This is a genomic window from Citrobacter sp. W9, from assembly GCF_026719375.1.
GTDB classification, from domain to species: domain Bacteria; phylum Pseudomonadota; class Gammaproteobacteria; order Enterobacterales; family Enterobacteriaceae; genus Citrobacter; species Citrobacter werkmanii.
In genome coordinates this window covers 1-230,686 of record NZ_JAPPTE010000007.1, presented here as the reverse complement: position 1 = coordinate 230,686, position 230,686 = coordinate 1, and the positions used below count along the sequence as shown (strand labels likewise).

General features: G+C 51.4%; 216 protein-coding genes, 3 tRNA genes, 3 rRNA genes, 1 other RNA gene and 3 pseudogenes. 99 read left to right on the top strand and 127 right to left on the bottom strand.

Features of this window, described 5'->3' with window-relative positions:
• Positions 1-160: 160 nt before the first annotated feature.
• The 3 genes and pseudogenes from OOJ59_RS13190 to OOJ59_RS13180 form a co-directional block, all read right to left on the bottom strand.
• Positions 161-289 (bottom strand): annotated as a pseudogene (locus OOJ59_RS13190) (GTPase family protein); the annotation flags it as partial.
• Positions 290-475: 186 nt separating this feature from the next.
• A complete protein-coding gene (locus OOJ59_RS13185) occupies positions 476-2,353 on the bottom strand; it encodes a UvrD-helicase domain-containing protein (protein WP_182095808.1) in 1,878 nt (625 codons plus the stop codon).
• Positions 2,350-4,665: an ATP-dependent nuclease gene (locus tag OOJ59_RS13180; protein ID WP_160956261.1), complete on the bottom strand. Its 2,316-nt coding sequence runs from the start codon at positions 4,663-4,665 to the stop codon at positions 2,350-2,352. Before OOJ59_RS13180 ends, OOJ59_RS13185 begins: the two co-directional genes overlap by 4 nt.
• Before the next feature lie 476 nt (positions 4,666-5,141).
• On the opposite strand from OOJ59_RS13180, the gene OOJ59_RS13175 reads away from it, so the two are divergent.
• Both OOJ59_RS13175 and OOJ59_RS13170 read left to right on the top strand, forming a co-directional pair.
• The gene (locus OOJ59_RS13175; protein ID WP_160956260.1) at positions 5,142-5,468 is read left to right on the top strand and encodes a hypothetical protein; all 327 of its coding nucleotides are present in this window, start codon (positions 5,142-5,144) and stop codon (positions 5,466-5,468) included.
• Positions 5,458-5,967: a hypothetical protein gene (locus tag OOJ59_RS13170; protein ID WP_160956259.1), complete on the top strand. Its 510-nt coding sequence runs from the start codon at positions 5,458-5,460 to the stop codon at positions 5,965-5,967. The genes OOJ59_RS13175 and OOJ59_RS13170 overlap by 11 nt, the downstream gene beginning before the upstream one ends.
• A gap of 42 nt (positions 5,968-6,009) precedes the next feature.
• Here OOJ59_RS13170 and OOJ59_RS13165 read toward each other — a convergent pair whose 3' ends face one another.
• The 4 genes from OOJ59_RS13165 to OOJ59_RS13150 form a co-directional block, all read right to left on the bottom strand.
• On the bottom strand, positions 6,010-6,630 hold the full coding sequence (locus OOJ59_RS13165; RefSeq protein ID WP_160956258.1) for an inovirus Gp2 family protein: 621 nt from the start codon (positions 6,628-6,630) through the stop codon (positions 6,010-6,012).
• Positions 6,631-6,852: 222 nt separating this feature from the next.
• Positions 6,853-8,262 (bottom strand): YfjI family protein, encoded by a 1,410-nt coding sequence (locus OOJ59_RS13160; RefSeq protein WP_160956257.1) that lies wholly within the window; start codon positions 8,260-8,262, stop codon positions 6,853-6,855.
• Between the two features lie 123 nt (positions 8,263-8,385).
• Positions 8,386-8,622, bottom strand: coding sequence for a helix-turn-helix transcriptional regulator (locus OOJ59_RS13155; RefSeq protein WP_160956256.1), 237 nt, complete (start codon positions 8,620-8,622; stop codon positions 8,386-8,388).
• A gap of 106 nt (positions 8,623-8,728) precedes the next feature.
• On the bottom strand, positions 8,729-9,784 hold the full coding sequence (locus OOJ59_RS13150) for a hypothetical protein (protein WP_182095809.1): 1,056 nt from the start codon (positions 9,782-9,784) through the stop codon (positions 8,729-8,731).
• Between the two features lie 233 nt (positions 9,785-10,017).
• Between OOJ59_RS13150 and OOJ59_RS13145 the strand changes: the two genes are divergently transcribed.
• Positions 10,018-10,176, top strand: a complete 159-nt coding sequence (locus tag OOJ59_RS13145) for a hypothetical protein (protein WP_106105421.1) — start codon at positions 10,018-10,020, stop codon at positions 10,174-10,176.
• Here the strand turns inward: OOJ59_RS13145 and OOJ59_RS13140 are convergent.
• The 7 genes from OOJ59_RS13140 to OOJ59_RS13110 form a co-directional block, all read right to left on the bottom strand.
• Complete coding sequence (locus OOJ59_RS13140) at positions 10,173-10,787, bottom strand: Fic/DOC family protein (protein ID WP_182095810.1); 615 nt, start codon at positions 10,785-10,787, stop codon at positions 10,173-10,175. The genes OOJ59_RS13145 and OOJ59_RS13140 overlap by 4 nt on opposite strands.
• Before the next feature lie 4 nt (positions 10,788-10,791).
• On the bottom strand, positions 10,792-12,108 hold the full coding sequence (locus OOJ59_RS13135; protein ID WP_193157138.1) for a tyrosine-type recombinase/integrase: 1,317 nt from the start codon (positions 12,106-12,108) through the stop codon (positions 10,792-10,794).
• Between the two features lie 392 nt (positions 12,109-12,500).
• The gene (locus OOJ59_RS13130) at positions 12,501-12,824 is read right to left on the bottom strand and encodes a DUF1889 family protein (RefSeq protein ID WP_001573898.1); all 324 of its coding nucleotides are present in this window, start codon (positions 12,822-12,824) and stop codon (positions 12,501-12,503) included.
• 109 nt (positions 12,825-12,933) lie between these two features.
• Positions 12,934-14,748: a diol dehydratase reactivase subunit alpha gene (locus tag OOJ59_RS13125; RefSeq protein WP_087856858.1), complete on the bottom strand. Its 1,815-nt coding sequence runs from the start codon at positions 14,746-14,748 to the stop codon at positions 12,934-12,936.
• 10 nt (positions 14,749-14,758) lie between these two features.
• Positions 14,759-15,187, bottom strand: a complete 429-nt coding sequence (locus OOJ59_RS13120) for a diol dehydratase small subunit (protein ID WP_061382555.1) — start codon at positions 15,185-15,187, stop codon at positions 14,759-14,761.
• A gap of 2 nt (positions 15,188-15,189) precedes the next feature.
• A complete protein-coding gene (locus OOJ59_RS13115) occupies positions 15,190-15,774 on the bottom strand; it encodes a propanediol/glycerol family dehydratase medium subunit (RefSeq protein ID WP_038634014.1) in 585 nt (194 codons plus the stop codon).
• An 11-nt stretch (positions 15,775-15,785) separates the two neighbouring features.
• Positions 15,786-17,453, bottom strand: coding sequence for a propanediol/glycerol family dehydratase large subunit (locus OOJ59_RS13110; protein ID WP_016243883.1), 1,668 nt, complete (start codon positions 17,451-17,453; stop codon positions 15,786-15,788).
• 392 nt (positions 17,454-17,845) lie between these two features.
• On the opposite strand from OOJ59_RS13110, the gene OOJ59_RS13105 reads away from it, so the two are divergent.
• From OOJ59_RS13105 to OOJ59_RS13090, 4 genes are read left to right on the top strand one after another with little or no spacing between them, the layout of a single operon-like run.
• Complete coding sequence (locus tag OOJ59_RS13105; RefSeq protein ID WP_087856861.1) at positions 17,846-18,274, top strand: GlcG/HbpS family heme-binding protein; 429 nt, start codon at positions 17,846-17,848, stop codon at positions 18,272-18,274.
• A 22-nt stretch (positions 18,275-18,296) separates the two neighbouring features.
• On the top strand, positions 18,297-19,460 hold the full coding sequence (gene dhaT, locus OOJ59_RS13100) for a 1,3-propanediol dehydrogenase (RefSeq protein ID WP_160956021.1): 1,164 nt from the start codon (positions 18,297-18,299) through the stop codon (positions 19,458-19,460).
• Between the two features lie 16 nt (positions 19,461-19,476).
• Positions 19,477-19,830, top strand: coding sequence for a glycerol dehydratase reactivase beta/small subunit family protein (locus tag OOJ59_RS13095; protein WP_137350648.1), 354 nt, complete (start codon positions 19,477-19,479; stop codon positions 19,828-19,830).
• A complete protein-coding gene (locus OOJ59_RS13090; RefSeq protein ID WP_160956020.1) occupies positions 19,831-20,361 on the top strand; it encodes a cob(I)yrinic acid a,c-diamide adenosyltransferase in 531 nt (176 codons plus the stop codon). It abuts the gene before it with no gap.
• Here the strand turns inward: OOJ59_RS13090 and dhaR are convergent.
• The 3 genes from dhaR to OOJ59_RS13075 all read right to left on the bottom strand — a co-directional run bounded on the left by dhaR (position 20,339) and on the right by OOJ59_RS13075 (position 23,830).
• The gene (gene dhaR / locus OOJ59_RS13085) at positions 20,339-22,264 is read right to left on the bottom strand and encodes a dihydroxyacetone kinase operon transcriptional regulator DhaR (RefSeq protein ID WP_038642879.1); all 1,926 of its coding nucleotides are present in this window, start codon (positions 22,262-22,264) and stop codon (positions 20,339-20,341) included. The two genes, OOJ59_RS13090 and dhaR, sit on opposite strands and share 23 nt — an antisense overlap.
• 89 nt (positions 22,265-22,353) lie before the next feature.
• Positions 22,354-23,451, bottom strand: a complete 1,098-nt coding sequence (locus tag OOJ59_RS13080) for a glycerol dehydrogenase (protein WP_160956019.1) — start codon at positions 23,449-23,451, stop codon at positions 22,354-22,356.
• Positions 23,452-23,509: 58 nt separating this feature from the next.
• Positions 23,510-23,830 carry a hypothetical protein gene (locus OOJ59_RS13075; protein WP_223851221.1) on the bottom strand — a complete coding sequence of 107 codons (321 nt, stop codon included), beginning with the start codon at positions 23,828-23,830 and terminating at the stop codon, positions 23,510-23,512.
• Between the two features lie 182 nt (positions 23,831-24,012).
• On the opposite strand from OOJ59_RS13075, the gene OOJ59_RS13070 reads away from it, so the two are divergent.
• A complete protein-coding gene (locus OOJ59_RS13070) occupies positions 24,013-25,671 on the top strand; it encodes a glycerone kinase (RefSeq protein ID WP_160956018.1) in 1,659 nt (552 codons plus the stop codon).
• 40 nt (positions 25,672-25,711) lie between these two features.
• On the opposite strand, the gene cfa is transcribed toward OOJ59_RS13070, so the two are convergent.
• Positions 25,712-26,866, bottom strand: a complete 1,155-nt coding sequence (gene cfa / locus OOJ59_RS13065) for a cyclopropane fatty acyl phospholipid synthase (protein WP_038634036.1) — start codon at positions 26,864-26,866, stop codon at positions 25,712-25,714.
• 66 nt (positions 26,867-26,932) lie between these two features.
• Here cfa and OOJ59_RS13060 point away from each other — a divergent pair, with 66 nt between their 5' ends.
• A complete protein-coding gene (locus OOJ59_RS13060; RefSeq protein WP_038634037.1) occupies positions 26,933-27,781 on the top strand; it encodes a helix-turn-helix domain-containing protein in 849 nt (282 codons plus the stop codon).
• Here the strand turns inward: OOJ59_RS13060 and OOJ59_RS13055 are convergent, their stop codons facing one another.
• The gene (locus tag OOJ59_RS13055; RefSeq protein WP_087856866.1) at positions 27,782-28,555 is read right to left on the bottom strand and encodes a siderophore-interacting protein; all 774 of its coding nucleotides are present in this window, start codon (positions 28,553-28,555) and stop codon (positions 27,782-27,784) included.
• A 235-nt stretch (positions 28,556-28,790) separates the two neighbouring features.
• Between OOJ59_RS13055 and OOJ59_RS13050 the strand changes: the two genes are divergently transcribed.
• Complete coding sequence (locus OOJ59_RS13050; protein ID WP_160956017.1) at positions 28,791-29,465, top strand: PadR family transcriptional regulator; 675 nt, start codon at positions 28,791-28,793, stop codon at positions 29,463-29,465.
• A gap of 52 nt (positions 29,466-29,517) precedes the next feature.
• Here OOJ59_RS13050 and OOJ59_RS13045 read toward each other — a convergent pair whose 3' ends face one another.
• On the bottom strand, positions 29,518-31,038 hold the full coding sequence (locus tag OOJ59_RS13045; RefSeq protein ID WP_038634042.1) for a methyl-accepting chemotaxis protein: 1,521 nt from the start codon (positions 31,036-31,038) through the stop codon (positions 29,518-29,520).
• Between the two features lie 430 nt (positions 31,039-31,468).
• Between OOJ59_RS13045 and ygjG the strand changes: the two genes are divergently transcribed.
• Complete coding sequence (gene ygjG / locus OOJ59_RS13040) at positions 31,469-32,848, top strand: putrescine aminotransferase (RefSeq protein WP_167371260.1); 1,380 nt, start codon at positions 31,469-31,471, stop codon at positions 32,846-32,848.
• Positions 32,849-33,063: 215 nt separating this feature from the next.
• Positions 33,064-35,082 (top strand): NADPH-dependent 2,4-dienoyl-CoA reductase, encoded by a 2,019-nt coding sequence (locus tag OOJ59_RS13035; RefSeq protein ID WP_160956016.1) that lies wholly within the window; start codon positions 33,064-33,066, stop codon positions 35,080-35,082.
• A gap of 55 nt (positions 35,083-35,137) precedes the next feature.
• Here the strand turns inward: OOJ59_RS13035 and rlmG are convergent, their stop codons facing one another.
• On the bottom strand, positions 35,138-36,274 hold the full coding sequence (gene rlmG, locus OOJ59_RS13030) for a 23S rRNA (guanine(1835)-N(2))-methyltransferase RlmG (RefSeq protein WP_160956015.1): 1,137 nt from the start codon (positions 36,272-36,274) through the stop codon (positions 35,138-35,140).
• A gap of 84 nt (positions 36,275-36,358) precedes the next feature.
• On the opposite strand from rlmG, the gene OOJ59_RS13025 reads away from it, so the two are divergent.
• The 4 genes from OOJ59_RS13025 (at position 36,359) to sstT (ending at position 40,655) form a co-directional block, all read left to right on the top strand.
• Complete coding sequence (locus OOJ59_RS13025; RefSeq protein ID WP_160956014.1) at positions 36,359-36,859, top strand: M48 metallopeptidase family protein; 501 nt, start codon at positions 36,359-36,361, stop codon at positions 36,857-36,859.
• A gap of 72 nt (positions 36,860-36,931) precedes the next feature.
• Positions 36,932-37,930: a Gfo/Idh/MocA family protein gene (locus tag OOJ59_RS13020; RefSeq protein WP_160956013.1), complete on the top strand. Its 999-nt coding sequence runs from the start codon at positions 36,932-36,934 to the stop codon at positions 37,928-37,930.
• A 268-nt stretch (positions 37,931-38,198) separates the two neighbouring features.
• Complete coding sequence (locus OOJ59_RS13015; RefSeq protein ID WP_038642882.1) at positions 38,199-39,167, top strand: TerC family protein; 969 nt, start codon at positions 38,199-38,201, stop codon at positions 39,165-39,167.
• Between the two features lie 243 nt (positions 39,168-39,410).
• A complete protein-coding gene (sstT, locus tag OOJ59_RS13010; protein WP_085048679.1) occupies positions 39,411-40,655 on the top strand; it encodes a serine/threonine transporter SstT in 1,245 nt (414 codons plus the stop codon).
• A gap of 16 nt (positions 40,656-40,671) precedes the next feature.
• Here the strand turns inward: sstT and OOJ59_RS13005 are convergent, their stop codons facing one another.
• From OOJ59_RS13005 to uxaC, 3 genes are all read right to left on the bottom strand, one after another.
• Positions 40,672-41,226 (bottom strand): YgjV family protein, encoded by a 555-nt coding sequence (locus OOJ59_RS13005; RefSeq protein ID WP_069324372.1) that lies wholly within the window; start codon positions 41,224-41,226, stop codon positions 40,672-40,674.
• Positions 41,227-41,334: 108 nt separating this feature from the next.
• Complete coding sequence (locus OOJ59_RS13000) at positions 41,335-42,822, bottom strand: UxaA family hydrolase (protein WP_160956012.1); 1,488 nt, start codon at positions 42,820-42,822, stop codon at positions 41,335-41,337.
• 14 nt (positions 42,823-42,836) lie between these two features.
• On the bottom strand, positions 42,837-44,249 hold the full coding sequence (uxaC, locus tag OOJ59_RS12995; RefSeq protein ID WP_160956011.1) for a glucuronate isomerase: 1,413 nt from the start codon (positions 44,247-44,249) through the stop codon (positions 42,837-42,839).
• 473 nt (positions 44,250-44,722) lie between these two features.
• Here uxaC and OOJ59_RS12990 point away from each other — a divergent pair, with 473 nt between their 5' ends.
• The 11 genes from OOJ59_RS12990 (at position 44,723) to OOJ59_RS12940 (ending at position 52,810) form a co-directional block, all read left to right on the top strand.
• Positions 44,723-46,024 carry an MFS transporter gene (locus OOJ59_RS12990; protein ID WP_032940740.1) on the top strand — a complete coding sequence of 434 codons (1,302 nt, stop codon included), beginning with the start codon at positions 44,723-44,725 and terminating at the stop codon, positions 46,022-46,024.
• Positions 46,025-46,158: 134 nt separating this feature from the next.
• Complete coding sequence (gene exuR / locus OOJ59_RS12985) at positions 46,159-46,935, top strand: transcriptional regulator ExuR (RefSeq protein ID WP_038634073.1); 777 nt, start codon at positions 46,159-46,161, stop codon at positions 46,933-46,935.
• A gap of 349 nt (positions 46,936-47,284) precedes the next feature.
• Positions 47,285-47,947, top strand: coding sequence for a DedA family general envelope maintenance protein YqjA (gene yqjA, locus OOJ59_RS12980; RefSeq protein ID WP_003024820.1), 663 nt, complete (start codon positions 47,285-47,287; stop codon positions 47,945-47,947).
• Between the two features lie 3 nt (positions 47,948-47,950).
• Complete coding sequence (gene mzrA / locus OOJ59_RS12975) at positions 47,951-48,334, top strand: EnvZ/OmpR regulon moderator MzrA (RefSeq protein WP_038634076.1); 384 nt, start codon at positions 47,951-47,953, stop codon at positions 48,332-48,334.
• Between the two features lie 148 nt (positions 48,335-48,482).
• A complete protein-coding gene (locus OOJ59_RS12970) occupies positions 48,483-48,851 on the top strand; it encodes a DUF1090 domain-containing protein (RefSeq protein WP_038634079.1) in 369 nt (122 codons plus the stop codon).
• Between the two features lie 33 nt (positions 48,852-48,884).
• On the top strand, positions 48,885-49,190 hold the full coding sequence (locus OOJ59_RS12965) for a DUF883 family protein (protein ID WP_006687949.1): 306 nt from the start codon (positions 48,885-48,887) through the stop codon (positions 49,188-49,190).
• Between the two features lie 2 nt (positions 49,191-49,192).
• On the top strand, positions 49,193-49,588 hold the full coding sequence (locus tag OOJ59_RS12960; RefSeq protein ID WP_038634082.1) for a phage holin family protein: 396 nt from the start codon (positions 49,193-49,195) through the stop codon (positions 49,586-49,588).
• Positions 49,588-49,887, top strand: coding sequence for a YqjK-like family protein (locus OOJ59_RS12955; protein ID WP_038634085.1), 300 nt, complete (start codon positions 49,588-49,590; stop codon positions 49,885-49,887). The genes OOJ59_RS12960 and OOJ59_RS12955 overlap by 1 nt, the downstream gene beginning before the upstream one ends.
• A gap of 170 nt (positions 49,888-50,057) precedes the next feature.
• Positions 50,058-50,450, top strand: coding sequence for a DoxX family protein (locus OOJ59_RS12950; RefSeq protein ID WP_032940735.1), 393 nt, complete (start codon positions 50,058-50,060; stop codon positions 50,448-50,450).
• 71 nt (positions 50,451-50,521) lie between these two features.
• Positions 50,522-51,508, top strand: coding sequence for a glutathione S-transferase family protein (locus OOJ59_RS12945; RefSeq protein WP_038634087.1), 987 nt, complete (start codon positions 50,522-50,524; stop codon positions 51,506-51,508).
• A 936-nt stretch (positions 51,509-52,444) separates the two neighbouring features.
• Positions 52,445-52,810 (top strand): DUF805 domain-containing protein, encoded by a 366-nt coding sequence (locus OOJ59_RS12940; protein ID WP_038642883.1) that lies wholly within the window; start codon positions 52,445-52,447, stop codon positions 52,808-52,810.
• Positions 52,811-52,919: 109 nt separating this feature from the next.
• Here OOJ59_RS12940 and yhaJ read toward each other — a convergent pair whose 3' ends face one another.
• Positions 52,920-53,816: a DNA-binding transcriptional regulator YhaJ gene (gene yhaJ / locus OOJ59_RS12935; RefSeq protein WP_016154624.1), complete on the bottom strand. Its 897-nt coding sequence runs from the start codon at positions 53,814-53,816 to the stop codon at positions 52,920-52,922.
• Between the two features lie 104 nt (positions 53,817-53,920).
• Here yhaJ and OOJ59_RS12930 point away from each other — a divergent pair, with 104 nt between their 5' ends.
• Together OOJ59_RS12930 and OOJ59_RS12925 are read left to right on the top strand one after the other, a co-directional pair.
• Positions 53,921-54,622 carry a pirin family protein gene (locus OOJ59_RS12930; protein WP_160956043.1) on the top strand — a complete coding sequence of 234 codons (702 nt, stop codon included), beginning with the start codon at positions 53,921-53,923 and terminating at the stop codon, positions 54,620-54,622.
• A 26-nt stretch (positions 54,623-54,648) separates the two neighbouring features.
• The gene (locus tag OOJ59_RS12925) at positions 54,649-54,798 is read left to right on the top strand and encodes a hypothetical protein (RefSeq protein ID WP_087856874.1); all 150 of its coding nucleotides are present in this window, start codon (positions 54,649-54,651) and stop codon (positions 54,796-54,798) included.
• A 53-nt stretch (positions 54,799-54,851) separates the two neighbouring features.
• Here the strand turns inward: OOJ59_RS12925 and OOJ59_RS12920 are convergent, their stop codons facing one another.
• The 10 genes from OOJ59_RS12920 to OOJ59_RS12875 all read right to left on the bottom strand — a co-directional run bounded on the left by OOJ59_RS12920 (position 54,852) and on the right by OOJ59_RS12875 (position 68,362).
• Positions 54,852-56,162: an L-cysteine desulfidase family protein gene (locus OOJ59_RS12920; protein ID WP_160956044.1), complete on the bottom strand. Its 1,311-nt coding sequence runs from the start codon at positions 56,160-56,162 to the stop codon at positions 54,852-54,854.
• A 24-nt stretch (positions 56,163-56,186) separates the two neighbouring features.
• Positions 56,187-57,518 carry an amino acid permease gene (locus OOJ59_RS12915; protein WP_038634097.1) on the bottom strand — a complete coding sequence of 444 codons (1,332 nt, stop codon included), beginning with the start codon at positions 57,516-57,518 and terminating at the stop codon, positions 56,187-56,189.
• Between the two features lie 744 nt (positions 57,519-58,262).
• Positions 58,263-59,627 (bottom strand): L-serine ammonia-lyase, encoded by a 1,365-nt coding sequence (gene tdcG / locus OOJ59_RS12910; protein ID WP_038634099.1) that lies wholly within the window; start codon positions 59,625-59,627, stop codon positions 58,263-58,265.
• An 87-nt stretch (positions 59,628-59,714) separates the two neighbouring features.
• The gene (locus OOJ59_RS12905) at positions 59,715-60,110 is read right to left on the bottom strand and encodes an enamine/imine deaminase (protein WP_110496762.1); all 396 of its coding nucleotides are present in this window, start codon (positions 60,108-60,110) and stop codon (positions 59,715-59,717) included.
• Positions 60,111-60,123: 13 nt separating this feature from the next.
• Positions 60,124-62,418 carry a 2-ketobutyrate formate-lyase/pyruvate formate-lyase gene (gene tdcE, locus OOJ59_RS12900; protein ID WP_085048674.1) on the bottom strand — a complete coding sequence of 765 codons (2,295 nt, stop codon included), beginning with the start codon at positions 62,416-62,418 and terminating at the stop codon, positions 60,124-60,126.
• Between the two features lie 28 nt (positions 62,419-62,446).
• Positions 62,447-63,655: a propionate kinase gene (gene tdcD, locus OOJ59_RS12895; RefSeq protein WP_079225955.1), complete on the bottom strand. Its 1,209-nt coding sequence runs from the start codon at positions 63,653-63,655 to the stop codon at positions 62,447-62,449.
• A gap of 31 nt (positions 63,656-63,686) precedes the next feature.
• Complete coding sequence (tdcC, locus tag OOJ59_RS12890; protein ID WP_006687934.1) at positions 63,687-65,018, bottom strand: threonine/serine transporter TdcC; 1,332 nt, start codon at positions 65,016-65,018, stop codon at positions 63,687-63,689.
• Between the two features lie 22 nt (positions 65,019-65,040).
• A complete protein-coding gene (gene tdcB / locus OOJ59_RS12885) occupies positions 65,041-66,030 on the bottom strand; it encodes a bifunctional threonine ammonia-lyase/L-serine ammonia-lyase TdcB (RefSeq protein ID WP_042311192.1) in 990 nt (329 codons plus the stop codon).
• Between the two features lie 98 nt (positions 66,031-66,128).
• Positions 66,129-67,067: a transcriptional regulator TdcA gene (gene tdcA, locus OOJ59_RS12880; RefSeq protein ID WP_038634113.1), complete on the bottom strand. Its 939-nt coding sequence runs from the start codon at positions 67,065-67,067 to the stop codon at positions 66,129-66,131.
• A 1,085-nt stretch (positions 67,068-68,152) separates the two neighbouring features.
• Positions 68,153-68,362: a hypothetical protein gene (locus OOJ59_RS12875; RefSeq protein WP_071681678.1), complete on the bottom strand. Its 210-nt coding sequence runs from the start codon at positions 68,360-68,362 to the stop codon at positions 68,153-68,155.
• A gap of 191 nt (positions 68,363-68,553) precedes the next feature.
• Between OOJ59_RS12875 and OOJ59_RS12870 the strand changes: the two genes are divergently transcribed.
• Positions 68,554-68,799, top strand: a complete 246-nt coding sequence (locus OOJ59_RS12870; RefSeq protein WP_057687788.1) for a hypothetical protein — start codon at positions 68,554-68,556, stop codon at positions 68,797-68,799.
• Positions 68,800-69,280: 481 nt separating this feature from the next.
• Here the strand turns inward: OOJ59_RS12870 and OOJ59_RS12865 are convergent, their stop codons facing one another.
• Together OOJ59_RS12865 and OOJ59_RS12860 are read right to left on the bottom strand one after the other, a co-directional pair.
• Positions 69,281-69,805, bottom strand: a complete 525-nt coding sequence (locus tag OOJ59_RS12865; RefSeq protein WP_069219472.1) for a phase-1 flagellin repressor protein — start codon at positions 69,803-69,805, stop codon at positions 69,281-69,283.
• 80 nt (positions 69,806-69,885) lie between these two features.
• The gene (locus tag OOJ59_RS12860; RefSeq protein ID WP_193157139.1) at positions 69,886-71,859 is read right to left on the bottom strand and encodes a flagellin N-terminal helical domain-containing protein; all 1,974 of its coding nucleotides are present in this window, start codon (positions 71,857-71,859) and stop codon (positions 69,886-69,888) included.
• A 442-nt stretch (positions 71,860-72,301) separates the two neighbouring features.
• Here OOJ59_RS12860 and OOJ59_RS12855 point away from each other — a divergent pair, with 442 nt between their 5' ends.
• On the top strand, positions 72,302-72,880 hold the full coding sequence (locus OOJ59_RS12855; protein WP_044701290.1) for a recombinase family protein: 579 nt from the start codon (positions 72,302-72,304) through the stop codon (positions 72,878-72,880).
• Between the two features lie 306 nt (positions 72,881-73,186).
• On the opposite strand, the gene OOJ59_RS12850 is transcribed toward OOJ59_RS12855, so the two are convergent.
• From OOJ59_RS12850 to garP, 7 genes are all read right to left on the bottom strand, one after another.
• On the bottom strand, positions 73,187-73,885 hold the full coding sequence (locus tag OOJ59_RS12850; RefSeq protein WP_060683151.1) for a YagK/YfjJ domain-containing protein: 699 nt from the start codon (positions 73,883-73,885) through the stop codon (positions 73,187-73,189).
• A 387-nt stretch (positions 73,886-74,272) separates the two neighbouring features.
• Positions 74,273-75,667: a tyrosine-type recombinase/integrase gene (locus OOJ59_RS12845; RefSeq protein WP_224769929.1), complete on the bottom strand. Its 1,395-nt coding sequence runs from the start codon at positions 75,665-75,667 to the stop codon at positions 74,273-74,275.
• Positions 75,668-75,956: 289 nt separating this feature from the next.
• Positions 75,957-76,333: RNase P RNA component class A (gene rnpB, locus OOJ59_RS12840), an RNA gene on the bottom strand.
• A gap of 32 nt (positions 76,334-76,365) precedes the next feature.
• A complete protein-coding gene (gene garK / locus OOJ59_RS12835) occupies positions 76,366-77,511 on the bottom strand; it encodes a glycerate 2-kinase (RefSeq protein WP_069324377.1) in 1,146 nt (381 codons plus the stop codon).
• Positions 77,512-77,576: 65 nt separating this feature from the next.
• Positions 77,577-78,467, bottom strand: a complete 891-nt coding sequence (gene garR / locus OOJ59_RS12830; protein ID WP_038634119.1) for a 2-hydroxy-3-oxopropionate reductase — start codon at positions 78,465-78,467, stop codon at positions 77,577-77,579.
• 30 nt (positions 78,468-78,497) lie between these two features.
• Complete coding sequence (garL, locus tag OOJ59_RS12825; protein WP_038634122.1) at positions 78,498-79,268, bottom strand: 2-dehydro-3-deoxyglucarate aldolase; 771 nt, start codon at positions 79,266-79,268, stop codon at positions 78,498-78,500.
• A gap of 15 nt (positions 79,269-79,283) precedes the next feature.
• A complete protein-coding gene (garP, locus tag OOJ59_RS12820) occupies positions 79,284-80,618 on the bottom strand; it encodes a galactarate/glucarate/glycerate transporter GarP (RefSeq protein ID WP_038634125.1) in 1,335 nt (444 codons plus the stop codon).
• A gap of 406 nt (positions 80,619-81,024) precedes the next feature.
• On the opposite strand from garP, the gene garD reads away from it, so the two are divergent.
• A complete protein-coding gene (garD, locus tag OOJ59_RS12815; protein ID WP_038634129.1) occupies positions 81,025-82,596 on the top strand; it encodes a galactarate dehydratase in 1,572 nt (523 codons plus the stop codon).
• 59 nt (positions 82,597-82,655) lie between these two features.
• On the opposite strand, the gene OOJ59_RS12810 is transcribed toward garD, so the two are convergent.
• Positions 82,656-83,465 (bottom strand): DeoR family transcriptional regulator, encoded by an 810-nt coding sequence (locus OOJ59_RS12810; RefSeq protein WP_159121514.1) that lies wholly within the window; start codon positions 83,463-83,465, stop codon positions 82,656-82,658.
• A gap of 219 nt (positions 83,466-83,684) precedes the next feature.
• On the opposite strand from OOJ59_RS12810, the gene kbaZ reads away from it, so the two are divergent.
• The 8 genes from kbaZ (at position 83,685) to kbaY (ending at position 91,085) form a co-directional block, all read left to right on the top strand.
• Positions 83,685-85,010, top strand: coding sequence for a tagatose-bisphosphate aldolase subunit KbaZ (gene kbaZ / locus OOJ59_RS12805; RefSeq protein ID WP_160955938.1), 1,326 nt, complete (start codon positions 83,685-83,687; stop codon positions 85,008-85,010).
• A 19-nt stretch (positions 85,011-85,029) separates the two neighbouring features.
• Positions 85,030-85,503 (top strand): PTS N-acetylgalactosamine transporter subunit IIB, encoded by a 474-nt coding sequence (gene agaV, locus OOJ59_RS12800; protein ID WP_038634137.1) that lies wholly within the window; start codon positions 85,030-85,032, stop codon positions 85,501-85,503.
• A gap of 10 nt (positions 85,504-85,513) precedes the next feature.
• On the top strand, positions 85,514-86,293 hold the full coding sequence (agaW, locus tag OOJ59_RS12795) for a PTS N-acetylgalactosamine transporter subunit IIC (protein WP_268063409.1): 780 nt from the start codon (positions 85,514-85,516) through the stop codon (positions 86,291-86,293).
• On the top strand, positions 86,283-87,161 hold the full coding sequence (gene agaE, locus OOJ59_RS12790; protein WP_038634142.1) for a PTS N-acetylgalactosamine transporter subunit IID: 879 nt from the start codon (positions 86,283-86,285) through the stop codon (positions 87,159-87,161). Before agaW ends, agaE begins: the two co-directional genes overlap by 11 nt.
• Positions 87,162-87,177: 16 nt before the next feature.
• Positions 87,178-87,612 (top strand): PTS galactosamine/N-acetylgalactosamine transporter subunit IIA, encoded by a 435-nt coding sequence (gene agaF, locus OOJ59_RS12785; protein WP_160955937.1) that lies wholly within the window; start codon positions 87,178-87,180, stop codon positions 87,610-87,612.
• Positions 87,609-88,742: an N-acetylglucosamine-6-phosphate deacetylase gene (nagA, locus tag OOJ59_RS12780; protein WP_160955936.1), complete on the top strand. Its 1,134-nt coding sequence runs from the start codon at positions 87,609-87,611 to the stop codon at positions 88,740-88,742. Before agaF ends, nagA begins: the two co-directional genes overlap by 4 nt.
• Before the next feature lie 300 nt (positions 88,743-89,042).
• The gene (locus tag OOJ59_RS12775; RefSeq protein WP_160955935.1) at positions 89,043-90,197 is read left to right on the top strand and encodes an AgaS family sugar isomerase; all 1,155 of its coding nucleotides are present in this window, start codon (positions 89,043-89,045) and stop codon (positions 90,195-90,197) included.
• A gap of 12 nt (positions 90,198-90,209) precedes the next feature.
• A complete protein-coding gene (gene kbaY, locus OOJ59_RS12770) occupies positions 90,210-91,085 on the top strand; it encodes a tagatose-bisphosphate aldolase subunit KbaY (RefSeq protein WP_160955934.1) in 876 nt (291 codons plus the stop codon).
• A gap of 155 nt (positions 91,086-91,240) precedes the next feature.
• Here the strand turns inward: kbaY and OOJ59_RS12765 are convergent, their stop codons facing one another.
• The 3 genes and pseudogenes from OOJ59_RS12765 to rsmI form a co-directional block, all read right to left on the bottom strand.
• Positions 91,241-91,411 (bottom strand): HTH domain-containing protein, encoded by a 171-nt coding sequence (locus tag OOJ59_RS12765; RefSeq protein WP_233600367.1) that lies wholly within the window; start codon positions 91,409-91,411, stop codon positions 91,241-91,243.
• A pseudogene (locus tag OOJ59_RS12760) lies at positions 91,391-91,612 on the bottom strand (Fic family protein); the annotation flags it as partial. The pseudogene OOJ59_RS12760 and the gene OOJ59_RS12765, both read right to left, overlap by 21 nt.
• Positions 91,613-91,614: 2 nt before the next feature.
• Positions 91,615-92,478 (bottom strand): 16S rRNA (cytidine(1402)-2'-O)-methyltransferase, encoded by an 864-nt coding sequence (rsmI, locus tag OOJ59_RS12755; RefSeq protein ID WP_038634156.1) that lies wholly within the window; start codon positions 92,476-92,478, stop codon positions 91,615-91,617.
• 63 nt (positions 92,479-92,541) lie between these two features.
• Between rsmI and OOJ59_RS12750 the strand changes: the two genes are divergently transcribed.
• The 4 genes from OOJ59_RS12750 to dolP are packed head-to-tail and all read left to right on the top strand — an operon-like array spanning position 92,542 to position 96,156.
• Complete coding sequence (locus OOJ59_RS12750) at positions 92,542-94,593, top strand: penicillin-binding protein activator (RefSeq protein ID WP_085048664.1); 2,052 nt, start codon at positions 92,542-92,544, stop codon at positions 94,591-94,593.
• Complete coding sequence (locus tag OOJ59_RS12745) at positions 94,551-94,946, top strand: YraN family protein (protein WP_087856882.1); 396 nt, start codon at positions 94,551-94,553, stop codon at positions 94,944-94,946. Before OOJ59_RS12750 ends, OOJ59_RS12745 begins: the two co-directional genes overlap by 43 nt.
• A gap of 34 nt (positions 94,947-94,980) precedes the next feature.
• A complete protein-coding gene (gene diaA, locus OOJ59_RS12740) occupies positions 94,981-95,571 on the top strand; it encodes a DnaA initiator-associating protein DiaA (RefSeq protein ID WP_003024948.1) in 591 nt (196 codons plus the stop codon).
• A gap of 9 nt (positions 95,572-95,580) precedes the next feature.
• Positions 95,581-96,156 carry a division/outer membrane stress-associated lipid-binding lipoprotein gene (gene dolP, locus OOJ59_RS12735; RefSeq protein ID WP_003024954.1) on the top strand — a complete coding sequence of 192 codons (576 nt, stop codon included), beginning with the start codon at positions 95,581-95,583 and terminating at the stop codon, positions 96,154-96,156.
• 93 nt (positions 96,157-96,249) lie between these two features.
• On the opposite strand, the gene OOJ59_RS12730 is transcribed toward dolP, so the two are convergent.
• Positions 96,250-96,885 carry an NAD(P)H-binding protein gene (locus tag OOJ59_RS12730; protein ID WP_038634162.1) on the bottom strand — a complete coding sequence of 212 codons (636 nt, stop codon included), beginning with the start codon at positions 96,883-96,885 and terminating at the stop codon, positions 96,250-96,252.
• A gap of 128 nt (positions 96,886-97,013) precedes the next feature.
• Here OOJ59_RS12730 and OOJ59_RS12725 point away from each other — a divergent pair, with 128 nt between their 5' ends.
• Positions 97,014-97,532 carry a type 1 glutamine amidotransferase domain-containing protein gene (locus OOJ59_RS12725; RefSeq protein ID WP_038634164.1) on the top strand — a complete coding sequence of 173 codons (519 nt, stop codon included), beginning with the start codon at positions 97,014-97,016 and terminating at the stop codon, positions 97,530-97,532.
• Here the strand turns inward: OOJ59_RS12725 and OOJ59_RS12720 are convergent.
• Positions 97,512-97,955 carry a YhbP family protein gene (locus tag OOJ59_RS12720; protein WP_087856883.1) on the bottom strand — a complete coding sequence of 148 codons (444 nt, stop codon included), beginning with the start codon at positions 97,953-97,955 and terminating at the stop codon, positions 97,512-97,514. The two genes, OOJ59_RS12725 and OOJ59_RS12720, sit on opposite strands and share 21 nt — an antisense overlap.
• A 52-nt stretch (positions 97,956-98,007) precedes the next feature.
• Here OOJ59_RS12720 and OOJ59_RS12715 point away from each other — a divergent pair, with 52 nt between their 5' ends.
• Entirely contained in the window at positions 98,008-98,307 is a 300-nt protein-coding gene (locus OOJ59_RS12715) for a GIY-YIG nuclease family protein (RefSeq protein WP_159121508.1), read from the top strand.
• Here the strand turns inward: OOJ59_RS12715 and OOJ59_RS12710 are convergent.
• Both OOJ59_RS12710 and ubiT read right to left on the bottom strand, forming a co-directional pair.
• Positions 98,294-98,797, bottom strand: coding sequence for a GNAT family N-acetyltransferase (locus OOJ59_RS12710; RefSeq protein WP_003024966.1), 504 nt, complete (start codon positions 98,795-98,797; stop codon positions 98,294-98,296). The genes OOJ59_RS12715 and OOJ59_RS12710 overlap by 14 nt on opposite strands.
• Positions 98,791-99,315, bottom strand: a complete 525-nt coding sequence (gene ubiT / locus OOJ59_RS12705; RefSeq protein ID WP_160955933.1) for a ubiquinone anaerobic biosynthesis accessory factor UbiT — start codon at positions 99,313-99,315, stop codon at positions 98,791-98,793. Before ubiT ends, OOJ59_RS12710 begins: the two co-directional genes overlap by 7 nt.
• Positions 99,316-99,535: 220 nt before the next feature.
• On the opposite strand from ubiT, the gene ubiU reads away from it, so the two are divergent.
• From ubiU to OOJ59_RS12690, 3 genes are all read left to right on the top strand, one after another.
• Entirely contained in the window at positions 99,536-100,531 is a 996-nt protein-coding gene (gene ubiU / locus OOJ59_RS12700) for a ubiquinone anaerobic biosynthesis protein UbiU (protein WP_006687898.1), read from the top strand.
• Positions 100,532-100,539: 8 nt separating this feature from the next.
• A complete protein-coding gene (locus OOJ59_RS12695) occupies positions 100,540-101,418 on the top strand; it encodes a U32 family peptidase (RefSeq protein WP_417918036.1) in 879 nt (292 codons plus the stop codon).
• Positions 101,419-101,605: 187 nt separating this feature from the next.
• Positions 101,606-102,613 (top strand): luciferase-like monooxygenase, encoded by a 1,008-nt coding sequence (locus OOJ59_RS12690; protein WP_160955932.1) that lies wholly within the window; start codon positions 101,606-101,608, stop codon positions 102,611-102,613.
• Positions 102,614-102,701: 88 nt separating this feature from the next.
• Here OOJ59_RS12690 and mtr read toward each other — a convergent pair whose 3' ends face one another.
• The 12 genes from mtr to OOJ59_RS12630 all read right to left on the bottom strand — a co-directional run bounded on the left by mtr (position 102,702) and on the right by OOJ59_RS12630 (position 116,653).
• A complete protein-coding gene (gene mtr / locus OOJ59_RS12685) occupies positions 102,702-103,946 on the bottom strand; it encodes a tryptophan permease (RefSeq protein ID WP_038634179.1) in 1,245 nt (414 codons plus the stop codon).
• Between the two features lie 146 nt (positions 103,947-104,092).
• Positions 104,093-106,018: an ATP-dependent RNA helicase DeaD gene (gene deaD / locus OOJ59_RS12680; RefSeq protein WP_038634182.1), complete on the bottom strand. Its 1,926-nt coding sequence runs from the start codon at positions 106,016-106,018 to the stop codon at positions 104,093-104,095.
• The gene (gene yrbN, locus OOJ59_RS12675) at positions 106,011-106,091 is read right to left on the bottom strand and encodes a protein YrbN (protein ID WP_010723222.1); all 81 of its coding nucleotides are present in this window, start codon (positions 106,089-106,091) and stop codon (positions 106,011-106,013) included. Before yrbN ends, deaD begins: the two co-directional genes overlap by 8 nt.
• A 106-nt stretch (positions 106,092-106,197) precedes the next feature.
• Complete coding sequence (gene nlpI / locus OOJ59_RS12670; RefSeq protein WP_038634184.1) at positions 106,198-107,082, bottom strand: lipoprotein NlpI; 885 nt, start codon at positions 107,080-107,082, stop codon at positions 106,198-106,200.
• A 109-nt stretch (positions 107,083-107,191) separates the two neighbouring features.
• Entirely contained in the window at positions 107,192-109,327 is a 2,136-nt protein-coding gene (gene pnp, locus OOJ59_RS12665) for a polyribonucleotide nucleotidyltransferase (protein ID WP_038634187.1), read from the bottom strand.
• Positions 109,328-109,573: 246 nt separating this feature from the next.
• Entirely contained in the window at positions 109,574-109,843 is a 270-nt protein-coding gene (rpsO, locus tag OOJ59_RS12660) for a 30S ribosomal protein S15 (RefSeq protein WP_000059465.1), read from the bottom strand.
• A gap of 273 nt (positions 109,844-110,116) precedes the next feature.
• Positions 110,117-111,061: a tRNA pseudouridine(55) synthase TruB gene (gene truB, locus OOJ59_RS12655; protein WP_121529596.1), complete on the bottom strand. Its 945-nt coding sequence runs from the start codon at positions 111,059-111,061 to the stop codon at positions 110,117-110,119.
• Complete coding sequence (gene rbfA, locus OOJ59_RS12650; RefSeq protein ID WP_003024988.1) at positions 111,061-111,465, bottom strand: 30S ribosome-binding factor RbfA; 405 nt, start codon at positions 111,463-111,465, stop codon at positions 111,061-111,063. The genes truB and rbfA overlap by 1 nt, the downstream gene beginning before the upstream one ends.
• A 220-nt stretch (positions 111,466-111,685) precedes the next feature.
• Entirely contained in the window at positions 111,686-114,376 is a 2,691-nt protein-coding gene (gene infB / locus OOJ59_RS12645) for a translation initiation factor IF-2 (RefSeq protein WP_160955931.1), read from the bottom strand.
• Positions 114,377-114,400: 24 nt separating this feature from the next.
• Positions 114,401-115,888 (bottom strand): transcription termination factor NusA, encoded by a 1,488-nt coding sequence (nusA, locus tag OOJ59_RS12640; protein WP_038634199.1) that lies wholly within the window; start codon positions 115,886-115,888, stop codon positions 114,401-114,403.
• Between the two features lie 28 nt (positions 115,889-115,916).
• Positions 115,917-116,369 (bottom strand): ribosome maturation factor RimP, encoded by a 453-nt coding sequence (gene rimP / locus OOJ59_RS12635; protein WP_003024996.1) that lies wholly within the window; start codon positions 116,367-116,369, stop codon positions 115,917-115,919.
• A gap of 207 nt (positions 116,370-116,576) precedes the next feature.
• Positions 116,577-116,653: transfer RNA gene (locus OOJ59_RS12630), tRNA-Met, on the bottom strand.
• A gap of 334 nt (positions 116,654-116,987) precedes the next feature.
• On the opposite strand from OOJ59_RS12630, the gene argG reads away from it, so the two are divergent.
• Positions 116,988-118,331, top strand: coding sequence for an argininosuccinate synthase (argG, locus tag OOJ59_RS12625; RefSeq protein ID WP_160955930.1), 1,344 nt, complete (start codon positions 116,988-116,990; stop codon positions 118,329-118,331).
• Between the two features lie 196 nt (positions 118,332-118,527).
• Here the strand turns inward: argG and OOJ59_RS12620 are convergent.
• From OOJ59_RS12620 to rlmE, 18 genes are all read right to left on the bottom strand, one after another.
• Positions 118,528-118,614: transfer RNA gene (locus OOJ59_RS12620), tRNA-Leu, on the bottom strand.
• Between the two features lie 9 nt (positions 118,615-118,623).
• Positions 118,624-118,956, bottom strand: coding sequence for a preprotein translocase subunit SecG (gene secG / locus OOJ59_RS12615; RefSeq protein WP_006687886.1), 333 nt, complete (start codon positions 118,954-118,956; stop codon positions 118,624-118,626).
• Between the two features lie 214 nt (positions 118,957-119,170).
• The gene (locus OOJ59_RS12610; RefSeq protein ID WP_160955929.1) at positions 119,171-120,490 is read right to left on the bottom strand and encodes a M23 family metallopeptidase; all 1,320 of its coding nucleotides are present in this window, start codon (positions 120,488-120,490) and stop codon (positions 119,171-119,173) included.
• A complete protein-coding gene (locus tag OOJ59_RS12605; protein ID WP_160955928.1) occupies positions 120,487-121,326 on the bottom strand; it encodes a prepilin peptidase in 840 nt (279 codons plus the stop codon). The genes OOJ59_RS12610 and OOJ59_RS12605 overlap by 4 nt, the downstream gene beginning before the upstream one ends.
• A gap of 79 nt (positions 121,327-121,405) precedes the next feature.
• Positions 121,406-122,245 (bottom strand): hypothetical protein, encoded by an 840-nt coding sequence (locus tag OOJ59_RS12600; protein ID WP_150345481.1) that lies wholly within the window; start codon positions 122,243-122,245, stop codon positions 121,406-121,408.
• Complete coding sequence (locus OOJ59_RS12595; RefSeq protein ID WP_137347335.1) at positions 122,242-123,270, bottom strand: type II secretion system F family protein; 1,029 nt, start codon at positions 123,268-123,270, stop codon at positions 122,242-122,244. The genes OOJ59_RS12600 and OOJ59_RS12595 overlap by 4 nt, the downstream gene beginning before the upstream one ends.
• Entirely contained in the window at positions 123,254-124,612 is a 1,359-nt protein-coding gene (locus tag OOJ59_RS12590; RefSeq protein ID WP_170973651.1) for an ATPase, T2SS/T4P/T4SS family, read from the bottom strand. The genes OOJ59_RS12595 and OOJ59_RS12590 overlap by 17 nt, the downstream gene beginning before the upstream one ends.
• 176 nt (positions 124,613-124,788) lie before the next feature.
• Positions 124,789-125,397 (bottom strand): hypothetical protein, encoded by a 609-nt coding sequence (locus OOJ59_RS12585; RefSeq protein WP_051594486.1) that lies wholly within the window; start codon positions 125,395-125,397, stop codon positions 124,789-124,791.
• Positions 125,385-126,281: a hypothetical protein gene (locus OOJ59_RS12580; protein WP_160956488.1), complete on the bottom strand. Its 897-nt coding sequence runs from the start codon at positions 126,279-126,281 to the stop codon at positions 125,385-125,387. The genes OOJ59_RS12585 and OOJ59_RS12580 overlap by 13 nt, the downstream gene beginning before the upstream one ends.
• 3 nt (positions 126,282-126,284) lie before the next feature.
• Positions 126,285-126,827, bottom strand: a complete 543-nt coding sequence (locus OOJ59_RS12575) for a hypothetical protein (protein ID WP_038634220.1) — start codon at positions 126,825-126,827, stop codon at positions 126,285-126,287.
• A 12-nt stretch (positions 126,828-126,839) separates the two neighbouring features.
• The gene (locus OOJ59_RS12570) at positions 126,840-128,297 is read right to left on the bottom strand and encodes a type II and III secretion system protein (protein WP_160956489.1); all 1,458 of its coding nucleotides are present in this window, start codon (positions 128,295-128,297) and stop codon (positions 126,840-126,842) included.
• A 13-nt stretch (positions 128,298-128,310) separates the two neighbouring features.
• Positions 128,311-128,742 carry a TcpQ domain-containing protein gene (locus OOJ59_RS12565; protein WP_085048649.1) on the bottom strand — a complete coding sequence of 144 codons (432 nt, stop codon included), beginning with the start codon at positions 128,740-128,742 and terminating at the stop codon, positions 128,311-128,313.
• A gap of 30 nt (positions 128,743-128,772) precedes the next feature.
• A complete protein-coding gene (locus tag OOJ59_RS12560; protein ID WP_087856896.1) occupies positions 128,773-130,656 on the bottom strand; it encodes a prepilin-type N-terminal cleavage/methylation domain-containing protein in 1,884 nt (627 codons plus the stop codon).
• 116 nt (positions 130,657-130,772) lie between these two features.
• Entirely contained in the window at positions 130,773-131,489 is a 717-nt protein-coding gene (locus OOJ59_RS12555; RefSeq protein WP_085048647.1) for a type IV pilus major pilin, read from the bottom strand.
• 444 nt (positions 131,490-131,933) lie between these two features.
• Complete coding sequence (gene glmM, locus OOJ59_RS12550) at positions 131,934-133,271, bottom strand: phosphoglucosamine mutase (protein ID WP_038634228.1); 1,338 nt, start codon at positions 133,269-133,271, stop codon at positions 131,934-131,936.
• A complete protein-coding gene (gene folP / locus OOJ59_RS12545; protein WP_038634231.1) occupies positions 133,264-134,112 on the bottom strand; it encodes a dihydropteroate synthase in 849 nt (282 codons plus the stop codon). The genes glmM and folP overlap by 8 nt, the downstream gene beginning before the upstream one ends.
• A 99-nt stretch (positions 134,113-134,211) precedes the next feature.
• On the bottom strand, positions 134,212-136,146 hold the full coding sequence (ftsH, locus tag OOJ59_RS12540; protein WP_003025013.1) for an ATP-dependent zinc metalloprotease FtsH: 1,935 nt from the start codon (positions 136,144-136,146) through the stop codon (positions 134,212-134,214).
• A gap of 99 nt (positions 136,147-136,245) precedes the next feature.
• The gene (gene rlmE / locus OOJ59_RS12535) at positions 136,246-136,875 is read right to left on the bottom strand and encodes a 23S rRNA (uridine(2552)-2'-O)-methyltransferase RlmE (RefSeq protein ID WP_006687879.1); all 630 of its coding nucleotides are present in this window, start codon (positions 136,873-136,875) and stop codon (positions 136,246-136,248) included.
• Positions 136,876-137,000: 125 nt separating this feature from the next.
• Between rlmE and yhbY the strand changes: the two genes are divergently transcribed.
• Positions 137,001-137,294 (top strand): ribosome assembly RNA-binding protein YhbY, encoded by a 294-nt coding sequence (yhbY, locus tag OOJ59_RS12530; protein WP_003025016.1) that lies wholly within the window; start codon positions 137,001-137,003, stop codon positions 137,292-137,294.
• 153 nt (positions 137,295-137,447) lie between these two features.
• Here the strand turns inward: yhbY and greA are convergent, their stop codons facing one another.
• On the bottom strand, positions 137,448-137,924 hold the full coding sequence (greA, locus tag OOJ59_RS12525; protein ID WP_003025019.1) for a transcription elongation factor GreA: 477 nt from the start codon (positions 137,922-137,924) through the stop codon (positions 137,448-137,450).
• Between the two features lie 248 nt (positions 137,925-138,172).
• Here greA and dacB point away from each other — a divergent pair, with 248 nt between their 5' ends.
• Positions 138,173-139,606 (top strand): serine-type D-Ala-D-Ala carboxypeptidase, encoded by a 1,434-nt coding sequence (dacB, locus tag OOJ59_RS12520; RefSeq protein WP_085048645.1) that lies wholly within the window; start codon positions 138,173-138,175, stop codon positions 139,604-139,606.
• A 36-nt stretch (positions 139,607-139,642) separates the two neighbouring features.
• On the opposite strand, the gene opgB is transcribed toward dacB, so the two are convergent.
• From opgB to rplU, 5 genes are all read right to left on the bottom strand, one after another.
• Entirely contained in the window at positions 139,643-141,967 is a 2,325-nt protein-coding gene (gene opgB, locus OOJ59_RS12515; RefSeq protein WP_159121498.1) for a phosphatidylglycerol--membrane-oligosaccharide glycerophosphotransferase, read from the bottom strand.
• 123 nt (positions 141,968-142,090) lie between these two features.
• The gene (cgtA, locus tag OOJ59_RS12510; protein ID WP_268063406.1) at positions 142,091-143,263 is read right to left on the bottom strand and encodes an Obg family GTPase CgtA; all 1,173 of its coding nucleotides are present in this window, start codon (positions 143,261-143,263) and stop codon (positions 142,091-142,093) included.
• A gap of 15 nt (positions 143,264-143,278) precedes the next feature.
• Positions 143,279-144,244, bottom strand: coding sequence for a DMT family transporter (locus OOJ59_RS12505; RefSeq protein ID WP_006687874.1), 966 nt, complete (start codon positions 144,242-144,244; stop codon positions 143,279-143,281).
• Positions 144,245-144,371: 127 nt separating this feature from the next.
• The gene (rpmA, locus tag OOJ59_RS12500; RefSeq protein WP_003025030.1) at positions 144,372-144,629 is read right to left on the bottom strand and encodes a 50S ribosomal protein L27; all 258 of its coding nucleotides are present in this window, start codon (positions 144,627-144,629) and stop codon (positions 144,372-144,374) included.
• Positions 144,630-144,648: 19 nt separating this feature from the next.
• Positions 144,649-144,960: a 50S ribosomal protein L21 gene (rplU, locus tag OOJ59_RS12495; protein WP_003025032.1), complete on the bottom strand. Its 312-nt coding sequence runs from the start codon at positions 144,958-144,960 to the stop codon at positions 144,649-144,651.
• Positions 144,961-145,218: 258 nt separating this feature from the next.
• Here rplU and ispB point away from each other — a divergent pair, with 258 nt between their 5' ends.
• Together ispB and sfsB are read left to right on the top strand one after the other, a co-directional pair.
• A complete protein-coding gene (gene ispB / locus OOJ59_RS12490) occupies positions 145,219-146,190 on the top strand; it encodes an octaprenyl diphosphate synthase (RefSeq protein ID WP_003025033.1) in 972 nt (323 codons plus the stop codon).
• A 224-nt stretch (positions 146,191-146,414) separates the two neighbouring features.
• The gene (gene sfsB, locus OOJ59_RS12485) at positions 146,415-146,699 is read left to right on the top strand and encodes a DNA-binding transcriptional regulator SfsB (protein WP_038634246.1); all 285 of its coding nucleotides are present in this window, start codon (positions 146,415-146,417) and stop codon (positions 146,697-146,699) included.
• Positions 146,700-146,755: 56 nt separating this feature from the next.
• Here sfsB and murA read toward each other — a convergent pair whose 3' ends face one another.
• The 7 genes from murA to mlaF all read right to left on the bottom strand — a co-directional run bounded on the left by murA (position 146,756) and on the right by mlaF (position 151,604).
• Positions 146,756-148,015, bottom strand: coding sequence for a UDP-N-acetylglucosamine 1-carboxyvinyltransferase (gene murA, locus OOJ59_RS12480; protein WP_160955901.1), 1,260 nt, complete (start codon positions 148,013-148,015; stop codon positions 146,756-146,758).
• 53 nt (positions 148,016-148,068) lie between these two features.
• Complete coding sequence (gene ibaG / locus OOJ59_RS12475; protein WP_032940719.1) at positions 148,069-148,323, bottom strand: BolA family iron metabolism protein IbaG; 255 nt, start codon at positions 148,321-148,323, stop codon at positions 148,069-148,071.
• Positions 148,324-148,492: 169 nt separating this feature from the next.
• Positions 148,493-148,786, bottom strand: coding sequence for a lipid asymmetry maintenance protein MlaB (gene mlaB, locus OOJ59_RS12470; protein ID WP_038634251.1), 294 nt, complete (start codon positions 148,784-148,786; stop codon positions 148,493-148,495).
• Positions 148,786-149,421, bottom strand: coding sequence for a phospholipid-binding protein MlaC (gene mlaC, locus OOJ59_RS12465; RefSeq protein ID WP_038634253.1), 636 nt, complete (start codon positions 149,419-149,421; stop codon positions 148,786-148,788). Before mlaC ends, mlaB begins: the two co-directional genes overlap by 1 nt.
• A gap of 18 nt (positions 149,422-149,439) precedes the next feature.
• A complete protein-coding gene (gene mlaD / locus OOJ59_RS12460) occupies positions 149,440-149,997 on the bottom strand; it encodes an outer membrane lipid asymmetry maintenance protein MlaD (RefSeq protein WP_038642894.1) in 558 nt (185 codons plus the stop codon).
• 4 nt (positions 149,998-150,001) lie between these two features.
• Positions 150,002-150,784 (bottom strand): lipid asymmetry maintenance ABC transporter permease subunit MlaE, encoded by a 783-nt coding sequence (gene mlaE / locus OOJ59_RS12455; protein ID WP_085048643.1) that lies wholly within the window; start codon positions 150,782-150,784, stop codon positions 150,002-150,004.
• A 7-nt stretch (positions 150,785-150,791) separates the two neighbouring features.
• Entirely contained in the window at positions 150,792-151,604 is an 813-nt protein-coding gene (mlaF, locus tag OOJ59_RS12450; protein ID WP_038634255.1) for a phospholipid ABC transporter ATP-binding protein MlaF, read from the bottom strand.
• 215 nt (positions 151,605-151,819) lie between these two features.
• Here mlaF and OOJ59_RS12445 point away from each other — a divergent pair, with 215 nt between their 5' ends.
• From OOJ59_RS12445 to npr, 11 genes are all read left to right on the top strand, one after another.
• Entirely contained in the window at positions 151,820-152,797 is a 978-nt protein-coding gene (locus tag OOJ59_RS12445; RefSeq protein WP_038634258.1) for a calcium/sodium antiporter, read from the top strand.
• A gap of 13 nt (positions 152,798-152,810) precedes the next feature.
• Positions 152,811-153,797, top strand: a complete 987-nt coding sequence (kdsD, locus tag OOJ59_RS12440) for an arabinose-5-phosphate isomerase KdsD (protein WP_085048642.1) — start codon at positions 152,811-152,813, stop codon at positions 153,795-153,797.
• Between the two features lie 20 nt (positions 153,798-153,817).
• The gene (kdsC, locus tag OOJ59_RS12435; RefSeq protein WP_069324401.1) at positions 153,818-154,384 is read left to right on the top strand and encodes a 3-deoxy-manno-octulosonate-8-phosphatase KdsC; all 567 of its coding nucleotides are present in this window, start codon (positions 153,818-153,820) and stop codon (positions 154,382-154,384) included.
• Positions 154,381-154,956, top strand: a complete 576-nt coding sequence (gene lptC / locus OOJ59_RS12430) for an LPS export ABC transporter periplasmic protein LptC (RefSeq protein ID WP_038634267.1) — start codon at positions 154,381-154,383, stop codon at positions 154,954-154,956. The genes kdsC and lptC overlap by 4 nt, the downstream gene beginning before the upstream one ends.
• Positions 154,925-155,473, top strand: coding sequence for a lipopolysaccharide ABC transporter substrate-binding protein LptA (gene lptA / locus OOJ59_RS12425; protein ID WP_038634270.1), 549 nt, complete (start codon positions 154,925-154,927; stop codon positions 155,471-155,473). Before lptC ends, lptA begins: the two co-directional genes overlap by 32 nt.
• Positions 155,474-155,479: 6 nt before the next feature.
• Entirely contained in the window at positions 155,480-156,205 is a 726-nt protein-coding gene (gene lptB / locus OOJ59_RS12420) for an LPS export ABC transporter ATP-binding protein (RefSeq protein ID WP_003025073.1), read from the top strand.
• A 46-nt stretch (positions 156,206-156,251) separates the two neighbouring features.
• The gene (gene rpoN, locus OOJ59_RS12415; protein WP_038634272.1) at positions 156,252-157,685 is read left to right on the top strand and encodes an RNA polymerase factor sigma-54; all 1,434 of its coding nucleotides are present in this window, start codon (positions 156,252-156,254) and stop codon (positions 157,683-157,685) included.
• A 22-nt stretch (positions 157,686-157,707) separates the two neighbouring features.
• Complete coding sequence (gene hpf / locus OOJ59_RS12410) at positions 157,708-157,995, top strand: ribosome hibernation promoting factor (RefSeq protein ID WP_038634275.1); 288 nt, start codon at positions 157,708-157,710, stop codon at positions 157,993-157,995.
• An 83-nt stretch (positions 157,996-158,078) separates the two neighbouring features.
• Positions 158,079-158,570 (top strand): PTS IIA-like nitrogen regulatory protein PtsN, encoded by a 492-nt coding sequence (ptsN, locus tag OOJ59_RS12405; RefSeq protein WP_038634278.1) that lies wholly within the window; start codon positions 158,079-158,081, stop codon positions 158,568-158,570.
• Positions 158,571-158,615: 45 nt separating this feature from the next.
• Positions 158,616-159,470, top strand: coding sequence for an RNase adapter RapZ (gene rapZ / locus OOJ59_RS12400; RefSeq protein WP_003025085.1), 855 nt, complete (start codon positions 158,616-158,618; stop codon positions 159,468-159,470).
• Positions 159,467-159,739: a PTS phosphocarrier protein NPr gene (gene npr / locus OOJ59_RS12395; RefSeq protein ID WP_003025086.1), complete on the top strand. Its 273-nt coding sequence runs from the start codon at positions 159,467-159,469 to the stop codon at positions 159,737-159,739. The genes rapZ and npr overlap by 4 nt, the downstream gene beginning before the upstream one ends.
• A gap of 66 nt (positions 159,740-159,805) precedes the next feature.
• Here the strand turns inward: npr and mtgA are convergent, their stop codons facing one another.
• The 4 genes from mtgA to OOJ59_RS12375 form a co-directional block, all read right to left on the bottom strand.
• Positions 159,806-160,525 (bottom strand): monofunctional biosynthetic peptidoglycan transglycosylase, encoded by a 720-nt coding sequence (gene mtgA, locus OOJ59_RS12390; protein WP_038634281.1) that lies wholly within the window; start codon positions 160,523-160,525, stop codon positions 159,806-159,808.
• The gene (gene elbB / locus OOJ59_RS12385) at positions 160,522-161,175 is read right to left on the bottom strand and encodes an isoprenoid biosynthesis glyoxalase ElbB (protein ID WP_110496732.1); all 654 of its coding nucleotides are present in this window, start codon (positions 161,173-161,175) and stop codon (positions 160,522-160,524) included. The genes mtgA and elbB overlap by 4 nt, the downstream gene beginning before the upstream one ends.
• 229 nt (positions 161,176-161,404) lie before the next feature.
• Positions 161,405-163,741 (bottom strand): aerobic respiration two-component sensor histidine kinase ArcB, encoded by a 2,337-nt coding sequence (gene arcB / locus OOJ59_RS12380; RefSeq protein WP_069324404.1) that lies wholly within the window; start codon positions 163,739-163,741, stop codon positions 161,405-161,407.
• A gap of 213 nt (positions 163,742-163,954) precedes the next feature.
• Positions 163,955-164,884 (bottom strand): TIGR01212 family radical SAM protein, encoded by a 930-nt coding sequence (locus OOJ59_RS12375; protein WP_110496730.1) that lies wholly within the window; start codon positions 164,882-164,884, stop codon positions 163,955-163,957.
• A gap of 683 nt (positions 164,885-165,567) precedes the next feature.
• Here OOJ59_RS12375 and gltB point away from each other — a divergent pair.
• The 5 genes and pseudogenes from gltB to OOJ59_RS12350 all read left to right on the top strand — a co-directional run bounded on the left by gltB (position 165,568) and on the right by OOJ59_RS12350 (position 174,265).
• On the top strand, positions 165,568-170,028 hold the full coding sequence (gene gltB / locus OOJ59_RS12370) for a glutamate synthase large subunit (RefSeq protein ID WP_137347345.1): 4,461 nt from the start codon (positions 165,568-165,570) through the stop codon (positions 170,026-170,028).
• A 12-nt stretch (positions 170,029-170,040) separates the two neighbouring features.
• On the top strand, positions 170,041-171,459 hold the full coding sequence (locus tag OOJ59_RS12365; protein WP_038634296.1) for a glutamate synthase small subunit: 1,419 nt from the start codon (positions 170,041-170,043) through the stop codon (positions 171,457-171,459).
• 82 nt (positions 171,460-171,541) lie between these two features.
• Positions 171,542-171,628: pseudogene (locus OOJ59_RS12360) on the top strand (hypothetical protein); the annotation flags it as partial.
• Positions 171,629-171,744: 116 nt separating this feature from the next.
• Positions 171,745-172,998, top strand: a complete 1,254-nt coding sequence (gene codB, locus OOJ59_RS12355; protein ID WP_085048636.1) for a cytosine permease — start codon at positions 171,745-171,747, stop codon at positions 172,996-172,998.
• On the top strand, positions 172,985-174,265 hold the full coding sequence (locus OOJ59_RS12350; protein WP_160955902.1) for a cytosine deaminase: 1,281 nt from the start codon (positions 172,985-172,987) through the stop codon (positions 174,263-174,265). Before codB ends, OOJ59_RS12350 begins: the two co-directional genes overlap by 14 nt.
• A 60-nt stretch (positions 174,266-174,325) precedes the next feature.
• On the opposite strand, the gene nanQ is transcribed toward OOJ59_RS12350, so the two are convergent.
• From nanQ to nanR, 5 genes are all read right to left on the bottom strand, one after another.
• Positions 174,326-174,793: an N-acetylneuraminate anomerase gene (gene nanQ, locus OOJ59_RS12345; RefSeq protein ID WP_038642896.1), complete on the bottom strand. Its 468-nt coding sequence runs from the start codon at positions 174,791-174,793 to the stop codon at positions 174,326-174,328.
• Between the two features lie 2 nt (positions 174,794-174,795).
• Positions 174,796-175,665: an N-acetylmannosamine kinase gene (gene nanK, locus OOJ59_RS12340; RefSeq protein WP_087856902.1), complete on the bottom strand. Its 870-nt coding sequence runs from the start codon at positions 175,663-175,665 to the stop codon at positions 174,796-174,798.
• A gap of 106 nt (positions 175,666-175,771) precedes the next feature.
• A complete protein-coding gene (nanT, locus tag OOJ59_RS12335; protein WP_038634306.1) occupies positions 175,772-177,262 on the bottom strand; it encodes a sialic acid transporter NanT in 1,491 nt (496 codons plus the stop codon).
• A gap of 109 nt (positions 177,263-177,371) precedes the next feature.
• Positions 177,372-178,265, bottom strand: coding sequence for an N-acetylneuraminate lyase (nanA, locus tag OOJ59_RS12330; protein ID WP_160955903.1), 894 nt, complete (start codon positions 178,263-178,265; stop codon positions 177,372-177,374).
• 259 nt (positions 178,266-178,524) lie between these two features.
• Complete coding sequence (nanR, locus tag OOJ59_RS12325) at positions 178,525-179,316, bottom strand: transcriptional regulator NanR (RefSeq protein WP_038634311.1); 792 nt, start codon at positions 179,314-179,316, stop codon at positions 178,525-178,527.
• A gap of 359 nt (positions 179,317-179,675) precedes the next feature.
• Between nanR and dcuC the strand changes: the two genes are divergently transcribed.
• Positions 179,676-181,043, top strand: a complete 1,368-nt coding sequence (dcuC, locus tag OOJ59_RS12320) for an anaerobic C4-dicarboxylate transporter DcuC (RefSeq protein WP_069324410.1) — start codon at positions 179,676-179,678, stop codon at positions 181,041-181,043.
• A 55-nt stretch (positions 181,044-181,098) separates the two neighbouring features.
• Here dcuC and sspB read toward each other — a convergent pair whose 3' ends face one another.
• The 5 genes from sspB to zapE form a co-directional block, all read right to left on the bottom strand.
• Positions 181,099-181,602: a ClpXP protease specificity-enhancing factor gene (sspB, locus tag OOJ59_RS12315; RefSeq protein WP_038634317.1), complete on the bottom strand. Its 504-nt coding sequence runs from the start codon at positions 181,600-181,602 to the stop codon at positions 181,099-181,101.
• Between the two features lie 5 nt (positions 181,603-181,607).
• Positions 181,608-182,246 (bottom strand): stringent starvation protein SspA, encoded by a 639-nt coding sequence (gene sspA / locus OOJ59_RS12310; protein WP_003025132.1) that lies wholly within the window; start codon positions 182,244-182,246, stop codon positions 181,608-181,610.
• Positions 182,247-182,562: 316 nt separating this feature from the next.
• Positions 182,563-182,955, bottom strand: coding sequence for a 30S ribosomal protein S9 (gene rpsI / locus OOJ59_RS12305; RefSeq protein WP_000829815.1), 393 nt, complete (start codon positions 182,953-182,955; stop codon positions 182,563-182,565).
• 15 nt (positions 182,956-182,970) lie between these two features.
• Complete coding sequence (rplM, locus tag OOJ59_RS12300; protein WP_003025141.1) at positions 182,971-183,399, bottom strand: 50S ribosomal protein L13; 429 nt, start codon at positions 183,397-183,399, stop codon at positions 182,971-182,973.
• 215 nt (positions 183,400-183,614) lie between these two features.
• Positions 183,615-184,742 carry a cell division protein ZapE gene (gene zapE, locus OOJ59_RS12295; protein ID WP_160955904.1) on the bottom strand — a complete coding sequence of 376 codons (1,128 nt, stop codon included), beginning with the start codon at positions 184,740-184,742 and terminating at the stop codon, positions 183,615-183,617.
• 192 nt (positions 184,743-184,934) lie between these two features.
• On the opposite strand from zapE, the gene zapG reads away from it, so the two are divergent.
• The 3 genes from zapG (at position 184,935) to degS (ending at position 188,026) form a co-directional block, all read left to right on the top strand.
• Positions 184,935-185,333: a Z-ring associated protein ZapG gene (gene zapG / locus OOJ59_RS12290; RefSeq protein WP_003025147.1), complete on the top strand. Its 399-nt coding sequence runs from the start codon at positions 184,935-184,937 to the stop codon at positions 185,331-185,333.
• Positions 185,334-185,501: 168 nt separating this feature from the next.
• A complete protein-coding gene (degQ, locus tag OOJ59_RS12285) occupies positions 185,502-186,869 on the top strand; it encodes a serine endoprotease DegQ (protein ID WP_038634331.1) in 1,368 nt (455 codons plus the stop codon).
• Positions 186,870-186,958: 89 nt separating this feature from the next.
• On the top strand, positions 186,959-188,026 hold the full coding sequence (gene degS, locus OOJ59_RS12280) for an outer membrane-stress sensor serine endopeptidase DegS (RefSeq protein WP_038634334.1): 1,068 nt from the start codon (positions 186,959-186,961) through the stop codon (positions 188,024-188,026).
• Positions 188,027-188,172: 146 nt separating this feature from the next.
• On the opposite strand, the gene mdh is transcribed toward degS, so the two are convergent.
• Positions 188,173-189,108 (bottom strand): malate dehydrogenase, encoded by a 936-nt coding sequence (mdh, locus tag OOJ59_RS12275; protein WP_038634337.1) that lies wholly within the window; start codon positions 189,106-189,108, stop codon positions 188,173-188,175.
• A 436-nt stretch (positions 189,109-189,544) separates the two neighbouring features.
• Here mdh and argR point away from each other — a divergent pair, with 436 nt between their 5' ends.
• A complete protein-coding gene (argR, locus tag OOJ59_RS12270) occupies positions 189,545-190,015 on the top strand; it encodes a transcriptional regulator ArgR (RefSeq protein WP_003025162.1) in 471 nt (156 codons plus the stop codon).
• A 375-nt stretch (positions 190,016-190,390) separates the two neighbouring features.
• Positions 190,391-190,657, top strand: a complete 267-nt coding sequence (gene yhcN / locus OOJ59_RS12265) for a peroxide/acid stress response protein YhcN (RefSeq protein WP_038634340.1) — start codon at positions 190,391-190,393, stop codon at positions 190,655-190,657.
• A 56-nt stretch (positions 190,658-190,713) separates the two neighbouring features.
• Here the strand turns inward: yhcN and OOJ59_RS12260 are convergent, their stop codons facing one another.
• From OOJ59_RS12260 to aaeX, 4 genes are all read right to left on the bottom strand, one after another.
• The gene (locus OOJ59_RS12260) at positions 190,714-190,992 is read right to left on the bottom strand and encodes a barstar family protein (protein ID WP_038634342.1); all 279 of its coding nucleotides are present in this window, start codon (positions 190,990-190,992) and stop codon (positions 190,714-190,716) included.
• A 117-nt stretch (positions 190,993-191,109) separates the two neighbouring features.
• Positions 191,110-193,077: a p-hydroxybenzoic acid efflux pump subunit AaeB gene (gene aaeB / locus OOJ59_RS12255; RefSeq protein WP_038634345.1), complete on the bottom strand. Its 1,968-nt coding sequence runs from the start codon at positions 193,075-193,077 to the stop codon at positions 191,110-191,112.
• Between the two features lie 5 nt (positions 193,078-193,082).
• Positions 193,083-194,015 carry a p-hydroxybenzoic acid efflux pump subunit AaeA gene (gene aaeA / locus OOJ59_RS12250; RefSeq protein WP_038634348.1) on the bottom strand — a complete coding sequence of 311 codons (933 nt, stop codon included), beginning with the start codon at positions 194,013-194,015 and terminating at the stop codon, positions 193,083-193,085.
• Positions 194,016-194,022: 7 nt separating this feature from the next.
• Positions 194,023-194,226: a p-hydroxybenzoic acid efflux pump operon protein AaeX gene (gene aaeX, locus OOJ59_RS12245; protein ID WP_003025177.1), complete on the bottom strand. Its 204-nt coding sequence runs from the start codon at positions 194,224-194,226 to the stop codon at positions 194,023-194,025.
• Positions 194,227-194,410: 184 nt separating this feature from the next.
• On the opposite strand from aaeX, the gene aaeR reads away from it, so the two are divergent.
• A complete protein-coding gene (aaeR, locus tag OOJ59_RS12240) occupies positions 194,411-195,340 on the top strand; it encodes an HTH-type transcriptional activator AaeR (RefSeq protein ID WP_038634351.1) in 930 nt (309 codons plus the stop codon).
• An 85-nt stretch (positions 195,341-195,425) separates the two neighbouring features.
• Here the strand turns inward: aaeR and tldD are convergent, their stop codons facing one another.
• The 7 genes from tldD to mreB all read right to left on the bottom strand — a co-directional run bounded on the left by tldD (position 195,426) and on the right by mreB (position 205,609).
• Complete coding sequence (gene tldD, locus OOJ59_RS12235; RefSeq protein ID WP_159121582.1) at positions 195,426-196,871, bottom strand: metalloprotease TldD; 1,446 nt, start codon at positions 196,869-196,871, stop codon at positions 195,426-195,428.
• A 146-nt stretch (positions 196,872-197,017) separates the two neighbouring features.
• Entirely contained in the window at positions 197,018-200,818 is a 3,801-nt protein-coding gene (gene yhdP / locus OOJ59_RS12230; RefSeq protein ID WP_160955905.1) for an AsmA2 domain-containing protein YhdP, read from the bottom strand.
• A gap of 110 nt (positions 200,819-200,928) precedes the next feature.
• Positions 200,929-202,398: a ribonuclease G gene (gene rng, locus OOJ59_RS12225; RefSeq protein WP_160955906.1), complete on the bottom strand. Its 1,470-nt coding sequence runs from the start codon at positions 202,396-202,398 to the stop codon at positions 200,929-200,931.
• Positions 202,388-202,981 carry a Maf family protein gene (locus OOJ59_RS12220; RefSeq protein WP_160955907.1) on the bottom strand — a complete coding sequence of 198 codons (594 nt, stop codon included), beginning with the start codon at positions 202,979-202,981 and terminating at the stop codon, positions 202,388-202,390. The genes rng and OOJ59_RS12220 overlap by 11 nt, the downstream gene beginning before the upstream one ends.
• Positions 202,982-202,989: 8 nt before the next feature.
• Complete coding sequence (gene mreD / locus OOJ59_RS12215) at positions 202,990-203,478, bottom strand: rod shape-determining protein MreD (protein WP_038634362.1); 489 nt, start codon at positions 203,476-203,478, stop codon at positions 202,990-202,992.
• Complete coding sequence (gene mreC / locus OOJ59_RS12210) at positions 203,479-204,501, bottom strand: rod shape-determining protein MreC (protein WP_038634365.1); 1,023 nt, start codon at positions 204,499-204,501, stop codon at positions 203,479-203,481.
• Between the two features lie 64 nt (positions 204,502-204,565).
• Positions 204,566-205,609, bottom strand: a complete 1,044-nt coding sequence (gene mreB / locus OOJ59_RS12205; RefSeq protein WP_000913396.1) for a rod shape-determining protein MreB — start codon at positions 205,607-205,609, stop codon at positions 204,566-204,568.
• Here mreB and OOJ59_RS12200 point away from each other — a divergent pair.
• Positions 205,587-205,907 carry a hypothetical protein gene (locus OOJ59_RS12200; protein WP_154050627.1) on the top strand — a complete coding sequence of 107 codons (321 nt, stop codon included), beginning with the start codon at positions 205,587-205,589 and terminating at the stop codon, positions 205,905-205,907. The genes mreB and OOJ59_RS12200 overlap by 23 nt on opposite strands.
• Positions 205,908-205,915: 8 nt before the next feature.
• Here OOJ59_RS12200 and csrD read toward each other — a convergent pair whose 3' ends face one another.
• Complete coding sequence (csrD, locus tag OOJ59_RS12195) at positions 205,916-207,856, bottom strand: RNase E specificity factor CsrD (protein ID WP_087856908.1); 1,941 nt, start codon at positions 207,854-207,856, stop codon at positions 205,916-205,918.
• A 225-nt stretch (positions 207,857-208,081) separates the two neighbouring features.
• Between csrD and acuI the strand changes: the two genes are divergently transcribed.
• The 14 genes from acuI (at position 208,082) to OOJ59_RS12125 (ending at position 219,386) form a co-directional block, all read left to right on the top strand.
• Positions 208,082-209,056, top strand: a complete 975-nt coding sequence (acuI, locus tag OOJ59_RS12190) for an acrylyl-CoA reductase (NADPH) (RefSeq protein ID WP_159121494.1) — start codon at positions 208,082-208,084, stop codon at positions 209,054-209,056.
• 119 nt (positions 209,057-209,175) lie between these two features.
• Entirely contained in the window at positions 209,176-210,180 is a 1,005-nt protein-coding gene (msrP, locus tag OOJ59_RS12185) for a protein-methionine-sulfoxide reductase catalytic subunit MsrP (RefSeq protein ID WP_160955908.1), read from the top strand.
• Positions 210,181-210,780: a protein-methionine-sulfoxide reductase heme-binding subunit MsrQ gene (msrQ, locus tag OOJ59_RS12180; RefSeq protein ID WP_160955909.1), complete on the top strand. Its 600-nt coding sequence runs from the start codon at positions 210,181-210,183 to the stop codon at positions 210,778-210,780. It abuts the gene before it with no gap.
• A 392-nt stretch (positions 210,781-211,172) separates the two neighbouring features.
• On the top strand, positions 211,173-211,643 hold the full coding sequence (accB, locus tag OOJ59_RS12175) for an acetyl-CoA carboxylase biotin carboxyl carrier protein (RefSeq protein WP_003025210.1): 471 nt from the start codon (positions 211,173-211,175) through the stop codon (positions 211,641-211,643).
• Between the two features lie 10 nt (positions 211,644-211,653).
• On the top strand, positions 211,654-213,003 hold the full coding sequence (gene accC, locus OOJ59_RS12170; RefSeq protein WP_003828838.1) for an acetyl-CoA carboxylase biotin carboxylase subunit: 1,350 nt from the start codon (positions 211,654-211,656) through the stop codon (positions 213,001-213,003).
• Positions 213,004-213,110: 107 nt separating this feature from the next.
• Positions 213,111-213,353, top strand: a complete 243-nt coding sequence (locus tag OOJ59_RS12165; protein ID WP_085048623.1) for a YhdT family protein — start codon at positions 213,111-213,113, stop codon at positions 213,351-213,353.
• Positions 213,343-214,794 (top strand): sodium/pantothenate symporter, encoded by a 1,452-nt coding sequence (panF, locus tag OOJ59_RS12160; RefSeq protein WP_038634386.1) that lies wholly within the window; start codon positions 213,343-213,345, stop codon positions 214,792-214,794. Before OOJ59_RS12165 ends, panF begins: the two co-directional genes overlap by 11 nt.
• Positions 214,795-214,805: 11 nt before the next feature.
• A complete protein-coding gene (gene prmA, locus OOJ59_RS12155) occupies positions 214,806-215,687 on the top strand; it encodes a 50S ribosomal protein L11 methyltransferase (protein WP_085048622.1) in 882 nt (293 codons plus the stop codon).
• A 161-nt stretch (positions 215,688-215,848) separates the two neighbouring features.
• On the top strand, positions 215,849-216,088 hold the full coding sequence (locus OOJ59_RS12150) for a carbonic anhydrase family protein (protein WP_226809236.1): 240 nt from the start codon (positions 215,849-215,851) through the stop codon (positions 216,086-216,088).
• Between the two features lie 12 nt (positions 216,089-216,100).
• Entirely contained in the window at positions 216,101-216,580 is a 480-nt protein-coding gene (locus tag OOJ59_RS12145) for a carbonic anhydrase family protein (RefSeq protein ID WP_326929220.1), read from the top strand.
• A gap of 298 nt (positions 216,581-216,878) precedes the next feature.
• Entirely contained in the window at positions 216,879-217,844 is a 966-nt protein-coding gene (gene dusB / locus OOJ59_RS12140) for a tRNA dihydrouridine synthase DusB (RefSeq protein WP_160955910.1), read from the top strand.
• A gap of 25 nt (positions 217,845-217,869) precedes the next feature.
• Entirely contained in the window at positions 217,870-218,166 is a 297-nt protein-coding gene (fis, locus tag OOJ59_RS12135; RefSeq protein WP_000462905.1) for a DNA-binding transcriptional regulator Fis, read from the top strand.
• A gap of 88 nt (positions 218,167-218,254) precedes the next feature.
• Positions 218,255-219,139 carry an adenine-specific DNA-methyltransferase gene (gene yhdJ, locus OOJ59_RS12130; protein ID WP_160955911.1) on the top strand — a complete coding sequence of 295 codons (885 nt, stop codon included), beginning with the start codon at positions 218,255-218,257 and terminating at the stop codon, positions 219,137-219,139.
• An 82-nt stretch (positions 219,140-219,221) separates the two neighbouring features.
• Positions 219,222-219,386 carry a DUF2556 family protein gene (locus OOJ59_RS12125; protein ID WP_032940702.1) on the top strand — a complete coding sequence of 55 codons (165 nt, stop codon included), beginning with the start codon at positions 219,222-219,224 and terminating at the stop codon, positions 219,384-219,386.
• Positions 219,387-219,420: 34 nt separating this feature from the next.
• Here the strand turns inward: OOJ59_RS12125 and envR are convergent, their stop codons facing one another.
• Positions 219,421-220,077, bottom strand: coding sequence for an acrEF/envCD operon transcriptional regulator (envR, locus tag OOJ59_RS12120; protein WP_137350620.1), 657 nt, complete (start codon positions 220,075-220,077; stop codon positions 219,421-219,423).
• 413 nt (positions 220,078-220,490) lie between these two features.
• On the opposite strand from envR, the gene OOJ59_RS12115 reads away from it, so the two are divergent.
• From OOJ59_RS12115 to OOJ59_RS12085, 7 genes are all read left to right on the top strand, one after another.
• Entirely contained in the window at positions 220,491-221,651 is a 1,161-nt protein-coding gene (locus OOJ59_RS12115) for an efflux RND transporter periplasmic adaptor subunit (RefSeq protein ID WP_087856912.1), read from the top strand.
• A gap of 11 nt (positions 221,652-221,662) precedes the next feature.
• A complete protein-coding gene (locus tag OOJ59_RS12110) occupies positions 221,663-224,776 on the top strand; it encodes an efflux RND transporter permease subunit (RefSeq protein WP_085048617.1) in 3,114 nt (1,037 codons plus the stop codon).
• Between the two features lie 271 nt (positions 224,777-225,047).
• Complete coding sequence (locus OOJ59_RS12105; protein ID WP_003025292.1) at positions 225,048-225,269, top strand: lipoprotein; 222 nt, start codon at positions 225,048-225,050, stop codon at positions 225,267-225,269.
• 467 nt (positions 225,270-225,736) lie between these two features.
• A complete protein-coding gene (locus tag OOJ59_RS12100; RefSeq protein ID WP_038634415.1) occupies positions 225,737-226,762 on the top strand; it encodes an amino acid ABC transporter substrate-binding protein in 1,026 nt (341 codons plus the stop codon).
• A gap of 69 nt (positions 226,763-226,831) precedes the next feature.
• A complete protein-coding gene (locus OOJ59_RS12095; RefSeq protein ID WP_038634418.1) occupies positions 226,832-228,013 on the top strand; it encodes an amino acid ABC transporter permease in 1,182 nt (393 codons plus the stop codon).
• Positions 228,014-228,022: 9 nt separating this feature from the next.
• Positions 228,023-229,126: an amino acid ABC transporter permease gene (locus OOJ59_RS12090; protein ID WP_160956441.1), complete on the top strand. Its 1,104-nt coding sequence runs from the start codon at positions 228,023-228,025 to the stop codon at positions 229,124-229,126.
• A 7-nt stretch (positions 229,127-229,133) separates the two neighbouring features.
• Positions 229,134-229,892 (top strand): amino acid ABC transporter ATP-binding protein, encoded by a 759-nt coding sequence (locus OOJ59_RS12085; protein ID WP_069325452.1) that lies wholly within the window; start codon positions 229,134-229,136, stop codon positions 229,890-229,892.
• Positions 229,893-229,995: 103 nt separating this feature from the next.
• Here the strand turns inward: OOJ59_RS12085 and rrf (OOJ59_RS12080) are convergent.
• The 4 genes from rrf (OOJ59_RS12080) to OOJ59_RS12065 all read right to left on the bottom strand — a co-directional run.
• Positions 229,996-230,111: ribosomal RNA gene (gene rrf, locus OOJ59_RS12080) — 5S ribosomal RNA — on the bottom strand.
• 38 nt (positions 230,112-230,149) lie between these two features.
• A tRNA-Thr gene (locus OOJ59_RS12075) sits at positions 230,150-230,225 on the bottom strand.
• Positions 230,226-230,239: 14 nt separating this feature from the next.
• Positions 230,240-230,355, bottom strand: a 5S ribosomal RNA gene (rrf, locus tag OOJ59_RS12070).
• Positions 230,356-230,447: 92 nt separating this feature from the next.
• A 23S ribosomal RNA gene (locus tag OOJ59_RS12065) occupies positions 230,448-230,686 on the bottom strand; the annotation flags it as partial.

The window sequence follows — 230,686 nt, the reverse complement described above, 5'->3', positions numbered from 1 at the left end:
CTGTGATGCTCGCAAGTAAGCATTCTGCCTCTCAGCCGACTACTGCAGAGTGAAAAGATTCTGGCAACATTATAAGTAAAAGCCTCTGACGCAAGCGCGTCAGAGGCTGTAGGACCGCATTGTTGCGATAATGCGATCAGTAACCAGCCTGTACCGGGTAGCCCATAATACCGATCATTGGCTCGTAATTTGTCAGTTGACGAATTTGCTGCATAACTTGTTCTGAGGCCCATTCTGGTAAGCCTATAAGTGAGCCCTGCAGCGAATGCAAGCCTTCCTGATTTCTCATGGCATCTCCTGAATTTAAGAATAAAAAACGGCGAACCCTTATGGATTCGCCGTAATGATGTTGCGTTCAGTGAAATAATATATGTCTGAAAAACTTTAGATAACAGAAATTCAACAAATAAAATCAGCAATATAATAAGAAGTGAAAATAATATCCTCGCTAATTATTGGCTGGATATAATTCAAGCTAACTTAGATCATGCTGCCCTAGAATTGTCGATGCAGGGAATAAATTTTGCTCAACGATTGCCGCTTGAGCGACGGCGACATCTGGAACAAAGATGACAACGGCCAAGTCTTTCAGCGCACGGGAGCAACAGACATAAAAAAGGCGACGAGTACGGTCGAGTACTGACTCTTTGCCCTCTTCAAGATTGGCTAGATCATTGTCGGATAGGGGAATGTATTGAAAATATTTCCCATACGAATATTGGCTGAAGCGAGCTTCTTCATCATCAATAACGACCAATACGCGCTCGAACTGTGCACCTTTTACACCATGATGAGTGGCAAAAGGTGATTCCTCTGAAAGGTAGCGGCGGTATGCCCAAAGTTCATGGGCATTGCATCTTAGATAGTTCTGAACATTTTCGAAGTCATCATTACCATCATTCACAGGTTCATCACTTAAATGATTTTCAAAACGATCGTCAAGACGTAACAGCTCGCAGTCTTTAACATGTAGCAATATATCCCGAACTGTTGCTTGTGATCCTTCTTCTAACAGTGCAAACAGGCCATCGATGCCTTGTTGTAGTTCATTTAAAACTGCCACCATAGCTTGACCATGCAGTCGTAACGGCTCCAGCTTTGGACACTCGCTACGCATAATCGACATAATCTGAAATTGATCGTTTGCCTGAGCCGCAGCAAAAATTGGAAGTATATGCTGGACAAACGGACGAAGCGGCCAAGCTGACCCATCGTTCACCCCTTCACTCAAACTCATCGGTGCTTTATCAGTAAGAGCAGCAAATAAATTCGGGAACCCCAGTCGATTAGCTGCCATACGATGCACCAAAACAAGAAGACGAACATCACCTTCGCGTGTATCACTTAACCATTGTTCATCGCTAGTTTCATTTGCAAGGTAACGTCTGACAGATGTCAGATAGGCACTTCGTTCCACATTTGAAGGCAAGATGAAAAGATTCACTGTGCCTGATACAGTTTGTTCAACGCCATCTACGATAGTCGTTCGACCACGAATTTGTTGGAGACCATCCCCAGAAGCACGAATCGAATTGATAACACCAAGTACAGACGTCGGACATCTGAAATTCTCTGGTTTTGTAATTTCAGCCCACCCATCACTTAACGGAATAGCACCAGCTCCGCTCATATAGATTTTCTGCATCGGATCACCAAAAAATCCTATGCACATGTCAGGATTGTCATTAGCAATAGTTCGAAGCGCAGAGATCACATCAGGATCGGTATCCTGACTTTCATCGACAAAAACAAATGGAAAGCGCTTGGCTACAATCCTTCTCAAAAGTGGATGAGCCTCAACACAAGCAGGGACGAGTTTAAGAATATCATCGTGACCTAAAATACCCTTAGCATAGTTACTTCCTGTCCCGTAGATAAATTTATCAACATCATCAATGCACTCAAGTTGAGCAGAGAGATAGGCAATTTCATCTTCAAGACGAGATTTTGTTTTAGCTTGTGTTCTGGGCTTATCATAATGGGCTTGCTTTTCAGCTATTTTTTCATGTATTCGCGCTACGACCCACTTTGCGATATCTAAATGAAAAGGTCGGATGACCGACCAAAGAAAGCTATGAATGGTTGAAATATGAAATAACTGCGAGTTACCAACGTCAGCGGCAATCTCACCAACAGCTACCTCTGTATACGTGATACAGGATATTTTTTGCCCGGCACGACGTAAAGCAGAACCACGGGTATCAGCCAAATGTGCCAGGGCTTTAATGAGAGATGTTGTTTTACCTGAACCAGCACCGGCTACCATGACAAATGAACGTGGTGGCGAGCTATCCAGACAAGCACGAACATCAATATCTGCCTGTGTATCAGGGCTACCAATGCGACTGGTCATGCAACCCTCCCACCATCTGTTTCAGCTAAAGCGACGGACATATCCTCAACATCCTCTTCCTGACCTTCTGCAACTTCTAGTTCCGGCGGGGCTATTTCAGCTTCGAGCCATTTTAATCCTTCAGCAATGTATGTTGGGACAGACCATTCATCCGGTTTTTTAAGAAGTAAATTCAGAGCAAAATCAGTTTTACTAAAGCTTTTTGATTGCACGCGCTTGTGAATGCGCTGGGCCAGTTGCAGTAGATCCATACTTACAGCTCTGGCAATACGTAGCTTGAGTGGCTTACAGCCCACATCTTGACACCAGGACAGATTTTCAAGTGCAAAAGCTTCCTCTAAAGTACGGCCAGCAAGTGCCAGTGTCTCCTCTTTCCATGTAACATTTGTCTGACACTGGTAAGCAACACGAACCAAAGCGTCACACTCAGCTGTGCGGCTTTGTATTTTCATTTCCTCAGTTGCTTCCCATAAAGCGGCAACGGTGTCACATTTCGGTAGCCACTGCCGAAGTGTTTGATTAGAGGTCATAGCTCCAGGATGACTGGCAATACAAGCCTTTCCTGGTGTTTCTGTGTTGGCCTGTTCTTCCTCATCATCATCAGGTTCCTCGCCATCATCATTTGCAGCCGGATTTTCTGCAAGACCATCTAACTCATCTGCTCGAGCTTCTGTTGCATCTTGTACCGGAGGAGTACAGTACACACTATCCAGATCAGTAATAATGAGTGTAGTAAGCCCAAGATATTCAATTAGTTTTTGGAATCGATAGCCAAAAGCACCGCCAATCTCAAGGACTGTTAGGTAAGAGGATTTTAATCTAGGTGCGGCGGTAGCAATCATTTGCGGGAGCAGTAGCCGCTCAACATTGCCTTCTACAAGTACAGCCCCGTCGGCAAAAAACAAATCACAATGGGTCAGCTTCAAGTAACGCTCAAGAAAGTCTCGAATTTCAGGATCAGTATTATCATAAAAAACAGAGAGATTGAGCACATCTGTTGCCGACATATTTGATGAACGCTTCCGCCGAAAGTAACGGATCGGCCGAAAACCACGTTCGTAAAGAATATGAGTTGAATGAGAAGTCAACACCACTTGAGTGGTGTAGTGCATAAGCTCCTGACTCTCCATGGCAAGAAGGTCCATTATCTTGCGTATAAAAGCCTGCTGTAACTGTGCGTGGAGATGAGCTTCTGGCTCTTCAATAAAAATCAGGTGAACCGGTGGTCGATTCTCTTCTATTGCTAACCATTGGTTGTGGATGTCGAGTAATTCAACAACCATAAAGATCAGATTCTTAAATCCAAGCCCGTTATAACTATCGGGTAGTGTTGGTGGGGTAGGATTACCGTCATCCTCCCCCAACGCGTAATGTATTACAGCCCCATTTTGGTTGTTCATGATCTGCGCCGGGTCTAAGGCCGAACGAATCATCATGCGTGGGTTTGAAAGTCCAGGGTATCCGAGTTTCGCCAGACTTTTCAGCGTAGGTGCAAAAACACGTTCAAGATGCTGATTGAAAGCTGATTCAGACGCAGCTAAAGCAATTAATGCTTCATAATCTTCACCTTTTTGTTCAAGATTTCGTCCGTAAAAACGGCTGAGAACACGAGAAAGATCCTCCGAACGGGAACCTCCGGAACCATCTGAAAGATGACGCTGAGCATTCAAAAAGTTGATTTGGATAAGGCTGTTCAGTATTTCGCGACCACTTCGATCACGCCCTGTGAGCGGAGTAGGCTCATAGCCTTCCTCGGATATCATTTCCGCATTGAAACGTGCGGGATCAAGAACAAAATAGCGGAGTTCATATTCGTCATTGAGTCTATCGCGAAGATATTCCCAAAGATTACGAGGTGAAGGATCGTATTTGGGAGTTCCATTTTCATCTTTAGGTGTGGCATCGATAGCAAGCTGACGTACTGCGAGGAAGCGTGAACGGATTTCTTCAGGATTGATGGGGGAAAAAGCAACGCGCATTCCAACCAGAGAACCTGACCACGATAGGCTGGGGAGAAGATCGACTACACGATGAACATCATTCGGTGTTACTTCAAACCAAATATCAAGTTCCAGTGAAGGTAGCGACGCAGCATCCGCCCCTTCTCCAAATGTGACAATGTCAGTCCAACATTCAGCATTGAAGTCATGAATATTGAATCGGCTTTTACCGGTGAATAGTTGAAGTGCATGACCGACAGAAGTCTTACCACTGTTATTCGCCCCTACAAAAATTGAAATGTCTGAAGCAAGATCGATTACAACATCGTGTAGCCTTCTGAAATTACGAATTGCCAGCTTTTTCAAAAACATACATATCCCTCTTAACCGATTGGCACAAACCATAAAACAATTTTTAAAATGGGTTAGCCATAACTAATCGATAGAAATGAATTCAAGATCGTTGTAAATCAGATAAAAGTTAGTGCCATAACGAGGCAGCCCAGAGCGGCCTTAAGTTGACATTCTCAAATGCATATCTATGCACAAAATATTCTAAATGCTACCCATATGACTAGGGTGTTAAATTTTGATTGTCGATTCTGTTAAAAATCATTTTTTATCAATTAGTTGATTTTTTTTCACGCATCTACCAAAGCTAAATCAAATGTCATTTGCACCACCAGTAACTTTTGTAAGAACCTGATGATTGTAATCCAAGCTAGTACCTCGTTAGCGTTAATCAACCTACAAAACCAGTTGAAAAATCTTGCTCTCCCATAAAATTATCATAAAATACAGATTTTTAGTACTAATCCTATTTTTTTTGGTTTCACGAGGGGTGCAGGGTGGCAACATATAAAGAAATTGCAGATAAGTATGCAAAGCGAGTAGCTAGATGTCGAAATTTGGTTGAGCGTCACCATGAGTTGGAACGTATTCGAGCTGAAATCGACAGATTGACGGTAGATGGAAAGGCAATTAGTGAACAACAAATTGTTCAGTTGCTAAGGGAACTCAAAAAGTCTCTTCGTGAACTTGGTTTTGATGAAAGCATCATTTCATTCGAAACTTATATTAATGAAGAATTATCTAAATCTTCATCTTCTATTAGCAATGACGAACTTCTCTCTCTCATGAGAATGGTAGCCAAAGGACGAAGCCATGACAAATAACGAAATTCTCACATTACTTGTTTCGGGGGCTGCACTATTAGTTTCCGGCTACTCAGCAATACAATATAGACTGGCCAATGAAAATGCCAAAAAAGCTCTCATTAAAGCTGATGAGGCTCATTCGACTCAAAAGGCTGCTTTAAGCTTACAAGAAGCAGCACTAGAAAGTCAGATCACTAGCAGTATTGCAACTGCTGCGGGAATGGTACAACAAGCCGCATTGGCATTATCCAATATAGCTGAAAGCGCCCATAATTATGACATTTTTAAAAAAAACTATACTACGGCACAAGAAGTCTGGCTAAATGCTCATGATCAGGCATGTATGAGTTACCGTGAAGATAAATTAAATAAAGGCACCTTCAAAAAAACATATCAAGTTCCGATTAGGTCTATTGTAGAAAGTGAAGATTTAGAGCACTTCTTTAATCCCGCAGATAGTTCGAAATACCAATCAATCCTTACTGTTTACCGCGAGTGGGAAACGTCACAACGATGATACTACTTTTAGCCAGATAAAATTTATCTGGCTTTGATTAAATTAATTTCTACTACAACCGAAATTACGATCACCCTCACCAAATATCTTTGTATCAAGTTTAGTTAGATAATCCAGCCGGAAAAGAAGATCATTATATATGATGTCAAAATCAGGCGCATTCACGTTAAGTACATACCGACAATTTTCCGGAAAATGAACAAGCTCACGACAATCCTCAACTTCTAATCTGAGAGCACTGTACCAGGCTCTAACTATCAGATTGCGAAGTGTACCATTATGTTTAATATGTCCTAAATGGTAGTAAGCATCTTTGTTGAAGAATAAGCAAATATGGAAATGGCATTTACCACTCTTCGAATATTCTCTTGCCCAGACATTACGTACAACATTTTTGTTAACTCTGATCCCTGCAAACTTTCTGCGATATTCATGTGCTTCCAGAATCGCTTTAAACGAATCTAGGAAGCGTGATATTGCACCTGGCTCAAGGTTAGGAAAACAGCATACCGTATCACCATTATCCAAAATAGGTGGGTAATGAAGATCCAATCTTAATGCCATTGTGCGAGGGAACTGATTGATAGTATTACTAACTGTCTGAGCAATTCTATCCCGATAGGGAAGTATGTGATCGCCATGAGTACCTTGATATAATTCCATAACATATCTCCGATGTAACTACCCCTGTGATAGCACAGGGGTATATTAGTAATTGTTTATTGGAGGTTGTTTATCTGATAGTCCTAATCAACTATATATTACCTTTCCTACATTTAAATTTAGATAAAAGGTAGCCACAGTCTCTAACGACTAAAAAAAACAACTCTGCAATTAGTTATGACTAACAAACAGTCTATTAGGCTTATCTACTCATACGTCGTTCTAAATAACATCCAAAGTACTTGTTGGTTGGATAAAAAGAGTTTTACCTTTTTTATAGGCACTTATCTTACCCTGAGAGTAAAGGATACTTAATAATTCGTTTGCTTTACTACGTTTCCTAAACCGATCTGGACCATTTTGCAATATGGTATTTTTCCTCATATAGGGTATGAAATTTTGATTGCAATACTCTTTTATCCACCAATAAAGCTCATCTGCATCGGTATTAACCATGTTTCCCTCCTGCGGTTTGGAAAATAACTTTATATACTCATTGACGTACCAACTACTTATCTCTATAGCAGCGTCTACAGCAGTAAGAGATATATCACCTTCATCACCATTGAAATAGTGTAGCAATGCAGCAATTCTTGCCATGTTTTCAGCGACTTTAGATGCGTAATCTTTAAAGTCTGACAGAAAACCAATTAGCTGCATTTCTGTTTCAACTTCATTATAAAATGCAATCCACTTCTGTCCTGCATCTGGCGAGAAATGCAAGCAAATACGTTCATCTTTATTTGCAATACTATCGTTGACGATCTCCATTAGTCGTTCATGGAACAGAGGTAAATGTTCACTTGAAACAACAGGGTTAGTTATTTGTCTATATCCTTGTGTTGAGAATGGACGACTAATAAGCGTACGAGCAAAAAAACCTATCCCTTTTGCTAAATCCCCTTTTCTTTCAATATATCTATTGATAACTACAGGCTGAACCTGCAGGGATAATGTCAATCTGGCATTTTTTATCAACCTCTCAGGTGCATTTTTCCTTTCGACCGAATACGTTGCGCCATCCCACATTTTGTTTATAAACGGTAATTCATTTAATGCATAACCATTAAATATGGTCCCAGCCTCATCTGATAAAATTCCAACTGATCGCCAGTCACCACAGAGATACTCTTTTATCGCCGCTGTTGTGGTATCATTAAACGTCAACTTGTATCTGACAGGTTCCACAGGATAACTATCTTGCAGCATATTCAGACTTCGACGTGTTATGGTTGGATCTTTTCCACCTCGGATCTCTGACTTCAGTTTTGATATCAAGGCTTTCTCTTCCGCCTTGAAAATCCTTACGTTATACTGCCACTTAGTTATTTCCTGTTTATATAGATCAAATAACTGTTCCTCTAGTTGGTAAATGGGCTTCATTAACAACTTACTTACCGTACTTTTCCGTTCTCCTGATTCCGCAATTGTCACAATAAAAAGTGATGTCGGACCACGTAGATTATTCAACCTACAAACATCAATTCTGTTCTGGCAAGCAAGAGAAATGACACCAAGTATCTCTGCTGCAACCATGGGAAGTGGTGCCTGAGTATGTTGCACTACCTCATAGATTGCATGTCCCACTCTTGCTGGGAACACATGTATGGGGAACTCCCGATCTCCCGACATAAAGCCTCATCATCATTTAATGTTAAAAGTGCCTCCGGTTGAGTTGCTATTCCGCTATTAATAGTGGAAATAGCAAGATGCATTCCCAACCATTAGATGAAAAATACTAAAAAACCATGGTTCTTAGCGTTCATTAATCCAGTAGAGTAGATCGCTAAGCAACCAGCCACACGACTTAGCCCCAAGTGATTTACGTCGAGGAAACTTCCCAACCCTTTCTAGCTTCCAGGCTGTTGAGCGAGAAATCGAAGTGATATACTGGCGCTCCTTTTCCCGCACCAGACGGTCACCTTTCTCACCGTAGACATGCAAGATTTGCAGTCGTTGTTCAGGGGTTGGAATGATAGATGTTGTATTCATACTGCCTCCTTTGTTTTGGTGGAAGCAGTTTGTACGATTCAGATAAAAATATAAAGAAGATAGGTGCTCACTTAATTATCACGCAATGGACACCTTATTGAGCACCTTATTGAGCAGAAAGTAACTTGATATCTTTTAGATAGTGTTTTAATTGTGACCCAGTGATTTCCCCAGGAAAATTTAATTTCTCAACTTCATTTAACAATGAGCTGATTAGCAATTCCAGAATCATATCAGGATTTTCATCCCAACAGTGTTCCTTAGCAATCAGATATATAATTTCGTCTTTTTCAGAAGACCACCGTCCATTTTTCATTTGAACAGATAAAGTACCATCATCATTTGTAAACTCATTAAACCATCGAGAAATGCTTGAGCGGCTTATTTTTTTAATTTCTTTGCAATGCTTTTCCCTGTAAAAGTTCAATATATCCGATGCAGTTAAAAACAAAAGCTTGTCATTATTGGATTTACAATATTTATTAATTAGAAGAATGACAATAACATTTTGAATGTAACTTTTCTCCATTGCAACAAACTCATTGCTTTGAGGTGCAGTTAATTTAAGAAGTTTTTTATAGCTGGCGCTATCAATCTGTAAGTCAGAGTGAGAAATTAAATCATCCTTATTAAAAATTAGATGATCATTGTCATCACGTCCATACACTATAACCTCACCAGGAATACTCCCCCAAACATCATTTGCATTCCTAAGGTTATAATTATCTCTTACCAAGTGGGTCATTTTGGTAGGTTTGATTTTCCAAAAGCCACTGGCATACCCATCATAGGCGTATTTAAAAAATGAACTACCGCTAAAAACTGGATACTCATTTATTTCAGACTGGTCGCAAGGTATAAATGTTCTTACTGCAAACTGAGGGCTGTTCTCATGTTGATAAAAGTCCCCTCCTGCTCTGATATCAAATGTATCATAACGATGTTCTTTTTTATTCGCATAACGAATTATTCGGCAGTATTCTGAACGAAGATTAACATAAAGACTTATTTTATCATCCAGCCATATAGATATAATATCTTCCAGGCTCACATTAAATTTTTTCGAGAACTCGCCAGCACGACAAAAAATATCAGGGATATCAAATTGTTCAGATATATTAAACAGATCAGAAGCATCAAAAAAATCAGAGTTACTTGTCATTTATCGCCACCAATGAATTGACCTTATCAATTACAACGGATTGTATCAAGGTAACGCAATGAGTTTAAAAGCTATTTAATGACAAGTCAGTTTTTTCATCATCTCAAATCGAGATATGTACAGCGCTACTCTGTGAACGATGCAGGCATTTACCGTGCTATCTCACTTGATACCAGCCTTGCGGGCAGTCCCTATCCACACTAGAATCAGAGCAACAAAACGAGGCTTTCACCATGACAAAAAAAACAGCATATAGTCAGATCACCAAGACTCAAATCTACCGCGCCGTTGCCAGCTCAACCGCGATCGAAACCGGTGCTTCAGTGCAAAAAATTGAGCAGCAACTCAAAAAAAATCAGGCACAGGCGAAAGCCGTTGGCCTCGCCCGTTAATCTGGCAAGATATCGCTCACCAGTTGCATCATAGGGCTGTAGTTCCCTGAGACACCCGCCTGTATTGCCTTGAAGTAAAACGCTTTGTGCTCATCCCACAGGCTGTAATCCAGTAAGCCCTTCCCCGCCATAACCGACAGTGCATCGCAAAGTAGCCTCGACAGACGCCCGTTACCTTCTCTGAATGGGTGGATCAAAATAAACTCCACGTGGCATTCAGCCAGATAACTAACCAGCTCCGGACGAGCCATGGATTTCAGTTCACCAGACCTGGAGAGAAACTGCCTCTCGAAACCAGCAAGAAGCAGCGGAATCCTGTCGGCAGCAGCAAACTGAAAACCGTCTTTAGTCAGGTTGGCATTGCGTAACCTCCCTGCCCAATCATACACATTCCCCAGCCATTGACGATGCCAGCCACTGATATGTTCAAAAGCCAGCGCCGCTGGCGGCTGGCCTTCGATAAATAGCTGTTCATAAAGCATCAGCAGCAGGCCAGATTCCAGCGCCTCCATTTCCTCTTCATCAGTGATCCCTAACTTATTAGCCAGCACCAGGTCTCCAGAGCCCGGTTGATACCGCTCTTCTGCTGAATTAAGCTCATATTTTGCCAAGCTCTTACCTCCGTCCAAACAAGTTCACAACGTTGTTTTCCTGTTGTCGCTGATAGTTGTTGACCCTATCTTCCCAGATCTCAAGCGCCCTGCGCTTTTCAGGCAAGTAATCATAACGATCATAGTGTTTCGAGCTGACGTCATTCAAAGCGTGATTCTGGATACGGTCGCGGATCTCTTTGCTGATCCCCGCCTCCCCCATCAGCGTTTTACAAGTGCGACGTAAATCTCGCGCTGTGAAAACTTTAAACTCAGGATTAAAAGCCCGGAAATACATGATGGAACGTGCCAGGCTGTCGGTACGAACAGGACGCTCACCGTTAGTTGATAGCGGGAAAATATAGGGGCTGTTACTTTCCTTAGTCAGTTCTTTAACAGAGGCTAGTTCACTTAATGCCGATTCAGTCAGCGGGATCAGGTGCTCACGCTTGTTTTTCGATACATCAGCAATGACCAGTAACGTCTTCTGCTGCCAGTCAATCGCGTTCCACTGGCTGGCAATCATTTCAAACGGTCGCTGCCCGCCAGCATAAACACAGAAGCGAATAAGATGCTGCATCAACGGCCCAACGTTAGTTGCCTGAGCGAACTGCTCCATGACAAAACGAAGCTCTTCCAGCATTAACCATGTATCACCCACTTTTTCTGCCGAGGACTGTTTCGGTATGGCCGATACCGGATTAACTTCAAGCCCGAACGTAATGCCCACGCTGGTATTCATCGGATCGTTATCAGCTTTCAAACCGTAGTTGAATGCCGCCATCAGGTAAGAACGAACTCGGTTTGCATGGACAACGGCATCACGCTGGATAATGCCTGAGAGGATGGTTTTGATCTGCAGAGGTGTCACGTCCTTCGCTTTGGTATCACGAGGAATAACGGTATAGCACTCTCGCTCCATGCGCTTCAATACATCAGCCCACGTCCGCTTATTGTCGAGCTTCATCTTGTTAACGTAGCCATGCACCAGCTCTTCAAATGATCCCTGAGAACGATGGATCTGCATAATGTGCTGTTCGGCCAGGCGCTGTTGCTCAAGCTCTTGCTGGGGTTCTTTTCCTTCAACAAGCCAGGCACCATACTTTTTCGCCAGCTCGTTGGCTGTCACTAGTTTCATCTCAGGCCAGATGCCCAACTGGATGAACTTCTCTTTCTTCCCTTTCTCAACGTAGTAACGGAAATAAAAAACCTTGCTGCCTGACGGCTGAACCTTAACGCCAAGTCTGCCGGTGCCACGCTGAGCGCTGTTGCTCCACACGTAGTACGACGTACTTTTTGTCTTCAATCCACGTATAGCAGTCTCGGTAAGATTAGCGGCCATGAGGTTACCTTTCTAAGGATAAGCGTTACCTGACCCGATGCCCATTTTGGGTCAGGTAATGGGTCAGGTAACGATAGTACAATGGGGAGACGAGACAACCAATCAGAAACAAAAACAACATCATAACTAATTGATTATAGACAACTAAAAATACAATAAGCGTCAATAGCGAACGATTAGAAACATGCCGATTTTATGACTCATAATCGCTTGGTCGCTGGTTCAAGTCCAGCAGGGGCCACCAAATATCAAGGACTTGCGAGAAATCGCAGGTCCTTTTTTATTAATCTTTCGTTTAGATATGTCTGCCCAATAAGCAGCATGTGGCAACCCTTCTGGACGCCGCCATCCAGAGATGGAAACGTCCGTTAGCGTTTTATTCGATAGTCAGCTCACACGAGTTCTTTGAGCTGCTCCTGCATGTAGGTTGAAAAATACTCTGGGTTTTTGATAAGGATGCGGTTACCGGAGGCAACTTTTTCTGCCCATCCGGCCACTTTTTTCGTGAACTCAGGATTCCATCCCTCCTGCTCACCCCGTGCCATCACAACTTCCGGACTCGCTGGCACACCTAAGTCATGCAAATACTTTAGAATTCCCTTAGCGGTGCTTTCATCCATTGAATGGGGTACTGACGCCGAAGTGTTCATACCACCGATAAAATCCAAGGCTTTCTCAATTGCTGTTGGCATGCTCTTATCCTTAAAATTAACCACGTTAGAGACACCTTGATACTATGTACCCAACTCCGCCGGGATATCAAAGAGAACATCGCCTTTCTTTGACTTACCCCGCAGCTAAACGCTTGCGCGGCTGTTTTCTGCGCTATTTTTTTGCTTCTCCGGCTAAAACCAGCCCGGTCGCCACCGCATTGCGCGGGCCTTCAGTGCCACGGATGTTGCCCTGCCCGGCGACAACGCCGTAATGCGCCAGCGCATCGGTGATCATCTGCGGAATTTCAAAATCCAGCGATGAACCGCCTACCAGCACCACAAACGTGATATCGCGAATGGAGCCGCCAGGTGATACCTGGCGTAACGCGCGCAGACAGTTGGTGACAAAAACTTTCTCTTTGGCCTGACGACGCACCAGACGAATCTTCTCCAGCGAGGTCTGGTTATCAACCGGGATCAGCTCGCCGTCTTTCAGATACACCACTTTGGCAAATACTGACGGGCTGAGCGGTTCACGAAAAAACTCCACCGCGCCGTTCTCGTGGCGAATGCTGAACAGGCTCTCCACTTTTGCCAGCGGGTATTTTTTAATTTCCTCTGCTAAAAACGGATCGCTTAAGCCCAGTTCCGTTTGAATTAGCAGGCTGACCATATTCCCCGCCCCGGCAAGATGTACCGCCTTCACTACGCCGTCGCTATTAATAATGGCGGCATCGGTGGATCCTGCGCCTAAATCGAGGATCGCCAGCGGCGCGGCGCATCCGGGCGTCGTTAACGCGCCAGCCACGGCCATGTTGGCTTCCACCCCTCCCACCTCCACGGGCGTGTTTAGCCGCGCGCTCAGTTCGCTGGCGATAGCCTGCATCTGTAAGCGGTCAGATTTCACCATCGCCGCAATGCCAACGGCGTTCTCCATTGAGCATTCACCGGCAATGCCACCCTGCACCTCGCGGGGAATAAACGTATCCACCGCCAGAAGATCCTGAATATGCACGGCGTTCATGTCATGACCGGTCAGCGAGGCCATCACCTTACGCACCCGCTCAAGCATCCCGCCCGCGTGCGTACCTGCTTCACCGCGAATATCGCACACGGGCGCGCAGGCGCTCATCGCCTGCATAATGGCCTGCGCGCCTTGCGCTACGTCGGCTTCACCGCCGCGCTTTTCGCCACGAATAAAGATCTTACCCGCCGGGATCGTGCGCGACTGCACATCACCCTGCGGCGTTTTCAGCACCACGGCGGAGCGGTTGCCAATCAGCGCTCTGGCGATAGGGACGATGGTTTGCGTTTCCTCCGGCGTCAGGGCAAAAAAGGTCGCGATGCCGTAAGGATTCGACAATACCCGCACCACCTGCCCTGCAGCCGCCACTTCCACCGCCGCCAGCACACCTTCCGGAACCTTCTCCAGTAGCGTGACTTCATCGACCACCGGCATTGCCCGACGCAGGCGATTGTTCACCAGCACGCCATCATCTTTTTTCAGGATCGCCGCCACCACGTTGATCCCACGATCCAGCGCCTCATTGATGAGCCAGACCGCTTCGAGGAAATCAATCTCTTCGCCCACCAGCGGGATCCAGCCCTGCGCAAAGCGCTCCTCACTCAGTGATGCCAGCTTATCCACGCTGATGGTGGTTCCCATCCCCACGCCGACGCCCCCCGGCGTCTGCGGGTTATGGCCAATCATTGTCGATTCCGTAATGATGGTTTCAGTGATGGTTTCCATCGCCACATCGCCAATCACCGGCGCGGCCTCATTGATGCAGATTTTCGCCACGTCCTGAAGCGACCACGGCGTTTTATCCAGTGCCTGCTGCAGGGAGGCCACCACCCCGGCAATGTTGTCCCGCGTCCCTTTCATGCCCGTGGTGGCGACAATCCCGCTGGCAATAAACCGTCCATGCTGCGCCAACGCCACTTCAGTGGTGGCATTGCCGATATCAATCCCGGCGATTAACGGCATGCGCCCTCCGTCACTGGCTGCCTTTACGCAGCTTGTTTCTCTGCTGATACACCTCTGCCGACTCGCGGACAAAAGCGGCGTTCACCGTGGCATGCCAGGTGTGCTCCAGCTCATCGGCAATCGCCTGTAGCTCCGCGAATGAAGAACGAAACGGACGTAGCGCATTGTAGATCTCCAGAATACGAGCATCCGGGATGGCAATCAGCTCCGCCGCGCGACGGAAATTGCGCGCCACGGCGTGACGCTGCATCTGTTCGGCAATCTGCGCCTGGTACTCCAGCGTTTGCTGAGAAATACGCACATCCTGCGGCCCGACCTTGCCTGCCAGCACATTCTCAAGGGTTATGTCGGTTAACGGTTTCCCGCCAGGCGTCTGGATTTTCTCCGGGCAGCGGGTGGCTAATGGGTAATCCTGCGCGGTCATGATGTTGTCGTTCATGGTCATTCCCTTACCAGTGCAATATGCAGCGTGACGGGTGCAGCATCCTGCACCACGTGTTTGGTTTCTTTGATGTGAAACAGCGCGGCCTTGGCCATAAATTTAGGGCGCACCATCTGGTCATTGACCACCGGCACCGGCGAAGGCGACTCTTTGCGTGCATAGCGCGCGGCGTTTTTACCGATCTGGCGATAGGTTTCCAGCGTCAGCAGCGGAGCCTGAGAGAACAGCTCCAGGTTACTCAGCGGTAGCAGATCGCGCTGATGAATCACCGTGGTTCCCTTCGACTGGATACCAATCCCGATGCCGGAACCACTGAGATTAGCCGCATCCCACGCCATAAAAGAAACATCCGAGGTGCGCAGAATTCTCACCACCCGCGCATGCAGCCCCTCTTCTTCAATCCCTGCCACCAGCTCTTTAAGAATCGCCTTATGCGGCATATCAATCAGGGTTTTGTGCTGATACTTATCAAAGGCCGGACCGACGCCAATCACCACTTCATCTACGCGTTCGTCCGCTGTAGCCGCCTCGCCTTCGCTTACCTGCAAGGTGAAAACCGGCTTACGTTCAGTTGTGCATTCCACGGTGTACCGCCTTATTCAATTGAGCCAGGCTGAACCACGCCCGCGATATTTTTAATTTCCGCCCAGCGCTCGGCAGAGATGCGATAGCCGGTGCCTGGTCCCTGATAATCATTAATGTCGTTAACGGCGCTGACCACCTCAAACTGGCGATCCAGAATGGCCGACGTTTGCAGGTAATCACCGGTGACGCGCTGTCTCAGCATATTGAGGATGTTACTGGCGATATCTTCGAAGCCGCTACGGCTTAGCGCGCCGACGATATCCAGCCCGGTAATATTGCGCTTCATCATCTCTTCCACGGCGGCCAGATCTTCCACCACATTGCGCGCGGGCATATCTTTGCTGCCGTGAGCGTAAGTGGCGGCCTCAACTTCCTCATCGCTAATCAGCGGCAGGCCCAGTTCGCGGAACACCGCCTGAATGGCGCGCGCCGCCTTGTTACGGATGGCGATGGTTTCTTCTTCGGTTACAGGACGCAGACCACCGTCCACCATCAGATCGCGTTGCAGAATGTTGTAATCATCGAAGTCTTCCGCATCGAAGTTCGACCCGGCAAACATGTTGTCGTAGTTCGGCACGGCGCTATAGCCGGAGAAGATAAAGTCGGTACCCGGCAGCATTTGCATCAAGGTACGGGCGGTACGGCGAATATCTGAGTGGGAAAAGGTCTGGTCATTGGCGGAGGCCACTTCAAGGTCGAGCATCGAGGCAATCAGGTTTTCTGCCAGCACCGCGCGGATCCCCGACGGCACTGCGCCGGTCATGCCGATACAGCTGACCGCACCGTTTTGCAGCCCCTGTACGCCCGCGCCTTTGGTGATAAAGATGCAGCGCGACTCCAGATAGAGCATCGATTTACTCTCGGAATAGCCCATCAGCGCTTCCGAACCGGTACCGGAGGTATAACGCATTTTCAGCCCGCGAGACGCATAGGCCGAGGCGAGAAACGCTTTGGACCACGGCGTATCATCGCCGTCAGTAAACACCGACTCTGTACCGTATACCGATACCGTTTCGGCGTAGCTGGTTAACCCGCGCATCCCCAGCTCCAGCTCCGTCGCCTCCTCAACGGAACATTGCGTGAGCACGCCAGGACGACCGCACTGGGAACCGACCAGCAGCGCCAGGGCGTTAAACGGCGCATAGCGGGCGATGCCGACCGTGGTTTCCTGTTCTGAAAAACCACGGATCCCCGCTTCAGCCGCATCGGCGGCAATCTGTACCGGGTTGTCTTTCAGGTTAGTGACATGGCACTGGTTGGATGGCGTGCGCCTGGCGCGCATTTTTTGCAGCGCCATCATCATTTCCACCACGTTCATTTGCGCCATCACCTCCACCGCTTTCGCCGGCGTGATGGCGGTGGTAATAGCAACAATCTCTTCCCGGCTGACGTGGATATCCACCAGCATTCTGGCGATCTCCAGCGCGTCGAGCCGCATTGCCCGTTCGGTTTCAGCCACGTTAATCGCGTAGTCGGCAATAAAACGGTCAATCATGTCGAACTCGGCGCGGCTCTTGCCGTCCAGCTCAACAATACGACCATTCTCTACCTTCACCGACGAAGCCGGATCGTAGGGGCTTTCCATGGCGATCAGCCCCTCTTCAGGCCATTCGCCAATCAGCCCATCCTGATTTACAGGGCGCTTCGCAAGCACTTCGAATCGTTTTGATCTTCTCATAGTTTATGGACTCAAAAGATAAAAAATAGGGACGCCGGGCCGTATTGCCGGGGACACACCACCCGGCATTCGCCTTTCATCAGCAATGGCCGAACTCTAAATGAGCACAGCAATAAAAAAATAAAATTAATTTCGTTCCAATTTGGCACGTAATAAAAATTCATCGTTCCATATTGAAACGGTTCTCAGGAATAGCCGGAGCGAATTGTGACGAAGTTAAATGATCATTATCAATAAATGCCGATACGCAAAATCAAATTAATATTTTTGAAATTTTCACCCTATTGACTTAATAACGCGCGGCGACAAAATAAAGCCAAACCCAATGATAAAAAATAGCTGTCTCGCGATATTTTCGTGACCTCAGCCCTACACTATTTTCAGGAGAAACTGTGAATAAGAGCCAACCAATCGCCACCATTACGCTGGCGGCTGCGAAAAAAATGGCGCAGGCCGTCGAGGCTAAAGCGTCTGAGATCAACGTGCCGGTGGTCTTTTCCGTGGTGGATCGCGGCGGAAACACGCTGCTGATGCAACGCATGGACGACGCGTTTGTCACCAGTTGTGATATTTCACTGAATAAAGCCTGGACCGCCTGCTGTCTGCACCAGGGGACCCATGAAATTACCGACGCGGTACAACCGGGTGCCTCACTATATGGTTTACAGCTAACGAACCAACAGCGGATCGTTATTTTTGGCGGCGGCTTACCTGTCATATTAAACGATAAATTAATCGGTGCTGTCGGCGTAAGTGGCGGTACTGTCGAACAAGACATGTTATTAGCGCAAACCGCACTGGATTGTTTCTCTGAATTATAAATTAAATCTAAGAAGGTAAATTATGAGCTATCGTATGTTTGATTACCTGGTGCCAAATGTGAACTTTTTTGGCCCAAATGCTATTTCCGTCGTGGGCGAACGCTGCAAACTATTGGGCGGTAAAAAAGCGCTGCTGGTGACTGATAAAGGTCTGCGAGCCATTAAGGACGGCGCGGTTGATAAAACCCTCGAACATCTGCGTGAAGCCGGTATTGACGTGGTGGTGTTTGACGGCGTCGAGCCAAACCCCAAAGACACCAACGTGCGCGACGGTCTGGAAGTTTTTCGTAAGGAGCAATGCGATATCATCGTTACCGTCGGCGGTGGTAGTCCGCATGACTGCGGTAAAGGCATCGGTATCGCGGCGACGCACGAAGGCGATCTCTACAGCTATGCCGGGATTGAAACCCTGACCAATCCGCTGCCGCCGATCGTCGCGGTGAATACCACCGCCGGCACCGCCAGCGAAGTCACCCGCCACTGCGTGCTGACCAATACCAAAACCAAAGTGAAGTTTGTGATTGTCAGCTGGCGCAACCTGCCTTCAGTCTCTATTAATGACCCGCTGCTGATGCTCGGCAAACCTGCGCCACTGACCGCAGCGACCGGGATGGACGCCCTGACCCACGCCGTTGAGGCCTATATTTCAAAAGATGCCAACCCGGTTACCGACGCCGCCGCTATCCAGGCAATTCGTCTGATCGCCCGTAATTTGCGCCAGGCCGTAGCGCTGGGCAGCAACCTGAAAGCTCGCGAGAACATGGCCTATGCCTCTTTGCTGGCGGGTATGGCCTTCAACAACGCCAACCTTGGCTACGTTCACGCGATGGCGCATCAGCTTGGCGGTCTGTACGACATGCCGCACGGCGTAGCAAATGCCGTACTGCTGCCGCACGTGGCGCGCTATAACCTGATCGCTAATCCGGAGAAATTTGCCGACATCGCAGAGTTTATGGGTGAGAACACCGACGGTCTGTCCACCATGGATGCCGCCGAACTGGCGATTCATGCCATCGCTCGCCTCTCTGCCGATATCGGTATTCCGCAGCATCTGCGCGAACTGGGCGTCAAAGAAGCCGATTTCCCGTATATGGCGGAAATGGCGCTGAAAGACGGCAATGCCTTCTCCAACCCGCGTAAAGGGAATGAGAAAGAAATTACCGGGATCTTCCGTCAGGCATTCTGATCAATAAGGGGGCGCAATGTCACTTTCATCACCGGGCGTACATCTGTTTTATCACTCACGCTGGCAGGATACGCGCGTGCTTGATGAACTATGCTGGGGGCTGGAAGAGCAAGGCGTCCCTTGCCGGACAATCTGTTGCGACGAACATGACTGCGCGCTGGCCCTCAGCAAGCTGGCGGCTAAAAGCTCAACGCTACGCGTGGGTCTCGGCCTCAGCGCCAGCGGTGATATTGCCCTAACCCACGCCCAGCTACCCGAGGATCGGGCGCTGGTCCGTGGGCACATCGCCGCCGGGGCAGCAATGATCCGCATGCTCGGCGCCAATGCTGGCCAACTGGTCAAAGTGCTTCCCTTTAGCGAGATAAAATAAATGTACCGCATCTATACCCGAACCGGCGATAAAGGCACGACTGCGCTGTTTGGCGGCAGCCGTATCGACAAAGACGACATCCGCGTTAACGCCTACGGTACGGTGGATGAACTGATTTCCCAGCTTGGCGTCTGCTATGCCAGTTCGCGCCAGGCAGAATTACGCGAAGATCTGCATGCCATCCAGAAGATGCTGTTTGTACTGGGGTCGGAACTCGCCAGCGATGAGAAAGGTCTCGCCCGCTTAACGCAGACGATTAACGCCGAGGATATTCAGGCGCTGGAGCAGCTTATTGACCGCAATATGGCGCAGAGCGGCCCCCTGAAAGAATTTGTCATTCCGGGGAAAAATCTGGCATCGGCACAGCTACACGTTGCGCGCACCCTGGCACGGCGGCTGGAGCGGATCCTCATCGCGATGGACAGAACGCTGACGTTACGCGATGAACCCAAGCGTTATATCAACCGACTGTCGGATGCGCTGTTCTCCATGGCCAGAATCGAAGAAACTACTCCAGATGTTTGCGCTTAAACTGGCTGGCGTCGATGTCGTACTGCTTCATCTTACGCCACAAGGTCGTGCGACCAATATTCAGCAGTTGCGACATCTCCTGCACGCGCCCACTGGTGACGCGGGCGGCGTGGATAATCGCCTCTTTTTCGATAGCGGTAAACGTCAGGCTGGCAGGCAGCAGGGAAGACGCGGTCTCCAGACCGGGGCGCTCGGCAAACAGATAATCAGGTAAATTACTCAGCCGGATATGGCCGTTATCGCTACTGATAGCGATGTTTTCGATAATGCTGTTCAGCTCGAAGTCATTGCCCGGCCACGAATAAGCCACCAGTTGCGCCAGCGCATCGTCGTCGATCTTCAGGCTGGTTGAAAAGCGTTTTTTCAGGCTATTCAGTCGCGTATAAATCAGCGAGGGAATACTGTTACGCCGCGCGCGTAGCGGCGGGATAACAATCTCAAAAGAGTGCAACGCGTAATACAGCTGGCGGCTAAAGCGGTTTTGCTCCACCAGATTAGCGAGATCAACCGTGGTGGTGGCGATCACTTTTACATCCACCGGGATCAGGCGACGGGCATCCAGGCGGGTTAATACTCCCTGCTTGATCACCTGTAACAGCGCGGATTGCAGTTCCGGCGCCAGATATTCAATTTTCTCCAGAAACAGCGTGCCGCCGTTCGCCAGCTCAAGGCGGCTCAACCGACCATTTTCATCATCGGTGGGTGCACTGCCCATAAAATCCTGCCCCAGCACGCTGTTGGCATACAGCTGACAGTTGACGGCGATATACGGCCCACTGGCGCGTTCACTTTCATTGTGAATGGCCTGGCTCAGCAGCTCTTTCCCGACGCCCTCTTCCCCGCACAGCAGGATCGGGAAACTCCCCCTTGCCGCCTGGCGACCAAAATGGATCAAGCGTCGGGTTTCTGGATCGTCCGTCGACATCTGCTCAAAGGTGTGGCTCACCTTACCGAGCTGGCTGGTCATCAGCTGACGCATTTGCTCCACCGGGTGCAGCAGCAGGATAAAGCTGTTGCCCTGCTCCTCAACAATCGGCTTCAGGGTGATGACGGCATCAACAAACTGGTGCTGACTTTCAAAAGTGACTTCGACGTGATTCAGACCGCGGGCATGTTTAATTGCCCGACGCAGCAGCATGGGCAAATTGAGCAGGTCGTGAATGTTTTTGCCCTGGCTGGCCTGCGCGTCGAGATGCAAAAGCAGCGCCGCGCGCGCATTGAGGAACTGCAACACCCCCTGCTCATTCCAGGCCATCACGCCATCATCCATGCTCTCCAGCAGCCCGTACATCTGGTTCAGATGGCGGTTGGATTCTGCCAGCAGGCTGTCGGTCAGCAATGAATTGCCGACTTCTCTGGCAATCGCCAGCGTCAGGGATAAATCAGAAACGGACTCATGTTCTACCAGACAGCACAATGAGATGGAGCCAAACAGACGTCCATGGTTATCGAACACCGGCGTCGAGCAGAACGACCACGGATGCAACGCCTGTTTAAAGTGCTGAGCGCCAGAGGTTTTTGTCGGCTGCCCCGGCATCGTCGCCAGCGACAGCGCACAACTGCCGATAATGCTTTCCGCGCAATAGCTGCCGTCGCGAAATCCAAGCTCCGCCAGCTGTTCTATCGTCTGCGGATCGCCGCAACGGCTGAGAATACAGGCTGATTCATCCAGAATCAGCAGTGCGCACGGACGACCGTCCATAAACTCCCAGGCATCTTCCAGCGCGGCCTGCGCAATCGTCAGCAGCGCCGTCTTGCGACGACAAATCGACTCAAAGGTCAGCCCTTGCGCCTGATGCGGCGCCTGCCAGGTTTCCCGCTGCATAAACTTGCTGCAACGATGCCAGGACTGGGCGAGAACCGAAGAGACTTCCTGCCCGATGCTATGCGTGTGCGCCGTCATATCCATTTCCGCTGTTTTGCCATAGACAACCCCTCCGGCAGAGACTGTCAGAGGGGGAGAAGATGCTGGGTAAATTTACCTGTGCCCGATTAACGCGCCAGCCACTGCTGTCCCAGCAGGTCTGCCGTCAAAATAGCGGCATGTACGCTTTCAGGCGTCACCGGGAACGGCATATTGTGAATGGTTTCACCTTCTGCGCAGGTGGCTTTAGCCACGGCCATAATCTTGCCGTCAATGTCGTCTTTCACGCCCATTTCCGCTAACGTTACCGGCAGGCCCACTTTCTGACAGAAATTCAGCACGGTTTCGATCTCTTCCATCGGGCTGTTCTGCAGCACCAGCTGCGCCAGCGTACCAAAGGCGACTTTTTCACCGTGGTACAGATGGTGGCACTCTTCCAGAATCGTAAAGCCGTTATGGATGGCATGTGCCCCCGCAAGGCCGCTGCTTTCAAAGCCGATACCGCTGAGGTAGGTGTTGGCTTCGACAATACGTTCCAGCGCATCGGTCACCACGCCAGCCTGGGCGGCTAAGCGTGCTTTTTCGCCTTCCGCCAGCAGGGTATCATAGCACAGGCGCGCCAGGCTCAGCGCCGCCACGGTGGACTGCCCCCCCGCCATGCTGGTCGCTCGGGCGTCATAACAGGCTTTCGCTTCAAACCAGGTAGAGAGCGCATCGCCCATCCCGGCCACCAGCAGACGTACCGGCGCTTTGGCAATAATTGCGGTATCCATCACCACCATATCCGGGTTTTTCGGGTAGATCAGATACTCTTCAAACTCACCCGCTTCGGTATAGATAACGGACAGCGCGCTGGTTGGCGCATCGGTAGATGCGATAGTTGGGATCACCACCACCGGCAGCTTCTGGTAATAACCAATCGCTTTGGCGGTATCTAACGTTTTCCCACCGCCAACCCCAACCACACCACGGCAACCGTGTTTTTTCAGAATGGCAATCAGGCGATTAATTTCAACATGGCTGCATTCACCGTTGAAGCGTTCCGCGTGGCAGCTAATGTCATGGCTATGCAGACCATTGAGTACCTTCTCTCCCGCCAGCTTCATGACGAAGTCGTCCGCAATCACGAAAAAGCTGTCCGCCAGATTTTTAGCGTATTGACCAAATAAGGTAGAAGCGTCAGGACCCTGGAGATATTTGGCTGGAGATTGAATAACTTTTAGCATTCCTTTCATCCTCAAATAAGTACATGTTTTTACATGGTGAGCCCTGGCGTTAACCCGTTTAGCCTGATGTTGACGGCGAAAGCGGACGTACCGGAGCGATGTAATAACTGTATGGCGAGGCGTGCACAAAAAAATCTTTCGTCATTTTGTTCTGATATGAAACAGATAAAAAAGGCACACGTTTCATATTGGAACGCTTAACCACAAAAATAATAAGGTTTGCGATCCCGATCCGTTCCTTTACCGCGAAATCACCGTCCAACACGAAGATCAATTTCCCCAATAACGCGCCATCCTGCGTAAAAACCCGCAAAAAAAGGCTGACAGCGCCGTGCAGCCTGCTCTGATCGCAGAAGAAAAAAGTCGAGCGAGTTCGCATTGTGCTGATTTTTCGCCTAATTAAGTTTCATTTCGGAACAAAAAACAGCAATCACGTTTCGTAATGAAACTCATTTTCGCGTTGTTTTTTTCCATGCTGACTTCGCCAGAATCTCTCTATCGCCTCCGCACCATGAACATGCATTCGGGGGTTTGTCTTACACTCAACCTCGAGGAGCCGTTATGTCTCAATTCTTTTTTAACCAACGCACCCAGCTTGTGAGCGACGTGATCGACGGTGCAATTATCACCAGCCCGTGGAATAACCTGGCGCGTCTGGAGAGCGATCCGGCCATTCGCGTCGTGGTTCGCCGCGACCTTAACAAAAATAACGTGGCGGTGATCTCCGGCGGCGGTTCAGGGCACGAACCCGCGCACGTTGGGTTTATCGGCAAAGGCATGCTGACCGCGGCGGTCTGCGGCGACGTGTTCGCCTCCCCGAGCGTGGATGCGGTACTGACCGCTATTCAGGCAGTGACCGGTGAGGCTGGCTGTCTGTTGATCGTGAAGAACTACACCGGTGACCGTCTAAATTTCGGTCTCGCCGCCGAGAAAGCGCGACGCCTGGGCTACAACGTTGAAATGCTGATAGTCGGTGACGACATCTCCCTGCCGGATAACAAACATCCGCGTGGCATTGCGGGAACCATCCTGGTGCATAAAATCGCGGGTTACTTTGCCGAACGCGGCTACAACCTCGCCACCGTCCTGCGTGAAGCGCAGTACGCAGCCAACAACACCTTCAGCCTGGGCGTCGCCCTCTCCAGCTGTCATCTACCGCAAGAAACCGACGCCGCGCCGCGCCATCATCCGGGTCATGCTGAGCTGGGCATGGGCATTCACGGCGAGCCGGGGGCCTCGGTTATTGATACCCAAAACAGTGCGCAGGTGGTGAACCTGATGGTGGATAAGCTGCTGACGGTCCTGCCTGAAACCGGCAGAGTGGCGGTGATGATTAACAATCTTGGCGGCGTATCCGTTGCGGAAATGGCCATTATCACCCGCGAACTGGCCAGCAGTCCGCTATCCCCACGCATCGACTGGCTGATGGGTCCGGCCTCGCTGGTCACCGCGCTGGATATGAAAGGATTCTCACTAACGGCCATCGTGCTGGAAGAGAGCATCGAAAAAGCGCTGCTGACCGAAGTGGAAACCAGTAACTGGCCGACTCCCGTCCCACCGCGTGAAATCAGCTACGCGCCATCATCCCAGCGCAGCGCGCACGTGGAATTCCAGCCCTCTGCCAACCCGCGGGTCGCTGAAATTGTGGAGCAGGTCACCGGAACGCTTTCCAATCTGGAAGCACATCTCAACGCGCTGGATGCCAAAGTCGGCGATGGCGATACGGGTTCAACCTTTGCCGCCGGCGCGCGTGAAATTGCCAGTCTGCTGCAGCGTCAGCAGCTTCCGCTGGATGACCTTGCCACGCTGTTCGCGCTGATTGGCGAACGCCTGACCGTGGTGATGGGGGGTTCCAGCGGCGTGCTGATGTCTATTTTCTTTACCGCCGCCGGGCAGAAACTGGAACAGGGAGCTAACGTTGCCGAAGCGCTGAATGCGGGTCTGGAGCAGATGAAGTTCTACGGCGGCGCAGACGAAGGCGATCGCACCATGATAGATGCACTGCAACCCGCGCTGACCTCACTGCTGGCGCAGCCGGACAACCTGCATGCCGCTTTTGACGCCGCGCAAGCCGGGGCCGAACGAACCTGTTTGTCGAGCAAAGCCAATGCGGGTCGCGCATCGTATCTGAGCAGCGAAAGTTTGCTGGGTAATATGGATCCCGGGGCGCATGCCGTCGCAATGGTATTTAAAGCGCTGGCGGAGAGTGAGTTGGGTTAAGTGATAAATGCCTGATGCGCTTCGCGCATCAGGCAGAACGTTAACGATAAACGCGGAGACCACCCTCGACGCCGCGGCTAAACAGTACCTGCCAAAGCTCAATATCTCTGGCGCGAAAAGCCCCAGCGCAGGCGCATAAATAGTAATTAAACATTCTTCTGAAGGTGGCGGAGTAACGTGAAGACAGCTCCGGCCATGCCTGATTAAAACGCTCATGCCAGGCCATCAGCGTTTTATCGTAATCGCTGCCAAAGTTATGCCAGTCTTCCATTACAAAGCGTGATTCGCTGGCCTCGGCAATATGCGATATCGACGGTAAGCAACCGTTCGGGAAAATGTATTTATTGATCCACGGATCGACACTCATCCCCTTTTTGTTGCTGCCAATGGTATGCAGCAGGAACAGCCCGTCCGGTTTTAAACAACGGTCGGCGATGCTGAAATAGGTGTCGTAGTTTTTCGGCCCGACGTGTTCGAACATCCCCACGGAGACAATGCGATCGTAGTGTTTATCGAGGTCACGATAATCCTGCAGCAGAATATTAACGTCCAGTCCTTCACAGCGCTGTTGCGCCATTTTCTGCTGCTCTTTAGAGATAGTGACGCCTTCTACCGCCACGCCGTAATGACGCGCTGCATATTCCGCCAGTCCGCCCCAGCCACAACCGATATCGAGTAAACGCATACCCGGTTTGAGTTGTAGCTTCTCACAAATCATTTTTAATTTGGCATTTTGCGCATCGTCTAATGTGGTCGCGTCTTTCCAGTAACCACAGGAATATTGCATATGCGGATCCAGCATCAGCGCAAAAAGATCGTTCCCAATATCATAATGTTCTTTGCCGACAATCCACGCGCGGCTCCGCGACTGCAAATTAAACAGGCGAGCGCTGGCAATGCGTAAAATATCTTTCAGGTTGCCCGGCATTTGCTGGTCGAGTTTTGCTTTGAGAATTTTACAGAACAGAATATCGAGCCGCTCGCAGTCCCACCAGCCTTCCATATAGCTTTCGCCCAGCCCTAACGAGCCTTGTTGCAGTACCCGCTTAAAGAAACCGGCATGATGAAGTTGAATGTCCCAGGCACGAGAGCCATTAATCTGGATATCCGCTTGCGAAAGTAGCTCTTTCCCCATTCGGGTCCAGTTATCATTTGTTTCATTGACGATGACAGCATCTGAACAAAGCGTGTTCATGGTATTTACCAAAGTGGGCTAAAAATCGTTACGCAAGATTATTATGGAAAACTGAATGTATGTATTATGATCTGCGGACAAGATCTATCGAATAGCGGACATATCACCGGGAGCATTGACGATTTATTTATGGAGACTCTCGCGCAAAAACAGTGGAATTCATTCCCCGATAACTCCATTACGGAGTTGCCGCAGGACGTGTACTTTCGTTCTTATGTCCTGGAAGCCAACCATCATGTTCCGCAGCATTCGCACTCTTTTATGCAGTTTCATTTCGCCCGTAAAGGCAGCATGCGAATTGATGTTGCCGGCAAATGCTGGATAATCCCGGCGCATTATGGCATCTGGATCCCCAATAATACCGAACATGCGGTCTGGGCACTGGATGATGTGCATTTAGAGAATCTGGATATTAAGCCGGGTTTTCTTGAAGAGAGCATTAATGAATGTAAAGTGGTGGCAATCAGTGATTTCGCCAGAGAGTTTATTCATTACGCCACCAATTTAATTTCAGGCCATTATGATAGCCAGTCAAAAGAGGGCAAGCTGGTTAGTGTTCTGGTCGATATTATTCTGCAGCTCCCGGAAGTCGCTTTTGTATTACCCTGGCCGCACGATCGCGAATTAACCAAAGTGTGCCGGACAATTCAGGAATCCCCGGCGCTGGAGCATTCGGTTGAATACTGGGCGCAGCATCTGGGCATGTCAGCCCGTACCTTTTCACGGCATTTCAAAAAAGAAACCGGATTGCCCTTCAGCGTCTGGAAGCAAAAAATGCGTATTCTGGAGTCCGTATTAATGCTGAAGAAAAATAAAAGCGTAACTGCCGTGGCGCTGGATGTGGGGTATTCCAGCACCGCGGCATTTAGCTATGCATTTCGCCAGGCGTTTGGCGTGCCGCCATCGAATTACTGATTAACGGCGTTGATGCCAGTAAGCCGTTGCGCGCACCAGTTGCTGATCGAACGCCGCGGTTTCAAAGCGGGCGCAGAGGTTTTTTACCACCCTGCCTTCGCCGGTAATCCAGATGAAATAATCGTCTGCGGGCACGTTCAGCCGCGATAAATGTTCGTTCACCGCCTGTTCGTCATGGCCGATAAACCACTGAATAGTAAACTCGTCGAGATGGGCAAAATAGTCCTGATACGCCGCATCCTGCACGCTTACCAGCGCCGTTACGTTCGGGCGTACCGCTAAACGGCTGAGCGACTCCAGCCGTCGGCGCAGCGCGGGCATTCCTGATTCATCACACACGTAAACCTGATACGCATAATCCTCTGGCACCACCAAAGAACCGCGCGGACCACCGATCGTCAGCTTGTCACCCTCGCGAGCATTCATCGCCCATGTGCTCGCCACGCCACCGTCATGAATATAAAAATCCAGCGCCAACTCATGGCGCGCTTCGTCATACAACGGCGTGTAGTCACGGGAGAGCGGACGCACACCCTCGGCCCAGACAATGCCTTCATCGGTGACAACAGGCGGCACAAAATGGCTGCCCGGCTCCGGGAAAAAGACCTTGGTATGGTCATCAAAGCCGTGCGAGCTAAAACCGTCCAGCGCATCACCGCCCAGTACGATGCGCTGAAAACCCGCGCTAATACGTTCAACGCGCAGGACGGTAAGTTCACGGAAGCGCAGTTCATTGCGAACGCGCTGTGGGTAGCGTGAGGTGTTTTTTGTCATTTTTCGCCTTCGTGAAGATAATACGATATATCTAAATTTATTTTTAAATGATAATGATTGCTAATCAGAAAGATTGCAAGCACTTTTTTGATATAGCCACATTGTGATTACCAGCCATCACAGACCTTATAAAAATAGATAATAATCAACATATTAAAAAACATTTAATTTGTCGACTTGCGTAAAAACAACATTTAGATATAAATTAGATATATCTAAAACACATCAGGAGACGATGATGCAAAACCATCATGAAGGTTGCTGTAAACAGACAGAGCACCAACACGAAGGCTGCTGCAAGGGTGAAGGACATCACCACGAAAGCCGCCACAGTGAGCGCCATGCAGGCTGCTGCAAAGGTGAAGAGCATCGCCACGAAGGCTGTAACAAAGAACATCGCCATGAACAAGGATGCGGACACCGCCACGGTCGCGGCGGCGGTCGCCGGCAGCGCTTCTTTGGTCACGGCGAATTACGCCTGGTGATTCTGGATATCCTGACCCGCGACGCCAGCCACGGCTATGAACTGATTAAAGCGATTGAAACCCTGACTCAGGGTAACTACACCCCGAGCCCGGGCGTTATCTATCCGACGCTGGATCTGTTGCAGGATCAAGCCCTGATCGCCATCAGCGACGAGGAAGGCGGGCGTAAGCAGATTGCCATCACGGCTCAAGGTCTGCAGTGGCTGGATGAGAACCGCGAACATCTGGAACATATCCACGAACGTATTAAAGCCCGCTGCGTGGGTTTTGAATTACGTAAAAATCCACAGATGAAACGCGCGCTGGAGAACTTCAAAGCTGTGCTGGACCTACGCGTCAATCATGGTGATACCAGCGAGGCGCAGATCAAAAAAATCATTGGTATTATCGATCGTGCCGCGCTGGACATTACTCAGTTAGATTAATCTGCGCAGCAGGCGGAACCCGTGTCCGGCGTTGCGCCTGCTGTGGTTAAGATTAATGCAGCACCGTGACCGCATCTTCCAGACGGCCCGCGCGATGTTTCACCATCGCGGAAATCTGGGCGCTCTCTTCAACCAGTTCAGCGTTTTTCTGCGTAATGCTACTCAGTTCATTCACCGCCCGAGTCAGGCTGGAAAGACCATCGGACTGTTCCAGCGTTGAGTGGCTGATTTGCGCGATCAGTTGAGTGACGTTTTGCACCTGCGCCACAATATCGTCCATCGTACGCCCCGCGGCGTGCACCTGATCGGAGCCGGACTGTACCTTATCGGCGCTGGCATCAATCAGCTTGCGGATATCATTGGCCGCGCTGGCGCTACGACTGGCAAGATGACGCACTTCTCCCGCCACTACGGCGAAACCTTTGCCCTGCTCGCCCGCCCTCGCGGCTTCTACGGCGGCGTTCAAGGCCAGAATATTGGTCTGGAAAGCAATATCGTTAATCAGCGTGGTAATGGTGCCGATCCGCTGAGTGCTGTTGGCAATATCATCCATGGTTTTGATGACGATATCCATCGCCTCGCCGCCGTGTGTTGCCGCGCTGCTGGCAGCAATCGAGAGTTTATCGGCTGCGGCGGCGGTCTCAGAGTTTTGTTTCACCGACGCCGCCATCTGATTCATGGTGGTCACCGTTTCCTGCACATTCTCCACGGTCTGCTGCGTATGCTTGTTCAAATCATCACTGCCTTTTGCCAGCGTTTCGCTGTCGCTGCGCACACAACTCACCTGGCTGGAGACATCATGGATGAGCCAACGGCACATTAACCCCAGTTGCCCCACCGCTCGCAGCATCAAACCCAGTTCATCACTGCGGTTAAGATGCGACACGCTGTTGCGCTCACCGGTCGCCACTTTCAACGCCTGACGAGCAACATTCTCGATGGGACGCACAATTTGCCATTCGAAAATAGCCGTCCCCAGCAGCATTACCAACGCACTCATCAACAGTAACGGCCATTCGGCGCCCATTTGCTGCAATGCGGTCGCCAGTACGGCAAACATCAATGCCATCACGCTGCGTACCCGCCAGCGAATAGGCAGTGCCGGGAGTTTACCCAGCCAGCCTTTGCGTACCACCAACCCTTTATGAATACGTCGGTTGCAACGTCCTTCATTCAGCGCTTTATATAAAGGCTCTACCGTCGCAATCTCTTCGTCAGTTGCCCGGGTACGAATCGACATGTACCCGGTCACTCGCCCTTCCCGCACCATCGGCACCGCGTTGGCCCTCACCCAGTAGTGATCGCCATTCTTACGCCGATTTTTCACAATGCCGCTCCATGGTTCACCCTGCTTAAGGGTGTACCACATATCCGCAAACGCCGCTTTTGGCATGTCCGGATGACGAACCAGGTTGTGCGGCTTATCGAGCAATTCATTCAGTTGATAGCCGCTGACCTGGACAAAGGTATCGTTCGCATGAGTGATATAGCTTTGTAAGTCGGTGGTGGACATGAGGGTGATATCATCATCCAGCGGTGTATTTTGCTGACTAACGTAGGGATGAGAAGACATGGTTGCGTCCTGTGCAGGTTATCTGGTTGTTAACTCTTTCGGCTTATGTTATTTCGGCGATAATCTTTTTATCTTTAGTTGTTAAATTTGATTTAGATCGCAATTTGCGATTAAACCTCAAAATCTGTACGCATTCTAATTCGTTGATTTAAAATACTTTCATTAAGTAACTATTCAATTGCACGTCTTCCCCCGCACCGTGACAGTGCAAACATTGCCCATTTTTAGCGCAAATACGCGTTAATTCGATCTGTTTTCAGATGCAAAATCTGGGCAAAATGCCAGCAAATGTTAAATACTGGCATTAAATGTTGCGCAAATAAGATATTTCCTGGTGTTTATCCCGATTTTTGCTAAGCGCGCCGGAATGGCGCAATCCCTGCAATACTTAAATCAGTATCATGTGATACGCCAGCTCCGGGAGCATATTTTGAACAGGTTACCTTCCAGCGCATCGGCCCTGGCCTGCAGCGCACACGCACTGAATCTCATCGAAAAGCGCACGCTTGATCATGAGGAAATGAAATCATTAAACCGAGAGGTGATTGAGTACTTTAAGGAGCATGTCAATCCGGGGTTCTTAGAGTATCGAAAATCTGTAACTGCAGGCGGGGATTACGGAGCCGTAGAGTGGCAAGCGGGAAGCCTGAATACGCTTGTCGACACCCAGGGACAGGAGTTTGTTGATTGCCTGGGTGGTTTTGGCATTTTCAACGTGGGGCACCGTAATCCAGTCGTGGTTTCCGCCGTACAGAATCAACTCGCGAAACAACCTCTGCACAGCCAGGAGTTACTTGACCCGTTGCGGGCCATGCTGGCAAAAACCCTCGCCGCACTGGCACCCGGTAAGCTGAAATACAGTTTTTTCTGTAACAGCGGGACCGAGTCGGTTGAAGCCGCCCTGAAGCTGGCGAAAGCGTATCAATCGCCGCGCGGTAAATTTACATTTATCGCCACCAGCGGCGCATTCCATGGTAAATCCCTGGGCGCGCTGTCCGCCACGGCGAAATCCACCTTCCGTAAACCCTTTATGCCGCTGCTGCCGGGCTTCCGTCATGTGCCGTTTGGCGATATTAACGCGATGCGTACCATGCTCAGCGAATGTAAAAAGACCGGTGACGACGTCGCAGCCGTGATCCTCGAACCTATCCAGGGTGAAGGGGGCGTGATCCTGCCGCCGCAAGGGTATTTGACCGCCGTGCGTAAACTTTGCGATGAGTTTGGCGCGCTGATGATCCTTGACGAAGTGCAGACCGGCATGGGGCGTACCGGCAAAATGTTCGCCTGCGAGCACGAAAACGTGCAGCCCGATATTATGTGTCTGGCAAAAGCGTTGGGCGGCGGCGTGATGCCGATTGGCGCAACCATTGCCACCGAAGAGGTGTTCTCCGTCCTGTTCGATAATCCTTTCCTGCATACCACTACGTTTGGCGGCAACCCGCTCGCGTGTGCGGCGGCGCTGGCCACCATTAACGTCCTGCTGGAGCAAAATTTACCGGCTCAGGCAGAGCAGAAAGGCGATATGTTGCTGGATGGTTTCCGCCAGCTGGCGCGGGAATACCCGGATCTGGTGCACGATGTACGCGGCAAAGGCATGTTGATGGCGATTGAGTTTGTCGATAATGAAATCGGCTATAACTTTGCCAGTGAGATGTTCCGCCAGCGGGTGTTGGTCGCCGGGACCCTGAACAATGCCAAGACGATCCGCATCGAACCGCCGCTAACGTTAACGATCGAGCAATGCGATCTGGTGTTGCGATCAACACGCAAAGCCCTGGCAGCATTACGGGTGAGCGTGGAGCAGATGTAATACCTGTCGGATGGCGCTGCGCGTATCCGGCCTACGAAAGTTTGTCCTTTGTAGGCTCAGGCGTAGCCGCCATCCGGCGGAATCGTTCTCTGGCCCCATTCCTTTTTTGAATCCCATCACAATCACGGCATTCCCCTTTTCCCTTTTACGCTGCGACGGCTAAATTATTAACTCATCCGACCACATAACAATAATTTTACATACTGGACACCTTTATGAGCTATTCGTCGCTGTTCGCCCCGCTCGAGTTAGGCTTCACCACGCTTAAAAACCGCGTGTTGATGGGTTCAATGCACACCGGGCTGGAAGAGTATCCCGACGGGGCAGAACGGTTGGCCGCGTTCTATGCCGAACGCGCCCGTCACGGCGTGGCTCTGATTGTGACCGGAGGCATTGCGCCAGCGTTATCCGGCGTGGGTATGGAAGGCGGCGCGGTGCTCAACGATACCAGCCAGCTCGCGCATCATCGTGTGATTACCGATGCCGTGCATGACGAAGGCGGCAAAATCGCACTGCAAATCCTGCATACCGGGCGTTACAGCTATCAGCCGCATCTGGTGGCGCCTTCCGCCATTCAGGCGCCCATCAACCGCTTTACGCCGCATGAACTGACGCACGATGAAGTTCTGCAACTGATTGAGGATTTTGCCCACTGCGCGCAGCTGGCGCGAGAAGCGGGCTACGATGGCGTGGAAGTGATGGGCTCGGAAGGGTATCTCATCAACGAATTCCTGACCCTGCGCACCAATCAGCGCGACGACGAATGGGGCGGTGAGTATGCCAACCGCATGCGTTTTGCCGTCGAGGTGGTGCGGGCAGTACGTCAGCGTGCCGGCAATGACTTTATTATTATCTTCCGCCTGTCGATGCTCGATCTGGTAGAAAACGGCGGCACCTTCGAGGAAACCGTCCAGTTGGCGCAGGCTGTAGAAGCCGCAGGCGCAACTATTATCAACACCGGTATTGGCTGGCACGAGGCGCGTATTCCCACCATCGCCACCCCGGTGCCGCGTGGCGCATTTAGCTGGGTGACGCGCAAGCTGAAAGGTCATGTGACGATCCCCCTAGTCACCACCAACCGCATTAACGATCCTAAAGTCGCCGATGACATTCTGGCCCGCGGCGATGCCGATATGGTGTCGATGGCCCGTCCGTTCCTCGCCGATGCCGAACTGCTGTCAAAAGCGCAAAGCGGACGGTCGGATGAGATCAATACCTGTATCGGTTGCAACCAGGCCTGCCTGGATCAGATCTTCGTCGGCAAAGTCACCTCTTGTCTGGTGAATCCACGCGCCTGCCATGAAACCAAAATGCCGATCGTTACAGCCACTGTGCCGAAAAATCTGGCGGTTGTCGGTGCGGGTCCTGCTGGCCTCGCGTTTGCCATTAATGCCGCCGCGCGCGGGCATCACGTAACGCTGTTTGACGCCCATAGCGAGATTGGCGGACAGTTTAATATCGCCAAACAGATCCCCGGCAAAGAAGAATTCTATGAAACCCTGCGCTACTACCGTCGGATGATCGACGTGACGGGCGTGACGCTAAGGCTGAACCACGTTGTCACCGCGCGCGATCTGGAAACTTTTGACGAGGCGATCCTCGCCAGCGGGATCGAACCGCGGATGCCGCCGATCGAGGGGATCGATCACCCGAAAGTGTTGAGCTATCTTGACGTCCTGCGTGATAAAGCGCCGGTGGGTAAACGCGTCGCCATCATTGGTTGCGGCGGGATCGGTTTTGATACCGCCATGTATCTGAGCCAACCCGGCGATCCCACCAGCCAGAACATCGCGGAGTTCTGTGTGGAATGGGGGATCGACACCAGCCTGCAACAGCCTGGCGGATTACGCCCGGAAGGTCCGCACTTATCCCGCAGTCCGCGTCAGATAGTGATGTTGCAGCGCAAGGCCAGCAAACCAGGGCAAGGTTTAGGTAAAACGACGGGCTGGATCCATCGTGCCACCCTGCTCTCACGCGGCGTGAAAATGATCCCGGCGGTCAGTTACCAGAAAATTGATGATGATGGATTACACGTCGTATTGAACGGCGAACCGGTAATCTTTAACGTGGATAACGTGGTGATTTGCGCCGGACAAGAGCCATGCCGTGAGCTGGTCGATCCTCTCCACGCGGCAGGTAAAACGGTGCATCTGATCGGCGGCTGCGATGTGGCGCTGGAACTGGATGCCCGCCGCGCTATCGCGCAAGGCACGAGGCTGGCACTGGAAATTTAACGTCATGTCTTTCGTAGGCCGGATAAGGCGCTCACGCCTTATCCGGCACACGCGATTACCGACGACGACCTAATTTCACCGATTTGAGAATCACAAACTTATTATTGGTGGCGATGGTCTCGCAGTTGCCGAAAATCTTCTTCAGCTTGTGGAAGTAGTCGAGGTGACGGTTCGCCACGATATACAGCTCGCCGTTGATTTTCAGGCAGCGACGGGCGTGGTGGAACATTTCCCACGCGATATTATCGGTCAGCGCGTGCTTCTGATGGAACGGCGGGTTGCACAGCACGGCATTAAAGCGGAACGGCTCAACCCCGGACAGCGCGTTGTTAATCATAAACTCGCAGCGATCCAGCGCCTCAGGCATATTACTTTCGACGTTCAGACGACTTGACGCCACCGCCATCGGCGATTCATCCACAAACACTACGCTGGCTTCTGGGTTTTTCGCCAGCAATGTCAGGCCAATCACGCCATTCCCACAGCCGAGATCGACAATCTCTCCTTCAAGATTTGCAGGCAGGTGCTCAATAAAGAAGCGCGCGCCGATATCCAGTCCGGTACGAGAGAAAACGTTGGCGTGGTTATGGATAGTCCAGTCGGTACCTTCCAGCTTCCAGCTTAGCGTTTGCGAAGCAGCGGCAAGTTCAGGTTTGCTGAACGTACAGTTGATCAGACGGGCTTTTTTCCACGCCAGCGTCGTGGTGGTTGGACCCAGCACCTTTTCAAACAGCTCCAGCGTCGAGGTATGAATGTCGCGTGCTTTCGCTCCGGCAATAATCCGCGTTTGCGGCGTCACCACTTCACGCAGCGCGCGCAGCTGTTGCTCCAGCAGCGCCATGGTTTTAGGAATTTTAATCAGCACCACGCCCGGCGCCTGCGGATAGTCAGCGGTGCTGTCGAGGAACTTGACGCTCGATTCGGCGATGTCGTTGTGACGCAGATTCTCGCGCGTGGCCAACTCGCTTAAATAGGAGTCGCCAATGCTGTACGGCGTATGTTCCGCCAGCGCACAGCCCAGCGCGCCGAAGGTATCATTCAGGATCAGCACCGGGCCGCTAATCTCGGTATCGTCCAGCTGTTGCAGCAGATATTCATCCGCCGCTTCCCACGCCAGCAGCGGGTTAACGTCATCCGTTTCCGGGAAACGTTTAAGTGACAGCGAACGGAAACCGTTGTCTATGTGGCTCATCGGCCCTCCTGAATGGTAAAATTTCGGCGTATCCCTGAAAAGGGTGCGTGAGTATACACTTTTTATACTTTATATGGGGCAATAATGAGTCAGTTGACCTATCTGCAGGGCTACCCGGAGAACCTACTTGATCAGGTACGCACATTAATTGCCGAGCAACGTCTGGGATCGGTATTAGATAAGCGCTATCCCGGCACGCATGATTTCGCGACCGACAAAGCGCTCTGGCAATATACGCAAGATCTGAAAAATCAGTTCCTGCGTAACGCCCCGCCGCTGAATAAGGTGATGTACGACAGCAAGATCCATGTTCTGAAGAATGCGCTGGGACTGCATACCGCCGTTTCTCGCGTGCAGGGAGGCAAGCTAAAAGCCAAAGCGGAGATCCGCGTGGCGACCGTTTTTCGCAATGCCCCGGAACCCTTCCTGCGAATGATCGTGGTCCATGAACTGGCGCATCTGAAAGAAAAAGAGCATAACAAAGCGTTTTACCAACTGTGCCGTCATATGGAACCTCAGTACCATCAACTGGAGTTCGATACCCGCCTGTGGTTAACGCAACAATCGTTAAAGCAAAGTGCGTAGTCGCGCACTGGCTTTGTCTTCAGGGCATGCTAAATTGACGAAAGGATCCCTTTTAGCAGCCTGAAGGCCTTTATGATACGTTTCGCAGTAATTGGCACAAACTGGATCACTCGCCAGTTTGTCGATGCCGCCCATGAAACCGGCAAGTATAAGTTAACCGCAGTTTATTCCCGCAGTCATGAGCAGGCACAGACCTTCGCCAACGATTACCCCGTCGAGCACCTGTTTACCTCGCTGGAAGCGATGGCCAGCAGTGATGCGATTGACGCCGTCTACATCGCCAGCCCAAACTCCCTGCACTTCCCGCAGACAGAGCTATTTTTGCAGCACAAAAAGCATGTCATTTGCGAAAAGCCGCTGGCCTCAAATCTGGCGCAAGCTGAAGCCGCTATCGCCTGCGCGCGCGAAAATCAGGTGGTGCTGTTTGAAGCATTTAAGACCGCCAGCCTGCCTAACTTCCTGCTGTTGCAGCAAGCGTTACCCAAAGTGGGCAGAATCAGGAAAGCGTTTATCAATTACTGCCAGTACTCCTCGCGTTACCAGCGCTATCTGGACGGTGAAAATCCGAATACATTTAATCCGGCGTTCTCTAACGGTTCGATTATGGATATCGGCTTTTACTGCCTGGCCTCAGCGGTTGCGCTGTGGGGCGAACCACAGAGCGTGCAGGCCAGCGCCAGCCTGCTGGAAAGTGGTGTGGATGCCCACGGCGTGGTCGTACTGAATTACGGTGATTTCAGCGTCACACTCCAGCACTCCAAAGTCAGCGACTCGGTATTAGCCAGTGAAATTCAGGGCGAGTCGGGTTCGCTGGTCATTGAGCATATCTCTGAATGTCAGAAAGTATGCTTCGTGGCGCGTGGTGGCAAAACGCAGGATCTGACGGTGCCTCAGCATATCAATACGATGCTGTATGAGGCAGAGACATTTGCTCATCTGGTTGAATCTGGCGAAGTGGATCATCCGGCACTAAGCGTCAGCCGGATCACCGCCAAACTGCAAACGGAAATTCGCCGTCAGACCGGCGTGATTTTCCCCGCAGACGAAACGGTGACGTCGCTGACTGCGTAAAGGTATGTAAAACGAATGTTGCAGGCCATTGACTGCATCCATGGCCTGTAATATTTTGTAACCCGCAAAGGGGAGTAACTTCGTTGTCGGTTGATCGTCATTACGATGTGTGCAAAACCACATCCGGTCACCGGGCAACAACAAAGGAATACGCTAGCGTATTCCTTTGTTGTTGTAAGTGAGACCTTGCCGAATGGCAAGGTCTATGCATAAAAAGCAGCGGCTAACGTCATTCGGCGTTGGCCGTTTTTTTATGCATGGGGGAATTATGAATACTGTCGGCACACCGTTGTTGTGGGGCGGCTTCGCTGTTGTGGTGGTGATTATGTTGGCCATCGACCTGCTGCTACAGGGTCGTCGTGGCGCACATACCATGTCGATGAAGCAGGCGGCAGCCTGGTCCATCGTCTGGGTCACGCTGTCGTTACTGTTTAACGCCGCATTCTGGTGGTATCTGGCCCAAACGCAGGGCCGCGCCGTTGCCGACCCACAGGCGCTGGCGTTCCTTACTGGCTATCTGATCGAGAAATCACTGGCGGTAGATAACGTCTTTGTCTGGTTGATGCTGTTCAGCTACTTCTCGGTACCGCCTGCGTTGCAGCGTCGGGTACTGGTGTATGGCGTACTGGGCGCGATTGTACTGCGTACGATTATGATCTTCGCAGGTAGTTGGCTTATCGCCCAGTTCGAATGGCTGCTGTACGTGTTTGGCGCGTTCCTGCTGTTTACCGGCGTGAAGATGGCGCTGGCGAAAGAAGACGCTTCCGGTATCGGCGACAGACCGTTAGTCCGCTGGCTGCGTAGTCATTTACGCATGACCGATACCATCGAAGACGAAAAATTCTTCGTGCGTAAAAACGGACTGCTGTTCGTCACGCCGCTGATGCTGGTGTTGATTCTGGTTGAGCTGAGTGATGTCATTTTTGCCGTCGACAGTATTCCGGCAATCTTCGCCGTCACAACCGACCCGTTCATCGTGTTGACCTCGAACCTGTTTGCTATTTTGGGTCTGCGTGCGATGTACTTCCTGCTGGCTGGCGTGGCGGAGCGTTTCTCCATGCTGAAATACGGCTTGTCGGTCATTCTGGTGTTTATCGGTATTAAGATGCTGATCGTCGATTTCTACCATATCCCGATCGCTATCTCGTTAGGCGTGGTGTTCGGTATTCTGTTCGTTACGCTGGTCGTGAATGCGTGGGTTAATCACCAGCACGATAAAAAGCAGCAAATACAGTAACTTTCATTCGCTAGCTGAAAAGCCCGACAACACACTGCGTGCGTCGGGCTTTTTGTTTGTCATGTCAAAATAATGTTAATTTAAAGTTATAAAACATGATCTGAACGCAAAAATCAGGAGATTTCGCTTTCCGGGACTTCATCTTTCCTTATACTCAACCAGGCAAACACTTTGTTACATCCAGAAAGATGCGTCATCAGAATGCACACTGGATGAGCAACAACACAATGAAAGGATTACTACATGACTACGCAACGTTCATCGGGGCTGCTCTCGCGTTTGGCGCAAGGGAGCCTGGTTAAACAAATTTTGATCGGTTTAGTACTGGGGATATTGCTGGCGCTGGTGTCAAAACCTGCTGCAGAAGCCGTCGGGCTGTTGGGTACGCTGTTCGTTGGCGCATTAAAAGCCGTGGCACCTATTCTGGTCCTGATGCTGGTTATGGCGTCCATCGCTAACCACCAGCACGGACAAAAAACCAATATCCGTCCAATCCTGTTCCTTTACCTGCTGGGAACATTTTCCGCAGCATTAGCGGCGGTTGTCTTCAGCTTCGCTTTCCCGTCCACACTGCATCTTTCCAGCAGCGCCAGCGACATCGTGCCGCCATCCGGGATTGTCGAAGTCATGCGTAGCCTGCTGATGAGCATGGTTTCTAACCCGATTGATGCTCTGCTTAACGCCAACTATATCGGCATTCTGGTATGGGCCGTCGGCCTGGGTTTTGCGCTGCGTCATGGGAATGAAACGACCAAGAATCTGGTCAATGATATGTCTAACGCCGTCACCTTTATGGTGAAGCTGGTGATTCGTTTCGCGCCGATCGGTATTTTCGGTCTGGTCTCCTCTACGCTGGCAACGACCGGTTTTGCCACCCTTTGGGGCTACGCTCAACTGCTAGCCGTGCTGGTAGGCTGTATGCTGCTGGTAGCGCTGGTGGTTAACCCGCTGCTGGTATTCTGGAAAATTCGCCGTAACCCGTATCCGCTGGTGCTGGCCTGTCTGCGTGAAAGCGGCGTGTATGCCTTCTTTACCCGCAGCTCCGCGGCAAACATTCCGGTGAATATGGCGCTGTGTGAGAAGTTGAATCTGGATCGTGACACCTACTCAGTGTCTATTCCGCTGGGGGCCACCATTAATATGGCGGGTGCGGCGATCACCATTACCGTGCTGACGCTGGCGGCGGTGAATACGCTGGGTATTCCGGTCGATTTACCGACGGCGCTGTTACTCAGCGTGGTGGCTTCGCTGTGTGCCTGTGGCGCATCGGGCGTGGCGGGTGGTTCGCTGCTATTAATCCCGCTGGCGTGCAACATGTTCGGGATTCCGAATGACATCGCCATGCAGGTGGTTGCGGTTGGCTTTATCATCGGGGTGCTGCAGGACTCCTGTGAAACGGCCTTGAACTCTTCTACAGATGTTCTGTTTACCGCTGCAGCCTGTCAGGCAGAAGACGAACGTCTGGCAAATAACGCCCTGCGCGGCTAATCTCTGCTCCCCTCCGTCATCGGGCGGAGGGGTTCTTAGCTTGTACGCTTTTTTCAATTTTGAACGGATCAATTCCGCGTTTTTGCATCCGCCGGAAGCGAATAATGTTCAGGCCGTTCATAACCAGAAAACTCCCTTCGATCATCGTCCCGCCAATCGATCCCAGCCAGAAATTATGGATAACCCAACAGGCGGTTGCGCACCACATAACGCAACGCACGGTTAACCCCTGGCAGCGAAACAACGCCCAGGTGCTGGCCAGCGTGCCGATTATCGGCAACAGCTCCATCGCATGCTGTAATTTCGCAAGTCCGAGAACCAGGGTGAGGATAATAAAAACGGTCATTACCCACAGTTTGCGGGTATGCATCGAGACGAGTGTGCGGATAGTATTAAGCTCGGCACTCATTCCTGCAGGCCAGGCGCCCATCAGGAAAAAATGCACACCAATGGTGGCACTATAGACAGCGAGTTGCAGCCGGAACCGACGCTCATCGCGATTGAAAAAGGTGGTAATGCCGATTAGAAAGGCGATGACACCTACGCCCTGAGCCAGCCAATACGCGGTCATGCAAGCAACCCCAACTCCATTTCGTAGGCCGGATAAGGCATGTTCGCCGCCATCCGGCCACGGTTTGAGCCTGATGGCGCTGCGCTTATCAGGCCTACATATTTACAATCAAAGGGTTACGCCGCTTTTAAAGATAGCCAGTTCTCTAAAATCGTTTCGCTCGTTGCAGGTTTGCTTACCGTTGGCGATATCGACGATGGTATCGACAAATTCTTCCAGTAACTGCGGCATCGCTTTGCCGTGGATCAGTTGTCCGGCGTCAAAATCGATCCAGTGCTTTTTCTTCGCTGCCAGCTCGCTGTTGGTAGCAATTTTCACCGTCGGCACAAATCCACCGTACGGCGTACCGCGACCGGTACTGAACAACACCATATGACAGCCCGCGCCCGCCAGTGCACTGGTGGCGACTGCGTCGTTACCCGGTGCGCTCAGCAGGTTCAGGCCGTGCGTTTTCAGACGTTCGCCGTAGCGCAATACGTCCACCACCTGGCTGGAACCCGCTTTTTGGGTACAGCCCAGCGATTTATCTTCCAGGGTGGTGATACCACCCGCTTTGTTCCCCGGCGATGGGTTCTCGTAGATCGGCTGGTCGTGAGCAATGAAGTACTGCTTGAAGTCATTCACCATGGTGACCAGTTTGCCGAACGTTTCTTCGTCACGGCAGTGGTCCATCAGCAGTTGCTCGGCGCCGAACATTTCCGGTACTTCGGTCAGCACGGTGGTGCCGCCGTTGGCAATCACGTAGTCGGAGAAACGGCCCAGCATCGGGTTGGCGGTAATGCCGGACAGACCGTCAGAGCCGCCGCATTCCAGACCAAACTTCAACTCGCCCAGCTTACCAGGTTCACGCTTATCGTTACGCATCACGTTGTACAACTGGTGAAGATGTTCGATCCCCGCTTCCACTTCGTCTTCCTGGTGTTGACAGACCATAAAGTGAACGCGATCGGGATCATACTCGCCTAAGGTTTCGCGAAAAGCGTCAACCTGGTTGTTTTCACAGCCGAGGCCGACCACCAGCACTGCGCCCGCGTTCGGGTGGCGCACCATGTTTTGCAGCATGGTGCGGGTGTTGATATGGTCGTCACCCAGTTGTGAGCAGCCGTAGGTGTGGCTGAAGAGATGCACGCCGTCGATACCTTCGGCGTCGTTGGTCTCTTTCAGGAAGCGATTCTGCATCTGACGGGCCATGGCGTTGACGCAGCCTACTGTCGGCAGGATCCACAATTCGTTACGCACGCCAACATCGCCGTTGGCACGACGGTAGATCTGTACATCACGATCCGCTGGTTGCGATTCAGGTTCCTGAAAGTCGGGTTGATAGCTATATTCATCCAGATCGCTCAGATTGGTACGCGTGTTATGAGCATGAATATGCTCGCCCGCCGCGATATCCACCAAAGCATGGCCGATCGGTAGGCCATATTTCATGACGTTCTCACCCTGTGCGATCTCGCAGAGTGCGAATTTATGACCACGAGAGACCGCCTGGCGCAGGGTTACCGCCTGCCCGTCAACGGTCACGTCGGTTCCTTCAGCCAAATCAGCGAGCGCTACCGCAACGTTATCCAGCGTATGGATCTTGATGTATTGCATATCAACCCCGGACCTTAGTTCAGTTCAATGGCGAAATAATCGCGCGCATTGTTGAAGCAAATGTTTTTCACCATTTCACCCAGCAGTTGGATGTCGGCTGGGGCTTCGCCCGCAGTAACCCAACGACCGATCATCTGGCACAGAATACGACGGAAGTATTCGTGACGGGTGTAAGACAGGAAGCTACGGCTGTCGGTCAGCATGCCGACGAAGCGGCTCAGCAGGCCCAGTTGCGCCAGCTGTGTCATCTGACGTTCCATCCCGTCTTTCTGATCGTTGAACCACCAGCCGGAACCGAACTGCATTTTGCCCGGCATGCCTTCGCCCTGGAAGTTACCGATCATGGTGCCCAGCACTTCGTTATCGCGCGGGTTCAGGCAGTACAGAATGGTTTTCGGCAGCAGGTTCTGTTCGTTCTGCTTACTCAGCAGTTTGGACAGTTCTTCCGCCATCGGACGGTCATTGATGGAGTCGAAGCCGACGTCCGCGCCCAGCAGTTTGAACTGACGCAGGTTGTTATTACGCAGCGCGCCGATGTGGTACTGCTGTACCCATTCGCGACGTGCGTATTCTGCACCGAGGAACACCAGCACAGCGGTTTTGAACTGGGCGACTTCATGCTCGCTCAGGGTTTCACCGGTCAGACGACGAGCCAGGATGCTATCCAGCTCCGCTTCGTTAGATTCCGCGAAAAGGACAACGTCCAGCGCGTGGTCAGACACTTTACAGCCGTGAGCGGCGAAGTGGTCCAGACGTTTGGTCAGCGCGGTCTGCAGGTCAGCGAAACGACGGATATCGGTGTCAGAGACTTCACCGAGCTTGGCCATGTAATCGTTAAAGGTCGCCAGTTCGATGTTGAAGGCTTTATCCGGCCGCCAGCTCGGCAGCACTTTCACATCAAAACTTCCGTCTTTGGCAACGGCGGCGTGATGCTCCAGAGAATCGATCGGGTCATCGGTGGTGCCGACCATTTTCACGTTCATCTGCTGCATGATGCCACGCGCGGAGAATTGATCCTGCGCCAGCAGTTCGTTGCACTGGTTCCAAATTTCGTCAGCCGTTGCCGGAGACAGCAGCTTACCTGTAATACCAAACGGGCGACGTAACTCGAGGTGGGTCCAGTGGTACAGCGGGTTACCGATAGTGTGCGGAACCGTAGCGGCCCAGGCATCAAACTTCTCACGATCGGAGGCATCGCCGGTACACAGGCGCTCAGCGACGCCGTTGGTACGCATCGCACGCCACTTATAGTGGTCACCCTTCAGCCAGATGTCATACAGGTTATTAAAACGGTAGTTTTCAGCGATTTGTTGCGGTGGTAAATGGCAGTGGTAATCGAAGATCGGCTGGTCTTTGGCGTAATCATGATACAGACGGCGGGCAAATTCGGTATCCAGCAGGAAATCTTCAGTCATAAACGGAGTCATTATCGTCTTCCTCTCAACGAGTGCGTCAGATTGCTTATGTTTTGATGTTGACAAAGTTATCACACCAATTTCCACACCCCGAAGATATTTTCGTGAGTTAGATCAACAAATGATGACAAAAAAATTACTCTCAAAGAGGTAAATCATGCCTCAGGCCGCGCCAGTACTGGCTTTGCTGAATCGAAATAATGACCACACGAAGATTCACACTTTTGTGATGGCACTCACCTTTTAAAGTTGTATGACAAGTTATCTTTTGGCCGTCGCGATACATAAGCCGACGGAATGCAAATTACCGATGTATCAACATCGGATTGACCGGTACGGAAACCGAATTAGCACAACTATTGACATGGCAACGTTCGGGGAGTACCGGCTTTTTTTTCGGTTCCCCCCTCGTAAAAGAACATCCTCCGCCCTGAACTGGAAGATGACCGCTCGTTGGCGGACATAACAAAACGATGAGGTTTTACATGCGTAAAATTAAAGGGTTACGTTGGTACATGATCGCACTGGTGACGCTTGGCACCGTGTTGGGTTACCTCACACGTAACACTGTGGCGGCAGCTGCGCCGACTCTGATGGAAGAGTTACACATCTCCACTCAACAGTATTCCTATATCATCGCAGCGTATTCTGCTGCTTACACCGTAATGCAACCCGTGGCAGGTTACGTGCTTGATGTACTCGGCACCAAAATCGGTTACGCGATGTTCGCCGTTCTGTGGGCCGTCTTCTGTGGCGCGACCGCACTGGCTGGCAGTTGGGGCGGACTGGCGCTGGCGCGAGGCGCGGTAGGTGCAGCTGAAGCCGCAATGATCCCGGCTGGCCTGAAAGCCAGTTCAGAATGGTTTCCGGCAAAAGAACGTTCCATCGCCGTGGGTTATTTCAACGTTGGTTCTTCTATCGGCGCGATGATTGCACCGCCGTTGGTGGTCTGGGCTATCGTCATGCACAGTTGGCAGATGGCATTCATTATTTCCGGCGCCCTGAGCTTCATCTGGGCGATGTCCTGGCTGGTGTTCTACAAACATCCACGCGACCAGAAAAAACTGTCTGATGAAGAACGTGATTACATTCTGAACGGCCAGGAATCACAGCATAAAAACACGACCTCGAAGAAAATGTCGCTCGGCCAGATCCTGCGTAACCGCCAGTTCTGGGGCATCGCGCTGCCGCGTTTCCTGGCAGAACCGGCGTGGGGGACATTCAACGCCTGGATCCCGCTGTTCATGTTCAAAGTCTACGGCTTTAACCTGAAAGAAATCGCCATGTTTGCCTGGATGCCAATGCTGTTTGCTGACCTGGGCTGTATCGTTGGGGGTTACCTGCCACCGCTGTTCCAGCGTTGGTTCGGCGTGAACCTGATCGTGTCCCGTAAAATGGTGGTCACCATGGGCGCGCTGCTGATGATTGGCCCTGGCATGATTGGTCTGTTCACCAGCCCGTACATCGCTATCGCCCTGCTGTGCATCGGCGGCTTTGCTCACCAGGCGCTGTCCGGTGCGCTGATTACGCTCTCTTCTGACGTATTTGGTCGTAATGAAGTGGCAACCGCGAACGGTCTGACCGGTATGTCCGCCTGGCTTGCAAGCACGCTGTTTGCTCTGGTCGTTGGCGCGCTGGCCGACACCATCGGTTTTAGCCCGCTGTTCGCCGTGCTGGCGGTATTCGACCTGCTTGGCGCGTTGGTCATCTGGACGGTACTACAGAACAAATCAGCCAGCGAGATAGATTCAGGTCCACAGACGGGCGATCCCGCGACGCAAAGTTAACCAGATGCGATACAGCAAGGTTATTTAATGCTAAGCCGCCAGCTATCTGGCGGCTTTTTTGTCCTCGCGAGTGGAGGCGTAATCGCAAAAGTGGTATAACAAATATAGTCTGCCGTATCATGCCTGGAGCGCATATGGAAATCACTGAACCACGCCGTTTATACCAACAACTTGCCGCTGATCTTAAAGAACGCATTGAGCAGGGCGTCTATCTGGTGGGTGACAAACTTCCCGCCGAGCGCTTTATCGCCGATGAAAAAAATGTCAGCCGTACCGTGGTTCGTGAAGCGATTATCATGCTGGAAGTTGAGGGCTATGTTGAGGTGCGTAAAGGATCGGGGATCCACGTCATCTCTAACCAACCCAAACATTATGTTGCTCCCGACGAAGGTCTGGAATTCGCCAGTTACGGTCCTTTTGAGCTGCTTCAGGCTCGACAGCTCATTGAAAGCAACATTGCCGAGTTTGCCGCCACTCAGGTGACCAAACAGGACATCATGAAACTGATGGAAATTCAGGAGAAGTCGCGTAATGAAAAAAGCTTTCGTGACTCCGAATGGGATCTCCAGTTCCATGTGCAGGTCGCGCTGGCCACGCAGAACTCCGCCCTGGCCGCCATCGTGGAAAAAATGTGGACTCAGCGTATTCACAACCCTTACTGGAAAAAACTGCACGACCACATCGACTCGCGTACAGTAGATAACTGGTGCGACGACCATGATCAGATCCTGCGGGCGCTGATTCGCAAAGATCCCCATGCCGCGAAACTGGCGATGTGGCAGCATCTGGAGAACACGAAGCAGATGCTGTTTAACGAAACCAGCGATGATTTTGAGTTCAACGCGGACCGTTACCTTTTTACTGAAAATCCGGTCGTTCATCTCGATACGGCCGCTAACGGCGCAAAATAATCAATCTTATCGATACAGGCGTGACGAAGCGCCTGTACCTGATGCTTGGTAAGCATTAGGTATAAAATGTCAGCCTGTGTAAATCCTCTCGCCTCCCTCTAATGCGATAAGCAAAATCAGAGTTCAGCAACCGTAATTTCTATAACGGACAACGTTGACCTTTGTTACAATTAGATGCTATTTGAATTTTTGTGTTTAAGAGCTTGCTAACTTCACAACTTCACAGGGAACAGTTCAGGCCGTGAATTTGTATCAGACCGCGCACCTTGCAAAAAACATCAATAAAATCGCGGCGTTACAAAATCCAGAAAAACCGGCATGACGATAACCGATTCTCCAGGAATATTGAATGGAACTACTGACTCAATTACTGAATGCTTTATGGGCTCAGGATTTTGAAACTCTGGCCAATCCTTCCATGATTGGCATGCTCTATTTTGTACTATTTACCATTTTGTTTCTGGAAAATGGACTGCTACCAGCAGCGTTTTTACCCGGCGACAGTTTGCTGGTACTGGTCGGCGTGCTTATTGCCAAAGGCGCAATGGGTTTTCCGCAAACGGTACTGCTACTCACCACCGCGGCCAGCCTCGGCTGTTGGCTTAGTTATATCCAGGGGCGATGGCTGGGAAACACCCGCACCGTGCAAAACTGGTTGTCGCACCTTCCTGCGCATTACCATCAGCGCGCGCATCATCTTTTTCATAAGCATGGCTTGTCTGCGCTGCTGGTTGGACGCTTCATTGCGTTTGTCAGAACATTACTGCCGACCATTGCAGGGTTATCCGGCCTGAATAATGCGCGCTTTCAGTTCTTTAACTGGATGAGCGGATTGCTTTGGGTCCTGATTCTCACAACGCTTGGCTATCTGCTGGGCAAAACGCCGGTATTTCTTAAGTATGAAGATCAGCTCATGTCTTGCCTGATGCTGCTTCCTGTGGTGTTACTGGTGTTTGGTCTGGCGGGTTCACTGGTTGTGCTGTGGAAAAAGAAATACGGGAACCGAGGATAAATTATGCTGAAATCATGCATAACGCTCCGACGACTTGCCTGGACCACCACCTTTATGCTGTTTATCGGCGCGCTGCTCCTGACCTGGTCGGTTATTCGTCAGCAGGAGTCAACGCTTGCCATTCGCGCCATAAACCAGGGAGCCAGCATGCCTGATGGCTTCTCTATCTGGCATCACCTGGATGCCAACGGCATCCGCTTTAAAAGCATTACCCCGCAAAATGACGCGCTGCTGATCACTTTTGATTCCAGCGCGCAGAGCGCAGCCGCCAAAGTGGTGCTGGACCGTACGTTGCCACATGGTTTCGTCATCGCTCAGCAGGATGATGATAATCAGGCGGTGCAGTGGTTATCCCGCTTACGTGATACCCCGCACCGTTTTGGTTAATCTCCAGGAATCTGAATTAGATCACTCACTTTGGTGATTTCACCGTTTAGCGCCTATGATTAATAAACTGGGATTATGACCCAACGTTTTATTAATCTGGAGCATCGACCGCAAGCCACAACGTCGAATCACAATGGAAGGTTCAAGAATGAAATACCGCATCGCTTTGGCTATTAGCCTTTTCGCTCTCAGTGCCGGCAGTTACGCCACCACCCTCTGTCAGGAAAAAGAACAGGATATTCAGCGGGAGATTAGCTATGCCGAAAAGCACAACAATCAGAACCGCATCAATGGTCTGAACAAAGCACTTAGTGAGGTTCGGGCCAACTGTACTGACAGCAAACTGCGCGCCGACCATCAGAAAAAAATCGCAGAGCAGAAAGATGAGATAGCCGAGCGTCAAGATGATTTAGCCGAGGCGAAGCAAAAAGGTGATGCGGATAAAATTGCCAAACGCGAACGTAAGCTTGCCGAAGCTCAGAATGAGCTGAAAGAACTCGAATCACGCGATTACTAAGTACGGTAACTACCCACTCAACTGGAGAAAACTATGTCGAAAGATAATGCTACGGACAACCTGCGCGCTGAGCTGAAATCTCTTGCGGATACGCTTGAAGAAGTACTTAGCTCCTCTGGCGATAAGTCGAAGGAAGAGATGAGTAAAATTCGCAGCAAAGCCGAACACGCCCTGCGGGAGAGCCGTCATCGTCTGAGTGAAACCAGCGATGTGATTGCCAAACAGACCCGTGAAGCCGCGGCCAAAGCCGATAACTATGTACGCGAAAACCCATGGACTGGCGTCGGGATTGGCGCTGCAGTCGGTGTGGTGCTTGGTGTACTGCTGTCGCGCCGTTAACAATGGCTGACTCTCAACACGCACAAGGTCCAGGCAAAAGCGTACTGGGTATTGGACAGCGGATCCTGACGATTCTCGTTGAGATCGTAGAAACGCGGTTGCGGCTGGCCGTCGTGGAACTGGAAGAGGAAAAATCAAATCTCATCCAGATCCTGCTGATGCTTGGGCTGACCATGCTGTTCGCGGCGTTTGGGCTGATGAGCCTGATGGTGCTTATCATCTGGGCCATTGATCCGCAATATCGCCTGAACGCAATGATTGCCACCACCGTTGTGCTGTTGGTTATGGCGCTTATTGGCGGGATATGGACTCTGCGTAAAGCTCGCAAAACAACGCTGCTACGCCATACGCGCCACGAACTCGCAAACGACAGGCAGGCCCTGGAGGATGATGCATAATGAGCAGTAAAGTCGAACGTCAACAACGTAAGGCGCAACTGCTTGGACAGATCCAGCAGCAACGGCTGGATCTGTCTGCTACTCGCCGCGACTGGTTGGAGGCCACCGAAGTCTACGATCGTGGTTGGAAAACACTGTTGAACCTACGTGGCTGGGTGTTAGTGGGTAGCAGTATCATGGCAGTTCGTACCATTCGTAACCCTAATCTGCTGGTACGCTGGGCTAAGCGCGGTTTTAGCGTCTGGAGCATCTGGCGTCTGGTTAAAGCGACCATCAGACAGCAACAACTGCGCGGCTAATCCCCCACTCCCCTAACCTCAAAATTTTTGAAAAAATTTGACAGTTTTCCTTGCTAACAATTGTCATTAAGCACGTTTATGATTCTCTCCATCGACAGCAACGACGCGCTCTGCAGCGTCGTTGCACACAAAACACAATAAGCCGCCTGAGTGGTTTCCTGGAGTGAATGATGAAGAAATTAGAAGATGTTGGTGTACTGGTAGCGCGCATTCTGATGCCAATCCTGTTTATTTCCGCAGGCTGGGGAAAAATCACCGGATATGCGGGTACCCAACAGTATATGGAAGCCATGGGCGTGCCTGGTTTTATGTTACCGCTGGTCATCCTGCTTGAGTTTGGCGGTGGTCTGGCAATCCTGTTCGGCTTCCTGACCCGTACCACCGCGCTGTTCACCGCAGGCTTTACGCTGCTGACAGCATTTATCTTCCACAGCAACTTTGCGGAAGGCGTGAACTCTCTGATGTTCATGAAAAACCTGACCATCGCAGGCGGTTTCCTGCTGCTGGCTATCACCGGTCCGGGCGCATTCAGCATCGACCGTGTACTGAATAAAAAGTGGTAAGCGAACTATACTGAACACATGAAAAAGCGAGGAGACATCTCCTCGCTTTTGCTATCTGAGGAGGCGATAAAATGGGACAACTGATTGACGGCGTATGGCATGACACCTGGTATGACACCAAATCAACCGGGGGAAAATTTCAACGTTCAGCATCGGCTTACCGCAACTGGCTCACCGCGGATGGCGCACCGGGTCCAACGGGCGAAGGGGGATTCGCTGCCGAAAAAGACCGCTATCATCTCTACGTTTCTCTGGCCTGTCCGTGGGCGCACCGCACGCTGATTTTGCGTAAGCTCAAAGGGCTGGAACCGTTTATTTCCGTTTCCGTTGTGCATCCGCTGATGCTGGAAAACGGCTGGACCTTTGATGATACCTTCCCGGCTGCAACCGGCGATACGCTGTATCAACACGAGTTTCTTTACCAGCTCTATCTGCACGCCGATCCGCATTACAGCGGTCGGGTAACCGTCCCGGTGTTGTGGGATAAAAAAAATCACACCATTGTCAGCAACGAATCTGCGGAGATCATCCGCATGTTTAACACCGCTTTTGATGCTTTGGGCGCAAAAGCCGGGGATTACTACCCGTCAGCCCTGCAAAGTCAAATCGACGAGCTGAATGGCTGGATTTATGACAACGTCAATAACGGTGTGTACAAAGCCGGATTTGCCACCAGCCAGGAAGCGTACGACGACGCCGTGGAAAAAGTCTTCCAATCCCTGGCGCGACTGGAGCAAATCCTGGGGCAGCATCGCTACCTGACCGGCAACCAGTTAACAGAAGCAGATATTCGCCTGTGGACCACGCTGGTACGTTTTGATCCCGTGTATGTGACCCATTTCAAGTGCGACAAATACCGGATTAGCGACTATCTGAACCTGTACGGTTTCCTGCGCGACATCTACCAGATACCGGGCATTGCGGAAACCGTCAATTTCGATCACATCCGTAATCACTACTTCCGTAGCCATAAAACCATTAACCCGACTGGTATTATTTCTGTTGGGCCGTGGCAGGACCTTAACGAACCCCACGGGCGTGACGAGCGTTTCGCGTAATTTACACGGGCCCCTTTGGGGAATACCGATTAGTTAAGCATGTATGGCGAATATGTGATTTTTGCTCAGGGTTCCGTTCACCTCAGCGGTGTCATTTCTTTGAAACGCCGTTACCCGTGAACGTGCAAGGGAGGCTCACCGCCGCCTCCCTTGCAACCCAGGCTCCCGGCGGGAAAATCGTCGCTGCGCGATTCATTCGTCTTATGCCGTCTGCCTGTCGGGTCGGGGCCGAGCCTGCATCCCTGCAGGCCATCCCCTCTGCCCGCATCCATGCGGGCAGACCCGGTCAGCCGTCAACGCCTCATCGATTTTCAGCCGGACATGGGTCATCGCTTCAACGCTCTGACTTCCAGTAAAATCTGTTTTGCTGTTCAGATATATTCAAATAAAAATACAGATGGTCAGGTGTGGCTGGTCCGGCTGAAAATTGCCGACGTGTTTCCGTAAGGCCGGGAGAACCCGCAGGGATGCGGGTTCAGGGCGCGCTTTGCAAGGACGCTTCATCGCGCCCGGCCCGAAAGCCTGAAGGAATAAGCGGAGGACAAAATTGCCGGGAGCAATTTTGAACAGCACTTACGCTGGCCCCAAAGGGGGGAGCCCCAGGGATGGGGCGAATATTCCACGAAGTGGCAATTTTCCGTGCCGGGAGCCGGGATTGTAAAGGGCGTGGCGGAGAACGCCCTTTACACGTTCACAGGAATCGATGTCTCAGAGAAACGATGAACATAAGGTGAACGGAACCCTTTCTCTGAGAGCGCATATTCATAACGTCTACCACACTGGCGATAGTTTCTGAAACTAAGGCGTTCACTGATAAGTATTACCCATCAGCGGGCCAAATAATTAACACATCAAACATTTACCATCATTTCATTCACAGCTATTCTTAATTTGATTGCTTTAAAAACAAGTAATTGAATGCAGAACGAGGCAAAAATGGATTGGTATTTAAACGTATTAAAGAATTACTTTGGTTTTGGTGGTCGCGCGCGTCGTAAAGAATACTGGATGTTTGTGCTGGTCAACATCATCTTCACGTTCGTGCTGGGTATCCTGGACAGAATGCTTGGCTGGGAACGCGCCGGAGGGGAAGGCATCTTAACGACGATTTATGGGGTTCTGGTGTTTATCCCCTGGTGGGCGGTACAGTTCCGGCGTTTGCATGACACCGATCGTTCAGCCTGGTGGCTGCTGGTGCTGCTGATCCCGATCGTTGGCTGGTTGATTATCATCATTTTCAACTGCCAAAACGGAACTCAGGGGAGCAACCGCTTCGGGCCCGATCCCAAACAGTTATCCTGACGTAGCATATGTAGATGCCTGATGGCGCTGCGCTTATCAGGCCTGCAACATACTCCGTCCTCCAGGCCGGATAAGGTGCAATTGCACCGTATCCGGCGTAACAGTCCGGCTATTTTCCCGCAAACAGTTTCGGGATTTCCCGCAGACACCAGGATTTCGCCTCGCCCATACTGTCTCGCCGCCAGGCCATAATGATATCAATTTCACTTGTCGACTCTGGGCTTACTACCCGCAACCGACCAGCCGCAATATCCTCTTCCACCAGCGGGTACGGCATCGTCGCCACGCCCAGTCCGGCTAACAGCGCCTGACGTTTATCTTCTATCGAACTCACCGTCAGACGAGGTTGTTTATCCAGCAGTTGCACGGTCAACACCGGACGTTCACGCGCGGTATCCGCCACCGCGATACCACGGTATTTCACGCGGGTGACTTCTGATAACGGTTCCGGCTCCTGATGGATAGGATGATCCGGTGCCGCCACATACACATTCATCAGCGAGTACAGCTTGCGCGAGTTGATTTCTGAAGATGAGCGAAAATGCATATCCGGCGCAATCACAATATCCGCTCGCCCTTGCTCCAGACGCTCCCACGCCCCGGCCAGAACTTCGGTGATAACGGAAAGCTGGGTATTGGCCTTCCCGGCAAGCCTGTCGATCAGCGGGAAAAACGCCGCCGTCGGCACCAACGCTTCGGTCACGATAGTCAGATGCGTTTCCCACCCACGCGCCAGCGCTTCGGCATCGGTAGTCAGCTTATCCGCAGCTTCCAGCAGGACGCGTCCACGCTCCAGCAGCATACGCCCGACGTTGGTGAATTTTGTGCGGTGACCTGAACGGTCAAACAACACGACGTCCAGCTCTTCCTCCAGCTTCTGCATGGTATAGCTGAGGGCTGACGGAACCCGCCCCAGTTCATCTGCCGCGGCGGCAAAGCTACCGCGTCTGTCTATTGCGTCCATGACGCGTAACGCTTCAAGCGTTAAAGCCCTTTCTTTGGCCATCTCGTTCTCATTCAGGAAATTTGAACATACCGGGCAGAATATCTGGCTAACAATGCAGCGTCTAGCCATTTAACATAAAAGGAAGTAAAGAGAGGTCAAGAACTATGATTACTACCCGTACAGCCAAACAATGCGGACAGGCAGACTACGGCTGGCTGCAGGCCCGTTATACCTTCTCCTTTGGACACTATTTTGATCCTAAACTGCTGGGTTATGCCTCGCTGCGTGTTCTGAACCAGGAAGTTCTGGCACCGGGGGCCTCTTTCCAGCCACGTACCTATCCGAAAGTGGATATCGTCAACCTGATCCTCGAAGGGGAAGCTGAGTACCGCGACAGCGAAGGCAACCATATCCAGGCCAAAGCAGGCGAAGTGCTATTGCTCGCGACACAACCCGGGATCAGCTATAGCGAACACAATATCAGTAAAGATAAGCCGTTAACCAGAATGCAGCTCTGGCTGGATGCCTGCCCGCAGCGCGAAAATACCTGCGTGCAGAAGGCCACGCTGAGTGCCGGTAAGCATCAGCTGCTGGCCTCGCCGGACGGTGAGCAAGGCAGCTTGCATCTGCGCCAACAGGTTTGGGTGCATCATGTTGAGCTGCAACAAGACGAATCGCTCAGTTTTCAGTTACATGGGCCTCGCGCTTATCTGCAGTCGATCCACGGCAGATTCCATGCGGTGACGGCTGGCGCCGAAAAAGAAGCCCTCACCTGCGGCGATGGCGCATTTATTCGTGATGAGACTAACATAACGTTAGTCGCCGATACCCCGCTGCGTGCTTTGCTGATAGATTTGCCCGTATAGTCATGGAAAACAATGGAGTACGGCTATTGAGCAAGAAAAAAACAAAAAAACGCCAGCCGCAGGCTGAGCCGCAAAAACAGAATACGGCGACTTTCGGTTATGAAGAAATGCTGACAGAACTGGAAGCGATTGTGGCCGATGCCGAGCTACGGCTCGAAGATGAAGAAGCCGCCTGAAAGGCGGCTAAGAGTGATGCCGGGTGGCGGCTGCGCCTTACCAGGCCTATAAATTAATGCGCTTTACTGGCCATGATCTCAATGATCTGCTTGTCGGTTTCCTGCATTGAACGACACGCCAGCGCGCACAGGTTAGTGATAGATTGCTCCACGTTATGCGCCACAATCCCTTCGTTACCCGTTACGGCAGTATCGTCCAGTGCCATCAGCACCGCTTTCCACGCCGCAGATGCGCTGGTTGAAACTTTCATCGCGCAGCTGTTTGAGGCGCCATCGCAAATCATTCCGCTCACGTCGCCAATCATGCTGCTGATCGCCATCGCGATGGTGTTGTAGCGCCCATCGACAATCCATGCCATACCCGCCGCAGCGCCCATCGCCGCCGTGGTTGCCGCGCACAGTGCGGACAAACGTGGAAGCTGATGGTGGATGTAGATTGCGCTCAGGTGAGACAGCATCAGCGCACGCGCCAGTTTTTCCTCATCCGCGCCAAAGTGCTCAGCAACTACCATCACCGGAACGGTGGCGGTAATACCTTGATTACCGGAGCCGGAATTGCTCATCGCCGGTAGCGTCGCCCCGCCCATTCGCGCATCCGATGCCGCACTGGTACGGATCAGAATAGCGGTAGACAGATCGTTTGCCAGCAGGCCACGCGCGCACTGCTTCTCAAGCGTAGTCCCGATGTGCAGGCCCCAGTTGCCGCGCAGCCCTTCCTGAGACAGCGCCCCGTTCAGTTTTGCCGCATCGAGAATAAAGCGGATTGACGAAAACGGCACCGCATTCACAAACGCCAGAATCTCTTCCAGCGAGGTGTGAGACAGTACCGCCAGCGGTGATTCCTGCTCCTCTTCCTGAGTGCTCTCTTCTGTGGCGAACACCACGCCTTTGTTGGTTTCAATGCGCACAACGTTGGTATGGCCGCCAACAATGGTCACGCACGCCCATCCTTCAGCGCTGTACACTTTCGCGCGGGAAAAGAGAATATCTTCGCAAGGCTCCTGCAGCATCACTGTAACCTTCCCGGCGCTCAGCATCGCTTTGGCCTGCGCCACCGCCTCAGCCGAAGCGTCTTTCAGCACTTCCAGCCCGGCTTTGGCATTACCGCCGATCGCGCCCAGCGCGGCGGCAATCGGTAACCCCACCATGCCAGTCCCCGGAACGGTCACTCCCAGGCCATTTTTCATCAGGTTTGGCGAGACCCACGCATCAATGCGTTCAACCGCGCCGTCCAGCTCAGAGGAGGCGACGGACGCCGCCAGAGCCAGAGAGATAGGTTCCGTGCAGCCCAGCGCGGGCTTCACTTCTTCCTGCACTGCGCGAATAAAACTATCCCATAATGGATTCAATGTAGTCTCAAACATAACAACAACCTTTGCTCAGATAACTCAGGAAAATGCCAGGAACGGAGAAACGCACAGCAGCAGGCCCGTGATAATAATCAGATACAGAGAGGCGCCTTTGTATTTGTGCAGTGCTGGAACTTTGTAGACCAGCCACGCGGGGATCAGACAACCCACCATGCCGAAGATTGGGCTACAAATAGAGGTGAAGCTCAGTACCGGCGCATTGAGCACAATTGCGCTCCAGGCCAGTAAGATGGCGAAAACCATAATGCCGCGCTGCACCAGGGTTTCATTGATTTTCTCGGCTGGCATTTTACGGCGCAGCACGTTCATCACGATCCCCTGAGTGGCTTCACGGAAGCCTAAATAGACGCCGAAGAAGGCGGTCATTACGGCAAAGATGTTCAGGATAACGCTGACGATTTTCACCCAGCCAGCGCCATCGCCGCTGATAAACTGCGCGGCAATCGCCAGAGCGGAAATGTTCTGCTCATAGGCTTTAACCGCTTCGTCATGACCCATCGCCAGCGTGAAGGAAACGGCGTAGAAAAAGACCGTAACGAACAGAATACCAAACGCGATGTTCATAGCGCGCAGCGCTTTATGACGCGCCACCTCAATGGATTTTTCGCGAGAACGATATGAGATAACCATTGGGCTCAGAGTCTGAATAAACAGAATCGAGGTCAGCGTAAACGGCAGCGTGATAATCGCGTTTTTGATCAGCAGCGCCATCGGCGGCAGCGAACCTACGTTATATAAATGCCACATCCCTACCATCGACACGCCAAGCGCCGCTACCACCAGCAGCTTGGTCAGTACCATACCGGTAGAGATTTTAAACAGCAGTTTTTCCCCGCGTGACGAGATGGCCACCAGGATACAAATCAGCACCAGGCCATAGAACGGGCTGTCGGACAGTAAGCCTTCAGTCACGCCAAACGTGTGCAGATAGGAGGCGCTGTCGTTAGTGATGGCGGTGGAATAGACGAACATCCAGATGACCAGCATCACAAAATACAATGCCCCCAACAGGATGCCCCAGTTTTTACCCAGGTAGCCGCTGATCACGCTCGGATAGTCTTTACATTCCGGAGATTCAGCCAGCGTATTGATAAACAGACGCTGGAACAGATACATGGCAGGGTAGCCAATAATGGAGGAGAGTAAGAATACCCACAGCCCCATCAGCCCTACCTGGACGGGAAGAAAAACAATTCCCGCGCCGATTGCCATACCGATACTCATAATGACCCAGCCGGTGTCCGTGCTGTCGAATTTAATGGCTTCGCGCCATTCGCTTTCGGTCATTCCTGCCCGACGCGCCGGAGCAGATGCGTCGAGTATTACGCTGCTATTCGTTGCCGTTTCCATAATTTCCCGCTCAATGTGTAGGTAGAGGTTTTTTATTTTTTTCGTACTGCTTAATGCGATAAGCAGTACATAAGATGCAGGTGAGCTATTGGAGTAATGAATAAATGATACGCGTAGGATCAGAGAAAAACTTCACAAACAAACCCCTGTAATTTCTAAAAGTTAAGAAATAATTTCTCTTTTAATACCATTGAATGTATTAAATTTCTGTTTTTGAAGCAGATCACAACAAAAAATGCGCGCTAAAGTGCTAATGCTGATCAGTTAACACCTCACCTTCTGCGTTTTTTGTTAAAACAGCAAAACAGATTTAACTGGAAGTCAGAGCGTTGAAGCGATGACCCCGGTCCGGCTGAAAATCGATGAGGCGTTGACGGCTGACCGGGACTGCCCGCAGGGATGCGGGCAGAGGGGACGGCCTGCAGGGATGCAGGCTCGGCCCCGACCCGACAGGCAGACGGAATAAGACGAATAGCTCGCGCAGCGACGATTTTCCCGCCGGGAGCCTGGGATGCAAGGGAGGCGGCGGTGAGCCTCCCTTGCACGTTCACGGGTAACTGCGTTTCAGAAAAATGACAGCGCTGAGGTGAACGGAACCCTGAGTAAGAATCACATGTTCTCCATACATGCTTAACTGAGCGAAATTACACTAAAGTGCACCTTTTCTATCATGCCAAATTGATGGATTCATTGCCGGATGGCGGCGCTTACGCCTTATCCGGCCTACAAACACACCCTTTCATCTCAGGTACAAACCACTTTAATCGCCAGGCCACCGCGTGAAGTTTCACGGTACTTGTCATTCATATCTTTGCCCGTTTCGTACATGGTCTCGATCACCTTATCGAGCGAAACGCGTGGCTCAGACGTCCGACGTAGCGCCATACGCGCGGCGTTAACGGCTTTTACCGCGTTGATCGCGTTGCGTTCGATGCACGGTATTTGCACCTGTCCGGCTACCGGGTCACAGGTCAGCCCCAGGTTATGCTCCATGGCGATTTCCGCCGCAATGCATACCTGCGCAGGGCTACCGCCAAGCAACTCTGTCAGCCCTGCTGCCGCCATGGAACAGGCTACGCCAATCTCTCCCTGACAGCCCACTTCGGCACCAGAAATAGAGGCATTCATCTTATACAGCGCACCTATCGCCCCAGCCGCCAGCAAATATCGGGCAATTGAGTTCGCATTCACCGGGCGGCGGAATTTATCGTAATAGGCCAATACAGCGGGAATAATTCCGCAAGCGCCGTTGGTTGGCGCGGTAACAACCCGACACCCGGCGGCATTTTCTTCGCTCACGGCCAGCGCGAACATGTTGATCCAGTCGATAACGTTCATCGGGTCGCTGGACAGGTTGTCGCTGGAAACCAGCAGTCGCCGCAGCGCCACGGCGCGACGCGGGACGTTAAGCGGGCCCGGCAGGACGCCTTCGGTGTTCATGCCGCGCTCAATCCCGGCGTGCATGACGTCCCAGATGGCGGCAAAACCAGCATCGATTTCCTCTTTGCTGCGCATCGCCAGTTCGTTTTGCATCATCAGGCCAGAAACAGACAACCCGTTGCGCTCGCACAGCTTCAGCAGTTCGCTGGCGGAATGAAAGTTGTAGGGCACGGGTGTTTCAATGTCATGCGCCTGACCAAATTGCTCCTCTTCAACGATAAAACCACCGCCGATGGAGTAATAGGTTTTACTTAGCAGTGTCTCGTTGCCGTGCCATGCGGTAATACGCATACCATTTTCATGGCGCGGCAGCGTTTCGCTATGAAAGAGAATATTTTCGTCTGGCGAGAAATCGACAATATGCGTGCCCTCAGCAACCGGCAAACGTCCGGTACGGGCCACTTCCTGAGTAAAACCAGCGATTGAATCTATATTAACGTTTTGCGGACTGTTACCGGCCAGTCCCATCATGATGGCGACGTCTGTCGCATGACCTTTGCCGGTCAGAGAGAGCGATCCATAAAGATCAACTACGATATGCGTGGTCCTGAAGAGTTCCCCGCTGCTGACCAACAGATCGATAAAGCTTTTACCTGCGTTCATTGGCCCCACGGTATGGGAGCTGGAAGGTCCAATGCCAATCTTGAAAATATCGAATGCGCTAATCATATCCACACCCTCGGATTGCCGTTCAGTGAAGACCAGGTTTCACACTCATTAAGGATCGGGGCGATCCTGCGATCGCCCCGCAAGGGATTACAGCGTATCGCCACGCACGGCGATGGCTTCAATCTCCAGCTTCACATCCTTTGGTAAGCGGGCGACCTGTACGCAGCTGCGCGTAGGGTAGATTGCCTTGTGCTCATCAAAAAACTGCTGGTACACCTGGTTAATGGTGGCGAAGTCGCTCAGATCGGAAACGAAAACGGTGGTTTTGACGATATCGCTCACCTTCAAACCGGCGGACTCGACGATCGCTTTCACGTTTTCCAGGCTTTGACGCGCCTGATCGGCCACGTGTTCTGCCACTTCACCGGTCTGTGGACACACCGGAATCTGACCTGAGGTCAACACCATACTGCCCAGATCCACACCCTGTACGTAAGGTCCAATCGCCCCTGGCGCACATTCGGTTGCAATAACTTTTCTCATAACCCCTCCGGCGTCAGAGCGCCTGGGTGAAAGTACGTGAAATAACGTCCTGCTGCTGTTCGCGGGTCAACGCATTGAAGCGCACCGCATAACCAGACACGCGGATCGTCAGGTTCGGATAGTTTTCCGGATGCTCAATGGCATCCATCAACATTTCACGGTTCATAACGTTAACGTTTAGATGCTGCCCACCTTCCACATGCGCTTCATGGTGGAAGTAACCATCCAGCAGCCCGACCAGGTTGGTTTTACGCACGCTATCCTCTTTGCCAAGCGCAGCCGGCACAATGGAGAAGGTGTACGAAATACCGTCTTTGGCATAGGTAAACGGCAGTTTGGCGACCGAGGTTAACGACGCCACCGCACCTTTGCGATCGCGGCCGTGCATCGGGTTCGCCCCTGGCGCAAACGGCGTGCCTGCGCGACGTCCATCCGGCGTGTTACCGGTTTTCTGGCCGTACACCACGTTGGAGGTGATGGTCAGAATGGACTGCGTCGGCACCGCATTACGGTAGGTCGGCAACACCTTAATTTTCTTCATAAAGCGTTCGACCAGGTCGCAGGCAATACTGTCTACGCGCTCGTCGTTGTTGCCGTATTGCGGATAGTCGCCTTCGATTTCAAAATCAACCGCCAGACCGTTTTCATCACGAATCGGTTTCACGCGGGCGTATTTAATAGCCGACAGTGAATCCGCCGCTACGGACAGCCCCGCCATACCACAGGCCATCGTGCGATAAACATCACGATCGTGCAGCGCCATCAGCGAAGCTTCGTAGCTGTACTTGTCGTGCATGTAGTGGATGATGTTCAGCGCGCTGATGTACTGCACGGCCAGCCAGTCCATAAAGTGGTCCAGGCTCTCCATCACCGTGTCGTAATCCAGCACTTCATCCATTAGCGGCGCCGTTTTCGGCCCGACCTGAATTTTCAGCTTCTCATCCACACCGCCGTTGATTGCGTACAGCAACGTTTTGGCGAGGTTGGCGCGCGCGCCAAAGAACTGCATTTGCTTGCCGATAACCATCGGGCTGACACAGCAGGCAATGGCATAGTCATCGCTGTTAAAGTCAGTACGCATCAGATCATCGTTTTCGTACTGTAAAGACGAGGTGATGATGGACACCTGAGCGGCATATTTTTTGAAGGCAATCGGTAGCTGCTCGGACCACAGTACCGTCAGGTTCGGCTCAGGCGCCGGCCCCATGGTGTGCAGCGTATGCAGGTAGCGGAACGAGTTTTTGGTCACCAGCGTACGGCCATCCAGCCCCATACCGCCGATAACTTCGGTTGCCCAGATAGGGTCGCCTGAGAACAGGGTGTCGAATTCCGGCGTACGCAGGAAGCGCACCATACGGATCTTCATAATGAAGTGATCGATCAGCTCCTGCGCCTGCTGTTCGTTTAAAATTCCCGCTTTGAAGTCGCGCTCAATGTAGATGTCGAGGAACGATGCGGTACGGCCCAGCGACATGGCGCCGCCGTTCTGCGATTTCACCGCAGCCAGGTAAGCAAAGTACACCCACTGCACCGCTTCCTGCGCATTTCGCGCCGGACGGGAGATATCGCAGCCATACTTCGCCGCCATTTCCTGCATTTGCAGCAGAGCGCGACGGTGTTCAGACAGCTCTTCACGCAGACGAATCGTGGCTTCAAGATTCTGCCCCCACTCCAGATTCGACTGAAGATCGGCAAACTGCAGTTCACGCTCACGCACCAGATAGCGGATACCGTACAGCGCGACGCGACGGTAATCACCGATGATACGGCCACGACCATAGCCGTCCGGCAGACCGGTCAGTACGCCGGATTTACGGCAACGCAGCATATCCGGGGAATAAGCATCGAATACCCCCTGGTTGTGGGTCTTACGCAGGTCAGTAAACAGGTATTCAAAATTAGCGTCCATCTCACGACCATAAGCGTCAAAAGAGCTTTTGATCATGTTGATGCCGCCAAACGGATGCAGGGCGCGCTTGAGCGGCGCATCCGTTTGCAGACCGACGATTTTTTCCAGTTCTTGTTCAATATAACCGGCGTCATGCGCGGTTATCGTAGTGGCAATATTGGTATCGAAATCAACCGGCGCATGGGTCGAGTTTTCAATACGGATGCCCGCCATAACTTTTTCCCACAACGCCGTGGTTGCTGGCGTTGCTTCGGCGAGGAAAGATTCATCCCCTTCATAAGGCGTGTAGTTGTGCTGAATAAAATCACGGACATTAATTTCTTCTTTCCAGTCCGTACCTTTAAAGCCTTTCCAGGCTTCGGCATACAGCATATCGCTGGTATCGATATTTACCTTCATGAAAAATAATCTCTCTGCTGAAAATTAATTATGCAAATGCTACTGGGATATTAATTTTGCCTAACGCAATGGCATCACGAGCAATCATTTTCTCTTCATTTGTCGGAATAACCGCACAAATAACACGAGCATCCTTATTAGAGATAATTCTTTCGCCATGGGAATTTGGCAGACTATTCATCTCGCTATCGATATTTACACCTAAAACGGCCAGATGCTCGATAACCAAACGCCGAATTAATACTGAGTTCTCACCGATTCCACCGGTGAAAATAATGCCATCAAGACGATGCAGCGATGCGGCATGTCCGGCGATATGACGCGCAATACGATGCACAAACGTTTTAATCGCCAGCTGCGCGCGCTCATGCCCTTCGTGCCAGGCTTTTTCTAACGTACGTAAGTCAGAGGACAGACCGGAAATACCCAGCAACCCGGACTCTTTATTCACTACGCGCTCAAGGTCGCTCAGCGTCTGGTTGGTTTCAGCGGCAATCCACGCCATCGCGCCGAAATCTACGTCGCCGCTGCGTGTGCCCATCATCAGCCCTTCCAGCGGCGTCATGCCCATCGAGGTATCAACGCTCTGCCCGTTACGTACCGCACAGATAGAGGCGCCGTTGCCCAGATGCGCCACAACCAGACCAGAATCATCATTCTGCAGATCCAGAAGTTCATGCGCCCGTTGCGAAACATAGCGATGCGACGTGCCGTGGAAACCGTAACGACGAACGCCTAACTCCTCAAAATATTTCCACGGTAAACCGTACAGATAGGCTTCTGGGGCCATCGTCTGGTGGAAGCTGGTATCAAATACCGCGACCTGCTGCACGCCTGGGAAAAGGTGCTGAGCAGATTCAATCCCGCTCAGGTTCGCATAATTATGTAGCGGTGCTAATGGCGATACCCGGCGAATATTGTCGATAACTTCCTCAGTAATAATTGCTGATTCGGTAAAGATATTTCCGCCGTGGGCAATGCGGTGGCCAATTAAGGCCACGCTGTCCATTAAATTACGTTTTTCCAGTTCAACGGCAATCGCTTTTAATGCGTCTTCGTAGCTGTGGTGAGCCAGCTTAGCTGGCTCTCCTCCATTAATTGCTATGAACGCATTTTCAGAGTTAATACCGTCTGCAATTCCCGCCATTAAAACTTCACAGTTTGCTGCATCGAGCACTGAGAATTTAATGGAAGATGAACCACAGTTAATAACCAGTACTACCGGAAACTCATTCATTTCACTACTCCGCTCATCCTGAGCTTAAGGATTAAAACAGTTTGTAGACAATGTTCAGGATGGTCAGCAGACCAATCACGGTAACAAACACGTTATCCAGACGGCCACGGTATTTCGCCAGTGATGGCGCTTTACGGATGGCATACATCGGCAGCAGGCAGAGCAGAGAGGCAATAATCGGCGCGCCCATTGCTTCAATCAGGTCCAGGATGTTCGGGTTGGCGTATGCCACAACCCAGGTGGAACCCATGATGAAGATCATGCTGATGGTGTTGAGCTTGCCCATGGAAACTTTGGTTTTATCGCCTTTGTAACCAAACTTCAGCACCAGACCGTTCAGACCTTCCAGCGTCCCCAGATAGTGGCCGAAGAAAGATTTGAAGATAGCAACCAGGGCGATGATTGAAGCACCGTATTCCAGAATCGTGGCGAAGGTAGACTTCGTACCGGACAGTGAAGCGAAGTGGTTCGCCAGGTAAGACAGCACTGGAATGTTTTGCGCTTTCGCATCCGCCATGTTTGCCGGAGAGAGCGTGAACAGGCAGCTAAAGGCGAAGAACATTACCACCGCAACCATCAGCATACTGGCGCGGGAGATGATTTTAGAACATTTCTGCTCGGTGAATTCGCGACCGTAATCTTTCTCATACTCTTCGCGTTTAGAGACTACGAAGGAAGAAACGATTGGCGAGAAGTTGAAAGAGAACACCATGATGGAAATACCCAGCCATACGGTAACCAGGATGCCGTCATGGCCAGTCAGGGCGATATTGCTGATATCAACCTGATCGATAACCGCAGAGTTCCAGTAAGGAATCAGTGACAGAGAGATAAGCACCAGGCTGGCAATGAACGGCCATACCAGGTAGCTCATCACTTTAACCATCAGATCTTTACCAAACCAGATGACGAATGCCATCAGCAGCAACAGGAACAGCGCCACGAAGCCACGGTTCAGCGCGGGCATTTGCAGCTGGTTTTCCCAGAAGGTCATAAAGGTGTTGGTAATGGTGACGCCATAAATCCACAGCAGCGGACAAATCGCAAAGAAGTAGAGGAACGTGATTACCACGCCGCCCGTTTTACCAAAGTGCTCTTCAACCGTTTCTGTGATGTTACCGGAAGGGTTAGAACCGGAAAGACACAGGCGTGCTAGCGCACGGTGGCAATAGAAAGCGATGGGGTATGCTAACACCAGCATGATCAGAATGGGGATCAGTCCGCCAAAACCTGCGCGGATAGGGAAGAACAGCACCCCTGCGCCGATGGCTGTACCAAATAAACCCAGTGTCCAGGTGGTGTCCGATTTGCGCCAGGACGACTGCTTTGTCTGGCTGGATACAATGCTATCAGTAGTACTCATATCCTATCCTCAACGAAGTATATTAAGCGTCAACTAAACCAGTAATTTGAGATACACGAGAAAGATCGATATTACCGCCAGAAATAATGCTGACTGTTTTTCTGTTCTGGATATAGCTATCTAATTTCCCGCTTAATAATGCTGCGCATGCCAGCGCACCGGCACCTTCAGTCACAACTTTATTTCGCTGAATTAATGCCACCATGCTGTTGCGAATTTCATCTTCGCTGACCAGGACAATGTCATCTACCAACTCACGAACGATTTCATACGTTAAAGTACCCGGGCGGGAGACGTCACAACCATCCGCCAGGGTGCCGGTCGTTCGGTGCGTGGTTATTTCTCCAGCGCGGAAAGAAGCCGCCATGCCGTGAACGTTTTCAGACTGTACGCCAATAATTTTAATGGTCGGGTTAATCGATTTAATTGCCACTGCAATACCTGCAATCAGTCCGCCGCCGCCAATTGGCACAATCACGTTATCGACATCGTACAGATCTTCGAGAATTTCCAGACCAATAGTGCCCTGACCGGCAATGACTTTCGGGTCATCATATGGTGGTATAAAGATACGGCCTTCCGTTTCCACAATCTCGCTAACCTTCGCGATGGTGTCGTTGAAGTTGTCGCCGTGCAGCACAACTTCCGCGGAATAATCGCAGGTTGCCGCCACTTTAGACTTCGGTGCGCCTTTCGGCATCACCACTTTGCCGTCAATTCCGAGCATGGCGCAGGAGAGAGAAACCCCTTGCGCATGGTTCCCTGCAGAGCAAGCCACCACGCCTTTACATCTTTCAGCTTCGGTTAATGAACTGAGCTTGTTAAAAGCGCCACGGATTTTAAATGAACCGGTACGCTGCATGTTTTCAAACTTGAGGAAAATTTCCCCTTTGCAACGTTCACTAAAATAGTTAGAGCGAGGCATTCCCGTTTTATATATTTTCCCCGCCAGTCTTTTTTTCGCTTCGAGGATATCTTCAATTGCAACTGGGAGATCGTATGTAATGTGCATTAGAACCTCTTACCTGGGTATTAAAGTAAATAGATAGCCGTAACCATTGTCAGATATAGACAGATGGCGTTGAGTCCGTGTTAAAACAAATTCAATCTTTAATCAACTTCAACTAATTGCCTTCGTCTTCGACAATTATATGATGAATATTCCTTGGCTAATTCCACCAAAATAGATGCTGCTTTTTTAATTCGATAATTTTTCGACCACACGGCGGCATAACGCGCGACGGGTAACGTCTCTTGTACCGGGATAGTAATAAACTGGTTTGAGCCAAACGGTGTGGTCATGTCACAGGGAATTACTGTTAAGAAATCAGCATTGAGAACAAGATTATAAATGGTGACGACGGAGTCAGTATTAACGATGTTTTCACTGCTGATGCCATTATTTTGTAACGTAGTTAGAAGTTCGCGGTAGTATCCCATATTCGTTTGTGGCAACACCCACTGTTCGTTTTTCAACGCGCTCAGCGAGGTGATGCCGGTGCATGTTCGGGACTTGCTGGCGACCAGTATAAAGTCTGACTCAAAGAGCGGCTCAACATGGAGATCCTGTAGTTTCATCTCATCACTCAGCGTACCGATAGCGAAGTCGAGGCGCCCGTCACGAAGCGCGGGTAAGAACGAGGAGAGCTGCGCTTCGTACATGGAAACCTGCGCCTTCGGAAACACCTCTTTAAATTTTTTAATCATGCCGGACATGATGGTGAAGGCGATCAGTGAAGGAAAGCCAAACGATACATCAACCACTGCGTTACTCGTCATGCTGTTCATCTCATCAACCATGTTTTTCATTTCACGAGTAATGGATTCAGACCATGAGAGCATCACCTGACCTGCCTGAGTCAAGGTAACGCCGGTATTTTTACGCACCACTAACTCAATACCAAAATAAGCCTCAACATCATTAATGATTTTGCTGACCGCCGGTTGAGTTAAACCTAATTCTTTTGCAGCAGAACCGATAGAACCACTTCTAATGACTTCCTGAAAGACCACTAAGTGCTGTGTTTTAGGGAGAGAAATAGTATTCATATCGTCCTGCTCTAATAACTTTGTTGACGGCAGGAAGTTTACCAAATTAAGCAAACGAGGATATGTGCGACCACTCACAAATCCCCTTCCCTTACATTTTGTAAGATTATTATTAAATTGATAATTACTTATTAATCATATAGATAGAAAATATCAATCTCACTTAACCCTGACTTTAATCAAAAAAAGATGGGGGGATAACGATTTTTTATGGCTATAACGACATCATTTTTGTTGTTATTTCTTCGAACCACGAAAGGCTATATTTCAATCAATTACAGAGTAATTATCGGTAAAAATGGCGCTTAAATTTAATAAGTAATTTATCAAATATAATTATATTTTATCGTTTATGGTGTTTAAATAACGCCATGCATCACATTTTTTTGCCTTGTTTGTTTGTAAAGAAACATTGCATTTATCAATATTTAAACCAATTAAAACAAATGATCACTATTGGCAACATTACATTAACACTGGTTTTGCGCATTTTATCAGCAACTAATTTTGTGATGACGATCGATTGCGCGTGATTATTCTCGGTAAAAACGTATCGCGTAGCGTTTTGTGTTACACATCACAAAACAAGAATTATCCCGAGAGACATTTCCTCTTATAAAAGAAGTCAGGAATATTAATAAGAACGAAATAAAGATTAGATGAATAGGAAATAAACGCCAGATTCGTGGTAAACCAATCGCAACGCTATCAGGAAAACATTTGCCGGATGGCGGTGTAAACACCTTATCCAGCCTACAAAGCCAGTTCCATACACCCAGTAGGCCTGATAAGCGCAGCGCCATCAGGCATGACAATCTACTCAGAAAGCAAAAACCCCGCCGAAGCGGGGTTTTGTAAAGAGTGAGGCTGACCGATAAGCCGCGTTCTTTTGAGCATAGCGTCGTGGACAGTCATTCATTTAGCCTGCCCATACAGCAAAAACCCCGCCGAAGCGGGGTTTTATAAAGAGTGAAGCTGACCGATAAGTCAGGAAAAATCAACCATACGTCAGGCATCTGTGGCGTTTGTGTTGTCTTGTATCACAGACTGTATCCCACTTTGTATCACAACGATAGTCCTGAAATTTACTCGCTATCAGCCGTGTCGAAGCTTTTGCTGTACGGGCAATGTTTCGACTTCGTGATATAGGTAAACGTGTAAATGCTATTGCTATAAACACAGAGAGTCCGACCATTTTCCATCGTCGATTGATCTGGGTTACTCATCGTTATTCGACCCGCGCTGGCGTTAAACGGCAACAACAAACTGCAAAACATCAATACAGAACCTTTCATCCTTAACCCCTCAATGTTCGTTTTTCACCAATCACTACTACTTAGCAATCTTCAATCTCCTTAGGCGATTATAGTAACCATATTGATCAATTTTACCGATCGATTTTATAATATCAATCGATTAAAGTAATCTAAGCACATCCATGTGTTTGCCTATGGTGCACAAACTTTACTCAACTAATGAGGCTGTTATGAAAAAGATTGTTGCGGTATTTCTGGGGGTTAGCATGTCCAATTGCGTGCTGGCGAGTGATGGATCGCCTGAACTGAAATCAGAAAGCCAGGCTGTTATTCGTAATGCTGGTTATCAATGTGACAAAGTGAATGGTGTCTTCCCTGCTGCTTTTGGTGGCTCAGTCACTGTGTTCTGCGATGACGTATATCAGTACATAATTAAGGACAAAGGCGGGCGGTATACCGTCGAAGTTAATGATTAAGGACTTGTATCATGGCAATGAGGTCTTGCAGAGAGTGTGGGTAAAACTCAAGTAGCCAAAACGAAAACGGCTGGAGTGTTTACTGTTTCATACATGCGCCCTTCGGATAACTAGCGTTTTTCATTCGACTGTAAATTATCTGATGACAACGTGATTTGGACAGAGTCAGGTCAAAGTTCTAACCGTTGGCGGGGCACTGGTAATGTTGAATTTAATGTGGTGTTTATGGTTCGAAATGACGAACTCACAGTGAAAGAGTTACACGCGGACTCTGACGACGTAACGTACAAATTCAGAATGAAAGATATCCGATGACCCATCTCAGGGGCTGCATCTAGCGGCCTCCTTTCGTAACGTCATGTTGAAAACAAAACAAGATGCAAGATCAGCTAAACGACTCCATATTTATTGAATTAGCTACTCATTCTCTTGACCAAATATCCTTTTGAAAATATTGATAACCAACTGATAATATGAAGGTTTAATCAGAGTAATCTGAGGAGGTTATTCTGCTAACCCAGTCAAACATGATCTGCATATGGTTGCCATTAGGTCTAATCATTCCGACTTGACAAGCATTAACGCCTGTTGTTTCCCCTATCAGAATACGCCCATCTAGCATATGTACTTTTATACCCACCCCTTGTTTAAAGCACTTATTGCAGATAGAGAAAAAGTCTTTCCTTGTTGGGTCACATGGCTGAACATTAAAAACATCAGCAGCAATAAGTCTTGCGGTTAAACTTTCGCCAATCGGCAATTCTTCGAGTGATGCGAGAAACTCAAGTTTTACCTCAATCCTATTGCTTCCCTTAGCTTCATCAGATGCCAAGATCATATTTTCTTTCTGATTAAACTTTGAAATATAACCGATTATTGATTGCCCGTTGCCGCTTACCAACTTTACAGGATAATCATTGAAGCGTAGAAATTGTATCCTGCGAGCAAGCGTAGAATATTCACGGGGCCATTTTTCCGCTTCTCGACCATATGAGATATCATTCATAACAGTTGTACCTTAGAACCAGTTTTAGCACATTAAACAAAAAAGCCCCGCAATCACGGGGCTTAGTACTATAAACTATATTAACGCAGCAGAGACAGTACGTTCTGCGTGGTCTGGTTAGCTTGTGCCAGAACAGAAGTACCAGCCTGTTGCAGGATCTGTGCACGGGACATGTTGGATACTTCGGTCGCGTAGTCAGCATCTTCGATACGGCTACGAGCAGAAGTCAGGTTGTTAACGGTGTTGCCCAGGTTGGTGATGGTAGAATCGAAACGGTTCTGTACTGCACCCAGGTCGGAACGCAGTGCGTCAACTTTAGCCAGAGCGTCATCCAACGCTTTCAACGGATCGGAGGTAGATGTTGACTTTGTGGTGGACTCGGTAGTCAGTTTACCACTTTCATTTAGGTAAATTTTTGAGCCAGCGTTGTTTGTGACAGCACCATTGGAGTGAGCATAGTAGTTCACAGTTTCTTTAGCGACGTTGGTCAGTTTACCTTCGATATCGGTAAAAGCATCCTTAGCTGTAGCAGCAGTTCCTGCGCCATCCGAATCATATTTTACAGCGCCCGCAGTAACTGAATATACACCAGCCCCTTCGCCGTCAGTAACCGTGAAATCACCAGTGCTGATATCTTTTGCCATTTCCGTAGCTGAAATTTTTGCTCCGGATACGTCTACTGTTGCGTTAGACGGAGTAGTCATTGCAGTTTTTGCAAGCGTACCCGCTGCTACACCTGCGGTATCACCCGCAGTTTTTGCGGTTCCTGTAGCAAAAGCAGTTGCAGCGGCTTCAGCATCAGCAGTAGTAGCACCGTCTTTAATTTGAGCGTCATATGTTGTTTTATAATCTGCATTATATTTAGTAGCATAAGCATCATCATATGCAGTTTTATAAGCAGCTGAATAAGCATTAGCTTTGTGCATTTCTGCACTGCCGCCTACTGAGGTAATCGTAGTATCTCCAACTTTAATCGTTGTGTTTACGGCTGATGCAGTCGGATTACCATAAGCGTCTAAACCGGTAGTATCGGTATTAGCAATCAGATTATCCCAGGTAGCCGCCTTAGTCTGGCCGTTACTTGTCTGGGTCAGGTTACCCTTAGCATCCAGAAAAAGCGCTTTGCCATCTGTGGATGTGATAGTTCCGTCTTTACTTACTTTTACATCTTGGGTAGTTGCGCCAATTTTTACATTCGCGGTGAATGAATCCCCGGCGTTTGGAGCAAATTTATTCAGAGCGTTTGTAGAAGAAACTCCTGTCGCGCTAAAGCTATACGATTTACTTGCTGCATCGTAAGTGTATTTATTATCTGTGGCTGCAACGCCAAGCCCATTACCGGTGCCGTCAAAATGTAAGGTGCTTTTATCTTTAACGCTTGTCATCACATCTGAGGCTGTCGCTTTAGCATTATCGACATCCTTTTTGAAAGTAATGGTACCATCTTTATCAGGTACACCTTTATCAAATCCAGCCAGCGTCAGGCTATCTGCAGTAGCAGCTTTGTTCGCTACTTCACCTTTACCGTTCACGTTGAAGCCAGTCAGGCCAAGAGTCTTAGAGGTGATTTCTTTCAGGTCGATAGTGATGGTTTCGCCATCGTTCGCACCAACCTGGATTTTCATGGAGCTGTCGGACGCCAGCACTTTCACGCCGTTGAACTGAGTCTGACCGGATACGCGGTCGATTTCGCCCAGACGCTGGGTGATTTCATTCTGGATAGAGTCCAGGTCGGACTGGGAGTTGGTGCCGTTGGTTGCCTGAACTGACAGTTCACGAACACGTTGTAAGTTGTTGTTGATTTCAGACAGCGCGCCTTCAGTGGTCTGAGCGATGGAGATACCATCGTTGGCGTTACGGGAAGCCTGAGTCAGACCTTTGATGTTGGAGGTGAAGCGGTTAGCAATCGCCTGGCCAGCGGCGTCGTCTTTAGCGCTGTTGATACGCAGACCGGAAGACAAACGCTCAATAGCGGAGCTAAGGGAAGACTGGGATTTGTTCAGGTTATTTTGGGTCAACAGCGACAGGCTGTTAGTGTTGATAACTTGTGCCATAAAATTTTCCTTTTGGGTATATAAGTCAGGCTTACCTGTGTCATTCAAGTTATCGACCACTTTGGCCTAAACTTTATCTTTTTTTCATTTTTATCAATCTATTGTTTTTATTTGGTTTTTAGCAAACTAAGAGCAGCTAACAGTACATAACCAATTATGTGAATTTTTTCATCAAGTCTTACTCTCTTTTGCTACTTAACAAAAAATTGCTAAGCGATTGCCAGATCAGTCAAGCATGCTCCACCAGCTTCAAAAGGCAACTCTCAATCTTTTACAAATATCATACAGGCCAATGACATTGACCTGGTTAGTGTCAACAATCGAACGTTTTATGATACCAGTAAACCCTACCTTAAATTGGTGTCATTAAATTAGCACATTGACATTATGATACCATTAGTTAATTATGATACCGTTTTTGATACCAATCAGGGGAGCGATTATGAGCCGTACATTTGCATATTGCCGTGTGTCCACCAGCGAACAGTCAACAGAAAACCAGATTATGGCGATTCGTCAGGCTGGCTATGCAGTGAATGATAGCAGGGTGATATCAGAAACCGTGTCAGGGGGAGTACAGGCAATGCAGCGCAAAGGCTTTGCTGATATGGTGACTCATAAACTGGAGGCTGGGGATCAGCTTGTAGTATTGAAACTGGACCGCCTGGGAAGGGACAACATCGACGTGCAGCAAACCATTACGATGCTGGTGGATAAAGGGATTGATGTTGTTTCACTGGATCTGCCTGTGCGTAACCTTTCCAGCGCGGAAGGGAAGTTGATGCTGCAAATGTTTTCTGCGTTTGCAGAATTCGAAAAATCCCGCATCATTGAACGTACAAAAGAGGGTTTAGTAAGAGCCAGGAAGGAAGGGAAGAAGTTAGGCCGTCCGGTTGCGTCAGATACCCTTCAGCGTGTACAGGAAGCCAGAGCTAAGGGGCTGAGTCAGTCCAAAGCGGCGTTAGCATTGAATTTAAGTCTCCCGACTATCAAACGAAACTGGAACATCAAAGAGGCGTAAGATTTAACCTGTCTTCACTCAGATTCAGATGCTGCCCTGCCAACGTGTGAGGCTTAATTATGGCTATTTTCGGGTCAATTAATCCGAAATATTCCGGCGACAGTAAATCCAGCGGAGCCGCACACCAGCTTAAATCTACGTGGAAAAGATAGAGATGTGGTGCTATATTTAAAAGTTAAGCCGTGATATATGAGAGAGGGTATTGTTAAACGCAATGAGCGCTATCGTGAGCGCTTTTTTTGGCGTGGGTAATGCGAAGGTACTGCCTCCTGATTTGAAGGCCGTAGAGAGCGTTACACGAAGGATTTAGCAATTATGGTTTTTATTGCTCAACTTTGATGTTGAGTGTACCCGATCCCCATTTCCGGTCTGATACTTCCCACGCTCTTTCGCCAGATACGATACCCACAGAAAGGGACCCTTTAGCGTTTCCGGCCTATTTCTTTCGATAACGTAATGATTCGGATATCTTTCCGTTGCTTTTGGCAGCTCCACCAGCGCTGCTTTACCGCCCGTCAGGCCCATCCAGATTTCAACAATACTTCCGGCAATGCCGCTTGTGGGTGTCCCAAGGCGTCTGACCTGTCGATGCGGGAGAGCAATCCAGCAATGATAATGCACCTGCTTTGCTTCCTCCTTCTCCCGTACCCAGCCATAAGCAAAGTTGAGGATCGGTTCTGCTAATCCCTCAGGTCTGTTTAATTTAGACTTCAGACGTTCACGTAGTTTTTTAAACAGGTCGCTTACCCACTTGTTGCCTGTGTCTATTGGGGTATTCTCAGGTAAGCGTAAATCGAAGCGAGAGAAGTAAACCCGGCTGTAGATGGATAGTATTGCATCAAGCTGTTCTGCTATAGGGGTAAGGATATCAAGGCGAACACCAGATTGGTCGGTGGCGTTGATCGGGTAGGCGTAACCATGATGAATGAAAACATCACCTGTGATGACCCTGTAACGCCCGTGTGTATGAACTTTGGTTGTGTAAGGCGTAGCCTGTGTGAGCATTGACTGAATAGATCCTTCTTCTGACACAACACCCCCATAAGTTATTTATACAAACAACCCCCCTCGCGTACACGCACACACGTATAAGTTATTACCATCTGACCACCGTAAAACGAAGCGGGTACAGGTAGTTCAAACCCCATCAAGCAAAGCCTGACGGCAAAAAAGATGGATGAAATTTTTTCGAATAAAGTTTACATGGCATATAAAATCCCAAAATAATAATATCGCAAAACAAACTGCAGTGCAAAGATTATTTTAATCTGCGGTATTTTTCGGGTTTTCTTCTGCAATTTTCCCGCTTTTGCGATACTCCGACATTGTGCTTCCCTGTCGATAAGCGCTTAGCTACGGCTCAGCAAAACCATTGAATTAGAATGACTATCACTAAAACCAATCAACACTATCAACCACTGGAAGCAAGTCAGAAACTTTCATCTTGCCTGTATAAACCTTAGTTTGCCCCTGGTTTGAATGCTCATGGCCGATTGTCTGCTGAACAAGCGTGAGAGTATGTTTTGCCTGAATTTCAGTTACGAAAGTGTGGCGTAAGCTGTGAACAATGCGCCTGTTTTTAAAATCGTCAAGGTAATCAATATTCAATTGCTCGCGTATCGCGTGGAACAACCGGGTTACCTGACTTCGATTAGTAATCTCGGGAAACAAGTAAGCATCTGGCTTTTTGCCATCCAGATACAGCAAGAACCCCATGTCAAGAAGACGCTTTGCGATAGGAACCTGTCGAATCCCTGCCTCAGTTTTACTATCCCCGATCATTATGTAATGCCTCTGGCTATCCTCGTCCAACCGCACATCGGAAACTTTCAGTTTTGCGATTTCAGAGCGTCTTGCGCCAGTGTACGCCAATAGCAAAAAACCCCATTTATTCCACCCTTCCAAAGTCGCAAAGTGACATACTAATTTTCGCATTTCTGCTCGAGTGTAATAACCATAGCTGTGGCTTTTAGCTTGGTACGTAACGTTAAGTGTCGGTGATGATTCAAGAATATCCTCTTCTTTAGTCAGGTATGTTGAAAACAACCCCTGACACAGTTTCAGATAATCTTTGACAGTTTTGGATGAAACCAGATCTTCTTCTGGGACTTCATCCAAGTCCAAAAATTGCTGGATCGTCATACGGTTATAAGGCCTCTTATTCTGACGAGGTAAACCTTCAACTACCTCAAGCAGGTTTTTAATATCACGTCGAGAAATGTCAGAAACTTGAGTGTCAGCCCCCAAAACCGCCTCTATCACTTCATAGTATTTTTCATTCCCCTGCCGAATCTTGGGAGTCCAGTCCGACTTATATTTTACAAAACCCTTCCATGCCTCACATAGCGACAAAGCAGGGGTCTGTGGTTCTTCAGGCTTAGCAGCTTGACCGGGAACATAATCACTTTCTGGTCGCATAGAGTTAACGATCTGGCGATAATCAGAATGCCGTTGATCCATAAAGGCTATATGTGCATCGCAGTAATGTCTCCAAAGGAGATCGTACTCTGAGGCCAAATAATCGATTTCATCCGCCATGCCCGTAAGATCAAACTGGCTACCAAGTTGCTCTATGACTGAATCTGTCGACAGCGGTTCAACATCTTGTTTAAAGGTTCCATCAAGTAGCAGCCCAAAATCATGCGCATTGCGTTTTTCACGAGCCAATGACCCGGATTCTCGCAGGGTGTTACGTACAGTTGAGGGAATTCTTTTTGCTGCGGCGTAAAAACCTGCCTGAATTTTAAGCAAATAACGATCAATATCGTCTTGTTCTAACTTCTTCATTTTCTGCACTATGTCCAATAATTGGGCTGGCTCCATTTTGGACGATTTTACAAAAGAAATGAACATAGAGAGACGGGAAGATATAAATCTTGCTCTGCTGGCTGAATCGCAGCCCAGAGACACGCGGAACAAACCACCTGAAGGTAGTCTGAAATGAAGGCAGTAGCGGTTGCCACGCTTTAGGATATTCGGGATGGAACAGCCGCTGGTGTGCCTCGTCTGTATCACAGTCTGTGTCACATTTTCACCTATTAAGGCCTGAGACACACCAACGTATTGTTTTAGAAGAAGTTGAAGCTGACCGATAAGCCGGGTTCTGTCGTGGACAGTCATTCATCTAGGCCAGCAATCGCTCACTGGCTCAAGCAGCCTACCCGGGTTCAGTACGGGCCGTACCTTGTGAACCCCTATTTGGCCTTGCTCCGGGTGGAGTTTACCGTGCCACGGACTGTTACCAGCCGCGCGGTGCGCTCTTACCGCACCCTTTCACCCTTACCTGATCCCACTTACGTGGGCCATCGGCGGTTTGCTCTCTGTTGCACTGGTCGTGGGTTTCCCCCCCAGGCGTTACCTGGCACCCTGCCCTATGGAGCCCGGACTTTCCTCCCCTCCGCCCGTCTCCCCCGAAGAGGACGACGACGAAGCGGCGACTGTCTGGTCAGCTTCGGCGCGCAGTATAGAGGGTTTGCGGGGCAATGTCACCCCGCACTGCGCATTCCTATCGCCAGCGTGGCGGCAATATTCCTTGAAGCACGATAAATATTATCAAATGCCCCACGGAACGCCTCTTCCAGTGTGCTGATACTGGTCAATACGCTAAACACCGCGTCGATACCATATTGATGCACCACCGCCACATCATGCGTCAGGCTGCCGCCAATACCAATCACTGGCTTGTGGTACTTCTTCGCGACATTCGCCACACCTACCGGCACTTTGCCGTGAATACTCTGGCTGTCGATCCGCCCCTCGCCAGTCACTACCAGCGTGCAATCGTGAATATGTTCTTCCAGATTAAGCGCCTGAGTCACAATCTCTATCCCACTGCGCAGATCCGCGCCTAAAAAAGCCATTAACGCTGCGCCCATCCCACCAGCCGCACCGGCGCCGGGAACGTCCTTCACGTCGACCCGCAGCGATTTTTTAATGATGTCAGCATAGTGAGACAGATTACGGTCCAGTTCGAGAATACGTTCTTCCGTTGCCCCTTTCTGCGGGCCAAAGATACGTGAAGCGCCAGTGTCGCCGGTGAGTGGATTGGTCACATCACAGGCCACGCGAATTGAACAGGTTTTTAAGCGAGGATCCAGGCCCGAGATATCGATGGCGTTCAGACTCATCAGGCTACCACCGCCGTAGCCAATGTCAGTCCCGTTGGCATCACAGAGTTTCGCCCCCAGCGCCTGCGCCATACCTGCGCCGCCGTCGTTGGTCGCGCTACCGCCAATGCCGATAATAATGCTTTGTGCGCCGCTGTTCAGCGCCTGCAAAATCAACTCCCCGGTACCGCGCGACGTAGTGACTAACGGATTGCGCTTTTCAGGAGGAACCAGCGCCAGACCACTGGCTGCCGCCATTTCGATAAACGCGGTTTTACCGTCCCCGGACATGCCCCAGCAGGCATTCACTTTTTCGCCCAGCGGCCCCGTCACCCACGCGGAATGTTCACTCCCCTGCGTGGCGGCAATCATGGCTTCGACCGTTCCTTCGCCGCCGTCGGCAACCGGAACAGACACATATTGCGCATCGGGAAAAATTTCCCGAAATCCTTTTTCTATTGCCTGAGCCACCTCGGTGGCAGAAAGGCTTTCTTTATAAGAGTCTGGGGCAATTACGATTTTCATAGTTATGTAGCCTGAAAGTGCCGCGCAAGGCAAGAAATACAGGGCGCGCATCCGCGCCCTTCTTGTTAGCGAGTGACTTCCACTTTCGCCAGTTTTTCGTAGTAGCAGGCGAGCGCGCTATGATCGGCGGTGCCCAACCCATCTGCGCGTAGCGCCTGCATCATCTCCATGACAGCAGCCGTCAGCGGCAACTGAGCGCCAACGCCATGCGAGGTATCCAGCGCATTGGCCAGATCTTTAATATGCAAGTCAATGCGGAAACCCGGTTTGAAGTTGCGGTCCATCACCATCGGCGCTTTCGCATCCAGTACGGTGCTGCCCGCCAGTCCGCCACGAATGGCCTGATACACCAGATCCGGATTCACGCCCGCTTTAGTCGCCAGCGTCAGTGCTTCAGACATCGCCGCAATGTTCAGCGCCACAATCACCTGATTAGCCAGCTTGGTCACGTTGCCTGCGCCAATCTCGCCGGTATGCACCACGGAACCCGCCATCGCTTTCAGCAGATCGTAGTACTTGTCGAAAATCGCTTTATCGCCGCCGACCATCACCGACAACGTACCGTCAATCGCTTTTGGCTCGCCGCCGCTGACCGGCGCATCCAGCATATCCACACCTTTCGCTTTCAGCGCCTCGCTGATTTCACGGCTGGCTAACGGTGCGATGGAACTCATATCGATCAGTACCGTCCCCGGTTTCGCCCCTTCAATGATGCCGCCTTCGCCCAGCGCCACCTCTTTCACGTGCGGAGAGTTCGGCAGCATGGTGATGATCACATCACACTGCTCGGCAATGTCTTTCGCCGTGGCGGCGGTTTCTGCGCCTGCGGCAATCACGTCCGCAATGGATTCCGGGTTACGGTCAGCAACCACCAGCGAGTAACCTGCCTTGAGGAGGTTTTTACTCATTGGTTTACCCATGATACCGAGGCCAATAAAACCAACTTTCATTGTCATGTCTTTATCTCTCTCTACTGTCGATGGTGGTTATTTCTTAAAAGAATCAGCCAGTTTCTGCGTGGCTGAACGGAACACGCCAAGGTCGCTGCCGACGGCAACAAACGTCGCACCCCACTCCAGATAACGCCGCGCATCCGCCTCTACCGGGGCCAGAATGCCGCTTGGTTTACCGTGGGCTTTCGCGCGGGCGAAAATGTGCTGGATAGCTTTCTGCACATCGGGATGGGACGCATTGCCGAGGTGGCCTAACGCCGCAGCCAGATCGCTGGGGCCGACGAAGATACCGTCAACGCCTTCGGTCGCCGCGATTGCATCAACGTTATCAACGCCCTGCTGACTTTCGATCTGCACGATGATGGTGATGTTCTTATTCGACTGCGCAAAATAGTCCGGCACGGTGCCAAACATATTGGCGCGGTGGGATACGGACACGCCGCGAATACCTTCCGGTGGATAGCGAGTTGACGCCACCGCATTCACCGCCTCTTCTTCGGTCTCAACAAACGGGATCAGGAAGTTGTAAAACCCGATATCCAGCAGACGCTTAATGATCACCGGCTCGTTGGTCGGCACACGTACCACCGGCGCGCTGGCGCTACCTTTAAGCGCCATCAATTGCGGGATAAACGTCGAGATATCGTTCGGCGCATGTTCGCCGTCCAGCACCAGCCAGTCGAAACCCGCCAGACCTAAAACTTCAGTGCTGATTGGACTGGCTAATGCAGACCAGCAGCCAATCTGAATCTGCTGCGCCGCGAGGGCCGCTTTAAACTTATTCGGGAAAATCGTGTTATTCATCGCCTATACCTTTGTTTATTTCTGCAATTCCATACGTTTAATGTCACCGACAATAAACAGGTAGCAAACCATTGCCATCAGCGCTGAGCACCCTACAAACATCAGCGCGGCATTAAATGAGTGCAACTCGCTCACCAGATACCCAATCACCAACGGAGTAACAATGGAGGCCACGTTGCCAAATACGTTAAATACGCCACCACACAGACCGACAATCTCTTTCGGCGCGGTATCGGAAATCACCGGCCAGCCCAACGCCCCGAAGCCTTTGCCGAAGAACGCCAGCGCCATCAGCGCGACTACCAGAGCGGTGTTATCGGTGTAGTTACACAGAATAATGGTCGATGCGAGCAGCATGCCGAGCACAATCGGCAGCTTACGCGCCAGGGTGATGCTGGAGCCACGTTTAATCAGATAATCAGAGAACACCCCACCCAGCACGCCGCCAATGAATCCACATAGCGCCGGAATAGACGCCACCAGACCAACTTTGAGGATCGACATACCTTTTTCCTGTACCAGGTAAATCGGGAACCAGGTAAGGAAAAACCAGGTAATTGTGTTAATAAAATACTGTCCGAAGAACACGCCAAGCATCATACGGTTGGTCAGCAACTGCTTGATATAATGCAGCTTAGGACCACCTGACTTCACATCGCCCGGCTTCTTATGGTCCATATCTACGACCGCGCCGTTTTCAGAGATAAACTTCAGTTCTTCTTGCGACATACGCGGGTGATCGGTTGGGTTATGAATAAACTTTACCCATAGCCCGGTGAGCACAAAACCAATCGCCCCCATCACGGTAAAGACGTGCTCCCAGCCCCAGGCGAAGGTCAGCCAGCCGAGCAGCGGCGAAAACAGCGCCAGGGAAAAATACTGTGCGGAGTTAAAAATCGCGGATGCCGTACCGCGCTCTTTGGTCGGGAACCAGGCCGCTACGATACGGGCGTTGGCCGGGAAGGAAGGTGCTTCTGAGAAGCCCAACATAAAGCGCATGATGAACATTGAAATACCTGCCCAGGCCAGCGGGAACATGTCCACAAAGCCCTGCAGGAAGGTAAACAGCGACCAGAAGAACAGGCTCCAGGTATAGACTTTCTTCGAGCCGAACTTATCGAGCAGCCAGCCGCCGGGGATTTGCATCAGCAGGTAAGCCCAACCGAAGGCGGAAAAAATATACCCCATTGAGATGGCGCTGAGGTGCAACTCTTTCGCCACTTCCGTGCCGGCAATTGACAGCGTCGCACGGTCCGCATAGTTAACGGCAGTTACAATAAAAATTATCAGTAATATTAAATAGCGGGTATGTGTACCTTTCTTTTTCTCGACAATTGTATCCAGAATCATTCTATTTACCTCGGGCACATAAAAATGTTTTTATTATTATTTGTTAGCTATCCCTGGTGATAAATTACCGATAATAAAAACACATAATAATTTATCAGACGTTATGAAACCGTGATTTAGTATAATCAGCAGAGCAACGTTAATCATTGTGCAGACGCTCACTAATTACGCATTGTTAAAATAATATTTTGGGCATATGCACACACGCATGGGCGCTAATGCACACATTTACTGATTAATCCCCTTGGTGGTACGGTCCTGCTGAGTTTAAGTGATCATGATCACATTCTTAATTTTAAACTCCTGACATTCTTATTTCACGATACCGAATATTTATTACTGATAATTAGATTCAAAATATAAATACCCACACTATTATTACCACCTTGATGGAGAATACTGGACAATGGCCGACATCGAAATCAGACAAGAATCGCCCTCGGCGTTTTATATTAAAGTTCACGCAACAGATAATGTGGCGATTATTGTCAATGACAATGGCCTGAAAGCCGGGACGCGTTTTCCGGATGGGCTGGAGCTGATTGAACATATTCCCCAGGGTCATAAAGTGGCGCTATGCGATATTCCTGTTCACGGCGAAATTGTGCGTTATGGCGAAGTGATAGGCTATGCCGTTCGCGATATCCCGCGCGGTAGCTGGATTGATGAATCCATGGTTGAGCTGCCCAAGGCCCCGCCGCTGGAGACGCTGCCGCTGGCGACCAAAGTACCGGAGCCGCTACCGCCTCTTGAGGGTTATACCTTCGAAGGCTATCGCAATGCAGACGGCAGCGTCGGCACCAAAAATCTGCTCGGCATCTCCACCAGCGTACACTGCGTAGCGGGCGTGGTGGATTATGTGGTGAAAATCATTGAGCGCGATCTGCTCCCCAAATACCCGAATGTCGATGGCGTGGTGGGGCTTAATCACCTGTACGGCTGCGGGGTGGCGATTAACGCTCCGGCCGCCATTGTGCCGATTCGCACCATCCATAATATTGCGCTGAACCCCAACTTTGGCGGTGAAGTGATGGTTATTGGCCTCGGCTGCGAAAAACTGCAACCAGAGCGACTGCTGGAAGGGACTCACGATGTAAAAAGTATCCCGGTCGACAGCGCCAGCATCGTCAGCTTACAGGATGAAAAGCACGTCGGCTTTCAATCAATGGTTGCTGATATTTTGCAAGTGGCAGAACGCCATCTGGCAAAGCTCAACCAACGCCAACGTGAAACCTGCCCGGCATCAGAACTGGTGGTCGGTATGCAGTGCGGCGGTAGCGATGCCTTTTCCGGCGTCACGGCCAACCCGGCGGTCGGTTATGCCTCCGACCTGTTAGTACGCTGCGGCGCGACCGTGATGTTCTCGGAAGTGACCGAAGTGCGCGATGCTATCCATCTTCTTACCCCACGCGCGATTAACGAAGAAGTAGGTAAGCGCCTGCTCGAAGAGATGGCCTGGTACGATAACTACCTGGATATGGGCAAGACTGACCGCAGCGCCAACCCTTCACCGGGCAACAAGAAAGGCGGTCTGGCAAACGTGGTGGAAAAAGCGCTGGGCTCAATCGCCAAATCAGGCAAGAGCGCCATCGTCGAAGTATTGTCGCCGGGCCAGCGCCCAACCAAACGAGGACTGATTTACGCCGCGACCCCCGCCAGCGATTTTGTCTGCGGTACACAGCAGGTTGCTTCCGGGATCACCGTGCAGGTATTCACCACCGGTCGCGGTACGCCGTACGGCCTGATGGCGGTGCCGGTGATAAAAATGGCGACGCGTACTGAGCTGGCCAATCGTTGGTTTGACCTGATGGACATCAACGCCGGTACCATCGCCACCGGAGAAGAAACCATTGAAGACGTGGGTCTGAAATTGTTCGAGTTTATTCTCGAGGTCGCCAGCGGGCGTAAGAAAACCTTCTCGGATCAGTGGGGACTGCATAATCAACTGGCGGTGTTTAACCCGGCGCCAGTGACCTGATTGCTGAAAGTGAAATTCGATTACAGGTCGGGGAGTTCGAAAACTTTCCGACCTTTTTGTCAAATACTCACCAGAACAACCTCAATCCCATGCTTACGTAATCCTTCCAGACTCTCCTCTGGAATATTTTCATCAACAATAATCATATCGATCCGCTGGGTATCAATGATCTTATGCAGACTGGAGCGATTAAACTTCGTCGAGTCGGTAACGACGATTATGCGCTCCGCGACTTCACTCATCCGGCGATTGAGACGCGCTTCATCCTCATTGTGTGTGCTAACACCACGCTCTAAGTCGATAGCATCAACGCCAAGAAACAGCATGTCGAAGTGATAATTTTGTAGCGATTGCTCAGCCTGATCGCCATAAAAGGATTGCGACTGACGACGCAAGTGACCGCCGGTCATCAGCAGCTCAACCCCTTCGGCTTCCAGTAACGCATTAGCGACATTCATACCATTGGTCATTGCAATCACATTGGTATGCTGGCGCATCAGGCGGGCAATTTCATACGTCGTGGTGCCGGAATCAAGGATCACGCGGTGCCCCGGTTTAATCAACTCTGCGGCGGCTCTGGCAATACTGCGTTTTACCGCCGTATTGAGCGAACTTTTGTCTTCAACAGAAGGCTCAACACCAGGCGTAGCGCTATCGCAAATCAGCGCACCACCATAGGCGCGTACCGCAATCCCCTGTTTTTCCAGAAAAGCGAGGTCGTTACGAATCGTGACCGTGGAGACGCCATAAAATAAGGAAAGATCGTTAACCTGAACGCTTCCCTGCTGCCGTAACCGCTGGATGATCTGCTCGCGCCTTTCGCTGGTGCCGATAACGCGCTTGTCTGCAGAAGACTCGGTGTTACTCATAAGAAATCCTTTAGTTGTCTCTTTCGTTTTATTTCGTTTTGTCTATTAACGCCTTTCTTTTACGCGAATGCAAGCCCCACAAGCAGGGAAGAGTCGAACAGATTCACGCTGAAACCTTTCATTGCGTTTCTTTTGTGAAACAGATCGGAAAACTATTATCTTTCGTTTTATTTTTAAATCACCATGATGCAGTATTAAATGAAACAAAACGAAAGATTGATGTCGCAGTTATCTGACCTGGAGAGGAAAGTGAAACATCTAACTAAAATGGTCGAGCAACATAAACGGGGGAAGGCAAACGGGATTTATGCCGTTTGTTCCGCGCATCCAATCGTACTGGAAGCCGCAATACGCTACGCCCATGCCAATCATACACCGCTATTGATCGAAGCAACTTCTAATCAGGTTGACCAGTTTGGCGGCTATACGGGTATGACACCAGCCGATTTTCGCAGTTTTGTCTGCGGTTTAGCCGACTCGCTTAATTTTTCTCAGGATATGCTGATTCTCGGTGGAGACCACCTTGGACCAAACCGTTGGCAAAATCTGCCAGCAGAACAAGCAATGGCCAACGCTGACGATCTGATCAAGAGTTATGTCGCCGCTGGCTTTAAAAAGATCCACCTTGATTGCAGCATGTCTTGTGCTAACGACCCGGTTCCACTAACGGATGAAATCGTCGCTGAGCGCGCCGCGCGCCTGGCAAAAGTTGCCGAAGAAACCTGTATTGCGCATTTTGGTGAGTCTGACCTGGTCTATGTAATTGGCACAGAAGTCCCGGTTCCTGGCGGCGCTCACGAAGCATTAACCGAACTGGTGGTAACAACGCCGGATGCGGCACGCGCAACGCTGCAGGCCCACTATCACGCCTTTGAAAAGCGCGGACTGGAAGGTATCTGGCCGCGTATCATCGCCCTGGTGGTGCAACCCGGCGTCGAATTCGACCACACCCACATCATTGATTACCAACCGCAGAAAGCCGTGTCACTCAGCAAAATGGTGGAAGACTACGACACGCTGATTTTTGAAGCACATTCTACCGATTACCAAACGCCTCAGTCCTTGCGCCAGTTGGTTAAAGATCATTTCGCGATCCTGAAAGTCGGCCCGGCGCTGACCTTTGCCCTGCGCGAAGCGTTATTTTCATTAGCCGCTATTGAAGAGGAATTGCTGCCCGCAAAAGCCAGCTCAGGCCTGCGACATGTCCTGGAAAGCGTGATGCTTGATCGACCGGAGTACTGGCAGAGCCACTATCACGGCGATGGCAACGCGCGCCGTTTGGCCCGCGGATATAGCTACTCAGATCGGGTTCGTTACTACTGGCCGGACAGCCAGATTGATGAGGCATTCGAACGTCTGGTGCGTAACCTGGCCGACGAACCGATCCCGTTACCGCTGATTAGCCAGTATCTACCCTTGCAGTACGTAAAAGTGCGCGAGGGAGATCTCAGCGCGACACCGCGAGAACTCATCATTAACCATATTCAGGACATACTGCAGCAATATCACTGCGCCAGCCTGGGTGATTCATCCCATAACGCATAACAAGAAAGAGAAAAATACCATGCCAAACATTGTATTAAGTCGCATTGACGAACGTTTAATTCACGGTCAGGTCGGTGTGCAATGGGTCGGATTTGCGGGGGCAAATCTGGTGCTGGTCGCCAATGATGAGGTGGCTGAAGATCCGGTGCAGCAAAACCTGATGGAAATGGTTCTGGCGGAAGGGATTGCCGTGCGCTTCTGGTCACTACAAAAAGTAATCGACAATATTCACCGTGCCGCCGATCGCCAGAAAATTTTGCTGGTCTGCAAATCGCCTGCGGATTTCTACCGTCTGGTCGAAGGCGGTGTTCCTGTTAATCGTATCAATGTTGGCAACATGCACTATGCCAACGGCAAGCAGCAAATCGCCAAAACGGTTTCTGTAGACGCTGCCGATATAGCGGCGTTCAACGGGTTGAAAGCCGCTGGGGTGGAATGCTTCGTTCAGGGCGTTCCCACAGAACCCGCCCAGGACCTATATAAACTTCTCTGAGGGATTCACAATGGAAATCAGTCTATTGCAGGCTTTTGCGTTGGGTATTCTCGCCTTTATTGCAGGCCTGGATATGTTCAACGGGTTAACGCACATGCACCGCCCGGTTGTTCTCGGGCCGCTGGTCGGCCTGATTCTGGGCGATCTGCATACCGGTATTTTCACCGGGGGTACGCTGGAACTGGTGTGGATGGGTCTGGCTCCGCTGGCGGGAGCACAGCCGCCAAACGTCATCATCGGCACCATCGTGGGGACGACTTTCGCCATCACCACTGGCGTAAAACCGGAAGTCGCTGTCGGTGTCGCTGTACCGTTCGCGGTAGCGGTACAAATGGGTATTACCTTCCTCTTCTCCGTGATGTCCGGGGTGATGGCGCGCTGCGATCGCATGGCGGCGAATGCCGATACAGACGGAATTGAGCGGGTCAACTATCTGGCGTTACTGGCGCTGGGGACGTTCTACTTCTTATGCGCTTTCCTGCCGATTTACTTTGGCGCGGAACATGCCAAAACAGCTATAGATGTTCTGCCGACCCGCCTAATTGATGGCCTCGGCGTGGCAGGCGGCATCATGCCAGCTATCGGTTTCGCCGTACTGCTGAAAATCATGATGAAAAACGTCTACATCCCTTACTTCATCCTGGGTTTTGTCGCCGCCGCCTGGCTCAAACTCCCTGTGCTGGCGATCGCCGCCGCAGCACTGGCCATGGCGCTGATCGATTTTCTGCGTAAATCACCTGAACCTACAGCTCCCGCAGCACAAAAAGAGGAATTCGAAGATGGCATCTAATCAAACGGCTCTGCCGAACGTTTCCGAAACCGAAGAAACGCTGCTGTCCGGCACGAATGAAAACGTCTATGAAGACCAGAATATCGGTGCCGAGCTGACGAAAAAAGATATCAACCGTGTTGCCTGGCGTTCCATGTTGTTACAGGCCTCTTTCAACTATGAACGTATGCAGGCATCAGGATGGTTGTACGGCCTGTTACCTGCACTGAAAAAGATCCATACCAACAAGCGAGATCTGGCGCGTTCAATGAAAGGCCATATGGGCTTCTTCAACACGCACCCGTTCCTGGTCACGTTTGTTATCGGGATTATCCTGGCAATGGAACGCTCCAAGCAGGATGTGAACAGTATTCAAAGTACCAAGATTGCCGTCGGTGCGCCGCTTGGCGGTATCGGTGATGCCATGTTCTGGTTAACGTTATTGCCTATTTGCGGCGGTATCGGGGCAAGCCTGGCGCTACAAGGCTCTATTCTTGGCGCTGTAGTCTTTATTGTGATGTTTAACGTGGTTCATCTTGGTCTGCGCTTTGGGCTGGCACACTATGCTTACCGAATGGGCGTTGCAGCTATCCCACTGATTAAAGCTAACACCAAAAAGGTTGGACATGCGGCATCTATCGTTGGGATGACGGTGATCGGCGCGCTGGTAGCGACCTATGTTCGCCTGAGCACCACGCTGGAAATTACTGCTGGCGATGCTGTAGTAAAACTACAAACAGACGTTATAGACAAGCTGATGCCTGCATTTTTGCCGCTGGTCTACACATTGACCATGTTCTGGCTGGTTCGTCGTGGCTGGAGCCCTCTGCGTCTTATCGCTATTACCGTGGTGCTCGGCATCGTGGGTAAGTTCTGTCACTTCCTGTAAATGTAAGGGGTTGTAGATGTTAGGTATTATTTTGACGGGCCATGGCGGGTTTGCCAGCGGAATGGAAAAAGCGATGAAACAGGTTTTAGGTGAACAGACTCAGTTCATCGCCATCGACTTTCCGGAAACCTCAACCACAGCCTTACTCACCTCGCAACTTGAACAGGCAGTGAGTGAACTGGATGCTCAGCAAGACATCGTGTTTCTGACTGACTTGTTGGGCGGAACACCATTTCGCGTCGCTTCCACACTGGCCATGCAAAGGCAAGGTACTGAAGTGATCACCGGCACCAATCTGCAACTGCTGCTGGAAATGGTACTGGAACGCGACGGCCTGAGCAGCGAAGCGTTTCGTTTGCAGGCGCTGGAATGCGGACATCGGGGGTTGACCAGCCTGGTGGACGAGCTGGGACGCTGTCGCGAGGAAAAACCCGTCGAGGAAGGGATATGATACAGGTGCTACGCGCCAAGCGTCTGCTCACGGAACAAGGCTGGCTGGACGATCATCAGGTGCGTATTGAGGATGGCACCATTAGAGCCATTGAGCCTATCGTCTCAGGCGTGATGGTGCGCGATGCTGAGCTGTTGTGCCCTGCATATATCGATACCCATGTGCATGGAGGCGCAGGTGTCGATGTCATGGATGATGCGCCGGATACGCTCGACAAGCTGGCAATGCACAAAGCGCGCGAAGGGGTAGCCAGTTGGCTACCCACCACCGTCACCGCCCCATTACCAGATATTCACCGCGCATTGAAACGTATTGCCCACCGCTACTATTCCGGCGGGCCTGGCGCGCAGGTGCTGGGGAGTTATCTTGAAGGTCCGTACTTTACGCCACAGAACAAAGGGGCGCATCCGCCTGAGCTCTTCAGGGAACTGGAGCTCAGGGAACTGGATGAACTGATTGCGATTTCCCAACAAACATTGCGCGTCGTTGCGCTGGCGCCAGAAAAAACCGGCGCATTGCAGGCTATCAAACATCTGAAGCAGCGCAACGTACGAGTGATGCTGGGCCACAGCGCAGCCACCTGGGAGCAAACCCGCACCGCCTTTGATGTCGGGGCTGATGGGCTGGTTCACTGCTATAACGGTATGACCGGTTTACACCACCGGGAGCCCGGAATGGTTGGTGCAGGGTTAACCGACTCTCGCGCCTGGCTGGAGCTTATCGCTGACGGACACCATGTCCACCCGGCAGCCATGAAGCTATGCTGCTGTTGCGCAAAAGACAGACTGGTGCTGATCACCGATGCGATGCAGGCAGCTGGTATGCCGGACGGGCGCTATACGCTCTGCGGTGAGGAAGTGGAAATGCGCAGCGGTATAGTGCGTACCGCTTCCGGTGGCCTGGCGGGCAGCACGCTCTCGGTTGATGCAGCCGTACGTAATATGGTCGAGTTCACCGGGATTACCTCTGAAGAGGCGATCCACATGGCTTCGCTCCATCCTGCTCGCCTGTTGGGAATCGATCGCCAACGCGGATCGTTAGCGGTGGGTAAATATGCCGACATTATCGCCCTCAATAGCGGCCTGCATTTGCAGCAGATCTGGATTCAGGGTCAGGCTCTCCCCCTTTAGACCTTTCATTTTGTCTCGTATTGGCCTGCGGTCTTTGATCGCCGGGCCTTTCTTTTCCTTTCGCTTATAAAATTTTGATCCGCACAATCTGCAAGCGACTCTTTAAAGATCAACAAGATAATTACAACCTTCGTTCTCACGATCACAAATTTCGTTTTATTTCATTTTGCATCATTGAACTTTCACTTTCTTTCATATAGATTTTAATCAATCGATCATATGAACAAGTGAAACGAAACGAAAGATAGCGACATTTTGCCAGCGTCTTATGTGGAATTTACGAGACTAAGGACTTAAGTTATGCCAGAAACCTACACCCCTGCTCACGCGTCGACGGGCACCTGGACAGAAGAAGAGATCCGTCAGCAACCCGCTAGTTGGATCCGCTCTCTCGCTAATATCGATAATATTCGATCCGCCATTGATAGCTTTCTCGCGCCATTGTTGCGCAAAAACGATCTGCGGATCGTACTGACCGGGGCGGGTACTTCCGCATTTATCGGCGACATTATTGCTCCGTGGCTGGCAAGCCAAACCGGAAAAAACATCAGCGCCGTGCCGACCACCGATCTGGTCACCAATCCGATGGATTATCTGAATCCCGCACATCCGTTGCTGCTGGTTTCTTTCGCTCGCTCAGGTAACAGCCCCGAAAGCGTTGCGGCTGTGGAACTGGCTAATCAGTTTGTACCTAAGTGTTATCACCTGCCAATTACCTGTAACGAAGCAGGTAGCCTGTATCAAAACGCCGTCGCAAGCGACAATGCCTTTGCACTGTTAATGCCTGCTGAAACGCACGACCGTGGCTTCGCCATGACCAGCAGTATTACCACCATGATGGCCAGTTGCCTGGCGGTATTCGCCCCGCAAAAAATCAACAGCCAGACCTTCCGCGACGTGGCCGATCGTTGCCAGACGATCCTGACTTCACTGGGTGATTTCAGCGACGGCGTATTCGGCAACGCGCCATGGAAACGGATCGTCTACCTCGGTAGCGGTGGGTTACAGGGAGCCGCGCGTGAATCGGCACTGAAAGTCCTGGAACTGACAGCGGGTAAACTGGCGGCATTCTATGATTCGCCGACCGGTTTTCGTCATGGGCCAAAATCGCTGGTTGATAACGAAACGCTGGTAGTGGTCTTTGTTTCCAGCCACCCCTATACACGCCAATACGATCTTGATCTGTTAGCTGAGTTACGCCGCGATCGGCAGGCGCTGCGGGTAGTCGCGATTGCCGCACAAACCGATGACGTGATTGAAGCCGGCCCGCATATCCTGCTGCCGCCTGCCCGCACCTTCATTGATATGGAACTGGCGTTCTGCTTCCTGATATATGCGCAGGTCTTCGCCCTGACACAGTCAATCAGTATCGGTAATACGCCAGATACGCCTTCTGCCAGCGGTACCGTGAACCGCGTCGTACAGGGCGTTGTTATTCATCCCTGGAACGCCTAAAAGGATCGTTTTATGAGCATTATTTCTACAAAATACCTCCTGCAGGATGCGCAAAAAAAAGGCTATGCCGTACCGGCCTTTAACATCCATAATGCCGAAACGATCCAGGCGATCCTGGAAGTGTGCTATGAAATGCAATCGCCGGTGATCCTTGCCGGAACGCCGGGTACGTTTAAACATATCGCGCTGGAAGAGATTTATGCGCTGTGCAGCGCTTATTCCACCAGCTACTGCATGCCGCTGGCGCTGCACCTGGATCACCATGAATCGCTGGACGATATCCGCCGTAAGGTGAATGCCGGGGTGCGCAGCGCCATGATTGATGGCAGCCACTTCCCGTTTGAAGAAAACGTCAAGCTGGTGAAATCCGTTGTGGATTTTTGCCATGCCAAAGATTGCAGCGTGGAAGCTGAGCTGGGCCGCCTCGGCGGCGTTGAAGATGATATGAGCGTGGATGCCGAAAGCGCCTTCCTGACCGACCCGCTGGAAGCGAAACGGTTTGTCGAACGTACCGGCGTCGACAGCCTGGCTGTTGCCATCGGCACGGCACACGGTTTGTACACTAAAACGCCCAAAATCGATTTCCAGCGTTTAGGGGAAATCCGTGAAGTGGTGGATATTCCGTTGGTGCTGCATGGCGCAAGCGATGTTCCTGACGACTACGTCCGCCGCACAATCGAGCTGGGAATATGCAAAGTTAACGTGGCCACCGAACTGAAAATCGCCTTTGCCGACGCGGTCAAAGCATGGTTTGCAGAAAATCCGCAGGGCAACGATCCCCGCTATTACATGCGGGTCGGTATGGATGCGATGAAAGAAGTGGTGCGGAGTAAAATTAATGTCTGTGGTTCAGCAAACAAATTGATGGCTACCTGCGAATTATCGTGACCATCATTATATTCTGCGCGAGTGCTATCTGCGTGTTGTCAGGTAGCGCTCATTGTTCGAATAATAAGAAGGATGCACGCCATCATGACATGTTAAAAACGGCTGCTCATCGTGTGATTCGCGGCATACGCCAGGGTAGAAGGACATCCTGAATGCTAAAGAGATCTTGCTGCTGATAGCAGGTGAAGCGAAGCACAATGCTTTAGCTGCAACGCTTTCAGATACCGCTCTACGGTGCGAGCTGAGATTTCACACTCTTCAGCGATACTTTTGGCAGATCTGCCCGGCTGGTTCGACAAGATTTGTAGAATACGTTTTCCTTCCATCAGAGCGGTGACTTGTTCTGTAGTCAATGAATTATGCTCAATCGCTAAAGAGGCCTGAATGGTGCGAATACGATTTTCTTTGCGCAAAAGAGGAGATGCCCTACCAGCCATCGCGGCCCAATGCCCCATCAACTCACCAATTTCAATGACTTGATTAAGGATCAATGGAGTGACGACGAAAGGTGGTTGGTAGGTGCTCACTCTTACTCCCCCTGCTGGTCCAGCGCGTACTTATACAGCGCATTCTTTTTCACGCCGTGAATTTCCGCTGCCAGCGCCGCCGCTTTCTTCAGCGGCAGCTCTTTTTGTAACAACGCCAGCGTACGCAGCGCATCAGCCGGGAGGTCATCTTCCTGCGCTTTATGCCCTTCGACAATCAGCACCATTTCGCCCTTACGACGGTTTTCATCTTCCTTGACCCACGCCAGTAGTTCGCCGACCGGCGCGCCGTGTATGGTTTCCCAGGTTTTGGTCAGTTCGCGCGCCAGCACCACATAACGGGATTCGCCCCAGACGGCGACCATATCTTCCAGACTATCCAGTAAACGGTGGGTAGATTCATAAAAAATAAGCGTACGCGGTTCTGCCTCAATGGCTTTCATCGCATCGCGGCGGCCTTTCGATTTGGCAGGCAGAAAACCCTCATAGCAAAAACGGTCAGACGGCAGACCGGCAGCGCTCAGGGCGGCAATCGCCGCACACGGGCCAGGCAGCGGCACCACGCGGATACCTGCTTCACGACAGGTGCGCACCAGATGGTAGCCCGGATCGTTAATCAGCGGCGTTCCGGCATCAGAAACCAGCGCGATGTTTTGCCCTTCTTTGAGCTTTGCCACCAGCGTCTCGGCTTTTTGTTGCTCATTGTGATCGTGTAAGGCAAACAAACGGGCGTTAATCGCGAAGTGTTGTAACAATAATCCTGTATGACGGGTGTCTTCAGCGGCAATTAAATCAACGGCTTGTAAAACTTCGAGCGCTCGTTGGGTAATATCAGCCAAATTTCCGATAGGAGTAGGTACAATAAAGAGTTGGCCTTGAGAATTATCCGCCGATTCGTGTTGTTTCATTGTGTCGTCCGTATTGCCGATTTAATATTGAGCATTGCGTAAAAAAATATCACTGGATACAGTATGGTACCCTCAACATTTTCTCGTTTGAAAGCCGCGCGCGCGCTACCAGTCATTCTGGCAGCATTGATTTTCGCAGGCTGTGGCACCCAGGCGCCAGACCAGAGTGCAGCCCATATGCAGGGCACTGCGCAGGCTGATTCCGGCTTTTATCTGCAACAGATGCAGCAAAGTTCAGATGATAGCAAGACCAACTGGCAATTACTCGCCATTCGTGCACTGCTGAAAGAAGGCAAGAGCCAGCAGGCTATCGAATTGTTCAACCAGTTACCGCAGAAGCTAAACGATGCCCAGCGTCGTGAGCAGTCACTGCTGGCCGTCGAGATCAAGCTCGCGCAGAAAGATGTCGCGGGAGCCCAGGCCCTGCTGGATAAACTCACGCCCGCCGATTTCGACCAAAACCAGCAGGCGCGTTACTGGCAGGCGCAAATCGACGCCAATCAGGGTCGCCCGTCGCTGTCGCTGCTGCGCGCCCTGATCGCCCAGGAACCACTGCTTGCCGCGAACGCTAAACAGAAAAACATCGATGCAACCTGGCAGGCGCTGTCGTCCATGACCCAGGAGCAAGCGCAGACGCTGGTCATCAATGCGGATGAAAACGTACTGCAAGGCTGGCTGGACCTCCAGCGCGTCTGGTTCGATAACCGTAACGACCCGGACATGATGAAAGCCGGTATTGCCGACTGGCAAAAACGTTACCCGCAAAACCCGGGAGCAAAACTGCTGCCAACGCAGTTGGTTAACGTGCAGAGCTTTAAGCCAGCTTCCACCAGCAAGATTGCCCTGCTGCTGCCGCTGAACGGTCAGGCAGCTGTATTTGGTCGTACTATTCAGCAAGGCTTTGAAGCCGCGAAAAACATGGGCACTCAGCCGGTAGCCGCTCCTGTTACCGCCGCGCCTGCTGCGGATGCCTCTGCTGTGACGACCACGGATCAGCCGCAAACGACTGACGGTGTTGCCAGCCCTTCTCAGGCGTCAGTAAGCGATCTGACCAACGAGACGCCTGCGCAGCCAGAAGCTACAGCCCCACAGCCAACCGCACCAGCACAACCAACGATCGCCAGCGCGCCGGCAAATCCGTCCGCTGAGTTGAAAATCTACGACACCTCATCGCAGCCGCTGAACCAGATCCTGGCCCAGGTTCAGCAAGATGGCGCCAGCATCGTGGTAGGCCCGCTGTTGAAGAATAATGTTGAAGAGCTGATGAAAAGCAATACGCCATTAAACGTCCTGGCGCTTAACCAGCCTGAGTCCGTACAGAATCTGGCGAATGTTTGTTACTTTGCCCTGTCGCCAGAAGATGAAGCGCGCGATGCCGCACGCCACATCCGCGATCAAGGCAAACAGACGCCGCTGCTGTTGATCCCACGCAGTTCGTTAGGCGATCGCGTGGCTAATGCTTTTGCGCAGGAATGGCAAAAACTGGGCGGCGGCGTCGTGCTGCAGCAGAAGTTCGGCTCCACGGCTGAGCTGAAAATGGGTGTCAACGGCGGCGCTGGTATTTCCCTGACGGGCAGCCCGGTAGCCTCTTCTGTACCTGCGCAGCCTGGCGTGACGATTGGCGGTCTGACGATTCCGGCAGCGCCCACCGATGCGCAAATCACCGGGGGCAGTGGCCGTGTTGACGCCGTGTATATTCTGGCGACGCCGGAAGAAATCGCCTTTATTAAACCGATGATCGCCATGCGTAACGGCAGCCAGAGCGGAGCAACGCTGTATGCCAGTTCCCGTAGCGCGCAGGGAACCGCTGGCCCGGACTTCCGTCTGGAAATGGAAGGCTTGCAGTACAGCGAAATCCCAATGCTGGCAGGCGCTAACATGCCTCTCATGCAGCAGGCGCTTGGCGCGGTGCGTAACGACTACTCGCTGGCGCGTATGTACGCGATGGGTGTCGATGCCTGGTCGCTTGCCAACCACTTCTCGCAAATGCGTCAGGTGCAGGGCTTCGAAATTAACGGCAACACTGGCGCATTGACCGCAAATCAGGATTGTGTGATTAACAGGAAGTTATCATGGCTCAAATACCAGCAAGGACAGGTCGTCCCCGCCAGTTAACGAACAAACAGACCGGTGACGCGTGGGAAGCAGTTGCGCGTGACTGGCTGCATAGCAAGGGACTGCATTTCATCGCCGCCAACGTGCGTGAACGTGGCGGCGAAATCGACCTGATAATGCGTGAAGGCAACACCACCGTATTTGTTGAAGTTCGCTACCGGCGTTCAGCCCAATTTGGCGGCGCGGCGGCGAGTGTGACCCGGAGCAAACAACACAAATTATTACAGACCGCCCGCTTGTGGCTTGCGCGCCACAATGGGAGTTTTGATACTGTGGATTGCCGGTTCGATGTGTTAGCCTTCACCGGAAATGATGTTGAGTGGTTTAAAGACGCGTTCAACGACCGCTCATAGTTGAAGATTCAGAGCCTGGTTCTTAAGGATTAGCGTGTTAGATAGAATTAAAGTCTGCTTTACAGAAAGCATTCAAACTCAGATAGCTGCGGCTGAAGCGCTCCCGGATGCGATCTCCCGTGCAGCCATGACGCTGGTTCAGTCCCTGCTTAATGGCAACAAAATTCTCTGTTGTGGTAATGGGACGTCCGCTGCCAACGCACAGCATTTTGCTGCCAGCATGATCAATCGTTTTGAAACGGAACGGCCAAGTTTACCTGCTATTGCACTAAATACTGATAATGTGGTCTTAACTGCGATTGCCAACGATCGCCTGCACGACGAAGTTTATGCAAAACAAGTCCGTGCGCTGGGACATGCAGGTGATGTTCTGCTGGCAATCTCTACGCGTGGTAATAGCCGCGATATCGTGAAAGCCGTTGAAGCCGCCGTGACCCGCGACATGACAATCGTCGCGCTGACCGGGTATGACGGAGGGGAGCTGGCCGGGTTGCTGGGGCCGCAGGATGTTGAAATCCGCATTCCCTCACACCACAGCGCCCGCGTTCAGGAAATGCATATGCTGACGGTCAACTGCCTTTGCGATCTCATCGATAACACGCTTTTTCCTCACCAGGATGATTAAGGAGTACACATGAAGGCATTTTCGCCGCTTGCTGTGATTATCGCTGCACTGCTGCTGCAAGGCTGTGTAGCTGCCGCCGTGGTCGGAACCGCAGCCGTCGGGACTAAAGCCGCGACGGATCCGCGTAGTGTCGGCACTCAGGTAGACGACGGAACCCTGGAATTACGCGTCAATACGGCGTTGTCGAAAGATGCCCAGATCAAGAAAGAAGCGCGTATCAACGTTAGCGCGTATCAGGGCAAGGTTCTGCTGGTCGGTCAGTCACCAAATAGCGAGCTGTCTGCGCGGGCAAAACAGATTGCAATGGGCGTAGAAGGTACCACTGAGGTCTTTAATGAGATCCGTCAGGGCCAGCCAATCGGTCTGGGCGATGCGTCCAACGATACCTGGATCACCACCAAAGTACGTTCCCAGTTGCTAACCAGCGATCAGGTGAAATCCTCAAACGTGAAAGTCACCACCGAGAACGGGGAAGTGTTCCTGCTGGGCCTGGTTACTGAACGTGAAGCGAAGGCGGCGGCGGATATCGCCAGCCGGGTAAGCGGCGTGAAACGCGTCACGACGGCCTTTACGTTTATTAAGTAATACCGATGCCGGATAGCGACGCATAAGCGTCTTATCCGGCCTACAGGACGTCATCGTTTGTAGGTCGGATAAACGTCAGCGCCACCCGGCATTTTATTTTGCCCTTTCGCGTAGCTCGGAGGAGGTCAGGATCGTAACGCCCTCATCTCCTGGCGCCAGCGCTTCTGCCAGCATTGCCCGTGCAACATCACGCGCTTCAATCGACTTCCAGTTACCCGGCAGCAGCCTGAACAACGGCGCTAAAAACTTCTCATTCGTCCGCTGTTTATCCCGTTCCCCCAGTAGCATCGAAGGCCGGACAATCGTCAGGCGCGGCCATTTCTGCGCGATTAACGCCTGCTCCATTTCCCCTTTCACCCGGTTATAAAAAAACGGTGAATTCGCATTCGCGCCCATCGAACTCACCACCAGCATATGCTGGGCGCCTAACCGGCGTCCCGTCAGGGCGGTGTCCACCACCAGCGTATAGTCAGCGTGGATAAACGCCTCTTTCGAGCCGGCTTCACGCCGGGTGGTTCCCAGACAACAAAAAACGATATCGACCGGATCGGTGACTTGCGCCAGAGCATCAGTTAGCTGCGGATCATGGGGATTATAAACGCCAACCGTATCAGCCAGCGGTCGACGCGTCGGCGCCGTAATGGCGTTGACCCGGGGTTCATTAAGCAGCATACGCAGCAAATTTCCGCCTACCAGCCCCGTTGCGCCTGTTATTAACACCTGACTCATCCTCGCTCCTTTACAGATTTGTCCGTCTTGCACTCTCAGCCTTAGCGACCAGACTTAATAGTTCGTGAGGTAATTATCCGCCAACATGGAAATTCTGCCTCATTCGCAACCAACTCAACGGAGGAAACATGAGCAAGAAGATTGCCGTTTTAATCACTGATGAGTTTGAAGATTCAGAATTTACATCACCAGCAGCAGAATTTCGCCAGGCCGGGCATGAAGTCATCACCATTGAAAAACAGGCAGGCAAAACGGTGAAGGGGAAAAAAGGAGAAGCCAGCGTCACTATCGACAAAGCGATCGAGGATGTGCGCCCTGCCGATTTTGACGCCCTGCTACTGCCAGGCGGTCACTCGCCGGACTACCTGCGCGGGGACGATCGTTTCGTGACCTTTACCCGGGATTTCGTTAACAGCGGCAAACCGGTGTTTGCTATTTGCCACGGTCCACAGTTGCTGATCAGCGCGGATGTCATTCGTGGCCGTAAACTTACCGCCGTGAAACCTATCATCATTGACGTAAAAAATGCGGGCGCCGAATTTTACGATCAGGAAATGGTGAATGATAACGATCAGCTGATAACCAGCCGAACACCGGATGACCTGCCAGCGTTTAACCGTGAGGCATTACGTATTCTCGGGGCGTGAGTCTCGTAGCCAGAGCATTTTTTTGCCAAAGCCCAGCGTGTTGTCCGTAAATTTGACTTCATCCAGCCGAATTTCCCACACGGGTGCGGACAGCATTCTGGCCACCGGGAAGCGGCGATTATACGCTTTACGCGCAACGTCACTCTCCTCCCCCTCAAGACGGCGGATTTCCCCTTTAAACTGTACGCCGCGAATCAGGGCTACCGTTTTGGGCTGGCCGTTTACCGTACCGGCAACAGGCGCACGTGGCCCGGACATCTGAGCATGACGCGTTTTCTCTTCGGTCAGCACATAGAACACCACCTTTTGCGCATCAAACAGGTAAAACGCATTGGCGCACCACAATTCACCATCCTGGTGTACACACCAGGTTACGACGTGCTGTTTTGCCAGCCAGCGGGTCACCGCAGTCAGTGTTTCCATTTCTGTTCTCTTTTATACTGTAGGCCTGAAAATTATCACGTCGATGGTGACAATGACACCCTGGTATCTGTATCTGATCCGTACCGCGGACAACGCTTTATACACCGGAATAACCACCGATGTGGAGCGTCGATATAAGCAACATCAGAACGGGAAAGGCGCGAAGGCGCTACGTGGAAAGGGAGAACTCACCCTGGCATTTGCGGCGCAGGTCGGCGACCGTTCGCTGGCTCTGCGCATCGAGTATCGCGTCAAACAGCTCACAAAGCGTCAGAAAGAGCGCCTTGTAGAGGGCGGAGGGCTTGAGGCTCTGCTGAGCAGCCTGCAAACCCCGGATGTTAAAAACGATTGAAGTGGTCGTGGTATTCCACCAGGCCCGTCACGCCCTCCAGCGCATCGTCCGCCAGGCGATGAACCTGGAACGCGCTTTCGGTGCCCGGCCAGCGGCAACGCAGGTCATGATGTGCAGCCAGCTCAAAGCCAAAGCGGCTGTACAGTGCCGGATCGCCCAGCGTAACCACCGCGGCGTAGCCAAACTCGTTCAGGGAGTCGAGTCCTTCATAGACCAGTTGACGCGCCAGGCCCTGACCACGGTAGTTTTCATCCACTGCGAGCGGCGCCATGCCGACCCATTGCAGATCTTCACCCTGAACATCGACAGGACTGAACGCGACGTAACCCACTACCTGACCTTCGTCATCTGTCGCAACCAAACCCAGCGTTAAGAAACCATCTTCACGCAGGTCGTGCACTAATTTCGCTTCCGCATCGCTCTCAAATGAACGACGCAGCAACGCATCAATACCGGGGGCATCGATGGGAATCTCAACTCGAATCAGCATGGCTCACCTACCGAAGTCTGTTTGGTGTCTGGCGTCGTTTTCATTCCCGCCTCAACAAAATCCGCCAACTGCATCAGCATGACGCGCAACGCTTTAGGCATCTGATCCAGTTCGATGGCGTCCATCAGATTTTTTACGTATAGCCCTAATTCTGTGTCACCTTCAATCACCAGGCGACGCTGGAAGAAAAGCGTATCCGGATCCTGCTTACGTGCAGCAATCATCAGTAAATCGCTGGCGTCAGCGCTAAAACTCACATCCGCATCGGCACTCTGGCTGACGATAAGTTTATCGTTCTCAACAGAGGTATACCATTGGAGGCCAATATCACGCACATGAATACTCAGCCAGCGGCCTTCGAGGAACTCCAGCTCTCCATCAGCCAGCGCCTGGCTAAACTGCCAGATCAGAACCTGCTCCAGGACCTGGCGCTTCAGCGCAAAGGGCGTCAGTTTAACCGGTACACTCATCAGAGAAGGACCAAAATGTACTAAGCGTGAACGCAGTTTATCCAACACGAGCTTTACTCCCTGTTTCAATAGTCCTGCTATTTTGCCATATCCAATAAACGACATAGCGGCATAAATCAACAATTCGATGCGAAATTGTTACCTCTTTATTGCTATCACCAATACGACTTTAACTGCCTCAAATCAAAAATTGTCTCAGCAAGGTTAACTAAAATCCCTCTTCGTTAACATTTCTGCGCCCTTCACGGCGCTACGTTCAGGATAAATTATGGAGCTGCTCTGCCCTGCCGGAAATCTCCCGGCGCTTAAGGCGGCCATCGAGAACGGCGCTGATGCTGTCTACATCGGGCTGAAAGATGATACCAACGCCCGTCATTTCGCCGGCCTTAATTTTACCGAGAAAAAATTGCAGGAAGCGGTGAGTTTTGTCCATCAACACCGTCGTAAGCTGCACATCGCGATTAACACCTTTGCGCATCCGGATGGTTATGCGCGCTGGCAGCGGGCCGTAGATATGGCGGCGCAACTGGGTGCGGATGCACTAATCCTCGCCGACCTCGCCATGCTTGAGTATGCCGCAGAGCGCTACCCGCATATTGAGCGCCATGTCTCTGTTCAGGCATCTGCTACCAACGAAGAGGCGATTAATTTTTATCATCGCAACTTTGATGTCGCGCGCGTGGTGCTGCCGCGCGTGTTGTCTATTCATCAGGTGAAGCAGCTCGCTCGCGTCACGCCCGTTCCACTCGAAGTGTTCGCCTTTGGCAGCCTGTGCATTATGGCGGAAGGGCGGTGTTATCTTTCATCCTACCTGACGGGTGAATCGCCTAACACGGTTGGCGCTTGCTCTCCCGCGCGTTTTGTTCGCTGGCAGCAGACCCAACAAGGTCTGGAATCGCGTCTGAATGAAGTGCTGATTGACCGCTATCAGGACGGAGAAAATGCCGGTTATCCGACACTGTGTAAAGGCCGTTATTTGGTTGACGGCGAGCGCTATCATGCGCTGGAAGAACCCACCAGCCTGAACACGCTGGAGCTGCTGCCGGAGCTGCTGGCGGCCAATATTGCCTCGGTAAAAATCGAGGGACGCCAGCGTAGCCCGGCCTACGTCAGCCAGGTGGCGAAAGTGTGGCGTCAGGCGATCGATCGTTGTATAGCCGACCCACAGAACTATGCGCCACAGGCGGCATGGATGGAAACGCTCGGTTCCATGTCCGAAGGCACGCAGACCACGCTTGGCGCGTATCACCGTAAATGGCAGTGAGAGAAGCAATGAAATATTCCTTAGGGCCGGTGCTGTGGTACTGGCCAAAAGAAACGCTGGAAGATTTTTATCAGCAGGCCGCCGCCAGCCAGGCCGACATTATCTATCTTGGCGAAGCGGTATGCAGCAAACGTCGCGCCACTAAAGTCGGCGACTGGATTGATATGGCGAAGTCGCTCGCCGGCAGCGGTAAACAGGTGGTGCTGTCAACGCTGGCGCTGGTGCAGGCCTCGTCTGAGCTAGGCGAATTAAAGCGCTATGTCGAAAACGGCGACTTCCTGCTGGAAGCCAGCGATCTGGGCGTGGTAAACATGTGCGCGGAGCGTAAGCTGCCGTTTGTCGCCGGACATGCGCTCAACTGCTACAACGCGGTGACGCTGCGTTTGCTGCTCAAACAAGGGATGGTGCGCTGGTGTATGCCGGTAGAATTATCTCGCGACTGGCTGATCAATCTGCTCAACCAGTGTGAAGAGTTAGCTATCCGCGATAAGTTTGAAGTGGAAGTGCTGAGCTACGGCCATCTGCCGCTGGCGTACTCTGCCCGTTGCTTTACGGCGCGTTCCGAAGATCGGCCAAAAGACGAGTGTGAAACCTGCTGCATCAAATACCCGAACGGGCGAGATGTGCTGTCGCAGGAGAATCAACAGGTCTTTGTTCTCAACGGGATTCAGACCATGAGCGGCTATGTTTACAACCTCGGCAACGAGCTGACATCCATGCAGGGGCTGGTGGATATTGTACGTCTGTCCCCTTCAGGCACGGAAACATTTGCCATGCTGGATGCCTTCCGCGCCAATGAAAACGGCACTGCCCCATTACCGCTTGCCGCCCATAGCGACTGCAACGGTTACTGGAAACGTCTGGCTGGGCTGGAGCTGCAATCCTGATAAAACCTCGCCGGATGGCGGCATAGATGCCTTATCCGGCCTACAAATCGCGATCCCGTAGGCCCGATAAGCGCAGCGCCATCGGGCATTGTTTTTGCCGTCAGTCTCATAAAGCTCACTTTGTTAACAACGTTAATCAAATTTTAATGCAGTATTAAATGATTAACCGGTAACAAAGTGAGCCGTTATGACTGACAAAACTATTCCGTTCTCGGTGCTGGATCTGGCACCGATCCCTGAAGGATCTTCGGCAAAAGAAGCCTTTACGCACTCGCTTGATCTCGCACGGCTGGCTGAAAAGCGCGGCTATCACCGCTACTGGCTGGCAGAACATCACAACATGACCGGCATCGCCAGCGCCGCAACCTCTGTGCTGATTGGTTATCTGGCTGCCAATACCACCACGCTGCATCTGGGTTCTGGCGGCGTGATGCTGCCCAACCATTCGCCGCTGGTGATCGCCGAGCAGTTCGGTACCCTGAACACGCTGTATCCAGGACGCATCGATCTCGGGCTTGGCCGCGCACCGGGGAGCGATCAGCCAACGATGCGCGCGCTGCGCCGCCATATGAGTGGCGATATCGATAACTTCCCACGCGACGTAGCAGAACTGGTGGAGTGGTTCGACGCCCACGACCCGAACCCCCATGTACGCCCGGTGCCTGGCTACGGCGAGCAGATCCCGGTCTGGTTATTAGGTTCCAGCTTGTATAGCGCACAGTTGGCGGCGCAGCTTGGCCTGCCGTTTGCCTTCGCCTCGCACTTTGCTCCGGATATGCTGCATCAGGCGCTGCATCTGTATCGTAGCCAATTCACGCCTTCGGCGCGGCTGGCAAAGCCGTATGCGATGGTGTGCATCAACATTATTGCCGCCGACAGCAATCGCGATGCCGAATTTCTTTTCACCTCAATGCAACAGGCGTTTATGAAACTGCGTCGTGGCGAAACCGGCCAGCTACCGCCGCCGGTAGAGAATATGCATCAACTGTGGTCCTCTTCTGAACAGTATGGCGTGCAGCAGGCGCTACGCATGTCGCTGGTCGGTGATAAGGCGAAAGTGCGGCACGGGCTGGAGGCTATTTTACGTGAAACCCAGGCTGATGAAATTATGGTTAACGGCCAGATTTTTGATCACCAGGCGCGGCTCCACTCATTTGATTTGGCGATGGATGTGAAGCAGGAATTGTTGGGATAGTGCTATTTGTGCCGGATGGCGGCTGCGGCTTATCCGGCCTACGCAATCTCTGTAGGCCCGGTAAGCGTAGCGCCACCGGGCAATTGTTCTACTGGTACACCGGCAGCAGGTTAACGCTCGACAGAACATGGATAACCGCGTTGCCGACGCCGAAGACCAGAATCAGGGCAATCATCGGTTTACCGCCCCAGACGCGGAATTTCGGGCTGCCGAAACGTTCGCGAGATTTACGTGCCAACAGCGCTGGCACAATGGCAGCCCAGATAGTTGCAGCTAAACCTGCATAGCCAATGGCGTACAGAAAACCGTTCGGCCACAGCAGGCCACCGACAATTGGCGGCACAAACGTCAGCAATGCGGTTTTAAAACGCCCCATTGCGGAGTCATCAAAACCAAATAAATCAGCCAGATAATCAAACAGGCCCAGCGTCACGCCGAGGAAGGAACTGGCGACCGCAAAGTTGGAGAACACCACCAGCAGCAGATCCAGACTACGGCTGTTCAGCACACCGCTCAACGCCTGCACCAGCACATCAATGTTCCCACCCTGCTGCGCAATACCAATAAATTCCGGACGCGGAATATTACCCATCGTTCCCAGCAACCATACGGTATACAGCACCAGCGCCAGCAACGTGCCGTATACCAGGCACTTAACGATGGTCTTCGGATCCTTGCCGTAATACTTCATCAGGCTTGGGACGTTGCCGTGATAACCAAATGAAGCCAGACAGAATGGCAGCGTCATCAGCAGGTACGGCGTATATGAAGCGTTGCTCTGCGCCACGTTAAACAGCGTTGCGGGCTGCACGTGTCCCAGCAGGCTGCCGAAGGTCAGGAAAAAGGTAATCACCTTCGCGCCCAGCACAATCGCCGTCATGCGGCTAACCGCTTTGGTGCTTAACCACACCACAAACGCGACCAGCAGCGCAAAGCCAAGACCTGCCGCGCGCGCCGGAACGTTCAGCGACATCTCGGCAAAGGTGTGATGCAGAATCGAGCCGCTTGCCGAAATATAGGCGTAGGTCAGAATGTAGAGCACAAAGGCGATGGAGATACCGTTAACAACGTTCCAGCCTTTGCCCAACAGATCTTTGGTAATGGTGTCGAAGCTGGAACCAATCCGGTAATTGAGGTTGGCTTCAAGGATCATCAACCCGGAGTGCAGCATGCAGAACCAGGTGAAGATCAGCGCCGCCATTGACCAGAAGAACCACGCCCCGGACATGACCACCGGCAGAGAGAACATCCCCGCGCCAATAATGGTGCCGCCGATGATCACCACGCCGCCAAGCAGCGAAGGTGACGTTTGGGTGGTGGTTAGTGTTGCCATTTAGCCATCTCTCCAGTCATTTATATTGTGACTACTTATCAATGTGCTGCACTGTACCAGTACACGAGTACAATTGAAATAAAAAAAGCCCCGATTGTTGAGATCGGGGCTGTATACTTTATTTTACGCTTTTAAGCCGTTTTGGCTTATGCGTCACCGCCGAAACGACGACGACCGGCAGAGTCATCACGACGCGGAGCAGAAGAATCGTCACGGCGCGGGCCACGACCACCTTCACGACGTTCGCCGCTGAAACGACGACCATCACCACGACCGCCTTCACGACGCTCACCGCCAAAACCACGGCCTTCACCGCGACCGCCTTCACGACGCTCGCCGCTGAAACGGCCACCGCCACGACGCTCACCACCGGTATGCGGTACTGCATCGCCAACCAGCTGCATGTTCATCGGCTTGTTCAGGATGCGGGTACGGGTAAAGTGCTGCAGCACGTCGCCCGGCATACCTTTCGGCAGTTCGATGGTCGAGTGGGAAGCAAACAGCTTGATGTTACCGATGTAACGGCTGCTGATATCACCTTCGTTAGCAATCGCGCCAACGATATGGCGGACTTCAACACCGTCATCACGACCCACTTCAATGCGGTACAGCTGCATATCGCCAACGTCACGACGTTCACGACGCGGACGGTCTTCACGGTCGCCACGCGGGCCACGATCGTTGCGGTCACGCGGACCACGATCGTCACGGTCGCGGAATTCACGCTTAGGACGCATCGGTGCATCTGGTGGTACGATCAGGCTACGTTCGCCCTGAGCCATTTTCAGCAGTGCGGCTGCCAGGGTTTCCATGTCCAGCTCTTCGCCTTCAGCGGTAGGCTGAATCTGCGCCAGCAGAGCACGGTACTGATCCAGATCGCTGCTTTCCAGCTGCTGCTGTACTTTCGCGGCGAATTTTTCCAGACGGCGTTTGCCCAGCAGCTCTGCGTTCGGCAGTTCTACTTCTGGAATAGTCAGTTTCATGGTGCGTTCGATGTTACGCAGCAGACGACGTTCGCGGTTCTCAACGAACAGCAGCGCACGGCCAGCACGACCCGCACGACCGGTACGGCCGATACGGTGAACGTAAGATTCGGAGTCCATCGGGATATCGTAGTTAACGACCAGGCTGATACGCTCAACGTCCAGGCCACGGGCCGCAACGTCGGTTGCAATCAGAATATCCAGACGGCCATCTTTCAGACGCTCCAGAGTCTGCTCACGCAGAGACTGGTTCATGTCGCCGTTCAGCGCAGCGCTGCTATAACCGCTACGCTCCAGCGCTTCTGCCACTTCCAGAGTCGCATTTTTGGTACGGACGAAGATAATCGCCGCATCAAAATCTTCTGCTTCCAGGAAACGCACCAGCGCTTCATTTTTACGCATGCCCCACACAGTCCAGTAGCTCTGGCTGATGTCAGGACGGGTAGTGACGCTGGACTGAATGCGTACTTCCTGCGGCTCTTTCATAAAGCGGCGGGTAATACGACGAATCGCTTCCGGCATGGTGGCAGAGAACAGAGCGGTCTGATGACCTTCCGGGATCTGCGCCATAATGGTTTCAACGTCTTCGATGAAGCCCATACGCAGCATTTCATCAGCTTCGTCCAGTACCAGACCGCTCAGTTTGGAGAGGTCCAGAGTACCGCGCTTCAGGTGATCCAGCAGACGACCCGGCGTACCGACGACGATCTGTGGTCCCTGACGCAGGGCACGTAATTGCACGTCATAACGCTGGCCGCCGTACAGGGCAACCACGTTCACGCCGCGCATGTGTTTAGAGAAATCCGTCATGGCTTCTGCAACCTGAACCGCCAGTTCGCGGGTCGGTGCCAGCACCAGAATCTGAGGTGCCTTCAGCTCAGGATCAAGATTGTTGAGCAGCGGTAAAGAGAACGCTGCCGTTTTGCCGCTACCGGTCTGGGCCATACCCAGAACATCGCGACCGCCCAGCAGATGCGGAATGCACTCTGCCTGGATTGGAGATGGTTTTTCGTAACCCAGATCGTTAAGGGCTTCAAGGATAGGAGCCTTCAGGCCCAGATCTGCAAAAGTGGTTTCGAATTCAGCCATGTAGTACGTGTGCCTCAAAATTAATGGCGGCCAGTCTACATAACTCATCATGAAATTGATCTGCAATTTTCATTGAAAAGTGTGAACCGGCTCAAAGTAGGTGTATTAACGAACAACAACGCCCTCACCCGTGAAGGTGATGGCAATCAAAAAAGATTACGGGCTGATGTGTACGTCAGCTATTGCTGGTCCGATTCTGCCAGGTCATCTTGGTCCTGGCCCAGGAGCGATAATTCCAACAATGCGTATCGGTGCTCAACAAAGTTATGAACGTTGTTAGCCACCGCCAGTTTGAACAATGCCGTAGCGTTGTCCAAATCCCCCAGACTTAGGTAGTACTTACCTAAATAGAAGTTGGTTTCACTGAGATGCTCAGCGAGCGAGGTGTTATCCGTTGCGTCCGCCTTCAGGCGTTCCATCAGCGTTGCTTCGCTAATGTTGCCCAGGTAGAACTCGACAATGTTCCATCCCCATTGCTCTTTATCCGATTTCTCGAAGCGTTGGTTTAACGCTTCTTTAGCCTGCTTCTCATCGAGCTTCTGCTCGGCAAGATAAAGCCACAGACTGCGGAAAGGATCATTGGGATCGTCTTGATAAAACGCCAGCAGATCATCTTGCGCTAACTTATCGCGACCGCCGTAATACAATGCGATACCGCGATTTAAGTACGCGTAGTTGTAAGTTGGATCAAGCTCAAGTACAGAATCAAACGCTTCATAGGCAGCATCAAAATTGCCTGCCTGCGTTAAATATATACCTAAGTAATTGAATACTTCAGGCATATCTGGTCGGATTGCCAGCGCTTGTGAAAAATCATTTCGCGCCAGTGCCCTCAGACCGAGACTATCATACAACACTCCGCGCTCATATAAAAGCTGTGCGCGTTCGTCATCGGTTAAAGCCCGACTGGCAAGAATTTGTTCCATACGTGCCAGAATCACTTCCTGCTGCAAAGTCGGTTGCAATGGTACTGCGAGGACTTCACTCTTACGCCAGGCGGAATTACTACATCCAGCCAGCGTGAGTGCTGTCGCAACGAAACACCAGCGCAAAAAAGGCTTCATTTCCCACTCCCGAAGACAACGATTGAATGAACGTCCAAGTTCCCCGGTTGCTAACAAGGCGTCCTGCCGGGTTAAAGGCCCTCCGTTCTCACGGAGGGCAATGGCAACCTTACTCGCCCTGTTGGCTTACCGGAGCTTCCGGTTCGCCTGCAGGCTGAGACTGCTCAGTTGCTTCTTTAATGCTCAGACGTACACGGCCCTGGCGATCAACTTCCAGAACTTTAACCGGTACTTCCTGGCCCATCTGCAGGTAATCGGTCACTTTCTCAACGCGCTTGTCAGCGATCTGAGAAATGTGTACCAGACCTTCTTTACCGCCACCGATGGCAACGAATGCGCCAAAGTCAACGATACGGGTCACTTTACCCGTGTAGATACGACCTACTTCGATCTCTGCGGTGATCTCTTCGATACGACGGATAGCATATTTCGCTTTCTCGCCGTCGGTCGCTGCGATCTTCACAGTACCGTCATCTTCGATTTCGATAGTAGTGCCAGTTTCTTCGGTCAGGGCGCGGATAACAGAACCGCCTTTACCGATAACGTCTTTAATCTTGTCCGGGCTGATCTTGATGGTGTGGATACGTGGAGCGAATTCAGAGATATCGCCACGCGGCGCGTTAATCGCCTGTTCCATCACACCCAGGATGTGCAGACGCGCACCTTTAGCCTGGTTCAGAGCAACCTGCATGATCTCTTTGGTGATACCTTCAATTTTGATATCCATCTGCAGTGCAGAGATACCGTCGCGGGAACCCGCTACTTTGAAGTCCATATCGCCCAGGTGATCTTCGTCGCCCAGGATGTCAGACAGAACAACATAGTTGTCGCCTTCTTTCACCAGACCCATCGCGATACCCGCAACGGCCGCTTTGATCGGCACGCCTGCGTCCATCAGCGCCAGGGAAGCGCCACATACGGAAGCCATGGAAGAAGAACCGTTAGATTCGGTGATTTCAGAAACCACACGCACGGTGTACGGGAATTTATCCAGTTCCGGCATCACTGCCAGCACGCCACGCTTCGCCAGGCGACCGTGACCAATTTCACGACGCTTCGGAGAACCGACCATACCGGTTTCACCTACGCAGTACGGAGGGAAGTTGTAGTGGAACAGGAAGTTGTCAGTACGCTCGCCCATCAGTTCGTCGAGGTTCTGCGCATCACGGGTGGTGCCCAGGGTCGCAGTGACCAGCGCCTGAGTTTCGCCACGGGTGAACAGCGCGGAGCCGTGGGTACGCGGCAGAACGCCAGTACGCACGTCCAGACCACGAATCATGTCTTTTTCACGGCCATCGATACGCGGCTCGCCTGCCAGTACGCGGCTACGAACAACGTTTTTCTCAATGGCGTGCAGGATTTCGCCCAGTTCGTTGGCGTCCAGGGTTTCATCTTCTGCCGTAAGCTGAGCGATGGTTTCAGATTTGATCACGTCAACCTGAGCGTAACGCTCTTGTTTGTCGGTGATACGGTAAGCATCGCTCAGGCGAGCTTCTGCCAGTGCGGCAACGCGCGCGTTCAGCGCTTCGTTGACGGCTTCTGGCTGCCAGTCCCAACGCGGTTTGCCGGCTTCTTTCGCCAGCTCATTGATCGCCTGAATAACAACCTGCTGCTGTTCGTGACCGAATACTACAGCGCCCAGCATCTGGTCTTCGCTCAGCAGTTCAGCTTCGGATTCAACCATCAGTACGGCACCTTCGGTACCGGCAACAACCAGATCCAGCTTGCTTTCTTTCAGTTCGTCCTGAGTCGGGTTCAGTACGTACTGGTCATTGATATAACCAACACGCGCAGCACCGATCGGGCCGTTGAATGGGATGCCAGACAGCGTCAGCGCAGCGGATGCGCCAATCATTGCCACGATATCCGGGTTAACCTGCGGGTTAACGGAAACAACGGTCGCGATAACCTGAACTTCGTTAACGAACCCTTCCGGGAACAGCGGGCGAACCGGGCGGTCAATCAGACGCGCGATCAGGGTTTCACCTTCGCTCGGACGGCCTTCACGACGGAAGAAGCTACCCGGGATACGGCCAGCAGCGTAGGTACGCTCCTGATAGTTAACGGTCAGTGGGAAAAAGTCCTGGCCTGGTTTCGCTTTTTTCTGGCCGACAACGGTAACGAATACCGCAGTGTCATCCATGCTAACCATAACAGCGGCAGTCGCCTGACGCGCCATCATGCCGGTTTCCAGCGTAACGGTATGCTGACCGTACTGGAATTTACGAACGATCGGATTAAGCAAAATAATATCCTTTCTCTATTTTTTGACGGCACATTTTTGCGCCATCGTTAATACCCGATCTTCTGCGCATCCTCGCGACTAATGACAACCCTAACCCATACGCATGAGTAAAGCCTCTCATTAGCCGCGCGAACCTCTGCAACGGAAGATCATTCATAGCAACAATACATTAGTTTCCAGCGAATTGCTGCCATCTGCTGGAAAAAAGGGGCCATGAAGGCCCCCTCTTTCTGAAACTCGAAAGAATTAGCGACGCAGACCCAGACGCTCGATCAGCGCGGTGTAGCGTGCAACATCTTTACGTTTCAGGTAGTCGAGCAGTTTACGACGCTGAGAAACCATGCGCAGCAGACCACGACGGCTGTGGTGATCTTTTTTGTGCTCTGCAAAGTGGCCCTGCAGGTGGTTAATCTGTGCAGTCAACAGAGCAACCTGAACATCGGTAGAACCGGTGTCGTTTGCATCACGACCAAACTCAGAAACGATTTTAGCGGTAGCTTCAGTACTTAGAGACATTTTAAAACTCCAAAGTGTTAAGAATGAAAGGATGCCGATCTCTAATTCAGCTATCCCAGTGTATACACTTTATCCTTCAAACTGACTCTGCGTTGGCTGCGTCCGCTCACCTCAGTCACTTACCTAAGTAAGCTCCTGAGGATTCTCAGACTTGCCGCCTTGATGCAGCTCGAATGATTTTGTGTATACGCCACGCAGATTGTTAAACAATTCACGCGACGTTAAGCGGCAGTATTCTACTCGCAGCGCCCTTTTATCGCAAGACAGAGAGCGCTATGCAGGATACTCAACCACCAGGCGACGGGGGGCGACACGACCTTCATCGTCGATCTCCCCCATGCCGATAAATTTGCCGTCATCGCCTTCCGTCACACGCACCAGGCCTTCCAGCGGGACACCTGTCGTACGTACCGGGTTACCATTTTTAAAGTAAACCGACGATGTTAAAGGCAAATTAACAACAGGATAGTCCGATGCTGGACTGTCCATTGGCATCAGCAAGGGATCAAGCAACTGAGCGGCCGGAATGTTCTGCTGCTCAGCCTGTTCAACCAGCTCGCGCAAGTGTTCCAGCGTCACCATACGATCCACCGGATACTTGCTGACCGTCAGACGACGCAGGTACGTTACGTGCGCACCACAGCCGAGCTTCTCGCCCAGATCGTCGATAATAGTGCGAATATAGGTGCCTTTGGAGCAGTGAACTTCCAGCTCCAGCTCGTTACCTTCATGGCGAATAAACAGCAGCTCATAGACGGTAATCGGGCGCGCTTCACGCGGCACTTCAATGCCCTGACGCGCATATTCGTACAGCTTTTTACCCTGATATTTCAGCGCCGAATACATTGACGGAATCTGCTCGATATCGCCGCGGAAAGTCTCCAGTGCGCTCGCAAGTTGCTCTGCGCTGAAGATTACCGGACGTTCCTGCACGATTTGCCCGTCAGCATCGGAGGTGTCAGTACGTTGCCCCAGACGGGCTACTACGCGATAGCGTTTGTCAGAATCCAGCAAATACTGTGAAAACTTCGTCGCTTCGCCGAGGCAGATAGGCAGCATGCCCGTCGCCAGCGGATCCAGCGCGCCGGTATGACCCGCACGGTTGGCATTGTAGATGCGCTTTACTTTTTGCAGTACGTCATTGCTGGACATGCCCTGCGGCTTATCCAGCAGCAGGACACCGTGAATGTCGCGACCACGACGACGAGGACGACTCATCAGTCCTCCTTGCTGTCGTCCGCTGGGTTTACACGACGTTCATCGTCATGTTTCACCACGCTGGTCACCAGGTTAGACATACGCATCCCTTCAACCAACGAGTTGTCGTAGAAGAAGGTCAGTTCAGGCACGATACGCAGACGCATCGCTTTCCCCAGCAGGGAGCGGATAAAACCAGAGGCTTCCTGCAGGGCCTTAATGCCGTTTTTCACAGCCGCTTCGTCCTGGTCGTTAAGGAAAGTCACGAATACTTTGGCATACGCCAGGTCACGGGACATCTCAACACCAGATACGGTAGTCATCATGCCTACGCGCGGATCTTTGATTTCGCGTTGCAGGATGAGTGCGATTTCTTTCTGCATCTCCTGCGCCACACGCTGCGGGCGACCAAATTCTTTCGCCATAATAAATTCTCCAGAATAATGACAAAAAAGGGGCCATAAGCCCCTTTTTAAATTTCTTGCCGGGTGGCGCTTCGCTTACCCGGCCTACGCCTAATCATCTTCTAAGGATTTTGGATTGCAACAAGGCGGCAAGCTCGTAAATCCCCGGGAGCATAGATAACTATGTGACCGGGGTGAGCGAGCGCAGCCAACGCTGTTGCGGTCCAAAAGACGACGAAGATTATGCGATGGTACGTTTGATCTCGATAATCTCGAACACTTCGATCATATCGCCAACGCGAACGTCGTTGTAGTTCTTAACGCCGATACCACATTCCATACTGTTACGGACTTCGTTAACGTCATCTTTGAAGCGGCGCAGGGATTCCAGCTCGCCTTCATAGATAACCACGTTGTCGCGCAGGACGCGGATTGGGTTGTGACGCTTGATAGTACCTTCGGTAACCATACAGCCCGCGATCGCGCCAAATTTCGGTGATTTAAACACATCGCGCACTTCAGCCAGACCAATGATCTGCTGTTTCAGTTCCGGAGACAGCATACCGCTCATCGCCGCTTTCACTTCGTCGATCAGATGATAGATGACGGAGTAGTAACGCAGATCCAGACTTTCAGATTCGATCACTTTACGCGCAGAAGCATCAGCACGGACGTTGAAGCCAACCAGAATCGCGTTGGACGCCGCAGCCAGGGTCGCGTCGGTTTCAGTGATACCACCTACGCCGGAACCGATGATCTTCACTTTCACTTCGTCGGTAGACAGTTTCAGTAAGGAGTCGGAGATCGCTTCTACAGAACCCTGTACGTCAGCTTTCAGTACGACGTTCACTTCGTGAACTTCGCCATCGGTCATGTTGGCGAACATGTTCTCAAGTTTAGATTTCTGCTGACGAGCCAGTTTAACTTCACGGAATTTGCCCTGACGATACAGTGCAACTTCACGGGCTTTCTTCTCGTCACGCACCACGGTCACTTCGTCACCGGCAGCCGGAACACCGGACAGACCGAGGATTTCCACCGGAATGGACGGACCTGCTTCCAGAACTTCCTGACCCAGTTCGTTACGCATCGCACGCACGCGGCCGTATTCGAAGCCACACAGTACGATGTCGCCTTTATGCAGCGTACCTTCACGCACCAGGACGGTAGCAACCGGACCACGACCTTTATCCAGGAAGGATTCGATTACCGCGCCGCTCGCCATACCTTTACGAACAGCTTTCAGCTCCAGAACTTCGGCCTGCAGCAGGATCGCATCCAGCAGTTCGTCGATACCGGTACCGGCTTTCGCAGAAACGTGGACGAACTGGCTTTCGCCGCCCCACTCTTCCGGCATGATGCCGTACTGGGACAGTTCGTTTTTAACGCGATCCGGATCCGCTTCTGGTTTATCGATTTTGTTGACTGCAACCACCACCGGCACACCTGCCGCTTTCGCGTGCTGGATAGCTTCGATGGTCTGCGGCATCACGCCGTCGTCTGCTGCAACAACCAGAACCACGATATCCGTTGCCTGAGCACCACGAGCACGCATAGAGGTAAACGCGGCGTGACCCGGAGTATCCAGGAAGGTGATCATACCGTTGTCAGTTTCAACGTGGTACGCACCGATGTGCTGAGTAATGCCGCCCGCTTCGCCAGAAGCCACTTTCGTAGAACGAATGTAGTCCAGCAGGGAAGTTTTACCGTGGTCAACGTGACCCATGATGGTTACAACCGGTGCGCGCGGTTCAGCCGCAGCGCCGGTGTCACGGTCGCTCATTACTGCTTCTTCCAGCTCGTTTTCACGACGCAGGATAACTTTGTGGCCCATCTCTTCGGCAACCAGTTGTGCGGTTTCCTGGTCGATGACCTGGTTGATGGTCGCCATTGCGCCCAGTTTCATCATCGCTTTGATGACCTGAGAGCCTTTAACCGCCATCTTGTTAGCCAGTTCGCCAACGGTGATGGTTTCGCCGATCACAACGTCACGGTTAACGGCCTGAGCTGGCTTCTGGAAGCCCTGCTGCAGAGCGGAACCTTTACGCTGTTTACCGCCTTTACCACCACGAACTGCGGCGCGCGCTTCTTCACGGTCGGCTTTCGATTCAGCGTGTTTGTTGCCTTTCTTCGCCGGACGCGCGGCTTTCGCGCTGCGAGTACGACCACGGCCGCCTTCAACTTCACGATCGTTTTCGTCTTCTGCCTGGCGAGCGTGCTGAGAAGTCGTGACGTGATAATCGCTGGTATCTTCAACAGGTTCAGCGTTATCCACACCATTTTTCTCGTTTTCTTCCGCCATACGGCGAGCTTCTTCCGCTACGCGGCGAGCTTCTTCTTCAAGCTTGCGACGTGCTTCTTCTTCCGCTTTACGTTTCAGTTCTGCGGCTTCATTTTCACGGCGGGCTTTTTCGGCCTGGGCGGTTTTAGTCATATCGTCGGTCTGTTGATTGCTCACTTTGTCTTTTTCCGCAGCTTCACGTTTCGCTTTATCAGCGGCTTCACGCTTAGCTTGTTCTGCGGCCTCACGTTCGGCTTTTTGTTGCGCCTCGCGTTTGGCAGCTTCTTCTGCCTCACGACGGGCTTGCTCTTCCGCTTCACGCTGCGCCTGCTCTTCCGCGGCCAGGCGTTCAGCCTCTTGCGGATCGCGTTTCACAAAGGTGCGTGTCTTGCGGACTTCGATTTGTACCGATTTGCTTTTCCCACCGGTACCTGGAATATTGAGAGTACTGCGCGTTTTACGCTGCAATGTCAACTTATCCGGCGCTGAGCCGTTCTCACGGTTCAGATGCGCCAGTAAGGTTTGTTTCTCTTGTGCGGACACAGAGTCATCAGCAGACTTCCGGATACCTGCATCAGCAAATTGCTGTACCAGGCGATCCACGGAGGTCTGTATCTCTGCAGCCAGCGTTTTTACGGTTACATCTGTCATACTGTTCCTTCCTGCTACAGTTTATTACGCTTCGTCACCGAACCAGCAAATATTACGGGCAGCCATAATCAGCTCACCGGCTTTTTCGTCGGTCAACCCTTCGATATCAGCCAGATCATCAATGCCCTGTTCGGCGAGATCTTCCAGCGTACAAACACCACGGGCAGCCAGTTTGAAGGCCATATCGCGATCCAATCCTTCCAGATTCAGCAGATCGTCAGCCGGTTTGTTATCACCGAGGCTTTCTTCCTGGGCCAGTGCCAGAGTGGTCAGTGCGTTTTTAGCACGCTCGCGCAGCGCTTCAACGGTCGGTTCATCAAGGCCGTCAATTTCCAGCAGTTCTTTCATTGGCACGTAGGCCAGTTCTTCCAGCGTCGCAAAACCTTCTTCCACCAGAACTGTCGCGAAATCTTCATCGATATCGAGATATTTGGTGAAGGTATCGATGGCGGCATGTGCTTCAGCCTGATGCTTCGCCTGCAGGTCATCAACGGTCATTACGTTGAGTTCCCAACCGCTCAGTTGTGAAGCCAGGCGGACGTTCTGACCGTTACGTCCAATCGCCTGAGCCAGGTTACCGGCTTCAACCGCGATATCCATGGTGTGTTTGTCTTCATCCACCACGATAGAAGCGACATCTGCTGGCGCCATTGCGTTAATCACGAACTGCGCCGGGTTATCATCCCACAGGACGATATCGATACGCTCGCCGCCCAGTTCGGTAGAGACCGCCTGAACGCGCGCACCGCGCATACCCACACACGCGCCGACCGGATCAATACGCTTATCGTTGGTCTTAACGGCGATTTTCGCACGAGAGCCCGGATCGCGAGCAGCCGCTTTAATTTCAATCACTTCTTCGCCAATTTCTGGCACTTCAATGCGGAACAGTTCAACCAGCATTTCCGGTTTGGAACGGGTGACGAACAGTTGCGCGCCGCGCGCTTCCGGGCGCACAGAGTACAGAACGCCACGAATACGGTCGCCAGGGCGGAAGTTTTCACGCGGCAGCATGTCTTCGCGCAGGATCACGGCTTCAGCATTGCTGCCCAGATCCAGGGAAATGTTGTCACGGTTAACTTTTTTCACCACACCCGTAACGATTTCGCCTTCGTGTTCGCGGAACTGATCAACAACCATTGCGCGTTCAGCTTCACGTACTTTCTGTACGATAACCTGTTTCGCAGTCTGGGTGGTGATACGGTCAAAGGTGACAGATTCAATCTGATCTTCAACATAGTCGCCCACGTTCAGGCTTTCGTCTTCGAAGCGTGCCGCTTCCAGCGTAATTTCTTTGGTTGGCTGGGTAACTTCTTCTACGATTACCCAACGACGGAAGGTATCGAAATCACCGCTTTTACGATCAATTTCTACGCGGACGTCGATCTCTTGCTCATATTTTTTCTTTGTTGCTGTAGCCAGCGCACTTTCCAGCGCTTCAAAAATTTTCTCGCGTGGCAGCGCTTTTTCGTTGGATACGGCTTCAACAACAGCCAAAATTTCTTTGTTCATCGCGGGCTTTTCACCTCAATCCAGACTGTTAAAAGTGGGGAACCAGGTTCGCCTTCTGGATATTACTCAGCGCGAACACTTCATCTTTACCTTCGACTGTGACCGTGATCATCTCACCGTCCACCGCTTTGATAACGCCCTGCCATTTACGACGGTTTTGAACCGCCATACGAAGAACCAGCGTGACTTCTTCCCCCAGGAAACGCACGTAGTGTTCAGCAGTGAACAGAGGACGGTCGAGACCCGGCGAGGAAACTTCCAGGTTATAGGCAACGGTGATTGGGTCTTCGACATCCATCACGGCGCTTACCTGATGGCTCACATCAGCACAATCATCAACATTGATGCCATCTTCACTATCAATATAGATGCGCAGTGTGGATGTGCGACCGCGAATAAATTCGATGCCGACCAGTTCGTAGCCCAGGGCTTCAACCGGGGCTGTAATCATCTCTGTTAATTTTTGCTCTAATGTGGACAAGCCCACCCCCAAGACATAAAAAAAGGGCCTAAAGCCCAGTTATTCTGTAGTCAGATAACAAAAAACCCCGATAAATCGGGGCTTTAGATAACTGAACCCTATAACCGCACCTGCGGTTCGGAGAACCTTCCGAAAGAATTTTTTTCAAATCCAGCTACGAAGGCCTAAGTCTTCACAGTATATTTGAAAAAGAACTCTAAGGGAAAGTGGTTGCGGGGGCCGGATTTGAACCGACGACCTTCGGGTTATGAGCCCGACGAGCTACCAGGCTGCTCCACCCCGCGCCTGAAACGTGGCAAATTTTACTCGTTTTGGGTAAAAAATGCAAATACTGCTGGGATTTGGTACCGAGGACGGGACGTAAAATCTGCGCACAGTATATTGATACTCTATGTGTTATGTCAACCTTGTTACCACTATGCAAATCAATGAATGCTGACCAGCGGGTGGTAATCAAGATAAATGTACCGGCCGCGCCGTTATTTAACGAAATTATCACTAAACTCTTCCTGTCATCCAGAAAAGATGATTAAATGAAAACTCATTTATTTTGCATAAAAATGCATTTAGTATAATAAGCCGACCTCTTCACCAGTCTATCAAGCAGGGTTTTATTTTATGACGACGATTCTCAAGCATCTCCCGGTAGGTCAACGTATTGGTATCGCTTTTTCCGGCGGCCTGGACACCAGTGCAGCACTGCTGTGGATGCGACAAAAAGGGGCTGTCCCATATGCATATACTGCGAATTTGGGCCAGCCGGATGAGGATGACTATGACGCCATTCCTCGCCGCGCAATGGAATATGGTGCTGAGAATGCTCGCCTGGTAGATTGCCGTAAGCAACTGGTTGCCGAAGGGATCGCAGCCATTCAGTGCGGCGCCTTCCACAACACTACTGGCGGACTAACCTATTTTAATACCACCCCACTGGGCCGTGCAGTCACCGGCACCATGCTGGTTGCCGCCATGAAAGAAGATGGCGTGAATATCTGGGGTGACGGCAGCACCTATAAAGGCAACGATATTGAACGTTTCTATCGTTACGGCCTATTGACCAACGCGGAACTGCAGATTTACAAACCATGGCTGGATACCGATTTTATCGATGAACTGGGTGGTCGCCATGAGATGTCCGAATTTATGATCGCCTGCGGTTTCGACTACAAAATGTCTGTCGAGAAAGCGTACTCCACTGACTCCAATATGCTCGGCGCGACCCACGAAGCGAAAGACCTGGAATTCCTGAATTCCAGCGTCAAAATCGTCAACCCGATTATGGGCGTGAAGTTCTGGGATGAGAGCGTGAAGATCCCGGCAGAAGAAGTGACCGTACGCTTTGAACAGGGTCATCCTGTAGCGCTAAACGGTAAAACCTTCAGCGACGACATTGAGATGATGCTGGAAGCCAACCGCATCGGCGGCCGTCACGGTCTGGGCATGAGCGATCAGATTGAAAACCGTATTATTGAAGCTAAGAGCCGTGGTATCTATGAAGCCCCGGGGATGGCGCTGCTGCACATCGCTTACGAGCGTCTGCTGACCGGTATCCATAACGAAGACACCATTGAGCAATATCACTCTCATGGCCGTCAGTTGGGCAAACTACTGTACCAGGGCCGCTGGTTCGACTCGCAGGCGTTGATGCTGCGTGACGGTCTGCAGCGTTGGGTCGCCAGCCAGATTACCGGCGAAGTGACGCTGGAGCTGCGCCGCGGCAACGACTACTCCATCCTCAATACCGTGTCTGATAATCTGACTTACAAGCCAGAACGTCTGACCATGGAGAAAGGCGAGTCAGTATTCTCACCTGACGATCGTATCGGCCAGCTGACTATGCGTAATCTGGACATCACCGATACCCGCGAGAAGCTGTTCGGCTACGCGAAAGCCGGTCTGTTGACCGCCTCTTCAACGACCGGTCTGCCGCAGGTTGAGAATCTGGAAAACAAAGCGAAGTAACGACTCATCATTTTAAGGCCGCGAAAGCGGCCTTTTTTATGCGCAGAATATAAGGTGTCTGTAGGTCGGATAAGGCGTTTACGCCGCCATCCGACATTATTGCAACGCCTGATGGCGCTACGTTTATCAGGCCTACAGACAGCCACGAGTAACAGACGAAAAAAAAGACGCTTTGCAGCGTCTTTTTTCTGGAATTTGGTACCGAGGATGGGACTCGAACCCACAAGCCCGTTAGGGCACTACCACCTCAAGGTAGCGTGTCTACCAATTCCACCACCTCGGTACAGAATACTTAGTGTGGGATATCGCTGGTCGGCTGAGCCGGAGCAGCTGGCTGAGTTTGCTCGGTTTTCGCCGGTGCGCTCAGATTTTCCCACTCACTTCCTTTATTGGTCTTATTGCTGTTCATGTTACCCAGCACCAGACTGATGATGAAGAACAAGGTTCCCAATACAGCTGTCATACGGGTCATGAAGTTACCAGAACCACTTGAACCAAACAGAGTACCAGAAGCGCCTGCGCCAAAAGAGGCTCCCATATCAGCGCCTTTACCTTGCTGCAGCATGATCAAGCCTACCAGGCCAATTGCCACAATAAGGAAAACTACTAAAAGAGCTTCGTGCATAATCAACCTGTTCCTTGCGGAGTTGCCGCGTACAATGCTTCGACCATTAAAGCGGGAATATTTACTGTTTCCCACTGAAGCGGGTGTGAATACTAACCAAAGCGAATCACCTTCGCAAGGGCATTTTTAGGGCATTGTATCAACTGCGGAAAAAAACAGCAAAAGCGCCGCATTCTGCCGGTTAACGGCGGAAAAACGGCTATAAAACAGCCGGCTATTCGGGTTTCGCTTCCGGCGACACCTTCACGAGCCTGTATTTTCCATACCGTTTAACAATGCGCCATACGCCATCCGGCGTCTCTACGGGTTCTCTCTGCGCGTAGAAGGTGGTTTTTTTACCGACGCGCACGCCTATCTGCAAATTCTCCCCTTCCCCACTAATCAAAGCGATGGTCGGCGTCATATCCACCGGCTCGATAACCGCCTGTGTATCTGCCACGTGCGACGCCCGCCTGGCATTGGGGTTTAATGTCGACGCAAAAAGCACCTCCATTGGGTTTACCAACTGGTGATGATGGCTGAGTTCCAGGTGGAGATGAGGACCGTTGATTCGCCCGGTCGCCCCTGATAAGGCGATAACATTGCCTCTGAATACCTTATCGCCTTTATGAACCTGAAGCGTATTTAAATGCAGATAGCGACTGCTCCAGCCATCGGCATGACTGACGGTAATATAGAACCCCGTCACCGGACCATAGCCGGTCGCCGTCACTTCGCCATCGGCAACCGACATTACCGGGCTATTTACCGGTGCGCGCAGATCCACGCCTTCATGCCGCATAAACTGACGGGTGACCGGGTGGTAACGCATGCCATAAGGAGACGTCACAACAATTTCGTGCGTCAGGGGGAAGATAAACGCCCCGGCAGGCAGGGTATCGACCTCAGAAACGGCATGACGATTCGATAAAGACTGCCAGTTTGGCGCTGGGGCGCTGTTCGTGGGGATCGTCAGATTCAGCACCGAAAAAAAGCTGCTCGCCGTATCATTATCAGGAGCCGGATTGGTTGCAAAGCGATCGGTAGATACAACGCCAGCAGGAAAGAAGCTTGCCAGCGCCATAACCTGTGCGCAGGAAAGATCATCATTGGCATCGGCATCGGCGTTCACCGTAACGTCAGAGGGCCACGTCATAAAAGCGCGACGTGACAAGGTAGCAGCGCTGATGCGACAGGAGAGAGGGTCGGTTTCCCGTCGGGTCTCAATAAGGTTCGCATGGTGTTTACCGGCCTGAAGATCATCGAAACAAGGCTGATAGCGCTGCCGTATTAAAGGCGATGTTGTTACTGGCGGCTGATTCATCAGCACCGCTGTTGCACAGGTTTTCTGCTGATCCACTGGCCGCCATACTGGCAGAGACAGTAAATAAAGCGTACGTGGTATTCGCCCCGTCATGGCTGGCACGGTAGTGTATTGTCGTGGAGCGGGCGGAATGAGCGATACCGTCACGCTGAATTCATCACGCGCAACCTCGTCCCGATACATATCTGGCGCAGCGCGCAGCAAAAGTAACGAAAGCAGAAGAGTGATCACAGGTTAAGCACCGCCGTATACATTAGATAGATCGACATCACAACGATCGCCGGGCCAAATGGAATGTATCCCTGTTTCGCCAGCTCCCCCTGCGGCGCGAATCTGCGAATATAGAAGTAGCGAAACAGAAACAGGCAAAGACCCAACAGGGCTGAGCCCAGCATTAGCACCGCAATATTTTCCACCCCTAACCATGTCGCACACGCGGCGAACAGCTTAACGTCCCCTTTACCGAAACCTTCCCGACCGGTTATCCAGCGGTAACCTTCGGCCATTAGCCAGGTAAAGCCCCATATAAAAACGGCGCCCATTACGCTATCCCGCGGTGAAATTGGAATAAGGTGGCGTACGGAGGCAATAAGTCCCGCCCACAGCAATAAAAACACCAGGCAGTCAGGAAGCAAAAAGGTGCGGATGTCGATAACCGCCAGGGTGTACAACAGGCAGAGAAATAACGCCATGAACGCGAGCTGGAGTAAGCTATATTGCGGATAAAGCCAGTAAACCAGAGTGCAAAACACAACGCCAATGACCGCCTCACTTAACGGATAAATACCCGAAATTGTGCAATGGCAATGGCGACATCTGCCGCGTAACAGCAACCAGCTCACCACGGGAATGTTATCCCAGGGCATAACATTGTGCTGGCAGCATGGGCAGTGAGACGGCGGCCACCATAAATTTACCGTGGGAAGCGCACTTCTTTCTTCATCGTCTGCGGTTTCACGCATCAGCATTATCGGTAATCGATAAATAACGACGTTGAGAAAGCTGCCAATGAATAATCCCAGAAGTAGCGCGAGCCAGGGATACGAGGGAGATAAAAAAGCATCCATGCAGAATTTAACTCTTATTAATAGTCGGTGTTGCATTAGTAACGATCGTCTTTTAATAACCGGCGATCGTTACGCGAGATTATTTGCAGTTATCAGGGATAAGCGCCTTCTGGCTTTCTGACATATCCACCTTGTGCGCATGAGGTAATAACGACTTCCATGGGTCACCAGTGCCTGATGACTCTAACCAAACCTGTAAAGCGGCAAGTGCCGTTGGCCTTATTTTATCAGGTAGATTAACGCCATTGAAATTAGCCCCGGCCGCAGTACCACCTACAGCAGTTAATTGCATTTCATCTTTATTCCCTGTCGCTCTGTATTCAAAATATAATGGCTCCACATACGGATTATAAGAGTCTGTAAAAACACCTACGGGTCCGGAATAAGGTGTAAAGAATTCGACTCTGAGTAGTTTCAGGTACCGTAAAGGCAAAGATATCCATGAGAGAGTGCCGTCATAGTAAGGGGAACCGGAAAATATTTTAACGTCATCATCAGGAAATTCGGCGACAAGATCTTTATATGCCGAAATACCCTTACCTACGCTTCCTTTACCTTTTGCAACACAACCACCGTCGTTCTGACAAAAGGCCGTATCACGTCCACTGATTAAACGCGACGGCCAGACAGATTGGTTATTAATAGTGTAAAGATCAATGTAATCATCCACATGCTTACGTTTACCAGCTGAGATATATATGATGTTAAGCTCAGGCCTAGAATAATTAGACACCCAATTACTTGAAGGGACCTGAAACGAAAGAGGGAAAAAGGTATCCCAAAGCTCGCAGTACTGGAGACTGTCGCTAAGACCATATTTTTGCGCTCCTTGCGCCGTTACGCTCGCCAGGAATAAGGCACCCAGTAAGAGTGCACGCTGACAAATGCTTTGTGGTTTTATATTCATTTCATCAATCATCCTACTGCACTTTTCGACAACGTATCCATTAATGAGAACAGCGCCAGAAATACCCAGATAACGCTCCCGCCCAGGATAACGGTGGCTAAGTTCTTTAACAGTCCGGCAAGTTTTTTAATATACTCCTGTATATGATCGCGGGAGCGCTCCGATACCGAGAGCAAAACCTCATTAAACGAGGGGAGATCGGCATACAGGCTGATGTTGAGTAACTCTTCCGCGCCCATCAGTCCGGTATCGAGCGCTTTGCCATAATTCACGCCGTGCGCCATTTTCTCCAGCATGGTGAAAAGATGCCATTTTAGCCAACGGTTAGCATTGAGCTGAATAATTGAAAGCGCATCCGTCAGAGGAATATTGTTACTCAACATTAGCGACAAATTATTCAAAAAAATGGAGGAAGTTAGCTGCCGATAAGTTGAGAACGGCATAATTCTGTCGAGAACCTTATTCCTTATTGTGCCGCTAAAATTGGCCATTGTCAGCCGTGAAAAGATAACCAGAAAGATAAATCCCAGTAGAATTTTTAGCCACAACCCCTCGTAAAGCGCCACGCCAAAATTATAGAGATTCTGTGTCACGGTTGGCCATTTATCAATCGGCACAACGGAGGCAAAGGCGGGGAATACCTTTTGCGAATAGCCGGCAATAACAATTAACGACAAGGTAATCATTATCAGGGGAAATATAAGCGCACCGATGATCTTTTTACGCAGTTCATCGTTGTATTTAATAATCGAAACCAGGGTAAAAAATCCATCAGAAAGGCTGCCGCTTTTCTCCGCCGCGGTGATCACACTCAGTTCAGAATTCGGCACCATACCTTCGAAAACAGCCGCAACGGATGTTTCCTGCTTCATTTGCGTGATAAGATCCATCAACCGTTTACTAAAGGCTTTCCCCAGTAAAGATTGACCTTCTTTTTGCAGTTTTTGCATCGAATCATACAAAGGCAGACCGGCCTTAATCATGTCTGCGCAAAACTGGTAGATATAGATGCGCTGTTTCTTACTGAATTTTTTCAACGATCATCTCCAGATCTTCTGTTGGCAATACGCCAAATTCCATTGCGTACCAGCGCGCATCCACACGACCAAGCAGCACATGCGCCATGACTTTTTCACGGATCTCAAACCCTTCAGCAAGTCCTACCGCTGTCTTTCTTTTTTCCCGCCACAGGGTGTAAACATTAAGCCACTCCTGCCGGGAGATAGCCGCCAGTTCGTCATAGGTTGGCAAAAAATACTCCATCGCCAGCTGCCGTCCTTTGATACCGCTCTTCTTACACTTTACACACCCCTTCTCGCTTGCCCGGAACAGAGTAAAAGTGCGGCCGGAGAGGGTAATCTCTTCATGGACTTGCTTACAGGTATCGCAAAGCACCGGCACCAGTTTCTGACACTGCAACCCAGCAACGAAGCCTGGCGTGGAGAGCTTGTCACTGCTGATACCTAATGCGGACATACGCTGCAGGAGTGAAACGATATTGCCCGCATGCACGGTGGTAAAACAGTAATGTCCACTCTCAACGGCGCCCGCCAGAGCGTTAGCTGAAACATTGTCACGAATCTCCCCCACCATCAGTACATCCGGGTCGCGGCGTAACGCAGATTTAATTGCGGCGTGGAAACCTCCCCCCTCGACGCTGACAACGGAGCTTTGCTTGGCACCGTATATCTGATATTCCACGGGATCTTCGACCGTCAAAAAGCAGCCGCGATCGTCATAGCGGTTTATTTGTAGCCATTCCATCAGATTTTTCAGCGTGGTCGATTTGCCCGAACCTGTCGTTCCCGCAATGACATACGCGCCATAAGGGTTGCTAAGGATCTTTTTCAAATCGGCAATTTCGGCAGACGAGACGCCTATTTTATCCAGCGAGCCCAGGTTATCTTTTTGCAAACCGGAAGGAATAATACGCAGCACAGCATGGTAACAATCCGCCGTTTCGCCAAAAATGGGAAAATGGGCATAACGGAAGCGGTACGGTTTACCGTTAAGACTGTAGAGAATATTCGCGTTCTGCGGAATTGCCCGGTTCCATGTTGTATCTCTGGTTGTAGCCTCTACGTTGTACAAGACAAATACCAGTTCATCACACTGCTGTGATTTAATCTGCATAAACGGCATCAATACGCCATTTACGCGCGCCTCAAGCAACGCCAACACATCATTCCGTGTAATATGAAGGTCGCTGGCCCCCATATTTACAACGCGCTGTAAGATATTGACCAACTGTTTTTGCGTGTCTGTGATATCAATATCATTATGCGCAGCGTTAAGGGCTTTAAGAGAGATAAATTCCAGTATATGAAAATAATCTTCTTCCGTTACTATCGCCAGGCCAATGACTGGCCGTTTATGCATTGATTTCAGCCGGCTTATCTGGAGCTTGTATTCAAATAGCTTATCGATATTGATAGTGTGTACTAATAAATACTCATAACCATCATGAATAGCATTAATGCCTATTCCTTCAAATTCATGATATTCCCAAAGACCGGAAAATATATCTTCAGTCGTTATTCGTTTAAAATCTATATTCACGGGTTAGCTTCCTTAATTTGCAACCCGTTTTTACGATCTTTGGTTAAAATGTATTGTGCGCCGTCCATGGAAAATACATTTCCTGGAGTGACGTATAACAATGTATCACCGCGTTGATTAGCAATAGCAACCCGAGAAAGACCGCCAATGACTGATTCCAGTACTACGTGCGGCTTCGCAATATTATTACCTGTATTTACCGCAGGCGCGCTCTTTTCAGTCTTGATCTTCGCTTCGATTACGGGAGTTGGAGTTGCCCTCGCTTTTATTTTATCTTCACCGCGCAGCTTACGAATTTCGCTCAACATTTTTTCTAGTTCAACCTGTTGCTGTAGCTTGCGATATTCTGACTGATATAGATAATCCTGCTCAACGAGTGCCTGAATATGATCCTGCATCGTCAGTTCCGCTGACTGTTCATTCAGGGCTTTCTCATCGACATTTTTTACCTCAGGAGACGCAGCTTTCTCGCCATTGCCTACCAGCGCTGGTTTACCGGTCTGGTTTTTGGGGGCAGGCGGCAAGTCAGTAGTCGGAGCGGCCTGTACCAGTCCGGATCCCACCATTAATACTGCAAATATGATGATATTTTTTACGCTTTGCATACTAATCCTCCGGATACTTTTATTCCATCGTTAATTGTTTCAATCTTCCTGATAAGAAAGGCATCCCGATACGCCTGTTTATACAAGGCAACCTGTAATAATATCCCTTCGTTCACTGATGTGGAGTGTGGTTTTGTCAGCGTCATGTTCCACTCTGCTGAAAGCATACCGTAAGCCTTAACGTCCCCCGCTAATGTTTTTTCCAGCGCTGCGACTGTCGATTCAGGCAGGGTCTTAAATACAATCTCGCCATTTTTCTTTTTACCCTTTCCGCCCGTCAACGTTGAGTTATAGCTTTTGATATAAGAGATAACCTCATTACAGGAATATAACGACAAAGGTTTGTTCTTCTTATACGCGCTTAATAAGCCGTTTTCTTTGCGGGAAATTTTCATGTCATTGTATTCAAGTGAAACCCCATTCGACCTGCTCTTTCCTTTTTTTACTGGAAATGATGCTGCGTAGGTTTTACCAAAGAAAGTTAACTCTGGTTGCGTCAAAATAGCAGCGGGGTCGATTTCAAAAGTCATGTGACACGCCTTTAGCGAACAGCCATAACTTCGTCCCTCAACAGGAAGTTTAATCAATGCGAACGGAATAACGCTGCGATGAATTTCATCAATCAGGCGAATACCGAAATCAATACTCATTCCCTCTAATGATTTCTCATACCAGTCATGTACAGAAGCCTTATCGTTAAGCAGTTTCTGCGCAGCCTGCTGTTGCTGAGCAAGCATTTCGTTTTGCGGCATCTTTATAAAATAATACCAATAGCCTGCACCAGCGCCACACAACAGTAAAGCAATAGCCAGAATAATAATTATAATTCGACTTGTAGAAAATATTCCGCTCTTACCTTTCCAGAAATAGAGACCTTCCAGCATAAATTACCCCGCCACCAGAAAATGAAGTGCTAAAGCAAGCAGCGCCAAAAATATCAGACCACCAGCCAGAATGGAGCTAATAATGAATCTGCGACGTCGCTTCAGAGAGAGCTGATGCGCCGCGCATTTCTCTATCACCACAGAAAGCTGGACTTCGGTCAGCGACGTCACTTCCAGGTGTTCATATTGTTCCGGGTGCCGCATGAGCTCATCAAACAGGCTGCGCTCTATAAAGCAATCGGTTCCACTGACAATCCGGCCGCCATTAATAATGAGCAGATAAGTGAAATTATCATCACCATGTGAGAAATAGATGCCATCCCCAAATAACTCTTTAATATAAATCGCAAAAGGCTCATAAAGGGTAGAAATTTTCTCACAATAACCCACTGCTAAACGCCCGTCAGAATCTTTATAGATTACCCGACGATTAGCCTTTACCATTCCGCGAAAAGCTGCCTGCGCGCCAGGGTCAAGGTGAGACATACTGTCCGGTTCCCAGAGCAGACCGGTAAGGATATTATTATCCTGTAACAGTTTATCCATAACCATTTATTCCTATCGGGAAGTAATAGGCTGACGATAATAATCGACGCCAATTACCATGACGATCGTCGCAGATTCATCTTCATTTTTGTCACCGATACCCAATACCTGATATTCCAGACCACCATTTTCACCTTTCACATCATACTTGCCTACCATTAGCAGATCGCCCGGCATAATAATTGATGAGTTAAATGATTCCGTGGTGCTTACGTTCGGTAACTGCACATCATCATAAGTTTCAATGCCTTCCAGATAACGTTTTGTGAAACCACTCACTACCTCAATTCGACCATCTGAAAGCACGCGGGGGGTAATGATAAAACTGGTCCCTGTAATAATGGATGATGTTTCGACCGCGACGTTAACCTCACCATTGTCATCGACGGTACGGGTTTTGCTGGAGACGTAATTTTGCGACTTCGTCATATTCAGCGGTATCGCCATATTGTTGCGCGTGATAAAGGAACCGCTTTGTAACGTCCGGTCACCCGTTAACTTGTATAACGCATCCAGCCCGCTACTGATATCAACATTGCTGTTTTTCCAGCCTGCCGATATACCGCCCGTTAGTGAGTCCAACAGACTAGAACTGATCTTCATGGTATTCTGACCGTCATCCAGAGAGAAGTTAACGCCGGCAGAAAGTTCTTTCACTTTCGATTTGTCGAGCGTGAAGATTTTATAGGTAACAATAAACTGACGGCTGTTATCCGCTTTATATTTATCTAACGTACGATTGAGCGCCTCATACTCTGACGGTCTTGAGTTAACCATTAAGACAGAAGAATCTTTGAATAGGTTGTAGTTTCCTGAAGAAATATAATTCTTCGCCATATCCTCCACATCATCCCAGAAAGATGATTCGAATTTGGTTTCGGTCTTTCCGGTCAACCCGCCGCTGGAAGTCGCCTCGTTACCAGAAAGATCGAGGTTCGTTTCTGTCTTATTGTTTTCACCATAAAAGTCCAGCTTAATGACATACGTTTCATAAACGTTTATTTTAAGAACGTTATGATTATCAAGTTTTGGGCTTACGTCATAAAGAGAAGCGATATACTGGATAAACGCCTCAAAGGTGCCATCAAATTTTACGCTACGTGCCGTATTCCAGCTACCGCTGTTATTTGACGCACCTGCTTTTGCGCCTATCGCACTCTCGTTGATCCGGTAACTGATTCCCGTTTGTGCAGAGACAGCGTCCATAATGACTGCCAGCGTGGCGGGTTCATAGGATGAAATTTTGACATGTTTTCCCATGATTCGCTGCTGCTCAACGCTATAATCCACCTTTTTCCCTATGTATGCGCGGTCGTACTTAATATACGGCTTCGCTTTTGATTCATCCTGGGTGGTCGCATCTTTAAAATGCTTCTGAATCTGGCTTTCTGAGTCATATTTTTCTTCAAAATCGCTGACACAACCCTGAAGAAAAATGGCTAATATTAACAACCCTGTCTTAATCTTCATCCCTGCACCCATTTTACATTTCATCAATAACAATAACGCGATTTTTTTGATATTTCTTGACTACCAGGCCATAATTCTCAGAAAAAAACAGCTCGCCAAGTTCTTGCAGGATCTCGTCATCCGATTTCCCTGCCAGCGTAATATTGTTATAAACCAGGTAATCTTTTGCACTGTTCCAGAAAAGCTTATAGCCATTAGCCTCCACCCATTTTCTGATTTCCTGGCTTAATAATTTATCTTCCTGAATTACCAGTGGCGGCGCTGAAGGCGCATCCGCGTGATAAGTGTCACCAGTAAACGGGTTTCTGCCGGTATGTTGAACAACCGCACCAGAAGACACTGGAGATGCCGTCATATGGATCTCTGATGAACTATTATTACTTGCCATAGCCTGCGGCAAAAGCATTACCGACAATAAAAGCAGGCAGTATTTCCTGATAATCATATTATCTTCCCTCTGTTTATCAGATTGCTATTATTTGTATTCTGTCGTCGTCAATAAATCATATGGCGTACCTGATTGCGGTATCGTACTGCACCATTTGGTAATAACATAAGATATTGTCTGCGGGTTTACTATGCTAAACCCTGCTCCCGTTTCTGAATCATACAGGCCCATCGTTGCGGTCACTGCCCATACATACTTACTGCCCGGGAATTTATATTTTTGCGCCACATTATGATCGGGACGAACCCCACTTGAAACGTCCATCTCAGCCAACTCTACCTGCACAGTAACGCCGCCAAGCAAATCTACTTTCTTGCTATCATCTAATTTGGCGCGAGTCTCGTTTTGTTTGACATAGCTACCAGATATGCCGCCATCGTTGTAAGCTGAGACAGAAGATATACTGGCAGACAACCGCGGATATAACGCCCGCGTAACTTTTGTTTTTTCCTTATTGCCATCTTCATCCAGAATTGCGTCACCGTTGGCGTCACGCAAAATAATTTCCTGTTCGATAACAGGGCAGGTCTGCACTGCAAATCGATGCAAGCCAGAGTTTATTGAACTGTCATCATATGCTGCTACATAATCTTTCTTATCTGTAATATCCGCAGATAAAAGTTCATAGCCAGAATATTCACTCACTGACGGAGTCACAAGTTCAAATGCATCATATGCACTGGAAGGATAATAATTCGAAATAACATCAAATCCAGCCATGCTGCTGCCATCCCAAGGACGATAAGAGGTATTATCATCCAGATAAAAATCACCCTCAATTTCTTCATTATTGTTATTTTTGTATGTAAAGCGCTCAGGGCTACCGTCGGCGGAAAGCATTAAATCACCGCCATAATTACGCTTGAATAAAAAAACTGGCCGTGACGTATTTTCCATCACCAGATTGGCTTTTAGCGTACCCGTTTTGGTCTCATCACCATAATTCTCCGGATCGGTCATATCCAGCGAAAGGATCTGATCTTCGCCATGGGCACCTGTGCCTGCCTCCTGGTTGTAACACAGTTCAACTTTACTTGTCTGGGTGTTCCAGCATGCCGTGCCTGAGCCGCCGCCATTGCTCCCCTGATCGTTATCATTCATGTCAAAGGTGATGCGAATACCCAGTTGCTGACCCTTTCCCTGCGTTTCCAGTCGCTCCAGGTTAGACGCCATATCGGAAAACTCGACTGGCGTACTGCCGTCAGATTTCGTTATCAGTTGCCAGGCGTCCGCCGTCCTGACCCGGCGAACAAGCATGATATGCGAAGCAATCAGGCCTGAGTTATTTAACGCATTGTTAAACGCGGAGGCATAATTGGCAAAACTATACTTGTCGTTACTCTCCGTGTAGTTGAACGCAACAATAGCATCCATACGCGCAATCGTGCTGGAGGGGGTTTTAAGATCGTCAGAAGCAAACCCAATCCGTTCAATTTTCGCCGCGGGATTTTTAGCCGCCGTCACAAGTGAGCAGGGTAAATATTCTTGTGTCAGTTCAAATGTTGATTTAAGTGAGACGTTACAGCTTTTGCTGATGAACAAATAACGTTGTTGCTTTTGCTGATTCGCCCCCTCTCCCCACAAAAAATAGTTCGTCCCGGTCCCGGTATCAATGTCCGTAACGTTATTAGTTATCCGGTAACGATATTGGGAATCGGTACTGCTGCCTTGCGTGGCTTCATACAGTGGGTTATCTTTTTCACCGTCTTTTGTTTGCAGAGTTTCATCACGCAAATAATTCATCACGCCCTTCATCTCCTGGACAAGCGCGTTCGCGATGGTCTGGCGCATTTCTTTCGCTGCTTGTTTACGGGCATAATTGGTATACATAGCTAGCGCGCCACCAATGATTGCCAGTACAACAATAACTTCCAGTAGTGAAAATCCAGCCTGATGGTTTCGGGACCGCATACTAATTCCTGAAGAACATGAATCATTTTTATATAAATAATAAGTGGCTATTCACAGTAAATAGCCACTTGTTTTTATTCTAAAAAAGAACAGATTCTAATTTAGAGCACAAAGTATTATTTACTACCGAAGATAACACCGTTAATAGAACCCTGACCGTCACAGACGCCAGTTGCAACAATATCAGAAGGCGAAATATCACTCGAGGTCAGCGTCTTAAGAATTGCACCACTTTTACCCACACTGAAGTCTCGGTCAGCGATACTTGGTTCAGACCCGGCAGCGGCACCGGTATTGAGCGCTTCAACATAGTCCCACTGGTTACCCATCTGGGAAATCAGGTTACGACACTCTTCAGACGCCAGACCATTCACCACCACAACAAAGCCTTTTCTCTGAGAACTTGAGCTATCCGTTAACGCGTTATCCATCTGGAACGCATCGTTAGAGAAGCCGTTAAACGCTTCATCAGCAGAGATTTTACCCATACGTACCAGAGTGGCGATTGGCGAGTCATTGGATACAGAAGTATCATTGATATCGGATTTAGACAAACCTTTAATAGAATCGCTTTGCGCCGGATATTGAGCCTGATCTTTATAAGCTTCATTCATTGCAGTACGTACACTGGTCAAGTCATCCTGTACAGCAGACAAGTCCTGAGCCGTAAAAGCCCGCTGGGCTAAAATAACCACACCAGCGGCAATAACACCGATAATCCCTAAGACAATAATTATTTCCAACAGCGTAACACCTCGCTGTTTCTTCATCTCTTTTAACTTAGAGACCTTTTTGGTCATATTCCCTTTTATGTTTAAAACCATTGTACTCATGTTATACACCCTTATTAATTCCGTTAAATTCAGGCTTAACCACCTGTTCGAATATTATTAATATGGAAAAATAAGAATGCAACAGAACGAAAAAAAACTAAGAATACATTTATATTCAGCAAACACATTTCATACATTATTTTTATAAAATTTATAGGAAAGTATAATTATTATGAATTAGTTAAACCAATAAAACAAAACGTACTTTATAGCTGTACTTTTACATGAGATGCGGAATATTTTCAATAATTAAATGTCAATCTTGATAAATTTCTCTTCTTCCTTATTTATTAAGCCCTTATCGATAAAACAATACCGATAATACTGTCATTCCTGTTACTCTGGCATGAGAATGAAAAAAATGCCCGGTTAAATTAACCGGGCGTCTGATAACAAATTATAACGTTCTTTAATAGAGGTAAAACTAACCCCTATAGCTATGTATTAAACCGCTTTCACTGCATCTGCAATACGATGGGCGAACTCAGATACCTGTGCCTCGTCTTCACCTTCAACCATCACACGAATTAATGGTTCAGTGCCAGACTTACGCAGCAGGACGCGTCCACGATTACCCAGCGCCGCTTCAACATCTGCCATCACCGCTTTCACATTGTCATTTTCCAGCGGATCGCCGCTACCTGCGGTGTAACGTACGTTAACCAGCAGCTGCGGGAACATTTTCATGCCGCTGCACAGGTCGTGCAAACTCATATGATTGCGCACCATCGCGGTCAACACCTGCAGACCTGCCACGATACCGTCACCGGTGGTGGTTTTATCCAACAGGATCACATGGCCTGAGTTTTCCGCACCGATACTCCAGCCTTTTTCCTGCATTTTTTCCAGGACATAGCGGTCACCGACTTTCGCACGGGCAAACGGAATGCCCAACTGTTTCAACGCCAACTCAAGGCCCATGTTGCTCATCAGCGTACCTACCGCGCCACCGCGTAGTTGCCCCTGACGCAGCGCTTCACGGGCGATGATATACATGATTTGGTCACCGTCGACCTTATTGCCTTCGTGGTCGACCATGATCACGCGGTCGCCGTCACCGTCCAACGCGATACCCAGATCGGCTTTTTCCGCGATCACGCGCGCCTGCAGGGCGCGGACGTCGGTAGCGCCGACTTCTTCATTGATGTTAACGCCGTTTGGCTCACAACCGATGGCAATAACATTGGCGCCGAGCTCACGCAGTACGTTTGGCGCAATGTGATACGTCGCACCGTTAGCGCAATCCACCACAATTTTAAGCTCGCTCAGGCTCAGTTCATTCGGGAAGGTGCCTTTGCAAAACTCGATATAGCGACCGGCGGCATCGACAATACGGGTGGCTTTACCCAATTCAGCCGAGTCCACACAGGTGATTGCTTTTTCCATCTCGGCTTCTATGGCTTCTTCAACCGCATCCGGCAGTTTGGTGCCGTCGATAGAGAAAAATTTGATCCCGTTGTCATAGTACGGGTTGTGCGAAGCGGAGATAACAATCCCTGCTTCCGCACGGAAAGCACGCGTCAGATAAGCAACGGCAGGTGTTGGCATTGGGCCAGTGAAAGAGGCAGAAAGACCTGCGGCAGCCAGGCCCGCTTCCAGCGCAGACTCCAGCATATAGCCAGAAATACGCGTATCTTTACCGATGATAATTTTTCGTGAACCATGACGTGCCAGCACTTTTCCTGCCGCCCACCCCAGTTTGAGCACAAAGTCAGGGGTAATTGGGGAGTCGCCTACGCGGCCACGGATCCCATCAGTGCCAAAATATTTACGATTACTCATAGCGTTTGTTTTCCTTTGCAGACAATGTGGCTTCCACCACACGCATCGCTTCTACGGTTTCTTTGACGTCATGGACACGAACGATCTGCGCCCCCTGCATTGCGGCAATCACCGCGCACGCAAGACTACCGTTCAGGCGTTCGGATGGCCCCACATTCAGCAGTTGACCAACCATTGATTTTCGTGACATTCCAACCAGCAGCGGCAGCTCAAAATGATGAAACTCAGCCAGGCGTGCCAGTAATGTGTAGTTGTGGGTGAGATTTTTACCGAATCCGAATCCCGGGTCGAGCAACAATTTATCTTTTGTGATTCCGGCTCGTTCACAACGTGCTATTTGCTCAACAAAGTAACGATTTACCTCAGCGAACACATCCTCGTACTTTGGCGCTTCCTGCATAGTTTTCGGTTGCCCCTGCATATGCATCAAACAAACCGGCAGCCCGGTTTCCGCGGCGGCTTCCAACGCCCCGGGCTCCGAGAGTGAACGAATGTCATTAATGATATGTGCGCCGACCCGCGCGCATTCGCGAATCACTTCGGGTTTTGAGGTATCGACGGAAATCCATACTTCAAAACGTTGAGCAATCGCCTCCACCACAGGGATCACTCGCTGCAGCTCTTCTTCTACGCTCACATCAGCAGCGCCAGGACGCGTGGACTCCCCCCCCACATCAATGATAGTCGCCCCAGCGTTAATCATCAGATTTGCGTGTTTTACCGCCTCAACCAGAGAGTTGTGCGCCCCGCCATCGGAAAAAGAATCTGGCGTAACGTTTAAAATCCCCATGACGTGAGGATGGCTGAGATCCAGTGAAGAACCCTGAGCAAAGAGTTTCATAGTTTTATCCCTGGTAAAAATCTTGAGTATGCAGATAAGAAAAACCCCGGAGCAAGCCCCAGGGTTTTCAATTAAAACACGGTCATCATCAACGATAACTTATTTGTCGCCCAGTTGCTCTGACATGGTGCCAGAGTCCGGCGCACGCGGTTCATCAACCGGACGCGGCGCGCTCGGCTTGCCGGTGCTGCCAGAGTTGTTGTTAGAAGAACCCGGTTCTTCCCAACCCGCTGGCGGACGCACATCGCGGCGAGCCATCAGATCATCAATCTGCGGCGCATCGATGGTCTCATATTTCATGAGCGCATCTTTCATCGAGTGCAGAATGTCCATGTTTTCGTTCAGCAGACGACGCGCACGGTCATAGTTACGCTCAATCAACAGCTTAACTTCCTGATCGATGATGCGAGCCGTTTCATCGGACATATGTTTAGCTTTCGCAACAGAACGTCCCAGGAATACTTCGCCTTCTTCTTCAGCGTACAGCAGCGGACCGAGTTTATCGGAGAAGCCCCACTGAGTAACCATGTTACGCGCCAGGTTAGTCGCGACTTTGATGTCGTTCGACGCACCGGTAGAAACATGTTCAGCACCGTAGATGATCTCTTCCGCCAGACGACCGCCGTACAGCGTGGAGATCTGGCTTTCCAGCTTCTGACGGCTGGCGCTAATTGCGTCGCCTTCAGGCAGGAAGAAGGTCACACCCAGCGCACGACCGCGCGGGATAATCGTTACTTTGTGTACCGGATCGTGTTCCGGTACCAGGCGACCGATAATCGCGTGGCCAGCTTCGTGATACGCGGTAGATTCTTTCTGCGCTTCCGTCATCACCATGGAACGACGTTCCGCACCCATCATGATTTTGTCTTTCGCTTTCTCGAACTCAACCATCGACACGACGCGCTTGTTGCCGCGAGCAGCAAACAGCGCCGCTTCGTTCACCAGGTTCGCGAGGTCAGCACCGGAGAAGCCAGGCGTACCACGCGCAATGATTGCCGCATCGATATCCGGAGACAGCGGTACGCGACGCATATGCACTTTCAGGATCTGTTCACGACCGCGAACGTCCGGCAGACCAACCACAACCTGACGGTCGAAACGGCCTGGACGCAGCAGCGCAGGGTCAAGAACGTCCGGACGGTTAGTTGCCGCGATAACGATAATACCTTCGTTACCTTCGAAGCCGTCCATCTCAACCAGCATCTGGTTCAGGGTCTGCTCACGTTCATCGTGACCACCGCCCAGACCAGCGCCACGCTGACGGCCTACGGCGTCGATTTCATCGATGAAGATGATGCACGGTGCCGCTTTTTTGGCCTGTTCGAACATGTCACGCACACGAGATGCACCCACACCCACGAACATTTCCACGAAATCAGAACCGGAAATTGTAAAGAATGGAACCTTCGCTTCACCGGCGATAGCTTTCGCCAGCAGGGTTTTACCGGTACCCGGAGGACCGACCATCAGGACGCCTTTCGGGATTTTACCGCCCAACTTCTGGAAACGGCTCGGTTCGCGCAGGTATTCAACCAGCTCAGCAACCTCTTCCTTCGCTTCGTCACAACCCGCAACGTCAGCAAACGTGGTTTTGATCTGATCTTCCGTCAGCATGCGCGCTTTGCTCTTACCGAACGACATGGCGCCTTTGCCACCACCGCCCTGCATTTGACGCATGAAGAAGATCCAGACACCAATCAGCAGCAGCATTGGGAACCAGGAAATGAAGATAGAAGCCAGCAGGCTCGGCTCTTCAGGCGGCTCGCCGACAACCTTGACGTTTTTGGTCAGCAGGTTATCAAGCAGCTTCGGATCGTTAACCGGAATGTAGGTCGTGTAACGGTTACTATCTTTCTTGGTAACGTTAATCTCACGTCCGTTGATCTTCGCTTCACGAACCTGGTCCTGATTGACCTCTTGCAGGAAGGTAGAGTAATCAACCTTACGGCCATTAGACTCGCTGGGCCCAAAGCTCTGGAATACTGACATCAGCACAACGGCAATGACCAGCCAGAGAATTAGGTTTTTCGCCATGTCACTCAAGGGATTAACCTCATATTACAACTGTGTTAAAAACAGCGTCAGGATACTCTATATCCAGTTTCTTTCAAACTTTCGTTTGAAATCTACCGGTTATGGTTTACGCCCGGTCGCTACAATATACACTTCACGCGAACGGGCGCGAGAAGAGTCCGGCTTACGAACTTTGACCTTCGTAAACAGGGAGCGAATCTCTCTTAGATACTCATCGAAGCCTTCGCCCTGGAACACCTTCACTACAAAACTACCACCTGGCGCTAAAACATCTCGAGCCATTCCAAGCGCCAGCTCTACCAGATACATGGCCCGGGGAATATCCACCGCCGGTGTTCCACACATATTTGGTGCCATATCAGACATGACAACTTGTACTTTACTGTCACCTACGCGTTCAAGTAACGCTTGCAGGACTAATTCATCACGAAAGTCGCCCTGAAGGAAGTCCACACCAACGATTGGATCCATAGGTAAAAGATCGCAAGCGATAATGCGGCCGCTGTTGCCGATCTGCGTAACCGCATATTGCGACCAGCCACCCGGTGCAGCGCCGAGATCAACAATCGTCATCCCCGGTTTAAAAATTTTGTCACTTTGCTGTATTTCATCAAGTTTAAACCAGGCACGGGAACGTAACCCCTTTTTCTGCGCCTGTTGAACATATTTATCGCTAAAGTGTTCCTGAAGCCAGCGACTCGAGCTGGCAGAACGCTTTTTACCTGTCATTTCACATTCCCAAAGGGCAGTTCATCGTAACCAATGGTGTAAATTTCTACACAGCTATTTGGTGATATATGGGAGATGGCGGTAGAATGACCCGTTTTCAATCCCAACGTAAGCAAAAATATACGATGAATCTGAGTACTAAACAAAAACAGCACCTGAAAGGTCTGGCACATCCGCTCAAGCCGGTAGTTATGCTTGGCAATAATGGTTTGACCGAAGGGGTACTGGCCGAGATTGAACAAGCGTTAGAGCACCATGAACTTATCAAGGTGAAAATCGCCTCGGAAGACCGCGATACCAAAACCTTGATCGTGGAAGCTATCGTACGCGAAACCGGCGCCTGCAATGTACAGGTCATCGGCAAAACGCTGGTACTGTATCGCCCGACTAAAGAACGTAAAATCTCGCTGCCACGCTAAGAATATCCCAAAGTCGCACACGAAGTTTGTGTAAAACGCGGGGTTTTCCGCTAGCAGGAGAGCAAAATGCCACGCTCTCTTCGTTGATAAAAGGCCGCTATGCGGCCTTTTTCCTTTCTTTACAATGTATCAACATCTTAACCAAGATGCGAATTACAGGTATTCGACCTTCGTTACTTCATATTCAACTTCACCGCCCGGCGTTTTGATAACGACGACGTCATCCTGCTCTTTGCCAATCAGGCCACGAGCAATAGGCGAGTTCACTGAAATCAGGTTCTGTTTAAAATCAGCTTCATCATCGCCGACAATACGCCAGGTTTGCTCTTCGTCATTATCGAGATTCAGAACGGTAACCGTCGCGCCGAAAACAACACGGCCATTGTTCGGCATTTTAGTGACGTCAATCACCTGCGCATTGGACAGTTTAGCTTCGATATCTTTAATGCGTCCTTCGCAGAATCCCTGCTGTTCGCGAGCCGCGTGATACTCCGCGTTCTCTTTCAGGTCACCGTGCTCACGCGCTTCCGCGATAGCGGCGATAATTTCAGGACGGCGCACAGATTTCAGAAAATCCAGCTCTTCGCGCAGTTTTTCAGCACCACGTAAGGTCATCGGGATAGCTTGCATTTGTTATACCTCTTGAACATTCCTGTAGGGGGCGATGCTTCTCACCCCGGCTGCTAAGCCCACCCTGGCATACGCCATGCCAGAGTCAGAAGCAAAAAAATACCGACCCGGGGCTCAAGGTCCCAGGTCAGCTACAATTCTCTATTTGATGATCATTTTACCCTGGAGTTCCCTATGGGTCATCGTTTACTTTTTGGGGCGTTGCGCCGTAGTATGACGGCCTGTTTCCAGGTTGTTAGCGCGAGATTATGCGATTTCCCAGATTTACCATTGGATTGACTGCCAGTATAGCGTTCAGCGTTCAGGCTGCGAATGTCGACGAATACATCAACCAGCTTCCTGCCGGGGCCAACCTCGCCCTTATGGTACAGAAGGTTGGCGCATCTGCACCCGCTATTGATTTTCATAGCCAGCAGATGGCGCTCCCCGCCAGTACCCAGAAAGTGATCACCGCGCTGGCGGCGTTGATTCAGCTCGGGCCTGATTTCCGTTTTACCACCACGCTTGAGACGAAAGGCAACGTGGAAGGCGGCGTTTTGAAAGGTGACTTAGTGGCGCGATTTGGCGCCGATCCGACGCTAAAACGCCAGGATATTCGCAATATGGTAGCGACTCTGAAAAAATCTGGTGTGACGCAAATTGCCGGAAATGTTCTGATCGACACCTCTATTTTCGCCAGTCATGATAAAGCCCCCGGTTGGCCCTGGAACGACATGACGCAATGTTTTAGCGCCCCGCCTGCCGCAGCCATTGTCGATCGCAACTGTTTCTCGATTTCGCTCTACAGCGCGCAAAAACCGAACGATCTGGCATTTATTCGCGTGGCATCCTACTACCCGGTCACCATGTTCAGCCAGGTGCGAACCCTCGCCCGTGGCTCTGCCGAAGCGCAATATTGTGAACTGGACGTGGTTCCAGGCGATCTCAACCGCTTCACGCTGACCGGATGCCTACCTCAACGCGCCGACCCGCTGCCGCTGGCGTTCGCCATTCAGGATGGCGCCAGCTATGCCGGGGCGATTATCAAAGATGAGCTAAAACAAGCGGGTATCACTTACAGCGGCACGCTGCTGCGCCAGACGCAGGTCAACGAGCCGGGGACCGTGGTTGCCAGCAAACAGTCAGCGCCGCTGCATGACCTGCTTAAGATTATGCTGAAAAAATCGGACAACATGATCGCCGATACCGTTTTCCGCATGATTGGCCATGCACGATTTAACGTCCCGGGCACATGGCGGGCAGGTTCCGATGCCGTACGCCAAATTTTGCGTCAGCAGGCGGGCATCGATATTGGCAACACAATTATTGCCGACGGTTCTGGTCTCTCCCGCCATAACCTGATTTCCCCGGCAACCATGATGCAGGTGCTGCAATATATCGCTCAGCACGATAACGAGCTGAACTTTATTACTATGCTACCGCTGGCGGGCCATGACGGCTCCCTGCAATACCGTGCGGGCCTGCATCAGGCTGGCGTGGATGGCAAAGTATCGGCGAAGACAGGCTCACTACAGGGCGTCTACAACCTCGCAGGCTTCATCACCACGGCAAGCGGTCAGCGTATGGCATTTGTGCAGTATCTGTCGGGCTATGCGGTACAGCCGGCTGACCAACGTAATCGGCGTATTCCGCTGGTACGCTTCGAGAGTCGGTTGTACAAAGATATTTATCAGTCTAACTAAGCGGATGCAGGGAGCGGTAACGCTCCCTCGTCGTTTCTAATCGTTTACCGGGATTATCCGCAGCTCGGTTAACCCAATCCCCAGCTTCCTTGGCGGAGCGGATTTAGGAAAACCGATATAATTTCCCTCGTTACTCAACTCCGGATAAGGGGGGACAATCGTTAGCGTATCGAGTCTGTCAGGATTCGTCATATGTAATATCACCGTTTCCGCCTCTGCGTGCAGGGTGAGATAGTGGGTACAGGAACCGATGGAAACGGGAAGCGGTGCACCAATATTTTTGCCAAAGGCTTTTGCCTTGATCTCAACGTCAAATTTCGCGGGCAGTGGTTGGTTATAGGTGATAGCCACCGCGGGTGACAGGTTCGCATCTGACCACCGTCCCCAGTATTCTGGATGCCCCACTCCTGTTATTGATTTCACAAATGCAGGCAGTCCTTCCGCCGCAAACAGTATGCGATCGGACTGATAGCGGACATCCTTTGCGGAAAGTAATAACCGCGCCTGGATACGCTGAAAGCGTTCATGATTCGTTTTGCCCGGAAATTCACTCATCCCGCCTGAATAATCTTCAGCCGTTATTTTTTCGATGTGAGTCTCGCTACCGGCTTTCCCAGAGGCAACACACCACCCAGTATTGACGGCAGAATCCGGTTGCCATACGGGGCCAATGCTCAGGCATTGATCTATCCAGATAAATTTATGGCCTTCAGGCAGAAATCCCAGGGTATTCCTTAAAGACATTCCCACGTCATTCCCGTCGTCGACAACCGGCCAGACTCGTCCCGGAGATACTTCCAGTAAGGCGGGAATAGGGTATTCAAAACTATCAAAACGCAGCAACTTTCTTCTGGTATCAACGGTAAAATTTTTAATGGACTCGGGAATTCCCCAACGGGAGCGGATAGCAGGCCCCCAGGCTAACAACTTATTTTTAAAGTCGTCAAAAACCGCTGCCAGTGAAGGCTGACTTAATGAACTTCTCCCTAAGCCTATTGCATTATCGCCCCCCATCAGCTCAAGCACCGTTGCCCCATTATCTAACGTGCTTCGCTTATCGGCGATAACTTTCGGCGTCACGCCATTTCTGAAAACCACAAATAAATTGCGACGAGGCATTTTATTTAAATAATCCACAGCAGCCGTCATATTTTGCATTACCAGATGATCGGATGAGAGAACAATAATTGTATTACTGGCCCAGGGCGAAGCCTGTATCCGTCTAATGAATTTAGCGATTTCCCTTTGGCTACAAAGCACAGAGGTTAACGCATCGACTTCGCTACCATTTTTTTTATAGCTGACAGGACAGCTCGTGGGGATATAACCTTCAGGGGGATGGGTATCCAGCGTCAACGTGAATAACGCAAAAGGCGTTTTTTGCCGGGACAAATGCTCAAACTTGCGCCAGACCTTTTCCAGCAGCATATCATCATATAGCCCCCAGGCATTCTGGGCGGAAAAATCCTTCTCAAGGCCAGACTCCGCCAGTCCCCAGGCATGGTCAATGCCGTGCGTTTTAAAAAATATATCCTTATCGGCGAAACGTAAATCAGCGCCCTGCATAAACCAGGTTTCATAACCTGAATTTTTCAAAATATCCCCAAGGCAGACTGAAGAGGAAAAGAAGCCCAGACTGGCTTTCTTGCCACTTAAATCGGTCGGTGCAAACAGCGGAAGACCACACTGCGATGCCACGATCCCTGCTATGGTAAAATCCGTCGCCGGATACTGTTCTGTGCCGCTAAAATCCAGGCCATCTTGTTTCAGCGCCGTTAAATCAGGCAGCAACTGAGGAAATGTGTCTTTATCAAAGTAGGTTCTTTCCAGGCTTTCTGCATAAATATATACCAGATTATATTTTGGATTATTAATCCTGGTATCTGGCGTAATATAGTAGCGCGAAAAATCGGAACCATCTACTTCTGCTGGCGGCTTGTTATAATTAGTGAATTGTAATAATGCCGGAGAGATGCCAACAGCAAAAAATGTCAGCAATACGGCGGTTATCGAAGCGTAATGTTTTCTCTCTTTTTGAACATTTTTACCTTGCATGAATCGCCAGCTCAGAAAGAGTAGCAGTCCAATCAGCAAGACAGCAACGACAAAAGGCGCGACGTAATCTTTAAAATCCGCGCCATAAAGCGAGCGGGTCAAAGTATAAATAACAGCGTCATTAACCCCTTCGCCCGTAAAGTAATAACAACCTAACCAAAACAGGCTTAAAAATAAAGAAATGCACTGAGCAAGTAAAATAAGAGAGGCGTAATAGATTGCCCTATAGCCTTTACTTTTATAAATCAGGGCGGCCAAAACCATTGAGGCCAGTGATATAATAATTGCTACAAATGAGTATTGCATTACCTCGTCTCATACATGCACGCTAAATGAGGAGGAATTATAATTGGTCGTTTAATGCGGGAACATCATTAATATTTTTTTCAGAATATATAAATAAAAGGGCTGGTAAACCAGCCCTCAAAATCAACGCTTATAAATGAACTCAACGCCTTCTTCGTCGTCTTCGTCCCAATCGTCATCCCAGTCATCTTCCGCTTCGTCTTCGACTTCAGCGAGCTGCTGGCGGTGATAATCATCCCACATGAACTCAACTTTCTCTGGCTGTTTCGCTTCTTCAGCCTGAACAATCGGGTTCTCAATGATAAAGGTCATCACAACCCAGCACAGATCCTTCACGCCCAACTGGCTGGCGGCGGAGATCAGGTAATATTTACCTTCCCAGCCCAGCGCTTCGGCGATCGCTTTCGCTTTCTCTTCCGCTTCGGCCTTGTCCAGCAAATCAATTTTGTTGAACACTAACCAGCGCGGTTTAGACGCCAGGTCCTGACTGTATTTTTCCAGTTCGCCAATAATGATACGGGCGTTCTCTACCGGATCGGAGCCATCAATTGGATCGATATCGATGAGGTGCAGCAACACGCGGCAGCGTTCCAGGTGTTTCAGGAAGCGAATCCCCAGACCCGCGCCTTCAGCCGCGCCTTCAATCAACCCCGGAATGTCGGCCACTACGAAGCTCTTTTCGTTGTCCATACGTACCACGCCCAGGCTTGGTACCAGGGTGGTGAACGGATAATCGGCAACTTTCGGCTTCGCCGCGGATACCGCACGGATAAACGTCGATTTACCGGCATTTGGCATACCCAACATACCTACATCCGCCAGCAGCATCAGCTCCAGCAACAGATCGCGCTTATCGCCCGGTGTCCCCATCGTTTTCTGACGCGGAGTACGGTTGACCGAGGATTTGAAACGGGTGTTACCCAGGCCGTGCCAGCCGCCTTTAGCGACCATCAGACGCTGACCATGCTTGGTCATGTCGCCCATGGTTTCGCCGGTGCCCTGATCGATAACGCGCGTACCGACAGGCACTTTAATCGTAACGTCTTTCCCGCGTTTACCGGTGCAATCGCGGCTCGCGCCATTCTGACCACGTTCCGCACGGAAAGATTTTTCAAAACGGTAATCGATCAGCGTGTTCAGGTTTTCGTCGGCTTCCATCCATACGTCGCCGCCATCACCGCCATCACCGCCGTCCGGGCCGCCTTTTGGAATATATTTTTCACGGCGGAAGCTCACGCAACCATTACCGCCATCACCTGCAACGACCAGAATCGATGCTTCATCAACAAACTTCATTTTATTCTCCGTAAATCATTCGCCTGAGCGGGGTTGCGAAACCACCGTTTCATGCTTACGTAAACCGCCCCAAATTCGATGACCAATGGCGGAATACATCGCGCCCGCAACCACGATAAACGCACCGAGATAACCTAAAAGGTTTAGCATCGGTCTGGCGAAGAAATCGGGCCAGGCCAGTGATAATAAATCTGAAAATAACAACGTAAACAGCGGCGTAAGCGTAATAATGGCACTTACCTGCGCCGCCTGCCAGCGCGCCATCGCTTCCGCGAGAGCGCCGTATCCTACCAGCGTATTCAGGCCGCAGAATACCAGGCAGGCCAGCTGCCAGTCGCTGAGCTGCGTGATGACACCGGGTTTAGCCAGCGGCAACAACGCGATCGTACATAAAGTGTACAGTAAAAACAGGATCTGCGGTGACGCCAGACGGCGCAATAACACCTTTTGCGCGACCCCATAGCTCACCCAGACCATCGCCGCACCGACACCAAAGATAACGCCCCAAGTGTAATCGGTGAGTCGGGTAAAAATTTCGATCAGACTGGTATTAAAAAACAGAACCAGGCCACTCAGAAGCATAATGGCGCCAATCACCTGCGTGCCGCGCATCTTTTCTTTCAGGATAAAGACGCTGGCGATCATCATACCAACGGGTGACAGCTGACCGATAACCTGCGAGGCCGTTGGGCTCAAGTACTGCAAAGATGAACTAAACAGAATGAAGTTACCGAACAGCCCACCGGTGGCTATTGCCAACAGCACCAACCAACGCGCTTTGCGAAAAATGCGCAATGGGGGGAGCTTTTTTTTAACCGCAAGGATAGCGCCAAGGCCAATACTTGCCATTAAAAAACGGTAGAACACCACGGTAGGAGGCTCCATCACCTCCAGCACTTGCTTCATTGCTATTGGCAAAGCGCCCCAACATATTGCAGTCGTGAGTGCTAACAGAATACCAATGCCTGCCTGCTGCTTCATGCCGTATTCCCTGCAAGGGCTCGTTTCCGGTTTATCACGGCGCGACGAGCATATTTACCGGCCGTCGAATGTAAAAAGCCCCGCAACGTGTTGCGGGGCTTTTATCCGTTACCGGGACGCGAAAAACTTATTCAGCAACGATGCTGATGAATTTACGGTTTTTCGGGCCTTTCACTTCAAATTTCACTTTACCGTCTGCTTTAGCAAACAAAGTGTGGTCTTTGCCGCAACCAACGTTGGAGCCAGCGTGGAATTTAGTACCACGTTGACGAACGATGATGCTACCAGCCAGAACTGTTTCACCGCCGAAGCGTTTTACGCCCAGACGTTTAGCTTCTGAATCGCGACCGTTACGAGTCGAGCCGCCAGCCTTTTTATGTGCCATTTAATCTGCTCCCCTTAACTTAAGCGCTGATGCCAGTGATTTTCACATCAGTGAACCACTGACGATGGCCCTGCTGCTTACGGTAGTGTTTACGACGACGAAACTTAACGATTTTAACTTTCTCGCCACGACCATGAGCAACAACTTCAGCTTTGATAACGCCGCCATCAACGAAAGGAACGCCGATTTTGACTTCTTCACCGTTTGCGATCATCAGAACTTCAGCGAATTCAACAGATTCGCCAGTTGCGATGTCCAGCTTTTCCAGGCGAACGGTCTGACCTTCGCTTACTCGGTGTTGTTTACCACCACTTTGGAAAACCGCGTACATAAAAAACTCCGCTTCCGCGCACACCTTTTTGATGATTCAGAGTGCGCTATAAATATTCACAATAGGGCGCGAATATTACGCAAAACGCGAGCCTTTGACAAGTGCTACCGTCAATACATGAAGAAAAAAAACACAACACGTACGGTAACGTTTATCTACGGCGTTTTTTCAGTACAATCAGCATATATTTATAAACCTGAACCCGACGTTACCTTGCCATACGGTGAGGTAATCGGGGCGAGAAGCCCGGCTTTTGCGATGAATTTAGAAAAAATCAATGAGTTAACCGCGCAAGATATGGCGGGGGTCAATGCGACAATCCTTGAACAGCTCAATTCCGACGTCCAGTTGATCAATCAGTTAGGGTACTACATCGTGAGCGGCGGCGGAAAACGCATTCGCCCAATGATCGCAGTACTTGCAGCACGTGCTGTTGGTTACCAGGAAAATGCGCACGTTACGATTGCAGCCCTCATCGAGTTTATCCACACTGCGACCCTCCTGCATGACGATGTTGTGGATGAGTCCGACATGCGCCGCGGGAAAGCCACAGCGAATGCGGCGTTTGGTAATGCGGCCAGCGTGCTGGTCGGCGATTTTATCTATACCCGCGCATTTCAGATGATGACCAGCCTCGGCTCGCTGAAAGTACTGGAAGTCATGTCAAAAGCGGTTAACGTCATCGCAGAAGGTGAAGTTCTGCAGTTGATGAACGTCAACGACCCGGACATCACCGAAGAAAACTATATGCGCGTCATCTACAGCAAGACGGCGCGTTTGTTTGAAGCCGCAGCCCAATGCTCAGGTATTCTGGCTGGCTGCAGCGAAGAACAAGAGAAAGGGTTGCAGGATTATGGTCGTTATCTTGGTACTGCGTTCCAGTTAATTGACGATTTACTGGATTACAGCGCAGATGGCGAGCAGTTAGGTAAAAACGTCGGTGATGACCTTAACGAAGGTAAGCCGACGCTACCGCTGCTGCATGCCATGCGCCACGGCACCCCGGAGCAGGCGCAGATGATCCGCCAGGCCATTGAACAAGGTAACGGTCGTCACCTTCTGGAGCCGGTTCTGGAAGCGATGAACGCCTGTGGCTCTCTGGAGTGGACCCGACAGCGTGCGGAAGAAGAGGCCGATAAAGCCATCGCCGCGTTGCAGGTGCTGCCTGACACGCCATGGCGAGAAGCGCTGATTGGTCTGGCGCATATCGCCGTACAGCGCGACCGCTAATTACCTTCCCCCCAGCCACTCATCATCCCGTGCCTCGCACGGGATGCTCTTATAAATTCCAATAAATCCTTTCGGCTTTCCAGATTATCAAGCCAGATATTGGCATAATCTGAATATACTCACACCTTACATGAACATTTTAGAACATTTATTCTCGGAGCGTTATAGTGTCGCCACAACCGATCGTGAAACCGTAAGTCATTAACCAAAGGAGAGATGAATTTATGGAAAGCAAGCTGATTGACTGGCATACGGCCGACATCATCGCCGGACTGCGCAAAAAAGGCACCTCAATGGCCGCTGAGTCACGTAAAAATGGCTTGAGTTCATCAACGCTGGCGAACGCGTTAACGCGGCCATGGCCGAAAGGAGAGTTGATTATTGCCCGGGCGCTGGGAACCGACCCTTGGGTGATCTGGCCGTCGCGCTACCACGATGCAAAAACGCATGAATTCATCGACAGAACACGGATGATGAGGGGACCGAGAGGGAAAAAGAATCCTGAATGAACATTAAGCAGTAACCCCCGGCCCAAAGACCAGGGGGTTACCAGAGGCGTTGACGATTACTCGCCTTTCACGCGCTCAATGTTTGCGCCCAGCGCACGCAGTTTATCTTCGATGCGCTCATAGCCGCGATCGATGTGATAAATACGGTCGACCACCGTCGTACCTTCAGCAATACAACCCGCCAACACCAGGCTTGCTGACGCACGCAGATCGGTCGCCATCACTTGCGCGCCGGAGAGCGTTTCCACACCGTGGCAAATCACAGTGTTGCTTTCGATTTCCGCGTGAGCGCCCATACGGCTCAGCTCAGGCACGTGCATGAAGCGGTTTTCAAACACGGTTTCCGTGATGAAGCCTGTTCCTTCTGCCACCAGATTCAGCAGCGTGAACTGGGCCTGCATATCAGTCGGGAACGCCGGGTGCGGCGCAGTGCGTATATTGACCGCCTTCGGACGCTTGCCGTGCATGTCGAGGCTTATCCAGTCGTCGCCGACTTCGATATCCGCACCCGCATCACGCAGCTTCGCCAGGACGGCATCCAGCGTGTCCGGTTGCGCATTGCGGCAGATAATTTTGCCGCGAGAAATCGCTGCTGCAACCAGGAAAGTGCCGGTTTCAATACGGTCAGGCAGAACGCGATAAACACCACCGCCGAGACGTTCAACACCTTCGATAGTAATGCGATCGGTACCCTGGCCGCTGATCTTCGCACCCAGCGCAATCAGGAAATTAGCGGTATCGACGATCTCCGGCTCGCGCGCGGCGTTTTCAATAATGGTGGTGCCTTCAGCAAGTGTTGCCGCACACATAATAGTGACCGTCGCGCCGACGCTCACCTTATCCATAACGATATGCGCGCCTTTCAGACGGCCATCAACGGACGCCTTCACATAGCCTTCTTCCAGCTTGATCGTCGCGCCTAACTGCTCCAGACCGGTAATGTGCAGGTCAACCGGACGCGCGCCAATGGTGCAACCGCCCGGCAGTGAAACCTGCCCCTGGCCAAAGCGAGCAACCAACGGTCCGAGCGCCCAGATAGACGCACGCATGGTTTTCACCAGATCATACGGTGCACAGAAGACGTTAACGTCACGCGCATCAATGTGCACGGAACCATTACGCTCAACTTTCGCACCCAACTGGCTCAGTAGCTTCATGGAAGTGTCAACGTCCTTCAGTTTCGGGACGTTTTGGATCTCTACAGGTTCTTCCGCCAGCAGCGCCGCAAACAGGATCGGCAGTGCGGCGTTTTTAGCGCCTGAAATTGTGACTTCGCCCTGGAGCTTCGTTGGCCCCTGAACACGAAATTTATCCATTATTCTGTTCTCTGTTAAGAATTTATCTTCGCTACCGGCACATCACCCGTAGCTCAAAAACCATTAAGTTTGCGATCGCGCGCCCATTCCGCTGGGGTAAACGCTTTAATCGACAAAGCATGAATGCGGTTGTCCGCAATGTACTCCATCAACGGGCCATAGACTGATTGCTGCTTCTTGACCCGGCTCATGCCTTCAAACATCTCACCCACGGCAATAACCTGAAAGTGACTGCCGTCGCCAGAAACGTGGACTTCCTGGAGGGAGAGCGCATTCATCAGCACGCTCTGAATTTCATTATTTTCCATGGGCTCTTCATTCGTCAGATAGTGAAAACAGCCCAACATCTTAGAGCAAAGTGGCGCTGTCATAAATAAGCAAAAAGCCTCGCTGATAAATCAGACAAGGCTTTGATGGCAGATCCCTTATGATGGGGATGCTGGATGAAGGCACAAGGCCTTATCCAGCCTGAAAAAATTAACGCGGAAGGACATCGTCAGGCAGATTGTAAAGCTGCGCCAGCGTGTAAACTTTATCGTTAACACCAGCGAGCGAAACGCTGTTCCCCTGCTGCTTGCCCTGATCAATCAAGTGCAGCAGTAACGCCAGACCACCGGTATCCACCCGGGAAACCTGGTTCAGGTCGATGCAGGTTACCCCTTGCATCGCCTCAACTCGCGCATCCCATAATGGATTTAACACGTCTTGATCCAGCTCTCCCGCCAGCACCAGCTTGTCACCTTCACGCTTCCAGGTGAGTGACTGGGTCATTATTTTTTCTCTTCCAGGGTAATTTTCTGCTGAGAAATAGATTTCAGCTGTGCTGTCAGGCCATCGATACCTTTGGTACGCAGCAGGTCACTCCACTCATTCTGTTTGGTGGTGATCATGCTGACGCCTTCGGCGATCATGTCATACGCCTGCCAGTTACCGGTTTGCGAGTTTTTACGCCACTGGAAATCCAGACGAACCGGAGGACGGCCATTCGGATCGATAATGGTCACGCGGATAGGCACGATGGTCGCATCACCCAGCGGCTGCTCAGGGGCAATCTGATAGGTCTGACCGTGGTACATTGCCAGCGCCTGACCGTAAGCCTGCTTCAGATATTCACGAAAGGCGGCGAAATAGGCGTCACGTTGTGCCGGGGTCGCTTCTTTGTAGTAGCGGCCCAGGACCAGCGCACCAGCATATTTAACCTGTACGTATGGCAACAATTCCTGATCGACAACATCGCGCAGGTAATCCGGGTTTGCGCGGATTTTAGGTTGCTCGTTCTTCAGGCGGTCAAAGGTCTTCTGCGCCGCCTCATTCATCAACTTGTACGGGTTAGTCTGATCCGCCGCGGTTGCCGCGCTAAGGGGGGCAATGATCAGCATAGCCACCATCATCAATCGTTTAAACATACGTCGATTCTCCTGAGATTATTTCGTTGCGCCCGCAGGCGTAGTGGCTTCATTATTGCCTTCAGTTGCGGCTGGCGCATCGCCAGAATTCTTATTGTCATCACCTTTACTGTTGCTGTTGTAAAGGAACTGACCAATCATGTCTTCCAGCACCATTGCGGATTTCGTGTCCTGAATCGTACCGCCATCTTTGAGGATAGACGTTCCCAGCTCAGGATCTTCAAAACCGACGTTCAATGCCAGATACTGCTCTCCCAGCAGGCCGGAAGTACGGATGCTCAGGGAGCTGGTGTCAGGAATATGGTTAAAACGCGATTCGATTTCCAGGGTCACGCGCGGCAGGTACGTTTTCGGATCCAGCGAGATATCCGATACGCGTCCAACCACCACCCCGCCGATCCGCACCGGAGAGCGTTCTTTCAGGCCGCCAATATTATCAAAAGTCGCATAAATCGTGTAAGTCGGCTCAGTACGCATTGAGGTAACATTCGCTGCCTTCAGGCAGACAAACAGCGCAGCCAGCAGCGCAATCAGCAGAAATAACCCGACCCAAATTTCATTTTTTTTCGTTTGCATGAACTCAATTCCCAAACATCAGTGCGGTGAGCACAAAATCCAGCCCCAGAACGGCGAGAGAGGCGTGCACAACGGTGCGTGTCGTTGCCCGGCTAATGCCGGCTGAGGTCGGGATCGCATCATAACCATTGAACAATGCAATCCAGGTGACCGTTATGGCGAACACCACGCTCTTAATCAGACAGTTGACCAGATCCAGACGCCAGTCGACGGCATTTTGCATCGCCGACCAGAAAAAGCCTGCATCAATACCTTTCCAGCTAACGCCAACCAGCGAACCGCCCCAGATCCCCACCGCGACAAAAATAACCGTCAACAGCGGCAATGAAATGACACCGGCCCAAAAACGCGGAGAGATCACCCGACGCAGCGGATCGACGGCCATCATTTCCAGACTGGAGAGTTGCTCGGTCGCCCGCATCAGGCCAATCTCTGCGGTTAAGGCCGATCCGGCGCGCCCGGCAAACAGTAGCGCCGCAACAACCGGCCCCAGCTCACGTAACAATGACAGCGCCACCAGCATGCCAAGGCTGGTTTCCGCACTGTAGGTCGTCAGAACCAGGTATCCCTGCAACCCCAGCACCATACCGATGAACACACCAGAAACAATAATGATCAGCATCGATAAGACACCGACATTATAGAGCTGGCGTATCAGCAGCGGCGCATGTTTGCGAAACTCCGGCTTGCCGACAACCGCATTGAACAACATTAATCCGGCTCGCCCGAACGTCCTGAGGGTTTTAATCCCTCGATGTCCGAGTGATGCCAGCGCATTTAACAACATGGGTGGCTTAACTCCCTGTTTTGAGTAAATCGATGTGGTAGTCGCCCGCCGGATAACGGAACGGAACCGGCCCATCAGCAATACCGTCAAGGAACTGACGTACGCGCGGGTCGGCGTTTTCTTGCAGAGCCTGAGCACTACCGTAGGCCACTATTTTTTTGTCCGCCATAATATAGGCGTAATCTGCAATACTCAGCACCTCAGGCACATCATGGGACACCACCACGCAGGTGACGCCCAGCGCACTGTTCAGTTCCGAAATCAGTTTCACCAGCACACCCATGGTAATGGGATCCTGGCCGACGAAGGGTTCGTCAAACATAATGAGGTCAGGCTCCAGCGCGATGGCGCGTGCTAACGCGGCACGCCGTGCCATCCCACCGGATAATTCAGAAGGCATTAACTTTGCCGCGCCCCGCAGACCAACAGCTTCAAGCTTCATCATCACCGTGCTTTTCAGCAACGCTGCAGGCAACGTCGTATGCTCGCGTAGCGGATACGCGACGTTGTCAAACACGTTCATGTCGGTAAACAGCGCGCCGGACTGAAACAACATACTCATGCGTTTACGCACGGTAAATAAACGCGAACGGGACATGGCCGGAACGTTCTCGCCGTCGAACAGGATCTCGCCCTTATCCGGGGGTATCTGTCCGCCAATCAGACGCAATAGCGTCGTTTTGCCGATGCCTGATGGCCCCATGATCGCCGTCACCTTACCACGCGGCACCGTCAGGGAAATATTATCAAAGATGCAGCGATCGCCTCGGGAAAAGCTGACATCGCGCATATCGACTAGATTCGCCACAGACTGACCCATTGATTCATCCTTTACTATTGCCTCGTTGATCGAAGAGTTTGGCGCTCAATTTAGCCCTGAACCCAACATATTTACAGATTATTGCCCGTCCTGGTTAGCGAAAGCTGGCATTTGTTTTACTTTTTAGCCGCATAAAGTCAAAATTAAGACTTCGTTACGGCTTCCAGAAGATCCTTCAAGTGGACCGGCGAGTATACCTGAAGAAAGGACTTTAGATGCTTTTAGCGACGGCGCTGTTAATAATTGGTTTACTTCTGGTGGTCTACGGTGCCGACCGTCTGGTATTTGCCGCATCCATTTTATGTCGAAATTTCGGTATCCCCCCCATTATTATTGGGATGACCGTTGTCAGCGTAGGGACGTCGTTACCCGAGATCATTGTCTCTGTGGCGGCATCAATAAATGGGCAACTCGATCTGGCCGTGGGTACCGCTATCGGCTCTAACATTACCAACATTCTGCTTATTTTAGGTCTGTCGGCGCTGATTCATCCTTTTACCGTGCATTCTGATGTTCTGCGCCGTGAATTACCGCTAATGTTGCTGGTGAGTATTTTAGCCGCCTCCGTGTTGTATGACGGCCAGTTGAGTCGTAGTGACGGTTTCTTTCTCCTGCTTCTGGCCGTGCTATGGCTGCTATTCATTGTTAAAATCGCCCGTCTGGCTGAGCGACAAGGCAATGACACGCTGACCCGGGAGCAGATAGCGGAACTTCCACGCGAAGGCGGATTACCGGTCGCATTTTTGTGGTTGGGCATTGCGTTGATTATTATGCCAATGGCAACACGGATGGTGGTGGATAACGCCACCGTACTGGCGAACTATTTCGCCATGAGCGAACTCACTATCGGGCTGACGGTAGTCGCTATTGGTACCAGTTTGCCAGAGCTGGCAACGGCCATTGCGGGTCTGCGTAAAGGCGAAAACGATATTGCCGTTGGCAACATCATCGGCGCGAACATTTTTAATATTGTTATCGTCCTCGGGTTACCGGCGCTGATTACGCCGGGTGAAGTCAATCCGATGGCCTTCACCCGTGACTATAGCGTCATGCTGCTGGTGAGCGTGATTTTTGCACTACTCTGCTGGCGACGTCCGCGCCAGATTGGTCGCGGCGCGGGTGCGCTGCTGACCGGCGGTTTTATCATATGGCTGGCGATGCTGTATTGGTTATCGCCACTTCTCGTTGGATAACTGGAAACGCATTATGTCGCACTTAGAGTTGCAACCGGGTTTTGACTTTCAGCAAGCAGGCAAGGAAGTCCTGGCAATTGAACGTGAAGGCCTGGCGGAGCTTGATCAGTACATTAATCAAAACTTTACCCTCGCCTGTGAAAAAATATTCAGTTGCCCGGGCAAAGTCGTGGTGATGGGGATGGGGAAATCCGGACATATTGGGCGGAAGATGGCGGCCACTTTTGCCAGCACCGGCACCCCCTCATTTTTCGTGCACCCGGGCGAAGCCGCGCATGGTGATTTAGGCATGGTCTCGCCGCAGGATGTGGTGATCGCCATCTCTAACTCCGGCGAATCCAATGAGATAGCGGCGTTAATCCCGGTATTAAAACGTCTTCATGTCCCGCTTATCTGCATCACCGGCCGTCCGGAAAGCAGCATGGCGCGTGCGGCAGATGTGCATCTGTGTGTTAAAGTGCCCAAGGAAGCTTGCCCGTTAGGCCTGGCGCCGACCAGCAGCACCACCGCAACGCTGGTGATGGGCGATGCCCTTGCCGTGGCGTTATTAAAAGCACGCGGCTTCACCGCGGAAGATTTTGCGTTATCGCATCCGGGTGGCGCACTGGGCCGTAAGCTTTTGCTGCGTGTTAACGATATTATGCATACGGGTGATGAGATTCCGCATGTTAATAAAAGCGCCAGCCTGCGTGACGCCTTACTTGAGATCACACGTAAAAATCTCGGCATGACCGTCATTTGCGATGATGCAATGAAGATTGACGGTATTTTCACGGATGGCGATTTACGTCGCGTCTTTGATATGGGCGTAGATGTACGCCAGTTAGGCATTGCCGATGTGATGACCCCTGGAGGCATTCGCGTGCGTCCGGGCATTCTTGCCGTTGATGCCCTGAACTTAATGCAGTCCCGCCATATCACTTCGGTAATGGTTGCTGATGGCGACCAGTTACTCGGTGTGTTACATATGCATGATCTGCTGCGTGCAGGTGTAGTGTAAGAAACTCAAGGATAAAGAAAATGAGTAAAGCAGGTGCGTCGCTTGCGACCTGTTATGGACCCGTCAACGCTGACGTTATCACCCGGGCTGAGAACATCCGTTTGCTGATCCTGGATGTGGATGGCGTATTGTCTGATGGTCTGATTTATATGGGCAACAACGGTGAAGAGCTGAAGGCTTTTAACGTCCGCGATGGCTACGGAATTCGCTGTGCGCTCACTTCCGGTATTGAGGTTGCTATTATTACCGGACGAAAGGCTAAACTTGTAGAAGATCGCTGTGCCACATTGGGGATCACGCATCTGTATCAGGGGCAGTCAGACAAACTGATCGCCTTTGACGATCTGCTTGGAAAACTGGCGATCGCGCCGGAAAATGTGGCCTATGTTGGCGATGACCTGATCGACTGGCCAGTGATGGCAAAAGTGGGATTAAGCGTAGCGGTGGCGGATGCCCATCCATTGCTGATTCCACGCGCCGACTACGTCACCCGTATCGATGGGGGACGCGGCGCTGTACGTGAAGTCTGCGATTTATTACTCCTGGCGCAGGGCAAACTGGACGAGGCCAAAGGGCAATCGATATGAGCAAAACCAGACGTTGGGTTATCATTCTACTGTCGCTGGCTGTCCTTGTGATGATTGGTATTAACCTGGCAGACAAAGACGAGGCCACTCAGGTCGCCGTCAATAACAACGAGCCAACCTATAAAAGCGAACATACCGATACCGTCGTGTATAGTCCGGAAGGCGCGCTGAGCTATCACTTGATCGCCCAACACGTTGAATATTATTCGGAGCAAGCGGTTTCGTGGTTTACTCAACCGGTATTAACCACGTTTGATAAAGATAAAGTACCGACCTGGTCAATCAAAGCCGATAAAGCCAAATTGACCAACGATCGAATGCTGTATCTGTACGGCCATGTTGAAGTTAACGCCCTGGTGCCTGACTCTCAACTACGCAGAATTACGACCGATAACGCACAGATTAACCTGGTGACTCAAGACGTCACTTCTGATGATCTTGTCACGTTATATGGCACAACATTTAACTCCAGCGGACTGAAGATGCGCGGCAACTTACGCAACAAGAACGCCGAGCTGATTGAAAAGGTTAGAACCTCATATGAAATCCAAAATAAACAAACTCAGCCTTAATCTTGTGCTTGCCAGTTCACTTCTGGCCGCCAGCATTCCGGCATTTGCCGTCACCGGCGATACCGAGCAGCCGATTCATATCGAGTCGGACCAGCAGTCCCTGGATATGCAGGGCAACGTGGTGACGTTTACTGGTAACGTGATTGTGACTCAGGGCACCATCAAAATTAATGCCGATAAAGTCGTTGTGACCCGCCCGGGCGGTGAAGACGGTAAAGAAGTGATTGATGGTTACGGTGAGCCCGCCACCTTTTACCAGATGCAGGACAACGGTAAGCCAGTGAAAGGCCGCGCCTCACACATGCACTATGAACTGGCGAAAGACTTCGTCGTGCTCACCGGTAAGGCTTACCTGGAACAGCTCGATAGCAACATCACGGGTGATAAGATCACCTATCTGGTAAAAGAGCAGAAAATGCAGGCCTTCAGCGATAAAGGCAAACGCGTCACCACCGTTCTGGTTCCGTCGCAGTTGCAGGACAAAAACAAGGCTCCGGCAGAGAAAAAAGGTAACTGATTCGTTATGGCAACATTAACTGCAAAGAACCTTGCAAAGGCCTATAAGGGCCGCCGTGTGGTGGAAGATGTCAGTCTGACCGTCAACTCCGGGGAGATCGTCGGTCTGCTTGGTCCTAACGGTGCGGGCAAGACAACGACATTTTACATGGTGGTCGGCATTGTCCCGCGCGATGCGGGCAACATTATCATTGATGACGAAGATATCAGTCTGCTGCCACTGCATGCGCGCGCGCGTCGCGGCATCGGCTACCTACCGCAGGAAGCGTCTATTTTCCGTCGCCTGAGCGTGTTTGATAACCTGATGGCGGTACTGCAAATTCGTGACGATCTCACCAGTGAGCAGCGGGAAGATCGCGCCAATGAGCTGATGGAAGAATTCCATATCGAACATCTGCGTGACAGCATGGGCCAATCGCTCTCCGGTGGTGAACGACGCCGTGTGGAAATCGCCCGCGCGCTGGCCGCGAATCCGAAATTTATCCTGCTTGATGAACCGTTTGCCGGTGTTGACCCGATTTCCGTTATCGATATCAAACGGATCATCGAACACCTGCGCGACAGCGGGCTTGGGGTGTTGATTACCGACCATAACGTCCGCGAAACGCTGGCAGTTTGTGAGCGCGCCTATATCGTGAGCCAGGGACACCTGATCGCCCACGGCACGCCGACAGAAATACTGCAGGATGAGCACGTTAAGCGCGTATACCTTGGGGAAGACTTCAGACTCTGATAGGGTAGAAGACTTCACGTCACCGCAGGAGAAAACAACTCTGAACATGAAGCAAGGTTTGCAACTCAGGCTTAGCCAACAACTGGCGATGACGCCTCAGCTACAACAGGCTATCCGTCTGTTGCAGTTGTCCACGCTGGAACTTCAGCAAGAACTTCAGCAAGCGCTGGAAAGTAACCCACTGCTCGAGCAAACCGATCTTCACGACGAAATTGATACCCAGGAAAAACAGGACAGCGAATCCCTCGATACCGCAGATGCGCTCGAACAAAAAGAGATGCCAGAGGAATTGCCGCTTGACGCCAGTTGGGATGAAATCTACACCGCCGGTACGCCTTCAGGCACCAGCGGAGATTACATTGACGACGAACTGCCTGTTTATCAGGGGGAGACCACGCAATCGCTGCAGGATTACCTGATGTGGCAAGTGGAGCTGACCCCGTTCTCGGATACCGATCGCGCCATTGCGACATCGATTGTTGATGCGGTTGACGAAACCGGTTATCTCACCGTGACCCTGGACGATATTCTCGAAAGCATGGGCGATGACGACGTCGGTATGGATGAAATCGAAGCCGTGCTTAAACGCGTTCAGCGCTTTGATCCCGTTGGCGTGGCAGCCAAAGATCTGCGTGACTGCTTACTGATCCAACTTTCGCAATTTGATAAGTCCACGCCATGGCTGGAAGAAGCGCGCCTGATCATCAGCGATCACCTCGATCTGTTAGCCAACCATGACTTTCGCTCGCTGATGCGCGTAACCCGACTGAAAGAAGACGTGTTGAAAGAAGCCGTCAACCTCATCCAGTCGCTCGATCCCCGCCCAGGACAGTCGATCCAAACCGGCGAGCCGGAATACGTCATCCCGGATGTGCTGGTGCGTAAGCATAACGATCGTTGGGTGGTCGAACTCAACGGCGACAGCATTCCACGCTTGCAGATTAACCAGCACTACGCCGCGATGTGCAATAGCGCGCGCAACGATGCCGACAGCCAGTTTATTCGTAGCAATTTGCAGGATGCGAAGTGGCTGATTAAAAGTCTGGAAAGCCGCAATGATACGCTGCTGCGCGTCAGTCGCTGTATCGTTGAACAGCAGCAGGCCTTCTTTGAGCAAGGCGAAGAATTTATGAAACCGATGGTGCTGGCGGATATCGCCCAGGCCGTCGAGATGCACGAATCGACCATTTCCCGAGTGACCACGCAAAAGTATTTGCACAGTCCGCGCGGCATATTTGAACTGAAGTATTTCTTTTCCAGTCACGTTAACACTGAAGGCGGGGGCGAAGCCTCATCCACAGCGATCCGCGCACTGGTGAAGAAATTAATTGCTGCGGAGAACCCCGCGAAACCGCTGAGTGACAGCAAGTTAACCTCTATGCTGTCGGATCAGGGTATCATGGTGGCGCGCCGCACCGTTGCGAAGTACCGAGAGTCTTTATCCATTCCGCCGTCTAACCAGCGCAAACAACTGGTGTGACCCAACCGATAAGGAAGACACTATGCAGCTCAACATCACTGGAAACAACGTCGAAATCACGGAAGCTCTGCGCGAGTTTGTTAATACCAAATTCGCCAAGCTTGAACAATATTTCGACCGGATTAATCAGGTCTATATTGTGTTGAAAGTGGAGAAGGTTACACATATCTCGGATGCAACACTGCATGTAAACGGTGGTGAAATTCATGCCAGCGCGGAAGGTCAGGATATGTACGCCGCCATTGACGGTTTAATTGATAAACTGGCTCGGCAGTTAACAAAACATAAAGATAAACTGAAACAGCACTAACTTGTCCGGGCAGTTAGCGGGTGCAGGACGGCCTGTTGTGCAGCACAACGGGCCATTTGTACAGTTAGCGCTTAGGTGAAATTATGACAAATAACGATACGACTCTACAACTGAGCAATGTTCTTAACCAGGAATGTACGCGCGCGGCCGTTCACTGCCAAAGCAAGAAACGCGCACTGGAAATCATCAGTGAACTGGCGGCAAAACAGCTCAGCTTGCCCTCTCAGGTGGTATTTGAAGCCATTCTGACGCGTGAAAAAATGGGCAGTACCGGCATCGGTAATGGTATTGCCATCCCGCACGGCAAGCTGGAAGAAGACACGATGCGCGCGGTTGGCGTGTTTGTGCAACTCGAAACCCCCATCGCCTTCGACGCCATTGATAATCAACCCGTCGATCTGCTTTTCGCCCTGCTGGTCCCGGCAGACCAAACCAAGACGCATTTGCATACATTATCGCTGGTCGCCAAACGTCTGGCAGATAAAGCCATCTGCCGTCGCCTGCGCGCCGCACAGAGTGACCAGGAGTTGTATCAAATCATCACGGACACCGAAGGTGGACAGGATGAAGCATAACAACCCAATGGCATCCTTTTTTGTCGTTGTGAGGAGAAACAGTACATGGTACTGATGATCGTCAGCGGTCGTTCAGGGTCAGGCAAATCCGTTGCCCTGCGTGCGCTGGAAGATATGGGTTTTTACTGCGTGGATAACCTTCCCGTAGTGCTGTTGCCCGATCTGGCTCGTACACTGGCCGATCGCCAGATTTCTGCGGCCGTCAGCATTGATGTGCGTAACATGCCGGAATCCCCGGAGATTTTCGAGCAGGCAATGAACAATCTGCCTGAAGGCTTCTCACCGCAGTTGCTGTTCCTTGATGCCGACCGTAACACGCTGATTCGCCGCTACAGCGACACGCGTCGTTTACACCCCCTCTCCAGCAAAAACTTGTCGCTGGAAAGCGCTATCGATAAAGAAAGCGATTTGCTGGAGCCGCTGCGTTCCCGCGCAGACCTGATTGTTGATACCTCCGAAATGTCCGTACACGAACTGGCAGAAATGCTGCGTACCCGACTGCTGGGCAAACGTGAACGTGAATTAACGATGGTATTCGAATCCTTTGGTTTCAAACACGGTATCCCGATTGACGCGGACTACGTCTTTGACGTGCGCTTCCTGCCCAACCCACACTGGGATCCGAAGCTGCGCCCGATGACCGGTCTTGACCGCCCTGTCGCCGCCTTCCTCGACCGGCACACAGAAGTACACAATTTTATCTACCAGACCCGCAGCTATCTTGAGCTATGGTTACCCATGCTGGAGACCAACAACCGCAGCTACCTCACTGTAGCCATCGGCTGTACCGGCGGGAAACACCGTTCGGTGTATATTGCAGAGCAGCTGGCAGACTACTTCCGCTCACGCGGTAAAAACGTGCAGTCACGCCATCGTACGCTGGAAAAACGTAAATCATGACCGTGAAGCAAACCGTTGAAATCACTAATAAGCTGGGCATGCATGCCCGGCCAGCAATGAAACTTTTTGAATTGATGCAGGGTTTCGAAGCAGAAGTTTTGCTGCGTAATGATGAAGGAACGGAAGCCGAGGCAAACAGCGTTATCGCGCTGCTGATGCTGGATTCTGCGAAGGGGCGGCAGATAGAAGTTGAAGCCACAGGCCCGCAGGAAGTTGAAGCTCTGGCCGCGGTGGTTGCCCTGTTTAATTCAGGGTTTGACGAAGATTAATCGAGTACACAGAACGTAGCCAGTAGGCCGGATAAGGCGTTTACGCCGCATCCGGCAATAACTCCGCTAATACAGCTTATTTTCCCGCATAAACGACTCACCGCCTAACTGGCGCATTTGGCGCATAATCCACGCCTGACGGCTACGCACATAACCCGAAGGCGCATTCGCTTTAAAACGTAAAGGATTAGGTAGGACCGCCGCCAGCAAGGCCGCTTCAGACATACTTAAGCGACTGGCAGGTTTATGAAAATACCGCTGCGCCGCCGCCTCCACGCCAAAAATGCCGTCGCCAAACTCCGCAACGTTCAGATAGACGGTCAGAATACGTTTCTTGCTCCAGACCGTTTCCATCCCCAGCGTGAGCCCGGCTTCAAGGCCCTTACGCACCCAGCTACGTCCATCCCACAGAAAGAGGTTTTTTGCCGTCTGTTGCGATAACGTTGACGCCCCGCGAATACGGTTTTCATTACGTTCATTATGCGCCAGCGCTTTCTCGATGGCAGAGACATCGAATCCCCAATGGTCAGGGAACTTCTGGTCCTCGGCGGCAATCACCGCCAGTCCCATCCACGGTGAGATCTCATCCATACTCACCCAGTCCGAGTGCGCCACATACCCGAAATCACCGGATAACCATGCGCCCAGTTGCCGCTCGACCATCACCGCCGAGAACGGCACCGGCATCACGCTGAAAAGGGCGATGCCCCCACCCCAGAATACGGCGAGGACGATAACCGCCCGTAGAAAGATACGCCGCAGAAAAGCGGTAACGCCTGTTCTCATTCAACCAACACCAGCACACGCGAGACCAGTTTATCGATGCCACTCGCGGCCTGAGCGATATCCTGCGCCAGCATATAGGCGGGCGTGGTGACAATTTTGTTGTCTTCATCAACGACAATGTCATCAACCGGACAAGGCACATGTTCAGCGCCCATCTCCTCCAGTACCTCTGCCGTATCGATATCCGTGCCAATGGTCAGACGCAGCGGAAAATCAAAAATTTTGGGTAACATGGCGGGCGCAATACACATAAATCCCAACGGTTTCCCCATCTGATGCATGGCAACTGCCAGCGCGGCTAAATCACTGTCAACCCGGCATTCGCTGCCCTGGCTGGCAAAATTACTCAGATTTTTGGCGGCGCCAAACCCACCCGGCACGATCAACGCATCCAGTTCCGTTGAAACCGCCTGAGCAAGCGGGCGAATCTCGCCGCGTGTGAGGCGAGCGGCTTCAATCAGGACATTGCGTGTTTCCGACATCGGCTCACCGGTCAGATGATTAATCACATCAGCTTGTTGTTTATCCGGTGCGAAGCAGACGGCCTGCGCGCCGTTGCGGGCAATGGCCAGCAGCGTGAGTACGGTTTCATGGATCTCTGCACCGTCATACACACCGCATCCGCTGAGCACGACTCCCACTTTTTTCATCGTGATACTCCTTTCTCAACTGGCTGAAACATATTAGTTATTATGATTTAAATGCTACGCTTCACACATTTAACTGATTCATGTAACAAATTATTTAAGATTTGCTATCTTAACTGCGTGCGGCCTGAAAAATAGGGCTGTGCCTTTGTACACAATGACAATAAGTTACGGCGCAGCCACGATTTCCCTGGTGTTGGCGCAGTATTCGCGCACCCCGGTCAAGCCGGGGTCATTTTTTTTCCACACTCGCCACCCAGGCTTTTAGTACCGCCACGTCGTGCTGCCACTCCTGCTTCATCTCTTCAATCCATTCAGCAACGTTATCTTCCCAGGCTGGAAGATCTGGCGACTGGATTTGCTGACCCAACTGTTGCAGATGGCGCAGCCCCACCGAACCTGCCGCACCTTTAATTTTATGACCTTCCTCAACCACGCCTTTTTTATCACGTGCAGTCAGATTGGATTCCAGCACGCTCAAATATCCCGGCATCATCTTCTCAAACACCGCCAGCCCGTCGGTAATTAACTTCGGTCCCACCAGCTCGAGGTATTGTTCCAACATAGGAATATCTAACAGCGCTTGCGATTTACTGCTCTCTTCAGATGTCACAGTGCTCTCCTCTTTGTTTCGGGTATCCCAGTATTTTTTGATCATGGCGGTTAAAGCCGGGACTGACAGCGGCTTACTCAGCACGTCGTCCATTCCCGCATCCAGATACTCTTTTTTATCTTTCAGAACGTTGGCGGTAAGGGCCACCAGCGGCGGCAGATCTTCACGCGCGTATTTTTGCGTAAGCTCGCGGGAGATATCCAGCCCGGTCATATCCGGTAGCTGAATATCCAGCAATACCAGGTCATATTCACCCGGCGTGAACATTTCCAGCGCGGCTTTCCCGGTCATGGCGACATCCACGCTATTACCCAGTTTTTCCAGCACTGAGCGCGCGACAATGACGTTCAGTTCAATGTCTTCCACCAGCAGGACATTCAGGGCGGGCAGCGGCATGTCATCGTCTTCAAAAGCGTCTTCAATCTCTTCCGCTACCGCAGGCGCATGCACAGTCAGCGTAAAGACAGAGCCTTTACCAGCCTGGCTGGAGACCGTAATATCGCCGCCCATATTTTTCGCCAGACGCTTTGATACGGCCAGACCAATCCCGGTTCCTGTTGCCGGTTTGCCGCCGTTACTGTCCTTCACCTGATAATACATGGCGAAGATTTTATCCTGTTCATCCTGCGGAATGCCGATCCCGGAATCTTCTACCTCGAAATGCAGCATATTCCCCTGGTCATAGCGCGCCCGCACGGTCACCTGCCCCTGCTGGGTAAACTTCACGGCGTTGCTGATCAGATTCCACAGAATCTGGCGCAAACGCGTGCCGTCGGTAATCACTTTATGCGGCAACGGTAGCGTTGGCTCAAGCACAAAACGCAGCCCTTTTTGCTGTGCCTGCAGGCCAGAGAGGTTTTCCAGATCCGCCATAAAGCTGGTGAAATCGATCGGCTGGTTATCGAGCTGGACTTTACGCCGCTCCATCTTATCCATATCGATAATATCGTTGAAAATATTGCCCAACGTCACGGCAGAGACATGGATAGTTTTCAGGTATTTTTCCTGCTCGGCGGTCAGATCCGTATCCAGCAGGATCCGGCTTAAGCCAACGATGCCGTTCAGCGGCGTACGCAGCTCGTGACTGATGGTAGAAATAAACGTGGTCTTATCGCGGCTGGCGCGTTCAAGCGCGTCCTGATAACGCTTACGTTCGGTAATATCGCGACCAAAGCCCATCAGGCCATGACGTTTACCGACGCGATCGTAGTAAGGCACTTTACGAATTTCAAAGCAGGCTTTGCGTCCATCCGGATAGTCCAGCCACTGTTCATAGGTGAGCGAGACGTTATGACGAAACACCTTCTCGTCGGTCTCAATAACTTTTTCAGCCGCCTCAGGGGAGTAAACGTCAGCCGGTTTCAAATTCACCAGTTGCTTTTCGCTCTTGCCAGTCAGCAACTCCATGGCGCGGTTACAGCCGGAAAATTCTTTATCTTCATTACGATAAAAGACCAGGTCCGGCGAGGCATCAAGGAAAGAGCGTAAAAATGAAGACTGTTGCTCAAGCTGAATCTGCGCTTCTTCGCGCTCTTTGATTTCGACCTTCAGTTGCTCAAACGTTTCCTGACGCTCCGCTTCAGCTTTTTCGCGCTCAACAATTTCCTGATTGAGCTGGGCGATATTATCTTTCAACTGCACATTGAGCTTGAGATCGCGCTCGCGCATCTCTTCCAGCTTTTGCACCAGCCGTGACAGACGCTGCCGGGATTCCTCCAGTTGCTCCACCACCACTGACAAAAAATAGACGGCCCAGGGGGTAATTAACAGACCAAAAAAGATAGAGCGGATGACATCAATGCTTTCTACCTGGCCATGCAGCACCATGGTGACAGCCATTTGCACCACAATTGCCAACACGACCAAAGCCAGCGCTAATAGCAGCGAAAAGCGCACCAGACCTAACTTCATCATCAGGTCGACATAATATTGCGCCAGCATACGAATTTGCTTCATAGAGGGTTCCTTCACGACAACTTGGCACAATAATACTCAATTCTCAGCGTGACGTTGAAGATTGTGCAAGAAATGCGGCGGTTATCGGTGAAATGACCGAGGAGTGGTTCATCGTAGGCCGGATAAGTTCATCGTAGGCCTGATAAGCGAAGCGCCATCAGGCAAGCAGGCGCAGATTGCCTGATGGCGGCTTTGCCTTATCAGGCCTACATACTAGCTCCCCAGTTGCACCCACGGCGTACCCAGCGCCGAGCCTTGCACGCCGTGCTCGTTAAGGTACTTATCCAATTCGACCATCCCCGTCCAGCGATTTTCACACCATAGCGGCGCCAACAGCGTTGGGCGACGCGCGCTGGCGGAAATACGATGATAAATCACCTCCGGCGGCGTATGGCGGATCATCTCACCTGCGGTAATCGTGTAGTCGTCCAGTTCAATCCCGTTCAGCCGCCCGGCTTCCCAGGCTTTTGCCATCGTACTGCCTTTCACAATATGCAGCGGATGCAGCTTAATACCGTCAACGCCCGTCTCCACCACGCGTTCCATGGTTTGCAGACATTCTGCCTGCCCTTCTCCCGGCAGACCGACGATCAGATGCGAGCACACTTTCAGCCCGCGCTCGCGCGCCAGCCGCGTGGTGTTTTGGTAGCAGGCGAAATCATGGCCGCGGTTAATTCGGTGCAAGGTTTTGTCATGCGCGGTTTGCAGACCGAGCTCCAGCCACACTTCATAGCCCAGGTCTTTATACTCGCAAAGCAGATCAAGCACCGCTTCCGGCACACAGTCGGGGCGTGTCCCAACGCATAACCCAACGATACTGGCCTGGCTGACCGCCTGTTGATACATCGAACGCAGCACCTGTACTTCAGCAAAGGTGCTGGTGTAGGCCTGGAAATAGGCCAGATAGCGTTTTGCACGATTGACCAGGTGCGCCTGATGTTCAAGCTGCTCGGCTATGGAATGGTGCTGCTGCGCTTCATCGGCAAACGAGGCAACATTACAGAAAGTACATCCGCCGCGCCCGATGGTGCCATCGCGATTTGGGCAGCTAAAGCCGCCGTGCAACGTGAGTTTATGAACCTTTTGTCCATAACGGCGAGAAAGATCCCCACCAAACATATTGACTAATTTCTGTAACTGCATAATCTGGTAGACCGCGCCTTGAAAAGAGGCCAAAGCCTGCCATTTTTTGCCCCAGTCGGCGATGACCTGGATCAATCGCCCTGGCGAGCCTTTACTTATTGCATAACAAATCAAAATAATCGAAATTTCATTCATTAAAAATGTAATTACTTTTCCTTATATTCGACTCTTTTTTTTATCTTCTTATACTCTTTGCATAAAAACAGTATCTTTAAGACGCCAAAACTTTAAAAACCAGCATAAAATGCCAAACATCTTGATAAACAAAGGCAGGACGAGGGTTATACAGCCGTTCTGACAGTGAGACAGATCACACTTCCCTGACCGTTCCCCCTACGTTAAACCTATGTAAAAAACCCTTTTATTTCAGCAATTTCATAAAGTTAATTGCCCTATAGCACATTTTTGCATAAATAAGATTGCCATTTGACCTGTGTGTGGATTCCCGATAACGTGGAAATCCGCTGGAAGCTTTCTGGATGAGCAGCCTGCTCATCATATTTATGCAGTAATTGAGATTCCCTCTGAAGCAAGTCCTCAAACTTGTTTGACCTGTGCGAAAAGGATAAAGAGGGCGAATGCGAGGTAAGCGTATGCACGCAAACCCCGTCGCCATGCTCTTGGTGTGCCCGTGCGCAACGGTTTAGATGGGAATCCCGCAGAGCCTGGGGAGGTTCACTCATATGTTGTACGATAAATCTCTTGAGAGGGATAACTGTGGTTTCGGCCTGATCGCCCACATAGAAGGCGAACCTAGCCACAAGGTAGTGCGTACCGCCATACACGCACTGGCCCGCATGCAGCACCGTGGCGCAATTCTTGCCGATGGAAAAACCGGCGATGGTTGCGGTCTGCTGTTACAAAAACCGGATCGCTTTTTCCGCATCGTGGCGCAAGAGCGCGGCTGGCGTTTAGCCAAAAACTACGCCGTCGGCATGATCTTTTTAAATAAAGACGCTGAACTGGCGGCAGCCTCTCGTCGCATAGTCGAAGAAGAATTACAGCAGGAGACCCTGTCGATTGTCGGCTGGCGCGACGTGCCGACCAACGAAGGTGTTCTCGGTGAAATCGCTCTATCCTCCCTGCCTCGTATTGAGCAAATTTTCGTTAACGCCCCTGCGGGTTGGCGCCCACGTGATATGGAACGCCGCCTGTTCATCGCCCGCCGTCGTATTGAAAAACGCCTCCTGCAAGATAAAGACTTCTACGTCTGTAGCCTGTCGAATCTGGTGAACATTTATAAAGGTCTGTGTATGCCGGCGGATCTGCCGCGCTTTTACCTGGACCTCGCGGACCTGCGTCTGGAATCGGCCATCTGCCTGTTCCACCAGCGCTTCTCCACCAACACCGTGCCGCGCTGGCCGCTGGCGCAGCCGTTCCGCTACCTGGCGCACAATGGCGAAATCAACACCATCACAGGTAACCGCCAGTGGGCGCGCGCCCGTACCTATAAATTCCAGACGCCACTGATCCCTGACCTGCATGACGCGGCGCCGTTCGTCAACGAAACCGGCTCCGACTCCAGCTCCATGGATAACATGCTGGAGCTGCTGCTGGCGGGCGGGATGGACATCATCCGCGCCATGCGCTTACTGGTGCCGCCGGCCTGGCAGAACAACCCGGATATGGATCCGGAGCTGCGCGCGTTCTTTGACTTCAACTCTATGCACATGGAACCGTGGGACGGCCCGGCGGGCATCGTCATGTCCGATGGTCGCTTTGCCGCCTGTAACCTCGATCGTAACGGCCTGCGCCCGGCGCGCTACGTCATCACCAAAGACAAGCTGATTACCTGCGCCTCTGAAGTCGGGATCTGGGATTATCAGCCGGATGAAGTGGTGGAAAAAGGCCGCGTCGGCCCTGGCGAGCTGATGGTTATCGACACCCGCAGCGGCCGCATTCTGCACTCAGCGGAAACCGATAATGACCTGAAAAGCCGCCACCCCTACAAAGAGTGGATGGAGAAAAACGTTCGCCGCCTGGTGCCGTTCGAAGAGCTGGCTGACGATCAGGTCGGCAGCCGCGAGCTGGACGATGATACCCTCGCCAGCTACCAGAAACAGTTTAACTACAGCGCCGAAGAGCTGGATTCCGTCATTCGCGTGCTCGGTGAAAACGGCCAGGAAGCGGTCGGCTCAATGGGTGACGATACCCCGTTTGCCGTGCTGTCCAGCCAGCCGCGCATCATTTATGACTACTTCCGTCAGCAGTTCGCGCAGGTGACTAACCCGCCGATCGACCCGCTGCGTGAAGCGCACGTTATGTCGCTGGCCACCAGCATCGGTCGCGAAATGAACGTCTTCTGCGAAGCCGAAGGTCAGGCACACCGTCTGAGCTTTAAATCACCGATCCTGCTGTACTCCGATTTCACCCAGCTCACCACCATGAAAGAGGAGCATTATCGCGCTGACCGGCTGGATATCACCTTTGATGTGACCGAAACCACGCTTGAAGAGACCGTCAAAGCCCTGTGCGATAAGGCGGAACAGATGGTACGTAATGGCACGGTACTGCTGGTGCTCTCTGACCGTAACATCGCGAAAAACCGCTTGCCGGTTCCGGCACCGATGGCCGTGGGCGCAGTGCAAACGCGTCTGGTAGAACAAAGCCTGCGTTGCGACGCCAACATCATCGTCGAAACGGCGAGCGCGCGTGACCCGCACCACTTCGCGGTGCTGCTCGGCTTCGGTGCGACGGCCATTTATCCGTATCTGGCCTATGAAACGCTGGGGCGTCTGATCGACACTCAGGCGATTGCCAAAGATTACCGGACCGTGATGCTGAACTACCGTAACGGCATCAACAAAGGTCTGTACAAGATCATGTCCAAAATGGGCATCTCAACCATCGCCTCTTACCGCTGCTCGAAGCTGTTTGAAGCCGTTGGTCTGCACGATGATGTCGTGGCGCTGTGCTTCCAGGGCGTAGTCAGCCGCATCAGCGGCGCAGCTTTTACCGACTTCCAGCAGGATCTGCTAAACCTCTCGAAACATGCCTGGCTGGCGCGGAAACCGATTAGCCAGGGCGGTTTGCTGAAGTACGTCCACGGCGGCGAATACCACGCTTACAACCCGGACGTGGTACGCACGCTGCAACAGGCTGTACAAAGCGGCGAATACAGCGACTATCAGGAATATGCCAAGCTGGTCAATGAGCGTCCGGCGGCCACGCTGCGCGATCTGCTGGCGATTACGCCTGGCGATGAAGCCGTGAGCATTGACGAGGTAGAGCCCGCGAGCGAATTATTTAAACGCTTTGATACCGCAGCCATGTCTATCGGCGCATTAAGCCCGGAAGCACATGAGGCGCTGGCGGAAGCGATGAACAGCATCGGCGGTAACTCTAACTCCGGCGAAGGCGGCGAAGATCCTGCGCGTTATGGCACCAACAAGGTATCGCGTATTAAGCAGGTGGCTTCCGGTCGCTTTGGCGTAACCCCGGCGTACCTGGTCAACGCCGACGTCATTCAGATTAAAGTCGCTCAGGGCGCGAAGCCGGGCGAAGGCGGTCAGTTGCCGGGTGATAAAGTTACCCCGTACATCGCCAAACTGCGCTATTCGGTGCCGGGGGTGACGCTGATCTCCCCGCCGCCGCACCACGATATCTACTCTATCGAGGACTTAGCGCAGCTGATTTTCGACCTTAAACAGGTTAACCCGAAAGCGATGATCTCGGTGAAGCTGGTGTCCGAACCGGGTGTCGGCACCATCGCCACCGGCGTGGCGAAGGCCTATGCGGATCTGATCACCATCGCCGGCTACGACGGCGGCACCGGCGCAAGCCCGCTCTCCTCTGTGAAATATGCGGGCTGCCCATGGGAGCTGGGTCTGGTGGAAACCCAGCAGGCGTTGGTCGCCAACGGTCTGCGTCATAAGATTCGTCTGCAGGTCGATGGCGGTCTGAAAACCGGCGTGGATATCATTAAAGCGGCGATTCTTGGCGCGGAAAGCTTTGGTTTCGGCACCGGCCCAATGGTCGCGCTGGGCTGTAAATACCTGCGTATTTGCCATCTGAATAACTGCGCAACCGGCGTGGCAACTCAGGACGACAAACTGCGTAAGAACCACTATCACGGTCTGCCGTTCAAAGTGACCAACTACTTTGAATTTATCGCCCGCGAAGTACGCGAGCTGATGGCCGAGCTGGGCGTGAAACGTCTGGTGGATCTGATTGGTCGTACCGACCTGCTCAAAGAGCTGGAAGGGTTTACCGCCAAACAGCAGAAGCTGGAGCTGTCGCGTCTGCTGGAAACCGCCGAGCCGCATCCTGGTAAGGCGTTATTCTGCACCGAGAACAACCCGCCGTTTGATAACGGCGTGCTGAACGCACAGCTACTGCAACAGGCAAAACCGTATGTCGACGAGCGCCAGAGCAAAACCTTCTGGTTCGATATCCGCAACACCGACCGTTCCGTCGGCGCGTCGCTGTCTGGCTATATTGCCCAAACCCACGGCGATCAGGGCCTGGCATCTGACCCAATTAAAGCGCACTTCAACGGTACTGCAGGCCAGAGCTTTGGCGTGTGGAACGCGGGCGGCGTGGAGCTGTATCTGACCGGCGATGCCAACGACTATGTCGGCAAAGGTATGGCGGGCGGCCTTATCGCGATTCGTCCGCCAATAGGTTCCGCATTTCTCAGTCATAAAGCGAGCATCATCGGTAATACCTGCCTGTACGGCGCCACCGGCGGTCGTCTGTTTGCGGCAGGTCGTGCGGGCGAGCGCTTTGCGGTGCGTAACTCCGGCGCAATCACCGTGGTGGAAGGTATCGGCGACAACGGCTGCGAATACATGACCGGCGGCATCGTCTGTATTCTCGGCAAAACGGGCGTTAACTTCGGGGCAGGCATGACGGGCGGATTCGCCTACGTACTGGATGAAGATGGCGATTTCCGCAAGCGCGTGAACCCGGAACTGGTGGAAGTGCTGGACGTTGATTCTCTTGCCATTCACGAAGAACACCTGCGCGGTCTGATTACCGAGCACGTACAACATACCGGCTCTTCACGCGGCGAAGAGATCCTGGCTAACTGGCCAGCATTCTCAGCGAAATTCGCGCTGGTAAAACCAAAATCCAGTGATGTGAAAGCACTGTTGGGTCACCGTAGTCGTAGCGCAGCAGAGCTGCGTGTGCAGGCGCAGTAAGGGGTAGCAGCAATGAGTCAGAACGTATACCAATTTATCGACCTGCAGCGCGTTGATCCGCCTAAGAAACCGCTGAAGATCCGTAAGATCGAGTTTATCGAGATCTACGAGCCTTTTTCTGAAGGCCAGGCGAAAGCGCAGGCGGATCGCTGCCTGTCCTGCGGCAACCCGTACTGCGAGTGGAAGTGCCCGGTGCATAACTACATCCCAAACTGGCTGAAGCTGGCCAACGAGGGGCGTATTTTTGAAGCGGCTGAGCTGTCACACCAGACCAACACCCTGCCGGAAGTTTGCGGCCGCGTCTGCCCGCAGGATCGTCTGTGTGAAGGATCCTGTACCCTGAATGACGAGTTCGGCGCGGTGACCATCGGTAACATCGAGCGCTATATCAACGATAAAGCGTTCGAAATGGGCTGGCGCCCGGATATGACCGGTGTGCGCCAGACGGACAAACGCGTGGCGATTATCGGTGCGGGGCCGGCGGGCCTGGCCTGCGCTGATGTGCTAACCCGCAACGGCGTGAAGGCAGTGGTGTTTGATCGTCATCCGGAGATCGGTGGTCTGCTGACCTTCGGCATCCCGGCTTTCAAGCTGGAGAAAGAGGTCATGACCCGCCGCCGTGAAATCTTCACCGGCATGGGTATTGAGTTCAAACTCAACGTGGAAGTGGGCCGTGACGTCCAGCTCGACGACCTGCTGAAGGATTACGACGCGGTATTCCTTGGCGTAGGTACTTATCAGTCGATGCGCGGCGGACTGGAGAACGAAGACGCTTCCGGCGTATTCGACGCCCTGCCATTCCTGATCGCTAATACCAAACAGTTGATGGGCTTTGGCGAAAGCAGCGACGAGCCGTACATCAGCATGGAAGGCAAACGCGTCGTCGTTCTCGGCGGTGGCGATACGGCAATGGACTGCGTGCGCACCTCGGTTCGCCAGAACGCAGCACACGTAATCTGCGCCTATCGCCGCGACGAAGAGAACATGCCAGGTTCCAAGCGCGAAGTGAAAAACGCGCGTGAAGAAGGCGTGGAATTCCAGTTCAACGTCCAGCCGTTAGGCGTGGAAGTGAATGCCAACGGTAAAGTATGCGGCGTGAAAATGGCACGTACCGAAATGGGCGAACCGGATGCGAAGGGTCGTCGCCGCGCGGAGATCGTCGCCGGTTCCGAGCACGTTGTACCGGCGGATGCGGTGGTACTGGCGTTTGGTTTCCGTCCGCACAGTATGGAATGGCTGGCAAAACACAGCGTCGAACTGGATTCTCAGGGCCGGATTATCGCTCCGGAACGCAGTGATATCGCCTTTCAGACCAGCAACCCGAAAATCTTCGCCGGTGGCGATATCGTGCGCGGTTCTGATCTGGTGGTCACCGCGATTGCCGAAGGTCGTAAAGCGGCTGACGGGATTCTGAATTATCTGGAAGTGTAACTCTTCGGGCTCCCCTGCCACAGCCTGACGCTGATGGATGGGGAGCTAATATTTTTCCGCTTACATGGTCAGCTTACTGGTATTACTCACAGACGAACTTATTCGTTCGCAAACCATGCTGGAAACTCAACTCGCACGCGGTGGTTCACTGACGACGGAGAAAAATTAGCGAAACCATTAACCCCATGAATAATCATCAAGAAAACATCACACGAAAACGTTTGCTTTATTCTGAGAACTGTATATTATGCGGCGGATTTTTTGGGCAAAATTCATGGAGGCGTTGTGTCGCAGGACAACAATTATAGCCAGGGCCCCGTCCCTCTGGCGGCGCGGAAAGGCGTGATACCACTAACGTTTGTTATGTTGGGGCTCACATTTTTTTCCGCCAGTATGTGGACCGGTGGCACACTCGGTACCGGTCTTTCTTATAATGATTTCTTCCTCGCAGTTCTCTTCGGTAATCTTCTCCTCGGTATTTACACTGCATTTCTCGGTTTCATCGGCGCAAAAACCGGACTCTCCACCCACCTCCTTGCTCGTTACTCATTTGGCGTGAAAGGTTCCTGGCTTCCTTCACTGCTATTAGGCGGCACCCAGGTCGGCTGGTTTGGCGTGGGTGTAGCCATGTTTGCCATCCCGGTTGGCAAAGCGACGGGGATTGACGTCAATATCCTGATTGCGGTTTCCGGTCTGCTGATGACGATGACTATCTTTTTTGGCATCTCGGCCCTGACCATTTTATCTATCATCGCCGTGCCCGCCATCGTCATTCTTGGCAGCTACTCCGTCTGGCTTGCGGTGAGCGATGTCGGCGGTTTAGACCATTTAAAAGCGATTGCGCCGCAAACGCCGCTTAATTTCTCCACCGCTCTGGCGCTGGTGGTAGGCTCGTTTGTCAGCGCCGGGACGTTAACTGCTGACTTCGTTCGCTTTGGCCGCAATGCCAAAGGCGCGGTGCTGATTGCCATGGTCGCTTTTTTCCTTGGCAACTCGTTGATGTTTATCTTCGGTGCGGCGGGCGCTGCTGCAGTCGGACAAGCAGATATTTCTGACGTGATGATAGCCCAGGGCCTGCTGCTGCCAGCAATTGTGGTGCTCGGCCTGAATATCTGGACCACTAATGACAATGCGCTGTACGCATCGGGTCTGGGATTTGCCAATATTACCGGCCTTTCCAGCCGTACGCTGTCGGTGGCTAACGGCATTATCGGCACACTGTGCGCGCTGTGGCTTTACAATAACTTTGTTGGCTGGCTAACATTTCTGTCGGCAGCGATTCCGCCGATTGGCGGGGTGATTATCGCCGACTATCTGCTGAACCATCGCCGATATGCCGATTTCAGCAAAGCACGATTTATGACCGTCAACTGGATAGCCATTTTGTCCGTTGCGCTGGGCATCGCCGCCGGTCACTATATTCCCGGTATTGTGCCAGTCAACGCTGTACTCGGCGGCGTATTCAGCTATATCCTGCTGAATCCACTTTTCAATCGCAGCCTTGCTAAATCACCAGAGGTCAGCCATGCAGAACAATAACATCACCATCCGTCAGGCGCGTTTACAGGGACGCGAAGGATTATGGCAGCTCACGATTGAAAACGGGCGCTTCAGCCGGATTGAGCCTCAGGACGCAGCTGCGTTACCACAAGGCGAAGTGCTTGATGCCGAGGGTGGTCTGGCAATCCCACCGTTCGTTGAGCCACATATCCATCTGGATACCACGCAAACCGCGGGTGAGCCGAGCTGGAACCAGTCTGGTACGCTGTTTGAGGGTATCGAACGCTGGGCCGAGCGTAAGGCAATGCTGACTCACGAAGACGTAAAAGCGCGCGCGATGCAAACCCTGAAATGGCAGATGGCTAATGGCATCCAGTATGTCCGTACCCACGTTGACGTTTCCGATCCTACGCTAACGGCTTTGAAAGCCATGCTGGAAGTGAAGCAAGAGGTCGCGCCGTGGGTAGAGCTGCAAATTGTCGCATTCCCGCAAGAAGGTATTCTGTCTTATCCCAACGGTGAAGCGCTGTTAGAGGAAGCCGTGCGTTTGGGGGCCGATGTCATCGGCGCGATTCCCCACTTTGAATTTACGCGTGAATATGGCGTGGAGTCGCTGCACAAAATCTTCGCCCTGGCGCAAAAATACGATCGACTTATCGATGTGCACTGCGACGAAATTGACGATGAGCAATCACGCTTTGTTGAAACCGTCGCGGCGCTGGCGCATCGCTACAATATGGGCGAGCGCGTGACTGCCAGTCATACCACGGCAATGCACTCCTATAACGGCGCATATGCTTCCCGTCTTTTCCGCCTGTTGAAAATGTCCGGTATTAACTTTGTCGCCAATCCACTGGTGAATATTCACCTGCAAGGACGCTTTGACACTTATCCTAAACGCCGCGGCGTCACGCGCGTCAAAGAGATGCTGGAAGCGGAGATCAACGTCTGCTTCGGTCATGATGACGTCTTCGATCCGTGGTATCCATTAGGCACGGCAAATATGTTACAGGTGCTGCATATGGGGTTACACGTGTGCCAGCTGATGGGATACGGACAGATAAATGATGGACTGAATCTGATCACTACCCACAGCGCGAAAACCCTGCACCTGCAAGACTATGGCCTGAGCGTGGGGAACACCGCGAATCTGGTGATTTTACCGGCTGAAAATGGATTTGACGCGGTTCGTCGCCAGACGCCTGCGCGGTATTCTATTCGTCATGGGCGAGTCATTGCCGAGACAGTCCCCAGCCAAACCACGCTGCACTTGACGCAGCCGGAAGCAGTGACGTTTAAGCGCTAAATTGTTATATCCCGTGTCGGATGGCGCCAACCTTGTCATCCGACACCGTCTCTCTCATCGTCAGGCGTGTAATAAGCTGGCGCGCACCTTAATCACGACTTTTTTGATTTCCCCTGGGTCCCCCACTGCACAACCCGGTTTATGCGGTTCACCCGGCATAAAAATTGCGAATCTTCCCGGCTTTAAGGTGAGCGCCTGCTCATCGGCAATGTGATTGCACAGTTGATAATCGTCCTCAGCATGTATCTCTTCGCACTGGCGAGCAGAATCGGTCATCCCGAACAGAATGCGTTCTTCACCGGACAATAGCACCTGAATATCAATGTACTGCTGATGCAGCTCCGCTTTTTTTTGCTCTGGGCTCTGCGTGACGAACTGCATGACGTTCATAAAAATATTATCGCCCTGCAGCTCATAGCATCCTGGTACTTTCTCCTGCGGCCTTGCCGCAACGGCCAGCGTTAGCGCTTCCTGCAATACCGGATGTAATCCGGAAGAAGGCAGTGAACGCAGCTCATCGGTCATCATCATTATTCTCCCCGGGCCAACAGCGCAGCCCCCAATAATCCAGCGTCATGACGGTAATGCGCTGCCAGTAATTCCACGTGATAGGCCGCTGGCTCTTGTGCCAGATAATGTTCCACCAGCGCCAGATACCCTTCAGCCAGCCCAACGCTGCCGCCAATGACCATGCACTGGCAATCGGTCATGGCCTTCACATCAGCGACAAGCCTTGCCAATGTTCGCGCTGAGCGATGGATCAACTGGCTTGCCTGCTCATCACCCTGCCCGGCACGGCTAAAAATAGTTTTGGCGTCGCATCCGGCAAGCGCGCCTTCAGCAGCCGCCGCGATCCCACGACCAGATGCGATCGCTTCAACGCAGCCCACACGCCCGCAGCCACACACGGGTCCATGCGGATCGGCCAGCGTATGTCCCAGATGCCCGGCCAGACCGCCGACTCCGGTCAACAGTTTCCCAGCACTCACTACCCCGCCGCCCACGCCGGTGGAAACAGTAATAAACACCATATCGCGATACTCGCCGCCAAGCGCATGATACTCAGCCCACGCCGCGGCCTGCGCATCATTGACCGCCAGCGTCGGCAAACCGGTGAGATCTTTTAGCGTTTGCCGCAGCGGAAAATGCAGCAACCCGCCGAGGTTATGCGGATTCAGCGCCAGCAAAGAACCCTCACGGATAATCCCCGTCGAGGCGATCGCCACCCGCTTCGCCTGCTCTTGCAGTGGCGCAATCAGTGCCTGTAACGCGGCGCGCAGCGCATCCGGCGTTTTGCTGGCAGGCGTTGGCAATTCACGCCGTTCGCGGATTTGCAGACTGCTGTCCACCAGCGCGGCAGCCAGTTTGGTGCCGCCAATATCAATCGCCAGCGTAGTCATGACGCTGCCTTCTGCATCGCGGTGATAAGCTTTTTATCCCACTGCTCAAATAACGACATCGTTCTTCCATTTCGCTAGTTGCCCGGTTTAGCGCCGGGCGACCCGATTAACTTTTGGATTTCACCATGGTGCTTTTGTCACCGCCGAACGGCACGGCCCCGCTAAATGGCCGACCATCGATGGCATCATGCGTGCGTAACGCTTCAGGGCGCAGCCAGCGCTGTACGCGGGACGGCATATCGAGACCAATCAGCAGGATCACCACAAATGTCAGGCCGAAGGAGAGCGATCCCAGCGCAGTACCCAGATCCAGACGTTGTGCAATCAGCGCGCCGATGATCGGCGCCAGTGCCCCGCCCAGCGCCCCAACGTTGTAGGTGAAGCCCAGACCCGCAGCACGCTGGTCGGTATCGAAATAGCCGCCAATTAATTTCGGTAAGATCCCGGAGATCCCCTGACCGAGCATTTGCTGGAAAAACAGCAGCAAACCGAGTACCCAGACGTTAGAACCACCGATCGCAAACACCGGAATAATCAGCAACTGCGAGGCAAGAAGACTGCAGACATAGGCTTTACGGGTACCCAGCCAGTCGCCAAGAAACCCACCGACGCAGCAACCGACCGCCGCGCCAAAGCCGCTAAAGAAGAGCACTCTGGCAACCGTTGAGGGGTCATACATGAGTTCGGTTTTCAGATACGTGGGCAGCAGCGCCTGAATCGGCCACGAGTAAAGGAAAGCGAACAGCACGACGACCATCAGCATGACGCCCGTGGGCCAACGCTTACCGCTGCTTTGCACCATAAAGCTAATGAAGATAAATGCGCATATCAGTCCGAGAATCGCCACGATAGCCGCATTTTGCAGATTGCCCGCAAAGCAGAACCACAACGCGGTTGCGGCGGCGAGAGTCATCAGAATATTGATAACCCGATGTTCGCCCCGGTAGAGAATGTCCACCATCGTCCGCACCGGCGCTTTGCCTTCGTGTTTCTCTTTCCAGTCTTCCGCTTCCGGAATATTTTTACGCAGCCAGAGGGCGAAGATAATCGGCAGAATGCCGATAAAAAACAGCGCGCGCCATCCCCAGACCGGGACCACCAGGCTGTAAACCTGGGCGGCGACCACGGCACCAACGGAGAAGCCGGAGATCAGGAAACCACTGGCTTTGTTACGCAGGTGTTTAGGCCAGCTTTCAATGACATAGGTGGCGCTGGAGCCATACTCGCCGGCCATCCCCATCCCAATAACCAGGCGGGCGATAAACATGGTGGTGTAACCCGGCGCGAAGCCGCAAGCCAGCGTCCCTACAGAGAACAGTATGATGCTGGTAACCATCGCCAGGCGGCGTCCGTAACGGTCGCCCATGGCTCCCAACATTAACCCGCCAAACCAGCGGGAGATAAAGGCGGCTGAGATCAAACTGGCAGCCTGCACCGTCGTCAGACCGAATTCGCCTTGTACTTCCGTCAGCACAAGGGCGATTAACACAAAATCAAAACCATCAAGTAAATATCCCAGCCAGGCGGCGGAAAATGCCCGCCATTGCGCCCGATTGAGATGGCGATACCACGGGATGCTCTGGGTAGAAGTACTCATTTTACTCTCCCGACGATTTTTGTTGTTGTGCCGGATAGCGGCTTTGCCTTATCCGGCCTACGGTCGAAAATCCAGGCCGGGCGAGCGAAGCGTCCCCGGCGACCCGCGATTACGCCTTTTCCGCCAGCAGTTGGTTAGCCAGCGCTTTCAGTTCCGGCAGATAGTGTTCATCTACCGGGGCAAACGGCTTACGACACAGCGGAACAGAAACCACGTCCATATAGTGCAGTACCGTTTTCAGGCCACGGAACACGCCAACCTTAATGAGCAGATCGATAACCTTATTGCACTCAGTTTGCAGCTTTTGTGCCGTCCGGATATCGCCTTCTTTGAGCGCTTTCACAATTCCCTGATAACGCCATCCCATGATGTTGTAAGTGCTACCGATACCGCCATCTGCGCCCGCCAGCAAACCAGAAGCGAAAATCTCGTCATAACCGTTATAAAGCACCAGATCGGGATGAGCGCGGCGGATCTGTTCCATCTGATAGAGATCGCCGGAAGTTTGCTTCAGCGCGCCAACGCCAGGTAGCGTCACCAGCGTGTTGATCTGATCCAGCGTCAGTTTTACGCCGCTCAGCGCCGGGATGTTATAGACCACCATCGGCAATCCATTCGCTGAATCAATAATTGCGCGGTAATGATCGCAGTGCTCTTCGAAGCTGAACGGATAGTAAAACGGCGTGACGGCTGAAACCGCATCAAAGCCGTAGCGATACGCGGCGCTCGCCAGCTGCTGGCTCTCTTCGGTGCTCACCGTGCCAACGTGGGCGATAAGCGTCACCTTGCCTTTCGCTTCTTCGGCAACAATTTCCAGCACCTGCTCTCTTTCAACGCGATTTTGGACAAAGGCCTCGCCCGTAGAGCCACCGACATAGAGCCCATCAATACCCTGGCCAATGTTGAAACGCACCAGCCGGCGCAGGCTCTCAACATCCAGCCGCTGTTGGTTATCGAATGGGGTTAACAACGCTGGCATTACGCCTTTTAGATCTCTTGCCATAACTACCTCTGTCGATGATTAGTGTTATCTGACTGCATACCTTTATACCTGTTATACCAGATCAAATAAGCAGCAATACAATACAGAACGCTTATAGTGCGATCTGCTTCACTAAACTCTTCATCCTTCGAGCCGTCTCTGCGTTGGCTGCGTTCGCTCCCCCCGGTCACATAGTTATCTATGCTCCAGGGGAATCGCTCTCTTGCCGCCTTGATGCAACTTGAATGATTTTGAGTTTAAACGATCGTCAGGATCGCGATCACTTACGCAATTTTTTATTTTTGCTGAAGGCGTGCCAGGTTGCGGAAACGCTGTTGAGGTGTTCTTGCAGTGCGCGGTCAGCTTCTTCAGGATCGCGCTGGCGAATTGCGTCGACAATGGCGATATGCTGCTGATAACTCACGTTGTTGTGCTCATACAACTCTTGATCGGCAACGGTCGGGCGGGCAGCAATCAGCCAGTCTAACAGCGCAACATGGATCGCCATAAAGATGGGGTTGCCCGGGATCTCCGCCAGCACGCGGTGAAAATCAACGTCCGAGCGAATGAATAGCGTATTGTCATCCAGCGACTGGCTGTTGATCTCCAGTGCTTTCGCCAGTCTGTCGATTTGCTCGTCAGTAGCATGTTCTGCGGCATATCGTACCAGGCTGGATTCAAAGAACAGGCGCAGCTGCTCGAAGTGGGCTATGCCGCCGGGATGCGCGAGGAAATCTTTGGCCATACCGGAGAGCTCGCTGATAATGGTATCAGCCGAAGGACGCGAAACGCGGGCGCGCTCGCCGTTGTTGATTTGTACCAGGCCTTTGCGTTTTAACGCTGCCAGCGCTTCTCGTACAGAAGGACGGCCCACGTTAAAGAAGGCCATCAGCTCCCGCTCAGACGGCAGTTGTTCCCCCTCGCCAAATTCCCGACGACGGATCATCTGCTCCAGTTCTTCTTCAACCATCTCAGACAGTTTTTTACGCGCCAGCGGGCGATTGCGTAAGCTACGGCCAATGGTGGATGGAGAGTCTTCAGCTTGCGAATCAAATGCGTTCATAGGGTCCATTCAGCTAAGTCGTGGTGACAAACAACAGCGGGTTTATCCTAACACAGGATCGAAAGCAGGGTGAAATGATGGTCATCCAGACAGTCTGGCTTATGAATAATATATTTAATATTAATATTATATTTCGCTTAAACATGCTGATTATCTTTAATTAAACAAGACCATATCAGCTTCGTGAAATTTATGAATATGAACGTGATAATTTATCATAACCAACTATTTTATAACGAAAAATAAATTAACCATTGCATTAAAAATAAGATATCCACTCCATAAAAAGTGCCCAGAAAAATATAACATCCATTTTGACAACAGCATTATTACCGGATTTATCATCTTCCCTGGCATGGAGTGAAACAATGTTCGGCATTATTATCTCTGTCATCGTTTTATTAACGATGGGTTACTTGATCCTCAAAAACTACAAACCCCAGGTCGTGCTGGCCGCAGCCGGGATCTTCCTGATGATCTGCGGCGTCTGGCTGGGTTACGGCATGCTGGTCGCTGACGATAAAAGTAGCGGCTATCTCCTGGTCGATATTTACAACGAAATTCTGCGTATGCTCTCAAATCGGGCGGCAGGGCTGGGGTTATCCATCATGGCGGTGGGCGGTTATGCCCGTTATATGGACAGGATGGGGGCCAGCAGAGCGATGGTTAGCCTGTTAAGCCGACCGCTGAAGCTAATCCGTTCCCCCTATGTCGTGCTGGCCGCCACCTATGTGATTGGTCAGATCATGGCGCAGTTCATTACCAGCGCTTCCGGGTTAGGCATGCTGCTGATGGTGACGCTTTTCCCAACGCTGGTCAGTCTTGGCGTGAGTCGATTATCCGCGGTTGCGGTCATTGCTACCTCGATGTCGATTGAATGGGGCATTCTGGAAACCAACTCTATTTTTGCTGCGCAGGTCGCGGGCATGAAAATCGCCACCTACTTCTTCCATTATCAGCTCCCCGTCGCCTCATGCGTTATTGTCGCTGTCGCCATTGCGCATTTTTTCGTACAGCGCCGATTCGATAAAAAAACGTTACCGGAAAACAACGGGTTCGCTGAGCAAAAGACGCTGGAAGATGTGCCCCCGCTGTATTACGCCATTTTACCGGTGATGCCGCTGATCCTGATGCTGGGTTCACTGTTGCTGGCACATATGGGATTAATGCAGGCAGAGCTGAATCTGGTGGTGGTGATGCTCATGAGCATGACGCTGACCATGTTTGTCGAATTCCTGCATAAACATAATCTGCGCGAAACAATGGATGATGTGCAGGCTTTTTTTGACGGCATGGGGACGCAGTTTGCCAACGTTGTCACACTGGTGGTCGCCGGTGAGATCTTTGCCAAAGGGTTGACGACTATCGGCACAGTGGACGCCGTGATTAAAGGCGCGGAACACTCCGGCCTTGGCGGCATCGGCGTGATGATCATCATGGCCGTGGTCATCGCCGCCTGCGCGATCGTCATGGGATCAGGCAACGCACCGTTTATGTCTTTTGCCAGCCTGATCCCGGATATTGCCGCCGGGCTGCATATTCCGGCAGTGGTGATGATTATGCCGATGCATTTTGCCACTACGCTGGCGCGCGCGGTATCACCCATTACCGCGGTGATTGTCGTAACTTCAGGGATTGCCGGCGTGTCGCCCTTTGAGGTGGTAAAGCGCACCGCTATTCCGATGGCAGTAGGATTTGTGGTGAATATGATAGTCACCATCGCGCTGTTTTATTGATTGCGGAGCCAGAAAACAGAACAGGCCCGAAAGGGCCTGTTTTTTATTTCACTATTTACTTCACTACGCGTAGCGCTGGGCGCCCGCCGCGAGGCGGCGGCGGAGTGTCATCCGGATCGTTGTCGTCGCTGTTGTCAGGCTTATCGCCATCAATGACCGACATAACCGTTTCACTCTCAAAACCAGACGCTTCGTTGTCGTCATCATTTAAGCTGGCGACATCTTCGTCGTAGGCGGCTTCCGGTTCAAACATCGTACCGGCGCCGTTTTCACGAGCATAAATAGCCAGAACCGCAGCCAGCGGGACGGAAACCTGACGCGGCACACCACCGAAGCGCGCGTTAAAGCGTACTTCGTCGTTTGCCAGTTCCAGGTTCCCCACCGCGCGCGGTGCAATATTCAGAACTATTTGCCCGTCACGTGCGTATTCCATCGGAACCTGCACGTCCTGGAGCGTCACATCCACCACCAGATGCGGCGTGAGCTGGTTGTCTAACAACCACTCATAGAATGCGCGCAGCAGATACGGACGGCGTGGTGTTAGCTGTGGCAAATCCATACAGGTTAACCCCGGCCCAGACGCATTTCACGTTCAGGCTCAGTCAGAGAAGCCAGGAAAGAATCACGTTCAAAGACGCGAGTCATATAACCTTTCAGTTCTTTCGAACCGGCACCGTTGAATTCAATACCCAACTGCGGTAAACGCCACAGCAGCGGCGCCAGGTAGCAGTCTACCAGGCTGAACTCATCGCTCAGGAAGTAAGGTTTCTGACCGAATACTGGCGCAATTGCCAGCAGCTCTTCGCGCAGGCGCTTACGCGCGACCTCGGCTTCAGAAGCGGAACCGTTCACGATGACGTTCATCAGCGTGTACCAGTCTTTTTCGATACGCTGCATGTACAGGCGGCTTTCACCACGCGCAACCGGGTAAACCGGCATCAGCGGCGGATGCGGGAAGCGCTCATCCAGGTATTCCATAATGATGCGAGATTCCCACAGGGTCAGCTCACGATCCACCAGTGTCGGTACGCTCTGATTCGGGTTGAGGTCGATCAGATCCTGAGGTGGATTGTCCTTCTCCACGTGCTCAATCTCGAAACTAACACCTTTTTCAGCCAGCACGATGCGGACCTGATGGCTATAGATGTCAGTAGGACCAGAAAACAGCGTCATTACCGAACGTTTGTTGGCAGCGACAGCCATGAAAACCTCCAGGTATATTCAGAATTTTTACTGCTACCAGCCACTCAGTGACCAGCCAGAAGTGATGTCACCCAGACTCAGGAAAGCCATTACTGTTTAAAATACAAACAAAAAATGAGCGATACCTGACATTTGGGCAGAAAATTGGATGATAGTTTACCAGATTTTGTGACCTTTGTGGTGAGTCGATTCTTGAAATGGGAAAAAAGAGGTGGCAATCAGCGGATTACCGTGGTTCAAGGGAGAGAAATAGTGATAAAAAAACCCGCCGAAGCGGGTTTTTTCGCAAATTGTTGTCTGCCAAAGCAGAAAGCAATTAACGTTTGGAGAACTGCGGACGACGACGTGCTTTACGCAGACCGACTTTCTTACGTTCAACCTGACGAGCATCACGGGTAACGAAGCCAGCTTTACGCAGTTCGCCACGCAGGGATTCGTCGTACTCCATCAGAGCGCGGGTGATACCGTGACGGATCGCACCAGCCTGACCAGAGATACCACCACCTTTAACAGTGATGTACAGATCCAGTTTCTCAACCATGTCGACCAGTTCCAGCGGCTGACGAACTACCATGCGGGCAGTTTCACGACCGAAGTACTGTTCCAGAGAACGTTGGTTGATTACGATTTTACCGTTGCCCGGTTTGATGAAAACGCGAGCTGCGGAACTTTTGCGGCGACCAGTGCCGTAGTATTGATTTTCAGCCATTGCCTATAATCCCGATTAGATGTCAAGAACTTGCGGTTGCTGTGCCGCGTGGTTGTGCTCGTTGCCAGCGTAAACTTTCAGTTTACGGAACATAGCACGACCCAGAGGGCCTTTTGGCAGCATGCCTTTAACCGCGATTTCAAGCACACGCTCAGGACGACGAGCGATCATCTCTTCAAAGGTCGCTTGCTTGATACCACCGATGTGGCCGGTGTGGTGATAGTACACTTTGTCAGTACGCTTGTTGCCAGTTACAGCAACTTTGTCAGCGTTCAGAACGATGATGTAATCACCGGTATCTACGTGCGGAGTGTATTCCGCTTTGTGCTTACCGCGCAGGCGCAGAGCCAGTTCGGAAGCCAGACGACCCAGAGTCTTACCGGTCGCGTCAACAACATACCAGTCGCGTTTTACGGTTTCTGGTTTAGCTGTAAAAGTTTTCATTAAAAGCTTACCCAAATAAATAAGTTACACGTAGGTGTTCACCCAAACGTTTTAGTCAGTTGAGGTTCACACGACAAAGTCCGGCAAACCTACCCCTTCGAATAGCCTATGCCGGCGAGAAAGTTTTGGGAAAAAACTCTCTTGTAACGTGGGGTCGCAAGATTATAGAGAAGTCAGGGTCAAAGATCGACCCCTTTATGTGATTTGCGGCAGGTTTAACCGGCTAAATGTTCCCGCTTCAGGTACTCCTCGCTTTGCATCTCCTGCAAACGCGACAAACAACGCTGAAATTCAAACTTCAGACGCTCGCCCTGGTAGATCTCATATAAGGGAGATGCCGCACTCACCACCAGCTTGACGTGGCGTTCGTAGAACTCATCCACCAGCGCGATAAAGCGCCGCGCTTCGCTTTCCATCAGCATCGTCATGACCGGCACATCAAACAACAGCACCGTGTGAAACAGACGCGACAGCGCAATATAGTCATGCTGACTGCGGGCATCGACGCAGAGCGTGGTGAATGACACAGCCAGCGTTTGGTTTTCGACGGCCAGCGTCTGCAACGGACGATGGTTAATCTCCAGCGTCGGCGCATGTTCACCTTTGGTTCCCGCTAATGCCAGCCACAGCTTATCCATCTGCTGGCGGGTTTCATCATTCAGTGGCGACAACCACAAATGCGCCTGCGTTAAGGTGCGCAGACGATAATCGACGCCGGCATCGACATTCATGATGTCACAATGCTGCTTGATGGCATCAATGGCAGGAAGAAAACGCGTGCGTTGCAAACCGTTACGATACAGTTCGTCAGGCGGAATATTCGAGGTCGCCACCAGCGTGATGCCTCGGGCAAACAGCGCCTTCATTAAGCCGCCAAGCAGCATGGCGTCGGTGATATCAGAAACAAAAAATTCGTCAAAGCACAGCACGTCCGTTTCGGCCTTAAAGCGGTCGGCAATGATTTCCAGCGGATCGCTATGCCCCTGCAGGGCGGTAAGCTCTTCATGGACGCGCAGCATAAAACGGTGAAAGTGCAAACGCTGTTTACGCCCCCCCGGCAGACTATGGTAGAACAGATCCATCAGCCAGGTCTTTCCACGTCCGACTCCGCCCCACATATACAAACCACGCACCGGCGGGTTGGTCGGCGACTCACGCTTGCCCAGCAATTTGCCAAACCGCGCCATCAGACCACTCTCCTGCGGCGCAGGTCGAGCTGGCGTCGTTAGCGCCTGGAAAATGGTTTCCAGTCGATTCACGGCTTCTTGTTGTACGCTGTCGGGCTGATGAGTGCCCTCTTTAAGGGCTTGCTGGTAACGCGATGTCGGGGAAAGGCTTTGCATGATGTTATTGTTATTCCTTGAGAATCGATGTGCCGTCGCTCACGGTTGACGAAAAAAAGGCCGTTCTACATTACGTGATATAAACACGGGATTCCACTTCTACGGGATTAGCGGTTATAGTGGCATAATCAGGCGCAGGCATGGAGCCTAAAGCCAACACCCTACGGAAACACAAGACAACGGGAGATGTTCATGACCTGGGAATATGCGCTAATTGGGTTAGTCGTCGGTATCATTATTGGTGCTGTAGCCATGCGTTTTGGTAATCGTAAATTACGCCAACAGCAGGCATTGCAGTACGAACTGGAAAAAAATAAAGCTGAGCTGGAAGAGTACCGCGAAGAGCTGGTGAGCCACTTTGCCCGCAGCGCTGAATTGCTGGATAACATGGCGGACGATTATCGTCAGATCTACCAGCATATGGCGAAAAGCTCGAGCAACCTGCTGCCAGGTATGTCGCCGGAAAACAACCCGTTCCGTAATCGTCTGGCAGAGTCCGAAGCTGGCAACGATCAGGCGCCGGTTCAGATGCCGCGTGACTATTCTGAAGGGGCCTCCGGCCTGCTGCGTAGTGGCGCAAAGCGCGACTAAACGCACATCATTAAGAAATTTATTGGGCGCAGTAATTGCGCCCTCCGCTTCTCTTCCCGTCCCAGCTATTATTTAGTCGTTAGCCTCATTGTGACCAAACCGAAAATTCAATAACATCAAACTGTTTTGAATCATCTTCCGTTTACTCAAGGTACGAGAGCAGGATCCATGAAAAAACAAACCCAGCTGTTGAGTGCATTAGCGTTAAGTGTCGGGTTAACTCTCTCGGCGCCATTCCCGGCCGTTGCGTCGATTCCCGGCCAGGTTCCCGGTCAGGCTGCGCTTCCCAGCCTCGCCCCGATGCTGGAAAAAGTGTTGCCTGCCGTGGTGAGCGTTAGGGTCGAAGGCACCGCAGTCCAAGGACAGAAAGTCCCGGAAGAGTTTAAAAAGTTTTTTGGTGATGAGCTTCCCGACCAACCTTCACAACCTTTTGAAGGGCTGGGCTCAGGGGTCATTATTGATGCCGCAAAAGGCTACGTCCTGACCAATAACCACGTCATTAATCAGGCGCAAAAAATCAGCGTTCAGCTTAACGATGGCCGAGAGTTCGAGGCGAAGCTGATCGGCAGTGACGATCAGAGCGATATCGCCCTGCTGCAAATTCAACACCCCAGTAACCTGACGCAAATCGCCATTGCCGACTCCGACAAACTCCGCGTGGGTGATTTCGCGGTAGCCGTGGGTAACCCGTTCGGTCTCGGGCAAACCGCCACATCCGGTATTGTATCGGCGTTAGGTCGCAGCGGTCTGAACCTGGAGGGTCTGGAAAACTTTATTCAGACCGACGCCTCTATCAACCGGGGAAACTCCGGCGGTGCGTTACTTAACCTCAACGGTGAGTTGATTGGCATTAACACCGCGATTCTGGCGCCCGGCGGCGGCAGCATCGGCATTGGTTTTGCGATTCCGAGCAACATGGCGCGCACGCTGGCGCAACAGTTGATGCAGTTTGGCGAAATCAAACGCGGTCTGTTAGGGATTAAAGGTACCGAAATGACCGCCGACATCGCCAAAGCGTTCAATCTGAATGTGCAACGCGGCGCGTTTGTCAGCGAGGTTCTGCCTAACTCAGGTTCTGCCAAGGCGGGGGTGAAATCCGGTGACGTCATTACCAGTCTCAACGATAAACCACTCAGCAGCTTTGCCGAACTGCGTTCACGCATTGCGACAACTGAACCAGGAACCAAGGTCAAACTGGGGCTACTGCGTAACGGTAAACCGCTGGAGGTTGAAGTCACCCTCGATACCAGCACGTCATCGTCCGCCAGCGCAGAAATGATCGCCCCTGCGTTGCAAGGCGCTACGCTCAGCGATGGTCAGTTAAAAGATGGCACCAAAGGCATCAAAATTGATAACGTTGAAAAAAGTAGCCCAGCCGCGCAGGCCGGTCTGCATAAAGATGACGTTATCATTGGCGTTAACCGCGATCGCGTAAACTCGATTGCCGAAATGCGTAAGGTGCTGGAAACGAAGCCGTCGATCATTGCTCTACAAGTGGTTCGTGGTAACGAGAGTATTTACCTGCTCCTGCGTTAACGCATTAAACCGGACATCCCCTCCCCGTGTGATGTCCGGTAAACTCGTGATATGCTGCTGCCGTTCCCTTTTTTAATGACGCCGCCATCATGTTTGTGAAGCTTTTACGTTCGGTCGCGATTGGTTTAATCGTCGGCGCCATTCTGCTGGCGGCGATGCCCTCTCTGCGCAAAATTAATACTCTTACCACACCGCAGTTCGACAGTGCAGATGAAACGCCCGCCAGCTATAACCCCGCGGTTCGCCGTGCTGCACCTGCCGTCGTTAACGTTTATAACCGCAGTATGAACAGCACTGCGCATAACCAGCTTGAGATCCGTACGCTCGGCTCAGGCGTTATCATGGATCAGCGCGGCTATATCATTACCAATAAGCACGTCATTAATGATGCTGACCAAATCATCGTCGCATTACAGGATGGACGTGTATTTGAAGCGCTGCTCGTGGGCTCTGATACGTTAACCGACCTTGCGGTGCTGAAAATCAATGCGACTGGTGGACTGCCGACCATCCCCATTAATAACAAGCGTGTGCCGCACATTGGCGATGTGGTGCTCGCCATCGGTAACCCGTACAACCTTGGGCAAACCATTACCCAGGGGATCATTAGCGCCACCGGCCGTATTGGGCTGAACCCGACAGGACGCCAAAACTTCCTGCAAACGGATGCCTCCATCAACCACGGTAACTCCGGCGGTGCGCTGGTCAACTCATTGGGTGAACTGATGGGCATTAATACGCTGTCATTTGATAAGAGTAACGACGGCGAAACCCCGGAAGGTATTGGCTTTGCCATTCCGTTTCAGTTGGCAACCAAAATTATGGATAAGCTGATTCGTGACGGGCGCGTGATTCGCGGCTATATCGGCATCAGCGGTCGTGAAATTGCGCCACTGCACGCGCAAGGCAGCGGGATGGATCAAATTCAGGGGATAGTGGTTAACGAAGTGGCTCCGGACGGTCCAGCAGCCCAGGCAGGTATTCAGGTCAACGATCTGATCATTTCGGTCAATAATAAACCGGCAGTATCCGCTCTTGAGACCATGGATCAGGTGGCCGAAATTCGCCCAGGTTCAGTCATCTCGGTCGTCGTGATGCGCGATGACAAACAGCTGACGCTGCAGGTGACGATTCAGGAATACCCGGCCACCAACTAACGTCACGTCCTGGCAGCCTACTTACCATGAAAAACCGGAGCACATTGGCTCCGGTTTTTATTAGGCGATATCGTAGAGAGTTAGCACGTAATGCCTGATAGCGCGCAGCTTTCAGGCCTACAAATACACGCTGGCCTCTCTTCGCGTTACTTAACGAATTCTTCGCCCAGAGTAATATCTTTCTTCAGCGTGTCCAGCATGCCTTCCAGCGCGCTTTGCTCAAACGCGCTCAGCTTACCGATGGACTGACGCTCTTCTACGCCATTTTTGCCCAGCAGCAACGGCTGAGAGAAGAAGCGAGCATACTGGCCGTCGCCTTCAACGTAAGCACATTCAACCACGCCTTTTTCGCCGCTCAGTGCGCGAACCAGTGACAGGCCGAAACGTGCTGCGGCCTGACCCATAGACAGGGTAGCAGATCCGCCACCGGCTTTAGCTTCCACAACTTCAGTACCCGCGTTCTGGATACGTTTGGTCAGGTCAGCCGCTTCTTGCTCGGTGAAGCTCACGCCAGGAATTTGTGACAGCAATGGCAGAATGGTCACGCCAGAGTGGCCGCCAATAACCGGGACTTCAACGTCGCCAGGCTGTTTGCCTTTCAGTTCCGCAACAAAGGTATTGGAGCGGATAATGTCCAGCGTGGTCACGCCAAACAGTTTGTTCTTATCGTATACGCCTGCTTTTTTCAGCACTTCTGCAGCGATAGCAACGGTCGTGTTTACCGGGTTGGTGATGATACCGATACATGCTTTCGGACAGGTTTTAGCAACCTGCTGCACCAGGTTCTTCACGATACCGGCGTTGACGTTGAACAGGTCGGAACGATCCATACCCGGTTTACGCGCGACGCCCGCAGAGATCAGTACCACATCAGCACCTTCCAGTGCAGGGGTAGCGTCTTCGCCGCTGAAGCCTTTGATTTTCACAGCAGTAGGGATATGGCTCAAATCAACGGCCACACCAGGCGTTACTGGAGCGATGTCATACAGGGAGAGTTCTGAACCTGAAGGCAGTTGGGTTTTTAACAGTAATGCTAGCGCCTGACCGATACCACCAGCAGCGCCGAGGACTGCAACTTTCATCCTAAACTCCTTATTATATTGATAAGCAAAGTGTCTATTGCTCCGCGGCGGCGACCTTAATTCACAAATCCAACGAATACAACAACCACGCGTCAAGAATGCGTAGTCACGCAAATTTGGCTTTTATGCATTTAACTTACGTAAAATAAAACCTAAGTTACGTAATTCAAAACCACCCGCACAGTAGAGCAACTTTCCAACAGGTGCTGACAATATACCCTACCCACCTCTCAAAACAACATCAATTTGATAACAATTAATTTACTTTTAACCTTATTTGCGAGCCGTGACACAGGCATGTTTCTTGATAACGAAATTTGATAAAATTCCGCTCTTTCATAACATTATTTCAGCCTTTACCAGGGCAGACCGTTTGCATAAAAATTCATCTGTATGCACAATAATGTTGATTCTACCGCCATATTACGGGTGACTTATGCGAAGCTCGGCAAAACAAGAAGAATTAGTGAAGGCGTTTAAAGCGCTACTTAAAGAAGAAAAGTTCAGCTCTCAGGGCGAAATCGTCCTCGCCTTGCAGGATCAGGGCTTTGATAATATCAATCAGTCCAAGGTTTCACGCATGCTGACCAAGTTTGGCGCCGTGCGTACACGCAATGCGAAAATGGAAATGGTGTACTGCCTGCCGGCAGAGTTGGGGGTGCCGACAACCTCCAGCCCGCTGAAGAATTTGGTACTGGATATCGACTACAACGATGCGGTCGTGGTTATTCACACCAGCCCCGGTGCCGCCCAGTTGATTGCCCGCCTGTTGGATTCGTTGGGTAAAGCGGAAGGTATTTTGGGAACGATTGCCGGTGACGATACCATCTTCACCACGCCAGCTAAGGGTTTTACGGTAAAAGATCTGTACGAAGCCATTCTGGAGCTGTTCGAACAAGAACTGTAATACCTCCTTCCCCGTCGTCTCCCGGCGGGGAAAAACCTCTGCTTCCCCCTCTTGGTTCTATTTTCCACTGCCATTCATTTAACAAATGGTGCGTTTAACCGCTAAAATTCGTTCACATAGTGAATATGAAGGCTGAAAAACGCACATTTTGCAAAATACAGTATCTCATTGATTTTACTTAATTTAATTCTATATGAATGTTAAAAACGCCAGTTTTAATTCCTTTAAGTTATAAAAAATAATCCCCTTAAAACCTAATAACCATAGAAACAATTAGCGTGGTATTAATTTATCGCGTTATTAGTGTATACTTGATTTTGTGATGAGGGTCACGAAACAAGACCCACAATAAAAGAATTCGACGAGGTAAATATCATGAAAATCAAAACTACTGTTGCAACTTTAAGTCTTCTTTCTGTTCTCTCTTTCGGTGCAAGCGCCGCGGTTACTCAGGTGAACTCACAAGAAGCACAGAACCTGCAATCCATGGGTAGCATCTCTGTATCTCAGATCGGTAGTTCACCAATGGATATGCGTCAGGCTATCGCCGCTAAAGCTGAAAAAGCGGGTGCCAGCAGCTATCGCGTCACCGAACTCCGTGAAGGTGCTCACTGGCACGCGACTGCAGAACTGTACAAATAAACCCTCGTCGTCTAAACCGACGACTTGCCCCCGCCTGCCGGGGGCTTTTTTGTACCTTACATTGAGTGACGAACATTAAAACGCAACTGCCCTTCCAGCTCTTCTTCCGCTTCATCGAACAGTAATATTAATGCGCCATATCGCCTGCGTAGTTTGTCCGGCAAATGGACAAATTCAATCTCCACCGGCAGCGGCAAGACATCTCCGGTAACAACCTCCCACAGAGAATCTAAATCGACCACTTTTTCCCGGGTCAGACCAAATGCGCGCGTAAATTCGCGGTAGAAATCACCCTGGTCTTCTATCTCGTCAAAATCAAACGTATAGATGTTCATCTATAGCCACCATCCCGACGCCAGTCACTCTACGGACCACCAATATGCAGGGCCTCCCGCATTTCAGGTAAGTATAGCCATAAAAAAACCGACGCTTCTGGCATCGGTTTTTTGTGCTTAATTGCTGGTCAGCGCGTGCTGGTATTTGTGTAGCATCCCACTGAGTCGTTTTACCGGCTCGGTCACCTGTGGAGGGGCTTGCCAGATGATTAACTTCTCCTGATAGATCTCAAGCTCTTCCAGCAACTGGCTAAAGTAGCGGCGGCGTTTATCGTCATTTCCTGCTGAAATCACATGATCGGCGGTGCGACGCAGCTGGCGATGGAAGGCAGATAAATCCTCATTTACCGGTACCGGCGCATCGCGCAGACGCTGATGCGCGATAATCATCGTCAGCGCCAGGCGAAACTTCGCCAGGTCGCCGGGGAATTTGTTCATCAGTAAAAACAACTGCTGATAAAGCGCCGGAAGGTGGTTTTCTTTACGACGAACCACGTTGGTAGTCATTGCAGAAACCGCCGCGGAGACAAACTGGTTGAGTAACACGCGACCAGTTCTGTCCCGCGAGTTATCGCGCACCAGCAGAATGACGATAAACGCCAGCACACAACCAACAATCTGCCCCAGCGCACTGTCAAGAAACTGGCTAAAGTGGAAGGTCATCGGGTTATCCAGCACGATGATATTAATGGTGCTGGCCAGCGCGCCCATCGATCCCAGCCGTCGTTTCTGCACCTCGATTCCCAGAAAGAATCCCAGCACGGCCAGGCTCAGACACAACAACAGCATACTTTGCTGCGTATTGGGGATAATCACCAGAAAATAGAGCGCCCCGAGTGGTAATGCCGCCAACGTACCGTAGATAAAATCTATCGCCACCATCCGAGGGTTAGGCAGGCGCATTGCCAGCGAGGTGACAACCGCAATCATCACCATCGCGCCGCTGCCGGATGTCCAGCCGGTCCACAGCCAGAATAAGGTGCCCAGCACACAGGAGAGCGTGGTACGCCAGAAGTTGACCATCGCATGGTGACGCTCGGCGGACTCCACTTTCACTACCGGCTCGCCTTGCAGGATCTCTTCTTCCGTCGCGCTAATTTTTGTATTACTCACCACACCGCGTTTCAGTAGCAAGTAGCGCGTCGCCGCACCTGCCCAGCTATAAATCGTTACCGGTGTTTCACGTTCGCCAGTCCAGACAATAACCCGACGCATCCGCTTCAACTGTTTATGGACATCCTGCACCGTTTCAACCGGGGTATCGAACAACTCGCGGAAGGTGTCGGTGATAAGTTCCGGGCGGGTATTTTGAATAAGGTAAGTTTCACAGGACTGAGTAATGAGCGTGAGCGACAGCGTGTTTAATGCTTTGAGTCTGCGATTAGCACGCACCCAACGTGAAGACTCCATATTGAGGTTGCTGCGCATGCCCTCCAGCGCCGCCGTTCGACGGACTAAATCGCCCCAGGCTTTGTCCACTTCTTCACTGTCGCCATGCTTTATACACAACTGCATAAGCTGATACTGCGCCACCAGCAGGCTGTCCAGTTCGACATCAATTTCCTGTTTCACCGAGCGGGGCGAAAAGAGCAGATCGGCAACAATGGCGCAGACAATCCCCATCACAATCTCGCTGCAACGCTCAAGTGCAAATTGCGGCGTCAACAACGGTTCAGCCTGGATAGTAATGACGATGATCAGCGCCGTATAACCCGAAAGTCCCCAGGCATAGGAATTCTCGATCTTCACCAGCGACGAGATCCAGGTACAAAAACCGGCCCAGATACAACACACCAGGATCATCAACAACGGAGCACGGATCATGCTGATAATAATAATCAGGGCGGCAATACAGCCAATAAATGTGCCGACGATACGCAGCATCCCGCGGTAGCGGATGGCGCCTGAATAGGGTTCCCCACCGGCGGCAAAAGCCGGGCCTGCTGCCACAATTGCTGCGGTTAACACCGCCCAACGCGGAGTCTCAAGCTGAAAGTGAAAACCAACGAACAGCGCCAGGACAATTGCGCACGCCAGTTTTACCGCGAAGCGGATATGCTGGTTAGCAATGGAAAAAATACCCATCGCAATTAACCGAACTCGCGCAGGCGGTGCGCCATTTTACGGAAGAAGGATTCCTGACTGGCATCGCGATCCTGCTTACCGGTGATAACAACGGTAGCCGTCGTCCCGGCTGGCCACAGGGTTCCCTGCTGCTCATCAAGACGAATGCGCACCGGTACACGCTGTGCCAGACGGACCCATTCAAGATTGGAATCAATGGTCGCCATACCTTTTGCGTCTCGCGTGCTGCTGGCATTCGTTACGCCAGCCGCCACGCTATCGACGGTACCCTTCAACACATTATTGCTACCAAGCGGGGTAATTTCAGCGCGATATCCAGGGCGTACGCCTTCCAGCTTGGTTTCTTCCATATACGCCAGGACATAGAACGAGTGCTGTTTTACCAGCGCTACCGCCGTGGAGCCTCGGGTAATAAATTCGCCGCTGTAAACATTCAGGTTAGTCACCCAACCATCCGCTGGCGCACGAATAACGGTACGTTCAAGATCCAATTTTGCCAAATCGCGGGTCGCTTGCGCCTTCGCCAACTGGTGTAATACGGTTTGCAGTACGTTGTTAGACTGATCAATCTCTTCACGAGACATGGCCTGCACGCCCAGACGGTTACGACGACCGGCTTCCTGACGTTTTTCCTGCGCCAGAACCTGGTAATAAGAGACGTCGGCTTCAGCCTGTTCGAGGGCTTTTTTATAGCGCGGCTGGTCGATGGTAAACAGCACCTGATCCTTTTTCACCAGTTGGTTATCATGGACGTTAACGTTGGAAATAAGACCCGCAACGTCCGGCGCAATGGCGACGACATCAGCGCTGAAACGCGCATCACGCGTCCACGGCGACTCGGTGTAGAACACCCATGCGCGAAAAATAGCAATGAAGGCCAGAATGACCAGTACGAGAGTCATGGCCGTACGGGAGAGTTTTTTTGTTAGTGTTTTCACTTCAACCTCAAACGAACAGGCGCGTTATTAAATAGAACAGGCAGCAATACAGCGCGGTGTTAAACAGAGCCGGATGCCAGACAAAATCATAGATGCCAGTTGGAACCAGCACCCGGCGCACCAGCCAGAAAATCGCCAGTGACAAAAGCAATTCGAAAAAAATCGGTGGGAAGGACAGACCAAACACCACGATAACGGGAAACAGACTCATGTTGACCTTGGTAGCTTAAGAGAGTGCAGGTGATAGATTTTCTAGCGTATGTCACCGCAGAGAAGGGCAAGGAAGAGCCAGGCGAGAGCGACATAGCCGTTATTTGAATAATAATATATTAACGTAACTGTTATGCTGTTATCTATATTATGTGATCTAAATCACTTTTAAGCCAGAGTGAATAATGGAACGATTAAAACGTATGTCGGTGTTCGCCAAAGTTGTCGAACTAGGCTCCTTCACCGCCGCCGCAAGACAGCTGCAAATGAGCGTTTCATCGATAAGCCAGACGGTCTCTAAACTGGAAGATGAACTACAGGTCAAGCTGCTAAACCGCAGTACGCGCAGCATTGGGCTAACCGAAGCCGGTAAAATTTATTATCAGGGCTGCCGTCGAATGCTGCACGAAGCGCAGGATGTGCATGAGCAGCTGTATGCCTTTAATAACACTCCTATCGGCACATTGCGTATTGGCTGTTCTTCAACCATGGCACAAAATGTCCTCGCCGGGCTGACGGCGAAAATGCTGAAAGAGTACCCCGGCCTGACGGTAAATCTGGTCACCGGCATCCCGGCACCGGATTTAATTGCTGATGGACTGGACGTGGTCATCCGCGTCGGCGCGTTACAAGACTCCAGCCTGTTTTCACGTCGTCTGGGAGCCATGCCGATGGTGGTCTGCGCCGCTAAAAGTTATCTCGCCCAGTTTGGCGTTCCGGAAAAACCTGCCGATCTCAGCAATCACTCATGGCTGGAATATAGCGTGCGCCCGGATAACGAATTCGAGCTTATCGCCCCGGAGGGGATCTCTACCCGCCTGATTCCAGAAGGGCGCTTCGTCACTAACGATCCGATGACGCTGGTGCGCTGGCTGGCCGCAGGCGCGGGTATTGCCTATGTACCATTGATGTGGGTGATCAATGAGATCAATCGCGGCGAAGTGGAGATCCTGCTTCCCCGCTACCAGTCGGATCCGCGTCCGGTCTATGCGCTGTACACCGAAAAAGACAAACTGCCGCTTAAGGTTCAGGTAGTGATTAACTATCTGACGGATTATTTTGTCGATGTGGCGCAGCTGTTTCAGGGAATGTATGGTCGAGGGAAAGAGAAATAAAAGAGTCCAGGCCGGATAAGGCGTTGACGCCGCATCCGGCAAGATGCCCGATGGCACTGACGCTTATCGGGCCTGGATCATGATGCTATGCGGTGCCACCGACCGTCAAATTATCGACCTTCAGCGTCGGCTGGCCCACGCCCACCGGCAGGCTTTGCCCTTCTTTACCGCAAACGCCTACGCCGTTATCCAGTTTCAGATCGTTACCTACCATCGAAATTTGCTGCATCGCTTCGATACCGGAGCCAATCAGCGTCGCGCCTTTCACGGGTTTGGTCACTTTACCGTTTTCAATCAGATACGCTTCGGACGTTGAGAACACAAATTTCCCGGAGGTGATATCCACCTGACCACCGCCGAAGTTCGGCGCATAAATGCCGTATTCGACAGATTCAATGATTTCCTGCGGCGTGGATTTGCCCGGCAGCATATAGGTGTTGGTCATCCGCGGCATCGGCAGATGCGCGTAAGATTCACGGCGTCCGTTACCCGTTGGCGCCACACCCATCAGGCGCGCATTCAGTTTGTCCTGCATGTAGCCTTTCAGAATACCGTTTTCGATCAGCACGTTGTACTGGCCCGGTGTACCTTCGTCATCAATAGCCACGGATCCACGACGGTCCGCCATTGTGCCATCATCCACTACGGTACACAGTTCTGACGCGACCAGTTCACCCATATGACCGCTAAATACCGAGGTGCCACGACGGTTAAAGTCGCCTTCCAGACCATGGCCGACCGCTTCGTGCAGCAGAACGCCAGGCCAGCCAGCGCCGAGTACCACCGGTAACGTACCTGCCGGCGCGGCTACTGCGGACAGATTGACCAGCGCCATGCGCACAGCCTCTTTCGCCCACGCGTCGGCACGAACGTCACCATCGAGATCGCCGAGGAAATAGTCATAACCAAAGCGACCGCCGCCACCGCTCGCGCCGCGCTCACGTTTACCGTCTTCTTCGACCTGCACGCTGACGGACAAACGTACCAGTGGACGGACATCCGCGGCCAGCGTACCGTCGGTCGCCGCCACCAGAATCAGCTCATAAACACCGGTCAGGCTGGCGGTCACTTCCTGAACGCGCTTGTCAGCAGCACGCGCAACGCGGTCAACGCGACGCAGAATATCCAGTTTCTCTTCGCGGCTCATGCTTTGTAACGGATCGACCGAAGTGTAAAGCGCCTGATGCTCTACCGCACCCAGCGTTTTTACTTTGCCGTCACCACTGTCGCGCACAATAATCCGGGCAGCATGCGCACTTTGCTCCAGAGCCAACAGGCTAATCTGGTCTGCATAAGCAAACCCCGTTTTTTCGCCGCTGATGGCGCGTACGCCAACACCCTGATCGATATTGTAAGAACCATCTTTAATGATGCGATCTTCTAAAACCCAGGATTCGTGATAGCTCGACTGAAAATAGAGATCGCCGTAATCGAGACGGCGTTCGGCCAGTTGGCCCAGGATGGCAAACAGATCCTGATGTTTCAGGCCATTCGCCGCTAGCAATTGTTCACTTACCAGGTTCAGACTCATCGTTTTGTTACTCATTTAATTCTGCCGGATGGCGGCAAAAACGCCTTATCCGGCCTACGTTGTTAGGCTACTGTAGGCCGGATAAGCGCTGCTCCATCCGGCAATACTATGTACTGAGATTGGGGCAATTACTTGCCCCCGTCAAATCATTGCTGGCTTTCTTTGCGCGGCTGACGCAGAACTTCGTTAATCTGCGGCTTATCAACCGGACCGGTGATACGGTAACGCAGAATCGAAACTTTACTCCACAGCGGCCCCAGAACCTTACTGGCGGCAAACACCGCCGCGCCGACAATCGGGTTGACGGCAAATGCGGCGGCAACCCCAACGGTGGCAGAAATTTCAGGCGCGACAACCGCTTCCATATCCAGTTCGCGGCGTACCAGATTCACCGAGCCTTTCATCGCGATGTCAGCTTCCAGACCGTCCACCAGCGTGTCGTCGGTATGCATCACACCATCCTTAATCCACGCCGTGCTGCGAATGGAGTCGAAATAGAAGCCTTCACTGAAGGTATCGCTAAAATCAAAGCGCAGTTTACGTAGCAACGCGTCAAAGCTTAACAGGCGTAACAGTTGCCCCGCATGTCCGGTACTGAGTTCGGTAAGCTCACCTTTGCCCAACCGGGTGCGCAAAATCCCATTCAGCGACGCTTCATCCGGATCCCACGGTGGATTACGCCAGTGCAGGTCGTACTCCACATTGAACGAAGAGTTACGAATCGGCGTCGATACGCCAAAGAAACCGGCGGCAGAGTCAATTTTTTTGCCGTTCAGTTTTCCCTTCAGTGACGTACGCTCTTTACCCGGCACATTCACCCATTCACCATCGGCAGTCAGTCTGGCAAAGCCGGTATCCAACAGACCGTTGCTCAACGAGAGCGTATCGCCTTTGATCGCCACATCGGCATCAATACGTCCATATTTCTGTCCCCACAGCCAACACTCTGCACAGCGGAGCTGAACATCCGGCCAGCCACGGAAGCTGACGTTATTGATGGTAGAGAAAGGCGACGCTGGCGCTGTGCCGGGAGAAGGCTTTGCGGCGCTCGGGTTGTAATAGAGGTATTTAATGTTCGCCAGCCACGGGGCGTTATTGCGCATAGCCAACGTGGCGTTGATCTCACGCCCCTGCGCCTGCACGCTGGAACCGTTGCCCGAAGGCTCAGACACAATACTTAAATTGTTCCACTGCTGCCCCCCCAGGGATAACGATGGCGTACGTACCGTGATGCGTTGCGGGAAGTTGGCGTTCGAGCCAACGTTATCCGCAGCGCCCTTCTGGAACAATGCCAGCCATTGCGCGCCGTCCATAGGGGGAAGATTGAGCTCAATGCCTTGCTGATCGGGTAACGCGGGCACGGTGCGGCTTTCCGACGTCCAGATAGCGCGGTCAAGGGTCAGCTTCTGATTCAGCAGCCAGTGGCTGTTGAAGTGATTCTTGCTCCCTGCGTTGCCGGTGAGATCAAAGCTGCGCAGATTGCCGTTGGCCTTCACGTTTACCGGCAGCGCCTCACCGGCCGCCTTATTCAGTGGAGCAGGTAAGTGGCTACTTACATTCTTCAGGTCACTCTTTAACGCAATGTCGTAGGTCGCCCCGGCATGATACGGAAGATTGATACCCACCTTGCCATTCCACGCCATACTGCCGCTTAACGCATCGTTCACCTGCGTCGGCAAAATCCCCATACGGTTTGGCTGCCAGTCGCCCTGCAGATTCACCGCCACCTGATAGGCTTTGGCCCCTTCGGTAGTGGAAAAATCGACGTTCAGCGGCTGATTAAACCAGTTTGCCGTCATCGGCTCGCTCTGCAGATCGCCGTTCACAAAGCTGAATTTACCGGTCAAATTCTTCAACGTGCTGTCGAGCGGTTTAATAAACAGACTGTTATTACGCAGATTGACATCACCTTTGGCCGTAACCAGCGAGCCATCCAACGGGATATCGAGATGTAAGCGAGCATTCACATCGCCATCAATCTGCAACTGCTCAAGCGTGGCGCCAAGAGAATCTTTTAGCGGCGTATCATCAAAATAAGGTCCAACCGCTTTGCCCGGCCCGTTGATGTCGGCATCAATCAGCAGCTTTTCTTTTGCATAGTCGGGAATATTGGCCGTCAGATTGCTGGCTTTTACGCCGCCTAAATTAACGCCATCCGTTTTCATCCACAGACCGTCGTTAATGAAGTTCAGTTCAATATTGAGGTCAGTCAACGCAGGCCAGTCGGGCTGAAAGGCGAATTTAGCATTGCGTAACGGCACCAGGACCTGAAACTGCCCTTCATTATGCAGATACGGGAACAAATGCGGGTTGCCGCCATACACCAACGTGGCATTATCCGCTTCGCCGCCCTGAATCGCGCCGCTGAGGTAGTCAACCAGCTCTTTGCCCATCAGATTTTCCGGGAAGTAGCGCCAGGCCTGAGAGCCGTCATCAGTACTGATCCCCGCCAGAATGCCTAACCATGGCTCGTCACCGGTCGGTTGCAGATAGCGAAAACCACCGCGCGCATGTACCGCTTTCGCTTTGACATCAATGTTGCGCCCATCTAACTGAAAACCTTTATCATTCTTCAGCCAGCTTAGCGTCGCCACGCCGTTTTCTATTTCCAATGGTGCGCGGAAGACGCTCTCATACGGCATGCGGGCTTGCTTGATGGAGGCGGTAAGCGCACCATTTTCCACGCTGCCCGAAAGCGTACCGGAGAAATGCTCCGCCCCCGGTAACAACTTCCACTGTTTCCAGGCCAGATTGGTCCACGAGGTCTGGAAACGGGTCTTTTCTGTCGCCTGTAATGGGATATCCAGCGCCAGCACATCAATTTTGCCGCTTGGCTGCGTGGCGCGCCAAATATCCCCCAACGCTGGCGATAACTTAGCCGCCATCGGGCGCAGCCCTTCTAATCCAGCCAGCTCCAGATTGCTGGCGCGAATGCGTAGCTCGTCACTGCGCTTGTTATTCTCACCACCGACTTCCTGCTCAGGGATCCAGGCCAGCGTTAACGCCCCGCTTGGCCAGGGTTTATCATCCATGGTGATACGGGTATCGGGAATAGAGAATTGCCAGCCCGGCTGTTCGCGGCTAATGTGCGCCGTCAGGTTATCCACGGAGAGCGTATGCGTGCGGTTGTCACCCAGCCAGCTGGCGCCGCCTTTCTTCAGCCAGACATCGCCTCCGGAAACGACGCCTTTATTGATCGTCATCCATGCTTCCAGGCTAAAACGCGCGGTTTGCAACGCGACATTATCCTGCATCCATTTGCCCAGCCACGGTTTGACGTCAATGTCGTCTGCCTGCAGCCAGACCCGTCCATTATTCAACAGCCCATTGTCGTCGCGCAGATCCATGCGCACCTGCATAACGCCATGTTGACCGGTCAGACTGGAGAGACTGACCTGCCCCTCAGCGCGATGCCGGTTTTTACCGTTCAACCAGGTAAGCTGTGGGATCGCCAGTTCAGCGCGCTGGCCTGAGAGGGTTAAAAAGCTGATTTGACTGTCGCGGAGATCGAAATGATCGAACTGACGCAGGAAGAGATCGCTGAGGTGACCCGCTTCAATTCCATCACCGCTTTCACTACTCTGGATAGGAGTATTGGTGCGCAACTGCAATTGCCAGAAGGTGAGATCGCGAAACTGCCAGCGCATGTGCAGTAAACTTTGCCAGACATCCAGCGCTAACGTGACGCGTTTTACCGAAAACTCACCGCCGTCTTTGAGCTGCGCGTGGATATCACGCGCTTCAAGCGTAGGGCCGAAATTTTGCCAGTTGGCGGATAGCTGGCTGGCGGTAACGGGCAGGCCAGTCGCAGATTCAATCTTACCGAGAATGGCCGGACGCCAGCTATCAAGATGAGGTAGCGCAAGGCGCAGTCCACTGACCATCAGCGCTGCAATGACAACGAATGCGGCTCCAGTGAGCAGTAATATCCCCGGCAATCGCCTCACGCGCCTCTCCTTGTCTGCAAAAAAATGTGACTCACACCCCTTGAGTGTATATTGCCGGATGGCGGCGCTTGCGCCTTATCCGGCCTACATGCGCTGGTGCTACTACTCAATTACATCATTACGACGTCGAACTGCTCCTGGTTATAGAGCGGTTCAACCTGGACTTTGACCTGTTTACCCACAAAGATTTCGACTTCCGCCAGCGAATGCGACTCTTCGCCTTTCAGGGTTTCTGCCACTGCCGGAGATGCATAAACCAGGAAGCGATCGGAGTCGTATGCATGGTGTACGCGGACAATTTCGCGCATGATTTCATAGCATACGGTTTCCACCGTTTTCACGGTACCGCGTCCATGACAGGTAGGGCACTCATTGCACAGCACATGCTCCACGCTTTCACGCGTGCGCTTACGCGTCATCTCCACCAGGCCCAGCTGTGAAAAACCGTTAATGCTGGTTTTTACGCGGTCCTTGCTCAGAGCCTGCTCCAGAGAGTGCAACACCCGGCGCCGATGATCTTCATTATTCATGTCGATAAAATCGATAATGATAATGCCGCCCAGGTTACGCAGACGCAGCTGACGCGCAATGGCCTGCGTTGCTTCAATATTAGTATTAAAAATAGTGTCGTCGAGATTACGATGTCCAACAAACGCGCCGGTATTGATATCCACGGTGGTCATCGCTTCGGTTTGATCGATGATCAAATAGCCGCCGGATTTCAGCTCAACCTTGCGTTCCAGCGCGCGCTGGATTTCATTCTCAACGTCAAAGAGATCGAAAATAGGCTGACGTCCGCTGTAATGCTCCAGCTTGCTGGTCATCTCGGGAATGTACTCCGCCGTAAATTCCAGCAACGCCTCATAGGTCAGGCGAGAGTCGACGCGGATCCGATCAAGCTGGGCATCGGCAAAATCACGCAAAACGCGCTGCGCCAGCGCAAGTTCGCCATACATCTGGTAGCGCGTTTGCGGACGTTTTTTGCGCTCCATGACTTTCGTCCAGACGCGCTTCAGGTAGGCAGCATCCGAGGCCAGATCCTCTTCGCATACGCCTTCCGCCGCTGTACGAATAATAAATCCGCCCTGCTCATCACAGTAATCGGCTACCACTTTTTTCAGACGTTCGCGTTCGCTTTCGCTTTCGATACGTTGGGAAACGCCAACGTGCGACGCGCCCGGCATAAAAACAAGATAACGGGAAGGCAGCGTAATGTCCGTCGTCAGGCGAGCGCCCTTAGTACCCAGCGGATCTTTTACCACCTGCACCATCAAATCCTGGCCCTGGCGAACCAGTTCAGAAATGTCGCGCACGGTGAACTGTTTTTGTTCTTCACCGGCTACGCATTCGGTGTGTGGCATGATGTCTGAAGCGTGAAGAAATGCGGCTTTATCCAGTCCAATATCTACAAAAGCCGCCTGCATACCCGGAAGTACACGACTTACACGACCTTTGTAGATATTGCCTACGATTCCACGTCGCGCCTCACGTTCAATATGAATTTCCTGCAGAATACCGCCATCAATGTAAGCCACCCGTGTTTCCGATGGCGTTACGTTTACCAACAATTCAGCCGTCATGTTTATCCCTTTGCTCACGCAGTGCGTTAAAATTGGTCAGCAACTCATACGTTTCTACCAGCGGTAAGCCGACTACGGCGTGATAGCTGCCATTTATCTTCCTGACAAAACAGCCACCCAACCCTTGAATACCGTATGCACCTGCTTTATCCATTGGTTCACCGCTGGCAACATAACCCGCGATGTCCTCATCGGTGAGTGCTCTGAATGTCACTTCCGTCACCACCAGACAGTCCAGACTGTGCTGGCGATCGGCCAATGCCACGGCGGTCATGACCTGATGCGTGTTGCCCGACAGCTTACGCAGCATTGCGGCGGCATGGGCGGCGTCGTGCGGTTTTTCCAGCACTTCGCCGTTAAGAATAACAATGGTATCCGCACCCAATACCGGCAAATCGCGCTGCGCCAACGCAACGCCAGCCTGCGCTTTTTCGCGCGCCAGACGAGAAACGTACTGCTGCGCGCTTTCCTGCAGGTGCCGCTGTTCTTCAATCCCAGGAACCAGCCGTTCAAACGTGATACCAAGTTGAGCGAGCAGTTCCTGACGACGTGGAGAACCTGAAGCAAGATACAGAGTATTCATATCAACCTTTATTGCACCGCAAACTGCTGACGGATTTTACGCATCAGTAAGAATAGCCATGGCCAGAGCACACCATTCACTACACTACTCCAGAACACTTCAGGTCTGAAAGAGACATTGATCACTAAAAACTCGGCCCAGAAAACAATAATATCCACGACCAGTGATAACAACACGACCACCAGCGCCTGTTGCCAGAGCGCGAGGTTGCGGAATAGCTGGAATTTCAGCGCGACCAGATAGGCAATGATACTCATCGACAAGGCCCGCACGCCAAGCGTGGAACCGCTAATGAGATCCAGTATGGCACCCACCACGAACCCTGTGCCCACATTTACGCGATGCGGTAGCGCCAGAATCCAATACAACAAGATGAGCAGCACCCAGTTTGGCCGGAAAACAAGAATGTCATCCGGCCAGGGCATAACTTGCAGCAACAGTGCAATAAGGAACGAAAGCCAAATAACCCAACGCCCCTGGCTACGATAGCTTGCCACTTACTGTCCTCCCGGCTTACGCGGAGCAGGTTGTGGCGACGTGGTGTCCGTAGGCGCTGTAGTGACGCCTGTAGCAGGTGCCGGTACTGGCGCAGGCGGCCCCATGGCATCTGGCGCAGGCAGAACTTGCGGCATCATTTGCATCAAACGTTCATTGGCAACACGGTGTACTTCTTCCGGCGTCATCGGATTGGCGCCGTTACGATCGGCTCCCCACAACAGCAGCAGATAGCGCAAACGCTGCAAACCCGCGGTCGGACGAGCCTGAATGACGGTATAAGCACGCTGAGTGTCCAGCTTAACGGAAGAAACAACAGCAACCGGATAACCTTCCGGGAAGCGTCCACCCAAACCGGAAGTCACCAGCACATCGCCAACGCGAATGTCGGTGTTCGCCGGCAGATGTTCAAGCTGAAGATCGTCCGTACAACCGTTGCCCGCAGCAATGACGCGAATATCGTTACGCAGAACCTGGATTGGCAGAGCATGCGTCGCATCGCAAATCAGCAGTACGCGGCTGGTCAGTTTTGCTACCGCAACGACCTGACCCACTACACCTTTGTCGCTGATAACTGGCTGACCTTCGTAGACGCCGTTAACGCTCCCTTTGTCGATCACGACCTGATCGCTGTATGGGTCATTAACCGTTGAGATGACCTGCGTCACCATCTTTTGTTCGTCCTGACGCAATGGCGATCCCAGCAGCTCGCGCAAACGCGCGTTCTCCTGTTTATATTGCCCCAACATCAGCAGCTCGCTATTTTTCAGCAGCAGTTCCTGACGCAGCGCCCGGTTTTCAAGTTCGAGTTGGTCACGCGAAGCCAGCGTTTGCGACACGCCGTCGAGTAATTCACGAGGACCATTAGAGATAAAGTAGAAAGGACTGACGGCGGTATCCATGTACGTTCGGATTTGACTAAACGTACCCAGGCGGCTGTCGGCAATAATAACGCCGAGCGCCACCAGCACCGCCAGAATAAGGCGAATCTGTAGCGACGGGCCACGGCTAAAAATTGGCTTCATAGTCTATGCGTATTCTCGTATCAGAGCGGAAGGGCAACCCGCGGGCCACCCTACCTGCGTCCGATTACTCTTCGCTGAACAGGTCGCCGCCGTGCATATCGATCATTTCCAGTGCTTTGCCGCCACCGCGCGCCACGCAGGTCAGCGGATCTTCAGCAACAACAACTGGAATACCGGTTTCTTCCATTAACAGACGATCAAGGTTACGCAGCAGCGCACCGCCACCGGTCAGCACCATACCGCGCTCGGAGATGTCTGACGCCAGCTCTGGCGGACACTGTTCCAGTGCAACCATTACCGCGCTCACGATACCGGTCAGCGGCTCCTGCAGCGCTTCCAGAATCTCGTTGGAGTTCAGGGTAAAGCCGCGTGGAACACCTTCAGCCAGGTTACGGCCGCGTACTTCGATCTCGCGGACTTCATCGCCCGGATAAGCGGAACCGATTTCGTGTTTAATACGTTCTGCGGTGGCTTCACCGATCAGAGAACCATAGTTACGACGAACGTAATTAATGATAGCTTCGTCGAAGCGGTCACCACCAATACGTACGGAAGAAGAGTAAACCACGCCGTTCAGGGAGATAACGGCAACTTCAGTGGTACCACCACCGATATCCACAACCATTGAGCCGGTTGCTTCAGAAACTGGCAGACCCGCACCAATCGCGGCCGCCATCGGCTCTTCGATCAGAAAGACTTCACGGGCGCCTGCGCCCTGAGCGGATTCACGGATCGCACGGCGTTCAACCTGGGTTGCGCCAACCGGTACACACACCAGTACGCGCGGGCTTGGGCGCATGAAGCTATTGCTGTGCACTTGTTTGATAAAGTGCTGGAGCATTTTTTCAGTCACGAAGAAGTCAGCGATAACGCCGTCTTTCATTGGGCGAATTGCAGCGATATTGCCCGGCGTACGACCCAGCATCTGCTTCGCATCATGACCTACTGCAGCCACGCTTTTCGGCGAACCGGCACGATCCTGACGAATGGCCACAACAGAAGGCTCATTCAATACGATGCCTTGTCCTTTTACATAAATAAGGGTATTCGCGGTACCCAGGTCAATGGACAGGTCATTGGAAAACATGCCACGAAATTTTTTCAACATACTAAGGGATAATCCTGAAAGCTGGGGCGGAAAACAAAATCCGCTTACTTTACCAACCACACGCAGCAGCGACAAGGCGCAAAAATCATCTGCTACGGTGAAAATTAGTGCAGTTCGTTTCCTTTGTTACAAAACCGGCCTGAGTCCATCAGGGCTGAAAAAATCAGCAGCATTCCTCGCTTTTGTTTGCAACCTGTCAAAGGTCATTCACCTGCATGTTTGCTGTTACAACCTGGCGAGCAGACAAGCACACCCCCAGAAGGCACAGCGCGCGTTATTCTACGTGAAAACGAATTAAACGGCAGGTTAAACCGAATATCTTTGCGAATATTTTTTCACGTTAGTGTCAAGTGGCTGTGATGCGGCAAAAAAATCCCCTTGCCCACCAGCAACTCCGCGTTCCGTCAGCGTATGCCACTCGCTACGCGAACGAACTCCCGTGGCATAAACCTGTGTTGGCGTGCCTGAACAGGCCTCCGCCAGGCTTTGAACCAACAGTTGGTTTTCGGTTCGCTTATCAATATTCCTCACCAGGCTTGGATGCAGCTTCAATAACTCAACGTTAAGCTCTTTAATCCAACTGGTGCTCACCAGCGTTAAACCGGCCTGCGTAACGGCGATCCGTACCCCTAGCGCATCCATCAATCGAATGACGGGCTGTAATCGGCTGATATGTTGACAAACATCTGCCTCAGCAAGTTCAATAATTATGCGTTTGCGTAGTGATTTTTCGCACTGCATCAACGTATCACGCAGCCAGCGCTGAAAACGTGGGCGAATTAGCGATTCAACCGTTATCTGCATCGCCAGGCTTTCCTGCGGCCAGTAGCCCAAAAGCAGGATCAGACGACTTAACTGTAAACGGTCATACTCTTCAGCCAGGCCAAACTGCAGCACCATCGGCATATATTCCGCCGAAATAACCTCTTCGCTGCCATCAAAAATACGGCACATCAGTTCCCGGTGGTGTACCCGTCCTTCACGCGTTACCGCAGGTTTTTGATATATTCTCGGCCCGCCCCGGCTGAGCATCTGTTCAATCAGCGTCCGCCAGCGCACGTTGCCCCGGCCTTTTTCCGGCAGGGAGTCATCATAGACCGACCAGCTGTTCCCACCCTGCAGGACCGAATTCCGGGTGGCGGCCTCAGCATGATCCATCACCTGTTCCGTCGACTGACCACTGCGGCAAACGCAAATGCCAATATGAACCATATCGGCACGATCGATCATTTTATTAGTCGGAAGCGCATCGACCGCTTTTAATAATTGCCCGGCGATGCTTTCGGCTTCTTTCAGCGTGCGATGTGGCAACAGGATGGCAAAATCGCTACGGTGGTAGCGCGCCAGCAATGCCCCCGGATAACGCGTCATAAACGTCGACAACAAATTGATTAGCGTTGAAATTTGTTCTTCCGCCAGGGTGATTCCCCAGCTATCTCGCAGCAGAGTAAAGTCCGGCAGACGCACCATCATCACGACGCCATGCGCTCCCACCTTTTCTTGATCTTCCAGCAGCGTGGCCAACTGGTTATCAAAAAACAGACGGTTACTCAGCCCGGTTTTTGTATCCTGCGCAACATAGGAGCGAATCAGGGTGTCCAGTCGGCTGCGTTGCTCGCGGGCATTTTGAATTTCAGTCAGCAACATATCGAGCGCACTGCTGGTGCGCGCTGGCCATTCATAGACCGTTCCTCGTACATTCGGCCCGCGTTCACCGTTCAGAATACGCGTGGAACGAATCTCCAGTAACTCCTGGCCTGAAAGCTGACGCTGAAGCCAGCGTACCGACAAAAAGAGCATCAGAATAATAAACGCAATGGCCAGTGTGAGCGGCGCGGTAGTCAGTAGCGAATGGAAATAGTTGCCCATCGGATCCTGATAAACCAGGCGAACTGACATGCCCGGATGCTTGACCAACGGTACGGTGATGTCGCGGTAGAGGTTGTTCGTTCCTGCCGGGCGGTAGCTGCTGGTCCGGGAGTGGTCATACACTATATGCTCCCCTTGCAGCAACTCGATACGCACGATATCAACAGAAACCATCAGTTCATCGATTTGCGGCGTCAGCGAAACGAAATCGCGGGAGACAAGATGTGTATCAATCGCCGTCGCCACCGCCTGCACTCGCGTAGTGAACTTATATTGAATAGCGTTGTAGAAACTCAGCGAGCAGCCAATCAGAGTCACAAAGATCGTTAACCCAGTAAGCAGCGTGACAAAAGCTGAGAATTTCGTCGTTAATCGCATCCTTGTGTTAACTCCGACAGTTATGAAACAGGTGTGAAAGAGATAAAGCGACTCGAAAATGCAAAACTGAACGCAAAATCCGCCAATTTATGCAAACTGTGGGGGCATACTACCAAATCAGGTATATCTGGCAATTTATTGCGCAGAATCGGCATCATGTTTTGATTAGCGAGTATAGTCTTCATTAACAATTTTCCAATCCACTATACGAATTGAGGACAGGTTATGCAGGCTTTGATCTTAGAACAGCAGGACGGAAAAACCCTCGCATCCGTTCAACCCCTCGACGAAAACCAGCTCCCGGAAGGCGATGTAACGGTGGATGTCCACTGGTCGAGCCTGAACTATAAAGACGCCCTGGCTATCACTGGCAAGGGTAAAATCATCCGCAACTTTCCGATGATTCCTGGCATTGATTTCGCCGGTACCGTGCGTGCAAGCGAAGATCCCCGTTTTCATGCGGGTCAGGAAGTCTTACTGACCGGCTGGGGTGTGGGTGAAAACCATTGGGGCGGGCTGGCTGAACGTGCGCGCGTCAAAGGCGACTGGCTGGTAGCGCTGCCGCAAGGGCTGGACGGGCGCAAAGCGATGGTCATCGGCACCGCCGGTTTTACCGCCATGCTGTGCGTCATGGCGCTTGAAGATGCAGGTATTCGCCCACAAGACGGTGAGATTGTCGTCACTGGCGCCAGCGGCGGCGTGGGCAGCACAGCCGTTGCATTACTGCATAAGCTGGGCTATCAGGTTGCGGCAGTATCAGGCCGCGAAAGCACCCACGACTACCTGAAGAGCCTGGGCGCTAACCGTATTCTTGGCCGCGATGAGTTTGCTGAATCTCGCCCGTTGGAAAAACAGCTGTGGGCCGGTGCAATTGATACCGTTGGCGATAAAGTGCTGGCGAAAGTCCTGGCACAGATGAACTACGGTGGCTGCGTAGCCGCCTGCGGCCTGGCAGGCGGTTTCGCGCTGCCGACCACCGTTATGCCATTCATTCTGCGTAACGTTCGTCTGCAAGGGGTGGACTCGGTGATGACCCCGCCGGCACGCCGCGCGGAAGCCTGGGCGCGTTTAGTTAAAGATCTGCCGGAATCGTTCTATGCTCAGGCCGCCACGGAGATTACGCTGGCGGATGCGCCGAAGTTCGCCGATGCCATCATCAATAACCAAGTGCAAGGCCGTACCCTGGTGAAGGTGAAATAACAGGCACCAGCGCAGAAATTTACACTTAACTAACGAAATTTCGCGGCATATATAGAGACTCCCTGCCATATTAACTACGCATCCCCTGTCTGTCATGATGCATAAGCCGGGAGTCTGTTATGAAGAAATTACGTCCATTTACAGAAGCCGACGTCACCGCCGAGTCGGCTTTTTTTATGCAGCGCCGTCAGGTACTGCAAGCATTAGGGATCAGCGCAGCCGCGTTGTCTTTGCCTCACGCTGCGCAGGCCGACCTTCTGAGCTGGTTTAAGGGTAATGACCGCCCTCCGGCGCCTGCGGGTAAGCCGCTTAATTTCAGCAAGCCCACCGCCTGGCAAAATTCGCTTCCTTTAACGCCAGCAGATAAAGTTTCTGGCTACAACAACTTCTATGAATTTGGTCTCGACAAAGCGGATCCAGCGGCCAACGCAGGCAGCCTGAAAACCGATCCGTGGACCTTGAAAATCACTGGCGAAGTCGCAAAACCTCTCACTCTCGATCATGATGCGCTGACCACCCGTTTCCCATTGGAAGAGCGGATTTATCGGATGCGCTGTGTGGAAGCCTGGTCAATGGTGGTGCCGTGGATTGGCTTTCCATTACATAAACTGCTGGCGCAGGTTGAACCCACCAGCAACGCAAAATATGTCGCTTTCGAAACGCGCTACGCCCCGGATGAAATGCCTGGTCAGAAAGATCGCTTTATTGGCGGCGGGCTGAAATATCCCTATGTTGAAGGGTTACGCCTGGATGAAGCAATGCATCCACTAACCCTGCTTACCGTAGGGGTTTATGGTAAGGCCCTTCCGCCGCAAAATGGCGCCCCCATCCGCTTAATTGTGCCGTGGAAATACGGATTTAAGGGCATAAAGTCGATCGTGAGTATCAAACTTACGCGCGAACGCCCCCCAACAACGTGGAACCTGGCCGCGCCTAATGAATATGGGTTTTATGCCAACGTGAATCCGCATGTCGATCACCCCCGCTGGTCCCAGGCCACCGAACGTTTTATTGGCGCTGGCGGTATTCTGGACGTACAGCGTCAATCCACGCTGTTGTTTAACGGTTATGCCGAAGAGGTTGCTTCCCTGTATCGTGGTCTTAATCTACAGGAGAATTTTTAAGTGCGTCTGACGGCAAAGCACATTACCGGGCTGAAAGTTTGCCTGCATCTTGGCGGATTTTTGCCGTTCATCTGGCTCTTTTGGGCGGTAAATCATGGCGGTTTGAGCGCCGATCCGGTCAAAGATATCCAGCACTTTACCGGTAGGACAGCTCTGAAATTCTTACTGGCGACCTTGCTGGTCTCTCCACTCGCGCGCTACGCTAAACAGCCATTATTGATACGCACTCGTCGCCTGTTAGGGCTATGGTGTTTCGCCTGGGCGACGCTGCATTTAACCAGCTACGCGTTACTGGAACTGGGTATTCATAATCTGGCGCTGTTGGGGCGGGAATTCATTTCGCGACCGTATTTGATGTTGGGTATTGTCTGTTGGGTCATATTATTTGCTCTCACCTTAACGTCCACGCAATCTGCACAGCGAAAGCTGGGTAAGTATTGGCAATTTTTGCACAACTTCGTCTATCTTGTGGCGATCCTGGCACCCATACATTATCTGTGGTCGGTTAAAATCATCTCCCCTCAACCGATTATTTATGCCGCACTTGCTGCGGTGCTGTTAGCCTGCCGCTACAGGAAGTTTCGCCAGTGGTGGCGGTAGTTTCACGATATGTGCAGTACGTTGCAAAACACGGACGATCCGATTTTCTTTACATGTTAACGGTTGATTATCTTCCCTGATAAGACCAGTATTTAGCTGCCAATTGCTACGAAATAGTTATAATGTGCGCCTTTGCTATCCCCGGTAGCGTTTTTACGGCGCGGAAAGGGTGACAATCGCATATTGAAGGTATATTTTGTCTTTTACCCGAAAATGACAGAAGATAGCCGCACAATGACTAACAAGTTTGGCAATCTCATGTAATGGCATCAGCACCCAGTGCAACGCCTGAGATGCGTGGCATCTTGTCACTCACTGTTATAAAAATGCTATACAGACGGCGGTAAAACGCCTGTCACAATCTCACTAAACAAAGAGTACGGAACCCACTCATGGATATTCGTAAGATTAAAAAACTGATCGAGCTGGTTGAAGAATCAGGCATCTCCGAACTGGAAATTTCTGAAGGCGAAGAGTCTGTACGCATCAGCCGTGCGGCGCCAGCTGCAAGTTTTCCAATGATGCAACAGGCTTATGCTGCACCAGTGATGCAGCAGCCAGCTCTGTCTAACGCTGTCGCACAAACTGCCTCTCCAAGTATGGAAGCTCCGGCAGCAGCGGAAATCAGTGGTCACATCGTACGCTCCCCAATGGTTGGTACGTTCTACCGCACCCCGAGCCCGGATGCGAAAGCGTTCATCGAAATCGGCCAGAAAGTGAATGCGGGCGATACCCTGTGCATCGTTGAAGCCATGAAAATGATGAACCAGATCGAAGCCGACAAATCCGGCGTCGTTAAAGCGATTCTGGTAGAAAGCGGTCAACCGGTAGAATTTGACGAGCCGCTGGTCGTCATCGAATAACGAGGCGAACATGTTGGATAAAATTGTCATCGCTAACCGCGGCGAGATTGCCTTGCGTATTCTTCGTGCCTGTAAAGAACTGGGTATCAAGACTGTCGCAGTGCATTCAAGCGCGGATCGCGATTTAAAACACGTATTGCTGGCGGATGAGACGGTCTGTATTGGCCCGGCTCCGTCCGTAAAAAGCTATCTGAACATCCCGGCTATCATCAGTGCCGCTGAAATCACCGGCGCGGTGGCAATTCACCCGGGTTATGGCTTCCTCTCTGAGAACGCCAACTTTGCTGAGCAGGTAGAACGTTCCGGCTTTATCTTCATCGGCCCGAAAGCCGACACCATCCGCCTGATGGGCGACAAAGTGTCCGCGATTACCGCGATGAAGAAAGCTGGCGTACCGACTGTCCCAGGCTCTGACGGCCCGTTGGGCGATGACATGGACGCTAACCGCGCTCATGCTAAACGCATCGGCTACCCGGTTATCATCAAAGCCTCCGGCGGCGGCGGCGGTCGCGGTATGCGCGTCGTGCGCAGCGATGCCGAACTGGCGCAATCCATCTCCATGACCAAAGCGGAAGCGAAAGCGGCTTTCAATAACGACATGGTCTACATGGAGAAATACCTGGAAAACCCACGCCACATCGAAATTCAGGTGCTGGCAGACGGTCAGGGTAACGCGATTTATCTGGCAGAGCGTGACTGCTCCATGCAGCGTCGTCACCAGAAAGTTGTCGAAGAAGCACCAGCGCCGGGCATTACTCCGGAACTGCGTCGCTACATCGGCGAGCGTTGCGCCAAAGCGTGCGTGGATATCGGCTATCGCGGTGCGGGTACTTTCGAGTTCCTGTTCGAAAACGGTGAGTTCTACTTCATTGAAATGAACACCCGTATTCAGGTTGAACACCCGGTAACCGAAATGATCACCGGTGTTGACCTGATCAAAGAACAACTGCGCATCGCAGCGGGTCAGCCGCTGTCTATCAAGCAGGACGAAGTTGTGGTTAAAGGCCATGCGGTAGAGTGCCGTATCAACGCCGAAGACCCGAACACCTTCCTGCCGAGCCCGGGTAAAATCACGCGTTTCCACGCGCCGGGTGGCTTTGGTGTGCGCTGGGAGTCTCATATTTACGCAGGTTACACAGTACCTCCGTATTATGACTCAATGATCGGTAAGCTGATTTGCTATGGCGAAAACCGCGACGTCGCTATCGCACGCATGAAAAACGCCTTGCAGGAACTGATCATCGACGGCATCAAAACCAACGTTGATCTGCAGATCCGTATCATGAATGACGAGCACTTCCAGCATGGTGGAACCAATATCCACTACCTGGAGAAAAAACTCGGACTTCAGGAAAAGTAAGCAAGCGTTAACCGAAAAGGCCGGAAATTCCGGCCTTTTGTTTTTCTCCCCTCCCATAGGTGCCATAAGGTACAATCCCCGCTTTCTTTATTCACAAGGGACAAAAAATGGACGCTCGTTTTGTTCAGGCCCATAAAGAGGCGCGCTGGGCGCTGTGGCTGACCCTTTTATATCTTGCCGCATGGTTAGTGGCCGCTTACTTACCAGACACCTCTCTGGGTTTTACCGGCCTCCCGCACTGGTTCGAAATGGCCTGTCTGCTGACGCCATTGGTTTTCATCGTACTGTGCTGGGCGATGGTGAAGTTTATCTATCGCGACATTCCACTGGAGGATGATGATGCAGCTTGAAGTTATTTTGCCGCTGGTCGCCTATCTTCTGGTGGTTTTCGGTCTCTCTGTTTACGCCATGCGCAAAAGGTCGACCGGCACCTTCCTGAATGAATATTTCCTCGGCAGCCGCTCTATGGGCGGGGTCGTGTTAGCCATGACGCTAACGGCAACCTACATTAGCGCCAGCTCGTTTATCGGCGGCCCAGGTGCCGCTTATAAATACGGACTGGGTTGGGTTTTGTTAGCGATGATCCAACTGCCCGCCGTCTGGCTGTCGTTGGGTATTCTCGGCAAAAAATTCGCCATTCTGGCACGCCGTTATAATGCGGTTACCCTCAACGATATGCTGTTTGCCCGCTACCAAAGCCGCCTGCTGGTGTGGCTGGCGAGCCTCAGCCTGCTGGTCGCGTTTGTCGGTGCAATGACCGTACAGTTTATTGGCGGCGCGCGTTTGCTGGAAACCGCAGCGGGTATCCCTTACGAAACCGGCCTGCTGATTTTTGGCGTCAGTATCGCGTTATACACGGCGTTTGGCGGATTTCGCGCCAGCGTGTTGAACGACACGATGCAGGGCATGGTGATGCTGATTGGGACTATCGTACTGCTGGTCGGTGTCGTCCATGCCGCTGGTGGTCTCAGCAATGCGGTAGTCACTCTGCAAACCATCGATCCTAAACTGGTCTCGCCGCAGGGCGCTGATGACATTCTGTCCCCCACGTTTATGACTTCATTCTGGGTGCTGGTGTGCTTTGGCGTGATTGGCCTGCCGCATACGGCGGTGCGCTGCATCTCCTATAAGGACAGCAAAGCGGTACACCGTGGAATTATCATTGGCACCATCGTGGTGGCTGTCCTGATGTTTGGTATGCATCTGGCTGGCGCGTTGGGCCGGGCGGTGATCCCTGACCTGACGGTACCGGATCTGGTTATTCCCACGCTAATGGTAAAAGTCTTGCCACCGGTAGCAGCCGGGATCTTCCTCGCCGCGCCCATGGCCGCGATCATGTCGACGATCAATGCCCAATTGCTGCAAAGTTCCGCTACGATCATTAAAGATCTTTATCTGAACCTTCGCCCGGAACAACTGCAAAATGAAACACGGCTGAAACGCATGTCGGCAGTGATCACTCTGCTGCTGGGCGCGTTACTGCTGCTGGCCGCCTGGAAGCCGCCAGAGATGATTATCTGGCTTAACCTGCTGGCGTTTGGCGGGTTGGAAGCCGTCTTCCTATGGCCGCTGGTGCTGGGCCTTTACTGGGAGCGGGCAAACGCGGCAGGCGCACTGAGCGCAATGATTGTCGGCGGCGTACTTTATGCCGTACTCGCTACTTTTAACATTCAGTACCTGGGCTTTCATCCGATTGTGCCCTCGTTACTGATAAGTTTGCTGGCTTTCCTGATCGGCAACCGTTTCGGTTCCGCCGTTCCGCAAGTCGCCATATTGACTACTGATAAATAAAGAGTTTTGCCATGCCATGGATTCAACTGAAACTGAACACGACCGGTGCAAACGCTGAAGAGTTGAGCGATGCGCTGATGGAAGCGGGCTCCGTTTCCATTACTTTCCAGGATACGCATGATACGCCGGTATTTGAACCTCTGCCGGGCGAGACTCGCCTGTGGGGCGATACCGACGTTATCGGCTTGTTCGATGCAGAAACCGACATGAAAGAAGTCGTTGCGATTCTGGAGCAGCACCCACTACTGGGTACAGGCTTCGCGCATAAAATCGAACAGCTTGAAGACAAAGACTGGGAACGCGAATGGATGGATAACTTCCACCCGATGCGCTTTGGCGAACGTCTGTGGATTTGCCCAAGCTGGCGCGATGTCCCGGATGAGAACGCCGTCAACGTGATGCTCGACCCGGGTCTGGCGTTTGGTACCGGTACTCACCCAACCACCTCTCTGTGCCTGCAATGGCTGGACGGTCTCGATCTTAACGGTAAAACGGTTATCGACTTTGGCTGCGGATCCGGCATCCTTGCCATTGCGGCACTGAAGCTGGGTGCAGCGAAAGCGATTGGTATAGATATCGATCCGCAAGCGATTCAGGCCAGCCGTGATAACGCCCAACGTAATGGCGTTTCTGAGCGTCTGGAACTTTATCTGCCTAAAGACCAGCCAGAGTCGATGAAAGCCGATGTGGTGGTCGCCAACATCCTTGCTGGCCCATTACGTGAACTCGCACCTTTAATCAGCGTGCTGCCCGTTGAGGGCGGTTTGCTGGGGCTTTCTGGTATTCTTGCCAGCCAGGCGGAAAGCGTCTGTGAAGCCTATGCCGACCTCTTTACGCTCGATCCGGTTATCGAGAAAGAAGAGTGGTGTCGCATTACCGGACAGAAAAAATAATCCCTTCCGGCGTGGTTATCCGACCACGCCATTTTCAGACAACAGACCAGCATACTGATACTTTACCCAACGATATAATAACTAATTGATTTTTATATTTTTTGTTAAGTAAACGCATGCACTTCAATCGTTTTACAACAATTTTACTGGCAGCATGCTTAATGCCCCTGAAGACGCTGGCCGTGCCATGGGGCTATACCGGAGAAACCAGCCCTGCGCAGTGGGGCAAAATAAGCAAAGAGTATGCAACGTGTCAGACGGGTATCAACCAGTCACCCGTTGATATCCAGACCACGACAACCAGCAAACTCGGCCTGCCTGCGCTCAATTTACAATACATTGATGGCCCGACAAGATTTCGCAGCATTAACCATACGCTGCAGGCAACAATGAGCTCCTAACCCCCTAATTTCATTGAAATTGAAGAAAAGCTCTATTATTTAAAACATTTTGATTTTCACGCTCCAGGCGAACATACCCTCAACGGTAAAATCTATCCACTGGAGCTGCAGTTGACCCACGAAAACCAACATGGTGATATCGCCATTGTGGCGGTCATGTTTGACATTGGTGAGCCTAACCAGGCGATTCAAAACCTGTGGGAGTCCTTTCCCACCATGGAGGGCAACAGCATGCCCATTTTTTCGCCCGTCGATATCAACCAGCTTCTACCCGACAACAAGACCTACTGGCTCTACAGTGGCTCGATAACAACGCCTCCCTGTACTGAAGGCGTCACCTGGGTTGTCCTGAAAAAGCCTGTGGCCCTTTCCGCCGAACAGTTAGATAAATTTCACTACATTGTTGGGCCAGCGAACAATCGTCCACCGCAGCCGCTGAATGAACGCACGATTACGGACAGCAATTCAGGTGGCACCGAGATCCTGTACTAAAATGAGGTAACGATCACACAATAGCGAGGTAATTTGCTGATTAATTCAGCAGAATATCTTGTCAGTACCTTCTGTAACTGAAGAAAAAATGAGAAGTTACGCAAAATTATATGCGTATATAAAATCGACACATTTTTGTAACACCATGATTTATATGATTAAATATTTTCATGAGTTCATATTTACGGCAATTCATTGATCCACCTCAGTGGATTGGTCAAAGTTTGGCCTTTCATCTCGTGCGAAAAATGCGTAATATACGCCGCCTTGCAGTCACAGTATGGTCATTTCTTAACTCATGCGCATCGGACAACACCAGATCAGAAATCGCCTGATCGCAGCACCTATGGCTGGCATCACTGACAGACCATTCAGGACGCTGTGCTTTGAGATGGGAGCCGGATTGACGGTATCCGAGATGATGTCTTCTAACCCGCAGGTTTGGGAAAGCGACAAGTCTCGTTTACGGATGGTGCACATTGACGAGCCAGGAATTCGCACGGTGCAAATTGCCGGTAGCGATCCTGTTGAGATGGCCGATGCCGCACGTATTAACGTGGAAAGCGGCGCCCAGATTATTGATATCAATATGGGGTGTCCGGCTAAAAAAGTGAATCGCAAGCTCGCAGGTTCAGCCCTCTTGCAGTACCCGGATTTAGTGAAATCAATACTAACCGAGGTCGTCAATGCAGTGGACGTTCCTGTTACACTCAAGATTCGCACCGGCTGGGCTCCGGAACACCGTAACTGCGTAGAGATTGCCCAACTGGCTGAAGACTGTGGCATTCAGGCTCTGACCATTCATGGACGCACCCGCGCCTGTTTGTTCAATGGAGATGCTGAGTACGACAGTATTCGGGCAGTTAAGCAGAAAGTTTCCATTCCGATTATCGCGAATGGCGACATTACTGACCCGCTTAAAGCCAGAGCTGTACTCGACTATACGGGGGCGGATGCCCTGATGATAGGCCGTGCTGCTCAGGGAAGACCCTGGATCTTTCGGGAAATCCAGCATTATCTGGACACTGGGGAGCTGCTGCCCCCGCTGCCACTGGCAGAGGTGAAGCGCTTGCTTTGTGCGCATGTTCGGGAACTGCACGACTTTTATGGTCATGCAAAAGGGTACCGAATTGCGCGTAAACACGTATCCTGGTATCTCCAGGAACACGCTCCGGATGACCAGTTTCGGCGCACATTCAACGCCATTGAAGATTCCAGCGAACAGCTGGCGGCGTTGGAGGCATACTTCGAAAATTTTGCGTAAACAGAAATAAAGAGCTGACAGAACTATGTTCGAACAACGCGTAAATTCTGACGTACTGACCGTTTCTACCGTTAACTCTCAGGACCAGGTAACTCAAAAGCCCCTGCGTGACTCGGTTAAACAGGCACTGAAGAACTATTTTGCTCAATTGAACGGTCAAGACGTTAATGATCTCTATGAGCTGGTACTGGCTGAAGTAGAACAGCCCCTGTTGGACATGGTGATGCAATACACCCGCGGCAACCAGACCCGTGCTGCCCTGATGATGGGCATCAACCGTGGTACGCTGCGTAAAAAACTGAAAAAATACGGCATGAACTGATACTAATCAGTTAAATGTTTGTTTTAAAAGGCGCTACTCGGCATGGGGAAGCGCCTTTTTTATTAATGTCACACGGGAGGCTTTGGCGATGAACGCAAGAGGTGAACCTGTCTATTTTGGCGATGAATCTAAAAAGATAATCCTGGGTGATGCGCTGAGCGAGCTTAAAAAGCTACCCGCTGAAAGCATCGATCTCATTTTTGCCGACCCACCTTATAACATCGGCAAAGACTTTGACGGGATGGTGGAATCCTGGGACGAAGAGACCTTTCTGGCGTGGCTGTTTGAGTGTATCGACGAGTGCCATCGTATTCTCAAACCACACGGTAGCATGTACATCATGAACAGTACGGAGAACATGCCGTACATCGACCTCAAATGTCGCCAGCTTTTTACCATCAAAAGCCGTATCGTGTGGTCATATGATAGCTCAGGGGTACAGGCTAAAAACTACTTTGGTTCGATGTATGAACCTATCCTGATGATGGTGAAAGATCAGAAAAACTACACGTTTAATCGTGATGATATTCTGGTTGAAGCCAAAACGGGCGCTAAACGTGCGCTAATAGACTACAGAAAGAATCCGCCCCAGCCTTACAATCAGAAAAAAGTACCTGGCAATGTCTGGGATTTTCCCCGCGTTCGCTATCTGATGGATGAATACGAAAATCACCCCACTCAAAAACCCAAAGCCCTCCTGGAACGGATCATTCTGGCTTCCTCCAACCCGGATGACAAAGTGCTCGATCCGTTTGCCGGCAGCTTTACAACCGGCGCCACCGCAGTCGAATTAGGTCGCAAATTTGTCGGTATTGAAATCAATGCTGAATACGTAAAAATGGGGCTCAGAAGACTGAGTATCGGTTCTCATTTTTCAGAGACTGAACTTGCAAAAGTGAAAAAACGTAAGACAAAAAACCTGTCCAAAAAGAGCCGATTAACGACAAACAGTGGCGATCTTTCGGCAAAGTAAAGGCATTGTAAGTCTGCTTTTCAGCTTACTGATTTCGTGTATATTCCCTGCACGCTTGGGCATGAATACACAGGATTTAGCAATGATTCGCAAGTATTGGTGGCTGGTTGTTTTTGCGGTCTTCGTTTTTCTTTTTGATGCGCTGCTCATCCAGTGGATAGAACTGATGACGACAGAGCACGACAAGTGCCGGAATATGAACTCAGTGAATCCCCTAAAGCTGGTCAACTGCGCCGATCTCGACTAGCACCGTCGACAGCCGTCAGGCCCTGGCGGCTAAACTAGCCAACCTGGTTTTCACTCTGTATTAATTGCATTACACAGCCGTCCGGGCTTAACATTTTTAATACATTGTCAACTAATGCTGGCGCTTGCCCATAAAGATCATAACTCTCTGGATTCATTAGCCAGTTTTTTATTATTCCGCTAAAGCTACCGTGCAAAATAATTATGATGACGTCTAAATCCAGACTGGTGGCAATCAAATTTTCATCTACGCACCGTTGGAGAGAATCGCGAATGCTTTGGTGGCTGAGACCTATTTTATCGCGAATGGCCTGCTCTGATATCATATCTTTATGGAATTCGCATTTATGATATAAAATCTGCATTAATGCCTGCTGGCGAGGGTTCTCCGCAATATATTGTAATCCCACCACAAATTTTTCACGCAACCGCTGTAAAGGGTTATCCCCCCAACGACCAATAAGCCTGTCCTGAATAAGATCGCGTAAGGGAGGTTGTTGTAACCATAGCTCATTAAACAATTGAGTTTTATTTTCGAAATGCCAATAAAGTGCACCCCGCGTCACATTGGCGGCATCCGCTATGTCGTTTAGCGTCGTATTACTTACGCCACGTGCGGCAAACTGTACAATCGCCGTTTCCATCAGGTGCTGTCGCGTTTTGAGGGCATCCGCTTTCGTTTTTCTGGCCATGATTCCGACTATCTGGATTGGAGTAGAGAATGATTAACTTTCTTATCTAATATTTTCTATCTGGAACAAATGTATCACTTAGCGTTTATTTAGACGAGGGCTAAAGTATTTAATTACGGACATTACACACGAATAGATAAAACAAATAACAGAAACCAATATATTCACCAATCAGATGATCATTTCAAGATGTATTTATCAGCATCATAGTGTTGCTATAAATATCACAATGAAACGGTAGCTGATTAATCTTTTTTTGCTTTTATGTGCCGTGAACCCCGCCCATAAATAAGTATTGCTTACATCGCAAGCTAATAATTTGTAGGATAGCCAACTATTATTTTTCTTGTGCGCGTTATCACCTCCGCTGTTACCCGGTTAATAACGAGCGTTCGGTTTTTTAAGGAATAGAAATGACGAAAAATGCCAGGTTTTCACTCCTGCCCTCATTCATCATCATCTCCGCTGCATTACTCGCCGGTTGTAACGATCAGGGAGAAACACAAGCACATCCCGCAGAGCCGCAGGTGACTGTCCATGTCGTCGAAAAGGCCCCTTTAGCCGTGACGACCGAATTACCCGGGCGCACCACAGCATTCCGTATTGCAGAAGTCCGTCCTCAGGTTAGCGGAATTGTACTTAAACGGAATTTCACCGAGGGGAGCGATGTTGAAGCCGGTCAATCGCTTTATCAGATCGATCCAGCGACTTACCAGGCTGACTATGACAGCGCCAAAGGCGAACTGGCAAAGAGCGAAGCGGCCGCCGCTATCGCGCATTTAACGGTAAAACGTTATGTGCCGCTGGTTGGCACTAAGTACATCAGCCAGCAAGAGTACGATCAGGCAATTGCTGATGCCCGCCAGGCTGATGCCTCCGTAATCGCGGCAAAAGCGGCGGTCGAAAGCGCACGTATCAACCTGGCCTACACCAAAGTGACATCGCCCATTAGCGGACGTATCGGTAAATCCAACGTCACCGAAGGCGCATTGGTCACGAATGGTCAGGCAACTGAGCTTGCTACCGTGCAACAGCTCGATCCTATCTATGTCGACGTCACGCAGTCCAGTAACGACTTTATGCGCCTCAAGCAGTCTATTGAACAAGGTAGTCTGCATAAAGACAGCGCCAGCAGTACCGTCGAACTGGTGATGGAAAATGGTCAGGCATATCCGCTGAAAGGCTCATTGCAATTTTCTGATGTGACGGTTGATGAAAGCACCGGATCAATCACTCTCAGAGCCGTATTCCCTAACCCACAGCACACGCTGCTGCCAGGCATGTTTGTGCGCGCGCGCATTGATGAAGGCGTCCAACCGAATGCCATTCTTGTTCCGCAGCAGGGTGTAACGCGCACGCCACGCGGCGATGCCACCGTGATGGTCGTTAACGACAAGAGCCTGGTTGAAGCGCGGACAGTTGTCGCCGCTCAAGCTATTGGTGACAAATGGCTCATCAGCGAAGGTCTGCAACCCGGTGACAAAGTTATCGTGAGCGGCTTACAGAAAGCACGCCCTGGCGTTCAGGTTAAAGCAACCGCCGATACCGAAACCCCTGCGACGAAAGCCCAATAAGGTAACCGGATATGGCTAACTTTTTTATCAGGCGTCCTATCTTTGCTTGGGTACTGGCCATCATTCTGATGATGGCGGGCGCTCTGGCAATCATGCAACTGCCCGTGGCGCAGTACCCGACCATCGCGCCCCCTGCCGTATCGATTTCCGCCACCTATCCAGGTGCGGATGCGCAGACGGTGCAGGATACCGTCACGCAGGTTATCGAACAGAATATGAACGGTATCGATAACCTGATGTATATGTCCTCCACCAGCGATTCTGCCGGGAGTGTGACCATCACGCTGACCTTCCAGTCCGGTACCGACCCCGATATCGCGCAAGTTCAGGTGCAAAACAAGCTGCAGCTCGCCACCCCCTTACTGCCGCAAGAAGTTCAGCAGCAGGGGATCAGCGTCGAGAAATCAAGTAGCAGCTTTTTGATGGTCGCGGGTTTCGTTTCTGACAACCCGCAAACCACGCAGGATGATATTTCCGACTACGTCGCCTCGAACGTTAAAGACTCAATCAGCCGTCTGAATGGTGTGGGTGACGTGCAGCTGTTTGGTGCGCAGTACGCTATGCGCATCTGGCTGGATGCAAACTTGTTGAATAAGTACCAGCTCACACCGGTTGATGTGATCAATCAGTTGCAGGTGCAGAACGATCAGATTGCCGCCGGTCAGTTGGGCGGTACGCCTGCGTTGCCTAATCAGCAGCTTAACGCCTCAATCATCGCGCAGACGCGCCTGAAAGATCCTGAAGAATTCGGGAAGGTCACGTTACGCGTCAACAGCGATGGTTCGGTTGTTCACCTGAAGGATGTCGCGCGTATTGAGTTGGGTGGTGAGAACTACAACGTGGTCGCGCGTATTAACGGTAAACCAGCCTCCGGTCTCGGGATCAAACTGGCAACCGGCGCAAACGCGCTGGATACCGCTAACGCTATCAAAGCCAAGCTGGTTGAACTGCAACCGTTCTTCCCGCAGGGAATGAAGGTGGTCTACCCGTATGACACCACGCCGTTCGTCACTATCTCCATTCATGAGGTCGTGAAAACGCTGTTTGAAGCAATCATACTGGTATTCCTCGTGATGTATTTGTTCCTGCAAAACATCCGGGCTACGCTCATTCCAACCATTGCCGTGCCTGTTGTATTGTTGGGCACATTTGCCGTGCTTGCCGCGTTTGGCTACTCCATAAACACCCTGACGATGTTCGGCATGGTACTCGCCATCGGCCTATTGGTTGATGATGCGATAGTGGTGGTGGAAAACGTGGAACGTGTGATGATGGAAGATAATCTGCCGCCCAAAGAGGCGACAGAAAAATCCATGTCACAAATTCAGGGCGCGCTGGTCGGTATCGCCATGGTGCTGTCTGCGGTATTTATCCCGATGGCCTTCTTTGGCGGCTCAACCGGGGCTATCTATCGGCAGTTCTCTATCACCATCGTTTCTGCAATGGCGCTTTCAGTGCTGGTAGCGCTGATCCTGACTCCCGCGCTTTGTGCAACGCTGTTGAAGCCGGTATCGGCTGAACATCACGAGAATAAAAGCGGTTTCTTTGGCTGGTTTAATGCCAAATTCGATCACAGCGTCAACCATTACACCAATAGCGTCAGCGGTATTGTGCGTAAAACCGGGCGTTACCTGGTCGTCTACCTGGTTATCGTGATTGGGATGGCGGTGCTGTTTATGCGCCTTCCAACCTCCTTCTTGCCAGAAGAAGATCAGGGCGTATTCCTGACGATGATTCAGCTTCCGGCCGGCGCAACGCAAGAGCGAACCCAGAAAGTGCTGGATCAGGTTACCCACTACTACCTGAATAACGAGAAAGCCAACGTCGAAAGCGTCTTTACGGTTAACGGCTTTAGCTTCAGCGGACAGGGGCAAAACTCAGGGATGGCGTTTGTCAGCCTCAAGCCCTGGGAAGAACGCAGTGGCGACGAGAATAACGTTGAATCGATTATCGCCAGAGCAACCCGCGCGTTTAGCCAGATTCGTGATGGCTTAGTATTCCCTTTCAACATGCCAGCCATTGTTGAACTGGGTACCGCAACCGGCTTCGACTTCGAACTGATTGACCAGGGCGGGCTGGGACATACCGCGTTAACGCAAGCACGTAACCAACTTTTGGGCATGGTTGCTAAACATCCTGACCTGTTGGTTCGCGTGCGTCCAAATGGTCTCGAGGATACCGCGCAGTTCAAACTGGATGTTGATCAGGAAAAAGCCCAGGCCCTTGGTGTCTCGCTGTCCGATATTAATGAAACCATCTCCGCTGCGCTGGGTGGCTATTACGTCAATGACTTCATAGACCGTGGCCGCGTGAAAAAAGTGTACGTACAGGCCGATGCCAAATTCCGTATGTTGCCGGAAGACATCAATAATCTGTATGTTCGTAGCGCCAATGGCGAAATGGTACCGTTCTCCACGTTCAGTTCCGCACATTGGATCTACGGATCACCACGTCTGGAACGTTACAACGGCATGCCTTCAATGGAACTGTTAGGGGAAGCGGCCCCAGGCCGAAGCACCGGTGAAGCGATGGCGCTGATGGAAAGTCTGGCTGAGAAACTGCCTAACGGTATCGGCCATGACTGGACGGGTATGTCCTATCAGGAACGACTCTCGGGGAACCAGGCGCCTGCGCTGTATGCCATCTCGCTCATCGTTGTCTTCCTTTGCCTTGCCGCATTGTATGAGAGTTGGTCAATTCCGTTCTCGGTGATGCTGGTTGTACCGCTTGGCGTGGTTGGCGCGCTGTTAGCAGCATCGCTACGTGGGATGAATAACGACGTGTATTTCCAGGTTGGGTTGCTAACCACTATCGGTCTCTCGGCTAAAAACGCCATCTTGATCGTCGAGTTTGCCAAAGACCTGATGGATAAAGAGGGCAAAGGACTGATCGAAGCGACGTTGGAGGCATCCCGCATGCGTCTTCGCCCTATCCTGATGACCTCTCTGGCCTTCATTCTGGGGGTTATGCCTCTGGTTATCAGCCACGGGGCGGGTAGCGGTGCGCAGAATGCGGTCGGTACAGGTGTAATGGGGGGAATGCTAACCGCAACATTGTTGGCGATCTTCTTTGTTCCCGTCTTCTTTGTTGTCGTCAGACGGCGTTTTAGTCGGCACACTGATTAATTTGTAAAATAAAGGCGTCTACGGACGCCTTTTTCATCAGTACACTCTCTCTTTGTTTATTAATCAGATAGCCATTTATTTCATTTAAGTCGTTCCTTCAAACCCACCCGCAACCTTTCTTTTTATCCATTATTTTTACAATCCACATGAATTGAGATTATTCCTCCTGTCAGTCTTTTTTTAAGAAGTGGTAAAATAATGACCGAGTTCGCAGATGGCTTAGCGTTTGTCTTTGCTCAATTAGCGAAACGCTTATTTTTGAGGTAACATCATGAAAAGATTAATATCCGTTGCATTGCTTACCGCGTTTCTTGCCGGTTGTGCACACGATTCTCCCTGCGTACCTGTATACGACGATCAGGGACGCCTGGTTCATACCAATACCTGTATGAAAGGCACCACGCAGGATAACTGGGAAACAGCCGGTGCCATCGCCGGTGGCGCAGCCGCCGTTGCCGGATTGACGCTTGGGATAGTTGCCCTGACCAAATAACTCTTCTTAAAGGTTTTAAAGGCGCGGTGGTTACCGCGCTTTTAGCAATAAAATAAAATTCACATATAAGACAAAACGTTGGTTTATAGCTCTTACTGAATAATAAAATTATTATAGATATCCCTCACATATCCACGACTTGAAATTAGCATTTTTCCTGTTCTTTGTTACACCACGTTTTCTTTTCATTATTCTCACGCGATCAATATTAACGTCCGAAATCGTTATCACGCGTCCTGTCTGATTTTAAAATTTTTGCGCTGAAATGTGGCTTACGTTTCAATTTTGCACCACTTCAGGGCGCTGCATTTATTTTTTCCTGTCTACACTCTGCATATTGCGCCGAATAATCGTGCGCAAAAACCTGGCACTACCTTTGCTTAAAAGAGTATGGCCAAAGCCACAGACCGGTAAAAGACGTTTTCAGAACGTTTTCATAACAATAATTCCTCCACACAGGATGCTCTATGAAAAAGATGATAATAGCCAGCCTGGCTGCGGCCGGCGTGCTCCTTGCGATCGCAAATCAGGCGCATGCCGGCGCAACACTTGATGCCGTAAAGAAAAAAGGGTTTGTGCAATGCGGGATCAGTGACGGGTTGCCTGGCTTCTCTTACGCCGATGCGAGCGGTAAATTTTCAGGTATTGATGTCGACGTATGCCGAGGCGTTGCCTCCGCCGTATTTGGTGATGATACCAAAGTAAAATATACCCCACTCACCGCCAAGGAACGTTTTACCGCGTTACAGTCTGGCGAAGTCGATATGCTCTCGCGTAATACCACATGGACCTCCTCTCGTGATGCAGGTATGGGCATGTCTTTCACTGGCGTAACCTATTACGATGGCATTGGTTTTCTTACCCACAATAAAGCCGGCCTGAAGAGCGCCAAAGAACTGGATGGCGCAACGGTGTGTATTCAGGCAGGAACCGATACCGAACTGAACGTGGCTGACTACTTTAAAGCCAACAATATGAAGTACACCCCTGTCACTTTTGACCGCTCGGATGAATCGGCTAAGGCACTGGAATCAGGACGTTGCGATACGCTGGCCTCCGACCAGTCGCAGTTGTACGCCCTGCGAATCAAGCTGAGCAATCCTGCAGAATGGATTGTCCTGCCAGAAGTGATTTCTAAAGAACCCTTAGGTCCGGTTGTACGTCGTGGCGACGATGAATGGTTCTCCATTGTTCGCTGGACGTTATTCGCCATGCTGAATGCGGAAGAGATGGGTGTTAACTCGAAAAACGTTGACGAAAAAGCGGCTAATCCTGCAACGCCGGATATGGCGCATCTGTTAGGTAAAGAAGGGGATTATGGTAAGGATCTGAAGCTTGATAACAAATGGGCTTATAACATTATTAAGCAAGTAGGTAACTACTCGGAGATCTTTGAACGTAACGTTGGATCGGAAAGTCCATTGAAGATCAAACGTGGACAGAACAACCTCTGGAACAACGGTGGCATTCAATATGCGCCACCGGTGCGCTAATGCAACGTGATGTAACGGGCGCCGCAGCTGCGGCGCTCAGCCCAGAGTCATTGTTACCGAGGTTTTCTTATGCTTCATCGCCGCTCAACCGTAAAAGGATCGCTATCCTTTTCTAACCCTGCGGTCCGCGCCTGGTTATTCCAAATACTCGCCGTCATTGCGGTCATTAGCATTGCGGTCTATCTCATTCATAACACGATTAATAACCTGAGCAGTCGCGGTATTACCTCGGGATTTTCTTTTCTCGACCGCAGCGCCGGATTTGGTATCGTCCAGCATCTGATTGATTACGAGCAAGGCGATACCTATGGCCGCGTGTTCCTGGTCGGTCTGCTTAATACGCTGTTAGTTTCCGCACTATGTATCGTCTTCGCTTCATTTCTCGGTTTCTTTCTCGGGCTGGCACGCCTGTCAGATAACTGGTTATTGCGAAAGCTCTCCACGGTCTATATCGAAACGTTCCGCAATATCCCACCGCTATTGCAGATCTTCTTTTGGTATTTTGCCGTATTACGTAACCTGCCCGGCCCACGTCAGGCGGTTAACGCGCTGGATTTAATGTTTCTGAGCAACCGGGGGCTGTATATTCCGGCGCCGCAAATGGGAGAAGGTCTTTTTGCCTTTTGTACCGCGGTCCTTATTGCCGTCGTTGTCACCTTCGGGCTATTCCGTTTCAACAGAATGCACCAGATCAAAACCGGTCAGTTACGCCGTACCTGGCCCACAGCTCTGGCGTTGATCGTGTTCTTGCCAATGATTTCACAATGGTTTTTTGGCGCGGCACTTCACTGGGATATCCCCGAACTACGCGGTTTTAACTTCCGTGGCGGTATGGTGCTTATACCTGAACTGGCGGCTCTGACGCTGGCGCTTTCAGTGTATACCTCAGCGTTTATTGCAGAAATAATTCGGGCAGGAATTCAGGCTGTTCCTTATGGCCAACATGAGGCAGCACGCTCTCTGGGTTTGCCAAATCCGGTGACGCTCCGCCAGGTCATCATCCCGCAGGCGCTGCGCGTCATCATTCCTCCACTAACCAGTCAGTACCTGAATATCGTTAAAAATTCATCGCTCGCTGCCGCCATTGGCTACCCGGATATGGTTTCCCTGTTTGCCGGCACGGTACTCAATCAAACGGGACAAGCCATTGAAACTATTGCCATCACGATGTCGGTGTACCTGATCATCAGCCTGAGCATTTCTCTACTGATGAATATTTATAACCGTCGTATCGCACTGATCGAGCGCTAAGGAGCCATGATGACAAAAGCACTACTGTCTCACCCCTCGCGCCAGAGCAGTAACCCGGCAAACCGCTGTCTGTTCTGGGTTCGCAAAAACCTGTTCTCCAGTTGGTCAAATAGCCTGCTCACGCTGCTATGCGTGTGGCTAATTTGGTCCTTCCTTCCACCGCTGTTGAACTGGGTATTTTTTCAGGCCAACTGGGTAGGCTCTACCCGAGCTGACTGTACCAAAGCGGGGGCCTGCTGGGTGTTCATTCATGAACGCTTCGGACAATTCATGTATGGACTTTACCCACACGATCAGCGCTGGCGAATTAATCTGACCCTGCTGATTGGCCTGGTCTCAATCGTTCCCATGTTCTGGAAAACCATTCCCCACCGTGGTCGTTATATCGCCGTTTGGGCAGTCGTTTATCCTTTGGTGGTCTGGTGGTTGATGTACGGTGGTTTTTTCGGGCTTGAGCGAGTAGAAACCCGGCAGTGGGGCGGGTTAACGCTGACGCTTATCATCGCATCCGTCGGTATTGCGGGTGCGCTCCCGTGGGGGATTCTACTGGCATTGGGGCGTCGTTCCCATATGCCCGTCGTGCGGATTTTATCCGTGATTTTTATTGAGTTCTGGCGCGGCGTACCGTTGATCACCGTCCTGTTTATGTCCTCTGTCATGCTGCCTCTGTTTATGTCTGAGGGGACCAGTATCGACAAGCTTATCCGGGCACTGGTCGGTGTCATTCTTTTCCAGTCAGCCTATGTTGCAGAGGTGGTTCGTGGGGGATTACAGGCCTTGCCAAAAGGTCAGTATGAAGCGGCTGAATCACTGGCGCTGGGGTACTGGAAAACCCAAGGGTTGGTCATTCTTCCCCAAGCCCTCAAGCTGGTTATTCCTGGTTTGGTTAATACGATTATTGCCCTGTTCAAGGATACCAGTCTGGTCATCATCATCGGCCTGTTTGATCTCTTCAGCAGCGTGCAGCAAGCAACCGTGGATCCTGCATGGCTGGGTATGTCGACGGAAGGATATGTTTTTGCCGCACTGATTTACTGGATCTTTTGTTTCAGTATGTCGCGTTACAGCCAACATCTGGAAAAACGTTTTAATACCGGGCGTACACCGCACTGAGGAATTTATGAACCAATTATTAAGGCAGTCTACCGACGCGATGATTACGCTGGAAAACGTCAACAAATGGTACGGACAGTTCCACGTTTTGAAAAACATCAATCTGCAGGTAAAACAAGGAGAGCGTATCGTCTTATGCGGTCCTTCCGGCTCGGGTAAATCGACAACTATCCGTTGTATTAACCATCTGGAAGAGCATCAGCAAGGACGTATTGTGGTGGATGGGATTGAACTCAATGAGGACATTCGCAATATTGAGCGCGTCAGGCAGGAAGTTGGCATGGTCTTTCAACACTTCAATCTCTTTCCTCATTTGACGGTCCTGCAAAACTGTACGCTGGCGCCAGTCTGGGTGCAAAAGATGCCAAAAAAAGAGGCTGAAGTGTTGGCAATGCACTACCTTGAGCGAGTTCGCATTGCTGAACATGCGCATAAATATCCAGGGCAAATCTCTGGCGGGCAACAGCAGCGTGTGGCCATTGCACGTTCGTTATGTATGAAACCTAAAATTATGTTGTTTGATGAACCCACATCAGCGCTGGATCCTGAAATGGTGAAAGAGGTGCTTGATACCATGATCGGTCTGGCGCAATCGGGTATGACTATGCTGTGCGTTACCCATGAAATGGGATTTGCCCGCACAGTGGCCGACCGGGTGATCTTTATGGATCTTGGCGAGATTGTGGAGCAGGCACCACCGGATGAGTTTTTTGCCAATCCCAGGTCAGAACGTACGCGGGCATTCCTGTCGCAGGTGATTCATTAATCTTCTGTTTTGCCCGGTGGCCTGCGCTTACCGGGCCTACGGGTTAGCAAGAAACATAACGCAAAAAGGCCATCCTTTCGGATGGCCTTTTCACTTATTTGATGTCTGGCAGTTCCCTACTCTCGCATGGGGAGACCCCACACTACCATCGGCGCTACGGCGTTTCACTTCTGAGTTCGGCATGGGGTCAGGTGGGACCACCGCGCTACAGCCGCCAGACAAATTCTTTTCTAAGTGCCGAACTTTAACCGAAAAACTGGTGCTGATACCCAGAGTCGAACTGGGGACCTCACCCTTACCAAGGGTGCGCTCTACCAACTGAGCCATATCAGCACACTAAATTTGATGCCTGGCAGTTCCCTACTCTCGCATGGGGAGACCCCACACTACCATCGGCGCTACGGCGTTTCACTTCTGAGTTCGGCATGGGGTCAGGTGGGACCACCGCGCTACAGCCGCCAGGCAAATTCTGTTTATTAACCCGCTTTTCGCCGGCTAATCTTATCTGTATCAGGCTGAAAATCTGTCTCTTCGCCAAAACATCTTCGGCGTTGTAAGGTTAAGCCTCACGGTTCATTAGTATCGGTTAGCTCAATGTATCGCTACACTTACACACCCGACCTATCAACGTCGTCGTCTTCAACGTTCCTTCAGGACCCTTAAAGGGTCAGGGAGAACTCATCTCGGGGCAAGTTTCGTGCTTAGATGCTTTCAGCACTTATCTCTTCCGCATTTAGCTACCGGGCAGTGCCATTGGCATGACAACCCGAACACCAGTGATGCGTCCACTCCGG

Excerpts from the sequence above, each read along its gene's own strand:
- argR (WP_003025162.1), top strand. The coding sequence starts at position 189,545 with ATGCGAAGCTCGGCAAAACAAGAAGAATTAGTGAAGGCGTTTAAAGCG.
- exuR (WP_038634073.1), top strand. The coding sequence starts at position 46,159 with ATGGAAATCACTGAACCACGCCGTTTATACCAACAACTTGCCGCTGAT.
- mlaB (WP_038634251.1), bottom strand. The coding sequence starts at position 148,786 with ATGACCCAGTCACTCACCTGGAAGCGTGAAGGTGACAAGCTGGTGCTG.
- sspB (WP_038634317.1), bottom strand. The coding sequence starts at position 181,602 with ATGGATTTGCCACAGCTAACACCACGCCGTCCGTATCTGCTGCGCGCA.
- mlaD (WP_038642894.1), bottom strand. The coding sequence starts at position 149,997 with ATGCAAACGAAAAAAAATGAAATTTGGGTCGGGTTATTTCTGCTGATT.
- tldD (WP_159121582.1), bottom strand. The coding sequence starts at position 196,871 with ATGAGTCTGAACCTGGTAAGTGAACAATTGCTAGCGGCGAATGGCCTG.
- kbaZ (WP_160955938.1), top strand. The coding sequence starts at position 83,685 with ATGTCGCAGTTATCTGACCTGGAGAGGAAAGTGAAACATCTAACTAAA.
- OOJ59_RS13090 (WP_160956020.1), top strand. The coding sequence starts at position 19,831 with ATGTACCGCATCTATACCCGAACCGGCGATAAAGGCACGACTGCGCTG.
- fis (WP_000462905.1), top strand. The coding sequence starts at position 217,870 with ATGTTCGAACAACGCGTAAATTCTGACGTACTGACCGTTTCTACCGTT.
- deaD (WP_038634182.1), bottom strand. The coding sequence starts at position 106,018 with ATGGCTGAATTCGAAACCACTTTTGCAGATCTGGGCCTGAAGGCTCCT.
- OOJ59_RS13095 (WP_137350648.1), top strand. The coding sequence starts at position 19,477 with ATGTCACTTTCATCACCGGGCGTACATCTGTTTTATCACTCACGCTGG.
- garL (WP_038634122.1), bottom strand. The coding sequence starts at position 79,268 with ATGAATAACACGATTTTCCCGAATAAGTTTAAAGCGGCCCTCGCGGCG.
- zapE (WP_160955904.1), bottom strand. The coding sequence starts at position 184,742 with ATGCAAAGCCTTTCCCCGACATCGCGTTACCAGCAAGCCCTTAAAGAG.
- hpf (WP_038634275.1), top strand. The coding sequence starts at position 157,708 with ATGCAGCTCAACATCACTGGAAACAACGTCGAAATCACGGAAGCTCTG.
- OOJ59_RS12720 (WP_087856883.1), bottom strand. The coding sequence starts at position 97,955 with ATGGAAACACTGACTGCGGTGACCCGCTGGCTGGCAAAACAGCACGTC.
- OOJ59_RS12710 (WP_003024966.1), bottom strand. The coding sequence starts at position 98,797 with ATGCTGATTCGAGTTGAGATTCCCATCGATGCCCCCGGTATTGATGCG.
- envR (WP_137350620.1), bottom strand. The coding sequence starts at position 220,077 with ATGGCCAGAAAAACGAAAGCGGATGCCCTCAAAACGCGACAGCACCTG.
- gltB (WP_137347345.1), top strand. The coding sequence starts at position 165,568 with ATGTTGTACGATAAATCTCTTGAGAGGGATAACTGTGGTTTCGGCCTG.
- tdcC (WP_006687934.1), bottom strand. The coding sequence starts at position 65,018 with ATGAGTACTACTGATAGCATTGTATCCAGCCAGACAAAGCAGTCGTCC.
- dolP (WP_003024954.1), top strand. The coding sequence starts at position 95,581 with ATGAAGGCATTTTCGCCGCTTGCTGTGATTATCGCTGCACTGCTGCTG.
- agaV (WP_038634137.1), top strand. The coding sequence starts at position 85,030 with ATGCCAAACATTGTATTAAGTCGCATTGACGAACGTTTAATTCACGGT.
- OOJ59_RS13110 (WP_016243883.1), bottom strand. The coding sequence starts at position 17,453 with ATGAGAAGATCAAAACGATTCGAAGTGCTTGCGAAGCGCCCTGTAAAT.
- garK (WP_069324377.1), bottom strand. The coding sequence starts at position 77,511 with ATGAAAATCGTAATTGCCCCAGACTCTTATAAAGAAAGCCTTTCTGCC.
- rpsI (WP_000829815.1), bottom strand. The coding sequence starts at position 182,955 with ATGGCTGAAAATCAATACTACGGCACTGGTCGCCGCAAAAGTTCCGCA.
- ftsH (WP_003025013.1), bottom strand. The coding sequence starts at position 136,146 with ATGGCGAAAAACCTAATTCTCTGGCTGGTCATTGCCGTTGTGCTGATG.
- folP (WP_038634231.1), bottom strand. The coding sequence starts at position 134,112 with ATGAAACTCTTTGCTCAGGGTTCTTCACTGGATCTCAGCCATCCTCAC.
- dacB (WP_085048645.1), top strand. The coding sequence starts at position 138,173 with ATGCGATTTCCCAGATTTACCATTGGATTGACTGCCAGTATAGCGTTC.
- OOJ59_RS12505 (WP_006687874.1), bottom strand. The coding sequence starts at position 144,244 with ATGAAGCAGCAGGCAGGCATTGGTATTCTGTTAGCACTCACGACTGCA.
- tdcB (WP_042311192.1), bottom strand. The coding sequence starts at position 66,030 with ATGCACATTACATACGATCTCCCAGTTGCAATTGAAGATATCCTCGAA.
- OOJ59_RS12745 (WP_087856882.1), top strand. The coding sequence starts at position 94,551 with ATGGCTCAAATACCAGCAAGGACAGGTCGTCCCCGCCAGTTAACGAAC.
- OOJ59_RS13185 (WP_182095808.1), bottom strand. The coding sequence starts at position 2,353 with ATGACCAGTCGCATTGGTAGCCCTGATACACAGGCAGATATTGATGTT.
- tdcG (WP_038634099.1), bottom strand. The coding sequence starts at position 59,627 with ATGATTAGCGCATTCGATATTTTCAAGATTGGCATTGGACCTTCCAGC.
- rplM (WP_003025141.1), bottom strand. The coding sequence starts at position 183,399 with ATGAAAACTTTTACAGCTAAACCAGAAACCGTAAAACGCGACTGGTAT.
- OOJ59_RS12810 (WP_159121514.1), bottom strand. The coding sequence starts at position 83,465 with ATGAGTAACACCGAGTCTTCTGCAGACAAGCGCGTTATCGGCACCAGC.
- OOJ59_RS12855 (WP_044701290.1), top strand. The coding sequence starts at position 72,302 with ATGAGCCGTACATTTGCATATTGCCGTGTGTCCACCAGCGAACAGTCA.
- OOJ59_RS12940 (WP_038642883.1), top strand. The coding sequence starts at position 52,445 with ATGGATTGGTATTTAAACGTATTAAAGAATTACTTTGGTTTTGGTGGT.
- degS (WP_038634334.1), top strand. The coding sequence starts at position 186,959 with ATGTTTGTGAAGCTTTTACGTTCGGTCGCGATTGGTTTAATCGTCGGC.
- OOJ59_RS12570 (WP_160956489.1), bottom strand. The coding sequence starts at position 128,297 with ATGAAGATTAAGACAGGGTTGTTAATATTAGCCATTTTTCTTCAGGGT.
- uxaC (WP_160956011.1), bottom strand. The coding sequence starts at position 44,249 with ATGACTCCGTTTATGACTGAAGATTTCCTGCTGGATACCGAATTTGCC.
- npr (WP_003025086.1), top strand. The coding sequence starts at position 159,467 with ATGACCGTGAAGCAAACCGTTGAAATCACTAATAAGCTGGGCATGCAT.
- OOJ59_RS12865 (WP_069219472.1), bottom strand. The coding sequence starts at position 69,805 with ATGAATGATATCTCATATGGTCGAGAAGCGGAAAAATGGCCCCGTGAA.
- nanK (WP_087856902.1), bottom strand. The coding sequence starts at position 175,665 with ATGACTACGCTGGCGATTGATATTGGCGGCACCAAACTGGCTGCCGCG.
- OOJ59_RS13050 (WP_160956017.1), top strand. The coding sequence starts at position 28,791 with ATGATGCAAAACCATCATGAAGGTTGCTGTAAACAGACAGAGCACCAA.
- agaE (WP_038634142.1), top strand. The coding sequence starts at position 86,283 with ATGGCATCTAATCAAACGGCTCTGCCGAACGTTTCCGAAACCGAAGAA.
- degQ (WP_038634331.1), top strand. The coding sequence starts at position 185,502 with ATGAAAAAACAAACCCAGCTGTTGAGTGCATTAGCGTTAAGTGTCGGG.
- OOJ59_RS12125 (WP_032940702.1), top strand. The coding sequence starts at position 219,222 with ATGATTCGCAAGTATTGGTGGCTGGTTGTTTTTGCGGTCTTCGTTTTT.
- OOJ59_RS12950 (WP_032940735.1), top strand. The coding sequence starts at position 50,058 with ATGAAGAAATTAGAAGATGTTGGTGTACTGGTAGCGCGCATTCTGATG.
- OOJ59_RS12965 (WP_006687949.1), top strand. The coding sequence starts at position 48,885 with ATGTCGAAAGATAATGCTACGGACAACCTGCGCGCTGAGCTGAAATCT.
- OOJ59_RS13170 (WP_160956259.1), top strand. The coding sequence starts at position 5,458 with ATGACAAATAACGAAATTCTCACATTACTTGTTTCGGGGGCTGCACTA.
- rpmA (WP_003025030.1), bottom strand. The coding sequence starts at position 144,629 with ATGGCACATAAAAAGGCTGGCGGCTCGACTCGTAACGGTCGCGATTCA.
- cfa (WP_038634036.1), bottom strand. The coding sequence starts at position 26,866 with ATGAACACGCTTTGTTCAGATGCTGTCATCGTCAATGAAACAAATGAT.
- OOJ59_RS13155 (WP_160956256.1), bottom strand. The coding sequence starts at position 8,622 with ATGAATACAACATCTATCATTCCAACCCCTGAACAACGACTGCAAATC.
- OOJ59_RS13180 (WP_160956261.1), bottom strand. The coding sequence starts at position 4,665 with ATGTTTTTGAAAAAGCTGGCAATTCGTAATTTCAGAAGGCTACACGAT.
- aaeR (WP_038634351.1), top strand. The coding sequence starts at position 194,411 with ATGGAACGATTAAAACGTATGTCGGTGTTCGCCAAAGTTGTCGAACTA.
- tdcE (WP_085048674.1), bottom strand. The coding sequence starts at position 62,418 with ATGAAGGTAAATATCGATACCAGCGATATGCTGTATGCCGAAGCCTGG.
- OOJ59_RS12990 (WP_032940740.1), top strand. The coding sequence starts at position 44,723 with ATGCGTAAAATTAAAGGGTTACGTTGGTACATGATCGCACTGGTGACG.
- OOJ59_RS12850 (WP_060683151.1), bottom strand. The coding sequence starts at position 73,885 with ATGCTCACACAGGCTACGCCTTACACAACCAAAGTTCATACACACGGG.
- OOJ59_RS12970 (WP_038634079.1), top strand. The coding sequence starts at position 48,483 with ATGAAATACCGCATCGCTTTGGCTATTAGCCTTTTCGCTCTCAGTGCC.
- OOJ59_RS13080 (WP_160956019.1), bottom strand. The coding sequence starts at position 23,451 with ATGCTAAAAGTTATTCAATCTCCAGCCAAATATCTCCAGGGTCCTGAC.
- OOJ59_RS12260 (WP_038634342.1), bottom strand. The coding sequence starts at position 190,992 with ATGAACATCTATACGTTTGATTTTGACGAGATAGAAGACCAGGGTGAT.
- rplU (WP_003025032.1), bottom strand. The coding sequence starts at position 144,960 with ATGTACGCGGTTTTCCAAAGTGGTGGTAAACAACACCGAGTAAGCGAA.
- OOJ59_RS12875 (WP_071681678.1), bottom strand. The coding sequence starts at position 68,362 with ATGAAAGGTTCTGTATTGATGTTTTGCAGTTTGTTGTTGCCGTTTAAC.
- OOJ59_RS12920 (WP_160956044.1), bottom strand. The coding sequence starts at position 56,162 with ATGTTTGAGACTACATTGAATCCATTATGGGATAGTTTTATTCGCGCA.
- OOJ59_RS13000 (WP_160956012.1), bottom strand. The coding sequence starts at position 42,822 with ATGCAATACATCAAGATCCATACGCTGGATAACGTTGCGGTAGCGCTC.
- kbaY (WP_160955934.1), top strand. The coding sequence starts at position 90,210 with ATGAGCATTATTTCTACAAAATACCTCCTGCAGGATGCGCAAAAAAAA.
- aaeB (WP_038634345.1), bottom strand. The coding sequence starts at position 193,077 with ATGGGTATTTTTTCCATTGCTAACCAGCATATCCGCTTCGCGGTAAAA.
- OOJ59_RS13005 (WP_069324372.1), bottom strand. The coding sequence starts at position 41,226 with ATGACCGCGTATTGGCTGGCTCAGGGCGTAGGTGTCATCGCCTTTCTA.
- accC (WP_003828838.1), top strand. The coding sequence starts at position 211,654 with ATGTTGGATAAAATTGTCATCGCTAACCGCGGCGAGATTGCCTTGCGT.
- rlmG (WP_160956015.1), bottom strand. The coding sequence starts at position 36,274 with ATGAGCCACATAGACAACGGTTTCCGTTCGCTGTCACTTAAACGTTTC.
- OOJ59_RS13045 (WP_038634042.1), bottom strand. The coding sequence starts at position 31,038 with ATGTCTTCTCATCCCTACGTTAGTCAGCAAAATACACCGCTGGATGAT.
- OOJ59_RS12905 (WP_110496762.1), bottom strand. The coding sequence starts at position 60,110 with ATGAGAAAAGTTATTGCAACCGAATGTGCGCCAGGGGCGATTGGACCT.
- tdcD (WP_079225955.1), bottom strand. The coding sequence starts at position 63,655 with ATGAATGAGTTTCCGGTAGTACTGGTTATTAACTGTGGTTCATCTTCC.
- OOJ59_RS12115 (WP_087856912.1), top strand. The coding sequence starts at position 220,491 with ATGACGAAAAATGCCAGGTTTTCACTCCTGCCCTCATTCATCATCATC.
- OOJ59_RS13055 (WP_087856866.1), bottom strand. The coding sequence starts at position 28,555 with ATGACAAAAAACACCTCACGCTACCCACAGCGCGTTCGCAATGAACTG.
- nanR (WP_038634311.1), bottom strand. The coding sequence starts at position 179,316 with ATGGACCCTATGAACGCATTTGATTCGCAAGCTGAAGACTCTCCATCC.
- OOJ59_RS12085 (WP_069325452.1), top strand. The coding sequence starts at position 229,134 with ATGAACCAATTATTAAGGCAGTCTACCGACGCGATGATTACGCTGGAA.
- OOJ59_RS12100 (WP_038634415.1), top strand. The coding sequence starts at position 225,737 with ATGAAAAAGATGATAATAGCCAGCCTGGCTGCGGCCGGCGTGCTCCTT.
- nanQ (WP_038642896.1), bottom strand. The coding sequence starts at position 174,793 with ATGATGACCGATGAGCTGCGTTCACTGCCTTCTTCCGGATTACATCCG.
- OOJ59_RS12765 (WP_233600367.1), bottom strand. The coding sequence starts at position 91,411 with ATGGAAGGAAAACGTATTCTACAAATCTTGTCGAACCAGCCGGGCAGA.
- OOJ59_RS12930 (WP_160956043.1), top strand. The coding sequence starts at position 53,921 with ATGATTACTACCCGTACAGCCAAACAATGCGGACAGGCAGACTACGGC.
- mlaF (WP_038634255.1), bottom strand. The coding sequence starts at position 151,604 with ATGGGTCAGTCTGTGGCGAATCTAGTCGATATGCGCGATGTCAGCTTT.
- OOJ59_RS12110 (WP_085048617.1), top strand. The coding sequence starts at position 221,663 with ATGGCTAACTTTTTTATCAGGCGTCCTATCTTTGCTTGGGTACTGGCC.
- OOJ59_RS12350 (WP_160955902.1), top strand. The coding sequence starts at position 172,985 with ATGCAGAACAATAACATCACCATCCGTCAGGCGCGTTTACAGGGACGC.
- OOJ59_RS12915 (WP_038634097.1), bottom strand. The coding sequence starts at position 57,518 with ATGGAAACGGCAACGAATAGCAGCGTAATACTCGACGCATCTGCTCCG.
- OOJ59_RS12955 (WP_038634085.1), top strand. The coding sequence starts at position 49,588 with ATGAGCAGTAAAGTCGAACGTCAACAACGTAAGGCGCAACTGCTTGGA.
- rpsO (WP_000059465.1), bottom strand. The coding sequence starts at position 109,843 with ATGTCTCTAAGTACTGAAGCTACCGCTAAAATCGTTTCTGAGTTTGGT.
- lptA (WP_038634270.1), top strand. The coding sequence starts at position 154,925 with ATGAAATCCAAAATAAACAAACTCAGCCTTAATCTTGTGCTTGCCAGT.
- aaeX (WP_003025177.1), bottom strand. The coding sequence starts at position 194,226 with ATGAGTCTGTTTCCCGTTATCGTGGTGTTTGGTCTGTCCTTCCCACCG.
- argG (WP_160955930.1), top strand. The coding sequence starts at position 116,988 with ATGACGACGATTCTCAAGCATCTCCCGGTAGGTCAACGTATTGGTATC.
- mdh (WP_038634337.1), bottom strand. The coding sequence starts at position 189,108 with ATGAAAGTTGCAGTCCTCGGCGCTGCTGGTGGTATCGGTCAGGCGCTA.
- OOJ59_RS12725 (WP_038634164.1), top strand. The coding sequence starts at position 97,014 with ATGAGCAAGAAGATTGCCGTTTTAATCACTGATGAGTTTGAAGATTCA.
- glmM (WP_038634228.1), bottom strand. The coding sequence starts at position 133,271 with ATGAGTAATCGTAAATATTTTGGCACTGATGGGATCCGTGGCCGCGTA.
- OOJ59_RS12845 (WP_224769929.1), bottom strand. The coding sequence starts at position 75,667 with ATGAAGAAGTTAGAACAAGACGATATTGATCGTTATTTGCTTAAAATT.
- prmA (WP_085048622.1), top strand. The coding sequence starts at position 214,806 with ATGCCATGGATTCAACTGAAACTGAACACGACCGGTGCAAACGCTGAA.
- rlmE (WP_006687879.1), bottom strand. The coding sequence starts at position 136,875 with ATGACAGGTAAAAAGCGTTCTGCCAGCTCGAGTCGCTGGCTTCAGGAA.
- mreC (WP_038634365.1), bottom strand. The coding sequence starts at position 204,501 with ATGAAGCCAATTTTTAGCCGTGGCCCGTCGCTACAGATTCGCCTTATT.
- OOJ59_RS13060 (WP_038634037.1), top strand. The coding sequence starts at position 26,933 with ATGATCTGCGGACAAGATCTATCGAATAGCGGACATATCACCGGGAGC.
- rbfA (WP_003024988.1), bottom strand. The coding sequence starts at position 111,465 with ATGGCGAAAGAATTTGGTCGCCCGCAGCGTGTGGCGCAGGAGATGCAG.
- dhaR (WP_038642879.1), bottom strand. The coding sequence starts at position 22,264 with ATGACGGCGCACACGCATAGCATCGGGCAGGAAGTCTCTTCGGTTCTC.
- OOJ59_RS12870 (WP_057687788.1), top strand. The coding sequence starts at position 68,554 with ATGAAAAAGATTGTTGCGGTATTTCTGGGGGTTAGCATGTCCAATTGC.
- csrD (WP_087856908.1), bottom strand. The coding sequence starts at position 207,856 with ATGCGATTAACGACGAAATTCTCAGCTTTTGTCACGCTGCTTACTGGG.
- rsmI (WP_038634156.1), bottom strand. The coding sequence starts at position 92,478 with ATGAAACAACACGAATCGGCGGATAATTCTCAAGGCCAACTCTTTATT.
- tdcA (WP_038634113.1), bottom strand. The coding sequence starts at position 67,067 with ATGAATACTATTTCTCTCCCTAAAACACAGCACTTAGTGGTCTTTCAG.
- OOJ59_RS12585 (WP_051594486.1), bottom strand. The coding sequence starts at position 125,397 with ATGCAAAGCGTAAAAAATATCATCATATTTGCAGTATTAATGGTGGGA.
- OOJ59_RS12750 (WP_085048664.1), top strand. The coding sequence starts at position 92,542 with ATGGTACCCTCAACATTTTCTCGTTTGAAAGCCGCGCGCGCGCTACCA.
- OOJ59_RS12365 (WP_038634296.1), top strand. The coding sequence starts at position 170,041 with ATGAGTCAGAACGTATACCAATTTATCGACCTGCAGCGCGTTGATCCG.
- OOJ59_RS13160 (WP_160956257.1), bottom strand. The coding sequence starts at position 8,262 with ATGTCGGGAGATCGGGAGTTCCCCATACATGTGTTCCCAGCAAGAGTG.
- sspA (WP_003025132.1), bottom strand. The coding sequence starts at position 182,246 with ATGGCTGTCGCTGCCAACAAACGTTCGGTAATGACGCTGTTTTCTGGT.
- elbB (WP_110496732.1), bottom strand. The coding sequence starts at position 161,175 with ATGAAAAAAGTGGGAGTCGTGCTCAGCGGATGCGGTGTGTATGACGGT.
- OOJ59_RS12200 (WP_154050627.1), top strand. The coding sequence starts at position 205,587 with ATGCCACGAAATTTTTTCAACATACTAAGGGATAATCCTGAAAGCTGG.
- rapZ (WP_003025085.1), top strand. The coding sequence starts at position 158,616 with ATGGTACTGATGATCGTCAGCGGTCGTTCAGGGTCAGGCAAATCCGTT.
- greA (WP_003025019.1), bottom strand. The coding sequence starts at position 137,924 with ATGCAAGCTATCCCGATGACCTTACGTGGTGCTGAAAAACTGCGCGAA.
- OOJ59_RS12730 (WP_038634162.1), bottom strand. The coding sequence starts at position 96,885 with ATGAGTCAGGTGTTAATAACAGGCGCAACGGGGCTGGTAGGCGGAAAT.
- OOJ59_RS12860 (WP_193157139.1), bottom strand. The coding sequence starts at position 71,859 with ATGGCACAAGTTATCAACACTAACAGCCTGTCGCTGTTGACCCAAAAT.
- OOJ59_RS13150 (WP_182095809.1), bottom strand. The coding sequence starts at position 9,784 with ATGACAAGTAACTCTGATTTTTTTGATGCTTCTGATCTGTTTAATATA.
- OOJ59_RS13025 (WP_160956014.1), top strand. The coding sequence starts at position 36,359 with ATGAGTCAGTTGACCTATCTGCAGGGCTACCCGGAGAACCTACTTGAT.
- cgtA (WP_268063406.1), bottom strand. The coding sequence starts at position 143,263 with ATGAAGTTTGTTGATGAAGCATCGATTCTGGTCGTTGCAGGTGATGGC.
- kdsC (WP_069324401.1), top strand. The coding sequence starts at position 153,818 with ATGAGTAAAGCAGGTGCGTCGCTTGCGACCTGTTATGGACCCGTCAAC.
- rpoN (WP_038634272.1), top strand. The coding sequence starts at position 156,252 with ATGAAGCAAGGTTTGCAACTCAGGCTTAGCCAACAACTGGCGATGACG.
- mzrA (WP_038634076.1), top strand. The coding sequence starts at position 47,951 with ATGCTGAAATCATGCATAACGCTCCGACGACTTGCCTGGACCACCACC.
- OOJ59_RS13135 (WP_193157138.1), bottom strand. The coding sequence starts at position 12,108 with ATGGCCGCTAATCTTACCGAGACTGCTATACGTGGATTGAAGACAAAA.
- ubiU (WP_006687898.1), top strand. The coding sequence starts at position 99,536 with ATGGAGCTGCTCTGCCCTGCCGGAAATCTCCCGGCGCTTAAGGCGGCC.
- yhaJ (WP_016154624.1), bottom strand. The coding sequence starts at position 53,816 with ATGGCCAAAGAAAGGGCTTTAACGCTTGAAGCGTTACGCGTCATGGAC.
- OOJ59_RS12775 (WP_160955935.1), top strand. The coding sequence starts at position 89,043 with ATGCCAGAAACCTACACCCCTGCTCACGCGTCGACGGGCACCTGGACA.
- mlaE (WP_085048643.1), bottom strand. The coding sequence starts at position 150,784 with ATGTTGTTAAATGCGCTGGCATCACTCGGACATCGAGGGATTAAAACC.
- OOJ59_RS12600 (WP_150345481.1), bottom strand. The coding sequence starts at position 122,245 with ATGATTGATGAAATGAATATAAAACCACAAAGCATTTGTCAGCGTGCA.
- OOJ59_RS13015 (WP_038642882.1), top strand. The coding sequence starts at position 38,199 with ATGAATACTGTCGGCACACCGTTGTTGTGGGGCGGCTTCGCTGTTGTG.
- zapG (WP_003025147.1), top strand. The coding sequence starts at position 184,935 with ATGACCTGGGAATATGCGCTAATTGGGTTAGTCGTCGGTATCATTATT.
- OOJ59_RS13070 (WP_160956018.1), top strand. The coding sequence starts at position 24,013 with ATGTCTCAATTCTTTTTTAACCAACGCACCCAGCTTGTGAGCGACGTG.
- acuI (WP_159121494.1), top strand. The coding sequence starts at position 208,082 with ATGCAGGCTTTGATCTTAGAACAGCAGGACGGAAAAACCCTCGCATCC.
- dcuC (WP_069324410.1), top strand. The coding sequence starts at position 179,676 with ATGTTCGGCATTATTATCTCTGTCATCGTTTTATTAACGATGGGTTAC.
- nusA (WP_038634199.1), bottom strand. The coding sequence starts at position 115,888 with ATGAACAAAGAAATTTTGGCTGTTGTTGAAGCCGTATCCAACGAAAAA.
- OOJ59_RS12575 (WP_038634220.1), bottom strand. The coding sequence starts at position 126,827 with ATGGATAAACTGTTACAGGATAATAATATCCTTACCGGTCTGCTCTGG.
- yrbN (WP_010723222.1), bottom strand. The coding sequence starts at position 106,091 with ATGAAAATTGCAGATCAATTTCATGATGAGTTATGTAGACTGGCCGCC.
- OOJ59_RS12375 (WP_110496730.1), bottom strand. The coding sequence starts at position 164,884 with ATGCAGTTACAGAAATTAGTCAATATGTTTGGTGGGGATCTTTCTCGC.
- msrP (WP_160955908.1), top strand. The coding sequence starts at position 209,176 with ATGAAGAAATTACGTCCATTTACAGAAGCCGACGTCACCGCCGAGTCG.
- mtr (WP_038634179.1), bottom strand. The coding sequence starts at position 103,946 with ATGGCAACACTAACCACCACCCAAACGTCACCTTCGCTGCTTGGCGGC.
- nagA (WP_160955936.1), top strand. The coding sequence starts at position 87,609 with ATGATACAGGTGCTACGCGCCAAGCGTCTGCTCACGGAACAAGGCTGG.
- mtgA (WP_038634281.1), bottom strand. The coding sequence starts at position 160,525 with ATGAGAACAGGCGTTACCGCTTTTCTGCGGCGTATCTTTCTACGGGCG.
- OOJ59_RS12590 (WP_170973651.1), bottom strand. The coding sequence starts at position 124,612 with ATGCATAAACGGCCAGTCATTGGCCTGGCGATAGTAACGGAAGAAGAT.
- OOJ59_RS12445 (WP_038634258.1), top strand. The coding sequence starts at position 151,820 with ATGCTTTTAGCGACGGCGCTGTTAATAATTGGTTTACTTCTGGTGGTC.
- OOJ59_RS12960 (WP_038634082.1), top strand. The coding sequence starts at position 49,193 with ATGGCTGACTCTCAACACGCACAAGGTCCAGGCAAAAGCGTACTGGGT.
- lptC (WP_038634267.1), top strand. The coding sequence starts at position 154,381 with ATGAGCAAAACCAGACGTTGGGTTATCATTCTACTGTCGCTGGCTGTC.
- garD (WP_038634129.1), top strand. The coding sequence starts at position 81,025 with ATGGCCGACATCGAAATCAGACAAGAATCGCCCTCGGCGTTTTATATT.
- OOJ59_RS13120 (WP_061382555.1), bottom strand. The coding sequence starts at position 15,187 with ATGAACGACAACATCATGACCGCGCAGGATTACCCATTAGCCACCCGC.
- mreB (WP_000913396.1), bottom strand. The coding sequence starts at position 205,609 with ATGTTGAAAAAATTTCGTGGCATGTTTTCCAATGACCTGTCCATTGAC.
- sfsB (WP_038634246.1), top strand. The coding sequence starts at position 146,415 with ATGGAAAGCAAGCTGATTGACTGGCATACGGCCGACATCATCGCCGGA.
- OOJ59_RS12150 (WP_226809236.1), top strand. The coding sequence starts at position 215,849 with ATGCCCCTGAAGACGCTGGCCGTGCCATGGGGCTATACCGGAGAAACC.
- mlaC (WP_038634253.1), bottom strand. The coding sequence starts at position 149,421 with ATGTTTAAACGATTGATGATGGTGGCTATGCTGATCATTGCCCCCCTT.
- OOJ59_RS12605 (WP_160955928.1), bottom strand. The coding sequence starts at position 121,326 with ATGGATGCTTTTTTATCTCCCTCGTATCCCTGGCTCGCGCTACTTCTG.
- nanT (WP_038634306.1), bottom strand. The coding sequence starts at position 177,262 with ATGAGTACTTCTACCCAGAGCATCCCGTGGTATCGCCATCTCAATCGG.
- nanA (WP_160955903.1), bottom strand. The coding sequence starts at position 178,265 with ATGGCAAGAGATCTAAAAGGCGTAATGCCAGCGTTGTTAACCCCATTC.
- OOJ59_RS13125 (WP_087856858.1), bottom strand. The coding sequence starts at position 14,748 with ATGCCGTTAATCGCCGGGATTGATATCGGCAATGCCACCACTGAAGTG.
- OOJ59_RS13165 (WP_160956258.1), bottom strand. The coding sequence starts at position 6,630 with ATGGAATTATATCAAGGTACTCATGGCGATCACATACTTCCCTATCGG.
- arcB (WP_069324404.1), bottom strand. The coding sequence starts at position 163,741 with ATGAAGCAAATTCGTATGCTGGCGCAATATTATGTCGACCTGATGATG.
- kdsD (WP_085048642.1), top strand. The coding sequence starts at position 152,811 with ATGTCGCACTTAGAGTTGCAACCGGGTTTTGACTTTCAGCAAGCAGGC.
- lptB (WP_003025073.1), top strand. The coding sequence starts at position 155,480 with ATGGCAACATTAACTGCAAAGAACCTTGCAAAGGCCTATAAGGGCCGC.
- OOJ59_RS12580 (WP_160956488.1), bottom strand. The coding sequence starts at position 126,281 with ATGCTGGAAGGTCTCTATTTCTGGAAAGGTAAGAGCGGAATATTTTCT.
- truB (WP_121529596.1), bottom strand. The coding sequence starts at position 111,061 with ATGAGTCGTCCTCGTCGTCGTGGTCGCGACATTCACGGTGTCCTGCTG.
- yhcN (WP_038634340.1), top strand. The coding sequence starts at position 190,391 with ATGAAAATCAAAACTACTGTTGCAACTTTAAGTCTTCTTTCTGTTCTC.
- OOJ59_RS12945 (WP_038634087.1), top strand. The coding sequence starts at position 50,522 with ATGGGACAACTGATTGACGGCGTATGGCATGACACCTGGTATGACACC.
- yhbY (WP_003025016.1), top strand. The coding sequence starts at position 137,001 with ATGAATCTGAGTACTAAACAAAAACAGCACCTGAAAGGTCTGGCACAT.
- OOJ59_RS12565 (WP_085048649.1), bottom strand. The coding sequence starts at position 128,742 with ATGATTATCAGGAAATACTGCCTGCTTTTATTGTCGGTAATGCTTTTG.
- OOJ59_RS13145 (WP_106105421.1), top strand. The coding sequence starts at position 10,018 with ATGACAAAAAAAACAGCATATAGTCAGATCACCAAGACTCAAATCTAC.
- dusB (WP_160955910.1), top strand. The coding sequence starts at position 216,879 with ATGCGCATCGGACAACACCAGATCAGAAATCGCCTGATCGCAGCACCT.
- infB (WP_160955931.1), bottom strand. The coding sequence starts at position 114,376 with ATGACAGATGTAACCGTAAAAACGCTGGCTGCAGAGATACAGACCTCC.
- OOJ59_RS12220 (WP_160955907.1), bottom strand. The coding sequence starts at position 202,981 with ATGAATACTCTGTATCTTGCTTCAGGTTCTCCACGTCGTCAGGAACTG.
- accB (WP_003025210.1), top strand. The coding sequence starts at position 211,173 with ATGGATATTCGTAAGATTAAAAAACTGATCGAGCTGGTTGAAGAATCA.
- ibaG (WP_032940719.1), bottom strand. The coding sequence starts at position 148,323 with ATGGAAAATAATGAAATTCAGAGCGTGCTGATGAATGCGCTCTCCCTC.
- OOJ59_RS12165 (WP_085048623.1), top strand. The coding sequence starts at position 213,111 with ATGGACGCTCGTTTTGTTCAGGCCCATAAAGAGGCGCGCTGGGCGCTG.
- rng (WP_160955906.1), bottom strand. The coding sequence starts at position 202,398 with ATGACGGCTGAATTGTTGGTAAACGTAACGCCATCGGAAACACGGGTG.
- OOJ59_RS12695 (WP_417918036.1), top strand. The coding sequence starts at position 100,540 with ATGAAATATTCCTTAGGGCCGGTGCTGTGGTACTGGCCAAAAGAAACG.
- panF (WP_038634386.1), top strand. The coding sequence starts at position 213,343 with ATGCAGCTTGAAGTTATTTTGCCGCTGGTCGCCTATCTTCTGGTGGTT.
- OOJ59_RS13035 (WP_160956016.1), top strand. The coding sequence starts at position 33,064 with ATGAGCTATTCGTCGCTGTTCGCCCCGCTCGAGTTAGGCTTCACCACG.
- OOJ59_RS12095 (WP_038634418.1), top strand. The coding sequence starts at position 226,832 with ATGCTTCATCGCCGCTCAACCGTAAAAGGATCGCTATCCTTTTCTAAC.
- OOJ59_RS13020 (WP_160956013.1), top strand. The coding sequence starts at position 36,932 with ATGATACGTTTCGCAGTAATTGGCACAAACTGGATCACTCGCCAGTTT.
- opgB (WP_159121498.1), bottom strand. The coding sequence starts at position 141,967 with ATGCAATACTCATTTGTAGCAATTATTATATCACTGGCCTCAATGGTT.
- OOJ59_RS12560 (WP_087856896.1), bottom strand. The coding sequence starts at position 130,656 with ATGCGGTCCCGAAACCATCAGGCTGGATTTTCACTACTGGAAGTTATT.
- murA (WP_160955901.1), bottom strand. The coding sequence starts at position 148,015 with ATGGATAAATTTCGTGTTCAGGGGCCAACGAAGCTCCAGGGCGAAGTC.
- OOJ59_RS12105 (WP_003025292.1), top strand. The coding sequence starts at position 225,048 with ATGAAAAGATTAATATCCGTTGCATTGCTTACCGCGTTTCTTGCCGGT.
- yhdJ (WP_160955911.1), top strand. The coding sequence starts at position 218,255 with ATGAACGCAAGAGGTGAACCTGTCTATTTTGGCGATGAATCTAAAAAG.
- agaW (WP_268063409.1), top strand. The coding sequence starts at position 85,514 with ATGGAAATCAGTCTATTGCAGGCTTTTGCGTTGGGTATTCTCGCCTTT.
- garP (WP_038634125.1), bottom strand. The coding sequence starts at position 80,618 with ATGATTCTGGATACAATTGTCGAGAAAAAGAAAGGTACACATACCCGC.
- OOJ59_RS12555 (WP_085048647.1), bottom strand. The coding sequence starts at position 131,489 with ATGAGTACAATGGTTTTAAACATAAAAGGGAATATGACCAAAAAGGTC.
- ispB (WP_003025033.1), top strand. The coding sequence starts at position 145,219 with ATGAATTTAGAAAAAATCAATGAGTTAACCGCGCAAGATATGGCGGGG.
- ptsN (WP_038634278.1), top strand. The coding sequence starts at position 158,079 with ATGACAAATAACGATACGACTCTACAACTGAGCAATGTTCTTAACCAG.
- OOJ59_RS12090 (WP_160956441.1), top strand. The coding sequence starts at position 228,023 with ATGACAAAAGCACTACTGTCTCACCCCTCGCGCCAGAGCAGTAACCCG.
- OOJ59_RS13075 (WP_223851221.1), bottom strand. The coding sequence starts at position 23,830 with ATGCGAACTCGCTCGACTTTTTTCTTCTGCGATCAGAGCAGGCTGCAC.
- agaF (WP_160955937.1), top strand. The coding sequence starts at position 87,178 with ATGTTAGGTATTATTTTGACGGGCCATGGCGGGTTTGCCAGCGGAATG.
- dhaT (WP_160956021.1), top strand. The coding sequence starts at position 18,297 with ATGAGCTATCGTATGTTTGATTACCTGGTGCCAAATGTGAACTTTTTT.
- secG (WP_006687886.1), bottom strand. The coding sequence starts at position 118,956 with ATGCACGAAGCTCTTTTAGTAGTTTTCCTTATTGTGGCAATTGGCCTG.
- garR (WP_038634119.1), bottom strand. The coding sequence starts at position 78,467 with ATGACAATGAAAGTTGGTTTTATTGGCCTCGGTATCATGGGTAAACCA.
- sstT (WP_085048679.1), top strand. The coding sequence starts at position 39,411 with ATGACTACGCAACGTTCATCGGGGCTGCTCTCGCGTTTGGCGCAAGGG.
- yqjA (WP_003024820.1), top strand. The coding sequence starts at position 47,285 with ATGGAACTACTGACTCAATTACTGAATGCTTTATGGGCTCAGGATTTT.
- OOJ59_RS12715 (WP_159121508.1), top strand. The coding sequence starts at position 98,008 with ATGACACCCTGGTATCTGTATCTGATCCGTACCGCGGACAACGCTTTA.
- OOJ59_RS12690 (WP_160955932.1), top strand. The coding sequence starts at position 101,606 with ATGACTGACAAAACTATTCCGTTCTCGGTGCTGGATCTGGCACCGATC.
- nlpI (WP_038634184.1), bottom strand. The coding sequence starts at position 107,082 with ATGAAGCCTTTTTTGCGCTGGTGTTTCGTTGCGACAGCACTCACGCTG.